The 227,164-nt window shown below is 67.5% G+C and carries 201 protein-coding genes, 5 tRNA genes and 12 pseudogenes (1 of these 218 only partly in view); 118 read left to right on the top strand and 100 right to left on the bottom strand.

Annotation, left to right across the window (positions count from 1 at the left end; all coding sequences use genetic code 11):
• On the bottom strand, positions 1-248 hold the start of the coding sequence (locus V5F75_RS15830) for a sensor histidine kinase (protein ID WP_394033745.1). Its footprint begins 1,579 nt before the window's first position; the window shows 248 of its 1,827 coding nt (coding positions 1-248); it begins with the start codon at positions 246-248; its stop codon lies off the left edge, out of view.
• A gap of 319 nt (positions 249-567) precedes the next feature.
• Here V5F75_RS15830 and V5F75_RS15825 point away from each other — a divergent pair, with 319 nt between their 5' ends.
• Positions 568-1,908 (top strand): dicarboxylate/amino acid:cation symporter, encoded by a 1,341-nt coding sequence (locus tag V5F75_RS15825; protein ID WP_394033744.1) that lies wholly within the window; start codon positions 568-570, stop codon positions 1,906-1,908.
• A 93-nt stretch (positions 1,909-2,001) separates the two neighbouring features.
• Here the strand turns inward: V5F75_RS15825 and V5F75_RS15820 are convergent, their stop codons facing one another.
• Positions 2,002-2,700 (bottom strand): pirin family protein, encoded by a 699-nt coding sequence (locus tag V5F75_RS15820; RefSeq protein ID WP_394033743.1) that lies wholly within the window; start codon positions 2,698-2,700, stop codon positions 2,002-2,004.
• Between the two features lie 109 nt (positions 2,701-2,809).
• Here V5F75_RS15820 and V5F75_RS15815 point away from each other — a divergent pair, with 109 nt between their 5' ends.
• On the top strand, positions 2,810-3,775 hold the full coding sequence (locus tag V5F75_RS15815; RefSeq protein ID WP_394033742.1) for a LysR family transcriptional regulator: 966 nt from the start codon (positions 2,810-2,812) through the stop codon (positions 3,773-3,775).
• A gap of 124 nt (positions 3,776-3,899) precedes the next feature.
• Here V5F75_RS15815 and V5F75_RS15810 read toward each other — a convergent pair whose 3' ends face one another.
• The 4 genes from V5F75_RS15810 to V5F75_RS15795 form a co-directional block, all read right to left on the bottom strand.
• Positions 3,900-5,270 (bottom strand): alkaline phosphatase family protein, encoded by a 1,371-nt coding sequence (locus V5F75_RS15810; RefSeq protein ID WP_394033741.1) that lies wholly within the window; start codon positions 5,268-5,270, stop codon positions 3,900-3,902.
• A gap of 117 nt (positions 5,271-5,387) precedes the next feature.
• Positions 5,388-6,341 carry a ribose-phosphate pyrophosphokinase gene (locus tag V5F75_RS15805; protein ID WP_394033740.1) on the bottom strand — a complete coding sequence of 318 codons (954 nt, stop codon included), beginning with the start codon at positions 6,339-6,341 and terminating at the stop codon, positions 5,388-5,390.
• Between the two features lie 82 nt (positions 6,342-6,423).
• Positions 6,424-7,020 (bottom strand): hypothetical protein, encoded by a 597-nt coding sequence (locus V5F75_RS15800; protein ID WP_394033739.1) that lies wholly within the window; start codon positions 7,018-7,020, stop codon positions 6,424-6,426.
• Positions 7,021-7,257: 237 nt separating this feature from the next.
• A complete protein-coding gene (locus tag V5F75_RS15795; protein ID WP_394033738.1) occupies positions 7,258-7,809 on the bottom strand; it encodes an RBBP9/YdeN family alpha/beta hydrolase in 552 nt (183 codons plus the stop codon).
• 228 nt (positions 7,810-8,037) lie between these two features.
• Here V5F75_RS15795 and V5F75_RS15790 point away from each other — a divergent pair, with 228 nt between their 5' ends.
• The 3 genes from V5F75_RS15790 to pbpC all read left to right on the top strand — a co-directional run bounded on the left by V5F75_RS15790 (position 8,038) and on the right by pbpC (position 16,286).
• Positions 8,038-8,616: a glycosyltransferase gene (locus tag V5F75_RS15790; RefSeq protein WP_394034083.1), complete on the top strand. Its 579-nt coding sequence runs from the start codon at positions 8,038-8,040 to the stop codon at positions 8,614-8,616.
• Between the two features lie 249 nt (positions 8,617-8,865).
• Complete coding sequence (locus tag V5F75_RS15785; RefSeq protein WP_394033737.1) at positions 8,866-14,160, top strand: alpha-2-macroglobulin family protein; 5,295 nt, start codon at positions 8,866-8,868, stop codon at positions 14,158-14,160.
• Positions 14,157-16,286, top strand: coding sequence for a penicillin-binding protein 1C (gene pbpC / locus V5F75_RS15780; protein WP_394033736.1), 2,130 nt, complete (start codon positions 14,157-14,159; stop codon positions 16,284-16,286). The genes V5F75_RS15785 and pbpC overlap by 4 nt, the downstream gene beginning before the upstream one ends.
• A gap of 94 nt (positions 16,287-16,380) precedes the next feature.
• Here pbpC and V5F75_RS15775 read toward each other — a convergent pair whose 3' ends face one another.
• The gene (locus V5F75_RS15775) at positions 16,381-16,602 is read right to left on the bottom strand and encodes a hypothetical protein (RefSeq protein WP_509212098.1); all 222 of its coding nucleotides are present in this window, start codon (positions 16,600-16,602) and stop codon (positions 16,381-16,383) included.
• Positions 16,603-16,814: 212 nt separating this feature from the next.
• Between V5F75_RS15775 and V5F75_RS15770 the strand changes: the two genes are divergently transcribed.
• Positions 16,815-16,888: transfer RNA gene (locus tag V5F75_RS15770), tRNA-Gln, on the top strand.
• Between the two features lie 158 nt (positions 16,889-17,046).
• Here V5F75_RS15770 and V5F75_RS15765 read toward each other — a convergent pair.
• Positions 17,047-17,670 (bottom strand): hypothetical protein, encoded by a 624-nt coding sequence (locus tag V5F75_RS15765; protein ID WP_394033734.1) that lies wholly within the window; start codon positions 17,668-17,670, stop codon positions 17,047-17,049.
• 335 nt (positions 17,671-18,005) lie between these two features.
• On the opposite strand from V5F75_RS15765, the gene V5F75_RS15760 reads away from it, so the two are divergent.
• The 5 genes from V5F75_RS15760 (at position 18,006) to V5F75_RS15740 (ending at position 22,583) form a co-directional block, all read left to right on the top strand.
• Positions 18,006-18,458 (top strand): hypothetical protein, encoded by a 453-nt coding sequence (locus tag V5F75_RS15760; RefSeq protein WP_394033733.1) that lies wholly within the window; start codon positions 18,006-18,008, stop codon positions 18,456-18,458.
• A gap of 134 nt (positions 18,459-18,592) precedes the next feature.
• On the top strand, positions 18,593-19,753 hold the full coding sequence (locus V5F75_RS15755) for a hypothetical protein (protein WP_394033732.1): 1,161 nt from the start codon (positions 18,593-18,595) through the stop codon (positions 19,751-19,753).
• Positions 19,746-20,087: a hypothetical protein gene (locus tag V5F75_RS15750; protein ID WP_394033731.1), complete on the top strand. Its 342-nt coding sequence runs from the start codon at positions 19,746-19,748 to the stop codon at positions 20,085-20,087. The genes V5F75_RS15755 and V5F75_RS15750 overlap by 8 nt, the downstream gene beginning before the upstream one ends.
• A complete protein-coding gene (locus V5F75_RS15745; RefSeq protein WP_394033730.1) occupies positions 20,084-21,574 on the top strand; it encodes a DEAD/DEAH box helicase in 1,491 nt (496 codons plus the stop codon). Before V5F75_RS15750 ends, V5F75_RS15745 begins: the two co-directional genes overlap by 4 nt.
• A 22-nt stretch (positions 21,575-21,596) precedes the next feature.
• Entirely contained in the window at positions 21,597-22,583 is a 987-nt protein-coding gene (locus tag V5F75_RS15740) for a DUF6456 domain-containing protein (RefSeq protein WP_394033729.1), read from the top strand.
• Between the two features lie 116 nt (positions 22,584-22,699).
• Here the strand turns inward: V5F75_RS15740 and V5F75_RS15735 are convergent, their stop codons facing one another.
• Both V5F75_RS15735 and V5F75_RS15730 read right to left on the bottom strand, forming a co-directional pair.
• Positions 22,700-23,392, bottom strand: coding sequence for a hypothetical protein (locus V5F75_RS15735; RefSeq protein ID WP_394033728.1), 693 nt, complete (start codon positions 23,390-23,392; stop codon positions 22,700-22,702).
• A 205-nt stretch (positions 23,393-23,597) separates the two neighbouring features.
• On the bottom strand, positions 23,598-23,810 hold the full coding sequence (locus tag V5F75_RS15730) for a helix-turn-helix domain-containing protein (RefSeq protein WP_394033727.1): 213 nt from the start codon (positions 23,808-23,810) through the stop codon (positions 23,598-23,600).
• Positions 23,811-24,208: 398 nt separating this feature from the next.
• Between V5F75_RS15730 and V5F75_RS15725 the strand changes: the two are divergent.
• Positions 24,209-24,319 (top strand): annotated as a pseudogene (locus V5F75_RS15725) (ClpX C4-type zinc finger protein); the annotation flags it as partial.
• A gap of 120 nt (positions 24,320-24,439) precedes the next feature.
• Here V5F75_RS15725 and V5F75_RS15720 read toward each other — a convergent pair.
• Positions 24,440-24,754, bottom strand: coding sequence for a hypothetical protein (locus tag V5F75_RS15720; protein ID WP_394034096.1), 315 nt, complete (start codon positions 24,752-24,754; stop codon positions 24,440-24,442).
• Between the two features lie 89 nt (positions 24,755-24,843).
• On the opposite strand from V5F75_RS15720, the gene V5F75_RS15715 reads away from it, so the two are divergent.
• The 24 genes from V5F75_RS15715 to V5F75_RS15600 all read left to right on the top strand — a co-directional run bounded on the left by V5F75_RS15715 (position 24,844) and on the right by V5F75_RS15600 (position 46,867).
• Entirely contained in the window at positions 24,844-25,227 is a 384-nt protein-coding gene (locus V5F75_RS15715) for an HNH endonuclease signature motif containing protein (RefSeq protein ID WP_394033726.1), read from the top strand.
• 244 nt (positions 25,228-25,471) lie between these two features.
• Positions 25,472-25,906 (top strand): P27 family phage terminase small subunit, encoded by a 435-nt coding sequence (locus tag V5F75_RS15710; protein WP_394033725.1) that lies wholly within the window; start codon positions 25,472-25,474, stop codon positions 25,904-25,906.
• On the top strand, positions 25,878-27,710 hold the full coding sequence (locus V5F75_RS15705) for a terminase large subunit (RefSeq protein WP_394034082.1): 1,833 nt from the start codon (positions 25,878-25,880) through the stop codon (positions 27,708-27,710). Before V5F75_RS15710 ends, V5F75_RS15705 begins: the two co-directional genes overlap by 29 nt.
• A gap of 9 nt (positions 27,711-27,719) precedes the next feature.
• Positions 27,720-28,991 carry a phage portal protein gene (locus V5F75_RS15700; protein ID WP_394033724.1) on the top strand — a complete coding sequence of 424 codons (1,272 nt, stop codon included), beginning with the start codon at positions 27,720-27,722 and terminating at the stop codon, positions 28,989-28,991.
• Complete coding sequence (locus V5F75_RS15695; protein WP_394033723.1) at positions 28,969-29,829, top strand: head maturation protease, ClpP-related; 861 nt, start codon at positions 28,969-28,971, stop codon at positions 29,827-29,829. The genes V5F75_RS15700 and V5F75_RS15695 overlap by 23 nt, the downstream gene beginning before the upstream one ends.
• Before the next feature lie 10 nt (positions 29,830-29,839).
• Positions 29,840-31,162, top strand: a complete 1,323-nt coding sequence (locus V5F75_RS15690) for a phage major capsid protein (protein WP_394033722.1) — start codon at positions 29,840-29,842, stop codon at positions 31,160-31,162.
• Positions 31,163-31,227: 65 nt separating this feature from the next.
• The gene (locus V5F75_RS15685) at positions 31,228-31,614 is read left to right on the top strand and encodes a hypothetical protein (RefSeq protein ID WP_394033721.1); all 387 of its coding nucleotides are present in this window, start codon (positions 31,228-31,230) and stop codon (positions 31,612-31,614) included.
• A 2-nt stretch (positions 31,615-31,616) separates the two neighbouring features.
• On the top strand, positions 31,617-32,201 hold the full coding sequence (locus V5F75_RS15680; RefSeq protein ID WP_394033720.1) for a head-tail connector protein: 585 nt from the start codon (positions 31,617-31,619) through the stop codon (positions 32,199-32,201).
• A gap of 2 nt (positions 32,202-32,203) precedes the next feature.
• On the top strand, positions 32,204-32,368 hold the full coding sequence (locus V5F75_RS15675; protein WP_394033719.1) for a hypothetical protein: 165 nt from the start codon (positions 32,204-32,206) through the stop codon (positions 32,366-32,368).
• Positions 32,365-32,715: a head-tail adaptor protein gene (locus V5F75_RS15670; RefSeq protein ID WP_394033718.1), complete on the top strand. Its 351-nt coding sequence runs from the start codon at positions 32,365-32,367 to the stop codon at positions 32,713-32,715. The genes V5F75_RS15675 and V5F75_RS15670 overlap by 4 nt, the downstream gene beginning before the upstream one ends.
• On the top strand, positions 32,715-33,221 hold the full coding sequence (locus V5F75_RS15665; protein WP_509212097.1) for an HK97-gp10 family putative phage morphogenesis protein: 507 nt from the start codon (positions 32,715-32,717) through the stop codon (positions 33,219-33,221). Before V5F75_RS15670 ends, V5F75_RS15665 begins: the two co-directional genes overlap by 1 nt.
• 2 nt (positions 33,222-33,223) lie before the next feature.
• The gene (locus tag V5F75_RS15660) at positions 33,224-33,628 is read left to right on the top strand and encodes a DUF3168 domain-containing protein (protein WP_394033716.1); all 405 of its coding nucleotides are present in this window, start codon (positions 33,224-33,226) and stop codon (positions 33,626-33,628) included.
• Positions 33,629-33,664: 36 nt separating this feature from the next.
• Positions 33,665-34,105: a phage tail tube protein gene (locus tag V5F75_RS15655; protein WP_394033715.1), complete on the top strand. Its 441-nt coding sequence runs from the start codon at positions 33,665-33,667 to the stop codon at positions 34,103-34,105.
• On the top strand, positions 34,102-34,305 hold the full coding sequence (locus tag V5F75_RS15650) for a hypothetical protein (RefSeq protein WP_394033714.1): 204 nt from the start codon (positions 34,102-34,104) through the stop codon (positions 34,303-34,305). The genes V5F75_RS15655 and V5F75_RS15650 overlap by 4 nt, the downstream gene beginning before the upstream one ends.
• Positions 34,295-34,708 (top strand): gene transfer agent family protein, encoded by a 414-nt coding sequence (locus V5F75_RS15645; protein WP_394033713.1) that lies wholly within the window; start codon positions 34,295-34,297, stop codon positions 34,706-34,708. The genes V5F75_RS15650 and V5F75_RS15645 overlap by 11 nt, the downstream gene beginning before the upstream one ends.
• A complete protein-coding gene (locus V5F75_RS15640) occupies positions 34,705-34,860 on the top strand; it encodes a hypothetical protein (protein ID WP_394033712.1) in 156 nt (51 codons plus the stop codon). The genes V5F75_RS15645 and V5F75_RS15640 overlap by 4 nt, the downstream gene beginning before the upstream one ends.
• Before the next feature lie 370 nt (positions 34,861-35,230).
• A complete protein-coding gene (locus V5F75_RS15635; protein ID WP_394033711.1) occupies positions 35,231-37,972 on the top strand; it encodes a tape measure protein in 2,742 nt (913 codons plus the stop codon).
• A 1-nt stretch (position 37,973) separates the two neighbouring features.
• Positions 37,974-38,624 carry a hypothetical protein gene (locus V5F75_RS15630; protein ID WP_394033710.1) on the top strand — a complete coding sequence of 217 codons (651 nt, stop codon included), beginning with the start codon at positions 37,974-37,976 and terminating at the stop codon, positions 38,622-38,624.
• A complete protein-coding gene (locus tag V5F75_RS15625; protein ID WP_394033709.1) occupies positions 38,624-39,214 on the top strand; it encodes a DUF2163 domain-containing protein in 591 nt (196 codons plus the stop codon). Before V5F75_RS15630 ends, V5F75_RS15625 begins: the two co-directional genes overlap by 1 nt.
• Before the next feature lie 55 nt (positions 39,215-39,269).
• Positions 39,270-39,674 (top strand): DUF6950 family protein, encoded by a 405-nt coding sequence (locus V5F75_RS15620; protein WP_394033708.1) that lies wholly within the window; start codon positions 39,270-39,272, stop codon positions 39,672-39,674.
• A gap of 3 nt (positions 39,675-39,677) precedes the next feature.
• Positions 39,678-42,620, top strand: coding sequence for a phage tail protein (locus tag V5F75_RS15615; protein WP_394033707.1), 2,943 nt, complete (start codon positions 39,678-39,680; stop codon positions 42,618-42,620).
• 77 nt (positions 42,621-42,697) lie between these two features.
• Positions 42,698-43,987, top strand: a complete 1,290-nt coding sequence (locus V5F75_RS15610; protein WP_394033706.1) for a hypothetical protein — start codon at positions 42,698-42,700, stop codon at positions 43,985-43,987.
• An 18-nt stretch (positions 43,988-44,005) separates the two neighbouring features.
• Complete coding sequence (locus V5F75_RS15605) at positions 44,006-45,682, top strand: DUF2793 domain-containing protein (protein WP_509212096.1); 1,677 nt, start codon at positions 44,006-44,008, stop codon at positions 45,680-45,682.
• A gap of 435 nt (positions 45,683-46,117) precedes the next feature.
• Positions 46,118-46,867, top strand: coding sequence for a hypothetical protein (locus V5F75_RS15600; RefSeq protein WP_509212095.1), 750 nt, complete (start codon positions 46,118-46,120; stop codon positions 46,865-46,867).
• Between the two features lie 272 nt (positions 46,868-47,139).
• Here V5F75_RS15600 and V5F75_RS15595 read toward each other — a convergent pair whose 3' ends face one another.
• Positions 47,140-48,165, bottom strand: coding sequence for an IS110 family RNA-guided transposase (locus V5F75_RS15595; RefSeq protein WP_394033703.1), 1,026 nt, complete (start codon positions 48,163-48,165; stop codon positions 47,140-47,142).
• 126 nt (positions 48,166-48,291) lie between these two features.
• Between V5F75_RS15595 and V5F75_RS15590 the strand changes: the two genes are divergently transcribed.
• The 4 genes from V5F75_RS15590 (at position 48,292) to V5F75_RS15575 (ending at position 50,386) form a co-directional block, all read left to right on the top strand.
• Positions 48,292-49,248 carry a glycoside hydrolase family 108 protein gene (locus tag V5F75_RS15590; protein WP_394033702.1) on the top strand — a complete coding sequence of 319 codons (957 nt, stop codon included), beginning with the start codon at positions 48,292-48,294 and terminating at the stop codon, positions 49,246-49,248.
• Entirely contained in the window at positions 49,245-49,526 is a 282-nt protein-coding gene (locus tag V5F75_RS15585; RefSeq protein ID WP_393989154.1) for a ubiquitination-like system serine protease family protein, read from the top strand. The genes V5F75_RS15590 and V5F75_RS15585 overlap by 4 nt, the downstream gene beginning before the upstream one ends.
• A complete protein-coding gene (locus V5F75_RS15580; RefSeq protein ID WP_393989155.1) occupies positions 49,520-49,903 on the top strand; it encodes a hypothetical protein in 384 nt (127 codons plus the stop codon). Before V5F75_RS15585 ends, V5F75_RS15580 begins: the two co-directional genes overlap by 7 nt.
• A 183-nt stretch (positions 49,904-50,086) precedes the next feature.
• Entirely contained in the window at positions 50,087-50,386 is a 300-nt protein-coding gene (locus tag V5F75_RS15575; RefSeq protein ID WP_394033701.1) for a hypothetical protein, read from the top strand.
• Between the two features lie 73 nt (positions 50,387-50,459).
• Here the strand turns inward: V5F75_RS15575 and V5F75_RS15570 are convergent, their stop codons facing one another.
• From V5F75_RS15570 to V5F75_RS15560, 3 genes are all read right to left on the bottom strand, one after another.
• The gene (locus V5F75_RS15570; RefSeq protein WP_394033700.1) at positions 50,460-51,548 is read right to left on the bottom strand and encodes a helix-turn-helix domain-containing protein; all 1,089 of its coding nucleotides are present in this window, start codon (positions 51,546-51,548) and stop codon (positions 50,460-50,462) included.
• Positions 51,545-52,162 (bottom strand): hypothetical protein, encoded by a 618-nt coding sequence (locus V5F75_RS15565; RefSeq protein ID WP_394033699.1) that lies wholly within the window; start codon positions 52,160-52,162, stop codon positions 51,545-51,547. Before V5F75_RS15565 ends, V5F75_RS15570 begins: the two co-directional genes overlap by 4 nt.
• A 432-nt stretch (positions 52,163-52,594) precedes the next feature.
• Positions 52,595-53,392, bottom strand: coding sequence for a TerB family tellurite resistance protein (locus V5F75_RS15560; RefSeq protein ID WP_394033698.1), 798 nt, complete (start codon positions 53,390-53,392; stop codon positions 52,595-52,597).
• Positions 53,393-53,926: 534 nt separating this feature from the next.
• On the opposite strand from V5F75_RS15560, the gene V5F75_RS15555 reads away from it, so the two are divergent.
• The 3 genes from V5F75_RS15555 (at position 53,927) to V5F75_RS15545 (ending at position 55,824) form a co-directional block, all read left to right on the top strand.
• A complete protein-coding gene (locus V5F75_RS15555; protein ID WP_394033697.1) occupies positions 53,927-54,184 on the top strand; it encodes a hypothetical protein in 258 nt (85 codons plus the stop codon).
• Positions 54,177-54,449, top strand: a complete 273-nt coding sequence (locus V5F75_RS15550; RefSeq protein ID WP_394033696.1) for a hypothetical protein — start codon at positions 54,177-54,179, stop codon at positions 54,447-54,449. The genes V5F75_RS15555 and V5F75_RS15550 overlap by 8 nt, the downstream gene beginning before the upstream one ends.
• Before the next feature lie 124 nt (positions 54,450-54,573).
• Complete coding sequence (locus V5F75_RS15545) at positions 54,574-55,824, top strand: tyrosine-type recombinase/integrase (RefSeq protein ID WP_394033695.1); 1,251 nt, start codon at positions 54,574-54,576, stop codon at positions 55,822-55,824.
• A 302-nt stretch (positions 55,825-56,126) separates the two neighbouring features.
• Here the strand turns inward: V5F75_RS15545 and V5F75_RS15540 are convergent, their stop codons facing one another.
• The 9 genes from V5F75_RS15540 to kdpF all read right to left on the bottom strand — a co-directional run bounded on the left by V5F75_RS15540 (position 56,127) and on the right by kdpF (position 67,323).
• A complete protein-coding gene (locus V5F75_RS15540; protein WP_394033694.1) occupies positions 56,127-57,107 on the bottom strand; it encodes an antibiotic biosynthesis monooxygenase in 981 nt (326 codons plus the stop codon).
• Between the two features lie 9 nt (positions 57,108-57,116).
• A complete protein-coding gene (gene guaD, locus V5F75_RS15535) occupies positions 57,117-58,514 on the bottom strand; it encodes a guanine deaminase (protein WP_394033693.1) in 1,398 nt (465 codons plus the stop codon).
• A 587-nt stretch (positions 58,515-59,101) separates the two neighbouring features.
• On the bottom strand, positions 59,102-59,797 hold the full coding sequence (locus V5F75_RS15530; protein WP_394033692.1) for a response regulator: 696 nt from the start codon (positions 59,795-59,797) through the stop codon (positions 59,102-59,104).
• Positions 59,794-62,502, bottom strand: a complete 2,709-nt coding sequence (locus V5F75_RS15525; RefSeq protein WP_394033691.1) for a DUF4118 domain-containing protein — start codon at positions 62,500-62,502, stop codon at positions 59,794-59,796. The genes V5F75_RS15530 and V5F75_RS15525 overlap by 4 nt, the downstream gene beginning before the upstream one ends.
• 78 nt (positions 62,503-62,580) lie before the next feature.
• Positions 62,581-63,186 carry a K(+)-transporting ATPase subunit C gene (locus tag V5F75_RS15520; protein ID WP_394033690.1) on the bottom strand — a complete coding sequence of 202 codons (606 nt, stop codon included), beginning with the start codon at positions 63,184-63,186 and terminating at the stop codon, positions 62,581-62,583.
• 32 nt (positions 63,187-63,218) lie between these two features.
• On the bottom strand, positions 63,219-65,291 hold the full coding sequence (kdpB, locus tag V5F75_RS15515) for a potassium-transporting ATPase subunit KdpB (RefSeq protein WP_394033689.1): 2,073 nt from the start codon (positions 65,289-65,291) through the stop codon (positions 63,219-63,221).
• Positions 65,292-65,338: 47 nt separating this feature from the next.
• Positions 65,339-65,494, bottom strand: a complete 156-nt coding sequence (locus V5F75_RS15510; RefSeq protein ID WP_394033688.1) for a hypothetical protein — start codon at positions 65,492-65,494, stop codon at positions 65,339-65,341.
• Positions 65,495-65,499: 5 nt separating this feature from the next.
• Complete coding sequence (gene kdpA, locus V5F75_RS15505; RefSeq protein ID WP_394033687.1) at positions 65,500-67,203, bottom strand: potassium-transporting ATPase subunit KdpA; 1,704 nt, start codon at positions 67,201-67,203, stop codon at positions 65,500-65,502.
• Between the two features lie 30 nt (positions 67,204-67,233).
• On the bottom strand, positions 67,234-67,323 hold the full coding sequence (gene kdpF, locus V5F75_RS15500; RefSeq protein WP_394033686.1) for a K(+)-transporting ATPase subunit F: 90 nt from the start codon (positions 67,321-67,323) through the stop codon (positions 67,234-67,236).
• Positions 67,324-67,821: 498 nt separating this feature from the next.
• On the opposite strand from kdpF, the gene V5F75_RS15495 reads away from it, so the two are divergent.
• From V5F75_RS15495 to V5F75_RS15470, 6 genes are all read left to right on the top strand, one after another.
• On the top strand, positions 67,822-69,363 hold the full coding sequence (locus tag V5F75_RS15495) for a glycosyltransferase family 4 protein (protein ID WP_394033685.1): 1,542 nt from the start codon (positions 67,822-67,824) through the stop codon (positions 69,361-69,363).
• 128 nt (positions 69,364-69,491) lie between these two features.
• A complete protein-coding gene (locus tag V5F75_RS15490) occupies positions 69,492-70,487 on the top strand; it encodes an NAD-dependent epimerase/dehydratase family protein (protein ID WP_394033684.1) in 996 nt (331 codons plus the stop codon).
• Positions 70,412-71,740, top strand: coding sequence for a glycosyltransferase family 4 protein (locus V5F75_RS15485; RefSeq protein ID WP_394033683.1), 1,329 nt, complete (start codon positions 70,412-70,414; stop codon positions 71,738-71,740). The genes V5F75_RS15490 and V5F75_RS15485 overlap by 76 nt, the downstream gene beginning before the upstream one ends.
• Positions 71,730-72,569 (top strand): class I SAM-dependent methyltransferase, encoded by an 840-nt coding sequence (locus V5F75_RS15480; protein WP_394033682.1) that lies wholly within the window; start codon positions 71,730-71,732, stop codon positions 72,567-72,569. Before V5F75_RS15485 ends, V5F75_RS15480 begins: the two co-directional genes overlap by 11 nt.
• A gap of 3 nt (positions 72,570-72,572) precedes the next feature.
• Positions 72,573-73,844, top strand: coding sequence for a KpsE/RkpR family capsule polysaccharide export protein (locus V5F75_RS15475; protein WP_394033681.1), 1,272 nt, complete (start codon positions 72,573-72,575; stop codon positions 73,842-73,844).
• 140 nt (positions 73,845-73,984) lie between these two features.
• Entirely contained in the window at positions 73,985-75,055 is a 1,071-nt protein-coding gene (locus tag V5F75_RS15470) for a hypothetical protein (protein ID WP_394033680.1), read from the top strand.
• Positions 75,056-75,176: 121 nt separating this feature from the next.
• Here V5F75_RS15470 and V5F75_RS15465 read toward each other — a convergent pair whose 3' ends face one another.
• From V5F75_RS15465 to V5F75_RS15440, 6 genes are all read right to left on the bottom strand, one after another.
• Positions 75,177-76,466, bottom strand: a complete 1,290-nt coding sequence (locus V5F75_RS15465; protein ID WP_394033679.1) for a KpsE/RkpR family capsule polysaccharide export protein — start codon at positions 76,464-76,466, stop codon at positions 75,177-75,179.
• Between the two features lie 15 nt (positions 76,467-76,481).
• Complete coding sequence (locus tag V5F75_RS15460; RefSeq protein WP_394033678.1) at positions 76,482-77,621, bottom strand: polysaccharide biosynthesis/export family protein; 1,140 nt, start codon at positions 77,619-77,621, stop codon at positions 76,482-76,484.
• Between the two features lie 201 nt (positions 77,622-77,822).
• Entirely contained in the window at positions 77,823-78,926 is a 1,104-nt protein-coding gene (locus V5F75_RS15455; protein ID WP_394033677.1) for a glycosyltransferase family 61 protein, read from the bottom strand.
• A 22-nt stretch (positions 78,927-78,948) separates the two neighbouring features.
• Positions 78,949-79,758, bottom strand: a complete 810-nt coding sequence (locus V5F75_RS15450) for an ABC transporter permease (RefSeq protein WP_394033676.1) — start codon at positions 79,756-79,758, stop codon at positions 78,949-78,951.
• A 1-nt stretch (position 79,759) separates the two neighbouring features.
• Positions 79,760-80,416, bottom strand: a complete 657-nt coding sequence (locus V5F75_RS15445; protein WP_394033675.1) for an ABC transporter ATP-binding protein — start codon at positions 80,414-80,416, stop codon at positions 79,760-79,762.
• A 9-nt stretch (positions 80,417-80,425) separates the two neighbouring features.
• Positions 80,426-81,700 (bottom strand): KpsE/RkpR family capsule polysaccharide export protein, encoded by a 1,275-nt coding sequence (locus V5F75_RS15440; RefSeq protein WP_394033674.1) that lies wholly within the window; start codon positions 81,698-81,700, stop codon positions 80,426-80,428.
• A gap of 240 nt (positions 81,701-81,940) precedes the next feature.
• Between V5F75_RS15440 and V5F75_RS15435 the strand changes: the two genes are divergently transcribed.
• Positions 81,941-83,620 (top strand): methyl-accepting chemotaxis protein, encoded by a 1,680-nt coding sequence (locus tag V5F75_RS15435; protein WP_394033673.1) that lies wholly within the window; start codon positions 81,941-81,943, stop codon positions 83,618-83,620.
• A gap of 48 nt (positions 83,621-83,668) precedes the next feature.
• On the opposite strand, the gene V5F75_RS15430 is transcribed toward V5F75_RS15435, so the two are convergent.
• Genes V5F75_RS15430 through V5F75_RS15420 form a run of 3 tightly spaced genes read right to left on the bottom strand, consistent with a single transcriptional unit; the run spans position 83,669 to position 87,154 of the window.
• Positions 83,669-84,169 (bottom strand): peptide deformylase, encoded by a 501-nt coding sequence (locus V5F75_RS15430; RefSeq protein WP_394033672.1) that lies wholly within the window; start codon positions 84,167-84,169, stop codon positions 83,669-83,671.
• A 56-nt stretch (positions 84,170-84,225) separates the two neighbouring features.
• Complete coding sequence (locus tag V5F75_RS15425; protein ID WP_394033671.1) at positions 84,226-85,761, bottom strand: malonate--CoA ligase; 1,536 nt, start codon at positions 85,759-85,761, stop codon at positions 84,226-84,228.
• A 22-nt stretch (positions 85,762-85,783) separates the two neighbouring features.
• The gene (locus V5F75_RS15420) at positions 85,784-87,154 is read right to left on the bottom strand and encodes a malonyl-CoA decarboxylase (RefSeq protein WP_394033670.1); all 1,371 of its coding nucleotides are present in this window, start codon (positions 87,152-87,154) and stop codon (positions 85,784-85,786) included.
• Between the two features lie 186 nt (positions 87,155-87,340).
• Here V5F75_RS15420 and V5F75_RS15415 point away from each other — a divergent pair, with 186 nt between their 5' ends.
• Both V5F75_RS15415 and V5F75_RS15410 read left to right on the top strand, forming a co-directional pair.
• Positions 87,341-88,972: a GMC family oxidoreductase gene (locus tag V5F75_RS15415; RefSeq protein WP_394033669.1), complete on the top strand. Its 1,632-nt coding sequence runs from the start codon at positions 87,341-87,343 to the stop codon at positions 88,970-88,972.
• A 261-nt stretch (positions 88,973-89,233) separates the two neighbouring features.
• Positions 89,234-89,310: transfer RNA gene (locus V5F75_RS15410), tRNA-Arg, on the top strand.
• 596 nt (positions 89,311-89,906) lie between these two features.
• On the opposite strand, the gene V5F75_RS15405 is transcribed toward V5F75_RS15410, so the two are convergent.
• The 8 genes and pseudogenes from V5F75_RS15405 to V5F75_RS15370 form a co-directional block, all read right to left on the bottom strand.
• Positions 89,907-90,986, bottom strand: a complete 1,080-nt coding sequence (locus tag V5F75_RS15405; RefSeq protein WP_394033668.1) for a hypothetical protein — start codon at positions 90,984-90,986, stop codon at positions 89,907-89,909.
• 58 nt (positions 90,987-91,044) lie between these two features.
• Entirely contained in the window at positions 91,045-92,295 is a 1,251-nt protein-coding gene (locus V5F75_RS15400) for a DUF5677 domain-containing protein (RefSeq protein WP_394033667.1), read from the bottom strand.
• Between the two features lie 541 nt (positions 92,296-92,836).
• Positions 92,837-94,327: an ApeA N-terminal domain 1-containing protein gene (locus V5F75_RS15395; RefSeq protein WP_394033666.1), complete on the bottom strand. Its 1,491-nt coding sequence runs from the start codon at positions 94,325-94,327 to the stop codon at positions 92,837-92,839.
• A 330-nt stretch (positions 94,328-94,657) separates the two neighbouring features.
• On the bottom strand, positions 94,658-96,109 hold the full coding sequence (locus tag V5F75_RS15390; protein WP_394033665.1) for a DUF8370 family protein: 1,452 nt from the start codon (positions 96,107-96,109) through the stop codon (positions 94,658-94,660).
• A gap of 58 nt (positions 96,110-96,167) precedes the next feature.
• On the bottom strand, positions 96,168-96,653 hold the full coding sequence (locus V5F75_RS15385; protein ID WP_394033664.1) for a hypothetical protein: 486 nt from the start codon (positions 96,651-96,653) through the stop codon (positions 96,168-96,170).
• A 637-nt stretch (positions 96,654-97,290) separates the two neighbouring features.
• Positions 97,291-97,878, bottom strand: a complete 588-nt coding sequence (locus V5F75_RS15380) for an IS5 family transposase (protein ID WP_509212174.1) — start codon at positions 97,876-97,878, stop codon at positions 97,291-97,293.
• A pseudogene (locus tag V5F75_RS15375) lies at positions 97,857-98,060 on the bottom strand (transposase); the annotation flags it as partial. The gene V5F75_RS15380 and the pseudogene V5F75_RS15375, both read right to left, overlap by 22 nt.
• 195 nt (positions 98,061-98,255) lie before the next feature.
• Positions 98,256-100,829, bottom strand: a complete 2,574-nt coding sequence (locus V5F75_RS15370; protein ID WP_394037712.1) for a TIR domain-containing protein — start codon at positions 100,827-100,829, stop codon at positions 98,256-98,258.
• Between the two features lie 424 nt (positions 100,830-101,253).
• On the opposite strand from V5F75_RS15370, the gene V5F75_RS15365 reads away from it, so the two are divergent.
• The 5 genes from V5F75_RS15365 to V5F75_RS15345 all read left to right on the top strand — a co-directional run bounded on the left by V5F75_RS15365 (position 101,254) and on the right by V5F75_RS15345 (position 107,626).
• Complete coding sequence (locus V5F75_RS15365; RefSeq protein WP_394037714.1) at positions 101,254-102,450, top strand: DUF932 domain-containing protein; 1,197 nt, start codon at positions 101,254-101,256, stop codon at positions 102,448-102,450.
• Positions 102,451-102,623: 173 nt separating this feature from the next.
• Positions 102,624-104,687: a ParB/RepB/Spo0J family partition protein gene (locus V5F75_RS15360; protein ID WP_394037716.1), complete on the top strand. Its 2,064-nt coding sequence runs from the start codon at positions 102,624-102,626 to the stop codon at positions 104,685-104,687.
• Between the two features lie 91 nt (positions 104,688-104,778).
• Entirely contained in the window at positions 104,779-105,816 is a 1,038-nt protein-coding gene (locus tag V5F75_RS15355; protein ID WP_394037718.1) for a DUF7146 domain-containing protein, read from the top strand.
• Between the two features lie 339 nt (positions 105,817-106,155).
• A complete protein-coding gene (locus V5F75_RS15350) occupies positions 106,156-107,076 on the top strand; it encodes a DUF2493 domain-containing protein (protein ID WP_394037720.1) in 921 nt (306 codons plus the stop codon).
• A 382-nt stretch (positions 107,077-107,458) separates the two neighbouring features.
• A complete protein-coding gene (locus tag V5F75_RS15345; protein ID WP_394037722.1) occupies positions 107,459-107,626 on the top strand; it encodes a hypothetical protein in 168 nt (55 codons plus the stop codon).
• Positions 107,627-107,646: 20 nt separating this feature from the next.
• Here the strand turns inward: V5F75_RS15345 and V5F75_RS15340 are convergent, their stop codons facing one another.
• Positions 107,647-108,192: an AAA family ATPase gene (locus tag V5F75_RS15340; protein ID WP_394037724.1), complete on the bottom strand. Its 546-nt coding sequence runs from the start codon at positions 108,190-108,192 to the stop codon at positions 107,647-107,649.
• A gap of 717 nt (positions 108,193-108,909) precedes the next feature.
• Here V5F75_RS15340 and V5F75_RS15335 point away from each other — a divergent pair.
• Positions 108,910-109,236, top strand: coding sequence for a DUF736 domain-containing protein (locus V5F75_RS15335; protein ID WP_394037726.1), 327 nt, complete (start codon positions 108,910-108,912; stop codon positions 109,234-109,236).
• A 74-nt stretch (positions 109,237-109,310) separates the two neighbouring features.
• Here V5F75_RS15335 and V5F75_RS15330 read toward each other — a convergent pair whose 3' ends face one another.
• Complete coding sequence (locus V5F75_RS15330; RefSeq protein WP_394037728.1) at positions 109,311-109,559, bottom strand: helix-turn-helix domain-containing protein; 249 nt, start codon at positions 109,557-109,559, stop codon at positions 109,311-109,313.
• A gap of 134 nt (positions 109,560-109,693) precedes the next feature.
• Between V5F75_RS15330 and V5F75_RS15325 the strand changes: the two genes are divergently transcribed.
• The 13 genes from V5F75_RS15325 (at position 109,694) to V5F75_RS15265 (ending at position 119,637) form a co-directional block, all read left to right on the top strand.
• Positions 109,694-109,954, top strand: coding sequence for a DNA -binding domain-containing protein (locus tag V5F75_RS15325; protein ID WP_394037730.1), 261 nt, complete (start codon positions 109,694-109,696; stop codon positions 109,952-109,954).
• Between the two features lie 119 nt (positions 109,955-110,073).
• On the top strand, positions 110,074-110,424 hold the full coding sequence (locus V5F75_RS15320) for a transcriptional regulator domain-containing protein (RefSeq protein ID WP_394037732.1): 351 nt from the start codon (positions 110,074-110,076) through the stop codon (positions 110,422-110,424).
• On the top strand, positions 110,381-110,842 hold the full coding sequence (locus V5F75_RS15315) for a DUF2285 domain-containing protein (RefSeq protein ID WP_394037734.1): 462 nt from the start codon (positions 110,381-110,383) through the stop codon (positions 110,840-110,842). The genes V5F75_RS15320 and V5F75_RS15315 overlap by 44 nt, the downstream gene beginning before the upstream one ends.
• A gap of 139 nt (positions 110,843-110,981) precedes the next feature.
• The gene (locus V5F75_RS15310) at positions 110,982-111,260 is read left to right on the top strand and encodes a helix-turn-helix transcriptional regulator (protein WP_394037736.1); all 279 of its coding nucleotides are present in this window, start codon (positions 110,982-110,984) and stop codon (positions 111,258-111,260) included.
• A 14-nt stretch (positions 111,261-111,274) separates the two neighbouring features.
• A complete protein-coding gene (locus V5F75_RS15305; protein ID WP_394037738.1) occupies positions 111,275-112,414 on the top strand; it encodes a replication initiator protein A in 1,140 nt (379 codons plus the stop codon).
• Entirely contained in the window at positions 112,411-113,064 is a 654-nt protein-coding gene (gene parA / locus V5F75_RS15300; protein WP_394037740.1) for a ParA family partition ATPase, read from the top strand. The genes V5F75_RS15305 and parA overlap by 4 nt, the downstream gene beginning before the upstream one ends.
• Complete coding sequence (locus tag V5F75_RS15295) at positions 113,061-113,315, top strand: hypothetical protein (RefSeq protein ID WP_394037742.1); 255 nt, start codon at positions 113,061-113,063, stop codon at positions 113,313-113,315. The genes parA and V5F75_RS15295 overlap by 4 nt, the downstream gene beginning before the upstream one ends.
• Positions 113,312-113,842 carry a DUF2840 domain-containing protein gene (locus V5F75_RS15290; RefSeq protein ID WP_394037744.1) on the top strand — a complete coding sequence of 177 codons (531 nt, stop codon included), beginning with the start codon at positions 113,312-113,314 and terminating at the stop codon, positions 113,840-113,842. The genes V5F75_RS15295 and V5F75_RS15290 overlap by 4 nt, the downstream gene beginning before the upstream one ends.
• A complete protein-coding gene (locus tag V5F75_RS15285; RefSeq protein WP_394037746.1) occupies positions 113,839-114,384 on the top strand; it encodes a S26 family signal peptidase in 546 nt (181 codons plus the stop codon). Before V5F75_RS15290 ends, V5F75_RS15285 begins: the two co-directional genes overlap by 4 nt.
• Before the next feature lie 175 nt (positions 114,385-114,559).
• A complete protein-coding gene (locus V5F75_RS15280) occupies positions 114,560-115,216 on the top strand; it encodes a lytic transglycosylase domain-containing protein (RefSeq protein WP_394037748.1) in 657 nt (218 codons plus the stop codon).
• Positions 115,217-115,459: 243 nt separating this feature from the next.
• The gene (locus tag V5F75_RS15275) at positions 115,460-117,199 is read left to right on the top strand and encodes a relaxase/mobilization nuclease domain-containing protein (RefSeq protein WP_394037750.1); all 1,740 of its coding nucleotides are present in this window, start codon (positions 115,460-115,462) and stop codon (positions 117,197-117,199) included.
• A gap of 24 nt (positions 117,200-117,223) precedes the next feature.
• Positions 117,224-119,203 carry a conjugal transfer protein TraG gene (locus tag V5F75_RS15270; protein WP_394037752.1) on the top strand — a complete coding sequence of 660 codons (1,980 nt, stop codon included), beginning with the start codon at positions 117,224-117,226 and terminating at the stop codon, positions 119,201-119,203.
• Positions 119,204-119,262: 59 nt separating this feature from the next.
• Positions 119,263-119,637 carry a CopG family transcriptional regulator gene (locus tag V5F75_RS15265; protein WP_394037754.1) on the top strand — a complete coding sequence of 125 codons (375 nt, stop codon included), beginning with the start codon at positions 119,263-119,265 and terminating at the stop codon, positions 119,635-119,637.
• A gap of 95 nt (positions 119,638-119,732) precedes the next feature.
• Here V5F75_RS15265 and V5F75_RS15260 read toward each other — a convergent pair whose 3' ends face one another.
• Positions 119,733-120,587: an SDR family oxidoreductase gene (locus tag V5F75_RS15260; protein WP_394037756.1), complete on the bottom strand. Its 855-nt coding sequence runs from the start codon at positions 120,585-120,587 to the stop codon at positions 119,733-119,735.
• Between the two features lie 87 nt (positions 120,588-120,674).
• On the opposite strand from V5F75_RS15260, the gene V5F75_RS15255 reads away from it, so the two are divergent.
• Complete coding sequence (locus tag V5F75_RS15255) at positions 120,675-121,580, top strand: AraC family transcriptional regulator (protein ID WP_394037758.1); 906 nt, start codon at positions 120,675-120,677, stop codon at positions 121,578-121,580.
• Positions 121,581-121,652: 72 nt separating this feature from the next.
• On the opposite strand, the gene V5F75_RS15250 is transcribed toward V5F75_RS15255, so the two are convergent.
• The gene (locus V5F75_RS15250; RefSeq protein WP_394037760.1) at positions 121,653-122,495 is read right to left on the bottom strand and encodes a helix-turn-helix transcriptional regulator; all 843 of its coding nucleotides are present in this window, start codon (positions 122,493-122,495) and stop codon (positions 121,653-121,655) included.
• Between the two features lie 95 nt (positions 122,496-122,590).
• On the opposite strand from V5F75_RS15250, the gene V5F75_RS15245 reads away from it, so the two are divergent.
• Complete coding sequence (locus V5F75_RS15245) at positions 122,591-123,487, top strand: SDR family oxidoreductase (protein ID WP_394037762.1); 897 nt, start codon at positions 122,591-122,593, stop codon at positions 123,485-123,487.
• Between the two features lie 26 nt (positions 123,488-123,513).
• Here the strand turns inward: V5F75_RS15245 and V5F75_RS15240 are convergent, their stop codons facing one another.
• The 5 genes and pseudogenes from V5F75_RS15240 to V5F75_RS15220 form a co-directional block, all read right to left on the bottom strand.
• Positions 123,514-124,380 (bottom strand): MFS transporter, encoded by an 867-nt coding sequence (locus tag V5F75_RS15240; protein WP_394037764.1) that lies wholly within the window; start codon positions 124,378-124,380, stop codon positions 123,514-123,516.
• Positions 124,370-125,264 (bottom strand): annotated as a pseudogene (locus tag V5F75_RS15235) (NADP-dependent oxidoreductase). Before V5F75_RS15235 ends, V5F75_RS15240 begins: the two are co-directional and overlap by 11 nt.
• Positions 125,265-125,990: 726 nt before the next feature.
• Positions 125,991-127,193: a hypothetical protein gene (locus tag V5F75_RS15230; protein ID WP_394037766.1), complete on the bottom strand. Its 1,203-nt coding sequence runs from the start codon at positions 127,191-127,193 to the stop codon at positions 125,991-125,993.
• The gene (locus V5F75_RS15225) at positions 127,190-128,449 is read right to left on the bottom strand and encodes a hypothetical protein (RefSeq protein WP_394037768.1); all 1,260 of its coding nucleotides are present in this window, start codon (positions 128,447-128,449) and stop codon (positions 127,190-127,192) included. Before V5F75_RS15225 ends, V5F75_RS15230 begins: the two co-directional genes overlap by 4 nt.
• Positions 128,450-128,492: 43 nt before the next feature.
• Positions 128,493-128,654: a hypothetical protein gene (locus tag V5F75_RS15220; RefSeq protein WP_509212094.1), complete on the bottom strand. Its 162-nt coding sequence runs from the start codon at positions 128,652-128,654 to the stop codon at positions 128,493-128,495.
• A 102-nt stretch (positions 128,655-128,756) separates the two neighbouring features.
• On the opposite strand from V5F75_RS15220, the gene V5F75_RS15215 reads away from it, so the two are divergent.
• Positions 128,757-129,526, top strand: a protein-coding gene (locus V5F75_RS15215) for an IS5 family transposase (RefSeq protein WP_394038155.1) whose coding sequence is annotated in 2 segments (ribosomal slippage) — positions 128,757-129,087 and positions 129,087-129,526 — 771 coding nt in all. Because the reading frame shifts where the segments join, the coding sequence is not laid out codon by codon here.
• Here V5F75_RS15215 and V5F75_RS15210 read toward each other — a convergent pair.
• Positions 129,519-129,994, bottom strand: a pseudogene (locus V5F75_RS15210) (integrase core domain-containing protein); the annotation flags it as partial. The gene V5F75_RS15215 and the pseudogene V5F75_RS15210 sit on opposite strands and share 8 nt — an antisense overlap.
• A gap of 163 nt (positions 129,995-130,157) precedes the next feature.
• Here V5F75_RS15210 and V5F75_RS15205 point away from each other — a divergent pair.
• Together V5F75_RS15205 and V5F75_RS15200 are read left to right on the top strand one after the other, a co-directional pair.
• Positions 130,158-130,871: a spermidine synthase gene (locus V5F75_RS15205; protein WP_394038099.1), complete on the top strand. Its 714-nt coding sequence runs from the start codon at positions 130,158-130,160 to the stop codon at positions 130,869-130,871.
• A gap of 16 nt (positions 130,872-130,887) precedes the next feature.
• Positions 130,888-131,601 (top strand): DUF2161 domain-containing phosphodiesterase, encoded by a 714-nt coding sequence (locus V5F75_RS15200; protein ID WP_394038111.1) that lies wholly within the window; start codon positions 130,888-130,890, stop codon positions 131,599-131,601.
• Positions 131,602-131,772: 171 nt separating this feature from the next.
• Here the strand turns inward: V5F75_RS15200 and V5F75_RS15195 are convergent, their stop codons facing one another.
• Entirely contained in the window at positions 131,773-132,201 is a 429-nt protein-coding gene (locus tag V5F75_RS15195) for a MarR family winged helix-turn-helix transcriptional regulator (RefSeq protein ID WP_394038101.1), read from the bottom strand.
• Positions 132,202-132,268: 67 nt separating this feature from the next.
• Here V5F75_RS15195 and V5F75_RS15190 point away from each other — a divergent pair, with 67 nt between their 5' ends.
• Together V5F75_RS15190 and V5F75_RS15185 are read left to right on the top strand one after the other, a co-directional pair.
• Positions 132,269-132,631, top strand: coding sequence for a VOC family protein (locus V5F75_RS15190; protein WP_394038103.1), 363 nt, complete (start codon positions 132,269-132,271; stop codon positions 132,629-132,631).
• A 166-nt stretch (positions 132,632-132,797) separates the two neighbouring features.
• Positions 132,798-133,022 (top strand): annotated as a pseudogene (locus V5F75_RS15185) (DNA-binding protein); the annotation flags it as partial.
• Positions 133,023-133,571: 549 nt separating this feature from the next.
• Here the strand turns inward: V5F75_RS15185 and rpsU are convergent.
• Positions 133,572-133,826 (bottom strand): 30S ribosomal protein S21, encoded by a 255-nt coding sequence (gene rpsU / locus V5F75_RS15180; RefSeq protein ID WP_394038105.1) that lies wholly within the window; start codon positions 133,824-133,826, stop codon positions 133,572-133,574.
• A 131-nt stretch (positions 133,827-133,957) separates the two neighbouring features.
• Positions 133,958-134,764 (bottom strand): transglutaminase-like domain-containing protein, encoded by an 807-nt coding sequence (locus V5F75_RS15175; RefSeq protein ID WP_394038107.1) that lies wholly within the window; start codon positions 134,762-134,764, stop codon positions 133,958-133,960.
• Positions 134,765-134,872: 108 nt separating this feature from the next.
• Here V5F75_RS15175 and V5F75_RS15170 point away from each other — a divergent pair, with 108 nt between their 5' ends.
• Together V5F75_RS15170 and V5F75_RS15165 are read left to right on the top strand one after the other, a co-directional pair.
• On the top strand, positions 134,873-135,673 hold the full coding sequence (locus V5F75_RS15170; RefSeq protein ID WP_394038109.1) for an N-formylglutamate amidohydrolase: 801 nt from the start codon (positions 134,873-134,875) through the stop codon (positions 135,671-135,673).
• Positions 135,674-135,970: 297 nt separating this feature from the next.
• A pseudogene (locus V5F75_RS15165) lies at positions 135,971-136,575 on the top strand (IS5 family transposase); the annotation flags it as partial.
• Between the two features lie 334 nt (positions 136,576-136,909).
• Here V5F75_RS15165 and V5F75_RS15160 read toward each other — a convergent pair.
• A pseudogene (locus tag V5F75_RS15160) lies at positions 136,910-137,679 on the bottom strand (IS5 family transposase).
• Positions 137,680-137,751: 72 nt separating this feature from the next.
• Between V5F75_RS15160 and V5F75_RS15155 the strand changes: the two are divergent.
• A pseudogene (locus tag V5F75_RS15155) lies at positions 137,752-138,066 on the top strand (integrase core domain-containing protein); the annotation flags it as partial.
• Positions 138,067-138,402: 336 nt separating this feature from the next.
• The gene (locus V5F75_RS15150; RefSeq protein WP_394038127.1) at positions 138,403-139,065 is read left to right on the top strand and encodes a class I SAM-dependent methyltransferase; all 663 of its coding nucleotides are present in this window, start codon (positions 138,403-138,405) and stop codon (positions 139,063-139,065) included.
• 95 nt (positions 139,066-139,160) lie between these two features.
• Here the strand turns inward: V5F75_RS15150 and V5F75_RS15145 are convergent, their stop codons facing one another.
• Positions 139,161-139,310 (bottom strand): hypothetical protein, encoded by a 150-nt coding sequence (locus V5F75_RS15145; protein WP_394038125.1) that lies wholly within the window; start codon positions 139,308-139,310, stop codon positions 139,161-139,163.
• Between the two features lie 80 nt (positions 139,311-139,390).
• Between V5F75_RS15145 and V5F75_RS15140 the strand changes: the two genes are divergently transcribed.
• The 4 genes and pseudogenes from V5F75_RS15140 (at position 139,391) to V5F75_RS15125 (ending at position 142,156) form a co-directional block, all read left to right on the top strand.
• On the top strand, positions 139,391-139,762 hold the full coding sequence (locus tag V5F75_RS15140; RefSeq protein WP_394038129.1) for a putative quinol monooxygenase: 372 nt from the start codon (positions 139,391-139,393) through the stop codon (positions 139,760-139,762).
• Between the two features lie 306 nt (positions 139,763-140,068).
• Positions 140,069-141,348: pseudogene (locus V5F75_RS15135) on the top strand (IS701 family transposase).
• A gap of 26 nt (positions 141,349-141,374) precedes the next feature.
• Positions 141,375-141,542 (top strand): annotated as a pseudogene (locus V5F75_RS15130) (transposase); the annotation flags it as partial.
• A complete protein-coding gene (locus V5F75_RS15125) occupies positions 141,515-142,156 on the top strand; it encodes an IS5 family transposase (protein WP_509212177.1) in 642 nt (213 codons plus the stop codon). The pseudogene V5F75_RS15130 and the gene V5F75_RS15125, both read left to right, overlap by 28 nt.
• 142 nt (positions 142,157-142,298) lie before the next feature.
• On the opposite strand, the gene V5F75_RS15120 is transcribed toward V5F75_RS15125, so the two are convergent.
• Positions 142,299-142,970 carry a VIT1/CCC1 transporter family protein gene (locus V5F75_RS15120; RefSeq protein ID WP_394037915.1) on the bottom strand — a complete coding sequence of 224 codons (672 nt, stop codon included), beginning with the start codon at positions 142,968-142,970 and terminating at the stop codon, positions 142,299-142,301.
• 240 nt (positions 142,971-143,210) lie between these two features.
• Complete coding sequence (locus V5F75_RS15115; protein ID WP_394037917.1) at positions 143,211-144,893, bottom strand: methyl-accepting chemotaxis protein; 1,683 nt, start codon at positions 144,891-144,893, stop codon at positions 143,211-143,213.
• A 404-nt stretch (positions 144,894-145,297) separates the two neighbouring features.
• Between V5F75_RS15115 and V5F75_RS15110 the strand changes: the two genes are divergently transcribed.
• Positions 145,298-146,479 (top strand): MFS transporter, encoded by a 1,182-nt coding sequence (locus V5F75_RS15110; RefSeq protein ID WP_394037919.1) that lies wholly within the window; start codon positions 145,298-145,300, stop codon positions 146,477-146,479.
• Between the two features lie 121 nt (positions 146,480-146,600).
• Here the strand turns inward: V5F75_RS15110 and V5F75_RS15105 are convergent.
• The 4 genes and pseudogenes from V5F75_RS15105 to V5F75_RS15090 all read right to left on the bottom strand — a co-directional run bounded on the left by V5F75_RS15105 (position 146,601) and on the right by V5F75_RS15090 (position 149,902).
• A pseudogene (locus tag V5F75_RS15105) lies at positions 146,601-147,116 on the bottom strand (Dps family protein).
• 175 nt (positions 147,117-147,291) lie between these two features.
• Entirely contained in the window at positions 147,292-147,660 is a 369-nt protein-coding gene (locus V5F75_RS15100) for a response regulator transcription factor (protein WP_394037921.1), read from the bottom strand.
• Positions 147,661-147,782: 122 nt separating this feature from the next.
• The gene (locus V5F75_RS15095) at positions 147,783-148,442 is read right to left on the bottom strand and encodes a response regulator transcription factor (RefSeq protein ID WP_394037947.1); all 660 of its coding nucleotides are present in this window, start codon (positions 148,440-148,442) and stop codon (positions 147,783-147,785) included.
• Positions 148,436-149,902 carry a two-component system sensor histidine kinase NtrB gene (locus V5F75_RS15090; RefSeq protein WP_394037923.1) on the bottom strand — a complete coding sequence of 489 codons (1,467 nt, stop codon included), beginning with the start codon at positions 149,900-149,902 and terminating at the stop codon, positions 148,436-148,438. Before V5F75_RS15090 ends, V5F75_RS15095 begins: the two co-directional genes overlap by 7 nt.
• Before the next feature lie 330 nt (positions 149,903-150,232).
• Between V5F75_RS15090 and V5F75_RS15085 the strand changes: the two genes are divergently transcribed.
• On the top strand, positions 150,233-151,051 hold the full coding sequence (locus tag V5F75_RS15085) for a helix-turn-helix domain-containing protein (protein ID WP_394037925.1): 819 nt from the start codon (positions 150,233-150,235) through the stop codon (positions 151,049-151,051).
• A 314-nt stretch (positions 151,052-151,365) separates the two neighbouring features.
• Here V5F75_RS15085 and V5F75_RS15080 read toward each other — a convergent pair whose 3' ends face one another.
• A complete protein-coding gene (locus V5F75_RS15080; RefSeq protein WP_394037927.1) occupies positions 151,366-153,456 on the bottom strand; it encodes a c-type cytochrome in 2,091 nt (696 codons plus the stop codon).
• A 141-nt stretch (positions 153,457-153,597) separates the two neighbouring features.
• On the opposite strand from V5F75_RS15080, the gene V5F75_RS15075 reads away from it, so the two are divergent.
• The 3 genes from V5F75_RS15075 to V5F75_RS15065 all read left to right on the top strand — a co-directional run bounded on the left by V5F75_RS15075 (position 153,598) and on the right by V5F75_RS15065 (position 155,473).
• Complete coding sequence (locus V5F75_RS15075) at positions 153,598-153,816, top strand: hypothetical protein (RefSeq protein WP_394037929.1); 219 nt, start codon at positions 153,598-153,600, stop codon at positions 153,814-153,816.
• A gap of 71 nt (positions 153,817-153,887) precedes the next feature.
• Complete coding sequence (locus V5F75_RS15070) at positions 153,888-154,241, top strand: hypothetical protein (RefSeq protein WP_394037931.1); 354 nt, start codon at positions 153,888-153,890, stop codon at positions 154,239-154,241.
• Entirely contained in the window at positions 154,238-155,473 is a 1,236-nt protein-coding gene (locus V5F75_RS15065) for a S1C family serine protease (RefSeq protein WP_394037933.1), read from the top strand. Before V5F75_RS15070 ends, V5F75_RS15065 begins: the two co-directional genes overlap by 4 nt.
• Before the next feature lie 200 nt (positions 155,474-155,673).
• Here V5F75_RS15065 and oxyR read toward each other — a convergent pair whose 3' ends face one another.
• The 10 genes and pseudogenes from oxyR to V5F75_RS15015 form a co-directional block, all read right to left on the bottom strand.
• Positions 155,674-156,582, bottom strand: a complete 909-nt coding sequence (oxyR, locus tag V5F75_RS15060) for a DNA-binding transcriptional regulator OxyR (RefSeq protein WP_394037935.1) — start codon at positions 156,580-156,582, stop codon at positions 155,674-155,676.
• A gap of 68 nt (positions 156,583-156,650) precedes the next feature.
• On the bottom strand, positions 156,651-158,234 hold the full coding sequence (gene ahpF, locus V5F75_RS15055; RefSeq protein ID WP_394037937.1) for an alkyl hydroperoxide reductase subunit F: 1,584 nt from the start codon (positions 158,232-158,234) through the stop codon (positions 156,651-156,653).
• A gap of 126 nt (positions 158,235-158,360) precedes the next feature.
• Positions 158,361-158,924, bottom strand: coding sequence for an alkyl hydroperoxide reductase subunit C (gene ahpC, locus V5F75_RS15050; RefSeq protein WP_394037939.1), 564 nt, complete (start codon positions 158,922-158,924; stop codon positions 158,361-158,363).
• Positions 158,925-159,213: 289 nt separating this feature from the next.
• Complete coding sequence (locus tag V5F75_RS15045) at positions 159,214-160,143, bottom strand: DMT family transporter (protein WP_394037941.1); 930 nt, start codon at positions 160,141-160,143, stop codon at positions 159,214-159,216.
• Positions 160,144-160,373: 230 nt separating this feature from the next.
• The gene (locus tag V5F75_RS15040) at positions 160,374-161,744 is read right to left on the bottom strand and encodes a glutamate--cysteine ligase (protein WP_394037943.1); all 1,371 of its coding nucleotides are present in this window, start codon (positions 161,742-161,744) and stop codon (positions 160,374-160,376) included.
• 203 nt (positions 161,745-161,947) lie between these two features.
• On the bottom strand, positions 161,948-162,946 hold the full coding sequence (locus V5F75_RS15035; RefSeq protein ID WP_394037945.1) for an AI-2E family transporter: 999 nt from the start codon (positions 162,944-162,946) through the stop codon (positions 161,948-161,950).
• Between the two features lie 479 nt (positions 162,947-163,425).
• A complete protein-coding gene (locus tag V5F75_RS15030; protein WP_509212174.1) occupies positions 163,426-164,013 on the bottom strand; it encodes an IS5 family transposase in 588 nt (195 codons plus the stop codon).
• A pseudogene (locus V5F75_RS15025) lies at positions 163,992-164,195 on the bottom strand (transposase); the annotation flags it as partial. The pseudogene V5F75_RS15025 and the gene V5F75_RS15030, both read right to left, overlap by 22 nt.
• Before the next feature lie 45 nt (positions 164,196-164,240).
• Complete coding sequence (locus V5F75_RS15020; RefSeq protein WP_509212093.1) at positions 164,241-164,894, bottom strand: SUMF1/EgtB/PvdO family nonheme iron enzyme; 654 nt, start codon at positions 164,892-164,894, stop codon at positions 164,241-164,243.
• 396 nt (positions 164,895-165,290) lie between these two features.
• Positions 165,291-166,091, bottom strand: coding sequence for an SDR family NAD(P)-dependent oxidoreductase (locus V5F75_RS15015; protein ID WP_394037352.1), 801 nt, complete (start codon positions 166,089-166,091; stop codon positions 165,291-165,293).
• A 382-nt stretch (positions 166,092-166,473) separates the two neighbouring features.
• Here V5F75_RS15015 and gatB point away from each other — a divergent pair, with 382 nt between their 5' ends.
• Positions 166,474-167,952 carry an Asp-tRNA(Asn)/Glu-tRNA(Gln) amidotransferase subunit GatB gene (gene gatB / locus V5F75_RS15010; RefSeq protein ID WP_394037350.1) on the top strand — a complete coding sequence of 493 codons (1,479 nt, stop codon included), beginning with the start codon at positions 166,474-166,476 and terminating at the stop codon, positions 167,950-167,952.
• A 261-nt stretch (positions 167,953-168,213) separates the two neighbouring features.
• On the opposite strand, the gene lipB is transcribed toward gatB, so the two are convergent.
• Positions 168,214-168,927, bottom strand: a complete 714-nt coding sequence (gene lipB / locus V5F75_RS15005; RefSeq protein ID WP_394037348.1) for a lipoyl(octanoyl) transferase LipB — start codon at positions 168,925-168,927, stop codon at positions 168,214-168,216.
• Positions 168,928-169,235: 308 nt separating this feature from the next.
• Here lipB and V5F75_RS15000 point away from each other — a divergent pair.
• Positions 169,236-169,320, top strand: a tRNA-Leu gene (locus V5F75_RS15000).
• 91 nt (positions 169,321-169,411) lie between these two features.
• Here the strand turns inward: V5F75_RS15000 and V5F75_RS14995 are convergent.
• Positions 169,412-170,218: a polysaccharide deacetylase family protein gene (locus V5F75_RS14995; RefSeq protein ID WP_394037346.1), complete on the bottom strand. Its 807-nt coding sequence runs from the start codon at positions 170,216-170,218 to the stop codon at positions 169,412-169,414.
• A 245-nt stretch (positions 170,219-170,463) separates the two neighbouring features.
• Between V5F75_RS14995 and mgtE the strand changes: the two genes are divergently transcribed.
• From mgtE to V5F75_RS14970, 5 genes are all read left to right on the top strand, one after another.
• Positions 170,464-171,879, top strand: a complete 1,416-nt coding sequence (gene mgtE / locus V5F75_RS14990; protein WP_394037344.1) for a magnesium transporter — start codon at positions 170,464-170,466, stop codon at positions 171,877-171,879.
• Positions 171,880-172,074: 195 nt separating this feature from the next.
• Positions 172,075-174,225, top strand: a complete 2,151-nt coding sequence (locus tag V5F75_RS14985; RefSeq protein ID WP_394037342.1) for a putative bifunctional diguanylate cyclase/phosphodiesterase — start codon at positions 172,075-172,077, stop codon at positions 174,223-174,225.
• 244 nt (positions 174,226-174,469) lie between these two features.
• The gene (folD, locus tag V5F75_RS14980; protein ID WP_393988626.1) at positions 174,470-175,339 is read left to right on the top strand and encodes a bifunctional methylenetetrahydrofolate dehydrogenase/methenyltetrahydrofolate cyclohydrolase FolD; all 870 of its coding nucleotides are present in this window, start codon (positions 174,470-174,472) and stop codon (positions 175,337-175,339) included.
• A gap of 72 nt (positions 175,340-175,411) precedes the next feature.
• Entirely contained in the window at positions 175,412-175,792 is a 381-nt protein-coding gene (locus V5F75_RS14975; RefSeq protein ID WP_393988454.1) for a 4a-hydroxytetrahydrobiopterin dehydratase, read from the top strand.
• Between the two features lie 244 nt (positions 175,793-176,036).
• Complete coding sequence (locus V5F75_RS14970; protein WP_394037340.1) at positions 176,037-177,110, top strand: NAD(P)H-dependent flavin oxidoreductase; 1,074 nt, start codon at positions 176,037-176,039, stop codon at positions 177,108-177,110.
• A 694-nt stretch (positions 177,111-177,804) separates the two neighbouring features.
• Here the strand turns inward: V5F75_RS14970 and V5F75_RS14965 are convergent.
• The 6 genes from V5F75_RS14965 to V5F75_RS14940 form a co-directional block, all read right to left on the bottom strand.
• Positions 177,805-178,524, bottom strand: coding sequence for a (5-formylfuran-3-yl)methyl phosphate synthase (locus V5F75_RS14965; protein ID WP_394037338.1), 720 nt, complete (start codon positions 178,522-178,524; stop codon positions 177,805-177,807).
• On the bottom strand, positions 178,521-179,081 hold the full coding sequence (locus V5F75_RS14960) for a DUF447 domain-containing protein (RefSeq protein ID WP_394037336.1): 561 nt from the start codon (positions 179,079-179,081) through the stop codon (positions 178,521-178,523). The genes V5F75_RS14965 and V5F75_RS14960 overlap by 4 nt, the downstream gene beginning before the upstream one ends.
• Entirely contained in the window at positions 179,074-180,504 is a 1,431-nt protein-coding gene (locus tag V5F75_RS14955; protein WP_394037335.1) for a DUF6513 domain-containing protein, read from the bottom strand. The genes V5F75_RS14960 and V5F75_RS14955 overlap by 8 nt, the downstream gene beginning before the upstream one ends.
• 4 nt (positions 180,505-180,508) lie before the next feature.
• Positions 180,509-181,081: a flavoprotein gene (locus tag V5F75_RS14950; RefSeq protein ID WP_394037333.1), complete on the bottom strand. Its 573-nt coding sequence runs from the start codon at positions 181,079-181,081 to the stop codon at positions 180,509-180,511.
• Positions 181,082-181,095: 14 nt separating this feature from the next.
• Positions 181,096-181,749 (bottom strand): hypothetical protein, encoded by a 654-nt coding sequence (locus V5F75_RS14945; RefSeq protein ID WP_394037331.1) that lies wholly within the window; start codon positions 181,747-181,749, stop codon positions 181,096-181,098.
• A gap of 67 nt (positions 181,750-181,816) precedes the next feature.
• Positions 181,817-182,950, bottom strand: a complete 1,134-nt coding sequence (locus V5F75_RS14940) for a calcium-binding protein (RefSeq protein ID WP_394037329.1) — start codon at positions 182,948-182,950, stop codon at positions 181,817-181,819.
• 237 nt (positions 182,951-183,187) lie between these two features.
• Here V5F75_RS14940 and V5F75_RS14935 point away from each other — a divergent pair, with 237 nt between their 5' ends.
• The 4 genes from V5F75_RS14935 to V5F75_RS14920 all read left to right on the top strand — a co-directional run bounded on the left by V5F75_RS14935 (position 183,188) and on the right by V5F75_RS14920 (position 187,074).
• Positions 183,188-183,703 carry a flavin reductase family protein gene (locus V5F75_RS14935; RefSeq protein ID WP_394037327.1) on the top strand — a complete coding sequence of 172 codons (516 nt, stop codon included), beginning with the start codon at positions 183,188-183,190 and terminating at the stop codon, positions 183,701-183,703.
• A gap of 33 nt (positions 183,704-183,736) precedes the next feature.
• On the top strand, positions 183,737-185,221 hold the full coding sequence (locus tag V5F75_RS14930) for a 4-hydroxyphenylacetate 3-hydroxylase family protein (RefSeq protein ID WP_394037325.1): 1,485 nt from the start codon (positions 183,737-183,739) through the stop codon (positions 185,219-185,221).
• A gap of 33 nt (positions 185,222-185,254) precedes the next feature.
• A complete protein-coding gene (locus V5F75_RS14925; protein ID WP_393988445.1) occupies positions 185,255-185,635 on the top strand; it encodes a cupin domain-containing protein in 381 nt (126 codons plus the stop codon).
• An 83-nt stretch (positions 185,636-185,718) separates the two neighbouring features.
• Positions 185,719-187,074, top strand: coding sequence for an amidase (locus tag V5F75_RS14920; RefSeq protein WP_394037358.1), 1,356 nt, complete (start codon positions 185,719-185,721; stop codon positions 187,072-187,074).
• A gap of 104 nt (positions 187,075-187,178) precedes the next feature.
• On the opposite strand, the gene V5F75_RS14915 is transcribed toward V5F75_RS14920, so the two are convergent.
• Both V5F75_RS14915 and V5F75_RS14910 read right to left on the bottom strand, forming a co-directional pair.
• Positions 187,179-187,739, bottom strand: a complete 561-nt coding sequence (locus tag V5F75_RS14915) for a TetR/AcrR family transcriptional regulator (RefSeq protein ID WP_394037323.1) — start codon at positions 187,737-187,739, stop codon at positions 187,179-187,181.
• Positions 187,739-188,206, bottom strand: a complete 468-nt coding sequence (locus V5F75_RS14910; RefSeq protein WP_394037321.1) for a nuclear transport factor 2 family protein — start codon at positions 188,204-188,206, stop codon at positions 187,739-187,741. Before V5F75_RS14910 ends, V5F75_RS14915 begins: the two co-directional genes overlap by 1 nt.
• Positions 188,207-188,417: 211 nt before the next feature.
• Here V5F75_RS14910 and thrC point away from each other — a divergent pair, with 211 nt between their 5' ends.
• The 3 genes from thrC to V5F75_RS14895 all read left to right on the top strand — a co-directional run bounded on the left by thrC (position 188,418) and on the right by V5F75_RS14895 (position 191,839).
• Positions 188,418-189,830 carry a threonine synthase gene (gene thrC, locus V5F75_RS14905; protein ID WP_394037319.1) on the top strand — a complete coding sequence of 471 codons (1,413 nt, stop codon included), beginning with the start codon at positions 188,418-188,420 and terminating at the stop codon, positions 189,828-189,830.
• Between the two features lie 10 nt (positions 189,831-189,840).
• Positions 189,841-191,118: a M16 family metallopeptidase gene (locus V5F75_RS14900; RefSeq protein WP_394037317.1), complete on the top strand. Its 1,278-nt coding sequence runs from the start codon at positions 189,841-189,843 to the stop codon at positions 191,116-191,118.
• A 100-nt stretch (positions 191,119-191,218) separates the two neighbouring features.
• Positions 191,219-191,839 (top strand): GNAT family N-acetyltransferase, encoded by a 621-nt coding sequence (locus tag V5F75_RS14895; protein WP_394037315.1) that lies wholly within the window; start codon positions 191,219-191,221, stop codon positions 191,837-191,839.
• Positions 191,840-191,887: 48 nt separating this feature from the next.
• Here V5F75_RS14895 and V5F75_RS14890 read toward each other — a convergent pair whose 3' ends face one another.
• The 4 genes from V5F75_RS14890 to V5F75_RS14875 form a co-directional block, all read right to left on the bottom strand.
• Positions 191,888-193,807, bottom strand: a complete 1,920-nt coding sequence (locus V5F75_RS14890; protein WP_394037313.1) for an AsmA family protein — start codon at positions 193,805-193,807, stop codon at positions 191,888-191,890.
• 266 nt (positions 193,808-194,073) lie between these two features.
• Positions 194,074-194,556, bottom strand: coding sequence for a bacterioferritin (gene bfr, locus V5F75_RS14885; protein WP_393988439.1), 483 nt, complete (start codon positions 194,554-194,556; stop codon positions 194,074-194,076).
• A 139-nt stretch (positions 194,557-194,695) separates the two neighbouring features.
• Entirely contained in the window at positions 194,696-194,932 is a 237-nt protein-coding gene (locus V5F75_RS14880) for a (2Fe-2S)-binding protein (protein WP_394037311.1), read from the bottom strand.
• A gap of 171 nt (positions 194,933-195,103) precedes the next feature.
• Positions 195,104-197,509 (bottom strand): PAS domain-containing protein, encoded by a 2,406-nt coding sequence (locus tag V5F75_RS14875; RefSeq protein WP_394037309.1) that lies wholly within the window; start codon positions 197,507-197,509, stop codon positions 195,104-195,106.
• A gap of 199 nt (positions 197,510-197,708) precedes the next feature.
• Between V5F75_RS14875 and V5F75_RS14870 the strand changes: the two genes are divergently transcribed.
• A complete protein-coding gene (locus V5F75_RS14870; protein ID WP_394037307.1) occupies positions 197,709-198,248 on the top strand; it encodes a phasin family protein in 540 nt (179 codons plus the stop codon).
• Positions 198,249-198,482: 234 nt separating this feature from the next.
• On the top strand, positions 198,483-198,956 hold the full coding sequence (locus tag V5F75_RS14865) for a phasin (protein WP_394037305.1): 474 nt from the start codon (positions 198,483-198,485) through the stop codon (positions 198,954-198,956).
• 114 nt (positions 198,957-199,070) lie between these two features.
• On the opposite strand, the gene V5F75_RS14860 is transcribed toward V5F75_RS14865, so the two are convergent.
• Both V5F75_RS14860 and V5F75_RS14855 read right to left on the bottom strand, forming a co-directional pair.
• Positions 199,071-200,243: a vWA domain-containing protein gene (locus tag V5F75_RS14860; protein WP_394037303.1), complete on the bottom strand. Its 1,173-nt coding sequence runs from the start codon at positions 200,241-200,243 to the stop codon at positions 199,071-199,073.
• Between the two features lie 145 nt (positions 200,244-200,388).
• Entirely contained in the window at positions 200,389-201,147 is a 759-nt protein-coding gene (locus V5F75_RS14855) for a metallophosphoesterase (protein WP_509212092.1), read from the bottom strand.
• A 178-nt stretch (positions 201,148-201,325) separates the two neighbouring features.
• Here V5F75_RS14855 and cbiB point away from each other — a divergent pair, with 178 nt between their 5' ends.
• Complete coding sequence (cbiB, locus tag V5F75_RS14850; protein WP_394037299.1) at positions 201,326-202,291, top strand: adenosylcobinamide-phosphate synthase CbiB; 966 nt, start codon at positions 201,326-201,328, stop codon at positions 202,289-202,291.
• A gap of 4 nt (positions 202,292-202,295) precedes the next feature.
• Here cbiB and cobU read toward each other — a convergent pair whose 3' ends face one another.
• Complete coding sequence (gene cobU / locus V5F75_RS14845) at positions 202,296-202,817, bottom strand: bifunctional adenosylcobinamide kinase/adenosylcobinamide-phosphate guanylyltransferase (RefSeq protein ID WP_394037297.1); 522 nt, start codon at positions 202,815-202,817, stop codon at positions 202,296-202,298.
• Between the two features lie 199 nt (positions 202,818-203,016).
• Here cobU and argE point away from each other — a divergent pair, with 199 nt between their 5' ends.
• The gene (argE, locus tag V5F75_RS14840; RefSeq protein ID WP_394037295.1) at positions 203,017-204,174 is read left to right on the top strand and encodes an acetylornithine deacetylase; all 1,158 of its coding nucleotides are present in this window, start codon (positions 203,017-203,019) and stop codon (positions 204,172-204,174) included.
• Positions 204,175-204,205: 31 nt separating this feature from the next.
• Here argE and V5F75_RS14835 read toward each other — a convergent pair whose 3' ends face one another.
• The 5 genes from V5F75_RS14835 to waaF all read right to left on the bottom strand — a co-directional run bounded on the left by V5F75_RS14835 (position 204,206) and on the right by waaF (position 209,176).
• Positions 204,206-204,430, bottom strand: a complete 225-nt coding sequence (locus V5F75_RS14835) for a tautomerase family protein (protein ID WP_394037293.1) — start codon at positions 204,428-204,430, stop codon at positions 204,206-204,208.
• A gap of 170 nt (positions 204,431-204,600) precedes the next feature.
• The gene (rfaE1, locus tag V5F75_RS14830) at positions 204,601-206,037 is read right to left on the bottom strand and encodes a D-glycero-beta-D-manno-heptose-7-phosphate kinase (protein WP_394037291.1); all 1,437 of its coding nucleotides are present in this window, start codon (positions 206,035-206,037) and stop codon (positions 204,601-204,603) included.
• Between the two features lie 21 nt (positions 206,038-206,058).
• The gene (gene rfaD / locus V5F75_RS14825; RefSeq protein ID WP_394037356.1) at positions 206,059-207,045 is read right to left on the bottom strand and encodes an ADP-glyceromanno-heptose 6-epimerase; all 987 of its coding nucleotides are present in this window, start codon (positions 207,043-207,045) and stop codon (positions 206,059-206,061) included.
• 80 nt (positions 207,046-207,125) lie between these two features.
• Complete coding sequence (waaC, locus tag V5F75_RS14820) at positions 207,126-208,157, bottom strand: lipopolysaccharide heptosyltransferase I (RefSeq protein WP_394037289.1); 1,032 nt, start codon at positions 208,155-208,157, stop codon at positions 207,126-207,128.
• Positions 208,154-209,176, bottom strand: a complete 1,023-nt coding sequence (gene waaF, locus V5F75_RS14815) for a lipopolysaccharide heptosyltransferase II (RefSeq protein WP_394037287.1) — start codon at positions 209,174-209,176, stop codon at positions 208,154-208,156. The genes waaC and waaF overlap by 4 nt, the downstream gene beginning before the upstream one ends.
• Positions 209,177-209,344: 168 nt before the next feature.
• Here waaF and V5F75_RS14810 point away from each other — a divergent pair, with 168 nt between their 5' ends.
• Complete coding sequence (locus tag V5F75_RS14810; RefSeq protein ID WP_394037285.1) at positions 209,345-212,959, top strand: hydantoinase B/oxoprolinase family protein; 3,615 nt, start codon at positions 209,345-209,347, stop codon at positions 212,957-212,959.
• A gap of 30 nt (positions 212,960-212,989) precedes the next feature.
• Here V5F75_RS14810 and V5F75_RS14805 read toward each other — a convergent pair whose 3' ends face one another.
• Positions 212,990-213,829: a transporter gene (locus V5F75_RS14805; RefSeq protein WP_509212091.1), complete on the bottom strand. Its 840-nt coding sequence runs from the start codon at positions 213,827-213,829 to the stop codon at positions 212,990-212,992.
• 501 nt (positions 213,830-214,330) lie between these two features.
• Between V5F75_RS14805 and V5F75_RS14800 the strand changes: the two genes are divergently transcribed.
• The gene (locus V5F75_RS14800) at positions 214,331-214,615 is read left to right on the top strand and encodes a hypothetical protein (protein ID WP_394037281.1); all 285 of its coding nucleotides are present in this window, start codon (positions 214,331-214,333) and stop codon (positions 214,613-214,615) included.
• Between the two features lie 32 nt (positions 214,616-214,647).
• On the opposite strand, the gene V5F75_RS14795 is transcribed toward V5F75_RS14800, so the two are convergent.
• The 3 genes from V5F75_RS14795 to V5F75_RS14785 form a co-directional block, all read right to left on the bottom strand.
• The gene (locus tag V5F75_RS14795) at positions 214,648-215,112 is read right to left on the bottom strand and encodes a DUF192 domain-containing protein (protein WP_394037279.1); all 465 of its coding nucleotides are present in this window, start codon (positions 215,110-215,112) and stop codon (positions 214,648-214,650) included.
• Between the two features lie 92 nt (positions 215,113-215,204).
• Positions 215,205-215,783, bottom strand: coding sequence for a cold-shock protein (locus V5F75_RS14790; RefSeq protein WP_394037277.1), 579 nt, complete (start codon positions 215,781-215,783; stop codon positions 215,205-215,207).
• Between the two features lie 98 nt (positions 215,784-215,881).
• On the bottom strand, positions 215,882-216,652 hold the full coding sequence (locus V5F75_RS14785; RefSeq protein WP_394037275.1) for an SIR2 family NAD-dependent protein deacylase: 771 nt from the start codon (positions 216,650-216,652) through the stop codon (positions 215,882-215,884).
• An 84-nt stretch (positions 216,653-216,736) separates the two neighbouring features.
• Here V5F75_RS14785 and V5F75_RS14780 point away from each other — a divergent pair, with 84 nt between their 5' ends.
• The 3 genes from V5F75_RS14780 (at position 216,737) to V5F75_RS14770 (ending at position 218,536) form a co-directional block, all read left to right on the top strand.
• The gene (locus tag V5F75_RS14780; protein ID WP_394037273.1) at positions 216,737-217,159 is read left to right on the top strand and encodes a VOC family protein; all 423 of its coding nucleotides are present in this window, start codon (positions 216,737-216,739) and stop codon (positions 217,157-217,159) included.
• Positions 217,160-217,286: 127 nt separating this feature from the next.
• Entirely contained in the window at positions 217,287-218,312 is a 1,026-nt protein-coding gene (locus tag V5F75_RS14775) for a polysaccharide deacetylase family protein (RefSeq protein WP_394037271.1), read from the top strand.
• A gap of 148 nt (positions 218,313-218,460) precedes the next feature.
• Positions 218,461-218,536, top strand: a tRNA-Ile gene (locus V5F75_RS14770).
• A 426-nt stretch (positions 218,537-218,962) separates the two neighbouring features.
• Here the strand turns inward: V5F75_RS14770 and V5F75_RS14765 are convergent.
• Complete coding sequence (locus V5F75_RS14765; RefSeq protein WP_394037269.1) at positions 218,963-221,056, bottom strand: methyl-accepting chemotaxis protein; 2,094 nt, start codon at positions 221,054-221,056, stop codon at positions 218,963-218,965.
• A 439-nt stretch (positions 221,057-221,495) separates the two neighbouring features.
• Between V5F75_RS14765 and mutM the strand changes: the two genes are divergently transcribed.
• The 4 genes from mutM (at position 221,496) to V5F75_RS14745 (ending at position 227,035) form a co-directional block, all read left to right on the top strand.
• Entirely contained in the window at positions 221,496-222,401 is a 906-nt protein-coding gene (mutM, locus tag V5F75_RS14760) for a bifunctional DNA-formamidopyrimidine glycosylase/DNA-(apurinic or apyrimidinic site) lyase (RefSeq protein WP_509212090.1), read from the top strand.
• Between the two features lie 422 nt (positions 222,402-222,823).
• Positions 222,824-223,594: an enoyl-CoA hydratase gene (locus V5F75_RS14755; RefSeq protein ID WP_394041042.1), complete on the top strand. Its 771-nt coding sequence runs from the start codon at positions 222,824-222,826 to the stop codon at positions 223,592-223,594.
• A 207-nt stretch (positions 223,595-223,801) separates the two neighbouring features.
• Positions 223,802-223,886, top strand: a tRNA-Leu gene (locus V5F75_RS14750).
• Positions 223,887-224,107: 221 nt separating this feature from the next.
• A complete protein-coding gene (locus V5F75_RS14745) occupies positions 224,108-227,035 on the top strand; it encodes an autotransporter family protein (protein WP_394036823.1) in 2,928 nt (975 codons plus the stop codon).
• Positions 227,036-227,164: the final 129 nt, after the last annotated feature.

The following is a 227,164-nucleotide window of genomic DNA, read 5'->3' as shown; positions in this document are numbered from 1 at the left end:
AGCGCGGCGCGCACGTCCGGGTCCTGGGCCAGCACCACGGGCAGGGTGCGCTGCTTCTCGATCTCGCTGCGCAGCGCCGTCACCCTGAGGTCGGCGGCGAAGGCGGCCTCCGCCTCCACCTTGGCGAGGGCCCAGCGGTTGGCGCCGTAGACCGCGAGGCGGTCGAGCCCCGCCAGCAGGGCCAGCGCAGCCGCCACCGCCAGCAGCACCGGCAACAGGCCGCGCCACGCCTCGCGCCTGGATGCCACGGACGCAGCGGAGCGGGATGGGCCCTCGTGCGGAACCTCGGACACGGCGACCTTGGGATCCTTATTGTGTGAAAACCCGCACAGATAGAGGTGTCATTTGTGCGGCAGAATGCACGCTCTGTCGAGAGGGATGAGAGGTGGTGCGGCGCGTTAACGGTTTTTCAATGGTTTGCCGGCTTCGCCCCGGCGCCGGCGCGATGGCACGGTGCTTGCGGAAGAGGAACGCCTGCACGGCGAACGTGCGGGCATTGCATCACCCATTCGGCTTCGACGTCGCCCGGCCCAAGAGGCGCGACGAGGCCGGCGGAGGAAACGGTCCATGGCTCCCATGATCCCGGCGGCGGCGCCCCAGGCGCCTCGCAGGTTCCATCAGCATTTGTATTTCCAGGTTCTCGTCGCCATTGGCGCGGGCATCCTGCTCGGCCATTTCTACCCGAGCCTCGGCGCCGACATGAAGCCGCTCGGCGACGCCTTCATCAAGCTGGTGAAGATGGTGATCGCGCCGGTGATCTTCCTCACCGTCGTCACCGGCATCGCCGGCATGCGGGACCTCGGCAAGGTGGGCCGCGTGGCCGGCAAGGCCATGCTCTACTTCATCACCTTCTCCACCCTGGCGCTCATCGTCGGGCTGGTGGTGGGCAATGTGATCCAGCCCGGCTCCGGCCTCAACATCGATCCCCGGACCCTCGACCACAAGGCGGTCGCGGACTACGCCGCCAAGGCCCATGACCAGACGCTCATCGGCTTCCTGATGGGGGTCATCCCGAACACGCCCGTCAGCGCGCTCGCGTCCGGCGACATCCTGCAGGTGCTGTTCTTCTCGGTGCTGTTCGGCATCGCGCTCGGCGCCATCGGCGAGCGCGGCGAGCCGGTGATGCACGTGCTGCAGTCGTCGGCCCAGGCCATGTTCAAGCTGGTGGCCATCCTGATGAAGGCCGCCCCCATTGGCGCCTTCGGCGCCATGGCGTTCACCATCGGCAAGTACGGCATCGGCTCGGTGGCGAACCTCGCGCTGCTGATCGCCACCTTCTACCTCACCTCCCTCATCTTCGTGCTGGGCGTGCTGGGCGTGGTGGCGCGCTACAACGGCTTCTCCATCCTGGCGCTCATCCGCTACATCAAGGAAGAGCTGCTGCTGGTGCTCGGCACCTCCTCTTCCGAGGCGGCGCTGCCGTCCCTCATGGAGAAGATGGAGCGCGCGGGCTGCGGCAAGTCGGTGGTGGGCCTCGTCATTCCCACCGGCTATTCGTTCAACCTGGACGGCACCAACATTTACATGACGCTGGCGTCGCTGTTCATCGCGCAGGCGGTGGGCATCCACCTGTCGCTGTGGGACCAGATCCTGCTGCTGCTGGTGGCCATGCTCTCCTCCAAGGGCGCGGCGGGCATCACCGGGGCCGGCTTCATCACCCTGGCGGCGACCCTCTCCGTGGTGCCCTCGGTGCCGGTGGAGGGCATGGCCCTCATCCTGGGCATCGACCGCTTCATGTCGGAGTGCCGCGCGCTCACCAACTTCACCGGCAATGCGGTGGCCACCATCGTCGTCGCCCGCTGGGAGAACGACCTGGACAAGGCGCAGCTCGACGCGGCGCTTCATGGCCGTGTCGCCGAAACGGCGGAGCAGCCCATCGACATGGCGACGCCGTCGCCCATCGACTGAGCGCGAAGGGCCCGTCCTTCCATCCCGCGCGAAAGGCCGCCCTGCTGCACAGCGGGGCGGCCTTTCCTTTCGGTGAGCCCTGAGGCGGGCGGCTCAGGCGGCGTCCACCAGGATCACCTCGGCGTCGTCCAGGGCCTTCACGGTCACAGCCGCCTCGTCGCGGATGGCGGCGCCGTCACGCTCGCTGACGCGGATGCCGTTCACCTCCACCGCGCCGCGGGCGGTCACGAGATAGAGGTGGCGCCCCGGATCGGCGGCATAGGTGGCGCTGTCGCCGGCCTTGATGGTCGCCGCCACCAGACGGGCGTCGGCGCGGATCATCAGCGCGCCCTCGTCGCCCTTGCGGCCGCTGGCGAGAGTGACGAACCGGCCGGAACGCTCGCCCTTCGGGAACGGCTGGGCCGCCCAGCGGGGCTCGCCGCCGCGCTCCTCGGGGATGATCCAGATCTGGAAGATCTTCGTCAGCCCCTTCTCCATGTTGTACTCGGAGTGGCGGATGCCGGTGCCGGCGCTCATCACCTGCACGTCGCCCGCCTCGGTGCGGCCGCGGTTGCCTTGGTCGTCCTGGTGGGTGATGGCCCCCTCGCGCACATAGGTGATGATCTCCATGTCGCGGTGGGGATGGAGCGGAAAGCCGGTGCCGGCGGCGATCTCGTCGTCGTTCCACACCCGCAGGTTGCCCCAGTGGACGCGGTTCTGGTCGAAATAGTCGGCGAAGGAGAAATGGTGCTTGGTGTCGAGCCAGCCGTGGTCGGCGCCGCCCAGGCGGTCGAAGGGACGCAGTTCGATCATGGTGAACTCCTCTCCGCCCGTTCGGTGACGGGCTGTTCGGTGTCCGCGTTTGGACTGCGGCGAATATGGCATTGAATATCGGAAGCAAAAATGGAAACAATGGAAACTCATGGTTTCCGATCGCGCACCCCACCGCCTGCCGGATCTCGAAGGCTGGGCCATCTTCGCCAAGGTCGTGGAGGCGGGCTCCTTCGCCCGCGCCGCGGCCGAGCTGGGCCTGTCCAAGGCCACCGTCTCCAAGGCCATCGGCCGGCTGGAGGAGCGCCTCGGCACGCGGCTGATGCACCGCACGGCGCGCCGCCTCTCCCTCACGGGCGCCGGGCGCGCCGCCGCCGAGAGCGCGGCACGCCTCGTCGCCGAGGCCGAGGCGGCCGAGGCCGAGGCGGTTTCCCAGTCGGTGGAGCCGCACGGCGTGGTGCGCATCGCCGCGCCCATGTCGTTCGGCCTGCGCCACGTGGCGCCGCTGCTGCCGGAGCTGATCGCGCGCTTTCCGCGGCTCTCGGTGGATCTGCACCTGAGCGACGCTGTGGTGGATCTGGTGGGGGAGGGGTTCGACCTCGCCCTGCGCATCGCGGCCCTGCCGTCCTCAAGCCTGAAGGTCCGGCGCATCTGCGCGGTGCGGCGCATCCTGGTGGGGGCGCCGGCCTATTTCGCGCGCCACGGGCGGCCGGCCCACCCGCGCGACCTCGAAGGCCATGCGTGCCTGGGCTATGCCTACCTGCCAGTGCCGGACCGCTGGCGCTTCGTGGACGGGGCGGGAGAGACGGCGACGGTGACGCCGGCGGGGCCGCTACGGGCCAACAATGCCGATGCGCTCACGCCGATGCTGCTGGCCGGGCTGGGGCTGGCGGTGCAGCCGGAGTTCATGGTGTGGCAGGACCTTGCCGCCGGCCGGCTGGAGCCGGCCCTGCCGGGCTGGTCCATGCCGGACCTCGCGCTCAACATCGTGATGCCGCCGGGCGGCCTGCGCCCGGCGCGGGTGACCGCGGTGGTGGATGTGCTGGCCGCGCGGCTGGCGGCGGCGCCTTGGGCTTTGGAGCTGAAGACGGCCCCCGCCGTGGGGACCGCCGGCTGAGCTCGCGCGGCGTTTGAGCGGACCCGCTTGGCACCGGTCGAAGACCGGGGCCCGCGGTATCCGTTGCGCCCGCGCGGCGTTCGAGCGAACCCGCTCGGCGCCGTCGAAGACTGGTCCGAAGGCCTCAGTTCAGCTCAAGCGTGTCGGTGAGGTCGTTGGCCTTGCCGTCGCGCTCGTTGAGCGGCACGAGGCCGTGGCGGGTCTCGATCAGCTTCAGCACCGAGGTGGTGTCGTAAAGGGTGTGGTCCACGAAGCCTTTCTTAGCGAAGGGCGAGATCACCAGGGTGGGGATGCGCATGCCCGGGCCCCAGCGGTCCACCTTCGGCGGCGCCACGTGGTCCCAATAGCCGCCGTTCTCGTCATAGGTGACGATGACCACCGTGTCCTTCCAGATGGGGCTGCGCTCGATCATGGCGATGATGTCGGCCGCCTGCCGGTCGCCGGCCAGCACGCTGGTGTAGCCGGGGTGCTCGTTGGCGACGCCGATGGGCTTGTAGAAGGAGACCGGCGGCAGCGTGCCGTTGTTGATGGCCTCGATGAAGTCCACGCCGTCCTTCAGGTGCTGGGCGCGGGCCTCGGTGCCGTCGCCGTAGGCCTTGAAATAGGCGAAGGGCTGGTGATGGAACTGGAACGACATGTCCGGCCGGCCGGCGATGGCGTCGTTCCACCCGCCCGAGTACCAGGCCCAGGCGATCCCCTTCTCGCTCAGCCGGTCGCCGATGGTGGCCGCCTCCTGAGGCGGCAGCAGCTTCGCCGGGTCGTTGGCGGCGGCCGGGCGGGGCGTGTAGGTGGAATAGATGGTGTTCACCGCATAGCCGTCCGGCGTCACGGCGCCATCCTTCTTGAGGGTGCCGTCGGGATTGAGCACGGCGCGGATGCCCTCGGGCGCGGCCTTGAACTCGGGCGCGCAGGCGCACACGAGATACATGTGGTTCAGGAACGAGCCGCCGAACGCCGCGTGGAAGAAGTTGTCCGCCAGCGTGTACTTCTGCGCGTAGCGCCACAGCGGCAGGCGGGCGCCGTCATAATAGCTCATGGTGAGGCCGCCGGCGTCGGAGATGGCCGCGAAGCGGTCCATCTTGCCGCCGTTGATCTGCTCCTGCTGCTGGTAGAAGCGGTGCACCAGATCGCCGGTGGTCTGCTCCAGGCCGGCGTAGGCGTCGGCGCGGAAGGGCTTGTTGGGCAGGTTGTCGGGGAAGCGGTTGTCGACCACCGCGGGCTTCAGGTTCACGTTCATGACCAGGGGAAGCTGGTCATAGGGCTTGCCGTCGCGGTCGGTCTGGGTAGCGGTGTCGCCGGCGGAGGCGATGCCATTGGCGCCGGGGAACAGGCCGTAGAGATTATCGAAGCTGCGGTTCTCCAGGAACAGCACGACGATGTGCCCCACCTTCTCCAGGCCCGGCTTCGGGGCCGGCGGCTCGGCCGCGCCGGCGGATGCGGCGCTGGCAAGAATGAAGGCTGCGGTGGATGCAAGGGCCAGGGAGCGGATGCGCATGGGAGGGGTCGCCGTCTGATCGAGGACGCCGCACCCTCCACATGTCCCATGACCGGCGGATGACGCTTGGAATCGTTCTAATCTTATTCCGCTACGTCATGCACGCCGGCGGAAACGTCAGTCGAACAGGCTGGAGACCGATTCCTCGTGCGCCGTGCGCGCGATGGCCTCGCCGATGAGGGTGCCGATGGAGAGCACGCGGATGTTGCGCGCCACGCGCACCGCCTCTGTGGGCTGGATGGAGTCGGTGATGACCAGCTCCTTCAGCTTGGAGGCCGTGATGCGCGCCACCGCCCCGCCCGAGAGCACGCCGTGGGTGATGTAGGCGTGCACCTCGCTGGCGCCGCGGGCGAGCAGGGCATCGGCGGCGTTCACCAGGGTGCCGCCGGAATCGATGATGTCGTCCACCAGGATGCAGCGGCGGCCTTCCACGTTACCGATGACGTTCATCACCTCGCTCTCACCGGGGCGCTCGCGGCGCTTGTCGACGATGGCGAGCGGGGCATCGATGCGCTTGGCGAGCGCGCGGGCGCGCACCACGCCGCCCACGTCCGGGGAAACCACCATCAGGTTCGAGAGCTCGAACCGCTCCTTGATGTCACGCACCATCACCGGGGCGGCGTAGAGGTTGTCGGTGGGGATGTCGAAGAAGCCCTGGATCTGGCCGGCGTGGAGATCCATCGTCATCACCCGGTCGGCGCCGGCGTGGGTGATGAGGTTGGCCACCAGCTTGGCGGAGATGGGCGTGCGCGGGCCGGGCTTGCGGTCCTGCCGGGCATAGCCGAAATAGGGCACGACCGCGGTGATGCGCTTGGCGGAGGCACGGCGCAGCGCATCGATGATGATGAGCAGCTCCATGAGATGGTCGTTGGCGGGGAACGAGGTGGACTGCACCACGAACGCATCCTGGCCGCGCACGTTCTCCTGGATCTCGACGAAGATTTCCATGTCCGCGAAGCGACGCACCACAGCCTTGGTGAGGGGGGTGGCGAGATAGGCGGCAATAGCTTCCGCCAGCGCGCGGTTGGAATTCCCCGCGACGAGCTTCATAGGACCGTTCTCCGCTGACATCTGACGCTCCACCCGCACTGCGGGTCGTTGAGGCTTGGGCTGCTCTGATAGGCGCCTGTGCGGGACCTTGTAAAGCGGCGGATCAGTTCGCCGCGTAGGCGAGAGCGCGGGTCGGCGCGGTCGCCTCGGCCACCGGGCCGACGCCGCTGCCGGGCTGCGCGGGCGCCTCCGCGGGGGTCTCCGTGGCCGCCGCAGGGGCTGCCTCTCCAGCCGCCGCAGGGGCCGCTTGCGCCGCCGCGCGCGGCGTGTCCGAGGCGGTGGCGACAGTGGTGGGCGCCGGAACGGGCTGGGCGCCCGCCGGGGCGGTGCCGGCGACCCCCAGGGTCTCCGCCAGCTCGGCCATGGAGCGGTCGGCGATCTTCGCCAGAACCGCGTCGTTGCAGGCGGCCCAGCCGGTGGCGCCCTTCACCGAACCCGCGCTTTCCTCGCCGGTGATGCGGGCGACGCGGGTCTTGTTCTGGTCGTAGACGTCCCAGGCATAGGCCACCGAGGCCTTGCCCCGCTCCACATGCATGGCGAGATAGCCCTTCACGCGGTAGGCGTTCGCCTCGTCGCGGGCGGCCACCTTCACCTGCCGGGCCTGCGCCTCGGAGGAGAGCTCGGCCACCAGCTTGTCGAAGGTGGGCTTGGGCGGGCCGTCGATGGAGACGAAGGCGAGGGCCCCACCGGAAGAGGCCATCCCGCTACCGTCGGTCTGGCATGCGGCGAGCGCAAGGCTCGTCAACAGAATGCTGGCCCGGAACACGGTGCCGAAGGAAAGGACGGAGGCGCGTGCCCGCTCCGCCTGCACATTTTCGGCCGGTTCCTGTGATTCCCGCATGTCGGCTCTCGCGTGATGCCTGATCCGCAAACAGGTAGCGGCAAACGCGGGGCGGGTCCAGAAAAACGGTTAAGGCCCTGTTAACAGCGGGGATGCTCAGCCGAGCCCGCGCAGGAAGCCCAGGAAGCGCATGGAGCCTTCCGGCCAGGGGCCGAAGCCGGCGGCGGCATTGATGTGGCCCGCCTCGCCCGCGTCCACCAGCTCGGCGCCCCAGGCGGCGGCCAGCTCCCCGGCCTGGGAATAAGCGCAATAGGGATCGTTGCGGCTCGCCACCACCACGGCCGGGAAGGGCAGGGGCGCGCGCGGCACCAGGGCGAAGGAGGCGAACAGCGGGTCACGCGCGGCGCCTTCGAGGTCCGGCGGCGCCACCAGGAAGGCGCCCGCCACCTTGCCGGCGGGCAGGCCGGGGGCGGCATGGGCCAGGGTGAGCACGCCCAGGGAATGGGCCACCACCACCACCGGCTTTTCCGCCGCAGCCACGGCCGCGCTCAGCGCCTGCGTCCAGGCCGTGCGGTCGGGCCGCGAGAAATCGGCCTGCTCCACCCGCTGCGCGGCGGAAAGGCGGCTCTCCCACCGGCTTTGCCAATGGTCGGCGTCGGAATCGTTCCAGCCCGGAACGATGAGAATGGTGGTATCGGACGACTTCATCGGGATATTCCGGCGCGGATGCGCGATAAGGATGCGCGATAAGGATGCGCGAGGGCGAACCTTCCGCTTGCCATATCCGGCGGGCGGGAGAAAGCCCGGTGGCCGGCGGTGTGGCGCCACGGTTGCGGCATTCCAGCCTTCACCTTGTGTGCATCGCGGAATCGACGTTGCTGCGCAGCGGCGGTATAGCTGTCATAAAAATGCGGGAGCCTTAGCCCTTTGCTGTCCGTGGTGATCGCCACCCACAATTCGGAACGCCAGCTGGTGCCGGTGCTGTCGGCGCTGGTGCAGGGCGTGACCGCCGGGGTGCTGCGCGACGTGATGCTGGTCGACAGCGGGTCCACAGACGACACCGCCGCCATCGCCGACGCCGCGGGTTGCGCCTTTCTCAGCTCCGTGAGCGACGTGGGCGTGCGCCTGCGCCAGGGCGCGGCGCTCGCGCGCGGGCGCTGGCTGCTGTTCCTGTCGCCGCGCTCCTTCCTGGAGGAGGGCTGGGCGCGCGAGGTCGCGAACTTCATCGAGACCGCCGAGCGGCGCGGCCAGGCCGAGCGCATGGCGGCCACCTTCCGTTTGGCGGTGGATGGCTACGGCCTGCGCCCCCGGCTGGGGGAGGCGGTGGCGGCGGCACGGCTGGCGCTGCTTGGGCTCCCCAATGCCGGCCAGGGCCTCCTGATCTCGCGCAAGCATTACGACCGGCTGGGCGGCCATCCCTCGGGCGTGAAGGCCGAGCGGCGGCTGGTGGCGCGCATCGGCCGGCGCCACATTCATCTGCTGCGCGCCCATGTCCTGCTGCCCGAGCGGGGCTGAGCCGGCTCAGGGCTTTCCGCGTCTTGTGGGCGCGATTCCCCCTTGGCGGAGCGGTGCCGTTGCGTCTAGATGTCTGCGCGGGGTCGGGCCGGCCTGCATCGCGCATGCGGCGGGCGGGTGCCGATGAGCCATTTCAGATGACATGAGGGTGTGTCGCGTCGCGCGGGAGCCCATGTGCCGGATGGTCCCCGCACCCCGCCCGACAGCGATGCCCCTCGAGCCACGATGCACGGCATCGGGGGAGGGGCCATGACATTCGCACGTCGTCTCGCCGCGCGTGGCCTGAAGGGCGCCCTGGGCGTCCTCTGCGCCGGCGCGCTCGCCTTCAGCCTCGCCCCCGCGATGGCTCAGCCCAAGCCGCCGGCAGCGGTGCCCGCGCCCACCGCGGCCCCGCAGGTGCCGGCCGCGCCCGCCCGGCCGGCTTCGGCCAAGACCTTCCAGCGCGCCGACCTCGTGACCGGCGCCAAGCGCTACGAGCGCCAGCTCCGCCGTGAGGCGAGCCCGCCTTCCGGCCCGCTCGACCGCGCCCGCCGCGACGCCGACCAGGCGCTCCAGCGCGGCGACGCCCGCTCCGCCGCCGCGCTCTACGGCAGCCTCGCCGTGGCGCAGCCGCAGGACGCGGGGGGATGGCTGCGCCTCGCCCGCGCGCTCGCCGCCATCAAGCCCGGCGAGGACGAGGACGCGAGCGCCCTCACCGACAACGCCCTCGCCGCCGCCTACATCTCCTATCGCCGGGCCGGCACGGCAGCGGCGGAGGCCGATGCCCTCGCCCTGGTGGGCCGCCTCTATGCCGCGCGCGGGCTGTGGAACGCGGCGCTGGAGACCATGAAGGCCTCCCTCGCCCTGCGCGACGCGCCCACGGAGCGCGCCTTCTATGAAAAGCTGAGGGAGGAGCACGGCTTCCGCCTGCTGGACTATACGGTGGAGGCGGACGCCGCCGCCCCGCGCGCCTGCGTGCAATTCTCCGACGACCTCGCCACGGGGGCGGATTTCGCGCCCTTCGTCCAGGTGGAGGGCATGGACAAGCCGGCGGTGACCGCCGAGGCGCGGCAGATCTGCGTGGAGGGGCTGAAGCACGGCGAGCGCTACGCTTTGCGCGTGCGCCCTGGCGTGCCCTCGGCCAATGGCGAAAGCCTGCGCAAGCCGGTCGAGCTCTCCTTCTACGTGCGCGACCGTGCGCCGTCCGTGCGCTTCACGGGCCGCAACTATGTGCTGCCGCGCACCGGACAGAAGGGCATTCCCGTCGTCTCGGTGAACACCCAGGCGGTGAAGGTGAACATCCTGCGCATCGGCGACCGGGCCCTGGTGCCCACCGCCATCCAGGGAGAGTTCCGGCAGAATATCGATTCCTATGTGCGCGAGCAGATGGCGGCGGGCACCGCCCTCACGGTCTATTCCGGCATCCTGGAGACGGAGAGCCCCCTCAACGCCGATGTGACCACCGCCGTGCCCATCACTGAGGCGGTCGGCAAGCTGGAGCCGGGCGTCTACGTGATGACCGCCAAGCCTGACCGGGTGCTCGGCGACGACGAATACGGCGCCGAGGCCACCCAGTGGTTCATCGTCTCGGACCTCGGCCTCACCGCCCTTTCGGGGCAGGATGGCGTGCACGTGCTGGTGCGCGCGCTGGGCACCGCCCAGCCGGTGGCCGACGCCAGCGTGCAGCTCGTGGCGAAATCCAACGAGGTGCTGGGCGAGGCGCGCTCCGACGCGGACGGCCATGTGCGCTTCGACGCCGGCCTCTCGCGCGGGCCGGCGGGGCTGGAGCCGGAGGTGGTGATCGCCCGCACCAAAAGCGGCGACTACGCTTTCCTCTCCCTGAAGGAGACGGCATTCGACCTCACCGACCGGGGTGTCGCCGGCCGCGAGGCGCCGCGCGCCCTCGACGCTTTCGTGACCCCCGAGCGCGGCGTCTACCGCTCGGGCGAGACGGTGCACCTCGCGGTGCTGCTGCGCGATGCCCAGGGCCGCGCGGCGGCGGGCGTGCCGCTCACCCTGGTGCTCCAGCGCCCCGACGGGGTGGAGGATCGCCGCCTGGTGGTGGCCGACCAGTCGGCCGGCGGCCGCGTGGTGGACCTCGCCCTGCTCAAGGGCGCCATGACCGGGACGTGGCGCGTGCGCGCCTTCACCGATCCGAAGCTCCCCGCCCTGGGCGAGGCCGCCTTCCTGGTGGAGGACTATGTGCCGGACCGGGTGGAGTTCACCCTTTCCGCGCCGGATGGGAAGCTCTCCCGCGCCCGCCCGTCCGAGGTGCTGCTGGAGGGCCGCTTCCTGTTCGGCGCGCCGGCCGCGGGTCTCGATGTGGAGGCGGAGACCGAGGTGCGCATCGCGCAGGAGCGCAAGGGCTTCGAGGGCTACCGCTTCGGCAATGCCGAGGACAACGTGCTGCCCGAGCGCCAGCCGGTGGCCGACACGCCCCGCACCGACGCCGCCGGCAAGGCGACGCTCCGGGTGGCCGCCGCGAACCTGCCGCGCACCGACCGGCCGCTGGAGATGGAGACGCTGGTGCGCCTCGTGGAGGCGGGCGGCCGCGCCGTGCAGCGCAGCATCGTGCTGCCGGTGGCGCCCGCGGGCAGTACCATCGGCGTGAAGCCCCTCTTCACCGACCGCGTGCGGGAAGGGGAGACAGCCGGTTTCGACGTGGTGGTGGCCGCCGCCGACGGCAAGCTGCTCGCCGCTCCCGATCTCGGCTGGAGACTCTCGAAGATCGAGACCCGCTACCAGTGGTACAAGGTGGGCAATTCCTGGGACTATGAGCCGGTGAAGGTGGTGACCCGCGTGGGCGAGGGGCGCCTTTCTGTGCCCGCAGGCGGCCCCGCGCGGCTCTCGGTGCCCACGCAATACGGCCGCTACCGCCTCGACGTGACGGGAGACGGCCTGCCTCTCACCTCCCTCGCATTCGATGCCGGCTTCGGCGGCGACGGCACGGCCGACACGCCCGACAAGCTGGAGCTGACCCTCGGCCGCAAGGCCTACGCCACCGGCGAGAGCGTGGAGGCCACCATCACCGCCCGCACCGCCGGCACCGCCACCGTGATGGTGCTGAACGAGGGGCTGCTGGCGCAGAAGGTGGTGCCCGTTTCCCCCGGCGCCAACACCGTGAGCTTCAAGGTGGCGGAGGGCTGGGGCCCCGGCGCCTATCTGGTCGCCTTCCTGCACCGGCCGCTGGATGTGGCGGCCGGGCGCATGCCGGGCCGGGCCCTGGGCCTTGCCTGGTTCTCCGTGGACCGCGAGGCTCGCACCCTGAAGGTGGAGCTTTCCCCGCCCGCGGCCATGCGGCCGAACGAGAGCCTCGCCGTGCCGGTGCGCGTTTCCGGCGTCGAGCCGGGCGGCAAGGCGTTCGTGACGGTGGCGGCGGTGGATGTGGGCATCCTCAATCTCACCGGCTTCAAGCCGCCGGCGCCCGATGCGGTGATCTTCGGCCAGCGCCGGCTCTCGCCCGAGATCCGCGACCTCTACGGCGCGCTCATCGACGGCATGCAGGGCAATGCCGGGCGCCTGCGCTCGGGCGGCGACGGCATGGAGGCGGCGCTGCAGGCGAGCCCGCCCACCCAGGCACCGCTGGCCCTGTTCTCCGGCATCGTGCCGGTGGCGGCGGATGGCACGGCACTCGTCACCTTCCCCATCCCCGCCTTCGACGGCACCGTGCGGCTCATGGCCATGGCCTGGAGCACGGACAAGCTCGGCCATGCCTCCGCCGACGTGACCGTGCGCGACAAGGTGGTGGTGCTCGCCACCCTGCCGCGCTTCCTCGCCGCCGGCGACCGCTCGACGCTGACCCTCGACCTCACGAACGTGGAGGCGCCGGCCGGCATCTACCGTCTCGACGTCACCGGCACCGGCGCGGCCGCCGTGCCCCAGGCGGCGCCGGAGGTGACGCTGGCGGAGAAGCAGCGCCTGCCGGTGCGGCTGGCGGTGGAGGGGCGCGGCGTCGGCCCGGCCACCATCGAGGTGAAGCTCACGGGGCAGGGGGTGGAGATCACCCGCAGCTTCGCGCTGAACGTGCGCCCGGCCTATCCGGAGATCGAGCGGCGCACCGTGCGCACCCTCGCCCCCGGCGAGAGCCTGACCCTCTCGAAGGCGCTGCTCGCCGACCTCCTGCCCGGAACCGGCGCGGTGGCGGTGAGCGTGACGCCGGACAGCGCCATCGACGTGCCGGCCCTGCTGGCGGCCCTCGATCGCTACCCCTACGGCTGCTCCGAGCAGATCACCAGCCGCGCCCTGCCGCTGCTCTCCTACAACGATCTCTCCGCCCTGGTGGGCCGCGCGCCGGATCCGGGCGCGGACGGGCGCATCCGTGATGCCGTCACCCGGCTGATGTCCCGCCAGGGCTCGGATGGCTCCTTCGGCCTGTGGGGCGCCGGCGGCGAGGACACGTGGCTCGACGCCTATGTGGCCGATTTCCTCACCCGCGCGCGGGAGAAGGGCTTCGCGGTGCCGGAGCAGGCGTTCACCCTCGCCCTTGACCGCCTGCGCAACACGATGAACCTCGCGGGGGCGGAGATGCAATCCACCTCCGAGGGGCTCGCCTACGCGCTCTACGTGCTTGCCCGCAACGGCCGCGCGCCGCTGGGGGACCTGCGCTACATCGCCGACACGCGGCTGAAGAACCTCACCGGCCCCCTCGCCCAGGCGCAGGTAGCTGCGGCCCTCGCGCTGCTGGGGGATCGCACCCGCGCGGAGCGGGTGTTCAACGTGGCGCTGGACGGCCTGCCGGCCAATCCCGCCGACCCGGTGGCGGGGCGGGCCGATTTCGGCTCCGTGCTGCGCGATGCGGCGGCGCTCACCGTGCTCGCCCGCGAGGCGGGGATGGAGAAATATGCCAGCCTCGCCCTCTCCCGCGTGGATGCTGCGCGGATGCGGACCGAGCGCACCTCCACCCAGGAGAATGCCTGGCTCATCCTCGCCGCCGCCTCGCTGGTGGACGGCGCCAAGGCCATGGTGCTGGACGTGAACGGCGCGGCGGAGCGGGGCGTGTTCGGCCGCACCCTCTCCCGCGCGGAGCTGGAGCGCGGGCCCCTGGCCCTGCGCAACGCCGGGACGGCGCCGGTGAAGGTGGTGGTCTCCATCAATGGCGCGCCGGCGGCGGCCGAGCCGGCCATCGCCCATGGCTTCGACCTGGAGCGGAGCTACTACACCCTCGACGGCAAGCCGGCCGATCCGGCCAAGGCCACCCAGAACCAGCGCTTCGCGGTGGTGCTCAAGGTGAGCGAAGCCGAGGGCACGCTCGCCGACATCCTCCTGGTGGACTACCTGCCGGCGGGCTTCGAGATCGAGAACCCCAGCCTCGTGCAGGGCGGGGACGGCGGCTTCGCCTGGCTCGACGAAACCAGCGAGGCGAGCCACGTGGAGTTCCGCGACGACCGCTTCGTCGCCTCCGTGACGCGGCAGGAGGGGGATGGCCCGTTCGTGGTGGCCTATGTGGTGCGGGCGGTCTCGCCCGGCCGCTATGCCCACCCGCCGGCGGTGGTGGAGGACATGTACCGCCCCGACCGCTTCGCCCGCACCGGCGCCGGCACCGTGGAGGTGGCCCCGGCCCGATGAGCGCGACCGGACCCGAGAGCCCGGACGGCCTTTCCGCCGCCACCGCCGGGCGCTGTCTCCCGCTCGCCGTGCGCCTCGTGGCGGTGACGGCGGTGGCGTTCGCGCTCATCGGCGGCGGCGCGGTGGCCGGGCTCGCCGGGCTTCGGGGGGCGGCGCCGCCCGCGCCCCATCCGCCCGTCTCGCGCGAGGTGGTGGACCGCGAGGGGCGCCTGCTGCGTCCGTTCGCGCTGGCCGATGGCCGCTGGCGCCTCGCCGCCACGGCGGAGGACGTGGACCCGCGCCTCGTCACCTTTATCGCGGCATATGAGGACAAGCGCTTCGCGGACCATGGCGGCATCGATCCCGTGGCCATGGCCCGCGCGGCGTGGCAGGGGCTCACCGCCGGGCGGGTGGTGTCGGGGGGCTCCACGCTCACCATGCAGGTGGCGCGCCTGCTGGAGCCGCCGCGCCCGCGCACCCTGCCGGCGAAGCTCGCCCAGATGCGCCGCGCCCTGGAGCTGGAGGCGCGCCTCTCCAAGGCGGATATCCTCTCGCTTTATCTCACGCTCGCGCCCTATGGCGGCAATATCGAGGGCGTGCGGGCGGCCACGCTCACCTATTTCGGCAAGGAGCCACGCCGGCTCACCCTGGGCGAGGCGGCGCTGCTGGTGGCGCTGCCCCAGTCGCCCGAGGCGCGCCGGCCGGATCGCGCCCCGGCGGCGGCCCGCGCGGCGCGCGACCGCGTGCTCGACCGCCTGCTGCGGGAAGGCGTCGTCTCCGCCGACGAGGCGCGGGTGGCGAAGGCCGAGCCGGTGCCGCACGGCCGCCGGCCCCTGCCGCGCCTCGCGCCCCACCTCGCGGAGGACATGGTGGCGGAGCGGCCCGGCCTGAGCCGCCACCCGCTCGCCCTCGACGGGCCGCTCCAGGAGCGCCTGGAGGCGCTGGTGCGTGAGCGCGCGCAGGCGCTGGGGCGGGGCCTCTCCGCCGCACTCCTGGTGGTGGACAACGAGAGCGGCGAGGTGCGCGCCTATGTGGGTTCGGCCGACTTTTCCGATCGGGTCCGGGCCGGCGAGGTGGACCTTGCCCGCGCCGTGCGCTCGCCCGGCTCCACCCTCAAGCCCTTCATCTATGCGCTCGCCTTCGACGACGGCATCGCCCATCCGGAGACGCTGATCGAGGATCGCCCCGTGCGTTTCGGCGCCTGGCGGCCGGAGAATTTCGATCGCGCCTTCCAGGGCACCCTCTCCGTGCGCAAGGCGCTGCAGCTTTCGCTGAACGTGCCGGCGGTGCGCCTGCTGGATGCGGTGGGGCCGCAGCGCCTCGCCAGCCGCCTGAAGGAGGCCGGCGCCCGGCTGGAGCTGCCGCCGGGCGCGGCACCGGCCCTGCCCATGGGCCTCGGCGGCGTGGGCATCCGCCTCACGGATCTCGCCATGCTTTATTCCGCGCTGGCGCGGGGCGGGGAGGCGCGCCCCCTCGTCTATCGCCGCGACGACGGGGTCCTGGCGGCACCCCGCCGCGCCCGCCTCGTGGGCGAGGTGGCGGCCTGGTATGTGGGCCAGTGCCTCACCGGCACGCCGGCACCGGAAAACGCGCTCGGCGGGCGCATCGCCTTCAAGACCGGCACCTCATACGGCTATCGCGATTCCTGGGCGGTGGGCTTCGACGGCCGGCGCACGGTGGCGGTGTGGGTGGGGCGTCCCGACGGGCAGGCGGTGTCCGACCTGACCGGCCGCAGCGCGGCGGCGCCGCTGCTGTTCGACGCTTTCGCCCGCATCGTGCGCACCCCGGCGGCCCTCGGACCGGTGCCGCGCGGCGCGCTCGTGGCCGCCAATCCGCGCCTGCCGCCGCCCCAGCGGCATTTCGGCGGGCCGGGGGAGGGGCGGGGCATGCAGGTGGTCTACCCGCCCGATGGCGCGCGCGTGGCGCGGGACAATGCCGAAGAGGCTTCGCCGGGCGAGGATGGCGCCTTTGCGGTGAAGGTGGAGGGCGGCACGCTGCCGCTGACCTTGCTGGTGGACGGGCGCCCCGCGGCCCATGCGGAGGACCGGCGGGTGCTGTTCTGGAACCCGGCCGGGCGCGGATTCGCGCGCATCACCGTCATCGACGCCGCCGGCCGGGCCGACAGCGTGACCGTGCGGGTGGAATAGGAGGCAAGAAAAATCCCGCCCATCATGGATGAGCGGGATTAAGTCCTTGGGAGGAAACGAAACCTTGGAACAGGCCGGCGCCGCCGGCTGAAATTCAATGCCGCGGATGGAGGGTGGTGTCCGCCTCGTCCTCGCGGGGCAGGCCCATGAACTCCCGCTCGCTATTGCCAAGATGGGTGGGATCTTCATAGCGATCCGCCATCCGGCGCGCGTCGGCGACAGCCGCGAAAAACTCGGACATCGCGGCACCGACCCGTGCGACGAAACCGTGCCCCTCAGGGGCGCTCGCGTGAACGGTAGCCATCTCGAACTCCATCAGCTTCCCCACAGATAGGCCGGAGCGATGCGGCGCAACAGGGGGGCTTGTGCATGGCACCAATGCGCACTCTGTATGAGTGCGAGCCTGTGGATGACTCAAAAAGGGGCTGGACCACCTTCGACGAATTTCGTATCAAGCGCCCCTGCCCACGGGCAAACACCTCGAACCCCCGCTCTTCCGGCTTCGGTCGGCGGCGGCAGGCGAGATGGTGGGGGATAGTTCAACGGTAGAACCGCGGACTCTGACTCCGTTAATCCTGGTTCGAATCCAGGTCCCCCAGCCAACACAACTATCTGAAATCAAACGGCGAATTCCGGAGAGCCCCACTATAGGGCACTCGCAACATGTCGCGCTGTTTCCCTTGAGTTTCGGTGATTTTCGCGCGGTGACGGCAATTCCGCGCGACATGGAACGCGACATGGAACGTGCTCGGTCGGCCCCTCAGGAGCCGGCTGGCGGTGGCTTCGTGACAGCTTCAAGGGCAGCGCGGACGGTGCGGTACAGAGCGCTGAGGTTGACGCTGATGACCCTGCGTAATGCCCCTTTGGGATCTTCGGTTCGCATAGAGCTGTGCGGGTGCGGCGCTCCATGACGGCCACGCCAATTGTCCCAAATATCGAATTCGCCGACGTGGTGCACTTCTGCTTCATTCCATGATGTAATGAAAGAATCTCCAGACACAGACCAAGAGCTTAGGAAAGCGGGCCTGAATGATAACAGTGTGTCTGCATCATCTGTAGCGTCAGTATCGATGGATCCCCAGGCCATCGGCCAGTATCTTTTTATAAATAACTGAATTTTTTTTGGGTCTAAGCCGCATTCTGCGAGTTCAAGGCAAAATGCCCATAGCATAATGTCTTCTATTCGGTATGAAATACGCCTTCCTGTTCCGGGTCGCGATGGAGCGATGCCCATCTTTTGCATGTTTTTTAGCCGCCCGCGGATAGCTCCTTCGGCAAAGGCTCTAACCTCTGGATCGCATTCCCATTCCTGATCTGGAAACGCGAACGCAGACCTGTACATTCTTACCAGCGCCGCCTCGACCTGCTTGTAGCTGTATTCCATTGTCCCGCACCCCGTGTCCGCACCTGAAGGCTACAGCGTTTCGGCGTAGGTTCAAGTTTGAGATTGACACTCTAGGGAACTGATCGTCATTTTATAATCTCAAGTTTGAACCTAAGATTCGAGGCGGACATGGCACGGCGGTGGCAACGGGCGGAGGAAAACCGCATTGGGCTCGTTTGGGGAATCAAGGAGATAGCGGCGGAGATCGGCCGCACCCCGCGGCAGACCTACACAATGCTGGTGGGCGGGTCTCTGCCTGCGAAGCTGGTGGGCCGGCGCTGGTGCGCGAGCCGGGAGGAGCTGCGCCGGTTTTTCTCCAACCTCGGAGCGGCGGCATGAGCACGAAGGTTGGAGAGGCCACGATCCGTGGCAAGCAGGTCTCGTTCTTCACGCCTCCGCACGATGAGCCCGACTTCTTGTGGGTGGACATGGAGGAACTCGCCCGCGCGTTCGTCCCCCGTCGGGACGTGAAGCGGATGGTGGAAATCGCGCGCAAGTTTGCCGGGGGGAATGCCCGCGCCTATGCGACGGCCCGGAATGAGGACCGGATCGCAACCATCGTGTGCCACGTCATGGCTCAGGGCTTCTGCGGCTTGGTCGATCATCTGGCCGGCTACGGCGAGGAGGAGCACGGGCCGGCGCACACCGACTACTGTTTTGCCTCTGCTGACATAGAGATCAAGCACGGACCAAAGCGCGGCTTCGAGGACATCTTCGCCGCGTTCCACAACGTGGGTGGCCCGTTCATGCGCGGCCTAAAACACGATCAAGATGGGGGCGCCGCATGAGCCCCCTCCAGAAAAGCGAAAGCCCCGAGGCTCGGGCGGGAGCTCTCGGGGCGGGTCACTTGGTTCAGGTTGGAGGCGCTGAACGAGATAGAACATATCGCGAACTCGCCAGCGATGTCCATCGGGAAGTTGCCGTGTATGACGACCGGACCCGCTTCGGGGCGGTGATCCAGGAGGGCGACGGCAGGGTGCTCGACGCCTTTGGTGCTGATGGCGATCCCGGTCGAGGGAGGCGCGTCATGAGCGCCCTCGTCAGACGCAACCTGCCGGCGGCCGTGATCGAGGAAGGCGATCCAGGCGCGGCCGATTCGCTCCATGTCGTGCCCGAGGGCGCCCGCAAGGTGAAGGTGGGTGCCGCCGTGCTCGGCTATCGCAAGAGGCGGAGCCGGAGCCCCATCGCGACGATCAGGCTCCACGAGATCGAGCGCATCATCAACCTGCGCTACGGGCCCGGCGGCTGCGACACTGACGATGGGGGAGCCTATGCCATCCTTGCGGGGCATTGCCTCATTCCGCGCCTGCTGGAGAGCCGCGCCGGGCGGGCGGATGTATTGACCCTGGTGGCGGACCGCTTCGCTGGCTGGTGCGCACGCCATGTGCCTGAGCTGAGCCATGGCGAGGTGCAGGACATCGCTGATCGGGCCATCAAGGAACCGCGTCTATTTCGAGCCGACACAGCGGCCCGTCTCATTCGCTTGACCATGGCAGAACGCACGGCAGCGCGGGTGACCACCATCGGCGCAACGGATTGCGGCGCCGAAGAACGGAAGCTGCGTCGGCGTGAGATGATGCGCCAGTGTGACCGGCGCCGGAAAGAGGAGCGACGCCGCGCGGCTGGCTGCCGCACCCGTGAGGAGGTGCAGGCCACGTCTGTGGTCGCGCAGTGCAAGGCAATGGGGATCTCGCGCTCGACATATTATCGCAGGTTGAAGGCCGGGAAGATTTTGCCAGCCGCAGAGCGGGACATGCGCAGCGAACACCATCACGGCGCTTGTGTCGACGTTCGCAGTAGGTGTCCCACCCCTCCAGCGGCGAAGCCGCACCCCACATCTCGAAGAGAGCCTTTCCGGTACTACCCGCCCCTCGCCGAGGCCAGACCGCTTGCGAACCCGAGCGCAGCGAGGGCCCGCGACGCGATGACCTGGAGCTTGCCAGCATCACGGGAGAGGAACGAGCCGGCGCCTGCCACCCATCTGGAGCCACCTGCCCAGTGGCCGCCGGAAGCTCCAGACCATGACGCGGAGTGGCTGGCGGCTTTTCGGAGTGCTTTCGTCGAGGTCCATCGCCATGACTAAGCGCAAGCCTCCCTCCAGCGATCTGGACCGTGCCTGGGATGAGGCTAGGTACCATCTTTCCGCCTTCCGCAAGGATGGTGCCTATTTCGCCAACGAGCTTTTCCGCGAGAAGGTGAGCTGGCCACCCGGCCGCGCGGCGTCCTTCCATGCCGAGGCCTTTGCCCGGACGAAGCGGGCGCTCATGGAACTCGCGGAGGATCTGGCCGACCTCCTGCTGGGCTGGGATGAGCGCCCACTCGCCTGCCAGATATGCGTGAGCGAGGCGCAGGTCTCCTTCATGGAGCACCTGAATGTGTTGATGGATGCCGCCAACGGTAAGGGCGGTCGGGCATGAGCAAGCCCCTTCGCCCCCATCAGGAGCGGGCCCTCCTCGATCTGCGACAAGCCATTATCGGTGGGGCCCGGCGGGTGATGCTGCAATTGCCCACCGGCGCCGGCAAGACGCGGGTTGCGGCTGAAATCGTCAAGGGAGCCAGGTCCAGGGGCAACCGCGTGCTGTTCACGGTTCCTGCCACCAGCCTGATTGACCAGACGATGACGGCATTCCGAGCCGAGGGCATCGAAGAGATCGGCATCATCCAGGCGGACCACCCGCTGACGGACCCGAGCCAGCCGGTACAGGTGGCTTCGGTCCAGACGCTCCGAAGCCGCGGAATTCCCGCCGCGGATGTCGTGGTGATCGATGAAGCGCATCGCTGGTTCGACCTCTTCGAGACATGGATGGCGGATCCCGCATGGGGCCGGGTGCCGTTCATCGGGTTGAGCGCAACGCCCTGGGCGGTGGGCCTCGGGCGGCACTATGAGCACCTGATCGTTGGTGCGACGGCGCTGGAGATGATCAACGCTGGGGTGCTGTCGCCCTTCCGCGTGTTTGCCTCGGCGCATCCGGACCTGACCGGCGTGCGCACGAAGGCGGGCGACTTCCATGAGGGTGATCTGTCCAAGGCGATGGACCGCCCTGAGCTCGTGGCTGCAGTGGTCGGTGCCTGGCAATGCCTCGGAAAAGGTCTGCCGACACTGTGCTTTGCGGTTGACCGGGCACACGCGAAAAGCCTCCAGCTCGCGTTCGAAGCGGCGGGCGTCGCCGCCGGCTACGTGGACGCGAACACCACGCGCGGCGAGCGTGATCGCATCCGCGATGCGTTTCACGCCGGTGCCCTCCAGGTGGTGGTGAACATCGGCACGCTGACCACGGGCGTCGATTGGGACGTGCGCTGCGTCCTTCTGGCCCGGCCCACGAAGTCGGAGATGCTATTCGTCCAGATTGTCGGGCGCGGACTACGCACTGCACCTGGGAAGAACGACTGCCTGATCCTGGATTGCTCAGACACGCATCGGCGCCTCGGATTCGTTACCGACATCCAGCATGACGCGCTCGATGCTGGCGACCGCCGGTTGAAGGCCGATGCGCGCAGCCGACCCTTGCCGCGGGAGTGCCCCACCTGCGGGCGTCTGCGCCCTCACCGCGAACCCGTTTGCCCGAATTGCGGGACACCGCTGACCCAAGCGGAGGCTGCGGAATTGGTGCGGCTGGAGGAGCACGAAGCCCGGTTGGCGCGGGCGGAGCGCCAGCGCTGGTATTCGATGCTGCTGCATGTGGCGGAGGCTCGCGACTACAAACGCGCGTGGGCGAACTTCGTGTTCAAGGCCCGGTTCGGTGACAAACCGAATGGATTGAGAAGGCGCCCATGCCCTCCGGACAAGGAGGTGCAGGCCTTCGTCAGGGAAAATCTCACCCGATATGCCGAAGAGCAGAATCGCGCGCGGCGCGGGCCGCAGGACGACGTATCGGCAAACCAGCACAATTCTCTCGCAGGATGACCACTCGCAGGAGGCCCACCGCATGACGAATCCCACGAAACTCGACGCCCGCGCCCGCCTCGCTGCCGCCGAGGGCGCGGCCTCCCGCTGGCGCAAGTCCATCGCCAAGGCCGAAGCGGAGGTGTCCAAGGCTGCTGAGGCTGGCAATGCGGAGCACATGTGCACGCTGCTGGAGCGAATCGACCGATGCCGGGACCGGCTGGCGGCGGCTGAGGGCCGTGCGCTGCGGCTAAGGGAGGCGCTACCCCGCGCCCTGAGCCGGGAGCGGGCAGCGCAAGTGGCAGTTCGCGCCGGGGTGAAGCTGGCGACGCGCATCAGCACGGCCGCACTGGCCCGGGCCGTGGTCAACCCGGAACCGGTGCAGCCCGGCCGCAAGCGTAAGGCCAAGGCCGCGCCGGATGAGCCTCAGAACGTCGAGCGCGGATACAAGGTCGTTCCCGACCCCTGGGAGCCCGGTGCACGCCTGTCCGTGCCCTGCAACATGCGGGAGAGCCCGATTGAGCACATGGCCGCCAGGAAGCGCCTGAACGCAGCGCAGAAGGAGGCGGGCGACAGGTATCGGGCGCTGTACGAGTTCTCGCAGCTCGGCCCGCTGCGGGCGATGGACATTGATCGGGAGCAACTGCACACCGGCCGGGTCGGTGATCCTGTGAGTGATCAGGTGATCGACGCCGCAAGGGAACTTGCCGCGACGAACAAGGCGGTGGGGAAGGTTTCCGCGGCGATCCTCATCAGCATCGTTGGCGAGGGGGTGACCATCGATACCATGGCGCAGCGTTATACCCGGATGAGTGACAAGAGGGCCCATGGCTACGTCACGGGCCGGCTCATTGAGGCGCTTGACCAGCTTGTGGAGTGGTGGGGTCTTGTCGCGGAGGGCTACAGCCGGCAGAAGATCAAAGGAAGCGGCCCGATCAGCGTGACCGGGCCCCAGGTGGAGCATGACTTGGTGAACGCTCCGCGCCACGTGAATGAGATTACTCGCACCGCCGGCATCAAGGGTGGTTGACACAGACCCTTTCATGTGATCCATTTCTGCTACTCAAAATCATTGCGCCTCGACATGGAAACCTCGCTCCAGCGAGGTTTTTGCGGCATCCACTGCGTGTGGAGCTAGGGCACTCCTTATCGCGGAGCGCCATCAACCTTAAGTGAGGATATGACGTTTTCGACAAGGCTACGTGCGGAGTCCCGCGCGCGTTTACCCATGCCGATATAGTCCGTGTTAAGGCCGTCTCCGAAGACGAAATTAAGATCATGCCCAATGGCTATGGATAGCTTCGTGGCGCGCCATATGGTCTTTAGTGCTGGCCTCTGCACAGAATTTGCTTCAGTAGTTATGTGGGCAATGGCTTTATTTCTAAAAATACTTATAGATTTAAGGTCAAGACTATAAAGGCGTTCGATTCGTTTATTAACGAAGGCGATTCGAGACTGGAATGCGGCAGCCTGCTGCTCTGGGATCACTCCCATACCCCACTTGCGCGAAGACGCCTCCAAGGCGCTCATGAGATCTGGCGAAGCCAAGGCCTCCCGAAATGTGCATAGGCTGATGTCCGTCGTTCTATTTGGCGGGATGGTTAAGGCATTAATGCGAAACATCATCAGCTGAATTTGGTCGAACATGATTGTTTGAAGGCTCGGAACGGCAGGGCCGCTGATACCTGTTCCCAGAGCTGCGCGGTTCAATCCGACGAACACACCGTAGGTAAGAACAAGGTTCTGTAGGCTGGCGTCTATGAGCGCAAGCGCTTGACGAAGCTCCTCTAAGTTGTGAACTGTCCATTCGCGTTTTTCATCTCGTCTTCTGCCCGTCATGTGCTCCTCACATGGGAACTTCTGAGTTGGAAATGAGGCTGCGCCAGCGCCCGCCACATTACCGCCGCAGCCGAACGCAAGCCGGGGTGGGCAGCGAGTGGTCGGCATCTCGATCCGTTGCGGTAGGCCCCGTCCTGACCGCCTCAAGACCGTGGGAGCACATGCGGAGGCTGACCACGGCCGCTGGGGTTGATCGCCCGGCGCGTCACTCTTCCGGCGTCCACGGCCCGATCTTGTGGTAGATGGCCGCGCAAGCAAGGGCGATGTGCTTTGGGATTTCCACCGGGGCACCGTTGTCCCGGCGGGTTCCTCGCTCATAGTTCTCAATCGTGGGCTTGGAAACGCCAAGGGCCTCTGCGGCCTGGGCCTGGGTCAGCCCCAAGGTCTTCCGCCACACCTTGAACACCTCGTTGTCCATGGTATCCTCACTTCAGGAGGTGAGACGCTTCCGTTCCGGTGGGGACCGGGATTTCTCCCGATCCCCTTGGGCTTAGCTGATGATCAGGGTCAGGCTGCAACCAAGAAACCTGATCTTCAGCACTACCTTCCGGACTTTCACACGTCTCACCTCCTTTCGGTTCACCGGGTCACCGCGACCCGGTAAGAATGTTGTATCGTACAATGTACGAATGAACAAGCAATAATCGCGGCATTTATCTCATTTTGTACGAATTTCCGTGCGCTGCCATGAGGCGGCTCGCGTCGGTGTGCTGCTCTCACCCCCATGAGGCCCTGCATGTCCCGCATCCGCTGCCTGTTCTGGCGCGGCGTGATCGCTGCCGCCCATTCGATGCTGCGCGCGGCTGGGGCGCGGTGATGACGCTTTATTGCTCGTTCTGCGGCAAAATCCAGCATGAGGTCAGGAAGCTCATCGTCGGCCCGACCGGGTTCATCTGCGACAAATGCGTGGGGGTCTGCCTTGACCTTCCGTTGTGCCGAGGCGAGCGGATGCCGGCCGCGGAGCAGCCCGACATGATCGGACTGCTTCGGGAATGGACGCGCGACCAAGCCGCGCCGTTGTCAACTATCCACGCCAATCTCGGCTCCCTAACTGCCGGGCCGCTCAGATGGGTGGATGACGGATGTGATGATGCTGGAGATCCAGTTCGCCGCCATGGCCTTAACGACGTCTCCACCCGCGGGGTTTCCGGGGAAAAGGTCTCTCTCCATCAAGCCATCGACAACGGAGCGCTCCACGCGGGCCATGTTGTCGCGGAAGGCGGAGGGATCAGGGTCGAAGTACACATCAGCGATGACGCGCCGCAGAAGCTCCATGAGGCCGATTTGCGCGGCAACGTCATGCAGCCGCAGTTCGTCTGGGTTCAGCGCGCGGAGCGGTGGATTCGAGGCGTCGTCCGTCATTTGCTCATCTCCGTGCGCGGCTTGCGCGGGGTGATTGGGGATGGGTCGGTCGCAACGACTCATCCCCACAACCATACCCGAGGCGGGTGATGCCCACGCGTCCCCCTCTCCACCGCCCCATGGGGCCGCGCACCAAGAGGGAGCGCGACCAGCAAGTGGACCAGCGGCGGGGCAGCGCCAGGAAGCGCGGGTACGACAGCCGGTGGGACAAGGCCCGCAAGAGCTACCTGTCCTCTCATCCGCTCTGCGTCATGTGCGAGCGAGAGGGACGTGTGACGGCCGCCACGGTGGTGGACCACATCAAGCCACACCGGGGCGACCAGGTGCTGTTCTGGGACACGGGGAACTGGCAGCCGCTCTGCAAGCCACACCATGACGGCGCCAAGCAGCGCGAGGAAGCCAGAGGCCACGCCTCAGGGTGTGGGTTGGATGGCCGCCCGATGGACCCGGGGCACCCCTGGAACCTGAGGTAATCCACTAGGATTTCATGTGATGTTGCATATTTGCAACGATTTAGTGGAAGATATCTGAATTAGTGGAAGATATCCGCGAGCCTGGAAAAATACTTAGCCTCGAAAAAACCGCCATGGGAACGGGGTTAGGGGGGTATCCGAAAGTCTGGGGCCCTTCGCCTTGGGACCGGCGTGGGTCCTCCCTTCGCACCGAGAGGTCGTGCAGACCAAAAAGTTGGGGGGCACCCCGTAGGGGTGAGTGCGCATGAACGTCGTCGAAGGCTCCGGCCTCATCGTGGTGGAGCCGCATTGGCAGATGCTGCTCACGGACGAGATGGAGATCGAGGCGGCCGGCGAATATTGGCGGGTCGTGACCACCGAGCTCAAAGAGCGGAGCTTGCTCGCCCCGGTCAATCGCCATGCCATCCAGCGGCTCATCATCGCCTACGTGATCTATGACCGCTCGTCGCGGATCGTGGCTGAGCAGGGGGCTGTGACGAAGCCCAGGCGGGGCAACACGAAGGCCATCGCGCGGGTCAGCCCGCACTTCACCGCTATGCGTGAGGCGGCTTCGGACGCCGCCGCCCTTGAGGCGGAGCTGGGGCTCGCGCCGCGCCGGCGTGCTGCGGCGGCGAAGGTCGAAAAGAAGGCGAGGGCGGCCCGTGCGTCGGATGAATTCCTCGGCAAAGCTGCCCGATGATCCGACCACCGGGTGGGCGCGAGACGCGGTAGAGGGAAGGATCGTCGTCGGGGAGATCGTCGCGGCGCAAGCTGAGCGCCACCTGAAAGACATCGTAGACCGAGACGGCAAGGATCTACACTGGCGGCCGGATAAGGCGGGCCATGTCCTGCGGTTCCTGCCGGCGGTGTTGCCGATCACGGCGGGAGCGAAGGCAGGGCAACCGTTCCACCCGCTGCCCTGGCATGTGTTCTGCGGAGGCTCGCTGTTCGGCTGGCGCCTGGACAGCGGGCGGATGCGGTTCCGTCGGGCATGGCTGGAGACTGGGAAGGGCCAGGCCAAGAGCCCATTCATGGCGGCCATCGGCCTCTACATGATGGGCTGGTATGGCATCCCTCGCGCCGAGATCTATTCGATTGGCCAGAACCGGCGCACCGCCAACGTGTTGTTTGCCGACGCGGTGGCCATGTGCCGGCACGCGATCCCCGGCCAGGATGAAGAGCCCGAGGAACTGCGCGAGACGCTGGAGAGCCGTGGGGATGTCCTGATCCGCGGCGAGGGCGACAACGCCTGGAAGATCGAGCACCCGGAGAGCAGCTCGAAGTTCCAGGCGCTGGCGAACGGCGAGGCCATCTCCGGCCCGCGACCGGCGGCGGTGCTTGCGGACGAGATCCACGAATTCAAGTCGAACGACGCCATCGAGACTTGGCAACGGGCCATCGCGAAGATGCCGGGCGATGCGCTGATGCTCCTGGGCACGAACACACCGGCCTCCACGCAACTGGTGGGGACGGCCTACAGCGAGTTCTTTCAGAAGGTCGCGCGAGGCGAGATCAAGGACGATCAGGCATTCGCGTTCATCGCGCGGGTGGACAAGAAGGACCGCGAAGAGGTTTTCGAGAACGAGGCGGTGTGGCCCAAGGCACTCCCCGCGCTCGGGATCACCTTCCCGGTGGAGAACATCCGCGGCGAGGTGGCGACGGCCAAGGTTCTGCTGTCCACGTCGCTGTCGGTGAAGCGGCTCTATTTCGGCATCCCCATTGGGGCAACAGAGTTTTGGATCGCGGAGGAGGCGTGGTCCGCCGTGCAGGGCGCGGTGGACGAAGCGAAGCTCAAGGGCTGTCGCTGCTGGCTCTCGCTGGACCTCTCGAAGAAAAACGACCTGACGGCCCTGTCCATCTGCTGGGAGGATGCGGACGGTCACCTGTGGGTGAAGACCTTCTACTGGACCACGCGAGACGGGATCGTGGACCGGGCGAAGGCCGATGGCGCCCCTTATGACCAGTGGGCGATGGACCCGGAAACGCGCCTCACGGCGGTGCCTGGCGCGGTGATCGACAAGACGTTCGTGGCGGCTCAGGTGCAGCGCATCTGCGCGGAGCATGAGGTGGAATTTCTGGCCTTCGACCCCGCCGGCATGGCGGACTTCATAGCGGCGTGCGAGCAGATCGGTTTCCCGGTCTGGCGGTATCGTGGGCCGGATGAGCCGGAGGGGATGGGGCTGAGGCTGGTGGCCCATGGCCAGGGCAAGCGGGTGGTCTACGAGGATCGCCAGCTCACTATGCCGCGCTCCATTGAGAGGCTCGAAGATCGCGTCCTCGCCCGCTCGATCACCATCGAGGCGTCGCCGGTGACCTATTCCTGCGCGGCCAATGCCCAGGTGGATGCGGACGGCCAAGAGAATCGCTGCTTCGACAAGGCCCGCTCACGCGGGCGCATCGACGGGCTCGTGACCGTCGCGATGGCGGTGGGGGCGGCAGACAATGAATTGGGCGAGGCCAGCACGCCGTCTGTCTACGAGACGCGCGGCGTGCTGGCTTTCTGAGAGGCGCAGATGGGATTGCTGAACACACTGCGCGCGATGATCGGACGCGGCCCGCGCTCGCAGAGCTTCGACCTCACGGCCATGACGCCGGATCAGCTGCGCGAGTTCCTGCGCATGGGCGGCTCCATGGCGACGGCATCCGGCGCGGTGGTGAACGAAACGACGGCGATGCGGGTGGCGGCGGCATGGCGGTGCGTGAACATCATCGCCGGCACGGTCAGCTCGCTCCCGCTCGACCTGATCCGCCGCGAGAGCGAGACGGTGCGGATGCCGGCTGAAGGGCACCCGCTGCGCCAGGTGCTCACGGTGAAGCCGAACACATGGCAGGCTCCGAACGAGTTCAAGCGCATGATGCAGGCGCACCTGCTGCTGCGCGGGAACGCCTATGCCCGCAAGGTCATGAGCGGCGCGCGGCTGATCGGTCTCATCCCGATCCACCCCGACCGGGTGCAGGTGGAGCAGGCGAATGACCTGTCGCTCACCTACAGCGTGTCGCGGCCGGATGGGCAGGTGCTGAAGTTGCGCCAGCGCGATGTGCTGCACCTGCGCGGCATGTCGTTGGACGGCATCGCAGGCCTGTCCGTGCTCTCCCACATGCGGGAGGCGCTGGGCTTGGCGCTCCAGGCGGAGCAGGCCGGGGCCAAGCTGTTCAAGAATGGCTCGTTCGGGAATGTGATCCTGAAGCACCCCATGAAGCTATCGCCCGAGGCGGCGGCGTCATTGCGGGACTCGTTCACCCAGGTCGCCAGCGGCGCGGAGAACGCCGGCAAAGCCATCCTGCTCGAAGAGGGCATGGACGTGGCGCCAGTGGCGATGACGGCGGCGGACACGCAGTTCCTCCAGAACCGAGAGTTCCAGCGCTACGACATCGCCATGTTCTTCGGTGTCCCGCCCCACATGATCGGCGCCACGGAAAAGACCACCTCCTGGGGGTCTGGCATCGAGCAGCAGGGCATCGGTTTCGTCACCTACACGCTGAACGACTGGCTGGTGATCTGGCAGGAGGCCATCAAGCGCGACCTGATCCCCGAGCAGGAATGGGACGCGCTGGACGCCCGCTTTTTCGTGCAGGGCCTCCTGAAGGGCGACGTGAAGGCGCGGTGGGACGCCTACGTGAAGGGCATGCAATGGGGCGTCTACAGCCCCGATGATGTCCGCGCGATGGAAGACCAGAACCCCCGGCCCGATGGCATGGGCGGGGTCTATTACGACCCGCCGAATACAGCCGGCAGCAGCAGCACCAACGAGGGAAGCACCAATGACCCTGCGCAGCCTGCCTAAGGCCAAGGCGTTCGACCGGCCCCAGGGCTATAGCTGGGATGCGCCGGCCGGCGCGTTGTCTGAATGGGCGGACCGGCCGTTGGCGGCCGAGGCCGACGACCGCAACACGGTCTCCATCTATGACGTGATCGGTCAGGACTACTGGACCGGCGAGGGCTTCACTGCCAAGAAGATGGCCGGCATCCTGCGCGGCATCGGCGCGAGCCCGGTGACGGTGAATGTGAACTCGCCCGGCGGGGACATGTTCGAGGGCCTCGCCATCTACAACCTGCTGGCGGAGCACCCCGCGCGCGTCACCGTGAAGGTGATGGGCATCGCGGCGTCGGCGGCATCGGTGATCGCCATGGCGGCCGATGACCTGCTGATGGGCACCGGTTCCATGCTGATGATCCATCGGGCATGGGGCGTCGTGGTGGGCAACCGCAACGACTTTGCCGACGCGGCCGACAAGTTCGACACGTTCGACCGGTCCATGGCCGCGATCTATTCCGCGCGCACCGGCATCGCGGAAAACGACATCCTGGCACTTCTCGACGGCCCGTCGCGGACATCGGACGGCACTTACATGACGGCCTCCGAAGCCATCGATCAGAAATTCGCAGACGGCACCTTCGATGCAGGCGATGCCGGGCCCGACGCTCGCGCCGCCGTCCCGGCGCCGATCCTGGCGCGCCGCCGCATGGAAGCGGCCATGGCGCGCGACGGCATCGGGCGCAAGGAGCGCGCCGACTATTTCAGCACGATCCTGGGTGCGCGTGATGCAGCCCAGCCCGCCCCGCGTGATGCAGGCGACCTGACCGCAGCCGACATCCTGTCGGCCATCCGAACCCTCCGCTAGGAGCCCCACCATGACCATGAATTTTGAGCCGCGCGCCATCACGCGCGGTATCGTCTCCGTGCGCGCCGAAGGCGGTGACCAGCGCGCCGTTCTGGCCGAGCTTCAGAAAGCCTGGACTGAATTCAAGGCCGAAAACGACAAGCAGATCGCGGACCTCCGCAAGGGGCAGGCCGACGCCGTGCAGTCCGAGAAGGTGGATCGCATCAACGCGACCATCACCGATCTTCAGGCACAGCTCGCGGACCTTGCCACCAAGGCCGCTGCGGCCGAGCTGGGCGGTGGCAGCGGAGCCACCACCGATGCCACCGCCGCTGCGCAGTTCGCTGCCGAGCGTGGCCGGGCCATGACGCCGGCCGAGTACAAGGCCTATCGCGACGGGCTCAACGTCTATATGCGCCAGGGCGGGGCCACCCCCAGTTCCGTGATGGCGTCCATGTCCGTGGGCTCCGACCCGGACGGCGGTTATACCGTCACCCCCGACACGTCGGGCCGGATCGTGAAGCGGATCTACGAGACGAGCCCGATGCGGCAGGTGGCGTCGGTCACCACCATCGGCACCGATCGCCTGGAGGGCTTCAACGACCTTCAGGAAGGTTCTGCGAACTGGGTGAGCGAGGGCGGCCCGCGCCCGGCCACCAGCACCCCGCAGCTCGGCAAGTGGGAAATCCCCGTGCACGAGCTTTACGCCTTCCCGCAGACCACGCAGCGCCTGCTGGACGATTCCTCCTGGAACGTCGAAGCGTGGCTGGCGGAGAAGACGGCCGACAAGTTCTCCCGCGTGGAAAACGCGGCCTTCATCAATGGTGATGGCGTCGGCAAGCCGAAGGGCATCCTGGCCTATCCGACCGCTGCGACGGCGGACGCAACCCGGCCGTGGGGTACGTTCCAGCACGTCCTCACCGGGACGGATGGCGGCTTCGGGACCAATGCCAACGGCTCCGACAAGCTGATTGATCTCGTCTATTCGGTGAAGGCGCCCTACCGCCAGGCGGCCACCTTCCTGATGGCGCGCAGCACGGTCGCCGCCGTGCGCAAGCTGAAGGATGCGCAGGGGGCCTATCTCTGGCAGCCCAGCTTGAACGCCATGTATGGCGGCATGCTGCTCGGCTTCGGCATCACCGAGGCGGAAGACATGCCGGTGCTGGCGGCGGACTCCCTCTCGATCGGCTTCGGTGATTTCCGCGAGGCCTACCAGATCGTGGACCGGGTCGGCATCCGCGTGCTGCGCGACGCCCTCACCAACAAGCCATATGTCGGCTTCTACACCACCAAGCGGGTGGGCGGCGGCGCCATCTCCTTCGAGGCCGTGAAGTTCCTGAAGTTCGGGGACTGAGCCGGCCCATGCCGGCGGCGGCTGGGCCGCCGGCCATTCTCCATTTTCCTTCTGAGGGACAGACCATGCGCGATCTTGCGTCCAACATCGCTGCGGTGCAGGCCGTGGCCCCGGCGGTGCTCACCGCCACCACGACTTCGGCAGCCATCGACCTCGCGGACTTCGACGCGGCGGCGGTCATCATCAATACTGGCGCCATCGTCGGGGCCGGTAACTTCACGCCCAAGCTTCAGGAGAGCGACACCACCACCTCGGGCGATTTTTCCGACGTGGCGGCTGGCGATCTCAACGGCGCGTTCCCGGCGGCGCTGGCGGCGGCCAGCACCTACAAAGTGGGCTATCGCGGCGCCAAGCGCTATGTCCGGCTGGTGCTGACCCTGATCAGCGGCACCTCAATCGCCGCCGGCGCCGTGATCGTGAAGGCGCACGCCGCGCAGCTTCCGGTCGCCTGACCGTGCTCGCCCCCGTCCGCGTCACCGCCCCGCCTGAGGCGCCGGTGAGCCTTGCCCAGGCGAAGGCCCACCTCCGTGTGGATCATGACGACGATGACCTGTACATCGCCGCGCTGATCGATGCGGCGGCGGCCCACTTGGACGGCTGGTCCGGCATCCTCGGCCGGGCGCTGGTGACGCAGGCGTGGCGGCAGGATTACTGCGGGTTTCCCGCCGGCGGGAAGCTCCGCCTGCCGCTCGCGCCGGTGCTCTCGGTGGAGAGCATCGCCTATCGCGATGCGGCCGAGGCAGTGCAGGTGCTCGACGCCGACGCCTATTCCGGTGTACTGGCGGACGGGCTCGGCCCCTATGTTCGGTTGGCACACCGCTCCTGGCCGGCGACGGAGCGCCGCGAGGACGCGGTGTCGGTGACATTCACTGCCGGATATGGCGGGCCCGCCGATGTACCGGCGGCTATCCGCCACGCCATGCTGCTGCTGGTGGGGCATTGGTACGACGCCCGCGAGGCGGCTTCCGGCACGGTGATGACCGAGCTGCCTCTAGGGGTTTCGGCCCTCCTCGCGCCGTACCGGCGCATCTCGCTCTGACCATGTGGCTGCACTTCACCCGCGAGTTCTGGTGGTCGCCGCCTGAGCGCGCCGGGCGCATCACGCTGCGCTTCCTGGCCGGCAGCACCCACTTCGTCCGCCGGCTGTGCGCCGCCGCCGCGCTGGCTGAGGGCGCGGCCGAACAGACCACGAGGCCCGCGCGATGACGACTTCCGGCCAGCTCAACCGCCGCCTGACCTTCCAGGCGCGCGCGGCTCTCCCCGGCGGGGACGGCGCCGGCAATTTCGAGGCGGCGTGGGTGGACCAGTTCAGCGCGGCCGCCCGCGTGCAGCCGCGCTTTGGCGGCGAGGCGGTGCTCGCCTCCCGGCTCACCGGCAACCAGCCGGTGACGATCACGGTGCGCCGCTCCACGGCGACCCGGTGCATTGCGGCCGACTGGCGCGCCATCGATGCGCGCGACGGCACGGTCTATGCGCTCACCTCACCGGCGATGGACCCGGCGGAGGATGGGGCATGGCTGGAGATGATGGCGACCACCGGGCGGGCAGCGTGATGGCGAGCATCCTCAATCTCGCCAAGCTGGAGCGCAAGCTGAAGCGCCTGCCTGATGCCGCGACAGCCGAAATCAAGGCGGCCATGGAGGCAGTCGCGGATGACATCGTGCGGATGGCGCGGAGCCTTGCCCCGGAAGAAGACGGCGATCTGAAGCGCTCCATCGGCTGGACGTGGGGCGCGCCTCCGCGCGGCTCCATCACGCTGGGCAAGGTCGCCCGCTCGGCGCTCGGAAAAGACCTGACGATCACCGTCTATGCCGGTGACGACAAGGCCTTCCATGCGCGCTGGGTCGAGTTCGGTACGGCCCCGCACAGCCTCGCAAAAGGCGCAGACCGAAGTGCCCGAGCGGGACGAGGGAAGAAGCAGGACCAAGGTGACATGCACCCCGGCGCGACCGCACACCCCTTCTTCTACCCCGCCTACCGCGCAAGCCGGAAGGGGGCAAAGCGGCAGATCCGCAAGGCCACGCGCTCGGCGGCGCGGAAGGTCGCATCAGGGAGCTGACGATGGCCGATCCACTCCTTGAGCTCCAGCGGGCGCTCTACGCCTGCCTGAGCGCAGATGCCGCCGTGACTGCGCTCGTGGCGGGGCGGGTCTTCGACCGTGTGCCAGCCGGCGCGCCGGCCCCGTATGTCTCATTCGGCCCGATGACGGCTGATGATGACGGCGCCGATTGCATCGCCGGCCTGTCCGTATCCGTGCAGATCGATGCTTGGTCGCAGTCCGTCGGCTATGGCGAGGCCAAAGAAATCGCCGGCGCCGTGCGCAAGGCCATCGCCTCGGCTGATCTGGACCTTGCCACCCACGCGCTGGCGGACATCACGCACCGCAGCACGCGCATCCTGCGCGATCCTGACGGCCTCACCTCTCATGCCGTCCTGACCTTCGAGGCGTCCGTCGAGGCCGTCTAACCGCCGCCCAGCGCGGCTCCATCCCTGGAGAACAAAATGGCACAGCCGACCACGGCCCGCTTTGGCAAGTTCAAGATCGAGCTTGGCGACGGGGCGACGCCCGAGGTGTTTTCCGCGCCCTGCGGGTTCACCTCCAAGTCGCTCACGCTGACGAAGAACCTGGAAGAGGTGAACATCCCCGACTGCGCCGACCCTGACAAGGTGGCCTGGGTCGGCCGCGATGCGTCGAGCCTGAGCGCCTCGGTGAGCGGTGAAGGGGTGCTCGCCTCCGAGAGCGTGGGGATCTGGCTCGATGCCTTCGAGTCGACGGAGAGCGTGTCCGTCCGCATCTCGATCCAGTTCGCCACGAAGACCGTGACGTGGGTGGGCAAGGTGCACCTCTCCACCTTCACGCCCTCCGCTGACCAGGGCGGCCGGGTGACGGCGTCCGTGGAGATGCAGAGCGACGGCGAGCTCGTGATGACGGTGACGCCGTGACGCGCGAGACGCCGAGAATCGAGGTGGTCAACCGCAAGGGCAGGCTCCGCGTTGACGTCGACGGCAAGCGCCTGCCTGCCACCAACATCGCCGTGGACTACACCCCTGGTGGCCTCGGCGAGGTCACGGTGCGTCTACCGCTCAGCATGGTGACGATCCTCAACGAGGACGCAGAGACGGACGCCCCGCATGTCGCGTGATGCTCGCGTGGAACTGGATTGGGCGGACGGCACCTATTCCTTCCGCCTGGGGTGGGGCGAGCTGGGCAAGCTCCAAGAAGCCTGCGACGCCGGCCCGCTGGTGATCCTTGAGCGCCTCAACAGCGGGATGTGGCGGGTGGAGGACATCTCGAACGTCATCCGCCTGGGGCTGATCGGCGGCGGCATGGAGCCGGCGTCGGCGCTCAAGAAGGTGCGGGCCTATGTGGAGGCCCGGCCGCCGACCGAGAACCACCTCTTCGCCCAGGCGGTGCTCTCCGTGGCCTGCTATGGCGCGCCGGATGAACCGCTGGGAAATCCGGAGGCGGCGAGCCAGGGGAGCGCCTCGACGGCCTCCCGAACGGAAAGTTCAGGCTCGCCGCCGTCTACGGAGCCGGCGCCGTGATGGGGTTCGGCCCCCAGCAGGTGGACGCCATGAGCATGTGGCAGTTCATGGCGGCGCTCGAAGGCTGGGCACGGGCCCACGATCCCGACGCGGCCGGCAAGCTGTCCCAGGGCGAGGCGGACGAGCTTTGGGAGATGGTGCGGGGAGGTTAGCGGGTTCGGCGCCCAGGAGGTGGCACATAGTCGAGTTGTGGCTGTGCTCTGCCATCGACCTCAATTAGCTCGCGCCCAATGAGGACGAGCACGAGCCCCGTGAGCATCACTGCGCCGGCGACCGTCGAAATGGTCATGGCATGGGCCAGATCCACCATAGCCGCGGAAGCCACGCTCTCACCCCCGGTCACCCTGGAAAGGGCCGCATCGTAGCTCTGTTGGCCAGCACTGGGCGCTGCCCTAGGCGCCAGAAGAAACCAGGTCAGCGGAGCCGGAAGGACCAGCAATGCGGCGCCGACCCAGCCGAGAGGGGTGAACCGATAGGCGAACCTCCGCATGTCGCGCACTCTCCATGTAAATAGGAGCCACAATGGCCACTGACCTCGAACGCCTCGTCGTGCAGCTCTCCGCCGACATCAAGGGCTACCAGTCCGAGATGCAGCGGGCCGCCGGCATCACGAACCGTCAGGCCCGCGCCATCGAAGCCCGCTGGAAGCAGAGCGAGCGCAACCTTAGCGCGATTGGTTCCAGCATGGCGAGGGGGCTTATTGCCCCGCTCACCGGGGTGGCTGCGGCGCTGACAACGCGCGAGGTGCTGTCCTATGCGGACGCATGGACCAAGGCGAAAAACTCGCTCGCGGTGGCCGGCGTGACTGGCGTCACCCAAGCGGCGGTGTTGGAGCGTCTTTATCAGTCCGCGCAGGCGAACTCGACGCCCATCGGCGCGCTGGCTGATCTATTCGGTAAAGCGGCTCAAGCATCCGACAATTTGGGCGCCTCGAATGAGGAACTCATCAAGTTCTCGGATGGTGTGGCCGTTGCACTCAGGGTCGCCGGTACCGGAGCGACGGAGGCATCTGGTGCGCTGACGCAATTGGGCCAGCTACTTGGATCTGCGCGCGTCCAGGCCGAAGAATTCAACAGCGTGAACGAGGGCGCGCGCCCGATCCTGATCGCGGTCGCCAACGGGCTTGATGCGGCCGGCGGCAGCGTCAACAAGCTGAAACAGCTCGTGAACGACGGCAAGGTGTCCGGCCAGCAGTTTTTTCAGGCCTTCTTGAAGGGTCTGCCGTCCATCCAATCAATGGCGGCGAGTTCGGCGCAGACCATTGACCAGGGCGTCACGAAGGTGACAAACGCGCTGACGAAGTACATTGGCCAGACGGATGAAAGCCTGAGCGCATCCCAGCGGCTTGTATCCGGCCTGAACTTGCTCGCTGACAATTTCGGGGAGACGGCTGATGTCGTGGTGCAACTTGCCAGCATCATCGCCGGCGCGCTCGTGGGGCGCTCCATTGCCGGGATGATAGCGAAGCTGGGACTTGCCACGACTGCCGTTCAGGCATTCATCGTCGCGATCCGCAATGCAGTAAGGCTGGGCAGCCTGGCAACGGCAATTGGGGGAATCTCTGCGGCGGCCGGCCCCATTGGTCTGGTGGTGGGGGGGACGGCTGTTGCCGCCCTCACCCTGTTCAGCTCGACAGCCAGCACAGCCAGCGCTGGCGCGAAGGTTTATGCCAACGCACTCAAGGAGGTGGAGGCGGCGGCGAATTCATCGGCGGCCGCCATCAACAAAACGAGCGCATCAATCAGCCAGGAAATGGCAAACCGGCTCACGGCCGGAGTACGCCAGGGCGAGCAGGAGATCGGCCGGGCGAAGGACGCCGCGCTGAGCTTGTTCTCAGCCATCATAGAGAACGCCCCACGCCGGCTCGTGAGCGATGAGCAGATTTCCTCACTTGAAGAGATGAGGGATAAGCTCCGCACTGGATCCAGCACGGCGGAGGAGACCAAGAACGCTCTGTTCGCCCTCGCCAACGCGAACCCAACGTTTCAGCGGCTTGCTGACCAGATGGCGCCGCTTCTGGCCACGCTTGCCAACGCCATAGCCGCGACGAAGACGCTTAAGGAGCAACTCGCAGCGGCGGCCCCGCCGTCCTTCCGGCAGGCTGAAAACGCCTCCATGGCGGCCTACGAAAAAATGCAGCAGGCCGGGCAGGCATTCATCGGGGACCTAGCCAAGCAGAATGCGCTGACCAAGGATCAACTCGCGCTCGAAAAGGAAATCGCGGAGATCCGCAAGGAAGCCCAGGCGAAGGGTGTCACGCTCTCCGAGCGGGACATTAAGCGGGCAGCGCAAGACAGGCTGGCCGCCGAGAAGCGCCGCTCCGGCGAGGGGAAGAAGACGCCTCTCGATACGAGCTACCGCCTGGATGAGGACCTTGCCCAGGTCAAGGCACGCACCGCCGCCCTGGCTCAAGAAGCGCAGATCGTCGGCCTCTCGACCGCTGAGCAGGAGAAGCGCCGCGTCGCGCTCGATCTGGAGCAGCAGGCCCTCTCTGAGCTGCGAAAGGAAGCGCAGCAGAAGGGTGTCGAGGATCTGGACGCGATCACGCTCTCGGAGGAACAGCGGGCGAATATCGATGCTGTCGCGGAGGCCTATGGGCGGCAGGCGGCGGCGACGGAACTCGCCCACCAGCAGCAGCAGCGGCTGCATGACCTCCAGCAGGAATTCGGATCGCTCGCCGAAGACGGCATCATGGGACTGGTGGACGGCACGAAGAACCTAAATGACGTGCTGGCGGACACGCTGAAGCTCATGGCGCAGATGATCCTGAAGTCGGCTCTGCTGGGCGAAGGCCCGCTTGGCACCGGCAGCGGGGGGCTGATCGGCAGCATCACGAAGGGGCTGACGGGCGCGCTCAGCGGCGGCGGCTTTGCCGATGGCGGCTACACCGGGTCCGGCGGCAAGAACGATCCTGCCGGCGTGGTGCACCGGGGCGAGGTGGTGTGGTCGCAGGACGATATCCGCCGGGCCGGTGGCGTCGCTGTGGTGGAGGCCATGCGTCGTGGCCGGAAGGGCTATGCCGGCGGCGGGCCGGTGGGGCTCCCGAGCATGACGCACGGCCTCACGCTCCCGAAGATCCAGCCGGCGGCGCGGGGCGGCAGCATGACCTTCTCGCCGGTCATGACCATCGATGCGCGCGGGTCGCAGATGGGCGAGGCGCAGTTCCGGGCGATCCTGGCCGAGAACAACCGTGCGCTGCTGAAGCAAGTCCCGGCGGCAGCGGAAGCGGCGCGCCGGCGGACGCCGACCATCAACCGGACCTGACATGGCGATCACCTATCCACGCGCATTCCCGACCGGGCTCCGGTTCGGCAAGAGCCAGATGGCGCTCACCCGCCAGATGTCCACGATCACGCTGGAGAGCGGAGCGGTGCAGGCCGCTGAGATGGGCGAACCCATCTGGCGCCTGTCCGCCACGACCGAGCCGCTGCGGTGGACCGGCCGGCGGCAGCTCGCCGCGTGGCACGCCTCGCTGGCCGGCTCCCGGCGCATCCTGGCCTATGACTGGGTGGGCTCCTACCCCATCGCCTACGGCGCGGCGGTGATGGGCCTGACCCGCGCCACCGGCGGGGCGTTCGGGGGCAGCGCCACGCTCACGAGCTGGACGGCTATCACGGTCACGCTGACCGGGCTGCCGGCCGGATACGTGCTCAGCGCCGGGGACCGGATGTCCTGGGCCTGGGCCGGCGTGCGCGCCTACCACGAGGCGGTGGAGCCGGTGACGGCTTCGGCCTCCGGGGTGGCGACTGTGACGGTGGAGCCCGGCGTGCGGCTCTCCCCGGCGCCGGCCGCCGGGTCTGCCGTTGCGCTGGTGCGACCGACGGTCGTGATGATGATCGTGCCCGATAGCTGGAGCCTCGATGAGAGCGGCGCCCTGGGGGCCGCCTCCTTCGAGGCCGTTCAGGTGGTGGTGTAATGCGCTCCTTCAACTCCGATACCCTTGCCCTCCTTGATGCGGGGCGCGTCGTCATCCGCGACATGATCGACTTCCAGCTTGGCGGTGGCACCTATGGGTTCTGGTCGGGCATCGGCTCGCTCAGCTATGCCGGCCTGACCTATGTGGGCGCGGGCTCGCTCATCAAGGTGGGTGACCTCGACTACGTCTCGGACCTGTCCAGCGCAGCGGTGACGTTCGCGCTGGCCGGCATCGCCAACAGCGACCTGACGCCGGACACCCTCGCGAGCATCGAGGATGAGGACTATCACGGGCGGCCGGTGATCCTGCGCCGGGCCTACATCCACCCCGACACGCGGGCGCTGGTCTCGGTGGAGCGGATCTGGCGGGGCTACATCGACCAGATCTCCCACACCTACACCATTGGTGGCGAGGCCGTGCTGGAAGTGGCCTGCGAGAGCCGGGCCCGCGACAACACGCGCCGGGGCTACCGGACCTATGCGGACGCGGACCAACGGCGGATCGACCCGGCTGACGGCAGCCTGCGTCACGCCGCGACGGCGAGCAAGGCGACGATCTATTGGGGCAAGCTTCCGGGACAAGTGAAATGAAGCTGTTTCACAGTGCTCAGAAGCTGTTTCACATGAAACGCGGAGGTTGTTTCACATGTCTCGCGTGAAACACTGGCCTGACCGGCTCGAAGACGTGATCGCCGCCTATCAGGGCGGCGAATTTGTTTGGGGCGAGCGCGATTGCTTCCGGCTCACCATGGATGTGGCCGAAGCACTCACCGGCACCGACCCTTATGCGGACCTTGAGCCCTACGACAGCGAGACAGGCGCGGCGCGCCGGCTGGTGGAGCGGGGCCATGCGAGCCTGGGCGACGCGCTGGCGGCCGTGCTGCCGGAGATCCCGCCATCCTTGGCGCAGCGGGGCGACGTGGGCGTGGTGGATGAGGCCGGCACCGATGCCGGCGTGGTGGTGATCGGGGCTGACGTGGTGGGCATATCGCAGCGCGGGCTGACCCGCGTGCCGCGCTCGCGCCTGGTCCGCGCCTTCAGGGTGGGGTGAGCAATGCCGACAATCGGGTTGGCGGTGGCCGGGGCTGTTGGTCTTGCCGGCGCGACGGCGGCTGTGGCCGGCGCGGTGATTGACATCGGCGTGGCGGCGGGCCTCACCTATCTGTCGTCGGCCCTCTCTGGCAAGTCGTCTTCGGCGGCGGACAGCGGATTGCAGGCCGCCGTCCAGGTGGGCGGCGACCAGCCTCGCGGCTGCCTCTATGGACAGGGCGGGATCGCTGGATACCACGCATATTGGAATACCTTCGGCGGCGACGCGCTGTCCATGCTCCAGCAGGTCTATGTCATCGGGGACGGGCCCCATGATGGGCTCGAAGCGGTCTGGATCTATGGGACCCGCTACACAGTGACGGTGCGCGAGCAGGATGCCTACCGCACCATCTATGACGTGGACGGGTGGACCCATGGGGGCGTCAGCTACATCCGGCTGGCGTTCTGGCACGGTTTTTCGGACCAGCCGGCCAGCCCGACGCTGGTGGAGGGCTCCAATCCAGTCGGCCGCTGGACCGCCGCCGACCGCCTCGCCGGCGTCTGCTATGTGCATGTTCAGTCCTTCTACAACAAAACCCTCAACGAGGGCGGCATCCCGGACTTCCTGTTCGAGGTGCGCGGCCGGCGCCTCTACGACTGGCGCCTGGACAGCACCACCGGGGGCGCGGGCCCGCACCGCTGGTCCGACGAGCGGACGTGGACCTTCAGCCGCAATCCCATCGTGCAGCTCATGGATTACCAGCGCGGCGTCTGGCGCGGTGGCGAGCGCACCCTGGGCATGGGCATCGGCCCGGTGGACATGGACCTCGACGCCTTCACGGGCGCGGCCAATGCCTGCGATGAGCTGGTGGCGGAAAGCGATGGGTCATCGGCGCCGCGCTACGAGTGCGGCACCTACGCGGCCGACAATGAGGAGCACGCCACCGTCATCCAGCGCTTCTTGGACGCCTGCGGCGGGGCGCTCTATGAGCGGGTGGGGGTCTACAGCCCCCATGCCGGCGTGGGGCAGGTCACGACCTATCCGACCATCACCGACCGCGACCTTGTGGCGGGGTACGAGGTGCGGCTCACGGCCAAGCGCCCGCGCAGCGACTTGGTCAACGGCCTATTTGGCTCCTACAGCGAGCCGGCCGAGCAGTACGAGATGATCGCCTACACGGCGCGCACGGACAGCGCGGCCGAAGCCGCGGACGGCGAGATTCGGCGCTCCCAGGTGGACTTCCCGTCGGTCCATAAGCCGCTCCAGGCGCAGCGGCTCGCGAAGCTCCAGCTCGACCTCGCCCGCCTCCAGGGCACGGCCACCATCACCTTGGGCCTGCGCGCCGTGGTGCTGGAGCCGGGCGACTGGATCCGATGGGACAGCGCGCGCTACGGCAACCACCGGTGGCTCATCACCAGCCTGCGCCAGAATGCCGACCAGACGGTGACGCTCAGCCTGCGCGAGATCAGCGGCACGGCCTACGGGTGGTCCGAAGATGACGAGCTGGACGTGGGCTTCGGCGGCGCTCCCGCCGGCCCGCCGCCGCTGCTCACTACCGTGCCGGGCATGGTGGTGTCCCCCACGATGGTGGTGGGCGACGGCGGAACCTATCAGCCGGCGATCATGGTGCAGTGGACGCCCATCATCGATGACACCGTGGATCTGGTGTCCTTCGAGTGCCGCTCCGTGGCCACGCCGGGCGTGGTGATCGCCGCCAGCACCGCGGATGCCGCCGGCGGCATGTACATCATCTCAGGAGCGCTGCAGCCGGCGACGGCCTACGAAGTGCGCGGCACCGTTTCCGGCGCGCCGGCGCGCGCCACGACATGGACCGCCTGGCTGCCGGTGACGACCGGAGATGCACGCTACACGATCTCAGAGGCCGACTTCGCGAAGGCCCTCCACAACCGCATCGTGGCCCGCACCGACGCCGAGGTGGCGGCGCTCCAGGATGTGACGGCGCAGATGGCGCTCGCAATCGCCGCGGCCGATGCCGGGGCCGCGCTGGCGACCACGGCGCTGGACCGCAGCACGACCATCCAGGCCGATGCGATGACGCAGCGGGTCGAGACCGTGACGACGGAGGTGGGCGCCGCGAAGGCGGAAATCCAGCGGGTGGACAGCACCTATGCCAACGCGACCGAAGCCCTCGCCCAGCGCGTGGAGAGTGTCACGGCCGAAGTGGTGGATGTCAGGGGCGGGGTGACAGAGGTCAGGGCCGGCGTGACGGAAGTGACCGCCGCGCTCGCGACGACGCAGCAGGCGGTGGCGACGCAGACCACCAGGCTCGACGCGCAGATCCAGAGGATCGACGCCAACACCGGCGATATCGCGACCAACTCCGCCAGCATCACATCCACGCAGGCAGCCCTTGCCACGACCACCCAAGCGGTGGCGACGCAGAGTAGCCGCCTCGATGCCCAGGTGTCACGGATCGATGCCAACACGGGGGCCATCGCAACCAACACTGCGGATATCTCCACCACCTGGGCCGCAGTGGTGGATGCGCACAACTCCATCGCGACCAACACGACCGCGCTCAACGCGCGGATCGACACGGCCAACGCCGCCATCGGCACGGTGGCAGCAAGCGTCAAGGTGACGGCGGTGGCCGCGGCCGCCCCTGCGGGAGCCGTCGCGGCCTATGAGATCGCCGTGAAGGTGGGGGACAGCGCGGCCACGGCGCAAGGCGGCCTGCTGATCGCCGTCTATGGCAGCCCCGGCGCCTACACCTCCAAGATATTCCTGCGGGCGGATTCCACGTCCATCTTGGATGCGACAGGTGGCAAGGCGCTGTTCGTCGTTGATGGCAGCGGGCAGGCTTATTTCAACGTCGCAATGCTGAACGTTACAGCATTGAGCGCAATATCTGCAAATATTGGGTGGATCACAGCCGGGACCATTGTATCCGCAAACGGGAAGATGATTATCGACCTTAACAACAATTATATGCTCTGCGCGGACTAGATATGGTCAATCGCGTCCTTATCGGGTCCTACGGCGGCGTCCCCCGCCTACGCGTGGCCCGGCCCGGCTATGATGTCATGGCCGTGCTTTCGGATGAACGGCTGTGCTTCGACAGCGCGTGGCCGGAGATCCTGACGGTCTACCGTGCATCATGGGCCGACACATCCCTTCCGGGCGGCTCCGACGCCGTTGCCTTCGGCGGCTACACGTGGTCGCTGCGCTACTCGACCTTGAGCTATGGGGAGGTGCTGCCGGTCAAGCCCATCGTCCTGGCGTGGTCCAGGGTCAGCGGCGTCTACATCACGTGGCTCGATTCGTCCGGCAACGTCGCCCACACCAATCAGGCCGCGATGACGCTCTACCCGGCCATGACCGCCTCCTACGAGGACCGGGCGCTCATCGGCAAGATCGGCGTGGAGCCTTCCGCCGGCGTCGCCTACATGGTGCTCCACCAGCGCCTTGACGGCTATGACACGCGCGAGGCCGCCGGCTCCACCTATCGCGTCCTGCTGGGCACGCACCCGTCGCGCGGCGGCGGGCTGTTCGTGTCGCGGGCCGGCGCCAACGTGCTGTCGTGCCCCGATGCCGACCTCGCCCTATCCAGCCGCAAGCTGCCGCTCCAGGCGGCCGAGGCCGGCGCCTACAGCCCGGCCGCCCGGATGACGACGGCGACCAACGCCACCTATCCCGGTGGCGCCTGGTCGTGGATCAATTACATCGACCTCGCCGGGAGCTATCCGACCTTCCCGCCGGTGATCATCGCCATCAGCAATCTCGGGGCGATGGAGCCGCTGCCGAGCAAGGCGGCGATCAAGATCCACTGGATCAATGCCAGCCGGATCTGCATCGAGGTGGCGGGCAATTGGGTTCCCGGCGCGATTCCCACCGGCGCCACCATCCAGTGGCTCATCCCTCAATATGACCCGAGCTATGTGGCCCCGGCCGCGTCAGCCTCCACCTTCCGCGTCCAACTGGCGTCGAGCGGGCTGCGGGTGAGCAAGCCGGGCGTAGATGTGCGCTACGCCGCCAACGCGGACCTGATCCTCGATACCTCGCGCTCCATGCTGCACATCGCGACGCGCGGAACGATCAACAATCCGGGATCTGTCGCCGCCGGCACCACGCCCATCAGCTCGGCCGCGTCTGCGATGCCGCTCGTGCTGTTCGCGAGCTACACCTTCGGCCGCTGGTGGGCCTCGCCAAACCTTATCGCCGTCGAGGCCGAGCGCACTTCCGGGACGACAAAGTACATCGGCACGCAGTCATGGGCGAAGATCGGGTCTGATGGCATCAAGTGGTCGTTCTATGCTGGATCTCAGACATCGAGCATCGTGTATTCCGTCGTAAACTTCTCATACTATTCATGAGGCATTGCGATTATGCCGTTGTCTCCAACGTCATATTACAACATCGGCACCGTGAGCGTGGCGGCCGGCGGGACGACGGTCACAGGCGTCGGCACGAGTTGGTCCGGCGTCGTGGTGGCCGGCGATACGCTCATGCTGGGCGGCCTCATGGTCATGATCTCGGAGGTGGTGTCCAGCACCAGCCTGAAGCTGCTGCTACCCTGGCCCGGTTCCGCGCAGGCCGGCGCGGGCTACGCCATCGCGCTCAATGCCGCCGACCGTCTCGCCGTCACGGCGATCCCGACCGCGCTTCGAGGGCTGATCGAGCAGACGCGTATCCTCTCCGGGCGGGTGGAGACATATGCGGTGGTGGCGCGGCAGGATGCGCCGCCGGCCGCCCCCGTGACCGATGACATGTACCTGCTCGGCGCGGTGCCCACCGGCGCTTGGTCCGGGCGGGCCGACTACATCGCGCAGTGGTCTGGCACCGGCTGGGTGTACATCGCGCCCAAGAGCGGTATGCGCGCCTATTCGCGGGCGGCTGATATCCTCTATCAGCGCGGCGTCTCGGCCTGGACAGCGGTGCCGGCCGTCTTCGGTTCGGCCGCGACCGAGGCTGTAGACGCCTTCGTACGCACCGGTGCCGCGCAGGCGTTGACCATCGCCCAGAGGGCGCAAGCGCGCACGAACATAAGCGCCAACCCCGAAGACGTGCTGGCCTATCTCGGCGCGAATGTGCCGCACCTGTGGCACCTGGGCGCGGCCTATGCGCTGGATGGCATGCGGCCCAGCCTCTCGGTTGACATCCCGCGGTCCCGTGCCGTGCTGGACGGACTGCCGGTGGACGACAGCGTGCTGTTCACGCGCACCGGCGGCGCGAAGGTGGTGACAGGGGCTGATGGGGGGCTCATCACCGTCGCCGCCAACACCCTCGCGTTCGACTATTCCACCGGCCGGCGGCGCCTGCTGCTGGAGGGGGCGGGCACCAACCTCTTCATCGGCTCGTCCGCCCCCGCTGCGGCGCAGGCCATCACCGTGACGGCGCAGCCCTACACACTCTCGTTCTGGGGCACCGGCGCCATGGCCCTGAGCGGGGCGGCCAGCGCCACGGTGACGGGCACCGGCGCCAACGCCCGCACCACCTACACCTTCACGCCGGTGGCAGGCACGCTCACGCTCACGCCCACCGGCAGCGTCACCAACGTGCAACTCGAGGTGGGCGTCCGCGCCAGCTCCCACATCGCCACCACCACGGCGGCGGTGACGCGGGGCGCCGACGTCTGCCAGCTCACCCCGGCGGCGCTTGCGACGCTGTCGGTGGCTGGGCCGTGCACCGTCGCGTGGCGCGGGAGCAGCTCGCAATCCGGCTATGCCGCGCTGATGTCGCTATCTGGTCAAGCGCTGATCCGGCGCTCGACGGATGGTCTGCAGGTTCTTGGGCTGGTGCCACTCGCGCTTGGCGCGGGGCTTGCTGTGACGGCCATGGATACCGCGCCCATGGGGCTCGCTATCGGGTGGGACGCGTCCGGCGGCCTCGCCAGCGTCAACGGCGGGGCGGCATCCGCCAATGCGCAGGTGCCGAACGGGACGCTCTCCTCCGGTCATATCGGCTGGTCGAGCGGCGTGAGCGGCTGGATCGAGCTGAACGAGCTAGTGATCTGGCCGGCGAAGGGCAGTTCCGCCGCCGTGCAGGCCCAGGCGCACGCCTGGAACTGAGGAGGAAGCAAATGGCAATCAGGCTCCCAACCGTGGTCGCGTCAGGCGCGTATAGCGACCTGACGGGCCGCCCGACGCTTGGCACAATGGCTGCCCAGTCCGCGTCCAATTATGTGCCCGTGAGCAGCTACACAGCGGCCGATGTGCTCGCCAAGCTGGCGACAGTGTCTGGCCCTGGCTCCGGCCTCAATGCCGATAAGGTCGATGGGTGCCACCTCGCAGACCTCGACTTTCGGTATGTGGGCGGAGTGAGACTTAGCGGCGAAATGGGCATCCCCGTCGATACAGCAACGACTGGCTACGTCAGGTTCCAAGCGCCTGCCGGATGCGTAATAACCAATATACTTCAAGAATCCGTAAGCAAGCTGATTGGATTTGTTAATTGCCGCGCGGTTCAAGTTTATTCAAACTACACGGCAATGTGGGTAACTGTTGGTGGTGGCTGATATGATAGATCATGGCATTTTCGAGCAGTACATTCCAGCGCCGGCATCCGCGTCTGATGATCCGGCACTCGCGCAGCTCATCATGATAGAGCATCCCAGGGCGATCTTCGCTCGGCGGGTTGACGGCAGAGATTGGTATGAGTTGCAGCGTGACGGGCTCATGTCCGGATCGCTCAAGGTGCTCGTAACGGACGATGGGGCCGTTATCTCGGCGCACACAGATGCGTCCATGTTGCCTGCGCCGGTGGGGTTGAGGGTGGTGGAGATGGATCCTGGCGAGGTGCCGCCGGGGATCGACTGGAGCATCCCGCTGCAGTGGGCCGGTGTGAGGATAGTGGGCGGCGGCATTGTTCCGCGGTCTGTAGACCTATCCGCGCTCAAGGCCACCCTCTGCACGCAGATCGACGCCGCCGCTGAGGCGGAGCGCGCCCGCTACATCACCCCCGGTGCTGGACAGGCAATGACGTACCAAACCAAGGCCGCCGAGGCGCTCGCCCTGGCCGCCGACCACGCGCCGGACCCTTCAGCCTATCCCCTGCTGTCGGCCGAGATCGGCATCACCGCTTCGGACCTCGCCGGCGTGGGCGCCGTGGTGCGTGCCGCCTACGCGGCGTGGCAGGTCATCGGTGCCGGGATCGAGCGGGCCCGGCTCGCCGGCAAGGCGGCGGTACAGGCGGCCAGTGATGAGGCTGAGGCCCGTGCCGCTGCAGCGGTGGAGTGGCCTGCGCCGCCGGCCTGACCCTCTCTCTCCACCTCACTACCCTGACCACCAGCCGCCTTCGGGCGGCTTCTCTATTGGGCGTCTCCAGTCAAGCGTTGAAGGGGTTGTCCCGCCAGGTCTCTGGCTTCTCTCCGAAGTCGGCGCTGGGCCGCTTCATGGTTGGGTTCGAAGAATGGTGGGCCAATCTTTTTTGCGGAGTCACAATATGTGCTCCAAACCGCCCTCGGCCTCACCGCCCTTCGGTCCCCGGTGGGACGCCTTCTCCGCTCGCGCGGATCTCGCCAATCGGGTCAGTCGGTGGCCGCCGCCCAACGGAACTCGGTTTGATCGACCCACATGCGATGCAGGATGACGGATAGCCGGCGGGCAACCGCGATGGTGGCCTTCGCCATTCCGCGCCGTTTGACCAGGCGGAGCCCCCAGGCTCGCAAGGCCGACGGACGGGTGCTTCGCGTCAGCAAGACAAGTGCCGCATCGAATAGGGCAGATCGAAGCGTCTCATCTCCATTCTTCGATATGCGACCGCGTCGGTCGATCTCTCCTGATTGGTGAGTGCGTGGCGCGAGACCGAAATGCGCTCCGACCGCCCTCGACTTTCGGAACCGTGCCGGTTCGTCGATGGCTGCACGATAGGTCAGGGCGACGAAGGGGCCGACACCGGGCGCCGTCATCAGGAGGCGACAGCTTTCATCTTCGCGAGCTAGGGCCAGCATGCGGCCATGGAGGATTGTGTACTGATCGCGCAGCGCGCGGCGGACTGACAGCATCGGTTCAATAACAGCCACCAGTGCAGAACTGTCCGCGATCAGCTCTCGCACCCGAGCTTCATAGTTGGCTCGGGTTACGATACCGACCCGCAGTCCGAAGTTGCGGATCAACCCCCGAATGCTGTTTTCTACGTCTATCATTTTTCCCTGAAGAAACTTTCTGGCGGCCAGAAGAACACGAATTTCCTGGCTGGCCAGCGTTTTCACATGCACTGGCCGATAGAGCCCGACACGCATCATTTGCGCAATGCCGCGGGCATCGTTCCTGTCTGTCTTGTTCACCTGCGCGCTCAGCATCGCCTGCGCATGCCGGGTCTCCACGCAGATCATCGGCATTCCACCGCGAGCCAGGCCTGCATAGAGCCATTGGCACATTGGTCCCGCTTCAATGCCAACCCGAACATAGCTCCGACCCATTGATCGGAGGAAGGCGAGGATCGCCTCCGGGTCGCTATCGGTCTTGCCTTCCCGGACGACGGCGCCAGCCGCATCCATCACGCAAATGCTGGTCGTCCGCACCGAGACGTCGAGGCCCGCAAACAAGTCCATCGCGCTTCTCCTGATCGGCGTGAGCTGATCGCCGGAGCGTATCCGCAGCCGGCCATGTCTCAACCCCGTTCAAGCAGAACGGCGCGAGCCCAATGGCCCATCCTTTTTCTTTGCCTGAAAGGAACCATGATGAAGGAAAACTTCGAGGCTGCCCTCGCCTGCGTGTTGGTGCATGAGGGGGGCAAGGATGATGATCCGCGGGATCCCGGCGGGCGCACCGCCTATGGCGTGATCCAGCGCCGCTACAACCAGTACCGCAAGGCCAAGGGCCTGCCGGTACGCGACGTGTGGCTTATCACGCCGGACGAGCGCTCAGAGATCTACCGCGTCTATTACTGGGACGTTTCCCGCGGTGCAGACCTTCCCGCCGGCCTCGACTATTGCGTTTTCGATGCCTGCGTGAACTCGGGCGACGGGCAGGCGGCGAAATGGCTCCAGCGCGCAATCAATGACGTGCGCGCGAAGAGCGGGCAGGGCGCCATCGCTGTGGACGGCCGGATCGGCGATGGCACGGTCCAGGCAGCGAATGCCATCGACGACGTGGATGCGGTCATCGCCGCGATGTCTGACCGGCGGCTGGCGATGCTCCAGAACTTGAAGACCTGGAAATATTACGGCAAAGGCTGGGGGCGCCGTGTCTCCGAGGTGAAGAAGCTGTCCCAGGCCGTCGCCCGCGGCAGCGTCGCGGCGCCGACGCCGGCCGGCTGGGTCACCGCGCCCGAGGCGCCCCTGAAGACCTCGCCCAAGGCGATGTTGTCCGACGCGAAGTCGCTCCCGAGCCCGGACAAGGGCACCATCGCGGCGGCCATTGGGGGCGCCTCGTCGGCGGTATCCACCACCACGTCCGCACTGCAGCCGGCCCAGGGCATCCACCCGGCAATCGATACCGCTCTGCATGTTCTCATCATTCTCGGCATCCTGGCGACGCTGGCGGGCGCGGCCTGGGCGGCGTGGGCGAACAGCCAAGCGAAGCGGATGGCCGAGGATCTCGGCCTCACCGCACCTGTGCCCGCCGAAACGGATGCCATGAACGACAATGCTGGGCCGGATCACCTCGCCGTCGCGCCGGGAGAAGCGGCGTGAGCGTCCGCGCAATCCGCGTCGAGGACATCGACGAGGGCGATGGCGCGAAGCCTGGCGCCTATGAAATCCGCCGCTTCGACGGCGAGATCGGGATTGCCTTCCGCTGTCCGTGCGGCTGCGGGAGGGAGGGCTACCTGCCGATCCGGCCGCAGGACGTTGGGCCGAGCTGGGATTTCGACGGGTGCGACGACGCTCCGACCGTCAACCCCAGCGTGCTCTTCCGGGGCGGGTGCCAGTGGCACGGCTGGCTCCATGCTGGGGAGTGGGTCTCATGCTGATGCCCATCCTCTCCTGGGTGCCCTGGTGGCTCTATGCTATCTGCGCCGTGGCGGCCTATGTCGCCGCCAGGCGCTACCTCGGCGAGAAGATCGCACTGGTCTACGCCGTCGCAGCCGCGGCCTGGGTGGCGATGGACTATGGCGGCGACACACGCGAGGCATGGCTGCGTGCACAGGGCGAGAAGGCTGTCGCCCAGGCAGACGCCTCCATCTCAGTCGCTGCGGATAAGCACGCGGCCGAACTCCAATCCCATCTCGATGCCCAGGCGCGCCAGCTCAAGGAGGCGACCGATGCGCTGGAAACTCTTGCCGATCGTCCCGGCTGTTCTGCTGACGGTGTCCTTGACCGCCTGCCAGGATGGAGTGGCCGGCCTTAGGCGCGACCTGCCGCCGCTGCCGACGGTTTGCGCGTCGGTGCCTGCGCCGGGCATCCGCCGCGGCGAGGATGCCCGGGTGGCGCTGGCGAAGGTCGCCGCCGCCTTCTTGACGGCCAACGGCCACATTGCTGCGTGCCGGGATTGGTACGAGGGCGTGCGCCGAAGTTACGCGGAGGGCCGCCTGTGACGGACGAACCTCAGGCCGAGCACTGGACCCTCGACAAGAAGGTACCGCTCGCCATCATCTTCGCGCTGGTGGTCCAGGGCGCTGGGCTGGCCTATTGGGCGGCAACCCTCGAAAGCCGAGTGAACAGCGCGGAAAAGGTCATCAGCAAGCTGGAGGGTCGCGAAGGGGAGACCCGGGAGGCCCGCGAGCGCCTGATCCGTCTGGAAGAGCGTATGATCTCCATCGGCGACGATCTGCGCCGGGTGACGCAGAAGCTGGAGACACTGCTTGAGGATCGGCGAGGGGCACGCCCATGAGCTGCCCCTACGTGTCACTCAACTGGGAGCGCGCCATCCTCAGCGCGCTCCCAGCTCGCAGACCTGTATTGTGCTATTTCACGACCCTTAATTGGCGAGGTGGCCGGATTGACGGCTCCACGCCATAGAGCAACTGCACATCGCGTTCATCGATATGCAGAAGCGCGCTAAAGTCGGAAGACGTGTAGCCGAGTTGATCACGGTGGAGCGCGATAATGTGCTCGAATAACCGTGTCGTTTCTGCGGGGAACTGTGTTTCCTCAGGCTCTCGCTTGCGCCAGCCTCTGGCACTGAGTTGCCGCCAAAGATAATCGGCTTGGTTCTTCGAAAGGAACCCGGCATGGCTGCCACGGTACAGCAGCGAGGCGACAGAAACGCGCCAGTACCTTTTCAGCTGCACCAGACGCTCCAGGGTCACCTTGCCGCCGATAAAGTCGCTCCGTAATTGCGAGGCAGGAGCCAACAGTTCGCCTGCGAAAGCGTCCGCCTGATCTTCCATTTCGTCTGACGGGATCGCATGCATAATGAGATGACCAAGCTCATGAGCGAGGGAATGTCTCATCCGGTCAGCAGGAGCATTCTTGTTGAGAAAAATGACCGGGGGAACATCCCTCAAGCGCATCGTCACGCCATCCACATGTTCTGCGAAATCCGTCAGGATGACCAAAATTCCTGCACGTTCGCACATCGCAGTAAGGTTCTTGATGGGACCGTCTGGAATCATCCAGGCCTTGCGGATGAACAACGCCACTTTGTCCGCTCCTCCCATCTCATCGGCGTCCAACCGAGGCAAGGGGAGTTCGGGCGCCAAATCGATTGTGTTGAGAAGCCGACGCAAATTCATGACGCGAAGATTGAGTTCGGCGTGCAGGCGCTTGAGATCGGTGGCGTTCACGGACGCCTTTTTGCGCCAAGCAACGTCGTGAACACTCAAAGGCAGACCCGAAAGTTCATCGCTCTGAGTAAAAAAAGAAACGGGAAAGCGTAGAGCCTTGGCTACCTCCTCAATCGTGCTCATAGAGGGCAGAGAATTCGTTATCCCCCTTTCGAGGCGCGAGTAATATCCTTGGTCAAGCCCGGCGTCTTGCGCGACGTCGGCTTGACTCTTTCCGCGAAACTGCCTTGCCAGTAGCAGCATATCGCTATTGAATACCGTAGTCATGTTCCGCCACTATCTTTCGTCTTTTTCTCGACGGTTTGTTGGCCAGGAGCCTTGATCTTCGCCAATTTCGCCGGGTCGGCCTCAGGTTCGATCAACGGCAGCTCGGCGCTCGGCACTACCACGCCAGCGTCATTCAGCTCAATCTTCCAAAGATGCACACCTTTATGTCGAGCTGCCACGCCAACCCAAATTACGTCCGTCTCAAACTCGTTCAGGACATAGCAAAGTTCAACGCGCTGAAGCCCCGCATAGCCGTACAGATCGATGTCATGATCATCGAATTGTTCCGCTTCAGGTGTGGGGAAGTTGGCCGTGGTGAGGCTGACATCAGCATGCTTGAAGCGAAACAGAACTGCATCGTTAATAATAAAGGATGCCGTGTCACGGTGCTCGACGTACTTAAAATCTGGATCATCAACTGAAAGAAGGCTCAGCTCGCGAACGGCGTCCTCCCAAACCAACCCTCGGAAGGTCGATTTTCGCCGCCACCTTGCGCGTTGAGGATACGCATCGTTTGCTCCCACCCACGCGGAGCGAACCGCTTCATGGATACGCGCGGCACGGCCCTTTTCAAGTAGCACCTGCTCTACGAAGTCTCGACGCGGAAGCGGCATGGAGAATCCTCAATCCTAAGCGGAACGAAGATATGCCATTTTTTTACAAAAACAAGATCAAAATATGTGGGATATTATGTTTGGCGGTGCCTTTCGTCCGACAGCACGGCTTTTCGTGCTGAAGAGTCGACAAAGTGATCCCCGGCGCGCTCCCCCACTTCATCGGCGTCTGGGGCGAGTGAATCCCCTGCCGTGGTCACCACCCTCCGCGCCTTGTGGCGTAAGGGTTTTAGGGGGTGAATCCGATAGATTGGTCACCACCCCAGCCCGCCGCCCTCGGCATTCCGACAGCGGAATGATTTCAAAGGGTTATTTGGCTTAATGCCGGATTTCCCGGCATTTGTCCCGCCGCCTCATCCCGCCCGCTTCTTCCGCCATGTGTTCACCGTCTGCGGCGAGACGCCAGCCCACCGGGCACGCACCACACCGTGACTACGCGGTCGCGGCATCGCGCTTCGCGATCAGCCGACGCAAGGTGGTGAGGATCTCGCGGTAGGTGTCATTCTCCGCGCCGACAACCTGCCCATCCGCTCGTGCCATGCGGGAGAGCCATTGCGGAAGATCAGAAGGGAAGGCCCCGCGGTCCAGCGTCTGGTTGAGCGCACGGGTGATCATGCTGGCTGAAGGCTCCAGCGCTGTGAGTTCTTGCACCATGTCCGCCAGCATCTCAGTCTGCTGGATGGTGTAGGTCTTGCGCGCTCCCTCAAAGACGAGGTCAGCGATGATGCCAACTTCTTCCGGCGCGAGATGCTGATCTGCCTTGGCCATAGCCATGAGCAGCACAGCGGCTGGGCGCACAGTCTCGCGCAGCTCCTTGCGCATCTTCGTGATGCTGAGGCGGGCCGGCCGTGCGAACTGCTCCTTCCTGGGGGCTGAGTGGACATTGTCACCCGGCTCCGAAGCCATGGCGCCGAAGAAGGCGACAGGATCCGGAATGATCTCGCCGGTTCGCCCGTGTGCGAGGGTCATAATGTTCTGCGCCAGAAATGCCCGGTAGGCGTCGCGCAGAAGGCAGTGCGCGCCGACTTGCAGCTTGGCGCTCTTCCAGCCAACAGCTCGCACCACAATGTCGCGTGTGCTTATTCCGCCTTTGGCGTCGCGGTATTCGATGCCGAACACGCCGCCGATGATCTCATCATCATCTGGCAGCGCCTGCGCACCTTGGTCGTCGGCATCGATTTCCGGTCCTGTGCGCATCGCTCCCGGAAAGGCTACAGTTCGGCGCGCCATTTGACCCCCCGCGACAGCCATTGGCTGCATCCCCAATGCCAAGGTTGCACAGGCGGCAGCGTGCGCGCAACTCGCTGGCAGCGCGTCATGGGGCCTCACGAGGGGTGTTCGATGAGGCGTCCATATTGGATGGGCGCGGGCGGGCAATGGGTGATGTGGCGTTTGCTCACTCCTCCTGCCCCTTCTTTCGATCGCCCTTCGGCAGATACCCACGCTCTCGGAGCCAAGACGCTACGATTCGTCGGAGCGCTTCGGATCGGCTGGGCTGATCGGGCTCTGCTGCCGCGAACGCGTCGACGCCAGTGATGGTTTCTCGGTCAGCACGGAACCGCAGCAGATCACTGTCCACGGAGGGCCGCCCACGGCCTCTCTTAATTTCTGTGCTCATCAATTGACATCCGATAATTAATGAGCACATAAATAACGGGCTGACAGGGCGGTTGCAACACCCGGTCAGCCCTCACCCTCAAAGATGGTTTCCGCATCATGAAGGCTACCCCTGCGCATACCACGGGCGGGGCAACGGCTGAAGCTGTGCCCGCGCTCAACCTGCCACCCGTCGATTACGCCTCCGTCACCCTGGAAGACCAGGAAGAGGCGCTGGCGGCGATCTTCGACTTCGCACGGGCCATCGGCCAGATCCTTGGCGCGACCCCGAGCGACGACATGCGACCGGTCCACCGTATTGCCCTCGCCATCGAGGAGCAGGTGGAGCTCGCGGAAGGCATGCGCCAGCAGGCTGTGGGCGCCATGATGGAGATCACCGAGGAGCAGGAGGGAGACGATGACTGACCGCCGCACCCTCCTCGTCAATTACATCGCCTGGCTCGACATGGAGCGCCGGCTGGCGGCCGTGGAGCTCCACCGGCTGGAGAGGCCCGACGCTTCGGAGCGCGAGCTGCTGACCGCCTCCCGCGCAGTCCCTGTAGCGGAGGTGTCTCCCCAGGTCGCGGACTTCCACGGGCACGGTGACTGGCGGGACAAGCCATCGCCCTCCACACGGGCGGTGGCGGTGCTGACCGTAGTGGGCCTCACCCACTTCGGAGCCGGCCGGTGAGCCGCCGCCTCCTTTGGCTCCGCGTCGCCCGTGCGGCGGCGCGGGTTGCCCTGTGGGCGGTGAGGAGGGCTGAACAGTCGGTGCACTCGTGATAGGGGTAGAGGGGCAGGAGAGGGCCCCTCTGATGTCCGTTCGCAAGCGCTCGTGGAAAACCTCCAAAGGCGTGCTCAAGCAGGCTTGGGTGGCCGACTATGTCGACCAGTCGGGCAAGCGCCATATAAAATCGTTCGAGCGCAAAAAGGACGCTGAAGCCTATCAGGCGGCAGCTCGGGTAGAGGTGTCGGCGGGTACCCACACGGCGGACAGCACCAGCATCACGGTTGCGGAGGCTGCGGCTCTCTGGCTCGAAACAGCACGCCAGAATGGTCTGGAGCCGGCGACTATTGACGCTTACCGCCAGCACGTCAACCTGCACATCAACCCGTTCATCGGCCGCGTGAAACTCTCGCAACTTACCATAGCGGGCGTGCGCGAGTTCGAGGACCATTTGCAGAAAGGGGATGAACCCGGTCTTGATCCGAGCACACCCCCGCGTCCTCGGTCACAGCCGATGGTCCGGCGGGTAAGGGTGAGCCTCGGCGCGCTCCTGGCGGATGCCCAAGAGCGTGGCTTGGTCGCTCGCAACGTGGTGCGCGATTTGCGGGCCAGGCGCACCAGAGGCAAGGAGCTGCACGCGGAAAAGCGCCGCAAGGGGAAGATCAAGGTGGGAGTGGACATCCCTACAAGGGAGGAGGTGCGCGCCATCCTCGCCGCTGCGGAGGGCCGCTGGAAGCCGCTTTTGCAGGTGGCTGTGTTTGCAGGACTGCGGGCCTCCGAACTTCGCGGCTTGCGCTGGCAGGACATCGACTTCTCCGCGCGCCAACTCCATGTGTCGCAGCGCGCGGACAACCGCAAGCGAATCGGCCCGCCGAAGTCCGCTGCCGGTGCCCGCGCCGTTCCTCTTCCGCCGCTGCTGGTCAATGTCCTGCGGGAGTGGAAGCTAGCCTGCCCTAAGAGCGAACTCGGGCTCGTGTTCCCCACTGGGGCGGGGCAGGTGGAGTACCATTCCAACATCCTCACCCGTGGGTTCATGCCGGCACAGGTGGCCTCCGGTGTTGTCGTTCCTGTCTTGGACGCGAACGGGAAGCCGACCCTCAAAGAGGGCGAAGCGGTGCTGCGCGCAAAGTACACGGGGCTGCACTCCATGCGGCACTTCTATGCGTCCTGGTGCATCAACCCGAGGGCCGACGGCGGCTTGGGACTGACCCCGAAGGCCGTGCAGGAGCGACTCGGGCATTCCTCGATCACCATGACGATGGACGTCTACGGGCACCTGTTTCCGAGAGCGGACGAGGCGGAGGAATTGGCGGACGCCGAACGCTCGTTGCTGGGGTGATCTGCGACATAAACGCGACATGAAGCAAAAAAATATAAGTATATCAATGGTAAATTAAAAACTCTGACTCCGTTAATCCTGGTTCGAATCCAGGTCCCCCAGCCACCTGATTTCCGATAAAAAGACGACTGTGGATGGTAAGGCGCGAGAGCGCTTTGCAGAGGGCGGTCGAGTGTTTTCCTCGCCCATAAGCGCGTTTCAGGCTTCCCGGTCGCCGCGCGGGTCAGCGGGCGATGCCGGCTGGGCGGCGCGCAGCGCTTCGACATCCTTCAGGCTCGTTGCCCGGCGGGGGCCTCTCTGCCTCACCGCCCCCAATTCCACGCCAGGAGCATCGCGAATCCGGCCATGGAGAGCGCATAGAGGGCGATGAGCAGGCCGTAGCCGAGAATATCGCGCTTCAATCCGGGCTTCGGGGCAAGCCACCAGCCGAGGCGGCGGAACGCGGCGGGCACCGCCCACCAGCCGAGCAGCTGGGTGCTGACGGCATTGCCGATGAACAGGGCCAGCCAGAACGGCACGCCATTGTCCAGCAGCAGCAGACCCGAGACGAAGAAGCCCCAGAGATAGACGACGGGGTAGAGCACCAGCAGCACGATCAGGTTGTTCTTGAGGGTGCTGACCCATCGCGGCCTCTCCCCGCCCTCGCCGGAGAACCAGAAGTCGAAGCCGTAGCTGGCGCGCCGCAGGTTGAGCGCGGCGTTGAAGCGGGCGCCCTTTTCGAGCAGCCGGCGGCGCTGGGGAGATTCGAGCCACGCGGTCATGGCCTCGTCGGTGTCGAAGGAGAGGATGATGATCCACTCGTCGTGCACGCCGGGGATCGGCCGCTCGACCCGGTGGCGCAGGAAGCCGGGGAATTCGGCCTCGACGCTTTGGATTTCACGCTGCCATGCCAGGAATTCCGCCTCCAGCTCCGGCGGCACGTGAAAGGAGACGATGGCCGAGGCCACGGCCCCCCTGCGCTGGCCGGCGTCGGGCAGGAGGTGGACATCCTCCTGCCCGACGAACAGGTCGCGCACCTCGTCCGTCAGGGTCGCGAAGTCGCTGCTCTGCAGCCAGCGGCGGGCGTCGGCGGGGTTGCCGAAGCGCTGCACCGCCACCCAGTCCACCTGCACGGGCGGGGTCGGCGGAATGACCTCCTGGCCGGTGAAGCCCGGCACCGCCGCGAGCCGCGCCGCCACCTTGCCGAGCCAGTGGGAATAGCGCGCATAGCCATCCTCGGCGATGCGCCGCTGGATGATGAGCGCGACGGGGCCGCCTGCCGGGTCTGCCGCCACCTCGGACATGGCCGCCCCTCAGCTCTTCTTGTACAGGCGCTTGCCCATCACCCAGGTTTCGTCCACCGCGCGCTCGTCGGCCACCATCATGATGGCGAACAGGGCGTTGGCGGCTTCCTCCATGGTCCGCGGGCCGTCCTGGCCGATGGTGAGCGACTGGTGCCACGGCAGGGCCGGGGGGCCGCCGTTCCAGTCCAGCGCCACGAAATCGGCTTCCTTGCCGGGCGCGAAATTGCCGAGGCGGTCGTCGAGGTAGAGGCCCTCCGCGCCGCCCAGCGTGACCGACCAGAAGCCACGGTAGGGCGAGAGCTTGTTGCGCTCGGCTTCCGCCAGATCGCGGCGCACCGGGTCCACGCTGCCGTCGAGCAGGGTGTTGTTGCACATGCCGACCTTGTAGGCGTCCTCGAGCACATTGAGCATGGAGAAGCGGTTGCCGCCGCCCATGTCGGTGCCGAACGACATCTTCACCCGGTGTTCCGGATCGGTCGCGCGGCCGATGCGGAACAGGCCGGAGCCCAGGAACAGGTTGGAGCACGGGCAGAACACCACGGCCGCCCCACTTTCCGACATGCGGCGGAACTCGCTATCCGACAGCCACACGCCGTGGCCGCCGGAGAATTTCGGCCCCACCAGGCCGAACTTTTCGTACACGCCGAGGTAGTCACTGCAATCGGGGTGCTGCTCCAGCACGCCGCGGCATTCGGCCGGGTTTTCCGAGATGTGGGTGTTGACCCAGCAGTCCGGATGCTCCTGCTTGAGTTGCTCGCAGCGCTGCAGCAGCTCGGTGGAGGCGCCATAGGCGAAACGCGGCGTGACCGCATAGAGGTTTCGGCCGCGGTTGTGGTAGCGCGCGATCAGGTCCTTGCTGTCGCGGTAGAAATTCTCGGGGGTGTCGATGAAATCGTCCGGCGCGTTGCGGTCGATGCCGGTGAGGCCGGCGATGACGCGCATGTTGCGGCGGTTCGCCTCCTCGAAGAAGGCCTCGGTCGACACCGGAGAGCTCGATGTGAACGCTTGGCAGGTGGTGGTGCCGGAGGCGAGCAGCGTGTCGAAGAAGCGCACCGCGCCGTCCTTCGCATAGGCCGGGTCCTTGTACTTCAGCTCCTCCGGGAACACCCATTTCTGCAGCCACGGCAGAAGCTGCTCGCCATAGGCGCCGAGCACGCGGGTCTGGGGGAAGTGGATGTGGCCGTCGATGAAGCCCGGCGTGATGATGCGGCCGGGGATCGCTGTGATCTCAAGCCCCGGATGGCGGGGCGACACATCGTCGAAGGCGCCGAAGTCGGCGATGATGCCGTCTTCGATCACCAGGAGGCCATCGGCATGGAAGCGGGCGGCGTCCTGCTCGCGGCCGACATGCTTCCAGGGGTCGTCGATGAAATCGAAGAAGATGCCGCGAATGCCGATGGTGCCCATGGTGATGACCGTCCCCGTTGATTTGCTTTGAGCTTGATGCGCGCCTGGTCTTCGGTGATCCGGCTAAGGGTGGGCCGGCGGGGGCAAGGCCGAGGGCGCCCTGGCGCCCGGCCTCCGGCGCCTGGATATCGCTCGCTGGCGCGGCTGGTGCCGCCCTGATGTCCCCCTGGCGGCGATGAGATCGAGAGCGGGCGTGAAGCGGCTATGTCCCCTTCCGCGCGGCGTCATCGGGTGCGCCGCGCCGCCCGCGCCGGATACAGGCGCACCGAACGGCGAAAGGGGAACGACAACAGGCCCGCGTCGTGGGCCGAGAGCCCTGCGGGGGGTGGTCCGCGCGGACCCCGCTTCCAGACCGGCCGGCGGCTCCCGCCCGGCAGCAGCCCAACGTCGCATCCTTGGCATGCGCTCTCCCGGTGGGCGCCCTGGCTGGTCCGGCTTGATTGTTCGCCGAGCTTGTTCAGGACAGTAACGAAAGGCGGGCCGTGGGAGTAGTGTAAATCTCTGGCGTGGCGTAGATTTTCATGCGGCCGCAGGGTAGATGGACGCGCCAGCCCGCTGTATGACGCGCGTCGGCTGAACGCGTCACATCAGGCGTCCGCCTCGCGCAGGCGGTAGCCGACGCCGGTCTCGGTCATGATGTATTGAGGCTGGTCCGGAGATTTTTCGATCTTCTGGCGGAGCTGGCGCACGTAGACGCGTAGGTATTGCACGTCCGCCGCCTCGCCCCACACCTGGTTCAGCAGGTGGTGGTGGGTGATGACCTTGCCGGCATGCTGCACCAAGACGCGCAGGATGTCGTATTCCTTGGGGGAGAGCTTCACCTCCTGGCCGTCCACTTTCACGATCCGCTTCACGAGGTCCACCGTGAGGCCGCCGGCCTGGAACACCGGCTTCTCTCCCTGCCGCTGGAAGCGGTGGCGCAGGGCGAGGCGGATGCGCGCCGCCAGCTCCTTCATGCCGAACGGCTTCGTCACGTAGTCGTCGGCGCCGAGGTCGAGCGCGCGCACGATGCCGCTCTCGTCGGTGCGGCTCGAAAGGACGATGACGGGCGCCTCCATTCCCTCCGCGCGCCACTTCTCCAGGAGGTCGTGGCCGGGCAGGTCGGGCAGGCCGAGGTCGAGCAGGATGAGGTCGGGGCGCTCGCTCCCGGCGCGCTGTCCGGCCTCCCGCGCGCTCGCCGCCTCGCAGATGGCGAAGCCCTCGGCCGCGAGCCCCACCCGCAGCAGCTTGCGGATGGGCGGCTCGTCGTCCACGAGCAGGATCTTCACGGTCGGTGCCGTCATGGCTCCGGCTCCAGGTCTGGCGTGTCGGCCGGGATCGGCAGGCGCAGGGTGAAGACGGCGCCGCTGCGATCCGTCCGGTTCGCCACCCATATGGTGCCGCCCATGGCCTCAATGAAGCCCCGGCAGATGGAAAGCCCGAGCCCGGTGCCCGCGCGCACGTGGTCCGCCTTGCGCACGCGGTAGAAGGTGTCGAACACGCGTTCGAGGTCCTCGGGGGGAATGCCCGGCCCCTCGTCCGCCACGCGCAGCACCACCGCCGACCCCGCTCGCCGCCCTTCGATGCGCACCATGGAGCCGGCCGGCGCGTATTTGGCGGCGTTGTCGAGCAGGTTGAACAGCACCTGCTCGAACAGCACCGCATCGACCTTGAGCATGGGCAGGTCCGGTGGAATGTCCACCTTCACCTCATGGCGCGCGAGGATCTTGGAGGCCCGCCGCAGCGCCGCGCCGACGATGTCGCCGGCGAAGTGGAAGGAGGCGTTGGGCCGCATGGCGCCCGTCTCCAGGCGGGTCATGTCCAGGAGGTTGGCGATGAAGCGGTTGAGGCGCTCGGCCTCGTCGATGACGGTGGCGAGCAGGTCGGCCCGGTCCGCCTCGGACATGGAGGCCCAGTAGTCCCTGAGCGTGCCCGAGGCGCCCAGGATGGCGGAAAGGGGCGTCTTCAGGTCGTGGGAGATGGAGGTGAGCAGGGCGGAGCGCAGGCGGTCCGTCTCCGCCGCCCGCTTGGCGTGGTCGATGTCCGCCACGAGCTGGATGCGCTCGATGGCGAGCGCGGCCTGATCCGCCAGGGCGTCGAACAGGCGCTGCTGGCCGGGCGTCAGCAGCGGGCCCTGGCGGTCGTCGTCGAGGCCGATGACGCCGAGCGTGCCGCGGCTGGATTTCAGCGGAACATAGAGGCGCCGCGCGCCGGGCAGGGTATCGGCGCCGCGGCCGGCGGCGTGCTCGTGCTCCCAGGCCCAGCGGGCGGCTGCGAGGTCCGCCTCCACCAGCGTGTCGTCCGGCGGGTAGCCCACCTTCACCGCCAGCGCGTCGCCCTCCGGCAGCAGGATCACCACCCGCACCTTCAGCATGAGGGCGATCTGGTGCGCGGCGGCCCACAGCACGTCGTCCAGGGTGCCGGCGGCGGCGAGCTTGCGGGAGAAGAGGTAGAGATCCTCCGTTGTGCGCGCGCGCTGGCGGGCCGCCTCCGCCTGGCGCTGCACGCGGGCCATCAGGTTGCTGGCCGTGACCGCCACCACCAGGAAGAACACCAAAGCGAGCACGCTTTCGGGATCCTGGATGGTGAGGGTGTAGCGCGGCTCCAGGAAGAAGTAGTTGAAGGCGAGCGCGCTCAGCACGCACGCATAGAGCGCCGGCCACAGCCCTGCCGTGACCGCCGAGCCCAGCACGCCCATGAGGAACACGAGCGCGAGGTTGCGCACGTCCAGCACGCGGTCGAGCACCGCGCTGACGGCGAGGGAACCGGCCACGAAAAGGGTGCTGACCACATAGGTCCAGGCCCGCGCCGGCTGGTGCGCGGCCGCCGTTTTCACGACCCGCGCGGGGGCCTCCCGGTCACGCTCGGCACCGGACACCACGTGCACGCTGATGTCGCCGGCGCGGCGGATCAGCTCATGGGAGATGGAGCCCTCCAGCATCTCCCGCCAGCGCGGCTTGCCGGGGCTGCCCACCACGATGTGCATGAAGTTGTTGGCGGCGGCGTAGCGCAGGATGTCCTTGGCCACTTCCTGGCCGGGAATGGTCACGGCCTCGGCGCCCAGGCGCTCGGCAAGGCGCAGGTGCTCGGCCACGCGGTCCTTGTCCGCCTCGGGCAGGGCGGCCTCGCGGGAGGTTTCCACGTGCAGCGCGGCCCAGGGCGCGCGCAGGCGGTCCGCCTGCCGGCGGGCGTAGCGCACCAGGGCGCTGCCGCGCGGCTCACCGTTCACGCACACCAGCACCCGCTCTCCCGCCGCCCAGGGGCCGGAGATAGCGTGGGCCTGCATGTGGCTGACGAGCTGCTCGTCCACCCGCTGGGCCGTGCGGCGCAGGGCCAGCTCGCGCAGGGCGGTGAGGTTGCCGGGGGAGAAGTAGTTCTCGATCGCCCGCCGCGCCGTGGTGGGCAGGTAGACCTTGCCCTCGTTGAGGCGCTTGATGAGGTCGTCGGGCGTGAGGTCGATCACCTCGATGTCGTCGGCGCGGTCGAGGATCGAATCCGGCACCGTCTCCCGCACGCGGACGCGGGTGATCTGCGCCACCACGTCGTTGAGGCTCTCCACGTGCTGGATGTTGAGCGTGGTGTAGACGTCGATGCCGCGCGCCAGCAGCTCCTCCACGTCGAGATAGCGCTTGGGGTGGCGGCTGCCCTCGGCATTGGTGTGGGCGAGCTCGTCCACCAGCACCAGGGCGGGCCGGCGCTCCAGGATGGCGTCGAGGTCCATCTCGTCGAGCAGGCGACCCTTGTAGGCCACCCCGCGGCGGGGAATGATCTCGAACCCCTCCACCAGGGCCTGCGTCTCCTTGCGGCCGTGGGTTTCCACCACGCCGATCACCACGTCCACCCCATCGCTGAGGCGGGCGCGGCCGGACATGAGCATCTCGTAGGTCTTGCCCACGCCAGGCGCGGCGCCGAGGAAGATCTTCAGCCGCCCGCGCGTCTCCCGGTCGGCGCTCTCCAGAAGAGCGTCGGGGGAGGGGCGGCGCGCGCCGTCGCGGATCTCGTCGGCCATTTCGTCACTCCGCTCGCCCCCTGCCGCCGGGCAGGGGGCCAAGGGGCAAGGGGGCCAAGGGGCAATGCTCCAGGCATGTCACCGGCCGGCGGCGCCGTCCAGGGCGAGGTTGAGGGCGAGGACGTTCACCGTGGGCTCGCCGATGAAGCCCAGGGTCCGCTGCTCCACATGGGCGGCCACCAGGGCACGCACCTTCTCCTCGCCGAGGCCGCGCGCCCTGGCCACCCGCGCCGCCTGGAAATAGGCTGCATCGGGGCTGATATCGGGGTCGAGCCCGCTGCCGGAGGTGGTGACGAGGTCCATGGGCACCGGTGTGCCGGGGCTTTCGGCCTTCAGTGCCGCCGCATCGGCCTTGATGCGGTCGATGAGGGCGGCGTTGGTGGGGCCGAGGTTGGAGCCCATGGAATTCACGGCATTGTAGGGCTGCGCCACGGTCTTGGCGGGATCGTTCGGATCGGCGCCGGTGGTGGCGGAGAGCCGGCCGTGGAAGTAACGGTCACTGGTGAAGCTCTGGCCGATGAGGGCCGAGCCGACCACCTTGCCGTCCTTCTCGATGAGGCTGCCCGCCGCCTGCCGGGGGAACACCGCCTGGGCGATGCCGGTCATGGCCAGGGGATAGGCGAGGCCGGTGATGAGGGTGAGCGCCACGATCATCACCAGGGCGGGACGAAGCTGCTTCAGCATGGAAATATCCTTCCGAGCGTTGGGTCCGTTCCTCAGGCGAGGCCGAGGGCGGTGACGGCCATGTCGATGACCTTGATGCCGGCGAACGGCACCACGATGCCCCCGAGGCCGTAGATGACGAGGTTGCGGGTGAGCAGCGCCCCCGCGCCGATGGCCCGGTACCGCACCCCCTTCAGCGCCAGCGGGATCAGCGCCACGATGATGAGGGCGTTGAAGATGATGGCGGAGAGGATCGCGCTCTGCGGGGTGGCGAGCCCCATGATGTTGAGCGCGCCGAGCTGCGGGTAGAAGGCCACGAACAGCGCCGGGATGATGGCGAAATACTTCGCCACGTCATTGGCGATGGAGAAGGTGGTGAGTGCGCCGCGGGTCATCAGCAATTGCTTGCCGATCTCCACGATCTCGATGAGCTTGGTCGGGTCGCTGTCGAGGTCCACCATGTTGCCGGCCTCGCGGGCGGCCACCGTGCCGGTGTTCATGGCGACGCCGACATCGGCCTGGGCGAGGGCGGGCGCATCGTTTGTGCCGTCGCCGCACATGGCGACCAGCTTGCCCTTGGCCTGCTCCTCACGGATGAGGGCGAGCTTGTTCTCCGGCGTCGCCTGGGCGAGGAAGTCATCGACACCGGCCTCGGCGGCGATGGCGGCGGCGGTCATGGGGTTGTCGCCGGTGATCATCACGGTACGGATGCCCATGCGGCGCAGCTCCGCGAAGCGCTCCTTGATGCCGCCCTTCACGATGTCCTTCAGGTGGACGATGCCGAGCAGCCGGTTGTCGCGCACCACGGCGAGCGGCGTGCCGCCGGCCTTGGCCACCTCGTCGGCGATGGCCTGGATCTCACGCAGGGTCTCCGCGCCGTTGCGGGTGGCGCCGGTGGCCGCATGGGCCAGCTCCACATGCTTCAGCACCGCCTCCACCGCGCCCTTGCGGATGGAGATGCCGTCCATGTCCACACCGCTCATGCGGGTCTGGGCGGTGAAGGGCACGAAAGTCGCATGTAGCATGCCCATGTCACGGGCGCGGATGGCGTATTTCTCCTTCGCCAGCACCACGATCGAGCGCCCCTCCGGGGTTTCGTCGGCGAGCGAGGCGAGCTGGGCGGCGTCCGCCAGCTCGCGGTCGGAGACCCCGCGCACCGGGCGGAACTCGGTCGCCTGCCGGTTGCCGAGGGTGATGGTGCCCGTCTTGTCGAGCAGCAGCGTGTCCACGTCGCCCGCCGCCTCCACCGCCCGGCCGGACATGGCGAGCACGTTGAAGCGCACCAGGCGATCCATGCCGGCGATGCCGATGGCCGAGAGCAGCGCGCCGATGGTGGTGGGGATGAGGGTGACGAACAGCGCCACCAGCACGATCACCGGAATGTAGCCGCTGGCATAGGACGCGAAGCTTGGAATGGTCGCGGTGGCGAGCACGAAGATCAGCGTCATGCCCGCGAGCAGGATGTTGAGGGCGATCTCGTTCGGCGTCTTCTGCCGCTCGGCGCCTTCCACCAAAGCGATCATGCGGTCGATGAAGGTGGAGCCCGCGGCCGCCGTGATGCGCACGCGGATCCAGTCGGACAGCACCTGCGTGCCGCCGGTGACGGCCGAGCGGTCGCCGCCGCTCTCGCGGATGACGGGCGCGCTCTCACCGGTGATGGCGGCCTCGTTGACCGAGGCGACGCCCTCGATCACCTCGCCGTCGGAGGGGATGATGTCTCCCGTCTCCACCAGCACGATGTCGCCCACCTTCAGGCTGGTGCCGGGCACCAGGGTGAATTGCGTGCGGTCGCCATTGGGCAGTAGCTTGGCCACGGTTTCGGTGCGGGTGCGGCGCAGGGCGTCGGCCTGGGCCTTGCCGCGGCCTTCCGCCACCGCCTCGGCGAAATTGGCGAACAGCACCGTGAACCACAGCCACATCACGATCTGGAAGGAAAAGCCGAGGTTGGCGCCGCCGCTCAGCGCGTCCTTCACCAGGAGGACGGTGGTGAGGGCCGACACCACGGCCACCACGAACATGACCGGGTTGCGGGCGAGGGTGCGTGGGTCGAGCTTGCGGAAGGCATCGCCCACCGCGGGAAGGAGGATGCGCGCATCGAGGATGCTCGCGGTCTTGGACGGGCTCATCGCATGAGGCTCCAGCAAAGCATGGGGATCGGGGGGCCGCGGACGCTTCAGTCCGTGGCCGACACCAGCGTGATGGCGATGGCGAAGGAGAGGCCGATGACGGCCACGGCCAGCATGCCCAGCAGCAGGCTGGAGGCGCGGGCCGCGCCGGGGTCGCCGCCGGAGCGTTCCGGCTGGCGGGGTGGGCGGGGGCGTGTCTCCATGGCGCTCACCAGGTCGTGCCCTGGAGCATGGCGAGATGCTCCACGATGGGCCCCAGCGCGAGGGCCGGGAAGAAGGTGAGCCCGCCGACGATGATGATGACGCCCACCAGCAGGCCCACGAACAGGCCGCCATGGGTGGGGAAGGTGCCGGCCGATTCCGGAACCGCCTTCTTCGCCGCCAGCGACCCGGCGAGCGCCAAGGCGGGGATGATGACCAGGAAGCGGCCCATCAGCATGCCGAGGCCGAGGGTGATGTTGTACCAGAGCGTGTTGCCGGTGAGCCCGCCGAACGCCGAGCCGTTGTTGGCGGCGCCGGAGGTGTAGGCGTAGAGCATCTCGGAGAAGCCGTGCGGGCCGGGATTGGCGATGGAGGCCACCGCGCCCGGCAGCACACTCGCCGCCGCGGTGAAGCCGAGCATGGCGAGCGGCAGGCACAGCACCGCCAGCATGGCCATCTTCACTTCCTTCGCCTCGATCTTCTTTCCGAGATATTCCGGCGTGCGGCCCACCATGAGGCCGGCCACGAACACCGCCACCACCACGAACAGGATGATGCCGTAGAAGCCCGCGCCCACGCCGCCGATGATGATCTCGCCCAGCATCATGTTGATGAGGGGGATCATGCCGCCGAGCGCCATGAAGCTGTCGTGCATGGCATTCACCGCGCCGCACGAGGCGGCGGTGGTGACCACCGCGAACAGGGCCGACAGGGCGATGCCGAAGCGGGTCTCCTTGCCCTCCATGTTGCCGCCGTCCACGCCGAGGGCGTGCACCAGCGGATTGCCCGCCGCTTCGGCCCAGTAGCAGGCGGCGACGCCGGCCAGGAACAGGAGGCCCATGGCCGAGAAGATGGCCCAGCCCTGCCGCTCGTCGCCCACCATGCGCCCGAACACGTTGGTGAGCGCCGCGCCGATGGCGAAGATGGAGACGATCTGAAGGAGGTTGGAGAGCGCGCCCGGATTCTCGAACGGGTGGGCCGAATTGGCGTTGAAGAAGCCGCCGCCGTTGGTGCCCAGCATCTTGATGGCGAGCTGGGAGGCCACGGGGCCGACCGCGATGGTCTGCTTCGCCCCCTCCAGCGTGTCCGCCTCCACATAGGGGCCGAGGGTCTGCGGCACGCCGAGCGCGACGTAGGCCAGCGTCAGCACGATGCACAACGGCAGCAGCACGTAGAGGGTGGCGCGCGTGAGATCGACCCAGAAGCTGCCGAGCGTCTTCGCCGACTTGCGCGAGAAGGCGCGGATCACCGCCATGGCGATGGCGATGCCGGTGGCGGCCGAGACGAAGTTCTGCACTGCCAGGCCCGCCATCTGGGTCAGGTACGACATGGTGCTCTCGCCGCCGTAGTTCTGCCAGTTGGTGTTGGTCATGAAGCTGGCGGCGGTGTTGAAGGCGAGGTCGGGCGGCACGGCGCCCATGCCGGCGGGATTGAAGGGCAGCGCGCCCTGCACCCGCTGAAGCACGTAAAGCAGCGCGAAGCCCGCGAGATTGAAGAGCAGCAGCGCGACCGCGTAGGTCGTCCAGTGCTGCTCCTCGCGCGCGCTGGTCCCGGCAACGCGGTAGAGCCCCCGTTCGATCGGGCCGAGCACAGGCGCGAAGAGCGTGCGGTCCCCGTTGAAGATACGCGTCATGTAGCCGCCCAGCGGCCGCGCGAGCGCGATGATGATCCCGCAGAAGAGAAGGATCTGAATCCAGCCGTTCAATGTCATGGAGATTGCCTCAAGGCCGGGCGCCGGCGGTCAGAACCGTTCCGGGCGCGCAAGGGCGTAGGTGAGGTAGACGAGCAGGAACGCGGTGGCCGCGCCGCCCAGAATGTATTCGACGAGCATCGCTCTCGATCCGTTGCCGGGGCGCATCCCGCGCGCGGGGCGCCCGCATGTCGCGACGTGTTGGGTTTCGGGATTCCCGGCGCGTCGCACGCCGCCTTGCCCCTTTGTGCTTCAGAGAATGTCGCAGGCTCTCACGTAGAGGAGGCAGGCCGCGAAGAAGGCGGCGCCGATGGCGACCATGGCGAAGTCCATCATGGATGTTCCAATTTCGATGTACTGTTCTGGGCCTCAGCTTGCGGAGCGCTCATCAATGCTCCGGAAATCGCCGCCCAGTAGGATTTCGACAGGAATATGGCGCCGGCCCGCATAAAAATTCGAGACGGCGCCGACCGCGCCGACATAAAAATCTCATAGGAATTTCGCCGCACGCGGGCGCATGCGGGCCGGCGGCGGGCGGCACAAGCTGCTGGCGCTGCGATGCTTCCGGTGTCTATGGTGTGCGCCGTTCCTCGGTTTGCAGCGGGCTTGTGCGTGACTTCCAGCCAGTCTTCCCCGGTGATGCGTGCGCTTTCCCCCGCCGAAACCCCTTCCGCCGCGCGGCCGGGCGGGGATGAGGCGCTCGCCGACCTCGCGGCGCGGGTGGAGGCGCTCGCGCGGCAGAATGAGGAATTGCTCGCCGGCCAGCGGGCGCTGCGCGCGCAGCTCGAGGCGATGCAGGCCCATGCCAATCTGGTGGGACATCTGGTGCAGCAGGTCCACGGCCAGCGCTTCGCCCCGCGCGAGCTGCCCCTGCCGCTCGCCCGCCTGCGCGATCTGGTGCGGGAGCCGGGGCCGTCCCTGGCCTTCCTGCGGGAGATGGCGCTGAACGCCGTCGTCACCAGCACGCGCCTCAGGCAGGAGCCCGCGGGGGGCTGGCGCCGCCGCGCGCGGCCGCTGCGGGCGGCACGCAACTTCGGGCGCGATTTCTCGGGGCTCGTTTATGGCCGCCGGTCCCTGGTCTACCGGGTGGAGCCGCGCCATGCCCCGGTGGGCGAGCGCCCGCGCGTCCTTCACGTCATCGCCAACGTGTTCGTCGGCGGCTCCACCCAGCTCGTGGTGGACCTGCACGAATGGCTCGGCCACCGCTACGAGATGCAGGTGCTGACCGCCGCCCTGCCGCTCCAGGGCCGGCACGAGGGCATGGTGCTGCACCACCTGCCGCTCGGCAGCCCGGCGGCGGCGTTCACGCACGTGCTGCGCGCGGTCGATCCCGACATCGTGCACCTGCATTACTGGGGCGGCAGCGACCAGCCCTGGTACGAAGCGGCGCTCGAAGCCGCGCGCGCCTCCCGCGCGGTGCTGCTCCAGAACGTGAACACGCCGGTGGAGCCCCTGCGCGATGCGCGCATCCACCGCCACCTCTTCGTTTCCGACTATATCCGCGAGGCCTTCGCGCCGGACATCGGCAATGGCGAGGTGATCCATCCGGGCATCGACCTCGACCGCTTCGCGCCGCCGGAAAGCTGGGCGCCGGGCGCCGCCGACACGGTGGGCATGGTCTATCGCCTGGTGCGCGACAAGCTGGACGACAGCTCCATCGACCCGCTCATCCTGGTCGCCCGTCGCCGCCCGCGCACGCGCTTCCTCATCGTCGGCGACGGCGAGCTGCTGCCGGTCTTTCACCGCAAGGTGGCGGAGGCGGGATGCCGGGACAATTTCGAGTTCACGGGGATCGTGCCCTTCGCCCGCCTGCCCGAGATCTACCGCCAGTTCCGCATTTTCGTCGCGCCGGTGGTGCGCGAGAGCTTCGGGCAGGTGACGCCCTTCGCCATGGCCATGGGGCAGGCGGTGGCCGGCTTCCGCACCGGTGCCCTGCCGGAAATCCTCGGCTCCTGCGACACCCTGGGCGAGACGCGGGAGGCCCTTGCGGACATCCTCGTCGACCTGCTGGAACGGCCGGGCCGGGTGGAAGAGATCGGGCGCGCCAACATCGCGCGCGCGCAGCGTTTTTCGCTCGACGGCATGATCCGCGCCTATGGCCGGGCCTATGCCGCGGCGCTCGGCCGCGATCCGGACCTGATGCCCGGCTTCCCTCCGGCCGAACTCTATCGCGAGCTGTAGAGGCGCAGCCACAGGGCGGCGGAATTGGCCGCCACACGCTACGCTTAGTGGCGATTATACCTCTACAACCACTATGCTCGTACCCCTGAGGGCATTTCGCATTTGCGAGAATGCCGGGGCGCGGGGCGATGACGAGCTTGGTGGTGGGGGCGAGCGGGCTGATCGGGCGCCGGCTGTGCGAGCGCCTGCGGCACAGTTGCGTCGGCATCATCGCCACCACGCGCGGCCGCGAGGAGCGCCCCGCTTGGCCGGGCGTGCAATGGAAGGCCCTCGACTTCGCCACCTTCGACGCGTGGGATCGCCTGCTTGAGGATGTGGACACGGTCTACCATCTCGCTTGGTCCACCGTCCCCTCCAGCGCCGCCAACGACCCGGTGCGCGACGTGTCGGAGAACGTGGTGGGCACGGTGCGCCTGCTGGAGGCGGCGCGCCGCGCGCCGGGCGTGCGTATCGTTTTCGCCTCCTCGGGCGGCAGCGTCTACGGGCCGCCGCAGAGCCTGCCGGTGGACGAGGCGCATCCCACCCGCCCTATCGGCGCTTACGGCATCTCCAAGCTCACCGCGGAGCATTACCTGGAGACGAGCCGCGCCGTGCACGGGGTGGACGCGATCGCGCTCCGGATCAGCAATTGCTATGGGCCGGGCCAGCACGAGAAGAAGGGGCTCGGCGCCATCACCCTGTTCGCCCGCGCGGCGCTGCGGCGGGACCCCATCACGCTCTACGGCAACGGGGACATCGTGCGCGATTTCGTGCACGTGGAGGATGTGGTGTCGGCGCTGGTCGCGGCCGGCGAGCGGCGCAACGTGGCGGGACCCGTGAACATCGGCTCCGGCGTCGGCCATTCGCTGCGCCAGGTCATCGCCAAGCTGGAGGCGGCGCTGGGCCGCCCCATGGTCGTGCAGCGCGCCGCGCCGCGGATCTTCGACGTGAAGGCCTCGGTGCTCGACGTCTCCCGCGCGCGGGAGCGGATCGGCTGGCGCCCCACCATCGATCTCGATCGCGGCATCGCGATGATCCTGGAGGAGCTGCGCGCGGAAATGGGTTTGGAATGCGCGTCGCCTTGTACGTCCACTGCTACTACCCCACGCATTTCTACGGCACGGAAAGTTATGCACGGACGCTAGCGCGCGAGCTTTCGGCGCTGGGGCACGAGCCGGTGGTGGTGACCGCCACCTTCCCCGGAGAGCCGCGCCAGGACGCCTTCGTCGAGCGCGGATCGTTCGACGGCATTCCGGTGATCCGCATCGACCGCAACGTGGTTCCCAACCGCACCCTGCGCGACACCTACGACCTGCCGGACCTGCGCTTCGTCCATGAGCGCATCCTGCGGGACGTGCGGCCGGACATCGTGCACGTCTGCCACCTCATCAATCACACCACCGCCTTGCTGGAGGTGACGCGGGGCCTCGGCCTTCCCGCGGTCGCCACCTTCACCGACTTCTTCGGCTTCTGCTTCAACAACAAGCTGAGCGGCGCCGATGGCGCGCTCTGCGCCGGGCCAGACCGGCTCCGAGCCAATTGCATCGCCTGCGCCTTGCCGTCCGGCCCCCCGGCGGGGGAGGGGGCGGCCGCGCGGCTGAAGCGCGCTCTGGCGCCCGGCCTGCTCGCCCGCGCGCCGGGGCTGAGCGCGGAGGCCCGGCCCATGGTCGAGGCGCTCAAGGCCCGGCCCGATCATCTGCGCGCGGCCTATGGCGCCTATGCCGCGGCCCTTGCGCCCACGCGTTTTCTGCGCGACGCCTACGCCCGCGCCGGCACGCCGGTGCCCATGGAGTTGAGCCGGTTCGGCATCGACATCGACCGCGCGGAGAAGCCGGAGCGGGCGGATGGCGTCACGCGCCTCGGCTTCATCGGCCAGCTCGCCCCGCACAAGGGCACCCATCTCCTGGTGGAGGCGCTCCGCCGGCTCCAGGCCCCGGCGCTGGAGCTGGAGATCTTCGGCGACGAGGGGCAGGACCCCGCCTATGCCACGCGCCTGCGCGCGATGGCCGAGGGGCTGCCCGTGCGCTTCCGCGGCACCTTTCCGGTGGAGCGGATCGCCGCCGTGCTGGCCGGCATCGACGTGCTGGCGATCCCCTCCACCTGGGTGGAGAACAGCCCGCTCATCCTGCTCCAGGCGCTCGCCACCCACACGCCGGTGGTGGTGGCCGACGTGGAAGGCATGAGCGAGTTCGTGGAAGAGGGGGAGAACGGCTTCCGTTTTCCGGCCGGCTCGGTGGACGGCCTGACCGCGGCGCTCAGGCGGTTCGTGGACGATCCGGCGCTGGCGCGTGAACTGGGCGCGCGGACGCGCTATGATCGCACGTGCCGCGCCATGGCCGAGGATGTGGTGGCGCTCTATGGGCGCGTGCGAGCAACGGGCGAGCAAGATGGCGGGTGAGATCGTGGGCGCGGACGTGATGGAGCGCCGGCCGGAGGGTGTGCACGGCGACCTTGCCGCATGGCTCGAAGCCAATCTCCTGTCCGGGACGGCGTCCGCCGCGGGCGGAATCGCGCCCTTTCCGCCCGAGGAGCTGATGTACAACACCACCGGCCTGCGGGCGCCGCGCGACTTCGCGAGCCACGGGGTCGATTTCATGCGTGCGCTGCATGACGTGAGCCCGAGGCCGCTGCCCGAGTGCGGTGCCATCCTCGACTTCGGGGTGGGGGTGGGGCGGCTCGCGCGGCTGTTCCACGGCTTCCGCGGCCGCTATGTGGGCATGGACGTGGACCCGCGCCACGTCGCCTGGGTGCAGGAAAACCTCGGCCATGTGGAGGCGGTGCTGACCACGCCGCGCGCGCGCCTGCCGGCGGGTGGCGGCACCTTCGACGCCGTGGTCTCCATCTCCGTCTTCAGCCATCTGAGCGAGCCGGACCACCTGTTCTATCTCAAGGAATTGGCGCGGGTGACGCAGCCGGGCGCCGTGCTCCTGCTCTCCGTCCACGGCGAGCGCGCGCTCGCCCGGGCGCTGGAGGAGGACCATATCTTCGAGATGCTGGCCGTTCCGCGCCCGGCATTGGAGCAGGCCGCCGGCGAGATGACCGGGGAAAACGGCTACGCCTTCATCCTCCAGAGCGGCCATCTCACCAGCGCCGCCTACCAATATGGCATCGCCTTCGTCTGCGAGAGCTACATCCGCCGGGAGTGGGGCCGCTGGTTCGAGGTGGTGGAGGTGGCGTCGGGGGCGCTGCACGACTTCCAGGACATCGTGGTCCTCCGGGCGCGCTGAGGGATGGCCGGGCCACCTGCCGCTCCGCCGATCCGCATTCTGCTGGAGCGCGGGCGCACCTTCGTCGCGCGGCAGGCGCGCCCGGCCCTGCGCTGGCGGCGGCTGCCGCGCCTGCGGGACACGGGACGCTCGGCTTCCGCGCAATGGTTCGCGCTGCTGCGCCTCACCTGCGCGGTCATGGTGGGGCTGCCCACCGTCCTCACCGTGCTCTACATCCTGTTCTTCGCCTCGCCGGTTTACGTCTCGGAGGCGCGGCTCGCCATCCGCGAGGCCATTCCCGAGCGCGCGGTGTCGCAGCAGGCGGGCGCCGAGGCGCAGGGCGGCATCGTGCAGCGGGTTTCGAACCTGCTCGGCGGCGCTGGCGAGGCCGCCCAGTCGGAGGCGCCCTTCATCTTCGTCAGCTATGTCACCAGCCGATCCTACGTGGCGAGCCTCGATGAGGGCGGGTGGCTGCGCGGCTTCTTCTCCCGCCCCGGCATCGATCCGATTTCCGCTCTGTCCTCCCACGCCACGCTGGAGGCGGTGTGGCGCTACTGGGAGCGGCACGTGACGGCGGCGGTGGACCGGCGCTCGTCCATCGTCATCCTGCGCGTGAGCGCCTTCTCCGCGGAGGATGCGCACACGCTGGCCAGCCGCGTGGTTTCCGATGGCGAGCACCTACTCAACGACATCGTCATGCGCGCCCGCGCCGACAGTGTCGCCCATGCGCGCGAGGAGGTGGAGCGCGCCTCCTCCCGCTATGAGGCGGCGCTGCGGAACCAGCAGGAATGGCGCGCCCGCCAGCGCGCCGTGGACCCCGCCCAGGCGGCCGAGGCGGTGGGCGCCAGCCTGCTGCGGCTGGAGTATGAGCGCATCGCCGCCGACCGGCAGATGCGCGCGCTGGAGCGCCTGTCCGCGCCCGGCGGCCCGGCCCTCGGCGTGCTGCGCGACCGGGTGGCGGCCATCGACAAGGAGATCGCCGCCTTCAAGGCTCGTCTCGCGGAGCCCGGCGCGCGCGCGTCGGTGGTGTCGGCGCTCGCCTCCTATGAGGAGGCGGAGCTGGAGGTGCGTTTCGCCGAGACCCTTCAGGCGGTCGCCGTGGCGGGGCTGCAGGAGGCCGAGCGCCGCGCGCGCGAGCAGAGCGCCTTCGTGAACGTGTTCGTGCCGCCGAGCCTGCCCACCGCCGCCTCCGGCCCGCTCTGGTGGCGCGGCGGGCTGTTCGTCCTCGCCCTTTCGGGCATCCTGTGGATCAACGCGATGGTGCTCGTCGCGGTCGTCCGCGACCACCGCCGATAGAGCGCCTCATCGTTTCACGGAATCGATGAGGCGCTCCTGTCATCTGATGTTACGCATTTTCTTCACGCGAACCGGTCCTCCCTTCGCTCGAAAATGCTCTTGCAGGAGACGCGCGATGCGGCCCGCCATGGAGCCCCACCTTGCTGTTTAGCATCGACGAGGATGCCGGCACCCATGTGGTCGGCTGGATCATGCCGGACAATCCCGCCAGCACGCCCCATGTGGCGGTGTTCGCCAATGGCGAGCTGCGCAAGGTGGTGCCGGCCACCATGCTGCGCCCGCTGCTGCGCGAGCAGGGCCTGCACGAGACCGGCATCTGCGGCTTCGTGGTGGACGAGCAGGTGGTGCCCCGCCTGGCCGAGGTCAAGGACCTCGAGATCTATGACGACGCCACCAATGTCCGCATCTACCGGCGCCGGCCCGAGAGCGCGAAGGCGGAGGGCAAGTTCTTCCGGCTGGAAACGCGCCTGGTGACCCAGTCGGCGTTGAACGAGGCGTTCCAGAACCTGTTCCACATGGCCTTCACCCGGCTGGAGCGGGTGCCGGAGGAGGCGGTGCGCTCCATTCTCGGCATCGCCTTCGCCTCCTCCATCTTCGCCTGCGGGCGGCTCCATTTCCGCGCCTACGAGCCGCTGCTGCGCGATCGCGGCTTCCGCTGCTCGGTGCTGCTGCGCGATCCGTTCGAGGAGCTGGCCGAGCAGCTCCTGGTGCTGCGCTGGGCGGCGAAGACGCCGAAGCTCGCCTATTCTGTGCTGAGCGAGGCCTATCGTCCGCTGGTGGAGAGCTTCGGCCGCGCCGACGTGCAGGAGGTGAGCGACCTGGAGACCTGGGTGGGCACCCTCGGCGCGCACGAGCGCGCCCTTCTCTCCAGCCCCATGGCGCGGCTGCTCACCTGCGCCAGCTCGGACGACCAGCTCGCCTCCTCGGCGGTGGAAAACGCGCTCGACACCCTTTCAGAGATGGATGTGGTCGGCCTGTCCGGGGATTTCGATGCCTATTGGGGGACGCTCTCGGCGGTGCTGGAGCTGCCGCTGCCGGAGCCGCCGCCCCTTTCCGCATCGAGCCTCGCACGCAGGCTGGAGGAGCAGGTGCGTGAATGGCCGGTGGCGCAGGAGCTGCTGGCCGCCGACATCCAGATCTTCGCCGACGTCAACGCGGCGTTCGGCCGGGCGGACGAGGTGGTGGACGAAGCCTCCACCGACGCCTCCTGAGCTTCGGTCGCGGCTTGAGCGTTTTCGAGCGAAGCGGAAACCGGTTCGCGTGGAGAAAAGGGGTCAACGCACGAGCCTGGAGCGTTTCCCCGATTCCGTGAAGCGGCAACCCTCCAGGCGCTCACCGGGTGCGGGCGTAGATGCTGCCCACATAGAAGGCCGCGATGCCCCAGATCACGGTGAGCACGGCGAACACCGCTCCGGCCTGGGCGAGAGGGTGCGGGAAGACCCGCTCCGCCGGCAGGTTGGGCGCCATGAAGGTGAGGATGTAGACCTGCTTGCGCGCCTGCTCGGCGCGCGCGTCGGCCAATTCCCCCTCTGCCCCTTCGAGCCGCTGCTTCGCGAGGCGGCGGCGGGCTTCGAGCGTCGCATTGACGGCGAGGTTCTCGCTCGTTCCGGCCTGCGTTTGGGAGGCTCCGCCGAGCAGCTCCACATCGAGCGCGGCAATCTTCTCGTCCAGCGACCGCAGCCGCTCCTTCAGCGCGCGCACCACGGGAGAATCCTCGGCGAGGTCGGCGCGGGCCGTGAGCAGATCGGTGTTCAGCATCGAGCGCTGGTCGCGCAGCTTGGCGATGGCGGCGAAGGCGCCCCGCGCGGAGGCGGCGGGGTCGATCATGCCCTGGGCGTTGCGGAACTGCTCCTGCTCGGCGCGCACGAGGGCAAGCTCGCCGAAGGCCGCGCGCGCCTCGGCCTCGGCCCGCAGCACGCGGTCTCCGCGGTTGCGGGTGGTGAGGTCGTTGGTGATCGCCTCCGCCTGCTTGATGACGAAGGCGCCGACCATGGCCGCGCTCTGGGGGCTGAACGCCTGGACCTGCACCTTGATGACGCCGGACAGGGTATCGAGACTCACCCGCACCTGCTGGTTCCAGTAGGCGAGGGCGTCTTCCATGCCGGCATCCGCCGGCAAGGCGAAGACCGGGTCGCGCCCGGAGGCGCCGAACACGCGGCGCAGGTCGAACTGCCGCTGCACGGCCTCCACCATCGCGCGGCTGCGCAGGTAGTCCACCACCACGCGGGCTTCCTGCGTGTTGGGCACCTGGGGCGTGCCGCGGCCCGAGACGGGGGTGCCGGCGGCGGCGACGGCTTCAAGATTGCCGCGCACCACGAAGCGGGCCTCGGAGCGATACTGCGGCAGCGCCACCAGCGCGAGATAGAGGAAGCTCGCCACCGCCGGCAGCAGCACAAGCACCAGGAAGCTCAGCACCCCCACGTGGCGGCGGGTCAGCGGCAGCGGCGCGCCGCCGGGAGCGGCCGGCGCGAGGAATTCGCGCAGGGGCGCAAGGCTCCTCAGGCGCTGCGCGATCCCGGCGAGCGGGCGCATGGCGGCCGGCGCGGTCACGGCTGGCGGCGTCCCGGCCTCGGCGGCCGTGACCACGCCCACCAGCCTCTTCAACACCTGCGCGGAGATCATCGCCGCGCCCTCCGGCTACTGCGTCACCGCGACGGTGCTGATCACCGGCTGCGCCACGGTGCTGAACAGGGAGGTGACTTTCTGGAGGTCCGCCAGCGGGGCGTTGGCGATGTAGATGGCATCCTTGTTGCGCACCTGGAAGCCGCGGGCCAGGAACAGGGCGTTGGGATCGCGCATGTTCCAGTGGTAGATCACGCGGACGTAGCCGTTGATCTCGAGCGGCTTCGCCTGCGGGTCGAGCTTGGCCGCGAAGCGCACGGGCTCGAAGCGCATCAGATAGATGCCGGAGGGGTCGGCGCGCGAATCGACGAGGCCGCCCACGCGGGCGATGGCCTCCTCGAGCGTGATGCCCACCGCATCGAATTGCACCACCGTCGGCGTGCCGGCCGCGCCGAACACGGTGAAGGTCTGCGGATCGCGGATGACGACGATTTTGTCCCGCGGGCGGACATAGACGTCCTCCTTGGGATTGTTCAGCAGCGTCTGCATCGGCACCGTCACGGTGGTGTCGCCGCGGCTGAGCCGCACGAACACCTCGTGCGCGGGAACCTTGATGCCGCCGGCGGTGGCGATCACGTCCAGCACCCGGTCGCCCCGCGGGGAGAGGGGAACCATCGCGCCCGCGGTCGCCTCGCCCAGCACGGTGGCGGCGTTGCTGATGCTTTTCGACACCACCACCACCGCCTGCGGCTCGATGGCCTTGCCGGTGAGGCGCTCGACCACCGCCGCCTCGATCTGCGCGGTGGTCTTGCCGGCGACCGGGATGCGCCCGGCATAGGGCACGGTGATGGAGCCGTCCTGCGCCACCTGCTGCTCGGGGATGGTGGCGCTGCGCGAGCCGGTGCCGAGCCGGTCGATCACCGGGCCGGAGAACAGGCCGCCGGCCGCCGCCTCCCAGATGGTCACGGAGAGGGTGTCGCCCACGCCCACCACGTAGCGGCCGGGCGGGCGATAGTCGCCGAAGCGGGCGCCGAACGTGGCGGGACGCTCCTGCGCCAGGATGTGCAGGGTGCGGTCGTCCACGCCCACGAGCACGAAGCGCTGGTCGTCGTCCGGCTGGGGGGTCTCCAGGTCGACGCGGGAAGGTCCGGACGCAGGCAGGGCCGTGCACCCGGGAAGGCTTCCCAGAACAAGGGCGAATGCCAGGAAACGCACGCTGGTCCGCATGAAGTTTGAAGTTCCCGCCCAGTGCCACGGAGTCTCGGCTCTTATACAAGCCGCTCTCCCTCAAGGCGACCTAGCTTGGCAATATTTAAGGTGGCGTTGCAGCAGGGCCACAAAGACAGTGATCTGCGAAATATATACTATAAGTAGTTATATGTATTAAATACACCCTGTGCGTGTTGTTGGGCTCGTTCAGGCCCCGGCATGGGCCAGCGCCTGAACCACGGCATTGATATCGACCCGCCACGGGGCATGCGGCCCGTCGTGCCCGGCCTCGCGCGCTCCGAACAGGATGGTGTGGCGCTTGGCGGTCGAGCGCAGCAGGTTGTGGTGGGCGTAGAGCCAGTCGGTTCCCGCCTCCAGGTCGAGCACAAACTCCGCCGCGCCGGCGAACACGGTGGAGAACAGGCCCGAGCCGCCGGGGCATACGATGACCCGTGCATCGCGCATGAGCGCGATCTGGTCGTTGAAGGGGAGCTTTTCCGGCTGAACGATGTGGAATCCCAGTCCGCTCAGCCGCTCCTCCAGCGCACCCTCGTTCAGCAGCGGGCGGATGGCCTGGCCGCGCCGCGAGAGATAGATCTTCTCCCGGCCGGACCCGCCCTTCCTGAGGTCGGCCGCGCGCTCGTAGAAGGCCTTCGCGCCGGCATCGAAATAGACGTCGACATTGCGCAGGCTGGGCACCAGCGCCTCCCGGAGCCGGCAGGGGCGGGGGATGGGGTGGCCGATGAACCGGACCCGACCGTCGAAGACCTGATCGGCGAGGGCGTTCATCCACGGGGCGTAATTGTAGACGAGGACCGGATAATCGCCATACGGGCTGTCGATGAGCTTCGGGAGGATGCGGTAGAGCCAGGAGCCAAAATTCGACGGCTCGTCGGACCCGGCGAAGATGACAGGCTCGTCGATCTCGACGACATCGTCGCCCAGCATCACCTCCACGCCGTCGTCCGCGGCGCGGATGATGCAATCCTCGTTCTGCGCGCCTGTCAGCTTGTCGAGGATCTTGGCCGTGTGGAACGGCTCGACCTCGCTCTCGTCGAGCAGGAGGCGCCGATCCTGCGTGAGGAGGGCGCGGAAGCCGACCACATGGAGGTTCCGCTCGTGCACGAGCCGGAAGTGGCCGGCCTGGCGCACGCGCGGGATGGGACCTTGCAGGACATCGAGCCCGGGCGGGACGACGACCCCCTCGTCGGCGAGATAGGCCGGGTAGGCAAGCTCAAGGGGCGCGCGCAGGCAGTCCCGCTCCATGGTGCGCGTCATGGATACGGCGATCATCCGCCCTTCGCGGGTCATGCGGTCTTCCCTTGGATGTGAGTTAAGTGACCTTCCTGACCACCTGCAGGATGACGGACGAGATGAAAAGAAGGCCCAGGATGGCGATGGCCGGATAAGCAGCAGAGTAGAACGAGCTCTGATATTCCGAATAGAACCCCATCCGCGTGCCGTCGACGATCTGGCAGAGGGGGAAGTATTTGAGGACGTCGATGAGCTTCTCGGGCAGCAGGTCTGGAAGGTAGATGATGCCGGAGGTAACCCAGAACAGCGGGCCCAGCAGGCTGCCGATGAGGATGAGCGCGGGTGCGAGGGCCCCGGCGATGCCGAAGAACAAGCCGCTCGATATGCCGAGAAGCCATGCCTCGATCAGGCCATAGACGAAGCGCGGCGGATCGTCGGGATTGATGTCGTAGCCGATCAGCGCGAGGGTGGTCAGCACGATCACCACCACCAGCGTGGCGCTGGACACCTCCAGGATGATGCGCGCCGAGAACAGATCGAACAGGTCCACGCCGGGGAAGTAGAGCAGCGGCCGGTTCTGCGCCAGCGTGGTCATGATCTGCCGGTGGGTGTAGAGCCAGACGATGAACGGCAGGATGCCCGTCATGGCGAACAGCGGAATGCTCGGGCCCACCGGAGCCGAGCGTCCGAGCACCGACATCACCGTCATGGCGATGGTGAGGTGCCCGAGCGGCATGATGAGGCCCAGCAGGAAGCCGAGGTAGCCGGCGCCGAACCGCGTCTGCAGATCGCGCATGATGACCGCGCCCACCGCGCGCGCGTGCATGGCCGAGGCGGTGCGCCAGCTTTCGCCGGCGAAGCGCGTGGGGCGGGCGGGAGCCTCGCTCATCTCAGGCCTCCATCGCCTGGCGGTGCACCTCGATGGCGTCGTTCACATCCTCGAACACCATCAGGCGGCCCTTCTGCAGCACCATGCCGGCGCTGCAATAGTCCTTGATGGTGCCGGTGGAGTGGGAAGCCATGATCATGCCCGCCCGCGCCCGCCGCTCCGCGAAGGCGCGGGCGCACTTCATCTGGAAGCGGGCATCGCCCACGGCGGTGATCTCGTCCACGAGGTAGAAATCGAATTCGATGGCCATGGACACGGCGAAGGCGAGGCGGGAGGTCATGCCCGAGGAATAGGTCTTCACGGGCATGTCGAGGTCGCGCCCGAGCTCGGAGAAATCCTCCACGAACTCGGCCACCGCCGCGATGTCTGCGTCATAGACGCGGGCCAGGAAGCGGATGTTCTCTCGCCCCGTCATGGCCGGGTGGAAGCCGCCCGCGAAGCCGAGCGGCCAGGAGAGGCGGACCGAGCGGTAGACGCGGCCGGAGGTCGGCGCCTCGGTGCCGGCAATGAGCTTCAGGAAGGTGGACTTGCCCGCCCCGTTCTGCCCCAGCAGGCCATAGCTGAGGCGCGGGTTGAGCGTGACCGAGACGTCACGCAGCACCACCTTGCGCCGGAGGTGGGTCCAATAGGTCTTGGTGAGGCGGTCTGTGACGATCACGCGCGGTCCTCACGCCTTCAGGTGCCGCAGCAGCTCGAACACCGAAACGACGACGAGCCAGACCAGGGAGAAGATCAGCGCCGCCGCCGCGGGCAGCCAGAAGCGATGCGGCCAGTCGGCCTCCTGCGCCGGCACCGGCTTCACGAAGGTGGCGAGGTACATGCCCTGCCGCTCCGCCACCACCCGCGCCTCCTCCAGCGCCGCGGCATCGGCGGTGTATTGCTTCTCGGCGATCTGACGCTCGAGGTCGAGCGTGTCGTAGCGCGTCATCACCGCGGAGAGGGTGTCCTTGTCCGCCCCGGCGGGGGCGGTGAGGCGGGCCTTGAGGGCGGCGATATTGTCGCGGATGGCCTGGCGGCGGGCTTCCAGCACCGCGAATTGCGGTGCGCCGGGGCTCAGGGTGCGCCGGGCGGTGCCGATCTCCTGGTCGATCAACGCGAGGTCGCTCTCGAGTTCGCCGATGAGCTTGCCGATGCCCTCGTTGGCGCGCACGGGGTCGATGACACCCACCTCGTTGCGCAGGTCGCGCACCGCGGCGCGGGCCTTGCGCAGGCGGTCCTCGGAGCGCGCAAGCTCGGCCTGGCTCTGGGCGATGGCATCCTCGCGGGTGCGCACGTTGAGCTTGTTCACCATGTCCTCGCTGAGGTTCACGATGGCCTGCGCGATCTTCAGCGAATCCTCCGGCGAGAAGGCCCAGACCTTCACCGTGATGATGCCGGAGGGGGATTCGATGGCGGTATCGATCTGGCTGCGCCACGCGCGCTCCAGCCGCTCGATGGACCGGTCGGGATTGAAGCGCGAGAACCAGTCGATGCCGCTCCTGGAGAACAGCTCGCGCAGCCCGATCTTCTCCTCCAGTGCCTCCACCACCGCGAGGCTCTTCAGGTAATCGGCGATGATGAGCGAATCCTGCACCTCCGCCATGCCCTTGAGCGAGGAGAGGCCGGACAGGTTGACGCCCGCATGCTCCGCCGATCGCACCGCGAAGCGCGCTTCAGAGACATATTGGCTCGACGCGAAAAGGCCGAAATAGATGACCGCGAGCAGCGTCGGCACGCCCACGATGGCGATGAAGCTCGCCATGAGCGGCAGCCGGAATTCGCTGATGGCGCGGACCTCGGCGCTCCAGAAGGCGCTGCTGGCGGGCTTGGCCGCCGCGCCGCGCATGCGGGCCTGCCGCGCCTGCCGGCGCAGCTCCTCGCGCACGCGCGCGTTCCGCTTCACGAGGTGATCGGCATCGCGCGGCGCCGGAACGGATTGCACCGATGCGACCGTCTGGTTCACCGCGCCGTCTCCTCCCGTTGCCGGGGCCGGATGGATTCAAGGGGGCCGATGAGGCTCTTGCGGCTCTTAGCATCCCGCGGACCGGCCGGTCCATCCCGCCCACGCGCGGCGCGCGGCGGGCTGCGACAAAATGAGTGGCCCTGACGATACTGGAGGTCAGCTCACGCCACGGTAAGTTGCGGCGCAAGCAGGCGAATGGCCCTTGAAGCGCGCCGCGCCTGCCAACGTGAGAGACAAGCCATGAGCGTGACGTCGATCAAGGCCAAAATCTTCCTCCTCATCGGCATGTTCATGCTCGGCCTGCTGGCGCTCAGCGCGATGTTCATGCTCGATCTGCGGGACAACATGATCGCCGAGCGCAAGCGCGCGGCACAGAACATCGTGGAAGCCGCGATCTCGCAGATCGATGGCTTCTACCAGGCGGCGCGCAGCGGCGTCATCACCGAGGAAGAGGCGCAGAAGCGCGCCGCCGAGATGATCCACCGCACGCGCTTCGACGGGTATAACTACCTCTTCGTGCACAATTTCGAGGGCGTGACCCTCTATCATGGCACGCGCGCCGACCTTGAGGGCAAGGACCGCATCAACGAGACGGATTCCTACGGCACCCGCCTGATCGAGAGCGAGGTGAACAATGCCAAGGCGGGCGGGGGCTTCACCAGCTTCTACTTTCCGAAGCCCGGACCGGACCGCACCCCGGTGCAGAAGATCTCCTACGAGGCGCCGTTCCGGCCCTGGAACTGGGTGGTCGTCACCGGCGTGTACGTGGATGACGTGAATGCCACCTTCTATGCGCAGCTGCGGCAGCTTGGCCTGGTGGTCCTGCTGGTGGTGGCGGCGCTGGGCGTGGTGGCCTACTTCTTCTCCCGCTCCATCATCCGGCCCTTGGAGGCGCTTGCCACGGAGGTGCGGGCCATCGGCGACGGGCATCTTGAAATGAGCATCGCCACGGCCGACCGCTCCGACGAGATCGGCGCCATCGGCCGGAGCGTGGTCTACATGCGCGACCGCCTGCGTGAGGGAGAGCGGCTGAAGCAGGAGCACGCCAAGCTGGAGAATTTCGACCGCGACGCCCACGCCCGCCGCGAGGCGCTCGCCGCCACCTTCGTCGAGCGGATGCAGCAGCTTGCCGCCGGCTTCGTGGGCTCCTCGGGCGAGGTGGCGGACGCGGCCGGCGGCCTTTCCGCCACGGCCGAGCAAACCTCCCAGCAGGCCCAGGCGGTCTCTGGTGCCGCTGGGGAAGCTTCCGCCAATGTGGAGACGGTGGCCGCCTCCTCGGAGGAGATGGCCGCCTCCATCCGCGAAATCAGCAGCCAGGTGGCGCATTCGGTGCAGATCGCCGACACGGCCTTCGCCGAGGCGCAGAGCTCCAACGCCCGCATCTCCGATCTCGCGACGGCAGCTTCCGCCATCGGCGACGTCATCGGCCTCATCCGCACCATCGCCGACCAGACCAACCTGCTGGCCCTCAACGCCACCATCGAGGCCGCGCGGGCCGGCGAGGCGGGCAGGGGGTTCGCCGTGGTGGCGGAAGAGGTGAAGCAGCTCGCGGGCCAGACCTCGAAAGCCACCGAGGAGATCGGCGCCAAGGTGTCGGAGATCCAGAGCGCAACCGAAAGCACTGTCCAGTCCATGGCCGGCATCGCGCGCGTCATCACCACCATCAAGGAGATCTCCTCGGCGATCTCCGGCGCGGTGGAGGAGCAGAGCGCGGCCACGGCGGAAATCGCCCACAACTGCCAGAAGGCCGCCGCCGGCACCCATCAGGTGATGCAGAACATCGCCGGCGTGGGGCAGGCGGCGGGCATGACGGGCGCCGCCTCCAGCCAGCTCATGACGCTGTCCGCCGGCCTCTCGCGCCAGGCCGGGGACCTGCGCAAGACGGTGGACACTTTCGTCGAGGAGTTCGCCGCCGCCTGAGGGGCGGCGGTCCCGCCCGCCGGCGCATCAGTGCCGGCGGGGCGCGGCTCAGGCTCCGCGCTGCTGCTTGCCGTAGCGGCGGATAAGGCGCTCCCGCTTCAGGCGCGAGAGGCGCTGAAGCCAGAAGATGCCGTCGAGCTGGTCGATCTCGTGTTGGTGGCAGATGGCGAGCAGCCCGTCAGCCTCCTCCTCCCGCGCCGCGCCGTCGAGGTCCTGGTAGGCGACGCGCACGCGCGCATGCCGCTCCACCTCCTCCGTGGCGCCGGGCATGGAAACGCTGCCCTCCTGGTGACGGATCGTCTCCGGCGAGGCCCACAGGAGCCTGGGATTGACGTAGGTGCGCACCCCGTCCTCCGCCGAAAGCTCCAGCACCACGACCCGCAGCGCGACGCCGATGTGCGGGGCGGTGATGCCGATGCCCGGCGCCGCGCGCATGGTGTCGAGAAGGTCCTCCGCGAGGCGCCGCAGCGCGTCGTCGAAGACTTGAACCTGTTCCGCCACGGCGCGCAGGCGCGGGTCGGGGAAGGGCACGATGGGCCGCACAGCCATGTGTTCGCTCCTGCGGGACGGGCGTCCGCCGCCCGCCGCCTCTGCGTCCGCGCGCCTCAGGCGGCGTGATAGATGTCGCGATAGGTCTCGCGCAGCACGTTCTTCTGCACCTTGCCCATTGTGTTGCGCGGCAGCTCCTCCACGAAGAACACCTTCTTCGGCTGCTTGAACTTCGCCAGCCGGTCCGCAAGGGCGGCGTGCACATCGTCTTCCGTGAGGCGGGCGTTCTTGTTCAGCACCACGACGGCGGTCACCCCCTCTCCGAAATCGGGGTGCGGCACGCCGATGACGGCGCTTTCCAGCACGCCGGCAATGGCGTCGATCTCGCCTTCCACCTCCTTGGGGTAGACGTTGAATCCTCCGGTGATGACGAGGTCCTTGCCGCGCCCGACGATGGAGACGTAGCCGTCCGCGTCGATGCGCCCGAGGTCGCCGGTGATGAAGAAGCCGTCGCGGAATTCCGCGCGGGTCTTCTCGGGCAGGCGCCAATAGCCCTTGAACACGTTCGGCCCCTTCACCTCGATCATGCCGATCTCGCCGGCGCCGAGCACCCGCCCGCTCTCGGGATCGGTGACGCGCACCGCGACGCCGGGCAGCGGCAGGCCCACCGTGCCGGCGATGCGCGCGCCGTCATAGGGGTTCGAGGTGTTCATGTTGGTCTCGGTCATGCCGTAGCGTTCGAGAATGGCGTGGCCGGTGCGCTCCTGGAAGGCGCGGTGGGTCTCCGCCAGCAGCGGCGCCGAGCCGGAAACGAACAGGCGCATGGTGCGGGCCGCCTCGCGGTCGAGGCCGGGTTGCTCCAGCAGGCGGGTGTAGAAGGTGGGCACCCCCATGAGGCAGGTGGCCTTCGGCATCACCGCCAGCACCTCGGCGGCATCGAACTTCGGCAGGAAGATCATGGATGCGCCCGAGAGCAGGATGACGTTCGAGGCCACGAACAGGCCGTGGGTGTGGAAGATGGGCAGCGCGTGGATCAGCACGTCGTCGCGCGTGAAGCGCCAGTAATCCTTCAGCACCAGCGCGTTGGAGAGAAGATTGTCATGGCTGAGCATGGCCCCCTTGGCCCGGCCCGTAGTGCCCGAGGTGTAGAGGATGGCGGCGAGGTCGTCCGGTCCGCGCGCCACGTCCGCGAACGCCTCCGGCAGCGCATGGGCGGCCTCGATGAGGGAGCCGGCGCCGTCGCTTCCGAGCGTCTCCACCGCCGGCACCTTCACCTTCCGCGCGAGCGCCTGCGCCTCGGAGAGAATCTCCGGCCGGCACACGAACAGGGACGGCTCGGCGTCGGAGAGGAAATATTCCACCTCCGCCAGCGTGTAGGCGGTGTTGAGCGGCAGGTAGACCGCCCCCGCCCGCACCGTCGCGAGATAGAGCACCAGGGCCGGCCAGGATTTTTCCACCTGCACCGCCACCCGGTCCCCCGGCTTCACGCCCCGCGCCACCAGCAGGTTGGCGAGCCGGCCGGAGAGGGCGAACGCGTCGCCATAGGTCTCCACCTGGCCGTCGGCATGGAGGGCGAGCGGCTTCTCCGGGGCGGGCACAGCGGCGCGGAAGGCCGCGAAGAGGGCGTTGGCGCTGGTCTGGCGCGGGTCCATGGGCGTTTCCCTTGTTGTCGTTTCAGCTCGCCGGCACCAGGGCGCGGGAGGCATGCTCGGCCCGCAGCATCTTCTTGACGGCGGCGCTCGCCACCACGTCGCCCTTGCCGAAGAAGGCCTCGTGGTTCTTCTCGATGTCGGTGAGCACGTAGCGATAATTCACCATCAGGCCCGCGGCCTGGCCGACGCCCTTGGCGGAAAGGTCGCCCATGGGGTTGATGCGCTCCAGCCGCGCGCCGTTGCCCAGGTGGAAGCGCGCCACCGGGTCCACCGGCCGCCCCTTGGCCGTTCGCGCCACCAGGAAATAATAGGCCGCCGCCGCCTTCAGCACGGGGGCGAGCGCATCCCGAGCCTCGTCCTTCTGTGGCCATTCGGCATCATCGAGCAGCTTCAGCGTCTCGATGTCCACCGCCGTGAGCACCGCCGAGGAGCCGCTCGTGCGCTCGGCCTCCAGCCACCGGCCGAAGGCGGGCACCGGCGAGAGGGTGACGAAAGTGGAGAGGTTCGGCAGCTCGCGCGAGATCTCCTCCACCACCTGCTTGATGAGGAAATTGCCGAACGACACGCCGCCGAGGCCCCGCTGGCAATTGGAGATGGAATAGAACACCGCCGTGGTGGCCTTGGCGGGGTCGAGATGCTCGCGCCGCTGGTCGAGGATGGGCGCGATGGCGCCGGGAATGTCCTTTTCCAGCGCCACTTCCACGAAGATGAGAGGCTCGTCCACCAGCGCCGGATGGAAGAAGGCGTAGCAGTGCCGGTCCGGGCTGTCGACGCGGGCGCGCAGGTCGTTCCAGTCGCGGATCTCGTGCACCGCCTCGTAGCGGATGATCTTCTCCAGCACGTTGGCGGGCGTGGACCAGTCGATGCGGCGCAGCACCAGGAACCCCCGATTGAACCAGGTCGAGAACAGGTGGCCGAAGTCTCGGTCCACCGCGGAAAGGTCGTTGCGGTGCACCAGCGCGTCCATCACGTGCTCGCGCATGCGCACCAGCGACAAGGTGGCCCCCGGCGCCATGTTGAAGCGGCGGAACAGCTCCAGCCGGCGCGGCTCGCTGGCGGCGTGCAGCTCGGCCGCGGCGGCGTCGGAGCCGGTGCGGCCGTAAGCCTCGATGGCGGTCTCAAGCCGGGCGCGGTCCACCCCAAAAGTCTGCGCCAGGGCCTCGAAGAAGGCGATGCGCTCGCCCGTCTTCATGCGGCCGTAGCGGCCGAGAATGTCGGTGGCGAGCGCGACGCCCGATGCTTCGCCCTTGCCCGAAAGCAGCTCCTCGCATCGCTCCACCAGGGTCGCCGCCTTGGTGGCGCCGCTCACCCGGCCGGAGCGCTCCAGCAGCGCGCGGCCACGCTCCGCGATGCTGCCGAGGAGGTCGCCGAAGAAGGAGGTGTTGGAACTCATGGCCTCTGGATCCCCCGTGCCGGTCCGAACGCGTCGCCCGCATGGGACAGGCGCCGCGCGCCGAAGGCAAGGGGGGAGGGCGCCTATTCCCCCAACACCGCCGCGGGCAGGGGAGGGACGGCTTGCCTTCCGGCCCCGATCCCCGCACTCTCCCCGGCAATAAAAATGATGTTGGGGAGGAAGACCATGGCGCACGCGGCCGACGTGTCGCAGCCGTACGATTATGTGATCGTGGGGGCGGGTTCCGCTGGCTGCGTTCTCGCCAATCGCCTCTCCGCCGATCCCGACGTGCGGGTCTGCGTCATCGAGGCGGGCGGGAAGGACGACTGGATCTGGTTCCACATTCCCGTCGGCTATCTCTTCGCCATCGGCAATCCCCGCGCCGACTGGTGCTTCAAGACCGAGCCGGAGCCGGGGCTCAACGGGCGGGCGCTCTCCTATCCGCGCGGCAAGGTCATCGGCGGCTCCTCGGCCATCAACGCCATGATCTACATGCGCGGCCAGGCGGGGGACTACGACCACTGGCGCCAGCTCGGCCTCGAAGGCTGGGGGTGGGATGATGTGCTACCCCTGTTCAGGCAGCATGAGGACCATTTCCTCGGCTCCGGCCGCTTCCATGGCGCCGGCGGGGAATGGCACGTGGAGTTTCCGCGTGTCACCTGGCCTCTGCTCGACGCCGTGCGCCGCGCCGCCGCCGAGGATGGCATTCCCCCCATCGACGACTTCAACACCGGCGACAATGCCGGCTCCTGCTATTTCCATGTGAACCAGAAGCGCGGGCTGCGCTGGAGCGCGGCGCGCGGCTTCCTGAAGCCAGCGCTCTCGCGGCCCAATCTCGATCTCGTCACCGCCGGCCATGTGGAGCGCGTGTGCCTCGAAGGCGGCCGCGCCACCGGCGTGGTGGCGCGCATGAAGGACGGAACCCGCCGCACCCTCGCTGCCCGGCGTGAGGTCGTGCTGGCCGCGGGCGCGATCGGCTCGCCCCAGCTCCTGATGCTGTCCGGCATCGGGCCGGCGGACCATCTGTCGGAGCTTGGCATCGCGGTGGCGCACCACCTGCCCGGCGTGGGCGCCAACCTGCAGGACCACCTGCAACTGCGCACCGTGTTCAAGGTCTCGGGCGCGGGCACGCTGAACGAGCGCTACCATTCCCTTCTCGGCCGCATCGGCATGGGGCTCGATTTCGCCTTGCGGCGGCGCGGGCCGCTCACCATGGCGCCTTCGCAGCTCGGCCTGTTCACCCGCTCGTTTCCCGAGAAGGAGCGGGCGGACCTGGAATTCCACGTGCAGCCCCTCTCGCTCGACAGGTTCGGCGAGCCGCTGCACCGCTTTCCCGCCTTCACCATGAGCGTGTGCAATCTGCGCCCCACCTCGCGCGGCACGCTGCGGCTCAAGAGCCCGGACCCCGCCGCCGCGCCCGCCATCCGCCCCAACTACCTCGCGACGGAGGAGGACCAGCGCGTGGCGGCGCAGTCCATCCGCGTGGCGCGGCGCATCGCCCGCCGGCCCGCGCTCTCCGCCTTCGCCCCGCAGGAGCTGGTGCCGGGGCCTGCCGCCGCCGATGGCGATGAAGCCGCCCTGCGCCACGCCGCGGGAGATGTGGGCACCACCATCTTCCATCCCGTCGGCACGGCGAAGATGGGCCTGGGCTCCGACCCTTCGGCGGTGGTGGACGCCCGGCTGCGGGTGCTGGGCATTGCGGGCCTTCGGGTGGCGGATGCCTCGGTGATGCCGGCCATCACCTCGGGCAACACCAATTCCCCCACCATCATGATCGCGGAGAAGGCCGCTGCCATGATCCTGGAGGACGCGCGCTGAGGCATTCCCACACGCCTGTGCGAAACGTGCCGCATGCAGTTGCGGGATGCCGGTCCATGGATTATGAAGTCATCCGTCGATGCCCAGCATCGCGGCACCCGTAGCTCAGCTGGATAGAGCGCCGCCCTCCGAAGGCACGTGTCAAGCCGGCCGATGCGAAAAGTGTGAAGAAAAGAGTTTTTGAATTCAGTGGCTTGTGAGGGTTGGCTCCTGGAGCTTAACTTTCGCAGGAAATCCGAGTAAGCACTGCGTAAGCAGCAGGCACCCGTAGCTCAGCTGGATAGAGCGCCGCCCTCCGAAGGCGGAGGCCACACGTTCGAATCGTGTCGGGTGCACCATTTCAACTATAAGTTGTTGTGGCATTTGGGTGGCGGACGCCCGTTTTTATCCTTGCGCTGAAAGCTGATTCGCCGCCTTGGCAGGGTCGCACAGCGGCTCTCACTGCATACGAATCCCGTCTTCTCCAAAATTCGACAGCGTATGAGACGCGCGGCTTGGCGCCCCTGGCTCCCTCGGCCTCTGGTGTGCCACGAGGTCGGTAGCCCCCTATGCCTCGCTGCGGCGATCAGGCCTTCCTTTCCAAGCACCGGGACAGCTCCCGCCTTTCATCCTGCCGCCGAGCCCTCGCTTTCACTTCCCGCTCGTTGGCGACCGATCTGAGCATGCCCTGCGACGGATGCGTCGTACGATGGTGGCGCTATCTCACCGTTCTGACAGCAGCCGCAGCAGGCGCCGTATCTCCGCTTCCAACGGGACTTTGCTTCAGGGTTTATCGAGCCAAACGATCGGGCCGGGGTACCCCTGTTCGCAAAGGCAAAAGATGACCCGTTGCCGACCTCCACGATGTCCGCTTCCAGGAAATCCATACTCCGGTAGTCTTGCATCCGCTATCGTTGGCGTTGCTGGCGATGGTCAGAGGAGGCACTCTCGCGACCTACGTACCCTGCTCCTTATTCGACCGCTCCTCCAAAGCCGAGTCCAAGTTCACACAACACTGATATAGCTTACGAAGCTGATCGCGCCTTGCGTCGAACACACACTCGTGCGCCATGTCCAAATCGTGAAGGAGGGCCTGAAGGCGATCAAACCAGCGTCGAGCGCCTTTTTGCTCCTCTCCTCCATAGGCATCGAGAAACAGGTCTTCGAACGGCCCGAATCCGAGAACTGAGAAATAACGGGTGCCGATCTTACTCTCCTGCAGCATAAGGTCGCCTATAGCCGCCTGCCAATCGCGGTAGATATAGGCCTCCTTGATGCCGAAGACGACCGAAGCTTGGTCCGCCGTGGCCGCGACGAGATCATTCGGAATATCGGCACCTGAATGCTTTCGCATGATATCGGCGCATCGCTCGGCAAGCTCAACCTGGTCGGCAATCGACAAGTCGCGTGCGCCAAGGACTCCTTTTCGCGCCAAATAATCCGCTCGCTCTCCATCAATAAGATTGGCGACGTGATCCTTTACCTCGGAAGGAATGGAGCGAACGCGCCACAGCGTCAGCAATTCATCAAGCCGCTGCAGCTCAACATGGGTCCCATCCGCCAAGGCGCCTTCGAGTTCGGCGATCGATTGCATCTCGTTTGACGTAGCCGCTTGTTGCGGATCGAGATAGCTCCGCTCACGACGAATGGCGCGGATCCAGCCGAGCACGGCAGCGATCCGATAGAGCGTGCTTATACGCTTATATTCAAGGAACGGAATGCTCGGCGCGTCCGAGCGGAGGTAGCGAGCCTGCCTTTTTTCGACGATCTCGTGCAGCCGATATTTCAAACTCGTCACTGAATCTTTGAGTGGGTCGGCATAGAGGCGCACCAGATCGCGGCGGGCTTCTCTATCCGCCTCCCTCTTGTCGGCGAGCTCGTCCGCGCGCTTCTTGCGGGTGAGGTGGATTGCCATGACAATGTCGCGCACCACCAAACCGATCAAAACGCCGGCGAGTGCAATGACGGCCGCGACTACTGGAGGTGAGACAAACACCACACCGTCGGAAATTGAATTGCTGACCCCCGATTTCATGCCCCCTCCGTACCCTTAAGTAGCTGCTCTGTCGCCAGCGGTGGCGCAGCAATCTCGATCAGCGCTCTGGTCGCGGCCGCTTCACCCGGCGAGCGACCGCTGCCTCACGAATTTTCTTCTCGTCTCGCTCGATCGCACGCTCCGATTGCGCCAACGCCCGCGGGATACGCGCGTGGAGTTTGTTGAGCGCCGTCAGATGAGCGATCTTGTCGAGCGTCCAGGACGTCGGAAGCAGAAGCATGGTGATGTGCAAAAGGCTTAGCGCCAGATTCTGACCGGGCTCGACAAAACCTACATTGCTGGCACCTGCGATGGTTGCGAACCGGCGGTCGAGCGAGCCGAGCCGATGAGCAATGCCCTTTGTGCTTGCATGAACATTGTGACTCGCCATCTTGTAGTGCGAGCGCATCATCGCCCGGCCGGCGGCATCCTCGATGTTGCTGAAATTGGGTTTGGGGTTCCCGAGATGTGCAGCGACCCAGCCATAGTCGCCACCAAATTCCTTGCCGTAGCGGTGGATAGCGTCGGCATAGTCGCGCTCGATGCGCGCGGCCGCACGCTTCGCGAAGGGGGCATAGCCGAGTGGAGCGTGGCATTGCTGGTACTGCCCAAGACCTTTCTTCGCCTCGACGATCTCATGCGCGAGATACCGTTCCGCCAAAGCTTCGCCGCCGCTATTGAGTACCATCGCCACGCACGCGACCTCGTGAAGGGTTCGCCATCGTGCCATCGCGCCGTCGGCGTAGCCGTTCTCCATCAGCACCATGATCTCGGACGCGATCTGGATTGCGCGAACGTGGAGGTGGGAGAGCGCCTTGTTGAGATGCGCTCGGCGGTGCGAACGTGAGCGGCGCGCGCGACGGTGAAAATCCGCACCGATGTCGCGCGACAGCTCGATCAACATCCGCAGTGCATCGAAGCCCTTTCCCCAACGCGCCTGCAGATTGAAGCGAAACTGATCCATCTGGATATTCGTCGCATCCCGCCAGACGGCCCAATCGCGCTCGTATCGACGCAGCATCTGGCCCGCCGCCTCTTCAGCGACCGTGTGGATCAGGTCGGGCAGCGTCTCGCTGAAATTGTTCATAAACTCCTGCACGCGAGCTGCGTCAGCATCGGTGAACTGGAGTATGATCTCCCGTTCGGATTCGACTTCAAAAACATCCTCGTCGTCGGCATTTTCGCCAGCATCGGTTCCGAGCAGCCGATCGACAATAGCGCTGATCAGTTTCTCATCCTCGGCCTGCCCAACCGCCTTGAGTTTGTCGCGAACTACCTCGGCGGCGATGACACGCGGCAAGGCGGACAACTGTTCCTCAATCAAGGATTGCAAAGACCCCAACTGGCTCCCCCGATTCAGGCTAGTAAGGACGTAGCGGAACGAAAAGGAAACGGCAATCGACCGGGGATATCGCCACAACGCATTTCATCGCCGATCTGTTCGCTCGTTGGGCCGCAGAACTAGAGCGGTTGCCAAAGAGCGCCAAGATCGCCGCCGCCATGCGCTACGCCCTCGTGCGGCGCGCCGACGATTGGCTACCTGACGGTTGTGCCCGTTGAAAAGCCTCTGAAGGAAATGATGGTCCCCCGCCGGCTGTAGTGAAGCAATCGAATTTACCCTGGATTGAATGCTCCTTCTGATGCACCCAAGCGTGCGCTTGACTCCCACGCACTTCCGATCGATTTACGTTCGATGAGCGCCAGCACCATTTCCGAGGGTTACCCATCTCTGCCATTCCACACCAACAGCACAATCTTGGTAGCGGAGTTTGGTCGAAGCAAAGCTCGGGCGTCACGTTGCTATCGGCCAGCCGGTTTCATAGAGCAGGGGACGGAAGCCAGAACCTTTTTCATGACGGCCTCCGGGCATTAAAGTCCAAAGATTCAGCTTTGTCCCCAATCCTGCTATCGTCATGAACCCCCTGATGTGACGGGATCATCCGCTCCGGGACAAACATCCCATAGCGATGCGCATGCCACGCGAAGGCGGCTCCTATCTGATCTCCGGTGAATCCGAGCACCTTCAGAACATGATAGCGACCCAACGCCGTGAGGTCGCGAAGATAGGTCATCATTTCTTGTGCAACCTGACTAGACACTTCCAGCCCCCGTCCGTGCGGAACGACATTCCGTAAATCACGGATACGCTTAAGGTCCGGACTTCCCCTGAAACCATCCTCGTGCCACATCTGATGCAGGCGTTCGAGGCGCTTGAGAAGAGAAAATCTATTTGATGCTGTCCCGCTTATTCGTCTAAATAAGTCAATGTCCGTTGATGAGCCGTGCTTATCGACCAGATCTTCTAGGCCCTTCATATCCCGTTTGAAATTTTCATCCGCTCCCGATCCGAATGTGCGATCGTCAAAGGCTTCTAGGCAGCCAATAAGCTCACTGTATCCTTGAGTGGGGGAGAGGTCGTAATCTTCCACGCTCTGAATTAGGTCGGCCAGGAAGATGAGCTCGTCACTGCCTCCCGAGAGGTGGTTCAGCAGCGTCTCCAATGGAACAGGGGACCGTTCCTCGAACGTCAAGCGATGGTGTGCCGCTGGTAGAGCGTCTCGGCGATTCTTTCTGGAGATCGGGAGATACCAGAACTCGGCGACGACTTTGCGCTCCTCGCCATTCCACATGCGTTTATGCGTCGTAGGAAGGTGATAGGTCGGTGCCTGCACGCGTGCGCCGATTAGAAATTCGAACAGGGCGGAAACCCGCCACGTCACACGAGTGATCGCGTCGAAATCGACCGGTTGAGGGAAATGCAGCTCCAGGATGGTGTATTCTTCCAGCGTCGTGGCCTCGCCTCGAGGAACACGCGTCGCGCTCGTGACTTTCGCCTGCGTTCCATCTGCCAAGGTGAAAATGCGCTGCTGCGGCGGCTGAACGTCGACAGAAAGAGAGGGGAGACCAACATCCTCGGGCCGCGACCAGTCTCGATTGACAAGACGAGGATTTACCCAAGCATGAAATGCTGGGTGTTCGACCACGAGCCCCGTGAAGATGGGGGCGCTGATGTCCTCTAAGAAGACATTCTTGAGGAGGGCGTTAGCGACGAACCGCTGGGACTCCCGCATTGCCGGGGTATCCATGCTGATGTTCAATCCGCCGGTTCTCTGAAGCCACGGCTGGATGAGTGTTGCCGGCCGCTGATAGTCGAGCCATCCTGTCAAGGTCTGACCGCTGACGAGAAATGCCTCCTGGTTCTCGCTGCTCCCCGAGAAGCGAATCGTGTCCAGATATATCCCCTCATCCAAATCGAAGGTGAGGCGTCCGGGCAGGTGATCGGCTTCGTCGCTATGGTTCGGACGAACGGCGAACCATTCCTCGAAACTCTCAAGCCGCATCGAGATCTCCCGCGCGCATCATCACTAGTTCCGAGGGTAAAGGGTTGAGAGCGCATCGATCATCCGGTCGGTCTCGACGCAGATCGTGGGTGGCGCGCATTTCTCATGCCAGCCAAGTTGTCCTCGTCGACGTTGAGCCGAACGCGCTCGATCAACACCTAGCATGCGACAGCTTTTCCCAAAGTTGCTACTCCGGATGACGTTGTGACGTTGCCCCGTATGAGACATTCCCTGTGTCCACATTAGGTGTCTCGATTAAATTGGTATGTCTGCTGCACTCGACAGTTGGAACTGCATTTCTGCCAACAGTTCAGGGGACAAACCCAAATTTCACAATTTACTCGCCGACGGTTTGCGCGTAGCGTCTACAATGATGATTGGCCGGACCGGCTTATTCGTCATTACGAGCAGGTTCTTCTCCGCGATCAGCTTCTCCAGCTTCCCGCCCATCTGGCCAACGTCCACGATTACGTAATAGGCTGCGGCGGCTTCCTCGGCAGTTGCGTAGGTATCAAGTTGCCGCGTGTAGCCCGCGACGACCTTACCATTCGTCGAGAGTTTGATTTCGACGAGCACACGCCCGGTGAAGCCGCTTGATACCTTGAAGTCGACGGGACCGTTGCCGGTGTCCGCCTCGGGTGTGAGATCGAGGTTGTTGGCCTTGCAGAAAGCGTGCGCCACGACGAAGAACAGCCTTTGCGCCGCTTTCTCTGCTCGCGGCTTTCCATCGTGATACAGTTCCTCCGATAAGCGTCGGTCTTCGACGAGGTGGCGGAAGTTTTCGATAATTTTGTTAACAACGGACAGGATCGCCTCACGCGTCCAGACCTGAGGCTTGTCGATTTTCTGAATATCGTTGCCTTTGAACGTCGAGAGGATTCCGCTCCAGAAAACCTCGCCGGCTGGGTCCGCGCTGAAGTCGTAGCTTGTCGCCGGAATGCCCTTCAGCAGGTCGAGCAGGTCACGGAACGATGTGTCGTTCGATAAGGCCCAGTCTCGGATCGTGGCCTTGTCCCGCCTCATCGTCGCCGCCCAGACACCCGCGATGCGCTCGTTGAGGTCAGTTCGAAGGGCGGCGTTCTTCGAAGCTGCGTCGCTGACACTGTTCCAATCCGTAGCGATAGGCAGGTCGCGCAGCACGTCGCGAGGAACGAGAATAACCGGACCGCCGCGGCCGTCGTGTGGATTGCGAGGCAGAGAACCGCAGAACCTCTCGCCATTGGAGAGTGCGAACGTCATCTGCTCCGTCGCGACACTCAACGCCTTGCAGATAGCTTCCGTATGCGCGATCAGCACCGATAGAATGATCTTCGTTGTCATGTCGCTGATTCGATCAGGCCCGATGCCCTCTTCAATGAGCGCCATCGCAACGAAAAGGTCGGGATCGGTCACGCCGAGACCGATGATTTCCGATGCGGTCTGAACCAGCGCGCTCGTCTGGACCTTGCCTCCGCCGCTGCCGCGGATTGTCGACGCGCCGTAGCCTAAACAGGTGAACGGTACCTCAGGAAATTGCAGCTTTCGCTCAGCCGCCCGCCAAGGCGCGTCACCGTGGGTCTTCGAGCCGGCGATGAGTTTGATAACCGTCTCGAAGTAGCTATTGAAGGTTTGACGCGCTTCCGTCGCAAACGACCTATCCGCTGCTTGGTCGAAGAGCATGGGGTCGATGAACAGCTTCGTGTCACCGTTGAGGACCGGATCGAAAATCCCGCGATCGGCCAAGCGCCGAGGGTCGACGCCGAAGTGCTGTGAGAACAGAGCTGGATCGCGGAACCTAGCCATCAGCAGCCTTGGGAGGAGCGCCGTCGGAGTCGAAGGGGTTGTTGCGGAGCCATAGTCTCTACTTCTTCCGCGTTGGCCACTTGCCGAGCTTTTCGGTCAAGTTCGCAAGATAGCTCCAGCCGTTCTCGCGGGAGCGCCGCTCGGAGCCGAGCACTTTCTCATCAATTGCGTGCCGTAGTTCATCTTCTCGTTTGGAGCGTCGCGCGCGAGCAAGGTTATCGCTCGCCATGCTCTCGGCGGTCACACGAAGAGCAGCTTGCAACACGCGCTTTTTCTCAGTGTCGTAACCGTTCTGACTGTCGCTATCGAATGCTTGATCATGCAGGTTCCGGATGGCGCCATCCAGCACTGGCCCGATAGGCATCTTGCTGTCCTGAGCATGTTCCAGGAAGCGAAAGAACTCCTGCGTCAGCCGGTATGATCCGTCGCCGGCGGCGAGGCTCCGAAGCAGCGCGACGACGAAGGCCTCGAAGTGCTGTTGCGAGATTTCCCGATCCCAGTCCCGGCGCTCACCTCCGTCCTCAACTATCGTTAAATCTGGCATGGTGGCTCCTATCCCGCCGCGCGCCGGCCGCGGCGGGAAGCGGCGGACTGCACACCACGCTCGACCCTGGTCCGCTGCGCGCCAGAGGTCGCCAAGCGTAGGTCGTGCGCTCTCAGATGACCGGAGTTGACGTTTGCCAGCAGGTACTCTCTCATGCTTCTTTAGATTGCATATTTTGGCTCCGATGTCTCGTACTGTGAGCCGGAAGCGTTCGTCTCTGTGGGCGTCGCAACCTATTCACAGCCACCGGCATCAAAAAGCTGCTCTGGGTTAACGCGGCTCGATGCTGATTCAGCTTGCTCGCAAGTTGCCGCGCCGAGGTTCGTAAGCAGCGCGCACGAGGGTTGCCGCCCGACACCTCCTCCTGCTGCCCCTCTCAGAAGGTCTGCTATCGGGCTGGCTCTTCATGTCTGCTCTTGGCGCGTGGTTCCGGTCAGGCTCGGCTGGGAAGAGCTGTTGCAGACTCTAGGTGCGCCCGCTTCAGGGTATGCTGATTATCCCGAGTTAGGCCGTCCTAAATGGGACCGATTTTGGACTGACCACTTTCGGGTTTCCGGCCGGGAAAAGCCGACGTTCCTTCACGTAGGATCGAAAAAGGGCACTCTGTTCCGTTCAGTCTCGACATCCAATCGCTTGCCTAGGCGGTGTGGACGGATTTGATGAGGATGAATGAGAAGGCGAGCGCGACGATTGCGGCGAAGCCGCGCTCTGTCTTCTCGCAGCGCAGGGCGACGCGCTTGAAACGCTTGAGCTTTCCGAAGCACTGCTCGATGCGGGCCCGGCCCTTGTAGAGCGCCTTCGGGAAGAAGGCGGGACGATCCTTCGCGTTGGATTTGAACGGGATGGCGGGCGCGATGCCGCGCGCTCGGGCCAGCGCCCGGTTGGCCTTGGCGTCATAGCCCTTGTCGGCGAGCGCCGCGCGGGGCTTCACATCGGGACCAAGATCCAGCAGCAGCTTGAACAGCGGGCTGTCGCCGGCCTCGCCGCCGGTCAGGTGGAAGGCGATCGGGTGGCCCTCGAAGTCACTCTTGAGGTGGATCTTAGTGGAGAAGCCGCCGCGTGAGCGCCCGAGGGCGTGGCCTTGCTGCCCCCTTTTGCCCCGGCGGCGGAGACGTGGGCACGCACCACGGTGGAATCGAACATCTGAACCAGATGCGCGGTGCGGCTGAGCGAAGCCAGCGTTTCGAAGAACAGCTCGAACACGCCGGCCTGGCGCAGCCGCCAGAACCGTTTCCAGACGCTGTTCCAGGACCCGAACTCCGCCGGCAGCGCCCGCCAGGAGATGTTGTGCACGGTGAAATAGTGCATGGCTTCGAGGAACTTGCGGTCGTCTCGCCCCTTGTCGCCCCGCCGCGAGCGGCAGGCGTGGAACACATCCAGCGCCACCGCCCAATCCTCGTCCGTCATCCGCGTCAGCATGGTCGACCTCGCCAAAAGCCGACCCTCTATGAATCACCGAAACAGCCGGAAGGGAATCCCCCCGCTTCGACCCCGCCAAATCCGTCCACACCGCCTAACATCAGGTAGCCGGACGGCTGCCTCTCCCCGGCGCAGCGGCACCGAGAGGTCGGATCGCCGCGATGACGGCGCGAAAGCGACCCATCAGTGCTCGAAGTCGTACTCGTCCATGCGGTTGCGCCCGCGGATTGCGGCTGCCTCGCGACGCAGCGGTTCGCGCCGGGCGAACGGCGTCGACGAATCTTCGGCACGAGCCTCCAAGATGCGCGCGCGTAAAAGCTCGTCTGGACCACTTAGCATCCCGGCACTGGTCAACGCGGCCTCGGCACCGTCGTAGTCCTTTTGCGCCAACCTGATCCGCGCCTCTATACCAGCAACTGCTCCCGGAGCGCCGCGCGCCTTAAGGAACTTGGCGTCTTCGCTAGCGACGCGCAGGTCTCCGGCTGATGCGGCCGCCACGGCGCGCAGGCGCCGTAGAAAGGTCTGACCACCTGAACCGCTCTCCAGGACCTGGGTCAGCATCGCTTGCGCACCCGCGAAATCTTGATCGCGGCGCATGATTAGCATCGCCTCCCGACCGTCAGCGTAGGTCCCCTGCCGGGGATTGGCACGCAACCTCCTGATCACCTGTTCCGCCGCCTGCCACTCGCCCTGCGCAATCAGCATGCCTGCCTGCACGTCCAGCAGTACAGGGTTGCGCCCAATGTGTGCCTCCTGTTCGCGCACCAAATCTTGAAGTTGCGTCCACCAACCCAGTCGCTGATAGCAGCGGGCAAGGTCACCGACTACCAGCTTGATATATTTGCGGACCTCACGCGCTTTCACGAGTTCGGCTACCGCACCCTTCAGGTCGCCTTTACCGACGCGCAGGTGGAAGGCCCTCATGTAGAAGCGTGAACGGTAGAACTGCTTCTCGAACAGCACGAGCAATTGCTCCACCTCCGCATCGTGATCGCGGAGGCGGACGCGTGCCCGCAGCACGTATGTCAGGATCTCCTCACGCGTGGTCTCGTCCATCTTCCCTTTCAGGGCCGAAGTGCCCCAGACGACCACGCGGCGCAGCGCCTCGGGATCGTCATGGCCGCGATCGTATGTTTCTTTTACCACTTCCTGCAGTGTTGAGGGCAGGAGCAGGTCTCTCATCTCGGGCGGAAGCGTGCCACCCTCTATCGCAGCCATGAACGCGACTGCGTCGAACAATTCGGCGCGGAGTTCGTCGTTTTGCTTGGCTCGCTCGAACTCGTCTTTCAGTGCTGCCGAGAACACCGTCATCAGTTCCGTCGAGCCGTAGCCGTGTAGCCGCCGGAACAGAGAGCGAACCGGCGGAGAGATAAGGTAGTTTGGCCCCGACACCTCGACCAAGCAGGCTAACACTAACCCCGAAATCTCCTCAGCAAAGCGCTCGGGCGGGACCGCATGGCGTTCGAGCACAACGCGGCGCAGTGTGTCGCCTGCGAGCTGCGGCACCCAGCTCAGCACCGACAGGATGTCGCGCTCCATCGGTGTGCGCCGCGCGAATTCCAGGCTGTCGCCCAGCACCTCCTCTTGAAGGGAGTGCAGGTCGGCCGGGTTCGCGTTCAGCACCGCGGGGCCCGCCTGCGCGACCAGCGCGGCCGTCGCCCGCGCGATCGCCGGGTGCCCGCCTATCACGCGGATTACCTCGTCGTTCGGCAGCGCCGGCTTCGCCCCTATCGCCGACGCCGAGCTCACCATCAGTGCGCGAGTGTCCGCCTCCCGGAGCGCGGGGACATGGACCTGCATGACATTCGTGTGGGCGCGCAGCTCTTTCTCGTGGATGAGGCGGTTCGATGCCACCACCAGCTTGATCCGCCGCTCCAGCGCCAACTTCTCAAACAGCGCGACGGCCCACGGCTTCAGGAAGCCCTGGTCTTCAAATATGCCGTTGCCGGTGACCATCGTTACCGCTTGGCCGAGATCGGCGAAATGGGCGAGTCGGCGCTCAATCTCGCGCGCTTGCTCGTGAACGGGCGCCTCACCGAACGCGCGCAAGTCTTCACCGATCGAGTGCAACGGTAGATCGGTTTCCACCTCCTGGCGCAATGCGCGGTAAAGGTCGGCGAGATCGGCGAAGCGGGGCAGCACGAATTCGGGGCCGAAGGAGAGCTCGGGCGTCGCAGGGAACGCCTCTGCGAGCAATCGGCGGCTGAACGTGCGACGGCCGATGCCGAGCGGACCGGCCAATACGATCACGTTTGGGGACTGCTCGGTGCGTAGCACTACATCATTGATTGCGTTTACCGACGCGTCGACAAGGGCGCCGCGTCCAAATACCTGGGCACCCGGCAGGTGGCTAAGCGGACCGGTCACCAGCACCTTGCGGATGTAGCGCGCGATCTCGCGCGGCGCGTTCCCGACGTGGCCGACCCAATGCTCACGCATCCAGGCGGGCAGGTCGGAGTGCGACACGTCAGAGCCGATCGGCATAATGAGCACTCGGAAGCGCTTGTCCTTAATCTTCGCAACGCGCGCGCGGTCGATCTCGAAGCCGACCCAAGAAGACTTCAACGCCTTCTTAGACGCGAAAAGCACAAAGATAGACGCCTGGCCGACGCGTTCCTCCATCGCCGCGATCAGCTCCTCGCCGTTGGCGAAGCTACGTGGATAGAAGTAGGCAAGACCATCAGGCAGGAACCGGCGCACTTTGTCGACGAACCCTTGTTCGGCGCCCTCAAGCGAAAGGAAAACAGTGGGGAGCATGGGATCTCCAGAGGGTGCTAAAGCGCGGTTGCTGCCTCGGGCTTATTGCACCTTAGATAGTTCAGCGATCCGTCAAACAAAAGCTGTTTGATTCCGGCGCGAAGGCGGTCCGGGGATCCTGACCGAACGGCAGGTTTCAGGTCCGACCGAGATCCGTGAACGGCGACAAAGGGGCGCGAAGCTGAATGTCCGCTATCCGACGACAATCCAGTTTCTGCTCTTGGCGCACTCCAGAGGTAATGGTAGCGTCGCCTCCTCTTGGGTCAATGCGGCGGGATGCTATCAATCGGAGCGAGAAGTTCATCGGGATTCCGGTGGTATTCCGTCCGTCCGCCCGATCGAGAGTGAGAGGTTGGAGCGGATTTCCGTGACGGGTTGAGGGCAGGGAGAGAAGCTCCCGGCGCCCGTCGTGGAGTTTTGTCCCATGACTGGGGTTCAGGTTCTAGATGCCAGCCGGGAAGCGGCCGGCGGTTATAAGGTGGATGCGAGCCGCGGCGAGCGGATCGGCCGCGTGTCCTCCGAGTGGTTTTCCCGGCCGGCGGACGAGCGCTATCTGTCCCTGTCTGATCTGTATGGCGCGGTGCGCGGCAGGTCCGATCGGAGCCGGACGCGCACCGTGGAGAGCGCCGCGATCCGCGTCGAGGCGAGCCGAGAGGCGCCGGACCGGCTGACGCTCGCGCTGCCCGGGGCAGACGCTCCCGTTGCCCCGACCCATTGGTGCTTTGGCCAGCTTGCGAGCCTCATCGGCGCGCCGGCGGCCTACCTGCGGCAGCTTCCAGCACCCTTGGCCGGCATCAACCTGCAGCACGGTTTGCTCACGCACCGCGCCGAGCAGGTCAAGACGCTGGAGGTCGAGGACGGGCGCGTCGAACTCCGGGCCGTGACAGGTCCCGACTATGGCCGCATCTACGATCATGAGCTGGTGGACGCCGTGCGCCGCATCGCTGGCGATGGCACGGGCGATACCCGCTGGAAGGTGCCGGGTGTGCTCGACTGGTCGACCGGCATCTACAATCCCCGCGTCGACATCACGAAGGACACGACGACGCTCTATGCCTCCGACCGGGACGTCTTCCTGTTCCTGGTCGATGACCTCAACCCCATCGAGGCCGGGCGGCTGCCGGACGGCTCTCCCGACCTGTTCTTCCGGGGCTTCTATTGCTGGAACTCGGAGGTGGGCGCCAAGACGCTGGGCATCTCCAGCTTCTATCTGCGGGCGGTCTGCCAGAACCGGAACCTGTGGGGCGTAGAGGATTTCGAGGAGATCACCATCCGCCACTCCAAGTATGCCGCATCCCGCTTCGCCCATCAGGCGGCGCCGGCCCTGGAGCGCTTTGCCAATTCCTCTCCCATGCCTTTCGTCGATGGCATCAGAGCCGCGCGCGAGCGCATCGTGGCACGCACCGACGAGGACCGCACAGAGTTCCTGCGCCGCAAGGGGTTCTCCAAAGCGGAGACGCAGAAGGTGATCGAGACCGTGCTTGCCGAGGAAGGCCGCAAGCCGGAGAGCATCTTCGACTTTGTGCAGGGCATCACCGCCGTGGCCCGGGACAAGCCGCACCAGGATGCCCGCCTCGATCTGGAGGCGCGGGCGAAAAAGCTTCTCGATCGCGCTGCCTGAGATCCGCGATGCCGGAGACGCGGATTGCCGTGTCTCCGGCTTTGAGCGGTGCCGGTTTTCCGGATCGTCGGTTCTGCGGCGCTGCCCTCAGAGGAAGAGGGCAGCGCCGTGCTTCGTGACGGGTGGAAGGCCAGAGAGAGGTTCTCCGGCCGCCCGTCGCGGAGAAATATCCTATGGCCACGGCTGTTCAGAAGATCACCCTTTCGTCCTCCCGCGACATCCCCTTCAACAAGCTGGTGCTGAGCCAGGCCAACGTCCGCCGGGTGAAGGCGGGCGTCTCCATCGAAGAGCTCGCCGAGGATATCGCCCGGCGCGGTCTGCTCCAGGGACTCAATGTCCGCGCCGTTGTCGATGCCGATGGCGTCGAGACCGGCATGTACGAGATTCCGGCCGGCGGGCGGCGCTACCGGGCATTGGAGCTGTTGGTGAAGCGCAAGCGCCTCGCCAGGACAGCCCCGGTGCCCTGCATCGTGCGCGAGGGCGGCATCGCCGAGGAGGATTCGCTGGCCGAGAATGTCCAGCGTGCCCCGCTCCATCCCCTCGACCAGTTCCGAGCCTTCCTCGCCTTGCGCGAGAAGGGCCAGTCCGAGGAGGAGATCGCGGCCGCCTTCTTTGTCTCGGTCGCTGTGGTGAAGCAGCGGTTGAAGCTCGCCTCCGTCTCGCCGAAGCTCCTGGATGTGTACGCCGAGGACGGCCTCACCCTTGACCAGCTCATGGCCTTCACCGTCTCCGGTGACCATGAGCGGCAGGAGCAGGTGCTGGACCGTCTCGCCCAGACTTATGACAAGCAGCCCTACGCCATCCGACGCATGCTCACCGAAGGCGCGGTCCGGGCATCTGACAAGCGGTCCCGGTTCATCGGCATCGAGGCCTATGAGACGGCCGGAGGCACGGTGCTCCGCGACCTGTTTCAGGGCGACGACGGCGGCTGGCTACAGGATGTCACCCTCGTCGATCGCATGGTGGCGGAAAAGCTCGCCATTGAGGCCGACGGGATCCGCGGCGAAGGCTGGAAGTGGATCGAGGTGGCGCCGGACTTTGCCTATGGCCACACCTACGGCCTGCGCCAGCTGCGGGGTGAGCCGACGCCCCTGACCGCGGAGGAGGAGGCAGCTCGGGCGACGGCCCAGGCCGCATATGATCGCCTCTCCGAAGAACATGCCGACGCCGACGAACTCCCCGAGGAGGTCGATGCGCGGCTCGGTGAGCTCGAGGCGGCGCTGGAGGCCTTTGAGACGCGCCCCCTCGCGTTCGATCCGGCGGAGGTCAGCCGCGCCGGCGCCTTCGTCAGCATCGCCCAGGACGGCAAGCTCCGGGTGGAGCGGGGCTATGTCCGCTCGGAGGACGAGGTGCCGGTCGAGGAGGACCAAGACCGTTCCGCCGAGAGCGATGACGGGTCCGCCATGCCCTCGGCCCCGCACCAGGAGGCAGCGGCGTGCGATGCACCTGCGGAGCCCGAGGAGGAAGACGGCCTCGCGCCGATCTCCGACCGGCTGCTTACGGAGCTGACCACCCATCGCACCCTGGGCCTGCGCCATGCGCTGGGCGAACAGCCCGACGTGGCCTTCCTCGCGGCGGTCCATGCTCTCACGCTGAAGGCATTCTACGCCTATGGCTCGGACAGCTGCCTTGAGCTCGATCTGAAAAGCGTGTCCTTCAACGCCCAGGCGCCTAGCCTCAACGACCGTGTTTCGGCCGAGGCCATCCGCGTCCGTCACGAGAGCTGGGCCAAGGCGCTGCCCAAGGAGCCAGGCGCGCTCTGGGACACCCTGAGCGGCTGGGACCGCGACAGCCGGGCCGCCTTGTTCGCCCATGTGGTGAGCCTGTCGGTCAATGCCGTGCACGAGGCCTGGAACCGCCGTCCGCGCGCCTTCGCCCATGCCAACCGGCTGGCGCAGGCGGTGTCGCTCGACATGGCAGCGGCCGGATGGCAGCCCACGGTCGACACCTTCTTCGGTCGGGTCACCAAGGCCCGCATCCTGCAGGCGGTGACTGAGGCCAAGGGCGAACGCGCGGCCGAGCGGATCGCCCACCTCAAGAAGGGCGACATGGCCCGGGAGGCAGAAGCCCTCCTTGCCGACACCGGCTGGCTCCCGGAGCCGCTGCGGACCCAGCCCTCGGACACCGCCGGCGAAGAGACGGCGGAGATCGATGGCGAAACGGCCATGGGCGACAGCGAGGACCTCGCCGATAGTGAGGAGCCCGAAGCGATCTCTCCCCCGATCGCTGCCGAATAATCCTCCCGGGCAACCTGGCCCGCCGCCCGCCGCCTCGCGCTCCCCCTGTCGCGTGGCCCGGACGGCGGGCCTTATATATTGGAGCGTCCCCATGAAGGATGCGGCCCATGATCTGGTCCACAGGCTCGGCCGACACGCGGAGGCGGTTTGTCGCCATTATCTCTCAGCCGGCCGGCGGCAGGGGCAGTATTGGCAGGTGGGCAATGTTCGCAACACGCCCGGTCGCTCCATGTTTGTGCGTCTGAGGGACAGCGCAAGGGGCCCAGCCGGAAAATGGACCGATGCGGCCACGGGGGAGCACGGCGACCTGCTCGACGTGATCCGCGAAAGCCGGGGCCTGTCCCACTTCAGCGAGGTTGTCGCCGAGGCTCAAGCATTTATGCGCCTTCCACCAATCTCACCAGACGCGGAAGCTCCCCATTGCAGGAAGCCAAGCTCCTCACGTGATCCGGTCACCTTGGCACGACGGCTCTTTGCCGCCGCACAGCCGATTGTGGGCACAATCGTGGAGACGTATCTGCGGAAGCGCGGCATCACGGCTCTGCACGAAACCGGAAGCCTGCGCTTTCACCCGCGCTGCTATTACCGCCCGGATCCACGCGAGCCCATTCAACCCCTGCCGGCCATGATCGCTGCCGTCACCGACCTCAGGGGACGGATCATGGGCATCCACCGGACATGGCTCGCTCCCGACGGATCGGACAAGGCAGCCATCGCCACGCCCCGACGTGCCATGGGCCACCTGCTGGAGCATGCCGTCCGCTTCGGCAGGCCCAACGATGCGATGGCCGCTGGCGAGGGCATCGAAACCATCCTCTCCGTGCGCACAGCGCTGCCCAGCCTCCCGATGGTGGCTGCGCTCTCGGCAGCACACCTTGCCGTCGTCGCATTTCCACCTGACGTGCGGCGGCTCTACATCGTACGGGACAACGATCCTGCCGGCGACAGGGCACGAGACAGCCTCATCGCACGAGCGAACTCCACCGGGGTCGAGGCCATCGTGCTCTCGCCGGCGCTCGGCGACTTCAATGAGGATCTGCGCGCCTTTGGCGTCGACGCGTTGCGAGCGGGCATCCGATGCCAGCTTGCTCCTGATGACGTCAGCCGCTTCATGGTGCTGAGCCCGTGACCTGGAGCGTCAGGGAGTGGCGATGCTCTGACGTCCCGCTCTGATGCCCACCGTCGCCAGGGGATCCGCAGCCAGGCCTTCCAGAGGGCGATCGGCCAGCAGTCGTCCCGGACCGGCAATGGCTGCGGCCGACGATTTTCCGTCGGCGGTGCTTCCCCGCGACGCAGGCGTCGCGGGGACCCGACACACGCCTTTCCATCGCGAAGCAAAATCGCCGGCCTCCGCCATCCTCCGCTCACGCTCCGGCCCCGCGCGTCCCGCGGGGTGCAGGTCCGTCCCGCCCGCCGGCTTCGTCGCCATGAAGGCCGCAAGGCTGCGGTCCAACCGACGGAGCCTCCCATGAGCATCGAGAACGACGAACCCCACGCCTCTTCTCCCACCGATCACCTGCTGCAGGACCTTCAGCTCTACGGCTACCGCGCTTCCGAGGACGAACCTGATCCCCGACCACTTCCCGAGTCCAATCGCATGACCGGCGCCATCGCGGACATCTTTGACTCGCTGATTGCGACGCTGCAGGACACCCGCCTTGAGCCCGACCTTCCCGATCTCCTGTGGTCCACCGTCCATCTCTTCCACCGGGCCGCCGACCGCATCTCTGGCGCCCTCGACGACAACGAGCAGAGCCAGCGCCGCAGCCAGCAGGAGCAGGACGGCAGCGAGGTGCGCTCAGTGGAACTGGAACGCCTGATCGCCGAGGGGCAAAGCCTCATGGAGCGGCGCGACGCCTTCGAACAGATGCGGGACGAAGCTGCCGATGCCTTCGAGCGCCACACCGGCTCAGCCTGGCGCCCGCGCTCCGGATCCCTGGTGAACCATCGACACCTGACCTCAGCCCTCATCGACAGCCGCGATTTCCTCGCCGCCCGCAGGCGCGCGGAGACTGAAGTACTGATGCCCTCAGGACCCAAAATTGCCTTCTCCGGCGGTGACACGGTGGACCACAAGCTCATCTGGGCAAAGCTCGATCAAGTCCACGCCAAGCACCCCGACATGGTCCTATTGCACGGCGGTTCGCCCAAGGGCGCCGAGAAGATCGCCGCCTGCTGGGCCGATGCCCGAAAAGTGCCGCAGGTCGCCTTCAAGCCAGACTGGACACGGCACGCCAAGGCCGCCCCCTTCAAGCGCAACGACCAGATGCTCTCGGTCATGCCGATCGGGGTCATCATCTTCCCCGGCACGGGCATCCAGGACAATCTCGCCGACAAGGCTCGCAAGCTCGGCATCCCGGTCTATCGCTTCGGGAGGGGTAGCGCATGAGCGCTGCCTTCCTCCACCTTCGGAATCGGATTTCACGGTGCGTCACCGCTTTTCACGAGATTGCGGTTCCCATCATCGATTTTCAGCGGACAGGCGAGCGGGACCACCACTTATCACGGGTGGAGCTCAACGCGCCTCCTGAGCCTGACCATGCAGGCGGATGGCTGCACCCGGCGCTCTTCGAGCAAGAGACCACCACCGCTTTCCTGCGCTGTTCCTTGGTCCGACCGAGGGCCTGACGCCATCAACCCGCAAGGGGTCGGCTACGCACAGCGTGCCGCCGTTGCGGCTTTGCCTCCACGGTGATTGCGGCCCATGGCCGGACCCATCGGGCGCCTGTCAGCGGGGGATGGTCCTCCGCTTCGAGCAGGAGCCGGACCCCATGTCCTCCACCGATGCACAGGCTTTCGCCCTCAGCCTCGCCAAGACCCTGATGGTCGTCATCGTGATCTTCCGCGCCGGTGACGGCACCCTGTCCGTTGTGACTGCCGACGAGTTCGACGGCGACGCCTCCCAGATCATCCGTGAGATCGACCCCTTCGGGTCCTGACGGGGGCAGAGCGTAACGCTTCAATCCGCTTGGTTCAGGGCTTCCAGCTGGCCGATGATGAAATCAGCGCGGTCCGCAACCGATACCCTGGGCAGGATCGTTACCTTATAGCCGAGCTTCGGATAGGCCGCGATCAGGCGCTCATATTCGGCAATCGCAGTGGACAAGTCGTGCCGGCGCGCGTCATCGCCGCTGAAGATCTCTGGCCATGGGGGTGTCATAAAGACAGTGTGATTGTAGCGTTGGGCATTGCAGAGCGTCTCGGCAATGGGCTCCCCGGTTGCGTATTCAAGCGCAACGGCCGCATCGACAAGCCCACGGTCAAAAAAGACCCATCCGCTCTGGGCAAAAGCCGTGGACCTGTCTTCCAGCGCCGTGGCGACTGCACGTCGCGCAAAAGCGGCCAGATCCACCCAAGGCAGGTCTGATCCACCGCTGCGGATCTGCTCGGCGACAATGCGCCGCCCTGGCTCCTCGACCACGGCAAAGCCACGGCGTGCAAGCTCGGCGATCAGTGTCGACTTGCCCCCGCCGGAGCAACCCGAAATGACGACATGACGATCCATACCCACCATCTCATTCGGCTCCGGAGCCAGCGTTTGAACTTGACCAGCGGCGCATATGGTCTCGGTCTTCGATCCTTGCCTCATGGGGACATCAGACTGGCCAACGCTGCCCGCACCCTGTGCCCCGTCCAGTGTCTCGCGCGGGCCTCGGATCGACATGCCCCGATCAGGCAAGACCACATCAGCGGGGCGACATTTCCATGTCGTCGAGGATGCGATGGCGACCGCGAGAGGATCGCGGCACGAGGCCGCGAGTGCGCGCGTATGGCAGGGCTTGGTGACAAGCTTCGCGCGGTTGCACGCGAACCCTCGCATGGCCGGTGAGGAGAGCTTTCCATCCGTTGGTCCTGTCAGGACGAGGCGCAGGGCAACGGCCGGGAAATGAAGAGGTCAACACCGGTGAAGGTTGGGCCGCCTTCATGCAGGGCGCGTGAGAAATCGCCATCACCTCCTTATCTCCAACCGTTGATCGCGCGCACCGACTGGCCTCTTCCATGGCCTGATCTGGCCGAAGGCCGGCGGCGCCTCGACCGCCTGTGCCGCAATGGCGGCGTCGGGCTTTCTTCCCCTGGGCGTTCCGCCCATTCCTCGCGCGCCAAGAAAGTCCTCCTTGACCATCAGGCCCCTGCCGGGGTGCGGCGGCAGTCGCCTTCGGCCCTTCGATCGCCATCGAGGCCGCAACGGTGCGGGCTCGGAAACGGAAGACGGAGATCGAAAATGGCCACCATCGGCACTTTCAAGAAGATCGGCACGAACGAGTTCACCGGCGAGATCGTCACCCTCAGCGTCCAGGCCAAGGGCGTGCGCATCGTCCCCGACCTGCGCGCCAATGGCGAGAATGCCCCGAGCCACCGGGTCCTGGTGGGCCGTGCCGAGATCGGCGCTGCCTGGTCCAAGCGCTCCAGCGAGGGGCGCGACTATCTGGGCCTCAAGCTCGACGACCCGAGCTTCAACGCCCCCATCTACGCCAACCTCTTCGACGACGAGGATGCCGACACCTTCTCGCTGATCTGGTCCCGCCCCAGCGGGCGACGCGGCGAGTGAGCAGCCCAAGGCCCCGGCCAGATCTGGCCGGGGCTCTCACTTCGAAGTCAGCAGTTGCCAGCCGGTCCCGCGCTTCACTCGACCGGGTTTTCGGGTCCGCTCGGCACGTCCGCGGCGGGTCTCTTCAGCAAGGTGGCGGCGTCGAGCTCAAGGGCGCAGGCCAAGCGATCTACGACATCGATGCTGGCGTTGTAGACGCTGCGTTCCAACGAGCTGATATAGGTGCGGTCGATCCCGGCTCGATGGGCGAGCTCTTCCTGCGACAGGCCTTTGGCGAGCCTCGCAGCCTTCAAATTCCGGGCGAACACCTCTCGGATCTCCATGGTCGAGAGAGCATCGCCTTGATGAGTATTTCACCACGGAGTATTCTCTACAAATGCGACCGTGGCAGTGGTGTCATTGGAAGTCGTGTAGGATTTAGGGAAGAACCCGATCTTGAGAGAAGTGGCAGGCAGACATGGTGACTGCGGCGTTCGAGGACACTGCACCGACGGGTCCCGAACTGACGGACTATGACCGGGCGCACATCCGGCTCTATGCCCGCCTGTTGGATGCCACGGCCGATGGCGCCGACTGGCGGGAGATCGTCTTTGTGCTGTTCGGCATCGACGCGGCTCGAGAGCCCGAACGCGCCCGTCATGTCCATGACAGCCATCTTGCCCGCGCCCGTTGGGTGGCGGCGGGTGGCTATAAAGACCTTCTCCGCGGCCCCGCCTGAGCTGACTGGGGTGATGCCGCAAGCGCATCACGCGATGCCTTTTAGCCGGCTTCTCACGCCCGTCTCAATCCCCGATTGTCTTCGCTCAATGCGCACGCCTCTGATGCGGAGACGAGTGAATGAAGCCGGACACATCGCGCTGGCGGGATAACGCCAGCTACGATTACTTCGACGACCTGTCGGTCGAAGGCCTCGCCTGGGAGTGCCTGCGCCGGGATGAAGCCTATCAAGGTCATTACCAGTCCATCGTGACCACCGGCACCGACGCCGAGCCGCTCCCCCGGGAGGTGGAGCAACGCTGGGGGCTGCGATTTCGCAGCACGCCCTTCCATGAGCGCCGTCGAGCAGACCGTTTTGTGGTCCCCCATCGTCGACCCGGCCGTCGTGCTTCTTGGTCCATCTCCGGATTTCCTGACCGGCGCACGCATGAACGTCCTCGACAGCGCTTCTGTGGTGCAGAGCAGCCCTGAGGGGAAGCTTGCCATCCTTGGCTTGGCCGCGCGTTCGTCCCAACTCCTTGCCTTGCCGGGCTCTGATCCTGACGCGCCTATCGCTGCGATCATTCCGCTGGACACCGATATCGTGGGCCGCGTGGAAGCTTTATCCCGCTTTTGGCGCACCATCGAAGGTCGCCCGGCGCTCCCCGACACGCGGATGACCACACAGCAGCGGCGGCGCCTGCGCGCCATGATGCTGGCAGTCGACGGACGCGCTGACGGCGCCAGCTATCGCGACATCGCATTCGCTCTCTATGACCAGAGGCGCATCGCCGCCGAGCCTTGGAAGACCTCGTCGCTGCGCGCTCGCGTCATCGGTCTCGTCAAGGATGGCCGAGCGCTGATCGCCGGCGGCTATCTCAAGCTCCTGCGTCATCGTCGGCGACCATAACCGCATCGCCGAGACGTTCGGGGTGGGCATTTTACGCCCCTCAACTTCCCCATCCCCCACGACGGCCGCCCTTCGCCACCGTGAGCGCCATCCGCCGCTGATGACCAGCGGCCCGAGATCGCTCACGGAGGTTCGATCCATGCGCCCCGATGCTGTCCCGATGCCGCCGCGCTATCTGCGCACCAAGGAAGCCGCGGTCTTCCTCAGCCTTTCGCCCCGCACCCTTGAGAAGCACCGCACCTACGGGACCGGTCCCGCCTATCGCAAGCTCGGCGGACGCGTCGTCTATTCCGTCGAGGATTTGCAAGCCTGGGTGGCCCGAGGCGCTGTCACCTCCACCTCCGATCCGCGCGGCTCCATCCTGCCGGCCAAGCGTCATTCCATGCCTGGCGTCCTGCCGGGCAGCCTGGCGCGCTGAGCGGCCATTTCGTCATGGCAGCACCGCACCGCTCCTCACAACCCAGCGGACAGCTTGAGCTGTTCCGCGCGCTCCCCGGCGCCTTCGCGCCCCGCGATGCGCAGGATCTCATGGCCTATCCCTTCTTCTCCCTCGCCAAGACCCACCGTGTCGCCCCCATCGATTTTGTCTCCGGCGACATCGCGATCCGGGTCGAGGCGGTGCCTGACCATGGCATGGCCACCATCTGGGATGCGGATATCCTGATCTGGGCGGCCAGCCAGATCGTCGAGGCCCGCGACGCGGGACTGCGCACCTCGCGCTTCATGGCAGCCACCCCCTATGAGATCCTCCGGTTCGTGGGCCGCGGCACCTCGCTCAGGGACTATCAGCGCCTCAAGGCCGCCCTGGACCGCCTGCAGTCCACCACGGTGTCCACATCCATCCGCCAGAGAACGGAGGGCCGGCGCCACCGCTTCTCCTGGATCAACGAGTGGAAGGAACGCACGGACCGGGACGGCAAGCCCGCCGGGATCGAGCTCATCGTCCCCGACTGGTTCTACTGCGCCATCGTCGAGGACGCGCTCGTCCTGACCATCGACCGGGCGTATTTCGATCTCACGGGCGGGCTGGAGCGCTGGCTCTACCGGATTGTGCGCAAGCATGGCGGGCGGCAGCGTCGGGGCTGGCGCTTCGATTTTCGCCACCTCCACCTCAAATCCGGCAGCCTCTCGCCCTTCAAGCGCTTCGCCTTCGAACTGCGCGACATCGTCCGCCGTCAGCCGTTGCCGGGCTACACCCTGTTCACGGAAGTGGAGATTGGCGGGCGGGTGCTTCTCACCTTCGAGCCGTCGGCGCCCTGTGGAAAAGCTATGAAAGCCTTCGTGCCATCCGGAACCCGGACTGGCGTGCCATCGGGAACGGGCCTCCCGTGCCATCGGGAACCGAAACAGGTCTCAAGCCCAGGTGATGAAAATGAAAATTGCGCCCCTAACTTAGAATCTAACATAGAGTCTAACCTTAAAAGGCGCGCAGGCGATGTGTATAACTGCCATCTCCCGTACGCTTCTCAAGATGATGGTCTTCCGTCTTTCCGTAAAGACAGATTTCACGCTCCCGATCCTTTGACAGTAGGCGAAACGATGCCTGCCGACACATCGGGAGCATCCCGATGATCGTCGCGCTGCTCAACCAGAAGGGCGGCGTCGGCAAGACGACGCTCGCCCTTCATCTCGCCGGCGCGTGGGCGAGCCGCGGCCAGCGTGTCACGCTCATTGACGCGGACCCGCAGGGCTCGGCCCTGGACTGGTCGCAGCAGCGCAGCCGCGAGGGGTTGCCGCGCCTGTTCGGCGGCGTCGGCCTCGCCCGCGATACGCTGCACCGGGAAGCCCCCGAGCTGGCACGCGATGCCGACATGGTCGTCATCGACGGACCGCCCCGCGTCGCCGGCCTGATGCGCTCGGCCTTGCTCGCCGCCGATCTGGTCCTGATCCCGGTGCAGCCATCACCGCTCGATGGATGGGCGTCCGCGGAGATGCTCGCCCTCCTAAACGAGGCGCGCATCTATCGCCCGGAGCTTGTCGCGCGCTTCGTGCTGAACCGCTGCGGCGCTCGCACCGTGCTCGCCCGCGAGACCGCCGAGACGCTGGCGGATCACGATCCGCCCGTGCTCGTGAGCACTGTCGGCCAGCGCGTCGCCTTCGCCATGTCCGCCCAGTCCGGACGGCTCGTCGGCGAGCTCGACGAGGGTGGGCCAGCAGCGCGGGAGATCATTGCGCTCTCCGCCGAGATCGCCGGCCTCGCCGGTTCGAGATCTACGCCATGACCCGGCAACGAACGCGCAAGGGCTTTGCCGCGCGTCCGGCCGATCCAGAGCACTGGATCAAGGCCGCCGACACGAGGCCGGTTGGCCATGGATCAGCCGAAACCTTCACCGCGCGGCTCACCATCGACATCACGCCCGACCTGCGCGGGCGCATCAAGATCGCCGCCTTCGGACGCGGCCAGACCGTCGCGGACATGCTCCGCGATCTCCTCGCCCGTGAATTTCCTCCAACATCAGGAGAGGCGTCATGATTAGTTCGTCGGTGTCACCCTCCATTGCGAAGCAGGTCGCTCCGTCACCGGCCGCGCCGACCGCAGATCCGCTCACCCATGTGGAGCTGACCTGGATCGAGAAACGGATCGAGAACTGGATCCGCTTCGGACGCCCAGCTCATGCGCAGACCCTCGACCGCAGCCGCCGCGTCGTGTCATTCGCGCCAGGCTCTATCTTTGCCTTCGTGCGCTGGGCGTCGAACGACTTCGGCACCGTAGTGTCGCGCATCGACATCGTGCGCGCCGTCGCACCCGGCGAGGCCCACCAGACACTGCCCTTCGTGCGTCCCGGCGGAGAGATCCTGCTGCGCGCCGACGGCTGGCCGAAGGTCGAGAAAGTGCTCCAGCACATGGATGCCGTTGAGGCCATCGGCCTCCACGGTGCGGATGTGGCGCCGGACCATTGGCGCCACGTTCACAACCGCCTGGCGGCCGGTCACACGCCCCGAACCTACACGGTCGAGCGCCATGCGGCGTGGCTGAAGCGCCGGGAGTGCGAGGCATGACCCGCTTCGGCTATGTGATGGTCACGTATTTCTCCGTGATGGGAGTGGCAGCCTCCGCGTTCGTTCCGACACCGCTGAAGCTGGTGTGGAACGTTTCCGCAAGCGCGCCCATCGGGCTCTATGCCATCGAGCCGGTGCGCAGGCTCGAGGTCACGGACCTCCTCGCCGTCACGCCGCCGGCAGCGCTCGCCCGCTTCATGGTTGAGCGCGGCTATATTGGCTCCGGCGTCCCATTGATGAAGCGCGTGGCGGCGCTTCCTGGACAGGAGGTCTGCCGGAAGGACCGCATCATCACCGTCGATGGCGTGGCCTACGGCGATGCGCTGGAGCGCGACCACATGGGTCGTCCGCTGCCGGTCTGGCACGGCTGCCGTCGCATCGCCCAGGGCGAGCTCTTCCTCATGAATTTCGACGTGCCGGACAGTCTGGACGGGCGGTATTTCGGACCATTGCCCGCCAGCACGGTGATCGGCCGCGCCATACCCATCTACACCGACGAGGCCGGCGACGGCCACTTTGTCTGGCGCGCGCCGACACGCTGAACGCGACCGACCATCCCCACCTTCATTCATATGTCGAGAGGCCGTCATGCCGCCGACGAGACTGTATCCGCGCGCCTGCGATGGCGTACGCACATCGAAGCGCGTGCTCATTTGTCCCCGTGCGCTGGTCCTTCTTCTCCTTTCCGGAGTGCTCTGCGGCTGGTCAACGACAGCTATGGCGTCGGAAACACGAGGGCCACAAAATCCGCCGTCGACGAGCGATCGCTACGCCGATTTCATCGCTGAGGCCGTAGAGCGCTTCGACATTCCCTCCGCCTGGATCCGAAGCGTGATGCGCGCGGAAAGCGATGGCGCTGCGCGCGCAACATCGCCGAAGGGCGCCATGGGGCTGATGCAGATCATGCCCGAAACCTGGGCCGAACTGCGCATTCATTACGGCCTCGGCGACGATCCCTATGACCCGCACGACAACATCATGGCCGGCGCGGCTCATCTGCGGGAGCTGTTCGACCGCTACGGCAACCCCCGCTTCCTCGCCGCCTACAATGCCGGGGCAGGACGCTATGATGCAGCTCGGAAGGAGCGACCCCTGCCGGCGGAGACGCGCGCCTATGTCGACAAGCTGGCGTCGGACATCGCGCACCGTGAAACCGAGCACGACGCGCGGAAGCTGTCCGCTCCTCCGGCGGTCGAAGCGGCATCCTGGGCCCGATCTTCGATCTTCGCCGTGCCGCCGATCCGCGTGCCGGCTGCAGATCCGGCGCCACCCGATCGTGCACAGCCGGTGCCTGACGTGCGCGATGTCTCGGCCATCGTTCCGCAGTCTGATGGGCTGTTCGTCGCTCGTGGCGGCACGGGAGGCACGCGGTGACCACGATCGGGCTCGTTCGCATCCTGTCGGGCTCTCTCGTAGTGGGGCGCAGGTCTGGAGAGGAGACGCAGGAAACAACCGATCGATGGCGAGATAAAAGGGCGCAAGGTGCGCTTCGGTCGGGCGGTTGTTTCTGCTCGGGAATTTCCAGCCAAACGCACATTGCGCCGCTGATCGGCAATGTGCGCAGCGTACTCAAGTCTCTGGTCCCGTGTGTCTTTTCGCACCGTGCCGGAGCGAGCCATGGCCGATGACCGGGAATTCCGCGTCCGGCCCGGCCGCATCCGCTCGACCCGTGCCCAGAGATCCCGCCCCTTCATCGCCCAGGCCCTCGCGGCGGCCCAGAAGGCTGGCGGGCATGTCTCTCGATCCGGCCGCATCTCCTCCGCCACCCGCTCGCACTTCGGCTGCGGCCGGGCGGCGAGCATCGTCGCCAATCGCTTGCTCACCGGGCGTTCGCGCATCGTGGTCATCAAGACCCGCGTGGTGCGCCACACCGCCCGTGTCACACCGCTGACCGTGCACCTCTCCTATCTGCGCCGGGAAGGCGTAACCCGGGACGGAGAGAAGGCCCGCCTGTTCGGGCCGGGTGCCGAGGAGGGGGACGGCCGCGCTTTCGCTGAGCGCTGCGCCGATGATCGGCACCATTTCCGGTTCATCGTGTCGCCCGAGGATGCGGTGGACATGGTCGACCTCCGGTCGTTCGCTCATGACCTCGTGAGCCAGATGCAGAAGGACCTCGGCACGAAGCTCGACTGGGTCGGTGTCGACCACTGGAACACCGATAATCCGCACCTCCACATATTGGTGCGGGGCCGGAGCGACGACGGCCAGGACCTCGTCATCTCCCGGGACTATATCAAGGAGGGCATGCGCGCCCGTGCTCAGGATCTGGTCACCCAGGAGCTGGGCCTGCGCACGGACCTCGACATCCACCGCACCGTTGAGCGGCAGGTGGAAGCGGACGGCTGGACCCAGCTGGACCGTCAGTTGGTCCGCGATCAGCGCGAGGCGGGCGTCATCGACGTAGCGCGCGATCGCGATAGTGGGCCGGATGCCTTCCTGCCGATGAAGGTGGGGCGGCTGCGGAAGCTGGAAACCCTTGGCCTCGCCGACGAGATCGGCCCCGGCCAGTGGGTCATCGATGAGAAGGCCGAGGCGACGCTGCGGGCCCTCGGCGAGCGCGGCGACATCATCAAGCGGATGCACCGGGCGCTCACCACCCATGGCATCGAGCGGGGCACGGCGAGCTATGTGCTCGCGGGCGAGAGCCTGGATGCTCCGGCTATTGGCCGTCTGGTCGATCGGGGCTTGGATGACGAGCAGAAGGGCACGGCCTATGCCGTCGTGGACGGCGTTGACGGCCGCACCCACCATATCCGGCTGCCCGACCTCGAAGCAGCCGGCGATGGCGCTTCCGGCTCCATTGTCGAGCTCCGACGGTTCGAGGACGAGCGTGGTCAGCCCCGTGTTGCCCTCGCGGTCCGCTCCGATCTCGATATCGAACAGCAGGTCGCGGCATCGGGCGCCACCTGGCTCGACCGTCAGGCGCTTTCCCGAGCGCCGGCCTCTCTCTCGGAAGGCGGCTTCGGCGCCAAAGTGCGCGGCGCTATGGAACGCCGCGCCGACCATCTGGTCCGGGAGGGGCTCGCCGAGCGCCAGGGCCAGCGGGTCGCCTTCGCCCGGGACCTGATCGAGACATTGCGCAAACGGGAGGTGGACGCTCTGGGCGGGAAGCTCTCCGCCGAGACCGGACAGCCGTTCTGCCGGTCAGGATCGGGAGACTATGTCTCCGGCACCTATCGCCAGCGCTTCGCGCTCGCCTCCGGTCGTTTCGCCATGATCGACGACGGCCTCAGCTTCCAGCTGGTGCCCTGGACACCGTCTCTGGAGAAGCAACTGGGCCGGCACATCTCCGGTGTCGCCCGCGCCGATGGCGGCATCGACTGGTCCTTCGGCCGCAAACGGGGCCTCGGTCTCTGACCCCACACATCAATGGAGCGCAGCATGTCCGCGACGAAGATTCTCTGGGGCCAGATCCTCCTCGTCTTCGCCATCGTGCTCGCCACCACCTGGAGCGCCACACAGTTCGTGGCATGGCGGTTGGGCTTCCAGGATCAACTCGGCCCGTCGTGGTTCCTGCTGGGGTCCTGGCCCGTCTATCCCCCGCCGGCCTTCTTCTGGTGGTGGTATTTCTACGACGCCTATGCGCCGGCCATCTTCACCGAGGGGGCGATCATCGCCGCATCCGGCGGGTTCCTGTCCATCGCCGCCGCCATCGGCCTCTCGGTCTGGCGGGCTCGAGAGGCAAGGCGCGTCGAGACCTATGGTTCCGCCCGCTGGGCCGAGCTGGAGGAGATCCGCGCGGCCGGGCTCCTCGGTCCCGACGGCGTGGTGCTCGGCCGCCATGGGAGGGACTATCTGCGCCACGATGGACCAGAACACCTTCTGTGCTTCGCGCCCACCCGCTCCGGCAAGGGCGTCGGCCTCGTCGTGCCCTCGCTGCTCACCTGGCCCGGCTCGGCCATCGTCCATGACATCAAGGGCGAGAACTGGCAGCTCACCGCGGGCTTCCGAGCGCGGCACGGGCGGGTGCTGCTGTTCGACCCCACCAATGTGCGGTCGTCCGCCTACAATCCCCTCCTGGAGGTCCGCCGCGGGGAGTGGGAGGTGCGGGACGTCCAGAACATCGCCGACATCCTGGTGGACCCCGAGGGCTCGCTGGAAAAGCGGAACCACTGGGAGAAGACCAGCCACGCTCTGCTGGTCGGCGCCATCCTCCACGTCCTCTACGCGGAGCGGGACAAGACCCTGGCCGGTGTCGCCGCCTTCCTCTCCGATCCGCGGCGGCCCATCGAGACGACGCTGGCCGCCATGATGACGACGGTGCACCTCGGGGAGGCAGGTCCCCATCCCGTCATCGCCAGCGCCGCCCGTGAGCTGCTCAATAAGTCAGAGAACGAGCGGTCCGGCGTGCTTTCTACCGCTATGTCCTTCCTCGGGCTCTACCGAGATCCGGTGGTGGCCGAGGTGACCCGACGCTGCGACTGGCGCATCACCGATCTTGTGACAGATACCCGTCCAGCCAGCCTCTACCTCGTCGTGCCGCCCTCGGACATCAACCGGACCAAGCCGCTCATCCGCCTGATCCTCAACCAGGTGGGCCGCCGCCTCACCGAGGACCTGCAGGCGAAGGCCGGCCGCCACCGGCTCCTGCTCATGCTGGACGAGTTTCCGGCGCTGGGGCGGCTCGACTTCTTCGAGAGCGCACTGGCCTTCATGGCAGGATACGGGCTCAAGAGCTTCCTCATTGCCCAATCCCTGAACCAGATCGAGAAGGCCTATGGGCCGAACAACTCCATCCTCGACAACTGCCATGTGCGGGTGAACTTCGCGACCAACGACGAGCGCACGGCCAAACGCGTCTCCGACGCCCTCGGGACCGCCACTGAGATGAAGGCCATGAAGAACTATGCCGGCCATCGGCTATCCCCCTGGCTCGGCCATCTCATGGTCTCGCGCTCGGAGACGGCGCGCCCGCTTCTGACACCCGGTGAGGTGATGCAGCTTCCGCCCACCGACGAGATCGTCATGGTCGCTGGCACGCCGCCCATCCGGGCGAAGAAGGCGCGGTACTACGAGGATGAGCGGTTTAGGGAACGGTTGCTGTACCCGCCAGAGCTCTTGGCCCCTCGCGATCGCCAGCCCGACGACTGGAGCGTCTTTCCGCTGCCGGTGCCGTCACAGCTCAACCTGATAGTCGAGGGAAGCGACGACGAGGACACTACGGGTTCGGAGCAACGGCGCCAGCCGGAGCTGGCGCGGGTGGAGACGGTGGAGGCGCCTGCGCAACCCCGCAACGAGTTCGAGATCGATCTGGTCGATGAGACCGACGACGACGTGGCCCGGACCAGTCGCATGACCCGTCTCATGCAGGGCGTCGCGCGTCAGGTCTCGCTCGACCCCAATGATGGCATGGAGCTGTGACTGCGATGGCCCCACGCAAGAAGAAGGCGTAGATCTCCGTCTATCTCGATCCGGAGACCATGAGGCTTCTGGCCGATTATGCCGCGCGGCGCGACCAGCCTCAGTCCCTGATCGCCGAAGCCGCCATCGCATCCTTCCTATCGCCTGATGCGGCCGAGCAGCGGGAAGCCGCGGTCGCCAAACGCCTCGACCAGTTGGACCGACGGATGGCCCGGCTGGAGCGGGACCTCGGCATTTCCGTCGAGACCCTGGCGGTGTTCGTCCGCTTCTGGCTCGCCACCACGCCGACGTTGCCGGAGCCGGCGGCCCAGGCCGCCCGAGCCAAAGCAGGGGAGCGGTATGAGGCGTTCCTTGGGGCGCTAGGTCGGCGGATCGCGAAGGGGCCGAGGTTGGCGCAGGAGGTCTCTGAGGAAGGCACTGTTCCCAAGGCATGAGACAGGGGCTCCTGCGCGATGAGCAACGTTCGCGCCGCGGGCGGTCAAATAATCCCGTCGTCCGCGGCCACCAAGGCTGGCGCAAAGACGCAGCCTCAGAGCGCGCGCGTGTCGGCAGGGGCAGGGCTTGGGAGCTTCGGACGGAACATCTCCCGCATCTTCTCCAGATAATGGTGTTCCGAGGTGGTCCAGCGCAGATCGGCGAGAAGCCGCGTGTCAGGTCCGGCGGGATAGCGGATCTGTTCACCGTCCTCGGTCGCGGCGCGGAACACAGCCTGTGCCACCTCTGCCTCGGTGCAATAGGCGGTCGGATAATCGGCCATCTTCTGGAAGCACCCGTGGGCGAAGGCCTCGTAGTCCGGTGGGATCAGGCCTTGCATGCGCGGGCCCCCATTGGCGGTGAAGTTCGTCGTCGGGGCGTAGCCGGGTTCCACGAGGCGAGCGCGGATACCGAACGGCTCCAGCTCATAGGAGAGAGATTCCGTATAGCCTTCCACGGCGCATTTGCTGGCCGCGTAGATCGCCACCAGCGGCATGACGCCGATGGCGGTGCTCGACGTCACGTTGACGATGGTGCCATGCCCCTGCCGGCGCATGTGCGGGATGACAGCGCGGCACGTTGCGAACACGCCGAAGCTGTTCGTCTCGAAGATCTCGCGGATGATGCTGTCCGGTGTGGCCTCCACCACGGAGGCCATGCCGATCCCGGCATTGTTCACCAGAACATCGATGGCACCGAACGCCGCAACCGCATCAGCCATGGCGCGGGTGATGCTGTCATTATCGGTGACGTCGAGCTTGAGCACACGCAGCCGATCCGAAACGGGAAAGATGCCGGGGTCTGGCCGGCGCATGGTGGCGACGACGTTCCAGCCCTGAGCCAGAAAGTGCTCCGCGATCGCCTTGCCGTAGCCCGAGGACGTGCCGGTGATGAGAATGGTGGGGGTCATGCCTGTCTCCGTGTTTCCCTGCAGGATAGACAGGCTGACGATACGATATATAATCAGATCGCCTTAATTCATTATAGATCGTCCAGAATGGATCCCCTCAGCGAGGTCATCTCCCTGCTGCGCCCGAGCGCCGCTTTGTCCAAGCCGATCACCGGGCGCGGCGATTGGGGCGCGCGCTACGCCGCCTATGGTCAGCCGGGGTTCGCCATCGTGCTCGCCGGGCAATGCTGGCTTGCGATCGAGAAGGAAGAGCCGGTTCTGCTTGACCGCGGCGACTTCGTGTTGCTGCCCGATACGCCGTCCTTCACCCTGTCCAGCCGGCCCGGCGTCCCCTGTGTGCCGTGCGCCCCGTCGCGCGAGGCCGTCCATCATGGGGATCTGGACGGCGAGCCGGATTTCCGAATGCTCGGCGGTAGTTTCAGGATCGATCCCGTCAATGCGCCGGTTCTGCTGGAGCTGCTGCCGGCCATGATCCACATCCGCTCGTCTGACGGCGACACCGGCCGCCTCGGGCGTCTCATTGATCTGATGATGGAGGAATGTGGAGCCGATCGGCCCGGCCGGGACATGATCGTGGAGCGGCTGCTGGAGGTGCTGCTGGTGGAGTGCCTGCGCTGGCGCGGCCGCGACCACGGCGTCGTGCCCGCTGGTCTGCTGGCGGGACTGCGAGACCCGGCGCTCGCCGGGGTGCTGCGGGGCATGCATGCCAATGTGCGAACCGGATGGACGGTGGCCGAGCTGGCGGCGGTCGCCGGCATGTCGCGCTCGGCCTTCTCCGCCCGATTTTCTGACGTCGTCGGCTGCGCGCCCATCGAATATCTGTCGCGTTGGCGGATGGCCCTGGCGCAGAACGCCCTGAGCCGCGGTGGACAATCCCTGGAACGCCTCGCGGCAAAGCTCGGCTATGAGTCCGCGAGCGCCTTCAGCACCGCGTTCCGCCGACGGGTCGGCACATCACCGGGCGCCTTCGCGCGTGCCCGGCGGATCGCATGACAACCGGTGGCAATGGGAAACCCGAGACCTTGAAGGCCTTCCCGAAATCGCCCCGGCTCGCACCGTCGCTCTTCACTCAGAACCGGCCTTCGCCTCCACCAATCCCTTGATTCTCTCCGCATCGGCAGGTGTCGCCGGGTTGTAGACGACCATGCTGAGGTCCGGGCGGCCCTCCACCGTGAAGGTGGAGAATTCAAGCGTCATGGCGCCCAGAACCGGGTGGCGGATGTGCTTGACGCCTTCACCCTGGCCGTGGATGTCGTTGTCGCGCCACAGGGCCGCGAATTCCGGGCTGCGGTCGCAGAGCTCTTCGACGAGGGGTTTTATTTCCGCCTTAGCACCCGCGCGCGCCGCCGCCGCGCGGAACGCGCCGACCACAAGCCGCGCCACGCTCTCCCAATCCGCCTGGGCGGCGCGCACCCGCGGATCGAGGAAGATGAAGCGCAGGATATTGCGTTCCTCTGGCGGCAGCTTGCCGTAATCGGTGAGCATCACCGTCGCGGCCCTGTTCCAGGCGACCACGTCCCACACGGCGGTCCGGATGAGGGCGGGGCTGGGATCGAGCGCATCGAGCACGTGCTGCAGACGCGGCGAGACGTTGTCATTCTTCCTGTAGCGCACCTCGGGGGTGCGGCCGATGCCGAGCAGGAAGAGATGCTCGCGCTCCAGGTCGGTCAGCATCAAGGCGCGCGCGATGCGGTCGAGCACGTCGGCGGAGGGAGCGCCGCCGCGTCCCTGCTCCAGCCACGTGTACCAGGTGGCACTGATATGGGCGCGCTGCGCCACTTCCTCACGGCGCAGGCCGGGGGTGCGCCGCCGCGCTGGGGAAAAGCCGAGGGCGGCAGGATCGAGCTTTCCGCGCCGGTCCTTCAGATAGGCTCCGAGCAGGTTTTCGTCGCGCGTGGGATCGGTCATGCTGTTAGTCATTACACCCGTATAAGCTCACGACTTTACCGGGATAGCTGAGGCGCCGAAACCAGTCTCCCGTCAACCCGTGGAGACCTTATCCCATGCGTGTGTTCGTCACCGGCGCGACCGGCTTCATCGGCTCCGCCGTCGTCAAGGAATTGATCGCGGCCGGCCACCAGGTGCTCGGGCTGGCGCGCTCGCCGGATAAGGCGACGACATTGGTGAGCGCCGGCGCTGCGGTTCATTCAGGATCGCTTGAGAATCTGGAGGATCTGACCCGCGCCGCGGCCCAATGCGACGGCGTCATCCATCTGGCATTCAACCACGACTTCTCGCAATTCGTCGCCAATTGCGAGGATGACCGCCGGGTCATCCAGGCGCTCGGCTCCGCCCTTGGCGGTTCCCGCCGTCCCCTGATCGTCACATCCGGAACCGCTATCGCGAACACCGTGCCCGGCGCGCCCGCCACGGAGGACGACGGGGCGTTCAGCTCGAAAGCCAATCCCCGCGCGGCCTCGGAAGAGGCTGCCGCCGCCATTGCCACTGATGGCGTCAACGTTTCGGTGGTGCGTCTGCCGCAAGTCCATGACACCACCCGGCAAGGGCTCGTCAGCTACGCCATCGCGATGTTCCGTGCGCAAGGCGCGTGCACCTATGTGGGGGATGGCGAGAATTGCTGGCCCGCGGCCCACGTCCTCGATGTCGCGCGGCTCTATCGGCTGGTCCTCGAAAGGGCGGAACCGTCGGCCAGATACCACGCGGTGGCGGAAGAAGGCGTGCGGATCAAGGATATCGTGGAGGCTGTCGGCCGACGCCTCCAGCTTCCGGTGACGTCCATCGCTCCGGAGGAGACAGAGGCCCACTTCGGCTGGCTTTCCGCCTTCATGAACCACAGCCTGCCCGCATCGAGCGCGCAGACCCGCGGCAAGCTGGGCTGGGAACCCACCGGCCCCGGCCTTATCGCGGACTTGGAGAGGTTGCAGTTGTCCGAGGGTTGACCGGCCATATGGCACAGGCGCGAGGCTCAGGACACGCGCCTGTGCCAGAAAGCGGCCCCGCTTTGCGTGAGCTCTCGAAGCGGGTCCAGAGCGGCCGGCTGGGGGAAGGCAGCAACAATATCTTCCGCGTTAGCGCACCATCGGCTCGTTGCGCGGGCCCGCAGGCTGACCTTTCGAGCCTCAGCGCTGACGGCCGGCGCTGACGCTCCGTGTCCCCAGCAGCACGAACGGAACGGCGACGACATTGACGGCAACCACAACCACCGCATTGGCGACAAGGGATTGAACACGCCTGGATCGAAGCGGACGGCGGACGATGGCGGACGTGTCTCGCGCAAGACGAACATGGCCATCAGCAGGTTGCCGGCACTGGCCGCAGCAGCGGCGATGAACGGCAGCCGCACCCAGTGCTCGCCCAGCACGCCACCAAGGATCGGGCCGATGATGAAGCCGGCGCCGAACATGGCGTTCATCGTGCCGAAACGCCGTGCGCGGTCCTCGCCGGAGGTGATGTCGGTGATGTAGGCCGTGGCGACGGATATGTTGGCCCCTGTCAGCCCGGCCACCGCCCGACCGAGCATCAGCATCCAGAGCTGCGGCGCGAACGCCATGACCATGTAGCTGATCACCGTCCCCGCCAGCGAGAGGAGCAGGATGGCGCGTCGCCCGAACCGGTCGCTCAACAGGCCCAGAACAGGTGCGAACACGAACTGCATCGCCGCATAGAGCGTGGCCATCCAGCCCACATAGGGCGCGACGTTCGCGGTGTGCGTGACGTCCTGGATCAGGCGCGGCAGGATCGGGAACACCAGCCCGATGCCGGCTGCATCGAGCGCGACCGTCGCATAGATGATGGCCAGCGCCCGGCCACCACCGGCGGCTTCAGTCGACACGGACGATGAGCTTTCCGGTTGCCCGCCCGGCCTGGCTGACCTCCTGCGCCTCTCTTGCCTGGTCGAGGGAAAACGTCCGGTCGATGCGCAGCGTGAACGCGCCGGTCGAACACAGCTCCGCCATGGTGGCGAACAGGCGCTCAGGGTTGACAGGCGGCCCGTGCGAAAACTTCGCGCCATACTGTTCGGCTGAAAAGTCGGCCACGGAAAGGACGTGCGCAGGATCACCGACGATCCGGATCAGTTCGGGAATGATCCCGGAGCCGGCAACGTCGATGGCCGCATCGACGCCGGATGGCGCCAGCGTGCGCACGCGCTCCTCGAGCCCGGCTCCGTAAGTGGTCGGTATGGCGCCGAGGTCGCGCAGATAATCATGCTTTGCGGCGCTCGCCGTGCCGATCACCGTGATGCCGCCCAGCCGCGCCAGTTGAAGGATCGCGGTTCCGACGCCGCCCGCCGCTCCGCTCACAAGCAGGGTCTGCCCCCCGGGCCGCGCCGACCTGGTCGAGCGCGCGCGTCGCGGTATCGGAGATGACCGGGAGGCCGGCGGCGACCTCGAAAGACACATTGTCCGGCTTCCTCGCCCAATGGGTCAGGATCGCCTGTTCGGCCATCGTATTCAGGCCGAACCCGAACAGCGCATCGCCGATCACGCCCTGGCCGATCTCGTCCACAATGCCTGCGCCCTCCACACCGAGACCGGCGGGGAATTGCAGCTCTTCAAACGCGCGATACTGCCCTTCGCGCCGCTTCCAGTCGGACGGGTTGACCCCGGCAGCACGGACCTTAATCCGCACCCCGCCGGGCCCGGTGTGCGGGGGCACCACCTCGACCAGATGCAGGACGTCGGGGCCGCCAAATTCGTGAAACTCGATCGCTTTCATCACCGCGCTCCGGCTGTGCCGGCATCGGTTGACGCCGGCAGATCGCCACTCATCCGGAAGACGAGTGGGCATGGCTGGGAGACGCTGGCCGAGCGATGCGGAACGCATCACTGACGTGTCCTCAATCAACCAGAATGCGCAGCGCGCGTCTGGCGATCGTTTTTCGCGACGGCCGCCGTATAACGCCGCGGGCTCGGCAAAGCAACCGATCGACCGTCGCGGTTAATCCGGTCAACGGCAGCGCTGGCCCCAGCCTCAGCACACGATCCGATGAGAAAGCCCACGATGGCGGTAACGACAGTGACGTTGCCTGCGCATCCCGGAACCCAACGGACGGGTCGCGCCAAATGCAGACCTTGCCAACTGCGTACCCGAACCTCCGTATGGGGGCCGATTGCGGTCTGTCCGGTTCCAGCGCGAAAACGGAGAAAGCCGACATTCTGCATCCGACCCCATCGCGGACGTTCAAACCGCTTTCGTCGTTGACCGAAGTCTGCCGTTCTTTCACGGCTCGCCGGACGACAGAACCGGGGCCGATGAACGAATGGCCGATTTTGGCGATTGAATAGAAAAAAGTAGCCCCTGAATGCGGGAGGCCAAGGTCGCGGATCTGCGGAGCGCGTCAGAAGCTATGGCGTATTCATTCGCGCGAGGCTGATTGGGTAGAATAATTGTCTCAAGCAAAGCTAAGGTGTGTCGCAGTCGCACGATTGATAATGGGAGTATTCACAGCAAACGGCGCTGATTTTTTTCCTGAGCCCGAGCGGTTTTCGTCTTATCAGAGCCTTGCTCGCTCTTATCCGGTACCTTTGGATCGTCATTCCTCGCGCCCAAGGGCCCGTCGGAAACGTTAGTGCTCGCCTGCGGACCGCCGCTCCAACCTTCCGCGAATTTCGGTCGGCTGATATCCACGAAATCCAGCAACGCACCGAGAAACCCCTTCGTGTCCACATCGAGGTGATCGAATGAAACCAGATGTGAAGCGTACGCTGCCTTCTCAAGGGACTTGGCGATGCTGAACAGCTTCTCCGAATTGCTCAACCTAACGACGATTTCTGCCAACCCTTCGGCAGGAACTGCATTCAACTCTGCCGTGAATTTTTCGCGGACCACCTGAGCTAACCCTGCGCCGTTCGGCAAGTATTCCCTGATCGCAGCCTCGGTCCATCGCAGATTGGCGAGCGCTCCCTCAGAGTTCGCCCCGAAACGGATAACGTCGGTCATGTGCCGAACTCGCTCGGCCGACGGCCTAAGGGCAGTGTCCGCCGATGCGAAATCGAAGGCGGCGGCAGCGATCGCGGCGGCAAGATAAGTGAGGCGTCCGGCTCCCCGCGCGGCGGCGGAAGCAGGATGTGCGTTCACGGCTTCGCGGGCGAACAGCTGGAAGCCTTCAAGCGCGGTATTAGCGCATGATGGCCCGAACCTGTCGGCGACAGCGGATTTGACCTCGTCTATCTTGTCCCTGAAAATGTGACCGTTTCTCGCGTTATCGACATCAGCGATCTCGCGATTGAACTCTTCTTCGGTCAGACGGTTCAGACCGGAAAGAGCGTCGCTGTCCTTGAGGCGCTGGAGGTCTGCGCCGTCGATCCACAGGACCCCATGCTTCCGCGCCAGTTCCCGGAGCATCGGGCGGTTATCGGTCGTGGCCACGCCCGCGCCCTCGACGGAGATGACGCTTGCCACTCCCTTCACGAAGAACAGCCGTTCCGCTGCTTGCGGAGTCCTTTTGTCCTTGATGTCGATGACGGTGCGCCGACGGGCCAACGTCGCTGAACGCTCGTACACCCACATGTCGATGTCCGTCAGCTCAACGCCGTCATGCCGCAGCTTGATTCCGCGCATGACGAAGAACCCTGCGCGGAGGAAATAGGCCCTGACCAGCTCTTCCGTCTTCAGACCCTTTGCACCGCTTGCCTTGGCCATCATAGGCTGCCTCCACCGCGTACGGCGCTCAAAAGCGTCCGCATCTGCGACTTGCTTTGAGGCCCCTGTTTCCTCGTCCGGAAATCTGTCCGAGCTGCCTCCGGAGGAGTGTAGCCGCTCATACCAGCGCTCGGGAGCACTTCTAGCGCCGCTGCGGCAGCGTCCCCACCCTTCAGAACCTGCAAAGCGATCTGACCGACCTCCATCTTCAGGAGGCGCATCGTGAAATAGCCGTTTCCGGTATGCGTTATCTGAACAACGCGCTCGAATTCCAGCGCTCTGTAATCGCTCCCGATGGCAGGAGCAGGACCGACCGCCTCGCCTCGGAGCAGCTTGGCAAGGATCAATTCAACTCCCCAAATCCGGCCACGGACAGGCGTGCTCTGCGACATGCCGTAACTGAGAGCGGAAACCAGCGCCTTGGCATGATCAAACGCGTCGTCGATCAGCGGACTTGTGAACTTGTGGAACGCGCCCGGCGACGTCATGAATGCGTGTTCGCCAGCCTCATTGGAAACGACATTAATGTCGAAGACGGCAGCAGCCTGCAGTTTCGAGAGCAGTGGCGCGCCGAGCATCTTCTTCGCGTGGGTGGCTACGATCGCGCCCTTTACCTTGAGCAGCTGCTCGAACTGTTGCAGGCTTGCCTGTTCGGCCGGCGTCAGGGAGTCGAGCACTTTCTTGGTCTTTTCGGCCGTGTTCCGGCGGAACAAGTTGCCGTTGAATAGAAGGCGGTCATCGCCCTCTCCCTCAGCGTCAACGAATCCGATGCCATAAGCTTGTCTGAGAAAATCGGAGGTATCGCTCCTGGAAAGCTTATAGGTATCGCCGATGTACTCGGAAGCAGACTTCACGAGGACGGGTGCGGATGATGCCAGCTCCGCCAGACCTATCGAGGCCAGTTCGAACGGTTGGGGTTCGTTCTCGTCGAAAAGGTCCGAGGCGTGACCAAGAGCTGTGCGGCCAGTCACGCCGATAACTGAAACTGAACCATCCGCGGCGAGGTCGATGACCCGCCGATCCTGAAGTTGGGTAAGACAGGCCTGCAGCTCTGTCTTTGGATTTAAGCCTCCGATTCTTGCAGCGGCAACCACTTGGCTCTTGTTCAGGTCCGCTTGCTTGCTCTCCGCAAGCCTAACCAAAAGCGAAGCCGCCTTCGCCGCAAGGTCTATCGCGCTGTATTCCGACGCGCCGCGCTGGTCCCTCGAGACCTTCCTGCCGTGATGGATAACCCATGCACCTTTTGTCTGCTTATCCATGTGAATCCCCCCGATGCCCAATACCGCACTATCATTTTGCAGATCACTCGAACAGCGCACGGTCACGAATGCGTCTTTCGCGGTCGAGAAAGAAGCGAACGGCCCAGATCTGCTTCTGGGTGAGAGGACGCTTGGTGCCGACCTGCTTTCCGGCATTCCAAGCTGCACGCTCGCGGCCGGCATCATCAAATTGAGAATGGCCCATGTGAGTTCTCCTTGGCCTTGATTGGCCTAGGTGACATACCCATAAACGGGATTCCCAGCGGAGCATTGTTTTGATTCGCTGATCTCAGCCCTGGAGGTTGAGATGGCGCGCTTTGACCTGACGGATTTCGAGTGGTCGGTGATCGCACCGCTTCTTCCGACGAAGGTGCGCGGTGTCGCGCGGGTGGATGACCGTCGTGTTCTGAACGGCATCTTCTGGCGGCTGCGCACCGGAGCGCCTTGGGCCGACATCCCAGCGCGCTACGGTCCGTACACGACCTGCGTCAACCGGTTCAATCGGTGGCGCAAGGCTGGGCATTGGGTGCGCATTCTGCAAGCCGTATCAGCCGCTTACGATGGCGATATCCAGATGATCGACACCTCGTCGATCCGGGTGCACCAGCACGCCGCCAACGGTCAAAAAAAGACGAGCGATCCCATTGCATGGGTCGCTCGCGCGGCGGCCTGACTACCAAGATCCATGCCCTCGTCGATGCCGAGGGTCGCCCGATCCGCCTGAAGTTGACCGAAGGCCAAGCTCACGACGGGCGCTCGGCCGCCGACATGCTGGATACGGTCGAGCCGGGAAACATTCTTCTCGCCGACAGGGCCTATGACAGCGACGCCTTGCGAGAAAGGATGGCCAGGCGCGGCGCGTGGGCCAATGTCCGCGCCATGCCCAACAGGGTCAAAACCTTCCCCTTCAGCGGCTGGGTCTACCGCCAGCGCAACGCCGTCGAACGCTTCTTCAACAAGCTCAAACACTTCAGGGCCGTCGCCACTCGCTACGACAAGCGAGACGACAATTTCCTCGCCTCGATCCAACTCGCATCAATCCGCATCTGGCTGCGAAATTATGAGTCGGTCACCTAATGCATTGTTGGCCTGTTGGCGGCACCGGGAGCACGATGGCAGCCGGTGCCGGGGGCTTGTAGCCGAGCGCGGAGTGCGGCCGCTCGGTGTTGTAGTGCTGGCGCCAGCTCTCGATGACGATCCTCGCCTCGGCCAGGCTGTAGAAGATCTCACCGTCGAGCAGTTCGTCGCGGAGCTGACGGCTGAAGCTCTCGCAAGAGCCGTTCTCCCACGGCGAGCCGAGTTCGATGAAGGCCGTCCTGGCCCCGACTGCCGTGATCCAGTCCCGCACCGCCTTGGCGATGAACTCCGGGCCATTGTCGGAACGGATATGGCCGGGCACGCCCCTCAGCACGAACAGGTCCGTCAGGACAGCGATGACCGTGGTCGAGTTGAGCTTGCGGTCGATGCGGATGGCCAGGCACTCCCTGGGAACTCGTCGATCACGTTCAGCATGCGGAACTTCCGCCCGTTGCGGGTGCGATCTTCATCGCACACGCGCGCCGCCGATGCGCCTTGGCCCTCAACCTGGGACACCCGCCTGCTCATCGAGCGGCGGCACGTGGTCGTCTACTGGACGGTGGCGGGGGGACGGACGTTTGGCCTATATACGGCGCTCGTAAAACGCGATCCTCAATCCGAAGAGTGACCCGTGATCCCCTGGTTGCAGCTCGATACCGCGCAAGTGCCCGATGGTGGCGGCCAGCTCCGCCTGATGCGGCGCGGCGCGGAATTCTCAATCATGGCAGGCTCCATCGAGCTGATGAACAGCCGCCTCAGCGGGTCGGAAGAGGCGCTCGCCACGATGGTCTGCGACAGGCTTCGGGCCCGCCCCAGGCCGCAGGTGCTCATCGGGGGGCTGGGCATGGGCTTCACCCTTCGCGCGGCGCTCACCGAACTCGGGCCCGATGCCCATGTCATGGTGGCGGAACTGGTACCGGCGGTGGTCGCGTGGGCGCGGGGCCCCATGGCGGAGATCTTCGCGGGTTGCCTGACCGATCCGCGCGTCAGCATCCGCGAAGAGGACGTGGGCGGCCCGATCCGCTCCGGCCGGGCGACGTTCGACGCGATCCTGCTTGATGTCGACAACGGACCCGAAGGGCTGACACGCGCGGCCAACGACCGGCTTTACGATGTTGCCGGCCTCAGCGCGGCCAGGGCGGCGCTCAGGCCCGGCGGCGTGCTGGCCGTCTGGTCGTCGAGACCGGACCGGAATTTCACCCAGCGGCTTCGCAAGGCGGGGTTTGGCGTGGAAGAGGCGCGCGTGCGGGCCAATGGAGGGCGCGGGGGCGCGCGCCACATCATCTGGATCGCCACCAATCCGGGGGCTTGCCCTCCCGGTCCTGCCCGGTCCAGGCCGGCCTGATGAGGGAGAGCGTATCCTGGAGACATCCCTTTACCCACCCGTGAAAGCGTTTCTGGAAGGCCTCGGCTTTGCCGTCAAAGGCGAGGTCGGCGGCTGCGACCTGGTTGCGCTTGCGGGAGACGGAACACCGGTCGTGGTCATCGGGGAATTGAAGCTCAGCTTCAATCTGGAGCTCGTCCTCCAGGCTGTCGACCGCGCCGCCGCCTGCGATGAGGTGTGGCTCGCAGCGCGCACATCGGTGCGCGGAAAAGGACGGGAAAGCGACGCGCGTTTCCGCAACCTCTGCCGGCGCCTTGGTTTCGGGATGCTCGGGGTCTCGCAAGCGGGCGAGGTGTCGATCATCGTCAGCCCCACATCTCCCTTGCCGCGCAAGGATCAGCGGCGCAGGTCGCGGCTGGTGGATGAGCACCGGCGCCGGCTGGGCGATCCGGCGGTGGGGGGCGGGTCGCGTACACCCATCATGACCGCCTATCGGCAGCAGGCGCTCGCCTGTGCCCTGGCCATGGCGGAGGCCCCCAAACGCCCGCGCGATCTTCGTGCGTTCGCGCCCGACGCCGGGAAAATCCTCCTGGACAATGTCTATGGCTGGTTCGCCCGTGTGGATCGCGGCATCTACAGCCTGACGCCCGCGGGGCGCGAGGCACTGATCCGCTGGCAGGCGGTTCCCGGTTCCTCGGCTTCGGCCGGCGCGATGTTGCCGACGGACTCCAACACTGCCGGCGATGGTTGAGCCCGCCGACCCCGGTGAGCGTCGCGAACTCGACGACCTCGAAAGATCGCGAATGGACTACGTAAAAGTTCGGGGCAACGTCACGGATGTTCCCTTTGTCGCGTCACGCCACTGATCGGATGACGGACAATACTCGATACGGGAAGGCATCGTCTGGTTCAGCTCCCGGTGCTATCTGCACATGGCGCTGTGAAGCCGCTCCATCAGATCAACGGCATCTTGAATGGCATCTGGATGGACCGCAGCCTCCAGCATCTCCTCGACCCGCATCACTTCGGCATTCGCGGCCTCGGCCTTCACATGTCCCTCGGGCGTCAAACGTGCGAGCTGGCGACGACCGTGACGAACATCCTGCCGCCGCTCCACCAGCCTTGAGTCTTCCAGTTTCGCCAGAACGCCCTGCATCGATTGCGGGGTGATGAATGCCCGCTCGGCAAGGTCGGCATTGGTCTGGTCCGGCCTCGCATTCAGTTCGGCCAGCACCGCATATTGGGCAGGATTGAGCCCGAGCGGTTTCAGCGCCTCCTCCATGCGGCGGTGCAGGGCATGCTGCGCCAGCTTCAGCTGGTATCCCAGCAGCGGGGTCATATCCTTGGTCATTGCAATATCAGGAACCTTATATTATATCAGGCGCCTGATTTTATCAGTCCATGTCAAGGAGACAACCATGCCCCGACTGACCGGCCCCGATTTCATCGGCATCCAGGCCGAAGACCTTCAAGCAGCCAGAGCCTTCTATGGCGACAGGCTGGGTCTGCCGGTGCTGCAGGAGAACTCAGAAGCGATCGTTTTCGACAGCAAGCCTGCTCCCTTCGCGGTCAGAAAGCCGCTCGTGGATCTGGAAGCGGCTCAAGGAAAGCTGGGCTGGGGCATTGCCCTGTGGTTCGGCTGCGACGACGCCGATGCGCTGCATGTGGAGTTGAAGGCGGCAGGAATAGCCATCGCCTTCCCGCCGAAGGACGGCCCGTTCGGGCGATATTTTGCGTTTCGCGATCCGTTTGGCTACACGATCACGGCTCATACCGCATGACGACGCGCTACTGGATCGGTGTCGCGAGCCGCGAGCATGTCAAAGCTGCCGAGACGGGTGGGTTTTTCCAGTTCTGTCACGGCCGGGAAGCGCGGGTCCGGAAGCTGTTGACTGGAGACGGTGTGATTTATTATTCGCCACGCGAACACATGACCTTTCCATCGAGACGGAGGGTGACACCCATACAGCCTCCGCACCTCGCCAAGAGGTGGTGGTCTCTGATGCTCGCGAGGAGGAGGACGACATCAGCCCCATCTCCGACCGACTGCTTACGGAGCTGACGACCCACCGCACTCTCGGTCGGCGCCGTGCGCTCGGCGAACAGCCCGATATCGCCTTCTTCGCGGCAGTCCACGCTCTGACGCTGAAGTCCTTCTACGTTTATTCTAGCGCGTTTCATGATCAGTACGGGCTCAATTCAAGCGAAGGATCCATATTTTCCCGTCAACCTCTATTGACGAGCGCGTAGCTTTGGCTGTGTTAACCTGCGCCCCGCTTCTGTCCGGAAGCACGAGGAGTCGTGATGAAAATCCTAAGCGCGCTGGCTTGACTTCTCTGCGGGGGAGCATCCTCTGCGCTTGCGCATTCCCCGGACATGACGCTCGACTTCACGTGGATCGGATCGGTGTTGTGCGCGCCAGAGCCAGGCAGCCCCGAGTTTGAGGTGGACCGCTGGAACGGCGCAACTGAGGTTCGTGCTGATCAGCCCCAGCGGCCGGAAGCTGGGAGGCTCTGACGTGCACCTGCCGGCCCACGGACCATTCACCGCGGTGCCGTCACCTTTCGGTCCCCGTGCGTGGGTGGGATGTAGACGTGGAGCGTCGAGGCCATGGACGCCGACGGCAAGTCCCAGGCACGCGCGGCGCTGACCCGCCCGTTCTATTGAGGCGCTGACGGCCATCGGGCCGGCGCATCGCCTGCGCCAGCCCGCCATCTTGCTTCAGCGGGACGTCGAAGTCGCCGGCTTTCTCTCCCGGCGCTTGGGAGCCGCGATCGTCCCTTCCCACTGCGCCCTCTTGCGAGCCGCCTTGCGGTGGCGGCGTACAGCCTCCGCGTGCTCTCGCACACGCCGCTCCGACGGCTTCTCATAGGCTTTGCGCTGCTTCATCTCGCGGAAGACGCCCTCGCGCTGCATGCGCTTCTTGAGGACTTTGATCGCCTGCTCGATATTGTTGTCCCTGACGAGAACCTGCAAAAGATATCCGATCTGAAAGTCGTCCCGAGTCCCTGGCCATCGTATGGCCGCTCGCTAGGATAGCCGACTGCGGGCCGGCCGGAGGCATCATAGAGGGGATGAGCCCGCAACGCGATGGCCGCCGGCCCCCTTCAGGCCGTTTCAGTCGTCACCACCTTGAAGCTCTCAAGCGTCGAGGGCCCAAAAGTCGTCACGATGGCGACGTCGGTCGCATCACGCCCCCGCGCCATGAGGATGCGGCCGATGCGCGGCTGATTGTGCCGGGCATCGAACGTGTACCAGCGCCCGCCGAGATAGACCTCAAACCAGGCGCTGAAGTCCATCGGCGCCGGATCTCGTGGCACGCCGATGTCGCCGAGATAACCGGTGCAGTAACGCGCTGGGATGTTCATGCAGCGGCACAGCGTGATGGCGAGATGGGCGAAGTCTCGGCATACACCCTGCCTGAGCGTATAGGCATCGAACGCCGTCTTCAGCGGGCTCGCATGCGCGTAGTCGAAGGCGATATGGCCATGGACAAAGTCGCAGATCGCCTGCACCAGGGGCCAGCCCTTGGGCATATGGCCGAACATGGACCAGGCGATGCTGGAGAGCCGGTCCGTCTCGCAATAGCGGCTGCCGAGGAGAAACAGCAGCACGTCCACCGGCAGGTCGCCGAGCGCGTGTTGGGGCGCATCCGGGGCCACGTCGTCGGGCCGGCCGCTGTCGCGGATGACGAAGTCCGCATGCATGGTGAGACGGCCGGCCGGTGCCTCGACGACATGGCAAAAATTGCCGAAGCTGTCGTGATAGGTGTTCGCCGAGATCGGCGGATCGAACACCGCGCGATCGAGACTGACGAGGTCGTTGATCCGCGATGGATGCACGCTCAGGGTGAGGATCATGGGCGTGGGTTGAGGGCAGGTATAGGAGATTTCGTAGCCGGCGTGGATGAGCATGTGAAACCTCGAAGGAATGAGCGGGCATCGCCCGCGCCTTCAGCTATGGTGGGTGCGCAGCTTCGAGCCGCGCAATGGGCGTGGCCGGAGCCGCGAGGGTCTCAAAAGGTGGACGGGAAGTTCTCTTTGCTGGCGGCGGACGACATGCCGCCGGTCTCAATCTTCAATGCCGATGGTCGATCCGCGTTCCTCATCGTCGCGGATCATGCGGGCAATGCCTTTCCCCGCGTGTTGGGTGGCCTTGGCCTCGATGCTACGGACCGGGAGCGCCACATCGCGTGGGATATCGGCATAGCCGGAGTCTGCCGGTCCCTGTCAGACCTACTCGATGCCACGCTCGTACAACAGAACTATTCCCGCCTCGCCATCGACTGCAACCGGCCGCCGCGCACGCCCCAATCCATCCCCGACGTCAGCGATGGCACCCGTGTGCTCGGCAACCAGGGCCTCGACACAGCCACGCGGCAGATGCGGGAGGCAGAGATATTCCAGCCCTATCACGCACATATCGCGGCGGAGCTCGATCGCCGGCGGGCGGAGGGCAGACCTGTGGTCCTCATCGCCATGCATAGTTTCACGCCGGTCTTCGCCGGCTTTGTGCGTCCGTGGGATGTCGGCGTCCTCTACCATCGCGACAACCGGTTCGCGAATGCATTGCTCGACGTGCTCCGGCAAGAACCCGACCTGACGGTCGGCGACAACGAGCCCTACGATGTCGGGGACGCGACGGACTGGAGCATTCCCGTCCATGGCGAGCGCCGCGGTATTCTCCACGTCGGCATCGAGGTCCGCCAGGACCTGATCGCCCGACCTCAGGACCAGGCTGTGTGGGGGGCGCGCCTTGCCGCCTTGCTGCGGGCTACCCTTACACGATGCGAGGGCATGGCGCTGACCATGCCCTCCTCATAAAGGCACAGCGTCGAGAACCGACGACACGGGGCATGCTCCACCCGTGCGAAGCCGCGTAGTGGATGCGAGAAAATCGCGCCACGCGGCTCACCTCTTGCTTTAGCAACCATGCCTGACCTTCGAAAGTGCGGGTGCCGATCCCGCCGCCCGGCGCGACAGATGCCCTCCGCCATATTGTGGGAGGCCAGCATCGTGAGACGGAGGAGCGGCCATGGACAGCTTCGGGCGTAAGCGCGGCATGTGCGAGTGCGAGTGGGGCGACCTTGCGCTTCGGTCCAGGAAACTGTCTGAGTAACGTGTTCGGCTGCCTATGGTCCCGCCACAACGATCTACAATCGCTTCAACCGGTGGTCGCGCCGAGGGTTCTGGCTCAGGTTGCTTGACGCACTGGTGGAGGCTGGTGCGGTGACCAAAAGCACCGCGATCGATAGTACTTACGTGAAGGCGCAGCGATCAGCCTTCGGAGGAAAAGGGGGGCGCAAGCGCAAGCGATCGGTCGGTCGCGCGGCGGCCAGACCACCAAGGTCCACGCGCTCACCGATGTCATCGGCCGCCCCTACGCGCTGATCCTCACGCCGGGTAACGTCGCCGATGTGACCGCAGCGCCTGAACTGCTCGCCCGTGCCCGAGGCGCTCGCTACCTGCTGGCTGACAAAGGGTACGACGCCGATGCATTGCGCCGCTCGCTGCGTCAGGTCGGCACCGTGCCCGTCATTCCCGGCCGGGCGAGCCGAAAGCGCCGTATCCGCTACGACCACGAGCGCTATCGGGAACGCCACCTGATCGAGAACGCCTTTGGCCGACTAAAGGACTTCCGTCGCGTCGCTACCCGCTACGACAAGCTCGCCATCAACTTCCTGTCCGGCGTTGCCCTCGCCACTGCTCTGGCCTTCTGGCTCTGAACGAGTCTGGACCCTAATGGACAATTGCTCGAGCTTGCGCCTCCTCCGCGGTCGGCGAGGTTCTACGTCCTGACGGTCGCCACAGGGATCATCCGGCGGCGCTTCGGGAGCCGGTTGTTACGGATACGGGACATGGCAGTACACAACCATTGCTATTGAGAGACCAATGGCCCGAATGGGGCTTTCGCCGGGATCGGGGTAATCGCAAGAAGGAGTTGGGGGATAGCTTCTGCGGTGCGTTTGGGACGGCTCATCGAAATATCTTTGGCTTGCCATTATATGCGGTCGTCAACGGCTCGATTGGACCAACCAGGTTAAGAGCCTCGACCGCCCTCTAGGTGACCGACTCATAATTTCGCAGCCAGATGCGGATTGATGCGAGTTGGATCGAGGCGAGGAAATTGTCGTCTCGCTTGTCGTAGCGAGTGGCGACGGCCCTGAAGTGTTTGAGCTTGTTGAAGAAGCGTTCGACGGCGTTGCGCTGGCGGTAGACCCAGCCGCTGAAGGGGAAGGTTTTGACCCTGTTGGGCATGGCGCGGACATTGGCCCACGCGCCGCGCCTGGCCATCCTTTCTCGCAAGGCGTCGCTGTCATAGGCCCTGTCGGCGAGAAGAATGTTTCCCGGCTCGACCGTATCCAGCATGTCGGCGGCCGAGCGCCCGTCGTGAGCTTGGCCTTCGGTCAACTTCAGGCGGATCGGGCGACCCTCGGCATCGACGAGGGCATGGATCTTGGTAGTCAGGCCGCCGCGCGAGCGACCCATGCAATGGGATCGCTCGTCTTTTTTTGACCGTTGGCGGCGTGCTGGTGCACCCGGATCGACGAGGTGTCGATCATCTGGATATCGCCATCGTAAGCGGCTGATACGGCTTGCAGAATGCGCACCCAATGCCCAGCCTTGCGCCACCGATTGAACCGGTTGACGCAGGTCGTGTACGGACCGTAGCGCGCTGGGATGTCGGCCCAAGGCGCTCCGGTGCGCAGCCGCCAGAAGATGCCGTTCAGAACACGACGGTCATCCACCCGCGCGACACCGCGCACCTTCGTCGGAAGAAGCGGTGCGATCACCGACCACTCGAAATCCGTCAGGTCAAAGCGCGCCATCTCAACCTCCAGGGCTGAGATCAGCGAATCAAAACAATGCTCCGCTGGGAATCCCGTTTATGGGTATGTCACCTGGTGCACCATAGCGACCGTGGCTCGCAATACGTGAGCATCCGCTATACCGAGCGTCTGGCGGAAGCCGGTATCTAGCCCTCCGTGGGCAGCGTGGGCGATAGCTACGACAACGCCCTCGCCGAGACGATCAATGGCCTCTACAAGGCCGAGGTCATCCATCGGCGGTGTCCCTGGCGATCCTTCGAGGCCGTCGAGTTCGCGACGCTGATCTGGGTCGACTGGTTCAACCAGCGCCGGCTGCTGGAGCCCATCGGCAACATCCCGCCGGCCGAAGCCGAGGAACGCTACTACGTCATGCTCGACGAGCAGTAACTGGCGGCGTGACTCAAACGAAACAGCCTCCGGCAAACCCCGGGCGGTTCAGTTCTCCACCCGAGGCCGCTCGCCCTTCGGGCGCGGAGCTGCAGCGGGAAGCAGTGGGGCGATCTCGGCCCAGAGGGCATCGGGCAAGCTTCTTGGCCATGCCAGAGCCTCAGCCACATATGGTTAACAATTGGCTTTGTTGGGTGTTCTAAATCGACCTTGCATCAAGATGTTTGCACGAGCTATTTCATCCCAAGGAATGGAGTTGGAGTTCCTCCGGTTTCATTGGCGGCCCAGAGGCGCTTGCCGATGTAGGATTTGGCCAGTGCAGAGCGGAGGTCAGGTATGAACGAGCAAGACTTGCGGCAGGATGTCTACGCCGCCCTGAAGGTGTTTCAGAACACGTTGCGCGTCTACATGCAAGCGACAGGCTTGGAGCCGCTTTTTCTCATCAATGGGACGGCCCCGGCCATCCCCCATGCACAGTTGGCCGGGTGTCGCGTGTTTCCCAGCCGCGGAGACATCATTGCCGACCTCCCCAAAGGGGGGATCGGCGTCGAAGTGGGCACACAGACGGGTCGCTTCGCGCGGACGCTGATGGACCTCGCGCAGCCAAGAAAGCTATATCTCCTGGATATCAACTACGCGCCGTTCCAGCGCGAGCATTTGGCTGCGGAACTGGAGGCCGGCACGGTCGAAGCGCGCAAGGGCTTATCCTGGGACTTGCTCGCGGAGTTCGACGACGATTATTTTGATTTTGCATATATCGACGCCGGGCACGGTTACGATATGGTCAGCAAGGATCTTGCAGTCGCGCTGCGCAAGGTCAAATCGGGCGGATACATCATCTGCAACGACTTTGTCGTCTGGAGCGCCCTTGAGGCTATTCCGTATGGAGTCCACAAAGCAGTGACGGAAGTGATTGTCGCAAATGGGTTTTCCGTCACTCATTTTGCCTTTCACCCTTTCGGGTATTCTGATATCGGCTTTCGGTTGCATTCTAAATAATTCATTTGAAATTTTAGAGCACTCGACGGGCTCTGGGTTAATTGGTGGGAAATACTCGCTGCATAGTCTGGAAGTTCCATTGCAAGCGCTGATGTTCACGCGTTCCATTTTTCGGGACGTCCGACGCGGCTGAGCGGGGCAAATTGCTCGATGCGGTGACCGGCCTGGTCGACGCTGGCAAGGTCCGCACCACCATGACCGAAGCTTTGCGCCCGATCAATGTGGTCAACCTGAACATGGCCCATGCTGCCATCAAGAGCGCAAACCGAGGGGCACTATGGTCGTCGAAGGCTTCTGAGGAGCCCCCCCCCCCGTCGTGCTCGACATGCCGGGCACCGGCGGGGCGTGGGGCCGCATCCGCAAACATCTGACAGGACGTGCCATGAGCGATGGTGAAGCAAAGAAGATCGGGCTGGTTGCGATCCTGACCGCCAGGGCCGGCAGCGCCGCGGCCTTGAAAGATGCGCTTGCGGCCATCATTCCCGGCGTCCGGACGGAGCCGGGCTGCCTGCGCTACGATATGAATGTCGATGTGGAGGACGAACACCGCGTCGTCATGCTGGAAGAGTGGTCGAGCGAAGCCGCACTGGAAGCCCACGCCCAGGCGCCGGCCTTTCGTTCGCTTGCGGCGCGTTTCAATGAGTTACTCGAAGTGGTGCCCGTGCTGATGAGGCTCCGGCTCGTCACCATGCCGTGATCCAGCAGATACCGTCGAGAACGAGCCGATGATCCTGAGGCCAGTGACCGCTATGCGGTCCGCGCGTTGTCACGAACGGCTCGAAGAAGGCTCATTCATCGTCGCTCATTAGGTCTGGAATTAACTCCGCTTCCTTTCAAAAGCAACTTTGAATCACCTCCTGCCCCGAAGGGGGATCCTATTCGTCAACAGAACCTAGCACTACTTTAGCGGATTAATGGATTGATAATCTTGAGGTATTGAGGTCTGCGCTCGGATCGGGGCGCGGGCCATGGCGAGCTGGGATGAGGCGCTCAGAGAGAGTTCCTGAAGCCGTTCGTGGCCGCCCTGCTGGGGCACAAGAAACGGCGGCAGATATGCCCGCTCTACGTGGCCGGCCTGATCGGTTCGGGCGAACGCAAGAGCATGCAGCCCATGGCCGAGCGGTTTGGTTCGGCACGGTATGACCGGTTCCATCATTTCATCTGGGATGGCCTATGGGATGACGGCCTGCTCGAAACGGAGCTTGCCCGCACCGCGGATCGTCTCGTGGGTGGACCCGATGCCGTCCTCGTCATCGACGACACCGGCCTGCCCAAGAAGGGCCGGCGCTCGGTGGGGGGCGCGCCGCAATGCGCTTCCATGCTGGGCGAGTGCGCCAACTGCCAGACCCTGGTTTCCCTGTGCTTGTTCCTGCCAGAGGGCTGGACCGATGATGTCGCCCGCATGATCACTGCCGGCATGCCGGAGCCGTTTCAGGGGCCGTGCTCCACGCCGGAGATCGCCCTTCGGGAGATCGACCGCGTCATGGTGCAGGGCGTGCGCTTCGGTCTGGTGCTGGCCGATTCCGGCTATGGCCTGTCCGCGTCCTTCCGCCAGGGCTTGAGCGGGCGCGGTCTCACCTGGGCCGTGGGCATCCCCAAGCACCGGAAGGTCTACCCGACCAATGTCGCGCTCGTCTTCTCCGTAGCCGTGCGCGGCCGGCCTCGGAAGAACCCGATCCCCGACCAACTGTCGGTGTCTGCCGAGACGGTGCTGGCCGAGACGCGATGGCGCAAGCTCTCCTGGCGGCGTGGCACCAAGGGGCCATTGAGCGCCCGCTTTGCCGCCTGCCGCATCCGCATCGCCGATGGACCGCCCCAGCGTATCCACGACTAGGGCCAGCAGCACATGCCGGGAGAGGAGGCCTGGCTGGTAGGCGAGTGGCACAGCTCGGGGGAGCGCAAATGCTATCTCTCCAACCTGCAGGCCGGAGCCTCCCTTAAAAAGCTCGCCGCCGCCATCAAGGAGCGCCGGGTGTGCGAGCAGGGCCACCAGCAGATGAAGGAGGAGCTGGGCTTCGACCACTTCGAGGGCCGCTCCTGGCGCGGCCTCCACCATCATGCCTGATGACCATGATCGCCTACGCCTTCCTGCAGCATCGGCGCCTGGAGCAGGTCACAGGAGAAAAAAGCCTGCGGAGGGGGCCACCGAGAGCGACCCTGCCTCAGGTCCGCAGAGCCGTCCTCAAGCAATCTGATTCTGCCAAAGTAGTGCTAGGCGGTGTGGACGGATTTGGCGGGGTCGAAGCGGGGGGATTCCCTTCCGGCTGTTTCGGTGATTCATAGAGGGTCGGCTTTTGGCGAGGTCGACCATGCTGACGCGGATGACGGACGAGGATTGGGCGGTGGCGCTGGATGTGTTCCACGCCTGCCGCTCGCGGCGGGGCGACAAGGGGCGAGACGACCGCAAGTTCCTCGAAGCCATGCACTATTTCACCGTGCACAACATCTCCTGGCGGGCGCTGCCGGCGGAGTTCGGGTCCTGGAACAGCGTCTGGAAACGGTTCTGGCGGCTGCGCCAGGCCGGCGTGTTCGAGCTGTTCTTCGAAACGCTGGCTTCGCTCAGCCGCACCGCGCATCTGGTTCAGATGTTCGATTCCACCGTGGTGCGTGCCCACGTCTCCGCCGCCGGGGCAAAAGGGGGCAGCAAGGCCACGCCCTCGGGCGCTCACGCGGCGGCTTCTCCACTAAGATCCACCTCAAGAGTGACTTCGAGGGCCACCCGATCGCCTTCCACCTGACCGGCGGCGAGGCCGGCGACAGCCCGCTGTTCAAGCTGCTGCTGGATCTTGGTCCCGATGTGAAGCCCCGCGCGGCGCTCGCCGACAAGGGCTATGACGCCAAGGCCAACCGGGCGCTGGCCCGAGCGCGCGGCATCGCGCCCGCCATCCCGTTCAAATCCAACGCGAAGGATCGTCCCGCCTTCTTCCCGAAGGCGCTCTACAAGGGCCGGGCCCGCATCGAGCAGTGCTTCGGAAAGCTCAAGCGTTTCAAGCGCGTCGCCCTGCGCTGCGAGAAGACAGAGCGCGGCTTCGCCGCAATCGTCGCGCTCGCCTTCTCATTCATCCTCATCAAATCCGTCCACACCGCCTAGGAGAGCTGGCACCTCGGATGATGTCGGCCACGGGGGCGGAGGCGGTCAGCTTCGGTTTCGCAATCGCCGCCTCGGACGCGGTGGTCTTCGTCCGCCTGCGGCTGGGGCTGCATCGATCGGGCGGGTTTGCACGCCGGGCGCGTCAGGAGAGCAGGCGCCCCATGACCACGCCGGCCACGGCGGCCGAGGCGGCAATGGCGAGGGTCTCCAAAGTCGCTCGCAGCACCGGGCGGTGGGCCACCAGCCCGCGCCCCACGCCCAGCGCCACCAGCAGCACGGTGGTGAGGACGAGCGAGGCGATGCGCGCGCTCTCCATGGGCAGGAAGGCGAAGGGCAGCACCGGCGTGAAGCCCGCGAACAGGTCGGACACGAACATCCAGAAGGCATGGGTGGCGGGGGTGGCGCCGTCGCCCGCCTCGTCCAGCTCGGTGCGCAGGCCGGCCGCGGCGCGTGGCGCGCGGGCGAGGGCATCCGCCACCCGCTCCACGTCGTCCTGAGCCATGCCGCCGCGCGCCAGGGCAGTCGTGATGGCGGCCGTCTCGGTGCGCACGGCCTCCGGGTCCAGCGTCCCTTCCCGCCGCGCGGTGCGGGCATCGCGCACCGATTCCGCGTCCAGATAGCTGCCCGCCATCATGGAGACGGCGGCGGCCGCCGCGCCGGTGGCGCCGGCGATGAGCACCGTGCGGGGATCGTCGGTGCTCATGGCGACGCCGAACACGAGGCCGAAGATGGAGACGGTGCCGTCCTCCATCCCGAACACGATGTCGCCGATGGAGGCCTTGAGGGAGGCGAGGACGCGGGAGGCTGTGGACATCGAGATCTTCCTTCCGGGCAATCCGCGCCGGCTCCGCCCCGGAGGACCTCGGGACGCGGGGCCGCGGCGGGCGCGCTTGCTGCCTGTGCCATCGATCCGCCGCAACGCCTTCGGGCGCGACGGTCCGGCCTTTCCGGGCGCGGCGGATGCCGTGTTCGCCGCGCGGTCGGATCGGGCCTCATCCTAGGCGCGGCGGCCGGCGCCGCGCTTTCCGGTTCGAATGCCGTTCCGCCGGTTGCCTCAGGCCGCCGCCGCGAAGCTGGTGACGAAGTCGTCCACCGCCTGCCGCAGCTCGTGGGCCTGGTCGGAGAGGCCGCTCGAAAGGGTCATGAGCTGGGTGGAGGCGGAGCCCGTCATGCCCGCCGCCTGCCCGACCCCGGAGATGTTCTGCATCACCTGATGAGTTCCGGTGGCCGCCTGCTGGCAGTTCTGGGCGATTTCCGACGTGGCGGCGCTCTGCTGCTCGATGGCGCGGGAGATGGCCTCCGCGATCTCCCTGACCGTTCCGATGACACGGGCGATACCGCTCACGGACTGCACGGAGCTGTCGGTAGCCTCCTGGATCTCGCCGACCTTGGCGCGGATGTCCTCGGTGGCCTTGGCGGTCTGGGCGGCGAGCTCCTTCACCTCGGAGGCCACCACCGCGAAGCCCTTGCCCGCCTCTCCCGCCCGCGCCGCCTCGATGGTGGCGTTGAGAGCCAGCAGGTTGGTCTGGTCGGCGATGGACTTGATGAGGTTGACCACGTCGCCGATGGCGGAGGCGGCGGTCGCGAGGTCGGAAATGCGGGCGTTTGAGGTCTCCGCCTCCGTGAAGGCGCTGTCGGCGATCCGCACGGAGGTGCTCACCTGGCCGTTGATCTCGTGGATCGAGGCCGCCATCTCCTCCGAGGAAGCGGCCACGGTCTGCACGTTGGAGGACGCCTCCTCGGCCGCGCCGGCGACCGCTTGCGCCTGCCGCGAGGTCTCCTCGGCGGTGGCGGAGAGGTTGCGCGCCGCGTCGGCCACCTCGCGCGAGGAGGTGGCGAAGCCGGTGGCGAGGCGCTGCATGTGCTCCACGAAGCCCTTGGCGAGCTGCTCGCGGCGGGCGACGGCCTCGTGCTCGGCCCGCTCCTGCTCGGCCTGCTGCTGCTTCAGCCGGTCACCTTCCTGCATCCGGTCGCGCATGTAGACCACGCTCTTGCCGATGGCGCCGATCTCGTCACGGCGCCGGGCTGTGGAGATATCCACGTCGAGGTTGCCGTCGCCGATGGCGCGCAGCTCGCCCGAAAGGCGCTCCAGCGGCCCGAAGATGGAGCGCGAGAAGAGGTAGGACGCGACGCCCAGGACGATCAGCACCAGCGCGATGATGGCGCCGAGCACCCGCAGCTGGGCATAGAAGGCACTGTCGATGTCGTCCACGTAGACGCCGCCGGCGACCACCCATTCCCAGGGGGCGAAGCCCATCTCGAAGGAGATCTTCTGGCGCGGGGTAGGGTCATCGCCGGCCCTGGGGAAGTAATAGGTGGTATAGCCGCTGCCGGCCTTGCCGTGCGCCACCTGCTGGCGGGCGAACAGCGTGCCGTAGGCGTCCTTCTCTCCGGAGGCGTCCCTGTTCTCGCGGTCGGCGCGGGTGCCGTGCAGCAGGGTGGTGCTGTCGAAGCTGTAGACGAACAGGTAGTTGCCGCCGTCGAAGCGGATGGCGTGGATCATGTCGGCGGCGCGCTCGTGCGCCTCGGCCTTGGTGAGGCGGCCGTCGCGCACCGCCTGGTCCAGCCCCTTGAGCTGGGAGACCGCGACCTCGACGATGTGGCGGATCTCGCCCTTCCTCTCGTTCATCATGCTTGAATACAGGTCGACCAGGAACACGGCGGTGATGGCCACGAGCCCCGCCATGAATGTGGTGACCAGGAAGAGAAGGCGAACCTTGAGCGAGAACGAACTCATGTCAGATGACCCCCATCAAGACATGCGGTTACGTTCGATTCATGGAACGGGTGCGCCCGGATGTATAGTCGGAAAGTGCGGGATGGAGGTCTTTGGTTGGCAAGTGTGTCGATGTGGCCAAAAATAGAAATTGTTATAAGCGTCAAGTTATACTTTAGGTGGCGAGGGGAGGTGTCGGTTTTGCGACAAGCTCCTTTCGCTGGCAAGGCGCGAAACTACATGTCCGGGATTGCGCTGCCGTAGCGGCATGTGTGCTCCGCTGGCGGCGATGTGCCCGCCGCCTCGCCCGGTGGGCGTGCGAAGAAGAAGACAGCGGCCGCCGGCTACGGCATGTTCCGGTCTCCCCGTGGCCGGGGAGCGGCGCGCATCGCGCCCGCTGCCGCCGGCCTCCATTGGAGAGCGACATGACATCGCGCGAGACGCCGGCCCCCGTGGCCGGTTCGGGCGCCACCCTGGCCATGGCCGCGGCGGCGGGCATCGCCGTCGCCAACATCTATTACAACCAGCCCATGCTGGCGGTGATCGAGGGCGAGCTGCCGGGCCGCCTCACCGCCGCCATTCCCACCGCCACCCAGCTCGGCTACGCGGTGGGCCTGTTCCTGCTGGTGCCGCTGGGAGACCTGGTGGAGCGGCGGCGGCTGATCGTGGTGCAGTTCATGGTGCTGGCGGCCGCGCTGGTGCTGGCGGCGTCCGCGCCGAACGCCCTGGTGCTGGCGCTCGCCTCGTTCGCGGTGGGGCTCGCCTCCACCGTGGCGCAGCAGGTGGTGCCGCTGGCGGCGCACCTCGCCGCGCCGGAGCGGCGGGGCGCCACCGTGGGCATGGTGATGGCCGGGCTCTTGAGCGGCATCCTGCTCAGCCGGACGCTGGCCGGCTTCGTCGCCACCCACGGCGGCTGGCGCGAGATGTTCTGGGTGGCGGTGCCCATGTCGCTTGCCGCCGGCGGGCTCATGGCTGTGATGCTGCCGCGCAGCCGGCCCGATGCCGGGTTGCCTTACGGCTCGCTCCTGGTTTCCGTCGTCGGCCTGTGGCGCGAGTTCCCGCAGCTTCGCCTCGCGGCGGTGACGCAGGCGGCGCTGTTCGGCGCCTTCACCGTGTTCTGGACCATCCTGCCCTTCCGGCTCGCCTCGCCGCGGTTCGATCTGGGGGCGGATATCGCCGGCCTGTTCGGGCTCGTCGGCGCGGTCGGCATCCTGGTGGCGCCGCTCGCGGGCCGCTTCGCCGACCGGCACGGACCCGCCCGCGCGGTGCTGCTCGGGGTGCTCGCCACGCTCGCGTCCTGGCTGCTGTTCGGCGCCTGGGGCGGGCTGGCGGGGCTGGTGATCGGCTGCATATTGCTGGATTTCGGCATCCAGGCCGCCCTGGTGTCCCACCAGCACATCGTCTACGCGCTGCGCCCCCAGGCGCGGGCGCGCATCAACACCGTGTTCATGGGCACCATGTTCATCGGCGGCGCGCTCGGCTCGGCGCTCGCCATGCTGGCCTGGGCGGAGGGCGGCTGGCCGCTGGTGTGCGCCCTGGGCATCGCCTTCGGCGCCGTCGCCACGGCCCTCCAGGTGCGCGCGCAGCTGCTGCGGCGCGGCTCCTGAAGGGCCGGCGGGGCCGGGCCCGCAGCGTTTCCCGGTTTCGCGGAATCGGGGAAACGCTGCGGATTGTCGAGGCCACGCGCTTTCTTCACGCGAACGGGTTTCCGCTTCGCTCGAAACAGCACTACCGGGCGCCTCGGGTGGATTCGTAGAGGAGCCACGCGCGGCGCTCGGCTTCGTCGATCCAGACCGCCACCGGGCTGGCGGTGGCGACATCCTCGTGGACCTCGCACACGCCGTGCACCTCGCGCAGGAAGGAGACGAAGCGCCGGTTGTCTTCGGCCAGATCGGCCAGCATGTCCTCGGGCGTGACGAAATCGGCGTCGTTGTCCGCGAGGCGTTGCAGGCGCTGGATGTGGCCTGGCGCGGAGCGTGGTGCCGCCCAGCTTGCGCGCCCGCTCGGCGATGTCGTCGGTGATGGCGAAGATCTGCGCGCCCTGCTCGTCGAGCAGGAGGTGGTCGTCGCGGAGGTGGAGGCCGGACATGTGCCAATGGAAGTTCTTCGTCTTCATGTAGAGGGCGAAGGCATCGGCGAGAAGGCCGGCGAGAGCGACGGAGATATCGCGGCTGGCGTCCTGCCGAGATCGATGGGCGTGTGCAGCGGGGCGGCCCGGCGGGCCTGGATGCCTTGCGTATTCATGGCGGCTTTCCTTATGTCGGCGCCCGGCGGATGGATCGACATTCCCATATCCTGGGAATACATCCGCCCGTGGCGCCATTGACGATGGAAAGCTGGAAGAGGGCGTCTCCGGGCTGAATTGGCCTGTCGCGTGCGCCGCTCATCCCTGGGTTTGGCCGGCTCCGGTGCTGCGGCCTCAGCCCTGGCGCGCGCCGGCGTTCAGCGCCTCGTCGATGCAGGCGATCATCAGGTTGCCATCGAAGGGCTTGGCGAGGAAGCCGAACGTGCCGGCCGCGTCCACCTGCCGGCGGATGCGCTCCTCCGGGAAGGCGGTGATGAAGATAAGGGGCGTGAGATCGCCCCGCGCCCTCAGGTGGCCGTGGAGTTCCACCCCGGTCATGCCGGGCATCTGCACATCGGTGATGACGCAGTCGGTATGGCCGAGAAGCGGTGACCTTAGGAAATCCTCGGCGGAGGCGAAGGCCTTCGCGCCGAACCCCAGAGACCGCACGAGGCTTTCGGTCGCGACGCGAACGGATTCGTCATCGTCGATGATCGTGATCATCGGGGCAGGAGACACTTCGATCTACCTCAAGACTTTTCTTCCGGCGCAGCTCGCTGCGGAGGACTTTGAGCGACTATAGCCTGGAGCCGCGCGCCGGATGAATCATACACACGTTTGCCTGCTCACCCCTTCGCCGGACCGAGGCCGAGCGCCTCGGCCATGCGCACCAGGTCGGCGAGGGTGCGCGCCTCCATCTTCCGCATCACGTTGCCCCGGTGGATCTTCACCGTGATCTCGCTGAGCCCCACCTCGGCGGCCACCTGCTTGTTCATCAGGCCGCGGGTGACGAGGGTCATGATCTGCTGCTCGCGCGGGGTGAGGGCGGCGTAGAGGCTGTCGAGGCGGGAGGCTTGGCGGCGCGTTTCGCGCCGGGCCTCGTCGATCCTGATGGCGGCGGCGACCGCATCCAGCATGTCCTGGTCGCGGAAGGGCTTGGTGAGGAAGTCCACCGCTCCCGCCTTCATGGCGCGCACGGTCATGGGGATATCGCCGTGCCCGGTCATGAAGATGATGGGCATGTCGTTCTCGCCGCGGCCGAGCTGGGCCTGGAAATCGAGCCCGCTCACGCCCGGCAGGCGGATATCGAGCACCAGGCAGCGCGGCGCGTCCGGCAGCGTCGCCGCCAGCAGCTCGGCGGCGGAGGCGAACAGCGCCACATCCAGCCCCACCGAGCGGAACAGGCTGGAGAGAGCTTCGCGCAGCGAGGGGTCGTCGTCCACCACGATCACCAGGGGATCGCGCGCGGGCGGCGCGGAGCGGGGAGGCAGGGGGCGGTTCACGATGCACGGTCCTCGGCGGCGGGGAGGGTGAGGGTGAAGCGCAGGCCGCCGGTCGCCTCGCGGGCGGCGGCGATGCGCCCGCCGTGCGCCTCCACGATGGAGCGGGAGATGGAGAGGCCGAGGCCGATTCCATCCCGCTTGGTGGTGTAGAAGGCGTCGAACAGCACCGGCAGCGCCGCCTCGTCCACTCCAGGCCCGGTGTCGGCGATGGTGATGGCGATGCCGCCCGCCCCCTCCGCTTCCGGCGCTTGGGGCGCGATGCCGATGGCGAGCCGGCGCCGTTCCTCCGGCACCGCGTCCATGGCCTGAATGGCGTTGAGCGCGAGGTTGATGACCACCTGCTGCAACTGCACCCGGTCTCCCGGCACCGGCGGCAGGCCGGCGGGCAGATCGGCCTCCAGGCGCACATGGTGGTTCGAGAGCTCGCGCTCGATCAGTGTCAGGGCGTCCGCCACCATCTCGGCGGCATCGAGCGGCAGGTGCTCGGGCTCGGCGCGCCGGGCCAGGGCGCGCAGGCGCGCCACCACCTCGCTGGCGCGGCGGGCGTCGGCGATCATGCGCCGCACGGTGGCCTCCGCCTCGCCGAGGTCCGGCACCGCCCGGCCGAGCCAGCGCAGGCAGGCCTCGCCGTTGGTGACCACCGCCGCGAGGGGCTGGTTCACCTCATGGGCGATGGAGGCGGTCAGCTCGCCCATGGTGGCGACTCGGGTGACATGGGCGAGGTCCGCCTGGGCCTGGTGCAGCTCGTCCTCGGCGCGCTTGCGGCTGGTGATGTCGCTGTTGGTCTCCATGGTCGCGGCGGGGCGCCCGCGCTCGTCGCGCCGGAGCGACCAGCGGCTCAGGGCGGTGACGAGGCCGCCGTTGCGCCGGGTGTGGAGCAGTTCCCCGTCCCAGCGGCCGGTGCGCAGCAGCTCGGCGCGGATGGCCGCGCGCGGGGCGGGAAAGCGCGTGCGCAGCAGGTGGGCCGCAGGCTGGCCGATGGCCTCGTGCCGGGACCAGCCGTAAAGCTCCTCCGCGCCGCGGTTCCAATAGGTGATGGTGTCGTCCGGCGCGCGCACGAAGACGGCGTCGTGGGAAAGATCGAGCAGCTCCGCCTTCTCGCGCAGGGCGCGCGTCGCCTCCTGGTTACGGAGCGACAGCAGGGTGGTGACGCTGACGGCGGCGAGGCTCACCACGCAGCGCATGGTGGAGGCAATGTCATAGGCGTGGGTATGGGTGATGGCGAAGCTGAGCAGCGTGAGGGCGATGCAGGTGCCCCCGATCAGCAGCAGGCCCCGCTGTTCCGCGACGCCGGCGGCGATGAGCACCACCACCACGTAGAGCACCGCGATCGCCATATCGAGGGGCGAGAAGGTGTCGACGAGGAAGATGGCCGCCGCCAGCATCGCCACGGCCGTCTGCGCGAGCCGGCCGCGCATGCCGCTGTCTTCGGCCACGGGGGCGGAGCGTTCCCAGGATGACATGCGATGCCTCTCTCGCGCCTCGGGCGAATGGCGTTGCCGGCGCCCCGGCCGGGCTGACGCAGGGGCCGCCCCACCATGGGCGCTGGAGCTGTCGCCCAGTCTATCGCGATAGCACGGCGCAGCCTTGCCCGAACATACCTTGGTATGGGGCGGCCAACCCCATCATATGCACGGCGAAACGCAGGTAGAATGGAGGCTGAAAGGGCCGCTGCTAGTCTTCGGACATCGCCATTTCCAGGAGTTTCCGGCCGCCGCGGCGCAAGATCGCCGCCGGTTCGCCGGGCTTCCAGATGGCCGTTCCGAGCCATGAAGACCAGAGGGGTCCGGTCCATGTCCGTTCACGCCTTGCCAGCTCCCGTCGCGGCCGACGCTGCCTGCCTCCTTCCCCCGCCCTTTCCCTGGCTGATGCCGGACGCCGCCGGGGACGACGGCGAAACCCTGCGTGTGCGGCTCGCCCACATGGGGGTGGAAATCGCCATCAGTTCCGGTTCCGGTGAAGGAAGGCGGGCGGGCGAGACGATCCACTTCCGTGTGGGGGCCGGGGAGGCCGCCCGGCTCGCCGGCCAGCGCCCTGCCATGGCGGGCGACACGGTGGTGGAGACCCTGTCCCGCGCGCTCGCCGCCGCCGAACGCAGCACCGACGCCTTCGCCGGCCTCTATGCGGATGCGCTGCGCCTCGCCGTGGTCGCCCGCATGCTGGGCCGGGCGCGGCCGCAGGCGGAGCCCGCAGCGGACGTAGCTGAGCCCACCGCGCCCTGCGCCGTGCCGGCGCCTCTGCCCTCCGGCGGGCCCGAGCAGACGTCGCGCCGGCCCCGGTCGGGCCTCGTGGCATGGCGGCTCAAGCGCGTGCTGGCCTTCGTGGACGCTCACCTCGCCGAGCCGGTCACCCTGGCCGACATGGCGTCCGCCGCCGGCCTCAGCCGCATGCACTTCGCGGCCCAGTTTCGCGTGGCCACCGGCCAGCGGCCGCGCGCCTTCCTGCTGCGGCGGCGCATCGAGCAGGCGCAACGCATGATGCGGGAGAGCCGCGAGCCGCTGGTGCAGATCGCTTTGGCGGTGGGGTTCCAGACCCAGGCTCATTTCACCACCGTCTTCCGCCGCTTCGCCGGCGACACCCCCCACCAGTGGCGCAGCGCCAACGGGGCGTGACCGACGGATCGGGCCGCCGGAAAAGGCGCCGCCGACCGCGCCGCTTCCCATGCGGCACACTCGCTTTCGAAGCGGCGGCCGTCTCGTCCTTCGTGCAGGTGCGGACCCATGGTGTTCGCGAGCGGCCCATTCACCCACGTGCCACGCAAGGACGCCGGGGAACGGCCAAGCCTCCTGGTCGGCGCACGGGCGCGCCGCCGCCCTGTTCCCGAGGTGAAAAGAAAAGCGCCCGGGCCGTGGGGGCCCGGGCGCTTCATGATCGGGAGAGCCGCAAGTGGCCCTGCGCCTTCCAGGGAAGGCGCAGGGATGCGGGGTCAGTAGCGGGCGTCGGCGGGCTTGCCGCCCTTCGGCCAGTCGTTGACCTTGGGCGCGAAATCCGGCCGCGGCATGTGGGTGAAGAATTCCGCCACGTCCACCGCGTCCTGGTCCGAGAGACCGCCCTGGCCCAGCGGGAACTTCTCGTGGAAGCCGATGGGCATGTTGCGCTTCACGAAGGCGGCGGCGGTGTAGGTGCGGGCCATGCCGGCGCCGATGTTGAAGGACTTGTCGCCCCACAGCGGCGGGTAGACGAAGTTGCCCTTGGCGTCCTGCAGGCCCTCGCCGTCGGCGCCATGGCAGACGGCGCACTGGGCCGCATAGACCAGCTTGCCGTTCTCCACGTTGGGCTTGATGTTCTTGTCGATCTTGCCGACGCCGCGGCCTTCCACCTTGTCCTCCGGCTTGGTGGCGCCCTTCATCCAGTTGAAGTAGGCGACCATGGCCTTCATGTCCTCGCCCTCCTTCGGCAGGGCCTTGCCGTTCATGGACCGCAGGAAGCAGCCGTTGATGCGGTCCTCGAGCGTGATCTCGCGACCCGCGCGGGGCGCGTAGCTCGGGAACATGGCGGAGACGCCCACATAGGGCGAGCCATCGGCCACGGTGCCGCCGTTGAGGTGGCAGCTCGTGCAGTTGAGCACGTCGCCGACATTCTTGGGCAGCAGGGTGTGGGTCTCGGTGTTGAGGCGCATGCCCCACACCAGCTGCTTGGCGTTCGGCTCGTTCAGCAGGTTGGCGAGGCGCGGCGTCTCGAACTTCGACGCGTCGATCTTGGGATCGATGAGGGCGCGAGCCTTCTTCACCTGCTCGGCGGTCACGGCCGGCGCCTTGTTGCCCCAGTTCGAGCGGACGAAGGTGAGGATCTCCGCCACCTCCTGGTCATCCAGCCGGGCGAAGCCGGGCATGGTGAAGACGCGGGGATAGGCGTTGGTCTCGGCCGTCTTCCAGCCGCTGAGGGTGATGTGGATCAGCGTCGCCGGATCGTCCGACATCACGGTCGGGTTGCCGGCGAGCGGCGGGAACACCTTGGGCACGCCCGCGCCGTTCAGCCGGTGGCAATCGGTGCAGAACTGCGCGTAGGCGAGGCCGCCGCGGGTGGTGAACATGGCCTCCGGCACGGCGTCGTCCACCGGCAGGGGCGTCACCTCGTGCGGGTGGGCCGTGGGCAGCGACTTCAGATAGGTGGCGATGGCGATCAGGTCATCGGTGCTGAAGTGCTGCGTGGAATTGTGGATCACCTCCGTCATGGAGCCGGAGACGGTGGCGAAGCGGTTCTGGCCGGTCTTCAGCAGCTCCACCGTGTCGGGCACCGTCCACAGATCGCGCAGGTTGATGGCGTTCCACTCTTCCACCTTGGCGCCGGAGACGAACTTGTCGCCGTTCGGGCCGCGGCCGGACATGGCGACTTCCTGGAAGCCGATGCCGCGCGGGGTGTGGCAGGCGCCGCAATGGCCGAGCCCCTCCACCAGATAGGCGCCACGGTTCCACACCGCATCCTTGGTGGGGTCGGGCTCGAACCCGCGGTTGTCCATGAAGGCCTTCTGCCAGAAGGCGAGGCCCCAGCGCTGGTTGAAGGGGAAGGAGATGCCGAGCGGCTTGTTCGGCGCCGCCACCGGCTCCACGCCCTGCATGAGATAGGCGTAGAGGGCATACATGTCGTCCGGCGCCACCTTGGCATAGGAGGGGTAGGGCATGGCCGGGTAGAGGTGCCGGCCGTCCGCCGTCACGCCGTGGCGCATGGCGCGGTCGAACGCGCCGAAGCTGTACTTGCCGATGCCGTCCTTCGCATCGGGCGTGATATTGGTGGAGTAGATCACGCCGAAGGGCGTCTCGAGGGGCAGGCCGCCGGCCATGGGATGGCCGCCCGGCGCGGTGTGGCAGGCCACGCAGTCACCCAGCTCGGCGACATACTTGCCGCGCGCGATCAGGTCGGCATCCGCCGTCTTGGGCAGGGCGCGGCCGGCGTTCTCGACCGGAGGCGGCGTCACCACCCACCAGAAGACCCCCGCGCCCACCACCATGGCGGCGGCGGCGAGCGCGCCCACCACCTTCCACCTCGACCTGCGTCTGCCTGAAACGTCGTTGTCCATCGCAAAGCCTCCGGGTGCGGGCGGCGGCGGGATCGGGGCGCCCCGCTTCCGGGAATCGCGGGCCGATCACGCCCACGGGCCGGCTTCAAAGCATCCGACATCCACCGCCGCGGCGTACCTGCCGCCGACATTGGAGGCGGAATGTATCGCCGCATTGACGTGCCGCAACTGTGGAATGTCCCCTCAGGGTGGAAAACTCCGGGCAAGCCGCGTGAAATGCTGCGCTGCGGCCGTCTGGAGCCATTCCATTTTTCGATCACGTTTTCGTGTGTCGAACGAAAAAATGCCACAACTCAATGCGGCGCCTCCATCGGCGATTGTGTGGTCCGCGCTCTTGAAAACAATTTTGGCGAGCATTAACGTTTGGTAATCAGATCGTGATGCGGGCGCTTCGCGTGCGCTTGAGCGTTGACTTCCAGGGGGCTGGGGCCATGCGGATCGGAATTCTCGGCGGCGCGCCGTTCAAGGTTGTGGCGGTCATGGCGGCGTCGCTGCTGCTGGTGCCGGCGTCGGCCCATGCCGGTTCGGCGCGCACCGCGCTCGGCATCGTCGCTGGGGCCGTGGTGGGGGCGGCGGTGCTGGGCGCCATGTCGGGCGCCGGCCGCGCCCATGCTGCTCCGCGCCCGGCCAAGCCCAAGACCTCCTCCCGCAGCTCCGGGCAGAAGAACAGCAAGAAGATCGCCGGCGGCAAGTCGTCCGGCACCGCATCCGCCCAGGCGAGCGCCGGTGACGACCCCTTCGCGAAGCCCGCCTCCGAGGCGGTTCCGGTGTCGTCCAAGCCATGACGAAGGCGTGGCTGCCCCTGCGGAGGGTGACGGCGCGGTTCCTCGGCGCGCTGCTGCTGCTCGCCGGTCTGCTGGCGGCGGGGCCTGAGGCGCGGGCCCAGGGCCTGCTTGCCATGGACGAGCCGCTGACCGAGGTGCGCGGGTGGGATATCGGCGTCAACACCAAGGCGGCCGGCTGCCTCGCCAAGGCGAAATACGAGGACCAGACCACCGTCTGGTTCGGCTTCGCGGACGGCGGCAAATCCTTCTTCGGCCTGTCGAATCCCCGCTGGCGCTCGATCGAGGCCGGAAAGTCCTACAAGATCCAGATGCTGGCGCGCGGCGGCGGCCGCTGGCACGGCAACTTCACCGGGGCGGAATCCGAGGCCGGCAAGAGCCTGGTGGGCACTGACCTGAAGGACAGCTTCATGGTCGATCTCGCCCGCGCGGGCGGGCTCGACGTGCGCTATGAGGGCAAGAGCATCACGCGGCTCTCCCTCTCCGGCTCCATGGCGGCGCTGGAGGCGGTCATCGACTGCCAGAAGGACCTCATCGCCTACCTGAAGCGCGAGGGGCGGGAGCCCGCCCAGGCCCGCTCCACGCCGAAGGACGACCCGAAGGGCGAGGGCACCAGCTCCGGCACCGGCTTCTTCGTCAGCGCCAGCGGCCACGTGCTCACCAATCACCACGTCATCGACGGATGCAAGAAGGTGGAGATCACCCGGCAAGGCGCGGTGAGCGAGCCGGTGCAGGTGATCGCCCGCGACGCCACCAACGACCTTGCCCTGCTGAAGGCCGTGAACGGACCGGCCGGCCCGGTGCCGGCCCTCGCGCCGCGCACCCGCATCGGCGACAGCATCTATATCTACGGCTTTCCGCTCGCCGGCATCCTCGCCAGCTCCGGCAACTTCACAGTGGGCAACGTCACCGCCACCTCCGGCCTCAACGACGACAGCCGCATGCTGCAGATTTCCGCGCCGGTGCAGCCCGGAAACAGCGGCGGCCCGCTGATGGACCAGCACGGCAACATCGCCGGCGTGGTGGTGTCGAAGCTCAATGCCCTGCGCCTCGCATCTGTGACCAAGGATCTGGCGCAGAACGTGAACTTCGCCATCAAGAGCTCCGTGGCCCAGACCTTTCTCGACGGCAATGCGGTGACGCCCGCGCTTGGTCCCGCCGATGCCGCGACGCTGGACCCGGCGACCATCGCGGAGCGGGCCAAGCTGTTCACGGTGTTCGTGGTCTGCCGCTGAGCGGCGTGCCCGTCTTGAGGGTGTGTGACGCCGAGCCGTGCCCGCCGGCCGACCGGCGCCGAAGCGCGGGCTCACGCCGAATGCCATGAGCCTGTCCGGCGTTCGTTCTCACGGGCCCTTGTCCAGGCCTGGACGGCGTCAGAACGGAACACGGCTGGCTCAGGCCGAGGGCCGGGAACGATGGTCCTGGTCCCGGCGTCTCACGCCGCGCGTTTCAGCAGATCTTCCGGCAGCTTGCGGCAGATGTCCGCCACCTGCTTCAGCAGCGGCGCCATGGCGGAGGTCTTGCGCCACAGCAGGCCGATCCGCCGGCTGGGGTGGGAATCCAGGAAGTCGAGCAGGTGGATGTTCTCGGCCGGCTGCGACTGGCCCTTGACCGCCAGCATGGGCAGTAGGGTGATGCCCGCCCCCGCCACCACCATCTGCCGCAGGGTTTCCAGGCTGGTGGCGCGGAACTCGCTCTTCTCCCGCGCGCCGGAAAGCTGGCACACCTCCAGCGCCTGGTCGCGCAGGCAGTGGCCGTCCTCCAGCAGCATCAGATTGTGCTGGCCCAGCTCGTCGAGATGCAGGGAGCGCCGCTTTGCGAGGGGGTGGTCACCCGGCACCGCCAGCAGGAACGGTTCCTCGAACAGGAACTCGTCGTGCAGGTGGTGGTCATGCACCGGCAGCGCCAGGAAGGCGGCATCGAGCGTGCCGGCATTCAGCCGCGCCACCAGATCGGCGCTCTTTTCCTCGAACAGCAGCAGCTCCAGCTCGGGAAAGCGCGCGCGGATCATGGGCACGACGTGGGGCAGCAGGTAGGGCCCGAGGGTGGGGAACACGCCGAGCCGCAGGGTGCCCCCCTCGGCCGCGCGGCTGCGGCGGGCGGCCTCCTTCATCTGGTCCACCTCGGCCAGGATGCGCCGCGCCCGCTCCACCGCGTCGCGGCCGGCGGGGGTCAGCATCACCCGGCGCGGCGCGCGCTCCACCAGCGGCACGCCCAGCTCCTCCTCCAGCTTGCGGATCTGCATGGAGAGGGTCGGCTGGCTCACCAGGCATGCCTCCGCGGCGCGGCGGAAGTTCCGGTGGTCGGCCAGGGCGATGAGATATTGCAGCTCGCGGAGTGTCATCTCGTATCACGAAGCGCCGCCCGTCCGGGTGATCCGGACGGGCGGCTGGCTTGATGGTCGCACCCGCCTCAGGCGGCCTTGCTTTCCGGCTCGCCGGGGGCGGAGGAGCGGATGAGGTAGTCGAAGGCGCCGAGCGAGGCCTTCGCGCCCTCGCCCATGGCGATGACGATCTGCTTGTAGGGCACGGTGGTGCAGTCGCCGGCCGCGAACACGCCGGGCAGGGAGGTCTGGCCGCGCTCGTCCACCACGATCTCGCCGCGGGGAGAAAGCTCCAGCGTGCCCTTCAGCCACTCGGTGTTCGGCAGCAGGCCGATCTGCACGAAGATGCCCTCCAGCTCCAGGGTCTGGATCTGGCCGGAGACGCGGTTCTCATAAGTGAGGCCGGTCACCTTCTGCCCGTCGCCGAGCACCTCGGTGGTGCGGGCGGAGAGCCTGATGTCCACGTTCGGCAGGCTGTTCAGCTTGCGCTGGAGCACCTCGTCGGCGCGCAGCTTGGAGTCGAACTCGATGAGGGTGACGTGGGCCACCACGCCGGCGAGGTCGATGGCCGCCTCCACGCCCGAGTTGCCGCCGCCGATCACCGCCACGCGCTTGCCCTTGAAGAGGGGGCCGTCGCAATGGGGGCAGTAGGCCACGCCCTTGGAGCGGTACTTGTCCTCGCCCGGCACGCCCATCTGCCGCCAGCGGGCGCCGGTGGCGAGGATCACGCTGCGGGCCTTCAGGGCCGCGCCGCTGGCCAGCTCCACCGAGATGAACTCATCCCCCCGCACCAGCTTCTGGGCCTTCTGGAGGTTCATGATGTCCACCTCATACTCGCGCACGTGCTGCTCCAGCGCGGTCGCGAGCTTGGGCCCCTCCGTGTAGGGCACGGAGATGAAGTTCTCGATGGCCATGGTGTCCAGCACCTGGCCGCCGAAGCGCTCGGCCGCGACGCCGGTGCGGATGCCCTTGCGCGCCGCATAGATGGCCGCCGCCGCGCCGGCCGGTCCGCCGCCCACCACCAGCACCTCGAACGGCTCGAGGGCGGCAAGGCGCTTGGCCTCGCGCTCCACCGCGCCGGTGTCGAGCTTGGCGACGATCTCCTCGACGCCCATGCGGCCCTGGCCGAACACCTCGCCGTTCAGGTAGACGGTGGGCACCGACATCACCTGCCGCTCGTCCACTTCCTTCTGGAAGAGGGCGCCGTCGATGGCCGCGTGCCTGATCCTGGGGTTCAGCACGGCCATGAGGTTCAGGGCCTGCACCACGTCCGGGCAGTTCTGGCAGGACTGGGAGAAATAGGTCTCGAAGCTGAAGTCGCCGTCGAGGCCCTTGATCTGGTCGATCACCGCCTGCTCCACCTTGGGCGGGTAGCCGCCGGTCTGCAGCAGCGCCAGGATGAGCGAGGTGAATTCGTGGCCCATGGGCAGGCCGGCGAACACGAGATGAATGTCCTCACCCGGGCTCGTAAGCGCGAAGGACGGCACGCGCGCGCCGTCGGCGCCGCGCGCCTCCGTGAGGGTGATCTTGTCGGAGAGCGGGACGATGTCGTTCAGCAGCTCCAGGGTTTCCTTGGAGCGCGCGCCGTCGTCCACGAAGGCGGTGATCTCGATCGGACGGACCACCCGCTCCAGATAGGTCTTGAGTTGAGCCTTCATCGCATCGTCGAGCATGGCAATCCTCCGAAAAACGTAAAACGAGCATTCCGCGGCCCGAGGCCGGGGGAGCAGCCTTCCCCAGGGATGGGGAAGGCTGCCTTGCGCGCGATCAAAATCGCGGCGCGCCCTGAGACGGCGCGATCAGATCTTGCCGACGAGGTCCAGGGACGGAGCGAGGGTCTTCTCGCCCTCGTGCCACTTGGCCGGGCACACCTCACCGGGATGGGCGGCGACGTACTGGGCGGCCTTCACCTTGCGGAGCAGGTCGGTGGCGTCACGGCCGATGCCCTCGGCGGTGATTTCCACGGCCTGGATCACGCCGTTGGGGTCCACGATGAAGGTGCCGCGGTCGGCGAGGCCCTGGCCGGGGCGGAGCACCTCGAAATTGGTGGAGAGCTCGTGGGTGGGATCGCCGAGCATGGTGTACTTGATCTTGGCGATGGTGTCGGAGGTGTCGTGCCAGGCCTTGTGGGTGAAGTGGGTGTCGGTGGAGGCCGAGTAGATCTCAACGCCGAGCTTCTTGAACTCTTCGTAGTGATCGGCCACGTCGCCGAGCTCGGTGGGGCAAACGAAGGTGAAGTCGGCCGGGTAGAAGAAGAACACGGACCACTTTCCGGCCAGGTCAGCGTCGCTCACCTCGATGAACTTGCCATCCTTGAAAGCCTGGGCCTTGAAGGGCTTGATCTTGGTATTCACGAGAGACATGACATTTCCTTGGGTCAGGTTGCGGTGCAGAAGGGCCGAAAGCCTTCGCGACGCAACATATGGGGATGGGGCGGATAAACAAAATAGATAAATTCGTCATTTTCGATAGGCTGAACCTATCAAAATGAGCTTAAGGCTCTCATTTTCCAGCATTTGGGCGGGGTGTCGCAGGCGGTTGCGGCGCGTCCGCGCATCCTTCCCACCATGCGGCAGAACGGCGCAGATGCCGCTGCCGGGTCCATCTAGGGCCTTCAGCCGGCTTGATAAATTGCAGAAAGGGGCGAGGCCCTCAGCGGGCCCGCGCCCGCCGGGGCAGCAGCACCAGCAGCGCGCCGGCGAGGATGAGCGCGATGCCCAGCGCTGCCATGAGGGTCCAGTGGAACGCCTCGAACCATGTGGAGAGGGCGAGCGCCACCAGCGGGAACAGCACGGTCGCATAGCCCGCGCGGCTCGCGCCGATGCGCCGGATGAGCGCGAAATAGACCGCGAATCCCGAAAGGGTCTGCGCCGCCACCAGATAGAGCAGGGAGCCCACATAGCGCGCGCTCCAATCCACCGTGAACGGTGCGCCGCGCGCGAGGGCCAGCGCCAGCATCATGACGAAGCCGTAGAAGAAGCCCCAGGCGGTCATGGACACCAGCGGATAGCCGCGCCGTCCCGCCACGCCGGAAACGAGGCTGCCCACGGAGAAGCAGAAGGTGCCGGCGAGGGAGAGCGCCAGCCCTTCTCCCGCGCCCTGGATGCCCTCTCCCGAGGCGAGGGACGGGCCGAACACCATGGCGAGGCCGGCAACCCCCACCGCCGCCCCCGCCACCACGCGCGGATGCAGCGGCTGGCGCAGCGCCGCCGCGCCGAGGAGGGGGATCATCACCGCCGCCAGCGCGAACACCACCGAGAGCAGGCCCGAGGGCAGGTGGTAGCCGGCATGATAGAAGGTGATGAAGTTCAGCGAGAACAGCGTCGCGCCCAGCAGCGCGAACACGAGATGGTCCCGCCAGTGGAACAGCAGGCGCTCGCGCCGCGCGGCGAGCAACGCGAACATCACCAGCGTGGCAAGGAGGAAGCGCCACACCAGCGAGACTTCCGGCGCCACCACGCCGAGCTGCATGCGCAGCGGCAGCCAGCCGCTGCCGAAGATGAGCACGGTGATGCCGTAGAGCAGGAGATCCCTGGGCCCCAGCGGGGCGGACCTGTGGGCATCGGCCGGCGGCATGGGCATGTCCTGGGCTTTCCCGCCGCCCGAGGGCGGCCGGGGCGCTCTCCGCCTGCATTGCGCGCGGAAATCACGCTCGGTTACTGACGCGATGCATGTTCTTCAAGCGAACCGGAACCCGCTTCGCTTGAAGACGCTCGAAGGGTGTGAGCGGCGCCTCGACGCCAGCGGAAGCCCCGGCGGCGGCACCCGGACACCATGCGTTCGCCGCATGGCTGGGCGGCGGCGGGTGCGGATCAGTAGGCGAGCGCGGTGAACGCCGGCTCCACCGAGCCGTTCCAGTCGCCGTGGAAATGGTCGAGCAGCGCCTGCGCGGGCGCGCGGCCGGAGAAGACGGTCTCCTCCAGCGGAGCGAGGAAACGCGTCTCGTCCCGGCCCTGCCGGTCCAGGTGGCCGCGCCGGGCGAGGCCGGCGGTGGAAAGGGCGAGCACCTGCCGCGCCACGTCCTTCAGCTTGCGGCCGTGGACCTCGGCATCGAGCGCGAGGCGGGGCACGTCGTCGCGCAATTGCTGGCGCTCCTCGGCGGTCCAGTCCTTCACGAGGTCCCAGGCCGCATCGAGGCTCTGCCGCTCATAGAGCAGGCCCACCCAGAAGGCGGGCAGGGCACACAGGGTCGCCCACGGGCCGGCGTCCGCGCCGCGCATCTCCAGGAAGCGCTTCAGCCGCACCTCGGGGAAGATGGTGGAGAGGTGGTTCACCCAGTCGGAGAGGGTGGCCGCCTCGCCCGGCAGGGCGGGATGGCGGCCCGCCAGCAGGTCGCGGAAGGAGCTGCCGGCGACATCAATGTAGCTGTCGCCGCGCTTCACGAAATACATGGGCACGTCGAGCGCGTAGTCCACGTAGCGCTCGAAGCCGAAGCCCTCCTCGAACGCGAAGGGCAGCATGCCGGCGCGGGCGTTGTCGGTGTCGCGCCAGATCTGCGAGCGGAAGGAGAGGAAGCCGTTGGGTCGCCCCTCGGTGAACGGCGAGTTGGCGAAGAGGGCGGTGGCCACCGGCTGCAGGGCGAGGCCCACCCGCATCTTCCGCACCATGTCGGCCTCGCTGGAGAAGTCGAGGTTCACCTGCACGGTGCAGGTGCGGAACATCATGTCGAGGCCGAGCGTGCCGACCTTCGGCATGTAATTGGCCATGATCTTGTAGCGGCCCTTGGGCATCACCGGGGTTTCGGAGCGGCTCCACTTGGGGCTCATGCCGATGCCGAGGAAGCCGATGCCCAGGGGCTGCGCCACCTCGCGCACCTGGGCGAGGTGGGCGTTCAGCTCCGCGCAGGTCTCGTGGATGGTGGAGAGCGGCGCGCCGGAAAGCTCGAACTGGCCGCCCGGCTCCAGCGAGATGGCGCCGCCGCCGGTCACGTCGGCGAGGCCGATGATGTGCTCGCCCTCCATGATCGGCTCCCAGCCGAGCAGCATCCGCATGCCCTCCAGCAGCTTGCGGATGCCCTTCGGCCCCTCGTAGGGCACGGGCTCGTGGCGGGAGAGGGTGAAGGGGATCTTCTCGTGCTCGGTGCCGATGCGGAAGGCGCTTTCCGGCTTGTTGCCCCCCTCCATCCAGGCGACCAGCTCGCCGCGGGAGGTGATCGGGGTCGCGTCGAGCGTATCGCGGGCCATGCGGACTTCTCTTCAGCACATCGGGGAGCGCGCTTCGGGGGCGGCACTTTCGGGCGCGCGACCATACACGGCTGGCCGGTGGAGGCAAACGGCGGCGGCGCGAGGCCTCCGCCCGGAACCGTGCCGCCCCGGCACGGATGATGCTACCGGCGCGGCGAGGGCGTGCGCGCGGCGCGCCTCCCTCCGTGAAGGGGCTGAGGCGCTCAGGCCGGGCCGGGTGTGGCGGGCTCGCGCAGGGAGGCGAACACCAGCACCGTCAGTGGGGTCGCCAGCAGCACCCCGAGCGGGCCGAACAGGCTACCGAACAGCACCACCGCGAACAGCGTCACCGCCGGCGGCAGCGACACCATGCGCTGCTGCAGCACGGGGGTGATGAGGTTGCTCTCGGTCTGCTGCACGGCGACGAACATGGCGAGGGTCCACAGCGCCGAATCAAGGCCCAGGGTCATGGCGATGAGCAGGGCCGGGATGGCCGCCACCACCGGCCCCACCATGGGCACGAACTCCGCCAGCGAGGCGAACAGCGCCAGCGCCAGCGCCGAGGGGATGCCCAGCACCGTGAGGCCGACGAAGGTGAGCACGCCCACCACCACCATGGCGATCACCTGCGCCTTCAGGAACGAGCGCAGGTCGTCTGTGATGATGCCCATGCGGTGCTGGATGTGCGGGCGTTCGCGTTCCGACCAGAAGGCCAGGAACAGCTTGCGGTAGAGCTGCGGCTCCACCGCGAAATAAAGCCCGCCCACCACCACCAGGAACACCCCCACCAGCACCTGCACCAGATTGGTGGTGAAGTTCTGCACCGCGGTGAGGATGACGGAGGAGGGCGGGGCGGCGGCCTCGGCCCGCTGCAGCAGTTCTGGCATCATCTCGCCCAGGTGGAAGCGGTCCTCGAACGCCTTCCAGGCGGCCGGCAGGTCCTGGATCAGCTCGCTCACCTGGGTCTCGATGGTGGAGCCGAACAGGTAGCCGATGAGCCCGAGGCCGCCCATGACCAGCAGCGCCACCGGAAACACGGCATATTGTTCACGGATGCGCGTGAGCCGGGCGAAGGGGGTGCTGAGGCTGTGGAGCCCCACCGCCACCAGGATGGCCGCGAACACCATCAGGAACACGCTGACCGCCTGCCAGGCGAAATAGAACCCCGCCACCACGAGGACGGCGATGGCGGACATGCGCGCCATCTTCCTGTCGGACACCATCCGCCTCTCCCCAGCCGCTACGGACGACTCTCCACCGAAGGCATTCACTACCGTGCCGCGCGCGCGAAGCCCATACGGATATTCCGTGGCGGCAGCGGATGTCGCTTCCTCCGGGATGCGCAGCCCATGGCCGCTGCGAACCGGCGGGGGCTCATCCGTGCATTCCCCTATAAGGGCGGGCGCGAATGGCCCGCAAAAGCCCCGCCCTCGAAGGCGCCCTCAAGGCGCCCTAGAGGGACGAAGGCGGTCGCCCTGAAGACACCGTGCTCCGGCCCGAAATGCCGGTGCGACCGATCCTCGGGCGGAAGGCACGGGGAAAGGGCCCTGCGATCTCTCATCGGGCGCCGTCCGGTCCACGCGGCAGGGCCGGGCTCCCTCTCGGAGTTTTCCGTCATTTGCCATTTGCACACAGACGAAATCCCAGATCATCGATCCGGAACGTCGGGTGGCTCCGACGGCGGTTTGTTGCCAGGCAACCTCTAGGCGGTGTGGACGGATTTGATGAGGATGAATGAGAAGGCGAGCGCGACGATTGCGGCGAAGCCGCGCTCTGTCTTCTCGCAGCGCAGGGCGACGCGCTTGAAACGCTTGAGCTTTCCGAAGCACTGCTCGATGCGGGCCCGGCCCTTGTAGAGCGCCTTCGGGAAGAAGGCGGGACGATCCTTCGCGTTGGATTTGAACGGGATGGCGGGCGCGATGCCGCGCGCTCGGGCCAGCGCCCGGTTGGCCTTGGCGTCATAGCCCTTGTCGGCGAGCGCCGCGCGGGGCTTCACATCGGGACCAAGATCCAGCAGCAGCTTGAACAGCGGGCTGTCGCCGGCCTCGCCGCCGGTCAGGTGGAAGGCGATCGGGTGGCCCTCGAAGTCACTCTTGAGGTGGATCTTAGTGGAGAAGCCGCCGCGTGAGCGCCCGAGGGCGTGGCCTTGCTGCCCCCTTTTGCCCCGGCGGCGGAGACGTGGGCACGCACCACGGTGGAATCGAACATCTGAACCAGATGCGCGGTGCGGCTGAGCGAAGCCAGCGTTTCGAAGAACAGCTCGAACACGCCGGCCTGGCGCAGCCGCCAGAACCGTTTCCAGACGCTGTTCCAGGACCCGAACTCCGCCGGCAGCGCCCGCCAGGAGATGTTGTGCACGGTGAAATAGTGCATGGCTTCGAGGAACTTGCGGTCGTCTCGCCCCTTGTCGCCCCGCCGCGAGCGGCAGGCGTGGAACACATCCAGCGCCACCGCCCAATCCTCGTCCGTCATCCGCGTCAGCATGGTCGACCTCGCCAAAAGCCGACCCTCTATGAATCACCGAAACAGCCGGAAGGGAATCCCCCCGCTTCGACCCCGCCAAATCCGTCCACACCGCCTAGCCTCGTCCGCCCATCCACCTCCGCGGAATATTCGATAGGAGCCATAGGTAAGAGGATCATATTGGTCGGAGCACCATTCCCATACGTTTCCGAGCATGTCGTAAAGACCCCAGGGATTGGGTTGCTTGCTACCCACTGGTTGGGATCTTCCTCCCGAGTTTTCAGCGAACCAAGCGATGTCATGGAGGTCGCCGTATCGGGGGCCAACAGTCCCTCCACGGCAGGAGTACTCCCACTCAGCCTCGGTCGGCAGCCTATAGCCGTCGGCTTCGTTCACCAGATCTGCCCCTTCACGATCCTCATGGAGCCGATACGCTGGTGTGCGCCGCTTGTATTCAGATAACTGATTGCAGAACGTGACGGCATCGATCCAGGAGACGCAATCGACTGGGCAATCGGCGCCTGCGCATGCGGAAGGCGACATGCCGGTGACCGCCGCAAAGAGAGCCTGAGTCACCGGGGCCGCAGCGATATCGAACGGCCGCAGTTCGACGACCCACTGAAGTTGGGTTCGATCGTCTCTTAACTTCACGCTACCGGCCGGAACGCTCATCATCCTGAGCGCCAGCGATCTTGAAAATTCGTCCATGACTGAGCTGCTCCCCGAACCCTGGACAGGTTTCCGGCTGATTTAAGCTACTGTCTGTACATGCTGGTCGGATTCGGTTGCGCTGAAATAGACCACGGCGGGCGGTTGTCCGCCATGGGCGGTGTGAGGCCGCTGGTGGTTGCTGAAGATGATCCAGCTCTCGACGCTTGCCTCTTGGCCTGTGATCCGATTTCCCAGGCGTGCGGGTATGCCGCTCTGTACAGAATCGAAGGCGATGTCGTCGCCATTCTGGCCGTGCGGCATCAGAGTGAAGCCTGCCACTGGTCTTTTGCCTCTGCACTTGGGCCGTCTGAGCTGTGGTCGCCACGGGAGGCAGGTGACCATGGCAGGGTCGACGAGCGGTGGGAAGTCGTGACAAGTTCCCCCAAGGCCCTGTCAGGGCCCGCCGGTGTCCACGCGGGCGCGGAACAGGAGATCGCGCACCGCGTCCCGCAGGGGGCGCGGCGCCAGCCGGCCCAGGCGGATCAGCGCCACCAGCGGCCAGGGGAAATCCACCCGCGCGCGGCCGCGCGCCGCGGCGCGGGCGATGTGGCGCGCGGCCTTCTCCGCGCTCCATTCCAGCGGGCGCCAGCCGTCGTAGCGCTCCGCCATGCCGGTGGCGATGTAGCCGGGGCAGGCGACGGTGAGGGTGATGCCGAAGCGCCGCAGCCACGGGCGGGCCGCCTCGCCCCAGGCGAGCAGGCCGGCCTTGCTGGCGCCGTAGGCGGGCTGGTCGGGAAGCGGATCGAGCGCGGCGAGGGACGAGACCAGGATGATCGCCCCGCGTCGGCGCGCCTGCATGGCGGGCAGCAGCGGCACCACGCTCGCCAGGGCGCCGGAAAGGTTGGTCTCGATTTGCGCCAGCACCGCCTCCAGCGGCTCGGGCGCGCCATCGGGGCCGATGCTCGCCTCCACCCCCGCATTGGCCACCACCAGGTCCACCGGCTGCGCGGCATCCCGCGCCGCGAGGGCGGCGGCGAGGCCCGCGGCGTCGCGCACATCGTGGGCGAGGATGTCCGCAACCGCGCCGCGGGCCGCGCATTCGCGCGCGACGGCGTCGAGCCGCGCCGCGTCGCGCGCCACCAGCAGCAGGCACACGCCCGGCGCCGCATAGTGCCGCGCGAACGCGGCGCCGAGGCCACCGGATGCGCCGGTGACGACCACATGGCGGGGGGCTGCCGCCGCGTGCTGCGTCATGGCGTCCCGTCTCCCCCTGCGCGGCGCGCGGACCACCGGCATCCGGGCCTCGCGTAGTGGCGGGCCGGCTTGCGGCGGGGGCCGTTTGGCGCGGGAGCGCGGGCTGGCATCTCGGGGCTCCGCTCGGCTCTCTGAGATCCGGAAGGGGCGCGGCGGGCGCGGGAATCGCGCCGCGCGGGCTATTCTGCATTCTCTAGCATGGCGCCGGCTGCCCGGCATCGCGCGCCATGGCGGAAGGCGTGGCCCGCAGTGGCTGTTCCGCGCTTCCGGAAGCCCGAGGGGAAAGGGGCCGGGCCCTCGCGATGGTTGCCACGACGCGCTCTCGCGGAGTAGGTGAACACAAGACGAATGCGGCACTGCCGCCATATGGACTAGGACGACGATGACGGTTCACACGCGCCCCGCCGACGCCAAGAAGCTCATTCCCGGCGCCACCGGCGACTGGGAGGTGGTGATCGGCATGGAGGTACATGCCCAGGTCGCTTCCAACGCCAAGCTTTTCTCCGGCGCCTCCACCGCCTTCGGCGGCGAGCCGAACGACCACGTCTCGCTGGTGGACGCGGCCATGCCGGGCATGCTGCCGGTCATCAACAAGGAGTGCGTGGCCCAGGCCGTGCGCACCGGCCTCGGCCTGAAGGCGCAGATCAACCTGCACTCGGTGTTCGACCGGAAGAACTATTTCTATCCCGACCTGCCGCAGGGCTACCAGATCAGCCAGTTCAAGTACCCCATCGTGGGCGAGGGCGCGGTGATCGTGGACCTGCCGGACGGCGAGAGCATCACGGTGGGCATCGAGCGCCTGCACCTGGAGCAGGACGCGGGCAAGTCCATCCACGATCTCTCCCCCACCCAGTCGTTCGTGGACCTCAACCGCTCCGGCGTGGCGCTGATGGAGATCGTCTCCCGGCCCGACCTGCGCTCGTCGGAGGAGGCGAAGGCCTATGTGACCAAGCTGCGCACCATCCTGCGCTATCTCGGCACCTGCGACGGCGACATGGAGAAGGGCAACCTGCGCGCCGACGTGAACGTCTCCGTCCGCCGGCCCGGCGAGGGGCTGGGCACCCGCTGCGAGATCAAGAACGTCAACTCCATCCGCTTCATCGGCCAGGCCATCGAGGTGGAGGCCCGCCGGCAGATCGAGATTCTGGAGGACGGCGGCAAGATCGACCAGGAGACGCGCCTGTTCGACCCCGGCAAGGGCGAGACGCGCTCCATGCGCTCCAAGGAAGAGGCGCACGACTACCGCTACTTCCCCGATCCCGACCTGCTGCCGCTGGACCTCAAGCCCGAGTTGGTGGAGGACCTGAAGGGGCACCTGCCCGAGCTGCCCGACGAGAAGAAGGCCCGCTTCATCGCCGCCTACGGCCTCTCGCCCTACGACGCCGGCGTGCTGGTGGCCGAGCGCGAGACGGCGGACTTCTTCGAGAAGGTCGCCAAGGGCCGCGACGGCAAGGCGGCCGCCAACTTCATCATCAACGAGCTGTTCGGCCGCCTGAACAAGGAGGGCAAGGACGTCTCCAGCTCTCCGGTGTCGGCGGACCAGATCGGGGCGATCCTCGACCTCATCGCGGAGCAGACCATCTCCTCCAAGATCGCCAAGGACCTGTTCGAGATCATCTTCACTGAAGGCGGCGACCCCAAGGTGGTGGTCGAGCAGCGCGGCATGAAGCAGGTGACCGACACCGGCGCCATCGAGAAGGTGGTGGACGAGATCATCGCCAAGAACCCGGACAAGGTGGCGCAGGTTCAGGCCAAGCCCACCATGCTCGGCTGGTTCGTCGGCCAGGCCATGAAGGCCTCCGGCGGCAAGGCCAACCCGCAGGCGCTGAACGACATCCTGAAGGCGAAGCTCGGGATCTGATGCGATAAGGCCCGTGAGCTTGGCTCCCGGGCCTTTTTCTGGACGTTGGGTCCGCTCCGCGCGGCTTGAGCGGCACATCTCGGGCGCCGATCAAAGGCGGGGCCGACGATTTGACGCGGCAGGGCGGCCGGACAGCGGCCCTGTCCCCGTTTTCCCGGGGCCGCGACAAGGCCCGTCGCTCTGTCCTTGTCCGCGTGCCCGGCGGCGCCTTTCCCGCGGGACCGGAGCGAATGCGCGTCCGCTCCCCCGGCCGGCGCCTTGTCAGCCGATCGGCGGCGGGGCCGGCACGGTCGGCCCGAACACTTCCTCGAACGCCACGCGCAGCACCGCGTCCACCTCCGGCATGCTCACCGGAAGGCCGAGATCGGCGAGGCTCGTTACCCCGTGCTCGCGCACGCCGCAGGGCACGATGCCGCCGAAGTGCGAGAGGTCCGGCTCCACGTTCAGCGAGATGCCGTGGAACGTCACCCAGCGGCGCACGCGGATGCCGATGGCGGCGATCTTGTCCTCGTCCCCGTGGCGGCGCACCCACACGCCCACCCGGTCCTCCCGCCGCTCGCCGGTGACGTTGAAGGCGGAGAGGGTGCCGATAAGCCACGCCTCCAGCGCGCTCACATAGCGCCGCACGTCGGCCGCGCGGCGGTGCAGGTCGAGCATCACATAGGCCACCCGCTGGCCGGGGCCGTGATAGGTGAACTGCCCGCCGCGCCCGGCATCGAACACCGGGAAGCGGGCCTCCACCAGATCCTCCGGCCGGGCGCTGGTGCCGGCGGTGTAGAGCGGGGGATGCTCCAGCAGCCACACCGCCTCGCCGGCCTCGCCATCGGCAATGGCCGCCACCCGCGCCTCCATGGCCGCGAGCGCCGCGTCGTAGGGCACGAGGCCCTCGCTGATCATCCATTGGACCGGAGGATTCGCGCCGTCCTTCGGCAGGAAGGTCGCATCGAGGGTGGCGCGTGGCACGGGCTGGGACATGGGGAGGGCATAAACCATCCGGGCGCGGCGTCCAGAGGCATTCGCGGCGATTCCGCTCCACTCGGCTGATTCCGCCCTGAAGCCCCCGCGAAACCCGCGCCGCCTGCCGGGCCGGTGATGGCGCGCGCCGCCTTCGGGCGGTCGCGATGACGGCGCCGCAAGGATTTGCGGAGGCGTCATCCACAGGCGGGGCGGAAGAATATGGGAAGCTCGATGAAGCTCTTGTGGCGCCCCAGGCGATCTGTTAGACGATGGCTCCCCGCCGGACACGGCCCTCTTCGAGAGCCCCGGTGGAGCCATCCCTGACTGCGGTCGTGGCGGAATTGGTAGACGCGCTAGCTTGAGGTGCTAGTGGGGAGACCCGTGGAGGTTCGAGTCCTCTCGTCCGCACCAGGAATGGGCCATCCGGTTCTCCGGTGTGCGAAATAAAGGCGGCTTCGGCCGCCTTTATTCGTTTCTGGCCCTGCGGCAGGGGCCCGGGCCCTCAGCGCGCCGCGTGCCGCTGCGCCGGCACGATGTGCACCACCTTGTAGCCGCGTTCCTTCAGCGCCTTCAGGAAGGCGGGGATCATCGCCGCCGTCTGCTCCTTGGTGTCGTGGAACAGCACGATGCCGCCGCCGGCCGCGTCCAGCCGCTTCAGCACCAGCTCCAGCTCCGCCTCGGGCGTCATCCTGTTCCAGTCGCTGGCCCAGAAGTCGGCGCCGAACACGGCGATGCCTGACGTGTCGAGATAGTCCAGCAGTTCCGGGGTCGAGGCGAAGCCGGGGAAGCGGAAGAAGGGCACGCGCGGCTCGGCCCCGCTCGCCCCGTAGGCCGCGGTCTCGTCGGCGGCGATGCCCTTGCGGATCTCGGCCACGGCGGCGTCGAACGGCAGCTTGGCGAGGGTCGCCGCCGGGTGGGTCATGGAATGATGGGCGACGGTGTGGCCTTCCGCCAGCTCGCGGCGCACCAAGGCGGGGCGGGCCTTGGCGTTGTCGCCGATGAGGAAGAAGGTGGCGCGCGCGCATTCGGCCTTCAGCGCGTCGAGGATGGCGGGCGTGGTCTTCGGCCAGGGGCCGTCGTCGAAGGTGAGCACCACCTCGCGCGGGGCGAGCGGCAGGGTGCCGGGGAAGGACTTGGTGCCCACCCGCACGCCCTTGGGGTCCACTTCCAGCACCCGCGCGGTGCCCAGTGCGTCCGGCCCGCAGCCTTCGGCGGCGGCGGGGCGCGCGCCGGCCGCAAGCGCAAGGGCGAGGAGGGCCGCGCCGGCGATGCCGTGGGCCGCCGTGAGCCGCCGGTATCCATGGACCATGATTTCGCCTCTCCCCCGTGATGCGCGCATGGGCGAGGGGCTTTAGGCGGCCGAAGGGGCGAAAAGAAGGTGTTGCAAACGCGTCGCGCTCGGCTTTTGTCGCAGGGCTTTCGCAATGGCGTCCGCGTTTGCGGCTTCCCTGAATCGTGACAGCACTCTAGAGGCAGGGCAGCGCTTCGCGCCGGCGGTTTTATCCGCCTGCCGGCCGGCGCCCATCCTCAATTTCGACCGGACCGGGAGCAGCCATGCGCGAGGACACGATTCCCGCCGACGCCGAGCGCGCCGACCACCTGCCGCCGGTGCGCGACGAGGATGGCAACATCACGGAAGCCTTCCGCGATTCGATCGTCGCCGCCATCGGCGAGCGCGACGTAGAGCGGCTGCGGGCGCTCACCCGTTCCGTTCACGAAGCGGACATGGGCGACCTGCTGGAGGCCCTCGACGGCGAGGAGCGCCGCCGCCTCATCGAGCTGCTCGGCGACGATTTCGATTTCACCGCCCTCACCGAGCTGGACGAGACGGTGCGCGTGCAGATCCTGCACGGCCTTTCTCCCCGCACGGTGGCGCGGGGCATGCGCGGCCTCGATTCGGACGACGCGGTCTACATCCTGGAGGACCTCTCCGAGGAAGACGTGGCGGCCATCCTGGAGCACATGCCGGCGCCCGAGCGCGTGGCCCTCCAGCGCTCCCTCGACTATCCCGAGGAAAGCGCCGGCCGGCGCATGCAGACCGAGTTCATCGCCGTGCCGCCCTTCTGGACCGTGGGCCGGACCATCGACTACATGCGCGAGACCGAGGGCCTGCCGGAGACCTTCTACGAGGTGTTCGTGGTGGACCCCGCCTACCGCCTCGTGGGGGCGGTGTCGCTGGATCGCCTGCTGCGCACCAAGCGGCAGGTGCTCGTCACCGCCGTGAAGACCGCCCACGCCCAGGTGGTCAACGCCTCCGAGGACCAGGAGGAGGTGGCGCGCACGTTCGAGCGTTACAACCTCGTCTCCGCTCCGGTGGTGGACGATGCCGGCCGGCTGGTGGGTGTCGTGACCATCGACGACGTGGTGGACGTGATCCAGGAAGAGGCGGACGAGGACCTGCGCGCCCTGGCCGGCGTGGGCTCCGACGAGGAATTGTCCGACACCGTCGCCTATACCGCCCGCAGCCGCCTGCCGTGGCTGGTGGTGAATTTGGGCACGGCCTTCGTCTCGGCCTCCATCATCTCACTGTTCGAGGGCACCATCGAGAAGATGGTGGCGCTGGCGGTGCTCATGCCCATCGTCGCCTCCATGGGCGGCAATGCCGGCACCCAGACCATGACGGTGGCGGTGCGCGCCCTCGCCACCAAGGACCTCTCCAGCCACAACGCGCGCCGCATCGTCTCGCGCGAGCTGATGGTGGGGCTGTTCAACGGCGTGGCGCTCGCCTGCCTGCTGGGCGGCATCGCCGCCCTGTGGTTCGCCAACCTGCACCTGGGCTTCGTCATCTCGGCGGCGCTGGTGATGAACATGGCGGCGGCGGGCCTGTTCGGCATCCTCATTCCCATCGGCATATCGCGGCTCAAGCTCGATCCCGCCGTGGCCTCGGGCGTTTTCGTCACCATGGTGACGGACTGCGTGGGCTTCTTCGCCTTCCTGGGGCTGGCCACTTGGTGGTTCGCCGGATCCTGAGGAATTTGTGGCGCCGACCTTCGGATCACTTGCGCCGCTCGCCGAACTGTCGAAGATGTCCCCTCGGGCATGTCGCTGCGGCCGGGGGGCGTTCGGCGGGGTGCACCGGGTCGAGGGGGGAGATTCACCATTCCGCCGCGCAGGGATGCCATCGCGCATCGATCACTTGTCTTTGGGGCGGCGACGCTTTTTTTGTTGTTCGTCGCTTCGGCGGTGGCGCTTGGCTATGCGGTGCTGCGCCACGACGGCGTGGTGGCCGCGCGGGAGAGCGAGGCGGTGCGCGCCTCCATCCAGGCCCATGCGAGCGCCATGAAGGATGCCATGGCGGCGGCCATGGCGGAGCGCGAGGTGCTGGCCCATATCGCGCGGGGCGACCTCGACAACCTGCACAAGCGGCTCGGGCAGCACCTCTATGAGGCCGCCGGCCTCGAATATCTCTATGTCGCCGACGCCGAGGGCAACACCGTTTACGCCTCGGAGAACGGGCGGCCGGGCGTGGGCCCGGCGGGCCGGGCGCTGGCGCCCGCCATCCGGCGCCTGCTGGAGGAACTGCACGAGGGCGGGCCAGACCGGGAAAAGGACGGCCTCTCCGTCGGCGATGGCGAGGGCGTGATCCTCAGCGCCTATGTCTTCCGCACGCAGAACGAGACGGTGAATCATCCCCAGCCGCTGGTGGTGGTGGGCGCCGACGTGCTGGACGGGCAGCTCCTCACCTCGATCGCGCGCTCCGCCGCCCTGGAGGGCGGCGCCATCACGCTTTCCGACCGGCCCACGGGCCCCGGCAAGAGCGAGCTGCAGCTCGCGAACCTGTTTGACGGCTCCCAGGTGCGCCTCGCCTGGCGCAGCGCGCAGCCGGCTTCCGCGCTGCTGCTGGCGGCCATGCCGCTGGTGCTGGTGGTGGCGCTCGCGCTCTGCCTCGTCTTCTTCATCATGATGCTGCGGGCGCGGCGGCTGGCGGCGGCGCTGCAGGAGAGCGAGGCGCGGGCGCGCGAGCTGGTCAACCAGGACCAGCTCACCGGCCTCCTCAGCCGCAGCCATTTCTCGAGCGTGCTCGACGCGGCGCTGCACCCGCCGGCGGGTGCCGCCCAACTCGCCGTGGTGTTCGTGGACCTCGACGACTTCAAGGCCGTCAACGACACCCACGGCCATGCGGTGGGCGATCACCTGCTCCAGGTGGTGGGGCGGCGCATGCGCGGCTGCCTCGGCGAGCGGGGCGCGGTGGCGCGGGTCGGCGGCGACGAGTTCGTGCTGTTCGCGCGCTACGAGAACGAGACGGAGTTCGGCAGCCTGGTGGCGAGCCTCTACGGCGTGCTCAGCATTCCCGTGCAGGTGGAGGCGCTGGAAATGCGGGTGAGCGCCTCCATGGGGGCGGCGCGGGCCCCGAAGGACGCGCTCTCCTGCGACGAGCTGATGCGCCTCGCCGACATCGCCCTCTATCGCGCGAAGGCGGACGGGGGCGGCCTGTTCCGTGATTTCGAGCCCGCCTTCGAGCAGGAGCAGCTGCGGCTGCGCACCACCGAGCAGGAGCTGGTGCGGGCGCTGGAGCGGGCCGAGCTGACGGTGCTCTACCAGCCGCAGGTGGACGTGGAGACCGAGCGGGTGGTGGGCTTCGAGGCCCTGGTGCGCTGGGACCACCCGACCCGCGGGCGCCTGCTGCCGGGCGCGTTCGTGCCCATCGCGGAGCGCTCGCGCCTCATTACCCGTATCGACGCCTATGTGCTGCGCCGGGCCTGCGCCGACGCGCGCATCCTGCCCGGCGTGACCATCTCGGTGAACCTCTCGCCCGTGAACCTGCGCACGGCCGGCATCGCCGATGACATCCAGGCCACCCTGCGCGAGACCGGGCTCGATCCGAACCGGCTGGAGCTGGAGATCACCGAAAGCGCCATCATCGACCCCGGCGCGGGCGCGGCGAATGCGCTGCGCCGGCTGCGGGAACAGGGCATCCGGCTCGCGCTCGACGATTTCGGCACCGGCCACGCCTCGCTGGTGCACGTGCGGCGCTATCCCATCACCAAGATCAAGGTGGACCGCTCCTTCATCATGAATCTCGGGGTGCAGAAGGATGCCGCCTCGATCGTGGAATATGTGGTGCGGCTCGGCCGCTCGCTGGGGGTGACGGTGACCGCCGAGGGCGTGGAGACCCGCGAGCAGCTGCGGTTCCTGCGGGCGTTCGGCGCCCATCAGGCCCAGGGCTACCTGTTCGCCACCCCGCTGTCGCTGGAGGCGGCGATGAAGCTGCTGGAGCAGCAGCGCTCGGGGGCGGCCGTGGCTTCCGACAAGATGCCGCCGCCGGCGCCCGGCATCGCGCTGGACCTGTCGGGAAGCCTCAACCCGGTGAACTGACCCCGGCCTTTGAAATTTCCTTTGAAGAAAAATATTTTCTGTTTAAGGTCTGCCGACCCGCTTCCGGGGCGGTCGCCGACGGTTTTGTCTTGCGTCGGCGCGGCGGCCGGCCAAGAACGCGGGCGAACCATGCGCATGGTCCGGCCCGCCGCGTTGGTCCGTGGTGGGCCGGGGATGCCCCTTCCGTGTCCGCAGCTCCGGTGTCCGCCCCTTTCGGCGCCCAATGACGGGATGTTCTTCCGTGATCGAAACCAAGCCCATTGATGGAAAAGCCTTCGCCGCCAACCTGCGCGCCCGCATCGCCGAGGAGGTGGCGGAGCTGGGCCGCGCGCGCGGCATCAAGCCCGGCCTCGCGGTGGTGCTGGTGGGCGAGGATCCGGCGAGCCAGGTCTATGTGCGCAACAAGGCGGCGCAGACCGCCGAGGCCGGCATGGCCTCCTTCGAGCACAAGCTTCCGGCCGAGACCGCCGAGGCGGACCTGCTCGCCCTGGTGGCCAAGCTGAATGCCGATCCGGCGGTCAACGGCATCCTGGTACAGCTTCCCCTGCCGGGCCACATCGATTCCACCAAGGTGCTCGCCGCCATCGACCCCGCCAAGGATGTGGACGGCTTCCACGTGGTGAACGCCGGCCGCCTCGCCGTGGGCCTCGATGCGCTGGTGCCCTGCACCCCCCTCGGCTGCGTGATGCTGCTGAAGCACCACCTGGGCAAGCTCGCCGGCCTCAAGGCGGTGGTGGTGGGGCGTTCCAACATCGTCGGCAAGCCGGCGGCCCAGCTTCTGCTGCAGGAGGACTGCACGGTCACCATCGCCCATTCGCGCACCCGTGACTTGCCGGGCGAGTGCCGGCAGGCGGACATTCTGGTGGCGGCGGTGGGCCGCCCGGAGATGGTTCGCGGCGACTGGATCAAGCCCGGCGCAACGGTGATCGACGTGGGCATCAACCGCATTCCGAAGGAGGACGGCAAGACCCGCCTCGTGGGGGATGTCGCTTATGCGGAGGCGCAGGGCATCGCCGGGCTCATCACGCCGGTTCCGGGCGGGGTGGGCCCCATGACCATCGCCTGCCTGCTCCAGAACACGCTCACCGCCACGCGCCGCCAGAACGGCCTGTGAGGCCAAAGGCCCGTGAGTCTTCCTCACGGGCCTTTCGACAAGCCGGTGCGGGCGTCTGAAGGGAGGTTCGTCATGAGCATCGATCGCAAGAAGACGTTCACGCCGCTCGAGATCGAGGAGCGGCTCAAGGCGGACCTGCCCCACTGGCGCTACGAGGACGGCTGGATCCGCCGCACCTACCGCACCAACAGCTGGAAGGGCACGCTGATGCTCATCAACGCGGTGGGCCACCTCGCCGAGGCGGCGTGGCACCACCCGGACATCACGGCCTCCTATGCCTGGGTGGAGGTGCGGCTGATGTCCCACGACGCCAAGGGCATCACGGTGCGCGACTTCGCCCTCGCCCAGAAGATCGAGGAGGTGGTGCTGTGGCGCCCCGGCGCCGCCGAGGACGCGCCGCTGGAAGGCACGCCCGCCCACGATCTGCGCTTCGCCTACATCAAGTACGACTAAGGGTTTCCGCTTGCATCGGCTCGCGGCAACTGCTCCAGAGTCTTGAGATCACGCATTTTCTTCACGCGAACCGGTATCCGCTTCGCTTGAAAATGCCCTCGGGTGGTTTGGCGGGCGCGTTGCGCCGCCCGCCCTCTCCGGAAGAGGTCGCGGGCATCCTCCGTGCGGGGGATGACGGGCGGGAGGCTGGACCGGCGCGCGCGGGCGGCCGTAAAAAGGCGGCCAGACGCTCGGGAGACCCTCCATGACCTCGCTGCTCCACCGCCTCGGCCTGACCATCCCGCTCATTCAGGCGCCCATGGCGGGCACCTCCACGCCGGCGCTCGCGGCGGCGGTGGCGGCGGCCGGCGGGCTCGGCTCCATCGCCCTCGGCGCGGTCGATGCCACGGCCGGCCGGCAGATGATCGCGGCCACCCGCGCGCTGACGGACAGGCCCTTCAACGTCAACGTGTTCTGCCACGCCCCCGCGGTGCGCGACGCGGGCCGCGAGGCGGGCTGGCTGAAGGCCCTGGCGCCTGCCTTCGCCCGCTTCGGCGCCGCCGCGCCGACGGCGCTCGACGAGATCTATCGAAGCTTCCTGGCCGACCCCGCCATGGTCGAGATGCTGCTGGATGCGCGCCCGGCGGTGGTGAGCTTCCACTTCGGCCTGCCCGCCGCCGAGGTGATCGGCCGGCTGAAGGCGGCGGGCGTGGTGCTCCTCGCCACCGCCACCAGCCTCGCGGAGGCGCGGCTGGCGGAGCAGGCGGGAATCGACGCTGTGGTGGCCCAGGGCTACGAGGCGGGCGGCCATCGCGGCCAGTTCGATCCCGCGAAGCCCGACGATCGCCTCTCCACCCTCGCCCTGGTGCAGGTGCTGGCGCGGGAGATTTCCCTTCCCGTCATCGCCGCCGGCGGCATCATGACCGGGGGCGGCATCGCGGCCGCGCTGGTCTGCGGCGCCACCGCCGTGCAGCTCGGCACGGCCTTCATCGCCTGCCCGGAGAGCGCCGCCGATGCCGGCCACCGCGCCGCCCTGTTCAGCGATGCCGCGCATCACACGGTGATGACGGATGCCATCTCCGGCCGCCCGGCGCGCTGCCTCGCCAACGGCTTCACGGCACTGGCCGCGGGGCTCGACACGCCGCGTGCGGCCTATCCGGTGGCGTATGACGCCGGCAAGGCGCTCAACGCCGCGGCCAAGACGGCGGGGGATGTCACCTTCGGCGCCCAATGGGCGGGGCAGGGGGCGCCACTCGCCCGCGCCCTGCCGGCGGGGGAGTTGTGCGACCTGCTCATGCGCGAATACGCCTCCGTCCGCGCCGCCCTGGCCGTGCGCTGAGCATCCCGGCGCAGGGCTCCAGGCAGGAATAGGGCGGTGCCGGCGCGGCTCAGGCGCGGGGTACGCTCCCGCGCGAGGTTGTGGCCCGACCGGCCGCCCCGCCGTGTCCTGAAGCCGTTGGGCGCCCCGCGTGCTGGTGCGCGCCCACCGGCAACCATGGCGCTGCCCGCGCGGCCGCTTCGGAGAGTAAGCTCCCGCCGCCCAGGCTGTTGCTTAGGTCGCGTGGCACGGCTTCCGTCCGCGCTCTCAGGCGGGGATTCCGTCATCCGATCGCGGAGCGCGTAGCTGCGGGGCATGCGTTCCGAGTGGATGGGCAGCGCCCCAGCGCCCAGTTCGATTCAGAAGCCGAGATCGTCTGGCCGGATCTCGGCCGGTTGCGGCGCGGTCCTGCGCCGCCGGTTTCGTCCGCACCTTCAAAAGGCGGTCCGTGCCGCCGATCGCAGGGAGTGACAGCGGCCATGGCCTCCGGTTCGAGGGCACCGCGTCCAGCGCCCGGTGCGCCCCGGAAGCCGGGATCGCCTGGTCGGAGCGTGGCCGGCTGTGGCCTGCGTCCTCCTTGGCCGGCGTCGTCCGCACCTTCACACGGCGTCCTGTGCCCCGATCACAGGGCGCACAAGTGTAGCCATGGGCTCCGAGGCGGGGGCGACTCGATGCGCCCGCCGGCACATCTGCGCTGCCGGCCTCGTCCGCGTCCTCAGGCGGCGATGCCGTGGCCTGCGCGCAAAGCGTGCGCCACGGCGGCCATGCGCTCCGGGTCGAGGGCGTCGGTGCGCCCGCCGGCGCACAGGGCGCCGCGGAAGCCGAGGTAATCAGGCCGGAGCGCGGCCAGAGGCGGCACATCCTCCAGCCTGAGCGAGCCCGCGAGGCCGGTCATGAGCCCGCTCGCCCGCGCCAGATCGACGAAGCGGGCGAGGGCCGGCTCGCCGAGGTGGCGCCGCAGGCCACCCGCCGTCTTGTCCGCGGTGTCGAGCATCACGCCCGCGAAGCCCGCCGCCGCGAAGGCGGGGACGAGGCCGGTGTCGGGCCCCTGGTCCGCGAACAGCACGGCGATGAGGTGGGTTTCGCGCGCGAGGGGTGCGAGCGCGGCGAGGCAGGGCGCCAGCGCCGCTTCGGCCCCCGAGTGGGGCAAGGCGAAGCCGATCTTCACCAGTGGCACACCTGCGGCGGCGGTGCGCGCGGCGGCAGCCGCGAGCGTCGCGGGGTCGAGCGGATGGTCGCCCACGGTGGCGCTCAGGCGCGCGCCCGTGCCTGCGGCATGCCAGCGCGCCACGGCCGCCTTCAGCCGCGCCTCGGGCCATGCGCCCAGCGCGCCCTCGGCCGGGTTCTTGAGGTCCACGATGTCCACGCCGAAGGCGAGCGCCTGCTCCATCTCTGCGAGATCGGCCACGGAGGCGAGAAAGCCGGGGATGCTCATGACGCCACCTTCGTGCGGTGCGCGGCCACCGCCTCCATCAGCCAGCTCCAGGCCTCACGCTCGCGCGGGCCGGCGGTCTTCTCGACGGCGATGGCAAGGTGCGCCATCTCGCGCTCCACCTGATCGAGGGGCAGCATGTGGAGGCGCGAGACCAGGACCGCCCCTTCCACGCAGGCGGCCACGGCGCGGTTGAGGCCCTGGAACAGGCCGTGGCTCTCCTGCCGCACCAAGCGGCAGAAGAAGCGCGGGCGCTGGGCATCGTCCTCCACCCGCTCCACCCTGAATTCCGCATGGGCCAGCGTCTCTGCGAGGCGCACGCTCGCGCCGGCGGGAATTGTGGGCCAGTCGCGGTGCAGGCCGGTGACGCAGCCGGCGAAGACGCGGGCGTCGTCCGTGAAATTGAGCACGCCGGCGCGGGTGGCCATAAGATTGTCGAGGGTGCGCGAGGGGCGGAAGGGCATCAGCAGAAAGCCGCCTTCCACCACGCTCGCCCCCATGGGCGCCACATGCGGCTCGCCGGTCGGCGAGGCCGTGGTGACGATGGTCTCCCTAATCACTTTTTTCGCCTTTCCGATCGGCACTTTTCTTGGCGGAGAGGGTCGATCCCGCATCCTTGAAAGTCAATTTGTGGGCCTCGTCCACCTGGCCGCCCGTCTGGCCCGCGACGCCCCAGCGCAAGGGCTCGTCCTGGGCGTAGCGCTTGCCGAGCTGGAAGGCGATTTCCGCCCGCGCGGTCTCGACGCCCAGGTAGAAGGCGTGGGCGCCGTCCGCCTCCACCTTGAGATGGGGGAAGAGGGCGAAAGGCTCCTGGGCCACATGGTGACCTTCGCGATTATAGGCGTGGATGCCCTTCTCGCTCACCTCGATGCGGAAGGCCCGGTCCGTCACCTCGGCCGCGAGCTGCTCCACCTCCTGCGGGGTGGTGGTGTAGGGCTTGCGGTCGCGCAGGGCCATCAGCCCGCCGCCGAAGCCCTGGGGCAGGGAGCGCGCCTCGCGGGCGGCGAAGAACTCCCGCCGCGCCCGGTCGAACTCGCGCACGGCGGTGCGGCAATGGGGGCTCACCTGCACCGCCAGAACCGCATTGAGCCGCAGCTCGGAGATCACGCCCATGAGAATGGCATTGATGCCTGTGGTGTCGGCGTCCGTCAGCTCGGTGACGTTGCCGATGCCCATGAGGATGGGGATCTCCGGCTTCAGCCGCCGCAGCTCTGCATAGCGCACGAGGGAGGAGGTGAAGCCGAAGTGGATGGGATCGAGGATGGGATCGGCTAGGAAGGGCTGGCCCATGGCCTCGCAGGCCTCCACCGCGCGGATGAGGGAGGAAAGGTCCCCCTGCCGGGCCGGCACCAGCACCGGCACGGCGGGGCCTTCCTTCGCTATGTCGAGGTTGGTCTCGTTGAGGCTGAGCAGGAAATCCGCCCCCGCGCGGGTGGCGCGGGCAAGCTCGGAGACATCGAACGAATCGACGCTCACCCGGAACCCCTCGGCCTTGAGCGCCGCGATGCTCTCCTCCAGGTGGGGAAAGGGCTCGTCCGGCAGGGCGCCGAGGTCGATCACGTCGGCGCCGTCCGCCCGCAGGCGCCGGGCGCGCTCCACGAGCCCCGCCACCGAGAGGCGGGTGGCGTCCACGATCTCCGCGAACAGCAGCACCTCCTGGCGGGAGAGGTCGGCGGCGCCCTTGCCCCGGCCGAAATAGTCCGGGATGTCCGCCGCTTCCTCCGGCCCGCGCGCGAAGGGAATGCCGAAATGCGCCGCCAGCCGGTCGAGGTCGCCCCGGAAGCGGCCGGGCATCACCACCCGGTCGATGCCCTCCGGCAGCTTCAGGCGCCGCTCCACGATCTCGGCGGTCATGAGCGCGGCGACCTTGACGCCGATGTTGATGACCACTGGATGAAGCGCCTCGTCCGCGATCGCCTCGGCGATGCGGGCGATGCGGGGCTCGGCCAGGGAGCCGGTGATGAGCGCGATCCGCTCCGTCATGGCCTCAGCCCCGGGCGGGGATGACGCCGGCGGCCGCCAGCTCCGCCCGGCGGCCGGCGATGATGGTGCGCAGCTCGGCGAGGCTCTCGGCCACGTCGGTGGCCTCGAACTCCCTGAGCTTGCGGGTGTTTTCCAGGTCCACGCGGCGCGGGTAGACCGGCACCGGCCCTTCCGGCGCCACGGTGATGAGCTCCGGCGCGGTGTCGCAGGCGAAGACGATGCAATGCACCCGGCACTTGCCGGCCTGGGCGAAGCAGTTGGTGACCAGCGAATCGGAGATGCCGTAAACCGCCTTCGCCACCGTGTTGGAGGTGGCGGGGGAGACCACCAGCGTGTGGTACTCCCCATGATAGAAGCGGCCGATGGAGGCGGAGGAGGCGCTGTCGTCGCGGTAGATGTGCACGCTTTCCGGCAGCGGCTCCTTGTCCTGCCGGTACATGCGCAGCACCTCGGCGGCGGCGGCGGAGATGAAGAGGTCCACGTCTCCCAGCTCGCGGATGATCTCCATGCTCTCCGTGAAGAAATGGCCGGAGCCCGTCAGGGCCCAGGCCCAGCGGGGATTGGTCACTTTTTTCATCGGGCCTTCGGCCTTCAGGGTTCGTGGGTCCTGCCCGCCGCTTCGTATGGGGCAAGGACGGTGTCGAGGGTGGACGCATCGTCCGCGGCGGCAAGCACAATATCGCCTTCGTAGCCGAGCGCCATGCCCTCGAACGCGCGATCCACGAGGCCGAGGGTGCTCCAGGCGGCAAGGTCCCCCGCGCGGGTGCCCGAGGGGGCGGGCACGGCGGCGCCCTCGGCCTTCACCAGCAGCAGGCGCGGAGCGGAGAGCCGGCGAGCCAGCCACAGGGCGAGGCTGTCGGAGGTGACGTCCCAGCTCTCCGGAATGTCGGGATGGCCGATGAGCGCGGCCGCGGGGAACCACAGCGCCGCCCCGGTGCCGGCGGCCGCAAGCCCGGCCAGGGTGCGCGCCGGCCGCAGCGCGGGCGAAAGGTCATGGAGCGCGCAAGCGGTCTGCTCCATGGCGAGAATCGCCATGCGGTGGGCCGCCCCCTCGCCGAAGCCGAGGCGAGGCTGCGCCTCCCGCACTGCGTCCGCAAACAGGCCGCCGCCGGGCACCAGCACCAGGCCGGGCAGGGGCGAAAGGCGGCCGAGCAGCGCCCGCGGCGCCGCCCCGCGCAGCAGGCTGCCGCCGAGCTTCACCACGAGCAGGCCGGGCGGGGAGGGGTGGGGCAGGGGGAGACTCACGCGCGCTTTTCTCTCGGAAAGAGCGGGCATGATACATGATCGGCCGCGCTGTTCCCGCCACCCTGGGTCAAGCGCGGGCCTGGACCGCGGTCATCCAGCCGTCCCGGAACCTGAGCTGCGCTTCCGATTTCCTGTCGACGTCGAGGTCGATGACGATCCTGTCCGCCGAACCGCCGAACGCGAGGACGGTGCGGCCCTGCTCGTCGCGGGAGATGCTCACGTCGTCCTTCGAATAGCCGGAGATGTCCACGAGCACTTGGCCGAAGCCGGCGATGATGTCCTGCCCGTCGCCCTTCGCGAATTTCACCGTCGTGCCCGCCCCGCTGACGCCGATGCGATCGTCGCCTCGCCCGCCGGTGATGGTGGATCCGGCGCCGGCGATGATGGTGTCGTCCCCATCGCCGCCATCAACCGCGGATCCGGCGCCCGCGAGCACCTGATCGTTTCCGGCGCCTCCGGAGATGACGGAGTTGTCTCCTGCGTGCACGGCGTCGTCGCCCTCTCCGGCATCGATGGTGGCGTATTCATAGGCCCGGATCACGTCATTCCCCGCCCCGCCGATGAGAGTGGAATGGTCATAGGCGGTCATGAAGTCGTCGCCGGCGCCGCCATCGAGGAACGAGCGCTCGTAGGCGCGGAGGCTGTCGTTGCCGTTGCCTCCGTCAAGGCGGGAGTCCGCATTGGTGGAGATGTAATCATCGCCATCTCCACCCACTGCGATTGAATTATGATAGGTTCTTATGACATCCGAGCCGTCACCGCCAAAGACCGTCGAGTTGGCGTAGGTGGTGATATAGTCATTGCCGTCCCCGCCGGAGACGAAGGCATCGCCATAGGTTTCAATGATATCGTTTCCGCCCGCGCCGAAAACCGTCGCGTGCGAATAGGTGGCTACGTAATCATCGCCACCGCCGGCGTTGATCTCGGCGCCGTCAAAGGTCCAGATCCAGTCGTCGTGGTCGCCGGCCTGGATGCCGATGCCGTTTGACGGGAACACGAAGACATTGCCGCCGGTTGCCGTGTCGAGCACAACGCCGAGTACGCGGCCGGAGACCGTGGTGTGCAGCGTGCCGGACGTGATCGCCGGCAGGGCTTTTCTCTCCGGCTGCGAGGGCTTGTCCTCAGTGAAGCGGTTGACGAAGAGGTAGCGCAGGCTGGCCTCGGCGGCGCTGCTGCTGAAGAACGGATTGATCCTGTCCATGCCCGGCCTCGGAACACCGCCGATCCGGGATCGTCATGATCCGCGTTCCGGGCACCGCACGTCGAAGCCTCATGCTTCATTTTCCAACATATCAGCTGACGTAAGGGATGCAATCCCCGGTTGCTTCCTGCCGCGCGGGGTGCCGGAAATGACCGCGCGATTTGCCCTTGATCATGTCGCTATGGCGTATTAGCTTTCTAACAAAGCTAATAACACCTCCTTCCAGCGAGCCCCGAGATGTCGCAGACCGACTTTCCTCCTCTGGATTCGCGCACCTTCCGACAGGTGCTGGGCCAGTTCGCCACCGGCGTCGCCGTGGTGACCGCCAGCGCCGCCGACGGCACGCGCATCGGCATGACCATGAGTTCCTTCAACTCGGTCTCCCTCGATCCGCCCCTGGTGCTGTTCTCCGTGGACCGTCGGGCTCTTTCCCTGCCGGCCATGCGCGCGGCGCGGGGCTTCGGCATCAACATCCTGGGCGAGGGCCAGCGCGAGCTTTCCGACCGCTTCGCCCGCGCGCTGGAGGACAAGTGGCACGCGGTGGACCACCACCTGGGCGCCCATGACGTGCCGCTGATCGCCGGCGCGCTCGCGCACCTCGAATGCGTGCCCCACGCCATCCATGAGGGCGGCGACCACGAGATCTTCATCGCCCGCGTGCTGCGCGCGTCTGCCCCCTCAGGCGAGGCGCCTCTCCTTTTCTTCCGCGGGCGCTATCATGCGCTCGCGTCCACCGACATGCCGCAGCGCTGAAACGATTGCGGCGAAACTCGAAGGACCTTCCAGATGATCAAGACCGGTGCAGAGCATACCGCCAGCCTGAGGGACGGCCGCGAAGTCTTCCTTGACGGCAAGCTGGTGAAGGACGTGACCGCCCACCCCGCCTATGAGCGCGCGGTGGCTTCCGTGGCCAAGATGTTCGACTTCCACAGCGCCCCGGAAAACGCGGAGCTGATGACCTTCGCCACCGAGACCGGTACCCGCGCCAATCGCATCTGGCAGCTTCCCGCCAGCTATGAAGACCTGGTGACCCGCCGCAAGGGCCTGGAGGCCTGGACCGAGCTGCACGCCGGCTTCCTCGGCCGCGCGCCGGACCACGTGGCCTCCTGCATCGCCGGCATGTACATGGGGCTCGACCAGTTCGAGGCCTATGACAAGGCTCGCGCCGGCGCGCTCGCGGACTATTACCGCTTCGCCCGCGACAACGATCTCTACCTCACCTACGTCATCATCAATCCGCAGGCGGACCGCTCCAAGAACGCGGCCGAGCAGGCGGACCCCTTCCTCTCCGCCGCCATCGTGGACCGCGACGCCGAGGGCATCACCGTGCGCGGCGCCAAGATGCTGGCCACCGGCGGCATCATGGCGAACGAGGTGTTCGTCACCTGCATCCAGCCGCTGCAGCCGGGCGAGGAGAAATATGCGCTCTCCTTCGCCATTCCCATGAATGCGAAGGGCCTGAAGGTGCTCTCGCGCAAGTCCTACGAGGCGGCCTCCCCCTCGGTGTTCGACAACCCGCTGGCCAGCCGCTTCGATGAGAACGACGCGGTGCTTTATTTCGATGACGTGAAGGTGCCGTGGGACCGCGTCTTCATCGTCGATGACGTCGCCATGGTGGGCAAGCAGTTCCACGCCACCCCGGCCCACGTCTACCAGAACTACCAGGCGCAGATCCGCCTCTCGGTGAAGGTGCGGTTCCTGGCCGGTCTCGCCCGGCGCATCGCCGAGGTGAACGGCATCCTGAACTTCCCCCAGGTGCGCGAGACGCTGGGCCAGCTCTCCGCCGAGGTGGGCATGGTGGATGCCTTCGTCGCGGCCATGGAGGCCAAGGGCACCCACTACGGCCCCTATTTCATCCCCGACCGCCACACCCTCTATGCCGCGCAGACCATGGCGCAGCAGCTCTACGGCAAGCTCATCGGCACCCTGCGCGAGCTGGCCGGCGGCGGCCTCATCATGCTGCCCTCCTCGGTGCACGATTATGAGAACCCGGAGCTGGCGGCCCTCATCCGCAAGACCCAGCAGTCCCCCGCCGCCAGCGCCGACGAGCGCGTGAAGTTCTTCAAGCTGGCCTGGGACGCGGTGGGCTCGGAGTTCGCCTCGCGCCATGCGCAGTACGAGATGTTCTACGCGGGGGCGAGCTTCGTGGTGAAGAACCACTCCTTCCGCACCTACGACTGGGGCAAGGCCGGCGACCTCGTGGACCGCGTGCTTTCGAGCTATGACCTCGCCGACGAGGTGTCCGCCGCCCCCGCCCGCGCCGCCGAGTGAGGCGCGGCAAGACCTTCAACCAGGACTGCCCCCATGGCCATCAACAAGATCCACGACGAGTTCAGGACGGTCGATCTTTCGACCGGCTGGGAAGTGCCGCCGGGATATCCCTCCGGCATCCAGCAGAAGATTCTCTCCGGCGTGCTGGACGAGAAGAACAAGCAGGGCTCGCGCACGCGCATCCTGCGGTTCGATGCTGGCATCTACACCACCAAGCCCTTCGTGCATGACTATTGGGAGGAGGTGTTCCTCTTCTCCGGCGACCTCACGGTGGGCAATGACGAGAAGGGGGAGGGCGGGGAATCGTTCCAGCCCTTCACCTATGCGGTGCGCCCGCCGGGCGCCTTCCACGGGCCCTTCAAGTCCGAGAAGGGCTGCATGCTGCTCGAAATCCATTATTACGATCCGGTCTGATCCCTCGGTCCGGTCCGCCCGCCCCGTGTCCCTGACGGGGCGGGCTTTCTTCTTGTGGTAGCCTCATGTCCGCACTGCCCCTCATGTCCTCGCCCCGTTCCACCCTCGCCGCTCTCGCCGCCGACCTCGCGGCCGGGCGCACCACCTCCCGCGCGCTCACGGAAGCCTGCCTCGCCCGCATCGCGGCGCCGGAAGGGGAGGGCGCCCGCGCCTTCGTCTCCGTCAATGCCGAGGCGGCGCTCGCCGCCGCCGACGGGCAGGACGCCCTGCGCAAGGCTGGCGCCGCCCCTTCGCCCTTCGCCGGCATCCCGATTTCCGTGAAGGACCTGTTCGATGTCGCCGGCGAGGTCACGGCCGCCGGCTCCCGCGTGCTGGCCGATGGCCCGGCGGCTGAGCGGGATGCTCCGGCCGTCGCTCGCCTGCGCCGGGCCGGGTTCGTGATCGTCGGCCGCAACACCATGACCGAGTTCGCCTATTCCGGCCTCGGCATGAACCCGCATTACGGCGACCCCCGCAGCCCCTTCGAGCGCGCGGTGGGCCGCGTTTCCGGCGGCTCCTCCTCCGGCGGCGCGGTGGCGGTGGCCGATGGCATGGCCCATGCCGCGCTCGGCACCGACACCGGCGGCTCCTGCCGCATCCCGGCCGCCTTCTGCGGCATCACCGGCTTCAAGCCCACGGCCCGCCGCGTGCCGCGCGCGGGCGCCTTCCCGCTTTCCGGCACGCTGGACAGCGTGGGCCCGCTCGCTCGCTCCGTGGCCTGCTGCGCGGCGCTCGATGCCATCCTCTCCGGCGCCGAACCGGCACCTCTCATGGCGCGCGAGGTGAAGGGCCTGCGGCTGCTGGTGCCCGCCACCGTCGCCCTCGACGGGCTGGAGCCGGAAGTGGCCGCGACCTTCGCCGACGCCCTCTCCCGCCTCTCGGCGGCGGGCGCGCTGGTGCGCGAGGAGCCCTTCCCCGAGTTCGCGGATATCGCGCCCATGAACGCCAAGGGCGGCTTCACCGCCGCCGAGAGCTATGCGGTGCACCGCCGGCTGCTGGAGGAGAAGGGCGCGGCCTATGATCCCAGGGTGTCGGTGCGCATCCGCCGCGGTGCGGAGCAATCGGCCGCCGACTATCTCGACCTCGTGGCGGCCCGCAATGCGCTGGTGGCCCAGGCGACGGCGCGCCTCGCCCCGTTCGACGCGCTGGTGCTGCCCACCGCGCCCATCCTGCCGCCGCGTATCGCCGATCTCGCCACCGACGACGCGGCCTATGGCAAGGCGAATCTCGCGGCCCTGCGGAACCCGACCCTCATCAACATGATCGACGGCTGCGCCATCTCCCTGCCTCTGTCCGGCACGGGCGGGGCGCCGGTGGGGCTCATGCTGGCGGCGGCCGGCGGCCGGGATGCGGAGCTTCTGGCCATCGCCGCCGGCGTGGAAGCCCTGCTGCGGGGCTGAGGGCGCGGCCGGGCCGTGGCTTCGGCCGCGCCGGCTCGGTTTCGCTGCGATACCGCGTGAGCCGAAGCAAGGGCCCGTGCGTCAGGCGCACGGGCCTTTTGGCGTCAGGGGGCGAGCAGCCGGCGCTCAAGGCGCGCGAGGGAGCGGGTGAACACCTCCGGGTCATGGAGCGCGCGGGCGAGGGTGAGGGCGCCCTGAATGGCGAGCACGGCATCCTCCGCCCGCTCGGCGGCTTCCGCATCGGCGATGCCCGCGCGGCGCAGGGCGGCGCGCAGCGCATCGCGCCACGCGGCGAAATAGCCCTGCACCCGCTGGGAAAAGCGATCCCGCACCTCGCCGAGGGCGAACACCCCCACGAGGCACACGCGCCGGCCGGAGCGGAAATAGGCATCCACCCGCTCCAGCATGGCGCGGATAGCGGCCGGGGCGTCCTCCTCCTCCCGCAGGGGGGAGAAGACGTGGGCCTCGAACCAGCCGTCGATCTCCTGGAGCACGGATGCCGCCATCTCCTCCTTCCCGCCGGGGAAGAAGTGGTAGAGCGAGCCCTTGCCGAGGCCGGTGGCGGCCGTGATGGCGGTAAGGCTCGCGCCTTCGAAGCCATGCTCGCGGAACACCTCCGCGAGGGCCGGCAGCACGTCCTCCCGCTCCATCACGATCCGCGCCATCACATCCCCAGTTCGGCGAGGCCCGGATGGTCCGCCGGGCGCGGCCCCGCCGGCCAAAGGAACCTGCGGTCCCCGGCGCCGATGGGCACATCGTTGATGGAGGCTTCGCGCCGCCGCATCAAGCCGTTCTCGTCGAATTCCCATTGCTCGTTGCCGTAGGAGCGGAACCAGTCGCCGGCCCCGTCGCGCCACTCGTATTGGAAGCGCACGGCGATGTGGTCGCCTGCGAAGGCCCACAGCTCCTTGATGAGGCGATAGTCCTGCTCGCGCCGCCACTTGGCGTCGAGAAAGGCGACGATGGCCGGGCGGCCGGTGATGAAGTCCGAGCGGTTCCGCCAGCGGCTGTCCGACGTGTAGGCGAGGGAGACGCGCTCCGGGTCGCGGGTGTTCCAGGCGTCTTCGGCCATCCGGACCTTCCGGATGGCGGTCTCCTCGGTGAAGGGGGGAAGCGGGGGGCGCGAGGTCATGATGTGTACCGATTAGTTTTTAATGTACCTATTGGTACAGAGCCGGTCGGCCACGTCAAGCCGAAGCGGCCGCGAACGCACGAATCGGCTATCGGTGCGGGGTGCGGCCCGGTGCCGGGCCGTGAAGCCTTTCGCGCGACGCCGCTTGCGTTTAGGCTGGGTCGCCTGACCGTCATCCGCACGATGCGGCGAGAACTCCGGCGAGGACCTTTTGCGTTACGTTTCCACCCGCGGTGAAGCCCCGGCCCTGTCCTTCTCCGATGCCCTGCTGGCGGGCCTTGCCCGTGACGGCGGCCTCTATGTGCCGGAAACCTGGCCGACCCTGTCGCACGAGGCCATCGCCGCCCTCGCCGGCAAGCCCTATCCCGCCGTGGCCAAGGCGGTCATCGCCCCGTTCGTGGCCGATGCGCTGCCTGAGCGCGCGCTCGACCTGATGATCGCCGATGCATATGCCGGCTTCCGCCATCCGGCGGTGACGCCGCTGGTGCAGGTGGGGCCGAACCGCTTCGTGCTGGAGCTGTTCCACGGGCCCACACTCGCCTTCAAGGACGTGGCCATGCAGCTGCTCTCGCGGCTGATGGACCATGTGCTCACCGCCCGCGGTGCCCGCGCCACCATCGTCGGCGCCACCTCGGGCGACACCGGCAGCGCCGCCATCGAGGCGTTCCGCGCCTCGGACGCGGTGGACGTCTTCATCCTGTTCCCGCACGGGCGCGTCTCGGAGGTGCAGCGGCGGCAGATGACGACCGTGGCCTCGCCCAATGTCCACGCCATCGCGGTGGAAGGCACGTTCGACGACTGCCAGGGCCTGGTGAAGGCCATGTTCAACCACCACGCCTTCCGCGACCAGCTCGCGCTCGCGGGGGTGAACTCCATCAACTGGGCGCGCATCGTGGCCCAGGTGGTCTATTACTTCTATGCCGCGACGGCGCTCGGCGCTCCGCACCGCGAGGTGTCGTTCGTGGTGCCCACCGGCAATTTCGGCGACATCCTCGCCGGCTGGGTGGCGAAGAAGATGGGCCTGCCCATCCGCGACCTCGCCATCGCCACCAACGTCAACGACATCCTGGTGCGCACCCTCGCCAGCGGCCGCTACGAGGTGACGGGCGTCACCCCCTCCACCTCGCCCTCCATGGACATCCAGGTCTCGTCCAATTTCGAGCGCCTGCTGTTCGAGGCGGTGGACCGGGACGCGGCCGTGGTGCGCCAGCTCATGGGCTCGCTCGCGCAATCGGGCAGCTTCACGCTGCCGCAGGGCGCGCTGGCCGCCATCGCCGCCGATTTCTCGGCCGCCCGCGCCGACGAGCCGGAAACCGCTGCCACCATCGCCAAATTCTATCGTGGCGCGGGCTATCTCGTGGACCCGCACACCGCCGTGGGCCTCACGGTGGCGGACAAGGTGGAGCACGCGGCCAAGGTGCCGCAGGTGGTGCTCGCCACCGCCCATGCCGCCAAGTTCCCGGATGCGGTGGCCGCCGCCACCGGCCATCGCCCGCCGCTGCCGCCCCACATGGCGGACCTGATGACACGGCGCGAAAGCGTCACCGTGCTGCCCAACGACCTTGCCGCCGTGGAGGCCTTCATCCGGGGCCGCGCCCGCATCGCCGCCGGCGCGGCAGCCTGAGGCGGAACACATGAGCGCAGACACTTCCGGCGTGAAGGTTTCCACCCTCGACAACGGCATCACCGTCGTCACCGAATCCATGCCGCACCTGGGCACGGCCTCGCTCGGCATCTGGGTGGGCACCGGCGCCCGCGACGAGAACGAGGATGAGCACGGCATCTCCCACCTGCTGGAGCACATGGCCTTCAAGGGCACGCGCCGCCGCACGGCGCGGCGCATCGCCGAGGAGATCGAGCAGGTGGGTGGCGACATCAACGCCGCGACCTCGGTGGAGCAGACCAGCTACAATGTGCGCGTGCTGGGCGAGGACGTGCCCCTCGGCCTCGACATCCTGTGCGACATCATCACCGAGCCTGCCTTCGCCGCCGACGAGCTGGCGCGCGAGAAGGGCGTGATCGTGCAGGAGATCGCCGCGGTCATGGACACGCCCGACGACCTGGTGTTCGACCTGTTCCAGGAGCAGGCGTTCCCCGGCCAGTCGGTGGGCCGCTCCATCCTCGGCACGCCGGAGACCGTGCGCGGCTTCAACCGGGACCAGCTCGGCGCCTATCTTGGCCGCACCTATCGCGGGCCCCGCATGGTGGTGGCCGCCGCCGGCGCGGTGGAGCACGAGCAGGTGGTGGCGGAAGCATCTGCGCGCCTCGCCTCCATCAGCGGCGCGGCGAAGCCCGAGCTGCCGAAGGCGGCCTACGCCGGCGGCCTCCGCCTCGCCCCGCGCGAGCTGGAGCAGGTGCAGGTGCTCATCGGGCTCGAAGGCTGCTCCTATCTCGATCCCGGCTATCACGCGCTCCAGGTGCTCACCAACGTGCTCGGCGGCGGCATGTCCTCGCGCCTGTTCCAGGATGTGCGGGAGGAGCGCGGGCTCTGCTACAGCATCTACGCCTTCCACTGGAGCTATTCGGACACCGGCCTGTTCGGCATCTACGCCGGCACCGAGACCGAGGCCGCGGGCGAGCTCTCCGACGCGGTGATCGACCAGATCCTCGCCGCGGGCGAGACCGTCACCGAGACCGAGGTGGCGCGCGCCAAGGCGCAGATGAAGGTGGGCCTGCTCGCGGCGCTGGAAAGCTCCGGCGCCCGCGCCGACCAGCTTGCGCGGCAGATCCTCGGCTTCGGCCGCGTGGTGCCGGTGGATGAGATCGTCGCCAAGGTGGATGCCGTGGATGTTGCGGCGGTGCGGCAGGCGGCGCAAACTCTGGTGGCGCGCGGGCGTCCCACGCTCACCACGCTCGGACCCCAGGCCGGGCTGGAGCCTACCGCGCGGGCGGTGGAGCGCCTCACCCGCTAGGCGGGGTGGCGTCCTGTCGCTGAGGGGGAACGGACTTGGCGGCGGCGTTCGCCGGCGCCGGCCGTCCGGTCAATCTGGCGAGGCTTCGAGTGCGTCGATCATGTGGTCGCTGAGTACGCTGTTCGCACCCGACGTCCTGCCGGCCATCGAAGGCGAGAGGGTGTATCTGCGCGCGCCGCAGATGCGGGATTTTCAGCCCTGGCGGGACGTGCGGGCCGCGAGCCGGGCCTTCCTCTCTCCCTGGGAGCCGGTGTGGCCGGCGGACGACCTCACCCGCGGCGCCTTCCGTCGCCGCCTCGCCCGCTACAACCGCGACATGCTCTCGGACGAGGCCTATCCGCTGCTGATATTTCGCCGCGCGGACGATCAACTGCTCGGCGGCGTCACCCTTTCGAACGTGCGGCGCGGCGTGTGCCAGGCGGCGAGCCTCGGCTACTGGATGGGCGCCGCCTATGCCGGCCAGGGCTATATGAAGTCCGCCGTGATGGCGCTGCTGCCGGTGGCGCACGAGGTGCTGCGCCTGCATCGGGTGGAGGCGGCCTGCATGCCGGCGAACCAGCCTTCCATTCACCTGCTGGAGAGCTGCGGCTTCATGCGCGAGGGTTATTCGCGGCAGTATCTCTGCATCAACGGCGTGTGGGAGGACCACCTGATGTTCGCCCGCCTGCGGCAGGATGCGCTGCGCCCGGCGCAGAAGCCACGTGCATCGGCGGCCCGATAGGGCGCTTTCGGCGGGAGAGCGGCGCGGATGCCCGCCGCGCGGGCCGGCTCAGTTCTCGGAGCCACCCGCCTCGGCCGGCCGTGGCGCCAGCGGCTTCACCAGCTTTTCGATCATGGAGTGAACGGCCGCGCCCGCCTTGCGGCTCTTGACCGCCTCCAGCAGCGGCTGCGCCGCGCCCGAGCGCTCGATGAGGCTCAGGGGGTCGGCCATGATGCGCGGCGAGTCCCAGGGACCCTGCACCAGGAACGGCAGGGAGATCTGCTCCGTGTCCCCGCCCTTGCCCGCCGCCTTCAGGGCCGCGGCGCCGGAGAGGTCGAGCGTGCGCTGGGCCACGTCGACGGTGCCTTCCATGTCGAGGTGCACCTGCCTGCCGTCGATGGACATGGCGCCGATGGTGGCCATGCCATGGCGCAGGCTCGCCTGCAGCGCCAGCTCCGAGAAGGGCGTGCGGCCGCCGCGCGCGTCGGCGGTGGCGGAAAGGGGGCGCCGCTCCACGCGGCGCAGCAGCTGGGCGACGTCGAAGCCGACGAGACCGCCGCCGTGGCTGGTGAGCGCCACCGTGCCCATGAGGCTCTGGGCCACATCCTGGGCATTGCGCCCTTCGCCCTGCAGGTCGAACTGCAGGGTGCCGCTGCCCTCGAAGGTGTCGATGCCCGCGATGTCGGCAAGCGCCCGCTCCAGGGAGATGTCGGCGAACTCCGCCTCCAGCCGTACCGCGAAGCCGGCGCCGTCGGTGCCGCGCCCGCTCCAGTTGGGGGTGAGGGTGGCGGTGCCCCGCAGCATGCCGTTCCAGCCGTTGGTCTGGCCCAGCGCCAGCACCAGCCGGCCGCCGGAGAGCACCGCGCTGGCCGCGACGGTGGTGAAGGTGGTGTTCTCGGTGGTCACCTGCCCGGCTGACAGGCGCAGGTCCAGGTCGAAGGCGTCGAGGGCGGAGAGGTCCAGCGGCTCGCGGCTCCATTCACGCCCGTTGTCGCTGGTGAGCCGCATGCGCCCGTAGGGATTGAGGCTGATCTTGTCGGAGGCGAACGTGCCCTGGATCACCGGCCGCTCGCCCCCCAGCTTCACCAGCAGGCCGCCTTCGCCGCGGTTGCCGTCCAGGTCCAGCATGGTGTCGGTGAGGTTGAGCGCGCCGCCGTCCAGCGCCACATGGGAGTTGAGGGAAAAGGCGCCGAGGCCGCGGCTGGTCGGCGGCGTTACGCCCACCCATTCCAGCCACGCCCGCAGCGAATCGGCATCGGCGGTAAGGGTGCCGTCGGCCGCTGGCTTTTCGGCGAAGCTGGCCTCGCCGCGAAAGCGCATGCTCGCGGCATTGGAGGTGAGGGCGGCGCGCGTGGGGGTCGGCATGCCGGCCAGGAAGCTTTTCACGTCGTCCACCGCGAGGCTGGCCTCGACGGCGGAATCGCGCCAGTCGAACACCACCGACACATTCATGCCCTGGCCGCCGGCGGTACGGCCGAAGCGGCCGACGATGCCGCTGACCAGCTCGCGGGTGAGCCCGCTGTCGGAGCGCCATGCGATGGTGCCGTCCACCACCCGCAATTCCGGGCCGTCAGCGGCCGCGAGGAAGGGGAGGATGCCGAGCTGCGGCGCGCGGCGGTCGCCGGTGAGCACCAGGGACGGGCTCAGCAGCGTCACCTCGGACACCACGATGCGGCCGAACAGGAGCGGCCAGACGCTGATGCGGCTGACGACCGCGTCAGCGTCGAGGGATTGTCCGTGCGGCAGGGCGAAGGCGACCTTGCGCAGCTCCACCCGAGGCGAGGGCAGCAGACGCAGCACGGGATCGCCGGAGATGGTGACGCCCCGCTCGGTGGTTCCCGCCGCCGCCGTGATGGCGGCCCGCCGCAGCTCGTCGGCCGGCACCAGCAGGGGCAGCAGCGCTGCCGCGCCGAGCACCGCGACCGCGGCGAGGCCGGTGGCGGCCATTGCGGCCAGCATGATGCGGCGGGTGTTGTCGCCCAGTCTCAATAGCCACTCTCGAATGGTCGGATTTCGGGACGGGCGAGGCCCGTCCGGCGGGCCGGCGACGCAGCGGGAAGGACGCCGGAGCACATGCCGGTTCCCGAACATCGCTTCAGGTCGCCGGCACCTTCGGTGGTTTCTGTGTCGCTTTCAAGGCTGCACGCGGCGGTAGCCAGGGGCCTGCGACATACCTTTGGAATCAAGGGCCTGAACGGAAAAAGCCCGGCGCTGGGGCCGGGCTTTTCCTGGAACAGGAGATGCGAGCGTGCGACTCAGTCCTCGTCGAGCTCACCGATGTGATGCTGAGCGTAGAGCTGCAGGCCGAGCTTGGCCACGAGGTCGAGCTGGGTCTCGAGGAAGTCGATGTGGCCTTCCTCATCCGCCATCAGCTCCTCGAAGAGGTCGCGGCTGGGATAGTCCTTCACGGAGTGGCAGTAGGTCGCCGCCTCCTGGTAGAGGGCGCGCGCATCGAGTTCGGCCGCGAGGTCGGCGTCGAGGATTTCCTTCACGTCCTGGCCGATCCGCAGCGGATCGAGCACCTGCATGTTGGGGAAGCCGTCGAGGAACAGGATGCGGTCGGTGAACTTGTCGGCGTGCACCATCTCCTCGATGGACTCGGCGCGCCATTTCTTCGCCAGGGCCTTGTAGCCCCAGTTGTCGAGCATGCGATAATGGAGCCAGTACTGATTGATGGCGGTAAGCTCCGAACGCAGCCCTCGGTTGAGGTACTCGATGACCTTCGGATCGCCCTTCATGATGTGCTCCTCATGCCTGGAGAGGCATTTTGTTCGCTTATTTGAATCGGTGTTAGATCAATTCTAATCTAAAATCAACGCTGCGAAGGCACCGTACCCGGGGAGGGCCGGTTCTGAAATAGGACTTTTCGCCTCCGTATTATTCCGCAGCCACGAGGCCGGTGAGCGCGGCGACCGCGCAGTCTTCCGCGCACTGGCCGCAATTGTGCGCCTGCACCTGATCCATGAGGGTGCGGATGGTGCGCGCGCAGCGCCCGCACTGGGGCGCGCAGCCAAGGCAGCGGTAGACCTCGCCGGGGGTACGCATGTTCTGCGCGCTGGAAATGGCGTCGATCACCTGACGATCCGAAAAGACGTTGCACGAACAAACGATCATGGTAATGCCCAGATCAAATCGATTGGAAGATTTCCAAAAACGCTTCTGACTATCAATTTAGGCAGAAGGATCGTGCCGCCGTCAACGGCAGCGCCCACATTCAGAAGAACTCTAAGGTTGGAGCGCCCCGTGATTTGGTGTCGGGAGGCACCCGGATAGCGCCGGGAAGTATCAGGATGCTTGCCGGGGAAGGCTGAGCTGGCTGGTCATGCCCCTCGCAAGGCCGCGCCGCACCTCGAATCCCGCGCCGATGGCCTCGGCCTCGGCCGCAAGGCGCGCGCGGCGCAGCGGGCGCCCGGCCCGGCTGAAGCGGTCGACCCCGCGCGAGAGCGCGAGCGGATCGCGCGCGGCGGCGTCATCGGCCTCGTCCACCGGGGCGCCGGCGTCGCCCACCAGCAGCACCACGGGGGTGTCCTCGGCCTCGCCGCATGCCAGCGACACGGTAATGGCGGTGCCGGAGGGCGCGCCATCCAGCGCATCTTCCACCATGAGGCGCATGAGGCGGGCCAGGCGGGCGGGCTGCGTGAGAACGGCGGGCACGTCCTCGATGTCCGTACGCACGGTCACCTGGCGGCGGCGGGCCATGGGCAATGCGTAGTCGAGCGCGGCGCGCACCAGTGGCGCTATCTCCGCCGGCTCCCGCTCCGGTTCCGCGAGGGGCTCGGCGAGGGCGCCGAGGTCGTCCAGGCACCGGCGAACACGATTGAGCGCGTCGCGGACCGGCCCCGGCAGCGCATCCGCCTCATCGGGCGCGTAGCCCGAAACGGCGGCGAAGGAAGGGCCGAGGCTCTCCACCAGCCGCCGGGCCACCAGATGAAGCGTGGCTGGCGGCGTGGCCGGCTCCGGTGCCGCCGCGGGCATTTCCTCTGGCATCGCCGCTTCCGTCGCGGCCTCCAGGGCGGGAGGCGCGATGGCAACGGCTTCGGAAGTCATCAGATCTGCCGCAGGCGCCTCCACCGGCTCCGTCACGGAGGGTTCGGGCCCGATGACGAGGCAGTATTGGTCGCTGCCCTCACCCACAGGCGCGAGGCCGGCAAGCGCATGGAACGGCGTGCCGTCGAAGGGCCGCAGGTGAAGCGCGCGCGGCTGGGCGCCCTCGCCCCGCGCGGCCGCGTCGAGCCAGCCCACGGCTTCGCCCCGCGCCTCGGGGGCGATGATGGTGGTGACGGGCTGATCCTCCAGCTCCTCCGCACTGAAATCGAGGCGCGCGCAGGCGGCGGCGTTGGCGAAGAGGATCTGGTGGGTGCCGTCGAGGATGAGCACCGGCCAGGGCACCAGGTCCAGCGCCGCGCGGCGGGGGTCCTCGGGCGCAGGCGCCGTCGCTGCGGGAGCCTGAACGGCGGCGCGCGCCTGCAGAATGCGAAGGCGGGCATCCGGGCCGTAGAAATCGGCCGGGGCTTCGGAGGCATCCATCGGCAGCCGGGTGCCGGCGGCGGTCAGGAGGTCGGAGAAGCCATCCGGATTGCTCTGGAGCACCCCAGGGACGCCACCGGCGGCCCGGACTGCGTCCAGATCGGGCCAGCCGGTCCACTGGAAGAAGGTGCGGTTGGCGTGGACGAGGCGGGCGTCGTCCTCAAGCAGGGTTGCCAGGGGCAGCGCATCCAGGGCGCGCAGGGCGTCGTTCTCGCCGGTCCGCGGCGCCGCCGGCGCGGGCGGGAGGGGAGCGGAGAGTGAGGGTTCCGGTGCGCGCGGGCCATCCGTCCGCATGGCGGCTTCCAGGGTGCGCGCGATCTCGTCGAAATAGCGGCTCTCGCGCGGCGTCAGGCCGTTGAAGGGCACCACATTGGAGGGAAAGGCGGCCACCGTTCCGCCGGGTGCCGGCGCGGGTTCGGCCTGGGCGTCCGCGCCCGGCGCCCAGCGGCGCATGATGCCGAAGCCGCGGGTCGCCACCCGGTGGCGCCCGGCATCGAGCAGGGGCACGCCGCCGAGCTCCAGCTCCAGCCCGGGTGCGCCGGGGACGATGACGGGCACCCCCGTGAAGCTCGTGCCGCGCGCCAGGGCCTGCGTGATCGCGCGCGCGGACGCCACATGGCCGGCCTCCTCCAGCTCCGGGAAGCTGGCGCCGATCCAGGCGGACGCCTGCGCGCCCAGGGCGGCGGCGAGAACCGGGGAAAGCGCGCGCAGCCGATCGTCCGCGTCGGTCTCGAAGTTGAAGCGCGCGCCGGAGGGGGGCGGCTCGGCGGCGCTGGCCGGGGGCTCCGGCACGCTCGGCTCCGGGGGCGGCGGCGCGAGGGGCTCCTCCGCCAGGGCGGCGGGGTCCGCGAACAGGACCGCCGGAGCGTCGGCGATATTGAGCACGAGGCCACGAAACAGCAGGGGCGTGAGGCTGCGCGGAAGCCTGAGGCGCACCAAAGCGGGTGCGCGTCCCCGGCTCGCCGCCAGCATGCGCGCCTCTTCCGCCACCCGCGGCGGCAGGCGATGGCCCACCGCGATGCCGAGCCGCGCGCAGGCCGACGTGACGGCGAGCACCGCCGAGGTGGAGACATCGACGAGGAAGGACGGCAGCTCATCACGGCGCAGGGGCGCGAGCCGAGGTTCCGTGAGGTCGAGCGCGCGGGCCTTCGTCTCCGTCATCATGTCCAGTCCGCAATGGCCGCCGATGCCGGGCGGTCCCGTGAATCCCAGGTGGCGGCCAGAATGGCGGCCAACCGTTAACATGGACGCAATCGCGGGCATTTTGCGTCCATTTTCATATTGGCGAAGAACGCCCGGCGCATACTACACTTCATGAGGTGCGGCCGTCCGCGCCGTCCCCAATGTCTGAGGAGAAAGCGCCATGACGAAGTTCGGTCCGAATCTCGAATTGCCGCCTGAAGTGCGTGCGGTCGCGGAGAAGAACGTGGCCCAGGCCCGTGAGGCATTCGAGACTCTTTTCAAGAGCACGCGCGAGGCGGTCGGCGACGGCGAAGGCCGGCTGGAGGAGGTGCGCGCCAACGTCACCGGCCTGCGACAGAAGGCCATCGGCCTCATGGAATCCAACGTGGAGGCCGGCTTCGACTTCCTGCAGAAGCTGGTTTCCGCCAAGACCCCGCAGGAGGTTCTGAGCCTCCAGGCGGAGTTCCTCTCCACCCAGGTGGAGAAGGTGGCGGAGCAGGCCAAGTCCCTCGGTGCCGACGCCAAGACCCTTGGGGAAAGCACCCTGCGCTCCTTCGACGAGCGGGCGAAGACGCTGGCCGAGCGTGTGCGCGAGCTTTCCGCCGCGGCGGCAAAGAGTGCGCAGAGCGCGGCCGAGGACCTCAAGACCGTAGGCGAGAGCGTCATCAACGAGGCCAAGGCGAAGGCCGGGCAGGCCTTCGATCCCAATCAGAAGGCGTGAGGCGTTTACCGCTTCTTTTATTTTATTGTGCGGCGCAAGATTGGTTTTGCGCCGCACCTCACCTTCGGCTATGTATGAGGCCGTCGAGGCAGGGCTCCATCAATTCCAGTTCGGGATCGGTTTTGCGCTTTCCGGGTCGTCTTCCGTCAGCGCGGGGGAGGGGGCCAGGGGCCAAGGCCGGCCGGGGCGCTTGCTTCCAGTGCGAAACGACCCCGCGCGCGGCCCGAGGATGAAATGAGCGACTCCTTCATCAAGGCGTACCAGGACCAGATCGAAGCTGCGAAAAAGGCTTTTTCGGCCAACGGCGTTCCGCCGCTGGAGGTGCCCCCGGCCGTGCGCGACATCGCCGAGAAGGGCCTTGCCACCCTGCGCGAGAACTACGACAAGCTGAAGGCTTCCGCCGAGCAGGTGAACTCCACCCTCGAGAGCACCTATACCACCGCCAGCAAGGGCGTGGCGGAGTATAACTCCAAGGTGCTGGAGGCCATGCAGTCGAACGTGAACTCCACCTTCGACTATTTCAACACCCTGCTGCAGAGCAAGAGCGTGGCCGAGGCCGTGGAGCTTTCCACCAGCCACGCCCGCAAGCAGTTCGAGACCGCCACCGCCCAGGCCAAGGACCTGAGCGCCCTGGCGCAGAAGGTAGCCGCGGAATCCTCCGAGCCGATCAAGAACTCCGTGGAGAAGAACGCCCGCCCGGCCGCCTGAGCCGGCCTCGCGATCTTCACGATGGAAGGGGCGCCCGCGGGCGCCCTTTTCTTTTGGGGCCGACCTCCTGTCCCCAGTGTTCCGGCGCCTGCGCCGCTTGCCGATGGAGAGCGTTCAGGTCAGCTCGCGCATGGCGGCGTCGATCCCCTCCACGGTGAGGGGGAACATGCGGTTTTCCATGATGTGGGAGACGAGGCGGATGGAATCCGTGTAGCCCCAGTGGTTCTCCTGCAGCGGGTTGAGCCACGCGGCCTTGGGGTAGGTGGCGAGCAGGCGGTCCAGCCATACCTTGCCGGGCTCGGGATTGTTGTGCTCCACCGAGCCGTTCGCATACAGGATCTCGTAGGGGCCCATGGAGGCGTCGCCCACGAAGATCAGCTTGTAGTCGCTGGAATAGGTGTGCAGCACGTCCATGAGGGAGATGCGCTCGCCGGCGCGGCGGGCGTTGGAGCGCCACACGCTTTCATAGACGCAATTGTGAAAATAGAAGTGCTCCAGATACTTGAACTCGGAGCGCGCGGCGGAGAACAGCTCCTCGCACTGGGCGATGTGCCAGTCCATGGAGCCGCCCACATCCAGGAACAGCAGCACCTTCACCGCATTGCGCCGCTCCGGGCGCAGCTTCACGTCGAGATAGCCCGACCGGGCGGTCTCGCGGATGGTGCCGTCCAGGTCCAGCTCCTCCGGCACGCCGACGCGGGCGAACTTGCGCAGGCGGCGCAGCGCCACCTTGATGTTGCGGGTGCCCAGCTCCACCTGGTCGTCGAGGTCGCGGAACTCGCGCTTGTCCCACACCTTCACCGCGCGGAAATTGCGGTTGCCGTCCTGGCCGATGCGGATGCCCTCGGGATTGTAGCCGTAGGCGCCGAAGGGGGAAGTGCCGCCGGTGCCGATCCACTTGTTGCCCCCCTGGTGGCGCTCCTTCTGCTCCTTCAGGCGCTGGGCGAGGGTTTCGAGCAGCTTGTCGAGCCCGCCGAGGGCCTCGATCTGCTTCTTCTCGTCCTCGGTGAGGTGTTTCTCAGTGAGCTTGCGGAGCCAGTCCTCGGGGATCGAGGGCGTCTCCTCGCCCAGGGCCGCTTCCAGGCCCTTGAAGCAGCGGCCGAACACCTGGTCGAACTTGTCGAGGTGCCGCTCGTCCTTCACCAGGCTGGCGCGGGCGAGATAATAGAAGGTCTCCACCTGCCGCCCGGCGAGGTCGCGGTCCATGGCCTCCATGAGGGTGAGGTACTCACGTACGGAAACCGGCACCCCGGCCGTCTTCAGGGCCTCGAAGAATGCGATGAACATGGCCGGCTCCTCTCGCGCGCAGTGAAGCACGCCGCGCCGGGCCGTGCCAGCGGCTCATGCAACGGCTGGGCGCCTGAACCGCCGGCCCTTTCACGCCCGCGCGGCGTTTGAGCGTGGCGCCGGTCGAGGACCGGGGCCGATGGCGTCAGGTGGAGAGGAAGGCCCGTTCCGCCCCGTCGAGCACGAGGCAGGTGAGATGGCCTGTAAAGACGGCGCCGGTGTCGATGCCGATGCGGTTGGCGCGCACATCCGGCTCGCTCACCGGCGTGTGGCCGTGCACCACCACATGGCCGAAGGGCTCATCATGGTCCAGGAAGTCGCGGCGGATCCAAAGGCAGTCGCGCCGGCTCTGCGCTTCGAGCGGGATGCCCGGCCGCAGGCCCGCATGGACGAAGACATAGTCGCCGCACACATGGTTGGTCCCGAGCCCTTTCAGAAAGGCCAGATGGCGTTCGGGCATGGCGCGGCGCCAGCTCTGCCAGAGGTCGCTCACCTCCATCTCGTCGGGCGCGGATGGGGATGCCGGCAGGTAGGAGCGCGCCGCGGCCCGGCCGCCGACGGAGAGCCAGTGCATGAAGGCCTCGAACGAGCGATAGGCCTCCAGCATCATCTCTTCATGGTTGCCCGAGAGGCAGATGGCGCCTTCGGCCTCGCGCGCCATGAGATTGTCGAGCACCTGGGCCGTGGCGGGGCCCCGGTCCACGAAGTCGCCGAGGTAGATCTCGCGGTGCGCGCGGCCGGGGTGGGCGGTCTGGTCGGCTGAGATCAACGCCTGGAGGCGCCGCAGCAGATCGAGCTGGCCGTGGATGTCGCCCACCGCATAGACGCGGACGCCCTCGGCGACACGCGGCGGCGGCTCCGTATCCCTGGCGGCGTCCGGCGCCGTTCGCTCGACCATGGCCATGGGGTCATTCGTCTCCGCCGTTCGGGCCGCACTGCAGCATCCATTGTATGGGCGGAACGCGCGGCGACATAGGCCGAAAATCGGCGCATCCGGCGGAGCGGCAGCCGCCTTCGGAAGGGCGCGCCGCGCGCGGCCCGCCGTGCTATGGGGTCGCGGCAGGGTGCGGGGAGAGGGCGGCATGGCGTTCGACATCACGGCGGTGGCGATGATCTTCGAGGCGCTGTTCGGCTACCCGAACGCGCTGGTGCGGCGCATCGGCCATCCGGTGATCTGGATCGGCCGGCTGATCGGCGCCCTGGACCGCGCCTGGAACCGGCCGGAGCTGTCCGAGCGCCGGCGGCGGCTGCTCGGGGTGCTGGTCGTCGTGCTGCTGGTGGTGGCGGCGGGCCTGCCGGCTCTGCTGCTTGAAGCGGGATTGCGTGCGTTCCCGCTCGGCTGGCTGGCGGCGGGTGTGCTGGGCAGCGCGCTGGTCGCCCAGCGCTCGCTGCACTGGCATGTGGAAGAGGTGGCGCGCGCGCTCGAAACCGGCGGGCTCGATGCGGGCCGCGCCGCGGTCGGCCATATCGTGGGGCGCGACCCCCAGCGGCTGGACGAGGCGGGCGTGGCGCGCGCGGCCATCGAGAGCCTGGCCGAGAACTTTTCCGACGGCATCGTCGCGCCCGTGCTGTGGATGTGCGTGGGCGGCCTCGCCGGGGGCGCGGCCTACAAGGCCCTCAACACGGCCGACAGCATGATCGGCCACCTCACGCCGCGCCACGCCGCCTTCGGCTGGGCCGCCGCGCGCACTGACGATTATGTGAACCTTCCGGCCTCGCGGCTCGCCGGCGCGCTGCTGGTGGCGGCGGCGGCGCTCATGCCCGGCGCCTCGCCGCGCGCGGCGTTCGCGGCCATGATGCGCGATGCGCCGCGCCACCGCTCGCCCAATGCCGGGTGGTCTGAGGCCGCCATGGCCGGGGCGCTGGGGCTGAAGCTGAACGGCCCCAAGGTCTATGGCGGCGTGCTCACGCAGGATGCCTTCATGGGCGACGGCCGCCGCGAGGCCACCGCCGCCGACATCCGCGCCGCCCTGCGCCTCTATCGCCGGGCCGATGGCCTGCTGGTGGCGCTGGTGACGGTTGCCGCGCTCGCGATGGCGATGCTCTGAGGGCTCAGCCGCCCTTCATCATCATGGGCAGGCCGGCGACCATGAAGACCACCTGCCCGGCCTTGCGCGCGAGGCGCTGGTTGAGCCGGCCGGCGGCATCGCGGAAGCGGCGGGCGAGGGCGTTGTCGGGCACGATGCCGAGGCCCACCTCGTTGGCGACGCAGACCGTGAGGCCGGGCCGCCGCGCCAGGGCCGCCTCCAGCGCCGCCGATTCCGCCTCCAGGTCGTGGTCGGCCAGAAGGTGGTTGGTGAGCCAGAGGGTGAGGCAATCCACCAGCGCCGGCTGCTGCGGCGGCAAAGCACCGAGCGTGTGCGTGAGGGCAAGGGGCGTGTCGTGGGTCTGCCAGCCCGCGCCCCGCTGGGCGCGGTGGAGGGCGATGCGCTCGGCCATCTCCGAATCGAGCGCCTCCGCCGTGGCGAGATAGGCCCACGGGCCGGGGAGGGCGGTGACGAGCCCTTCCGCATAGCCGCTCTTGCCCGAGCGGGCCCCGCCCAGCACCAGCACCAGCCGGCTCACGCGCGGCACTCCCGTGTGAAGGGCGTGCTCTCGCGGCCGTGCCGGCGCGCGCTGTTCGTGTCCGTCATGCCCCGTCGTTCCTTCCATTGACCTGGGGAAACTAGCCGGCAACGGGCGCGCCGCAACCTTCCGCCGAAAATTGTGCACCGCGGCGCGGGCCGCGTCTTGCTATAGTCCGCGCACCGATCCTGACGCGGAGAGACACCTGATGGCGGCCGACCTCACGCTGGACTGGCTTTCGCGCCTTGTCAGCTTCGACACCACCAGCCGCAACTCCAACCTTGCCCTGGTGGAGGCGGTGGAAGAGTTCCTGCGCGCCCAGGCCGTGCCCTTCGAGCGGGTGGAGGACGAGGCACAGGGCAAGGCCGCCCTCATCGCCACCATCGGCCCGCGCGAGGTGCCGGGCATCGTCCTTTCCGGCCATACGGATGTAGTGCCGGTGGACGGGCAGGACTGGACCAGCGACCCCTTCACGCTCACCGCGCGCGATGGCCGCCTTCACGGCCGCGGCGCCTGCGACATGAAGGGCTTCCTCGCGGTGTGCCTGGGCCTGGTGCCGGAAATGCGGGCGCGCGGGCTGCGCAAGCCCATCCATTTCGCCTTTTCCTATGACGAGGAGGTGGGGTGCCTGGGGGTGCGACCGCTGCTCGCCCACATGGTGGCGCGCGGCTACCGGCCGGAGGGCTGCGTGGTGGGCGAGCCCACGCTCATGCAGGTGGTGGTGGGGCACAAGGCCAAGCGCTCCCTGCGCACGCGCATCACCGGGCGCGGCGGCCATTCCTCCCGCGCGCCGGAGCTGGTGAACGCGGTGGAGGCGGCGGCCCTCATCGCCGCGCGGGTGGTGGCGCTCGGCGCGCGCCTCGATCGCGAGGGGCTGCGCGACGCGCTCTATGACATCCCCACCTCCACCGCCCACGTGGGCACGCTCCACGGCGGCACCGCGCTCAACATCGTGCCCGACCAGGCGGTGATGGACTGGGAGGTGCGGGCCCTGCCGGAGGAGGACATCGACGCCCTGGTCGCCGAGGTCATCGACTATGCCCGCGCGGAGCTGGAGCCGGCCATGAAGGCGCGCGCGCCTGAGGCGGCCATCGATTTTCGCGTGACGGCGGCCTTCCCCGGCCTCTCCGCGGACCCGGAGGCGCCCATCGTCACGCTGGCGAAGCGCTGGGCCGGGCGCAACGATCACGCCAAGGTGGCCTATGGCACCGAGGCGGGCCTGTTCGTGGAGATGGCGGACATTCCCACCGTGGTGTGCGGGCCAGGCTCCATCGAGCAGGCGCACAAGCCCGACGAATATGTGGAGCAGGCGCAGATCGAGGCGTGCGAGACCTTCGTGCGCAAGATCATCGAGCATTGCGCGTAAGGCAGGGCCGGTGCCGGGCGGCTGCGTGCCCTCACACCTCGATCGTGCCCTTCGGGCGGGCGCCGGGGGTGAGCGTATCGCAGTGAAGCTCGCCGCCGGTCGCCACGTTCTCCAGAGGATATTCCTCGATGAGCACCCGCACACGATCGGCGGGAATGCCCAGTGTCCCCGCCACCGCCTGTGTGACGGAGGAGGCGAGGGCGCGCTTGGTCTCGACGGCGTTCTCGCCGGTGATGCGGATGGTGACGACGGGCATGGTGCATGTCCCCTTGGTGCGAGTTCCGATGCCGGTGGCCCGGGCCGTTGACCTGCGCCAAGCGGCTTTCGCCCAAACGCCGCGTGGGCTTGGCCAAAGGCGCGTGAGAAAAGCTCAAGGGCCTTCGGTGTCGGCTCGCGCGGGCTGGCTCATCCAGCGATGGTGAAGGCTCAGCCCCGCGCCTTGGCCACCAGGGCGGAGGTGGAGCGGCCCTCCACCAGGGGCACCAGCGCCACCCGGCCGCCCCAGCTCTTGACGAGATCGCCGCCCACCACCTGGTCCTCGCGGTAGTCCGCGCCCTTCACCACCACGTCCGGCTTCAGCTGGGCGATGGTCTCATAGGGGGTGTCCTCGTCGAACAGGACCACGAGGTCCACGCAGCGCAGCGCGCCCATCACGCGGGCGCGGGCGGCTTCATCCTGCACCGGGCGGCTCTCGCCCTTCAGGCGGCGCACCGAGGCATCGGTGTTGAGCGCCACCACCAGCCGGTCGCCCTCCCGCGCCGCCGCCTCCAGCAATGAGACATGGCCAGGGTGGAGCAGATCGAAGCAGCCGTTTGTGAACACCACCCGCGCGCCCGCCGCCCGCCAGCCGGCGATGATGCCGGCCGCCTGCTCGCGCGGAACGAGGGCACCTTCGGCCGCGCCTTCCGGCACGCTGGCCTCCAGGGCGGCGGCAAGCTCGGCGCGCGTCACCACCGCCGTGCCCACCTTGCCCACCGCCACGGCGGCGGCGGCATTGGCGAAATGCACCGAGGTTTCGAGCGGATGGCCGGAGGCGATGGAGACCGCGAGCGCCGCCAGGGCGGTGTCTCCGGCGCCGGAAACGTCGAACACCTCCTGGGCCTTGGCCGGCACGTGCAGCACCTGTCCGCCACGCCGCCACAGGGTCATGCCCTTCTCGGCGCGCGTCACCAGCACGTCGCCGCCGAACTGGGCGGCCGCTGCCGCGGCGGCCGCGGCGGCCTCGGCGTCCGTGGTGTCGCGCAGGCCGGTGGCGGCGGCCAGCTCCAGGCGGTTGGGCGTGACGAGGCTGGCGCCTCGGTAGGCCTCGAAGGTGCGGCGCTTGGGATCGACGATCACCGGCACCCCCCGCGCCTGGGCGGCGGCGATGGCGGCGGCGATCACGACATCGCCCAGCACGCCCTTGGCGTAGTCGGAGAGCACGACCACGCGCGCGCCGTCCACGGCGGCCTCGACCGCCGCCGCCAGGGCGGCCTGGGTTTCGGGCGAGGGCGGGGCCTGGGTCTCGGCGTCGATGCGCACGATCTGCTGGCGTCCGCTCATCACGCGGGTCTTGGTGATGGTGGGCCGCCCCGGGTCCGCCACCAGGCGGGTGAGATCGATGCCGGCGTAGGGCGAGAGCGCCCCGGCCAGGGCCTCGGCATCGGCGTCGGCACCCACGAGGCCCACCAGCGTCACGGCGGCGCCCAGGGCGGCGGCATTGGCGGCCACGTTGGCCGCGCCGCCGGGCACGATGCGCTCCGCCCCGTGCACCAGGACGGGCACCGGCGCCTCGGGCGAAATGCGCGAGACCGAGCCGACGATGTAGCGATCCACCATCACATCGCCGACGACGGTGATGCGCGGCACGCCTGCTTCAACCATGATGGACTCCCGCCGGGCTCCTCACCCGACGCCCTCGCCGCGGCCCTTCAGATACTCGTTCACATAGGCTTCCACGCCGCTTTCCAGCGAGAGGAAGGGCCGCTTGTAGCCGGCGGCGCGCAGCTTGGTCACGTCCGCCTCGGTGAAATACTGGTACGCCTTCCGCAGGCTCTGCGGCATGTCCGCATAAGTGATGCGCGGCTCCTGGCCGAGCGCGGCGAACACCGCGCGGGCAAGGTCCGCGAACGAGCGCGCCTTGCCCGTGCCCACGTTGAAGATGCCAGAGACGTCAGGATTCTCCAGCAGCCAGCGCACCACCTCCACGCAATCGGAGACGTGGATGAAATCCCTGAGCTGGCCGCCATCGGCGAAGTCCGGATGGTGGGACTTGAACAGGGTGACGTTCTCGCCCCGCGCGGCGGCGGGGTAGATCTTGTTCACCACCGAGCGCATGTCGTCCTTGTGGTCCTCGCCGGGGCCGTAGACGTTGAAGAAGCGCAGGCCCGCGAACTGGGGCGGGCGGGGCGCCTCTGCCTCCACGTCGGCCATGATGCGGCGGTCCACGAACAGCTTCGACCAGCCGTAGGGGTTGAGCGGTGCCAGCAGGCCGAGGCCCTGAGTGGATTCATCGTCGGTGAAGCCGGCCGAGCCGTCGCCGTAGGTGGCGGCGGAGGAGGCATAGATGAAGCCCAGGTTCTTGCGGGCACACAGGTCCCACAGGTCCAGGGTGGAGCGGATGTTGCGGGCGACGATCTTGTCCGCGTCGCGCTCCGTGGTGGCGGAGACGGCGCCCATGTGCACCACCGCCGCGAGCCGGCCGCCCTCCCGCTCCACGAAGGTGTTCACCGTCTCGGGGCGGATCACGTCATGCAGGGGGATGTCGGAGATGTTGCGCCATTTGGGGCCGTCCTCCAGCCAGTCGGCCACCACCACGCGGTAGCCGTCCTCGGCCGCGGCGCGGGCGATGTTGGAGCCGATGAAGCCGGCCCCGCCGGTGACGAGAAGGATGTCGCGGCTCAGGGCCACTCGGCGCGTCATGGACAAGATGCCTCTCAGCGGTCACGCGTTTCGGCTTCGTGTGCCACGCTTCATTGGTGGTTGTCCACGTCGGGGCGCGCCTGCAGCGCCTTCAGCGCCGACCATACCGCCTCCGCGCCATGGTCGGCGAGGCAGGGCGGGCCTTCGCGCGTGTCGGGCGCGATGCGGCAGCGGGCCTTCTCGCACGGGGCGCAGTCGCGCGTGGCGGAAAGCTCCTTCACCCGCGCGCCGAACAGGCCGGTGAGGCGCGGGTTGGTGGGGCCGTAGAGGCCGAGGGTGGGCACGCCATAGGCGGCGGCGAGGTGGCCGAGCCCGGTATCCACGCTCACCACCCCGGCGGCGGATTGCAGGAGGGGGGCGAGGGTGTCGAGGGACTGAGGCGGCAGCAGCGTCACGTTCGGCAGGCCGTCTGCGATGGCGTGCGCGCGCGCGCTCTCCACCGCGCCGTGGGCGAACAGGAGCACATGGAGCCCTTCCGCCCCGGCGCGGGCGGCCAGGGCGCGCCAGCCCTCGCGGCTCCAGGTCTTGGTGGCCCAGGTGGTGCCGTGGAGGAAGACGAGATAGGGCGCCCGGCCGGGGGCGAGGGGCCTCAGCCCGGTGTCCGCCGGGCGGTCCTCCAGGCCATAGCCCAAAGCGGCGGCGAACAGCTTGCGGATGCGGGTCGCCATGTGCTCGATCTCCGGCACATGGTGCTTGCGGGCGTAGAGCAGGGTGGCGAGCGGCTCGCGGGCGCTGGCGCGGTCGAAGCCGTGGCGCGGACCGTGGGCACAGGCGGCGACCAGCGCGCTTTTCATGAGGCCCTGGGCGTCGATCACTATGTCGTAGCGCGTTTCGGCCAGAGCCCGGCGCACCGCCGCCATCTCGCCCGAGCGCCACGCGGCGAGGGGGCGCTTCTTCAGGCGGCGCAGGGGCACCACGATGGTGCGGCGCACGGCCGGGTGCAGAGCGGCCACCGGCGCGAAGGCTTCCTCCACCGCCCAGTCCACCTCCAGGCCGGGGATGGCGCTCATGGCGTCGGTCAGCGCCGGGAAGGTATGGACCACGTCGCCCAGGGACGAGAGCTTGACGAGCAGCAGCCTCATTGCCCGGTCTTCTCGGCGGCCTCCAGCACCTCCTGCGGGGAGATGCCTTCCAGGCACGCGAGGGTTCCCAGTGGGCACTCGCGCTTGTGGCAAGGCCGGCAGGAGAGGTCGCGCGCCAGCACGCGGGCGCGCCGCGAGGCCGGCGGCGTCATCTTCTCGGAAGAGGCGCCGTAAATCACCACCAGCCGCCGTTCGAATGCCCCGGCGATGTGCATGAGGCCGGAATCGTTGGAGATCACCACATCGGCGCCGGCGAGGATGGCGGCGGCGTCGAAGAGGCTGGTGCGGCCCACCAGATTGTCCACCGCGACGCCGCTGGCGGCGGCGATGGTCTCGGCCGCCTCCTTGTCCTTGGGCGAGCCGAGCACGCGCACCCGGTAGCCGGCCTTCACCGCCAGGGCGGCGAGGGCGGCGAACTTTTCCGCCGGCCAGCGCTTGGCGGGGCCGTATTCCGCGCCGGGGCACAGCACCATCACCGGCCCCTCGCCGGGAAGGGGGAACTTCGCCTCCACCGCATCGAGCGCGCCGTCGGGCAGGATGAGGTGAGGGCGCGGCGCCATGGTGGGCGTGCCCTCGGGCAGGGCGAGGGCCACGAAGCGTTCGATGGTGCGGGCGGTCTTGCGCGCGCCGTCGGGCCGGGCATCGGTGAGGAGGGGCGAGCGCATCTCGCCCCGGTAGCCCACCCGCTCGGGAATGCCGGCGGCGAAGGGCGGAATGGCGGCCTTGAAGGCGCGCGGCAGGATGATGGCCTTGCCGTAGCCCTCCTCGCGCAGGCTGCGCCCCAGCCGCCAGCGGGCCATGAGCCCCAGCTTGCCGTGGCCGAGGCCGAGCGGAATGGTGCGCCGCACGCCGGGAATCATCCGCGCCACGGGCAAGGCGGCGGCGGGGGCGAGCACGTCGATGGGGCGGCTCGGCTCGCGCATGCGCAGCACCTCCACCAGGCTCGCCGCCATGACCATGTCGCCGACCCAGGAGGGGCCGACGAGCAGCAGGGGCGAAACGGAACCGAAGGCACGCATGGCATACTCGTGGCAAAAGCGACATGCCTCATGACAAGGCCGGCCGGCGGCGTCAAGCGCCGCGGGACCTTGGAGGTGCGGAAGTGTGGCTTCACCCGGCGTGCCCGCGCCATCTATAGAAGCGATGCGCGCGGCCCCGGCGGCCGGCGGCGAGGGACGAGGCGAGCGATGACGCGTTCTGGCTGGGATTTCTGGATCGACCGCGGCGGCACCTTCACCGACATCGTGGCCCGCCGGCCGGATGGCGTGCTCATGGCCCGCAAGCTGCTCTCCGAGAATCCGGAAGCCTACCGCGACGCCGCCATCCAGGGCATCCGCGAGCTGATGGGCGTGGCGCCGGGGGCGCCCATTCCGGCCGACGAGATCCGGGCGGTGAAGATGGGCACCACGGTGGCCACCAACGCCCTGCTGGAGCGCAAGGGCGCGCCCACCGTGCTCTTCATCACCCGCGGCTTCCGCGACGCCCTCGCCATCGGCTACCAGGACCGGCCGGATATCTTCGCCCGCCGCATCGTGAAGCCCGAGCAGCTCCACGGCCGGGTGGTAGAGGTGGACGAGCGCGTGCGCGCCGACGGCACCGTGGAGCGCGCGCCGGACCTCGACCGGGTGCGGGCGGACCTCGAAGCCGCGCGCGCGGCGGGGGCGCAGGCCTGCGCCATCGTCTTCATGCACGCCTATCGCTTCCCCGCCCACGAGAAGCTGGTGGCCGAGGTGGCGCGGCAGGTGGGCTTCGCGCAGGTGTCCGTGAGCCACGAGGTCTCGCCCCTCATGAAGCTGGTGGGGCGCGGCGACACCACGGTGGTGGATGCCTATCTCTCCCCCATCCTGCGCCGCTATGTGGAGCAGGTGGCGGGCGAGCTCCAGGGCGAGGAGGGCAACTGCCGCCTCATGTTCATGATGTCATCCGGCGGGCTCACCGATGCCGGCCTGTTCCAGGGGCGCGACGCCATTCTCTCCGGCCCGGCCGGCGGCGTGGTGGGGGCGGTGGAGACGGCCCGCATCGCCGGCTTCGGCAAGATGATCGGCTTCGACATGGGCGGCACCTCCACCGATGTCTCCCATTTCGACGGCGAGTATGAGCGCGCGTTCGAGACCGAGGTGGCCGGCGTGCGCATGCGCGCGCCCATGATGTCCATCCACACCGTGGCGGCGGGCGGCGGCTCCATCCTGCATTATGATGGTGCGCGCCTCACTGTGGGGCCGGATTCGGCCGGGGCCAATCCGGGTCCCGCCTGCTACCGGCGTGGCGGCCCGCTGGCCGTCACCGATGCCAACGTGATGGTGGGCAAGCTCGCCCCCGATTTCTTTCCGAGGATCTTCGGCCCCGGCGGCGACGCGCCGCTCGACGCCGAGGCGGTGCGCGCGCGCTTTTCGGAACTGGCCGGGCGTATCGGCGACGGGCGAGCGCCTGAGGCGGTGGCCGATGGCTTCATCCGCATCGCCGTGGAGAACATGGCGAATGCCATCAAGAAGATCTCCGTGCAGCGCGGCTATGATGTCACCGAATATGCGCTGCAATGCTTCGGCGGCGCGGGCGGGCAGCATGCCTGCCTGGTGGCGGACGTGCTGGGCATGCGCACGGTGCTCGTTCACCCGTTCTCGGGGCTGCTCTCGGCCTATGGCATGGGCCTCGCGGACATTGGCGCCACCCGCCAGCGCACGGTGGAGGCGCCGCTGGACGCGGAGGGCGTCTCTGCCGCCAGCCACGCCCTCGACGCCGCCGGCGCCCTGGTGTGCTCGGAGCTGATGGGGCAGGGGGTGCCGGAGGCGGAGATCACCCTCTTCCGCCGCGCCCATGTGCGCTACGCGGGCACCGATGCGCCGCTGGTGGTGCCGTTCGGCACGGCGCCGGAGATGAAAGCCGCGTTCGAGGCCGCCCACCGCGCCCGCTTCGGCTTCATCGACGAGAGCAAGGTGCTGGTCATCGAGGCCATCTCGGCCGAGGCGGTGGGTGGCGGCAGCCGGATCGAGGAACCCGAGGGGCCGCTTACGGATGGCGCGCCGGAGCCGGCCGCCCGCACCCGCTTCTATTCCCAGGGCGAATGGCACGATGCCCTTGTCTTCCGCCGGGAGGGAATCGAGCGCGGCCAGTCCGTCGCCGGTCCCGCCCTTGTCATCGAGCCGCACCAGACCATCGTGGTGGAGACGGGCTGGACGGCGCGGGTGACGGCGCGCGACCATCTGGTCCTCACCCGCACCGAGGAAGCCCGGCGCGCCCCGGCGCTCGGCACCCATGCGGACCCGGTGCTGCTGGAGGTGTTCAACAACCTGTTCATGTCGGTGGCCGAGCAGATGGGGCTCACCCTCCAGAACACGGCCTATTCGGTGAATATCAAGGAGCGGCTGGACTTCTCCTGCGCCATCTTCGACGCCGAGGGGCGGCTGGTGGCCAATGCCCCGCACATTCCCGTGCACCTCGGCTCCATGGACAAATCGGTGGAGAGCGTCATCCGCGCCACCGGCGGAAGGTTCGAGCCGGGCGATGTCTACGCCCTCAACGCCCCCTACAACGGCGGCACCCACCTGCCCGACATCACCGTGGTGATGCCGGTGTTCGACAAGGCGGGCACGCGCATCCTGTTCTACGTGGCGGCGCGCGGCCACCATGCCGATGTGGGCGGCGTCGCGCCCGGCTCCATGTCCCCGCGCGCGACCGTGATCGAGGAAGAAGGGGTCTATATCGACAATTTCAAGCTGGTGGAGCGCGGCCGCTTCCGCGAGGCGGAGCTGGTGGACCTGCTCACGGGCGCGCCTTATCCGGTGCGCAACGTGATGCAGAACGTGAACGACCTGAAGGCGCAGATCGCCGCCGCCGAGCGCGGGGCCGCCGAGCTCGGGCGGATGATCGACCACTTCGGGGAAGAGGTGGTGGCCGCCTACATGGGCCATGTGCAGGACAACGCCGCCGAAAGCGTGCGCCGGGTCATCGACCGGCTCTCCGACTGCGCCTTCGAGGTGGAGATGGACCAGGGCGCGCGCATCAAGGTGATGGTGAGCGTGGATAGGGCGAAGCGCGAGGCGGTGGTGGACTTCACCGGCACCTCGCCCCAGCGGCCGGACAATTTCAACGCCCCCGGCCCCGTCACCCAGGCGGCGGTGCTCTATGTCTTCCGGGTGATGGTGGAGGGCAAGATCCCCCTTAATGCCGGGTGCCTGCGGCCCATCCGCATCATCGTGCCGGAAGGCTCCATGCTGGCGCCGGTGTATCCGGCGGCGGTGGTGGCCGGCAACGTGGAGGTGAGCCAGCATGTCACCGATTGCCTGTTCGGCGCGCTCGGCGCCCTGGGCTCGGCGCAGGGCACCATGAACAACCTCACCTTCGGCAACGCGCGCCACCAATATTACGAGACCATCTGCTCCGGCGCCCCGGCGGGTCCCGGCTTCGACGGCGTGGGCGGCGTGCACACCCACATGACCAACTCGCGCCTCACCGATCCGGAAATCCTGGAATTCCGCTATCCCGTGGTGCTGGAGGATTTCCACCTGCGCGCCGGCTCCGGCGGGCGCGGGCGGTGGAACGCGGGCGATGGCACCGCGCGCACCATCCGCTTCCTGGAGGAGATGGACTGCGCCATCCTTTCCTCCCACCGGCGTGTGGCGCCCTTCGGCGTGCTGGGGGGTGAGCCCGGCGCGCGCGGGCAAAACCTCGTGCGGCGCAGGGATGGCACGGTGGAGGACATCGGCGGCTGCGCCCAGGTGCGGCTGGCGGCGGGCGAGGCCATCACCATCGTCACTCCCACGGGCGGCGGCTACGGTGACTCCGCGCAGCGCGCCGAGGAATGAGGAGGAGGGGGATGCCCTCCTTCCCGCGCTTTACTTGTGGATCATGGCCGACTGCGGCGCCTGCGGGCTCCACAGGGGGATGATGATGCGGCCCCAGCCGCGGGTGTCGTTGCCGCCGTAGTTGTTCTCATAGACATCGGTGGTGAGGTAGGCCTGGAGGATCACCGGCCCGAAGTCATAGCCGATGAGGCCGCCCACCGCGAACTGGCTCTGCTTCTGGTAGAAGGGGGCGGGGTTGTTGAGATCGGTGGAGTAGAACGCCACCGGGCCGATCTCCCACTTGCCGAACTTCTTGGTGGCGGTGAGATCCACGTTCAGGAAGTCCGGGTTGACGGTGCTGGTGTAGCCGTCGAACTGGATGCCCCAGATGGCATTGGCGGTGAGGTTCCAGCCATCGGCGGTGTAGCTCAGGGCGAAGCGCTGGTTGAGCGAGGTGGAATCAAACGCCACCCCGGTGTTCACCCCCAGGTAGAAGCCCAAGAGGTAGCTGAAGCCGAAGCCGTTGCCGAGATCCCAGGCCAACTGGCCGGCGAGGAAGGGATTGTAGAAGCCGGAGGTGTAGTCCGACCCGTTCACGCCCACCGTCACCGTGGGTACGGCGGTGAGCAACTGCACCCGCGCGCCGAGGAAATTCAGCGGCGTCGCCCAGGCAAGCACCGGAATGTTGACGCCGACGCAGGTCGATTCGGGCGACGTGTTGCGGCACCCCCAGTCTGCGGTGTCGACGAAATACACCCCTTCGGGCAGCGGCGCGCCGGTGGCGAGGCCGATGGTCTCACCGGGCTGGGTCACCGAGCCCGCATGGGCGGCCGGGCAAAAGGCCGCGACGGACAAAAATCCGGCGACCGCCATTCTCGCGAATGTCTTCATGGCTTCCTCCGATAAGGCGCGAGGCCCCGGCCTTCAGGCTCTGTGGGCGGCTGCGCCGGCATTTCCTCGATCGCGCTTCTGATGGCGCGGCATATGGACCGCAGGCGCGCTCGTGGCGTCCGCGGCGGCGTCCGGGACGTATGGCGCGTCCCGGTCGGTAAACGCGCCTGCCGGGCGGGGCCCGGAAGACGCGGGTGGCAATGAGGAATGCTCGCGGCAGCGTGTCACGGCCGGGCGGCGCGGGCGGGGAGCCCGCCGGAATGCCGCGCCAGACCTTCGAGGAGAGCCGGAAAGCCCGATCCGGGTTCCTTGAAGCCGAAGCGAGCCTGTTTATAAGGCTTTCACGTTTCCGGCACCATGCGCATTCCCCCGCGACAAGTGGACTGCGCAAAGAAACGTCAAAGATGTTGCTATCCGGCAACAAATAAGGAAGCTGTGTTGTCGGGTTTTCGTCGTATTTTGCTGCGCTGCATTATGTGCGGCACGGTAAAGGGAGAAGAGATGTCTGCCGAGGATCAGAACCTGGAGTGGCTCAACGGGCTCATCAAGGCGGTGGCGGTGGAGCAGGCGCGCTCCATGGTGCAGCACTTCATCATGCGCGACCTGGTGATTCAGATCGCCCAGGCGCAGCCGGACCCGGACAGCTACGTGGCCGCCATGTTCGAGCGCGTGAGCACCCTGGTGGACCAGTGCGAATTGGCCGGAAAGCCGGACGTGGAGGCGGAGATGCGCTGGTATGCGGAGCAGTTCTTCACCCAGGCGGGCAATTCCGCGAGCCGCCGGTGAAGGGGGCGCCCGGCGTGGCCGGCGCGCCAGCCTTACTTCTGCTGGAAGATGCGGTGAGCCACCCGGTCACCGGGTGCGATGCCGAGGGTCTTGGCCGTGCCGCCCGCGATCTCCACCACCGCGCGCACCGGCTCGCCTGAGGAGATGGTCTGGGTGGAGAGGGGCGTGGTCATGGCTGCGATGCGGGCGATGGTGCCGTCGGAGCGGATGAACAGCATGTCGAGCGGGATGTAGGTGTTCTTCATCCACATGTAGACCGGCTGGTCCACCTTGAAGTCGAACAGCATCCCGTGATGATCGGGCAGGGACTTGCGGTACATGAGGCCGGTGGTGCGCTCGGCGTCGGTCTCGGCCACCTCCACCTCCAGCACCACGACGCCGGCCTTGGTGGAGATCTCCATGGGCTCCACCGACATGGCGGCCGCCGTGGCGCGCAGCGCCGGCGCCAGCACGACCGCTGCCGGCGGCGCCGCCAGCGCGATGAGCGCGGCTGCCATCAGGCGCCGGAAAGTCTTTGCGGCAGCGAAAGCACGGGAAGGTGTGGCCGGCGCGCGCCGGGGCGCACGCTGCGCGGCGAATGAACAGATCATCAGTGATTCCCGCTGGTGCCGGCATCGGCCTTGACCTCTGCCGCCATCAGGCCTTTCGGCCCGTCGCCGTAGCGCACCAGCACGCTCTGGCCGGGGCGAAGCTCAGTGAGGCCGTGGAGGCGCAGGGTCTCCATGTGCACGAAGATATCAGGCGTGCCGTCGCCCTGGGTGAGGAAGCCGAAGCCGCGCAGCCGGTTGAACCACTTCACCACCGCGCGCTCGAAGCCTTCCCTGGCCTCGATCTCCACCCGCACGCGCGCCGGCTGCGGAACGGGGTGCACCGCTGTGGAGAGATCGAGGGAGAGCACGCGGAAGGCCTGCCGGCCCTTCGCTCGGCGCACCGCCTCGCACACCACGCGCGCGCCTTCGATGGCCGTATGGAAGCCATCCCGCCGCAGGCAGGTGACATGGACCAGCACATCCGGCCCGCCATCGTCCGGGACAATGAAGCCATAGCCCTTGGACGCGTCGAACCATTTGATGGCACCGCAGACTTCCTCGAGCCCGACGGGCTCCTCGGTCCCCTCGTTCATGATCCCGGCTGCCTGTGGCCCCAATCTCAGCGCGTCAGACCCCATCCGTTCCCCGACCCCTGAGTTCCCCGACATCGGCGCATGCGCGCTTGGCTCTGCCGATGTTCAAGATAGCAACTCCGCTACCGTTCGCACACCCTTCTTCACGCATTGCGCGCGAAAGGGGCGAACACGTCTCCGATATCGTGGTGCACCACCATGTCCGCGAGATGGTCGAAATCGGTGGGCTCGCGGTTCACGATCACGAGGCGGGCGCCGTTGTCCTTGGCCTGCAAGGGAAATTGCGCGGCGGGGAACACCACCAGCGAGGAACCGATGACGATGAACAGGTCGCTCTCGCGCGTGAGCGCGTCCGCGCGTCGCATCTCCCGCTCGGGCATGGACTGGCCGAAGGAGATGGTGGCGGCCTTGATGGGGCCTCCGCAATGGGGGCAGGCGGGCGCGATGCCGCCCGCCGCATCGAATCGCGCCTTCACCCAGTCGAGCTCGAAGCGCGTCCCGCATTCAAGGCAGGTGGCGTAGGTGCCGTTGCCGTGGAGCTCGATGAGGTCGGCGTCCGGCACCCCCGATGCCTGGTGCAGGCCATCGATATTCTGGGTGATGATGCCGTCGAGCTTGCCCTGTTCCAGCAGGCGGGCGAGGGCGATGTGCCCGCGCCCCGGTTTGGCGCCGGCGAACGCCGCTTCCATGGCGAACTTGCGGCGCCACGCCTCGTCGCGCGCCTCCTGCATGGCCAGGAAGGCATCGAAGGGGATGGGCTTGTTCTGGGTCCAAAGGCCGCCGGGCGAACGGAAATCGGGAATGCCGCATTCGGTGGAAATGCCCGCGCCCGTGAAGGCCACGGCGCAGCGGGCCTCGTCGAGCCAGCGGGCGAGCTGAGCCTGGGCACCCTTGAGATCAGCGTCGAAAGTCATAATTGAACAGCGCCGGGTTCGCCGGCGCCCTTTCCTGCGGCGCCGGGGGGCCGGCGCCGTTTTGCCAAGAGCGAGAGCTGAGCGATGCGCTTCCTGCACACCATGGTCCGCGTGACCGATCTCGACCAGTCGCTGGATTTCTACTGCAACAAGCTGGGGCTTGAGGAGGTGCGGCGCAAGGAGTACCCGCAGGGCCGCTTCACTCTGGTTTATCTCGCGGCCCCCGGCCAGGCCGATGTCGCCGAGGTGGAGCTGACCTACAACTGGGACAAGGAAGCCTACGGCGAGGGCCGCAATTTCGGCCATCTCGCCTTCGAGGTGGAGGATATCTACGCCACTTGCACGAAGCTCCAGGCCGCCGGCATCACCATCAACCGCCCCCCGCGCGACGGCTACATGGCCTTCATCCGCTCTCCCGACAACATTTCCGTCGAGCTGCTCCAGAAGGGCGGCGCGAAGGCGCCGGCGGAGCCCTGGGTCTCCATGCCCAACACCGGCAAGTGGTGAGGCCGGCGGTAGGCGGTTGAGGCGGCGGGCTTCCGGGTGCTGGAAAGTGGCGCAGCTTCACGATTTATCCATGAAGGGGCGCCAAGGTGTGCCATCATAAGATGCACCAGCTCGGGATGCCCACGCCGTGAAACCGCTCCTGTTCGCTTCTGGACTTCTGGCGCTCGGCGTCATTGGCGGCGCCGGCTACGCCTTCGTGCCGGCGCTGCTGCCGGCGCGGGAGGCTGCCAATGCCGCCCCTCCGCCGGTCATTCAGGCCGCTGCGGTGGCTGCCGTGCCGGCGGCCGGCGCGGCGCCGCTGGCGGCCCCGGCTGTGACGGGCTCCATCCCCACGCACGTGGCTGCCGCCCCCGCCCCGCAGGCGTCCGCCGGCCCGCAGAAGGGCATGATCTATCGCTCCTTCAACGTGGACCAGCCCTATATCGCCCTCACCTTCGACGACGGCCCCAGCCCGGAGACGACGCCCCGGCTGCTGGCCATGCTGAAGGCGCGCGGCATCAAGGCCACCTTCTTCGTGCTCGGCAACATGGCGGCCAAGCACCCCGAGGTGCTGAAGATGATCGCCGACGAAGGCCACGAGATCGGCAACCATTCGTGGAGCCACCCGCAGCTCACCCGCATTCCGGCGGCCGCCGCCGACAAGCAGGTGGGCGACACCTCCGCCCTTGTGGAGGAGGTGACGGGCAAGAAGCCGCGCTACCTGCGCCCGCCCTACGGCTCCATGAAGCCCGCGCTGCGCGACCACATGGAGGATGCCTTCGGCCTCACCGTCGTGAACTGGTCGGTGGATCCGCTGGACTGGAAGCACCGCGATTCCAAGCTCGTCTATGATGAGATCATGAAGCAGGTGAAGCCGGGCGCCATCGTGCTCTCGCACGACATCTACCCCACCACGGTGGATGCCATGGAGCACGTGCTCGATGACCTGATCGCCAAGGGCTACAAGTTCGGCACCATCTCCGAGCTGATCGCCATGGACAAGCCGCTCGCCCCGCGGCCGGCGGCGGCCCTGGCGGCCAAGCCCACGCACAAGGACCCGAAGAAGCAGGTGCAGAAGCCGCAGCAGAAGCCGGCCAAGCCCCAGGCTTCCGCGAGCGGCTCCAACCGGTCCGCTCAGAGCACCGGCAACACCCGGACCGGCGCTCTTTATTGAGCGGTACTCATCCGGCATCCGTGAAGTCAGGGGCGTGCCGGCCGGCGCGCCCTTTTTTCGTCGCTTCCGGCGCGGTTGTTCGCGCCGCGGAAGGTTGCTAGACCAATGACCCTGGAATCAGCGTCGCGCCATGTGTGGCCGGGACGCGGGGCCTGTAGCTCAATGGTTAGAGCTGACCGCTCATAACGGTCTGGTTGGGGGTTCGAGTCCCTCCGGGCCCACCAGTGATTTCAGTGGGTTATATCTGCGCCATATTTATGGACCGCCAAAACGCGGTCGGGTTGATGGTCAAAGCTGCCGCGCGCAAAATCGCTTGGCAGTCTGCGCAAGATCGGATGTCGGCGCGCCGCTGGTGGCGACCCCCTTCATGTCCGCGCCATCTTCCGCCATCCATGCGGCGGCATTGAAACCCGTCTTGGCCGAGGCCACAGCCTCGCGGTTGCCACAGCCTCGCGGTTGCCACAGGCTGGAATGCCCGAACCTTGCCGGGGAGATCGACCGGCCGCGGCATCGACAGCTCCGGCGATCTCCGCAAGCAGTGTTGAGTGGTGGAGCGCGCTTTCACCCGGATCAACCGCCTGCGGCGCCTCGCCGCCGCAATCATGTACTTCCGAGCAATCGGCGGGTTTTGTTCGGCGCTGTCGCGCCACTTATGACGTGCGGATGGTCTGCAGAAAGCGCTGCATCTCGGCCTCGAGCCGGGTCGCCTGATCGGACAGCGCGGCGGCGGCGGAGAGCACGTGGCTGGCGGAGGCACCGGTCTCGTCAGCGGTTTGCGCGACCTTCGAGATGTGCGCGCTGACCGTGTTGGTCCCGGTGGCGGCCTGATCGACGTTGCGGGCGATCTCACGCGTCGCGACGCCCTGTTCCTCCACCGCGGCCGAGATGCTGGACGCGACGTCGTTCATATTGCGGATCTGGCTGCCGACGCTCTCGATGACCTGCACGGCGTGCTTGGTGCTGGCCTGGATCGCGCTGATCTGGCTCTCGATGTCCTCTGTCGCCTTCGCCGTCTGGGTGGCGAGCGCCTTCACCTCGGAGGCGACCACGGCGAACCCCTTGCCGGCGTCGCCGGCGCGTGCCGCCTCGATGGTGGCGTTGAGCGCGAGCAGATTGGTCTGCCCGGCGATGCTGGAGATGAGGCCCACCACATCGCCGATCCGCGAGGCGGCCTGGGCGAGGTCCTGGATGACCTTGCCGGTCTTCTCCGCCTCGGTGACGGCCACATGGGACATCTGTGCGGATTGCTGCACCTGGCGGCCGATCTCGTCCACGGAGGAGCCCAGCTCCTCGGCGGAAGACGCGACCATTACCACATTGGTGGATGCCTGCTCGGCGGCGGCGGCGACGGCGGTGGACTGCTCGGAGGTGCGGCGCGCGGCTTCCGCCATGGCGCGGGCGGTGCCGTGCATCTGGCTGGATGCCGAAGCGACGCCCCCGATGATGGCGCCCACCACATTTTCGAAATCTCCCGCGAGCTTCAGCATGCTCTCGCGGCGCTCGGCTTCCGCTCTCTTGCGGGCTGCTCCGGCTTCCGCTTCGAGCGCGGCGTTGCGCGCCATCTCCTCCTTGAAGACAAGCAATGCCTTCGCCATGCCGCCGATCTCGTCGCGGCGATGGGTGTCGGGGATCTCGATGGAGAGGTGCCCGCCGGCGAGCTGCTCCATCGCGAGGGTGAGGTGGGAGATGGGGCGCGTCACCCGGCCGATGACCACCACAAGGCCCACCACGCCCACGCCCAGCGCCAGCACCAGCAGGCCGGCAAAAGACAGCAGCATGTACCAGGAATGCGCGGCGATGCCGTCCGCTTCGTCGGCGAGGCTGTCCATCGCGGCCAGGCCCACGGCGGCCAGGCTTTCCAGGGAGGAGATGGACTTGGACCGCCAGACCTCGGTGTCGATGCTGGGGATCGTGCCCGCGGACAGTTCCTCGACCAGCTTTTGGCGCAGGGCGCTCATGTCGCCCGAGAAATAGATCTGCTCCGCGTTGGTGATGGCCGTCTTCAGCGCCGCCGGTATGTCGGAGGCGTCGGCCATGGACGTCACCTCGCTCCACGCCACCTGCACCTTGGCGTTCTGGGCGGCGACGGCGAGGCTGTTGGCGGTCGAGAAGGGGGTCTTGTTGCGCAGCGCCGCGCTGATGATGACCGAGGCGTCGCCGGCCGCCACGCGCGCATTGCCGGCGGCGACGCGCAGCACGATGAAGCGCAGCAGGCTGGGCTCCAGCCGGCGGATCTCGCGCTCCACCTCGAACGTGGCCTGCTCGAGCTGGCTCAAAATGGAAAGGGATTCCGTCATCACGCGGCCAGCGAGCTTGGGGTCTCGGGCTTCCACCGGGAGCCGAAGCGCGGCGTCGACCTCCGAGCGCTGCCGATTGATGGCGGAAATGGCAGTGCGCAGGCGCTCCGCCACCGCGCGCGCCGCCGGCGCGCCGAGCGCATTCAGCTCCTCGATGGCTGTACCAAGGCCTTTGTCCGCGGTCGCGCGGCGCTCCATCATCTTGGTGATGACCGGCTGCGCCTTGTCCGCAGGCAGCGGCAGGGCCGAGCCCACATCCGCGCGCTCCACCCGGTAGGCGGAATACGCGCCGAACAGGCCCTGGTCGGCGAGCACATAGCTAACCGCGGCGTCGGCGCTCTGGTTTCGGCCGTATGCGGAGATGAGCGAACTGATGCTGATGGCCGCCAGAATCGCGGCGATCGTCGAGAACAGGACGATCAACGTCGTCTTGATCGAAAAGTGCATGCCCCATCTCCCCATCCGGATATTCAGGTATGAGGTCGGGCTGTCATGGAGCTTGCCTCCTGCCCACCCGCGGCAAGCCTGCCACCATCCCTTGGAGCGGTACTTCAGCCGCCTTCCCCGACCTGCGAGGCTGCGCCGCCCTGCCGCCAGCTTCAGCGCCTCGGCGCCGGCCGAACTGCCGGCGCCCTGACGTGGCCGGAGCGGCGGAGCTGTGGCTCCTGCCTTCATCCCGGCGGCAGCGGCGCCGGGTGGCGTGAGCATCCCAGAGCGCCTTCGGCGCGCGTTTCTCGTTGAGGTTCCGATTCTGCCCATGCACCCCGCATGCGGAAAAGGCGGAGGGGGCCTGATTGGACCTTGCGCGGTGGGTCGGGGTGGCGGATTCTGAAGGGCTAGTGAATGAATCGCGCGCCTTCGGGCGGCACCGGCGAGCCGAGACCAGATGCCTGAACTGCCCGAGGTGGAAACCGTCCGCCGCGGCCTCTTGCCCGTCCTGCAGGGCGCCGTGATCGAAAGCGCGGAGGCGCGCCGTCCGGATCTGCGCTGGCCGCTGCCGGAGAACTTCGCCGCGCGCCTCGCCGGGCGGAAGGTGGAGGCGCTCGGCCGGCGGGCGAAATACCTGCTGGCGGACCTCTCCGGCGGCGAGGTGATGATCATGCACCTCGGCATGTCCGGCTCCATCCGGGTGGACGGCGCCGGGGCCCAGGGGGGCACCAAGGGGGAGGTCAAGGAGAAGCCCGGCGTGTTCCACCATCCGCGCGGGGCGGCCGGGCGGCACGACCATGTGGTGCTGCACCTGGCCGGCGGGGTCACCGTCACCTTCAACGACCCGCGCCGGTTCGGCGCCATCCTGATCGTGCCCTACGACCGGCTGGAGAGCCACCCGCTGCTGCAGGGGCTGGGGCCGGAGCCGCTGGGCAACAGCTTCAACGCCGCCTATCTGGCGCAGGCCTGCGCGCGGCGGCACACCTGCCTGAAGTCGGCGCTGCTGGACCAGAAGCTGGTGGCGGGGCTGGGCAATATCTATGTGTGCGAGGCGCTGCACCGGGCCGGGCTTTCGCCGCGGCGGGCGGCGCACACCCTGGCCACGCGGGAGGGCGGGCCGACGCTGCGGGCCGAGCGGCTGGTGGGCGCCATCCGCGATGTGCTGCGCGAGGCGATCCAGGCGGGCGGCTCCTCGCTGAAGGACCACCGGCAGGTGGACGGGGCGCTCGGCTACTTCCAGCACAATTTCCGGGTCTATGACCGGGAGGGCGAGCGCTGCCCCACCCTGCGCTGCAAGGGCACCATCCAGCGCATCGTGCAGGGCGGGCGCTCCACCTTTTTCTGTCCGGTGTGCCAGCGCTGAGGGCGCCGGCCGGTCGCGCCGCCTTTCGGAAGGCTCCGGAGCACGGGCCGCGCGCAGGGGCCCCGCCGGCCCGCCGCGGCGCCCGCCAGCCCCATGACGCAGAAGGGCATCGCCGGCTAGGGCGGCGTTGCCTCCGGCTCTGCGTGCACGCGCGGTTTCGAGCGCGGCGCAATCCGGCGCGCGTGAAGAATGCGCGCCAATCCGGAAAGCCATCGCCTCTGGCTGATTCCATCAGGCGGGGAAACGCTCCAGGGCATGTCCCGCGCGCACTGGCCTGCGGCGACCGCCCCGGATTCCGGAGATCACGCGTTTTCTTCGCGCAAACCGGAATCCACTTCGCCTGAAAATGCTCTAGACCTGTCCCGCACGCCTTGAGGCTGAACGAATCCGCCCGCACCGGGCGGCGACGGGGAGAGATGGGAATGTCATTCGAGACACTGCTTGTGGAGCGGCACGATCGCGTGGGGCTGATCCGGCTCAACCGGCCGCAGGCGCTGAACGCGCTCAATTCCGATCTCATCGGCGAGCTCAACGTGGTGCTCGACGCGTTCGAGGCGGACGCGGACATCGGCTGCATCGTCATCACCGGCTCGGAGAAGGCGTTCGCCGCCGGCGCCGACATCAAGGAGATGCACGCGCTCACCTACCCCGCGAGCTATGACGACGACTTCATCACCTCGTGGGAGCGCCTGTCGCGGGTGCGCAAGCCGGTGATCGCGGCGGTGGCGGGGTTCGCGCTGGGCGGGGGCTGCGAGCTGGCCATGATGTGCGACTTCATCCTGGCGGCGGACACCGCCAAGTTCGGCCAGCCGGAAATCAAGCTCGGGGTGATGCCGGGGGCGGGCGGCACCCAGCGGCTGACGCGGTTCGTGGGCAAGTCGAAGGCCATGGAGATGTGCCTCACCGGCCGCCTGATGGGGGCGGCCGAGGCGGAGCGGGCGGGCCTGGTCTCGCGCGTGGTGCCGGCGGCGGACCTGGTGGGCGAGGCGCTCGCCGTGGCCAAGACCATCGCCGACATGTCGACGACGGTGGCGATGCAGACCAAGGAGAGCGTGAACCGGGCCTATGAGACGACGCTGGCGGAGGGCATCCGCTTCGAGCGCCGGGTGTTCCAGGCCATGTTCGCGCTGGAGCACCAGAAGGAGGGCATGAGCGCCTTCATCGAGAAGCGCCCGCCGAACTTCCGCCGCTGAGGCCGGGCCAGGCCCGTGCCCGCCGGGACGGCCGCCGGCCGGGCTCATCCTTCTCCGCGCGGCGCGCACCCTCGCGCGCCGCGCGGGCCTTGCCCGGCACCGGGCGGGGCCGGGCCTGTGGACAAGGGGATTTCTTCGCGACCGCGCCCATGGCCGTGTTGACAAGCCCAGCCACCCCCCGTATCTGTCGCGCTCCCTGCACAGGGAGCCCAGGTGGCGGAATTGGTAGACGCGCTGGTTTCAGGTACCAGTGGTGAAAGCCGTGGAGGTTCGAGTCCTCTCCTGGGCACCATTTGCTCTCCCGCAACGGTCTGAGAGCATCTGAAAGCTCAAGCACATCAAGCAATCGACGCGTCGGCGTCATGTCGAATTCATGCTTGTCGCGGGCTATGATCGTGGTCAGGGCTTCAATCGTGCCTGCCCGTTGAAAATGCGACCAAAAAACGTCATCACCATTTTGCCTTGCCGAAGATAATTTTAGATTAGCCCCAATACGGGGTTACGGGGCAGGGCATGAAGATTCGGCTGGTTTTTCTCGGTGTGTCGCAGGCCCGCAAGCTTCTTGTAATCGGTCTCGGCGTTGGCGGTCTTGCGCAGGCGGCGCAGGCCGAGCCTTTGGAGTCGGAGCGGCCGACCCTCTACCAGACGCTGAATTTCGGAACGAACAACACGTTTCTCACCGGCATTCGCGGTGACAATATCGTCGGCAATTATACTATTCCCGGCACAGGCGAGACCGGCGGCCTTTACTACAACATGACGACGCAGGCGTGGTCGCCCATGCCGGAAGCCACCGCGAACGGCGCGAACTTCCCCGGTGCCATCGGCTCTTCCCCCTATGGGCCGAGCTTCGGCAATCCCGGCGGAGTCCTGCGCGTGGTCGGCAGCTACCAGACCGCGGCCTCCGCACCCTACGACCGCAGCTATCTCTACGATGGCGCGCAGGCGCCGGGGCAGCAGATCACGACCCTGGTCTATCCCGGCTCAGGCACGCTCTATACCATCGCGCACAGCACGTTCGGCGACCAGGTGGTCGGCAATTACGATACCCGGCTCGCGACCGGCAACGCCTTCATCTACAACATCAATACCGGCACCTACACCACCAATAACATTCCCGGCGCCGTCAGCACCACGGCCTACGGCATCTATGGCGACAAGATCGCCGGCGGCTATGGAGCGGTGATGGTGGGCGGGGGGCTCCATGCGGAGCACGGCTACATCTACGATCAGGCCACCGGCACCTATGCCACCTACGACCATCCCGGCGCCGTCGCCACGCATTTCGAGGGCATAACCGGCGCCGGCCGGAGCGGGGAATACAATCTCGTCGCCAACTGGGTGACCGCCGACGGCGTCGTGCACCCGGCGGTGATGCATGTGGATGCCGATGGCCGGGTGACCTGGTACGACATTAACATCCCCGGCGCCGTCGTTTCGTCCAACTCCGCCTATGGCGACCATGTCGTCGGCATCTATGTCGACGGCAACGGCATCAACGGCTATCTCGCCACCATTCCGGGCATGTACAACCCGATCCGCAACACGGGCACGCTGACATTCGGCGCCGACAATGCCGCCGCTCTCTTTGGCCGCAAGGGTGACGACATCGTCAACAGTGGCACCATCCAGGCGAGCGGCAGGGGCGGCATCGGCATCCGCGGCGAGACCTATGGCGTCCTGACCAATTCCGGCACCATCGTCGCCACCGGCGTCCTCGGCGCGGCGGTCGAGATGCACGGCCTTTACGGCACCCTGCTGAACTCCGGCACCCTGCAGGCCCCCGCGATCGCCGACGCCCTGCGCACAGGGTCCGACAGCTTCGGCGCCGTGATCGTCAACACGGGCATCATCGATGGCCGGATCGCCGCGACCGAGGGGCCTCAGAAGCGGTTCGAGAACAGCGGATGGATCGGCATTACCGGTACGGGGATCCCGGTCGTCCACCACATCAGCGGCACCTTCGTGCAGACCCAGGCCGGCACGCTCGCCGTGCGGGTGACCGATAACGGCAACGATGGGATGGGTGTGACAGGGACCGCGCGGCTCGCCGGCACGCTGACGGCCTCCTTCCTGACATCGAACCTCGCGCAGACCTACACGCTCATCGGCGCGACACAGGGGATCAGCGGAACGTTCGACACCTTCGCCACCGCCGGCCTGCCGGCCCTGTTCGAGGCGACACTCGATTATGCCCCGACCCGGGTGACGATGAGCCTAGCCGCCGATCTCGCCGGCCTGCCGAACATGACGCGGAACCAGCGCGTGGTCGGCGCCGCCCTCGACAGCGTCATCAATACGACGACGGGCGGCATGCTGACGCGCCTCCCCGACGCGCTGGACCCGCTCTACAGTCTGACGTCCGACCAGCTGCCCGGCGCGCTCGGCGCGCTTTCCGGCGAGGCCTATGCCAGCGCGCGGTCCGTTCTGGTCGGCGACAGTTTCTACAGCCGGCAGGCCCTGCTCGGGCGCCTGCGCCAGAGTTCCCATGCGGGTGACGCGGGCGCAACGGCGGCGCTGGGCTATGGCGGGCCGGCGCTCGCCTATGCCGCGCAGGCGACACCCGCCACGCCGTTCCCGACCAACGCACTGGCCACGCCCGAGCCGGCGTTCAGCGGCACCATCTGGGCCCAGGCGTTCGGCGGCTGGAGCAATGACGATGGCGGCTCCGGCCTCGCGAGCGTCGACGCGTCCATCGGCGGCATCATCTCCGGCGCGGACGTGAAGATCGGCGACTGGCTGGTCGGCGCGGCCTTGGGCTATTCGCACTCCAGCGCCACCATGGATGCGCTGGCGAGCTCGTCCGATACGGATAGCCTCATCCTGGCGCTTTATGCCGGCACCGGCTCCGGCCCCTGGAGCCTGCGGCTCGGGGGCGCCTACGCGTTCAACCAGATCGATGCCGAGCGCACCATCGCCGCTCCCGGCTTTTTCCAGCAGGCGAATGCCAATTATGACGGCGGCACGGGGCAGGTATTTGCGGAAGTCGGCTATAGCTTCGCCCTGCAAAAGCTTGCGATCGAGCCATTCGCCGGCTTGGCCTATGTCCATGTCGGCACCAACGGCTTCACCGAGACCGGCGCCTCCGCGGGGCTGAGCGGGTCCTCCGGCTCAATGGACGTCGGCTATTCCTCGCTCGGCCTGCGCGTGGCCACGACGATGGAGCTTCCCGGCGGCATGGCGCTCGAGCCCCACGCCTCGGCCACCTGGCAGTATGCGTTCGGCGACACCTCGCCCGAGGCGCGGATGTCCTTCCTCAGCATGCCGGGAACAGATTTCACCGTGGCCGGCGTGCCGCTCGCGGAGAACGCCGCTTTGGTCGAGGTAGGCTCCGATCTGCGCATCAGCGAACAGGCGCGGATCGGCCTGTCCTACGTTGGCCAATTCGCCGACAGCGTCACCGTGAACGCCGTGCAGGCCAATCTGAGGTGGCGCTTCTAGGGCGTTTTCAAGCGAAACGGGCGCGGGTTCGCTGGAAGAGGATCGGCGGTGACGCTCCGCCGGGTGCTCATGAGCGGATGCTATCGGCGTCGGTTCCGGCTCGCTCGCTCTCCTTTCTCGCGTGTTGCC

Origin of the sequence: Xanthobacter albus (assembly GCF_043194895.2) — a bacterium.
In the GTDB taxonomy this organism is placed as follows: domain Bacteria; phylum Pseudomonadota; class Alphaproteobacteria; order Rhizobiales; family Xanthobacteraceae; genus Xanthobacter.
The sequence above is the reverse complement of the archived record's forward strand: the minus strand, read 5'-3'. Positions and strand labels throughout refer to the sequence as shown.

Bases quoted from the DNA above. Each gene is read 5' to 3' on its own strand.
- V5F75_RS15490 (WP_394033684.1), top strand. From the start codon at position 69,492: ATGACGAGCTTGGTGGTGGGGGCGAGCGGGCTGATCGGGCGCCGGCTG.
- V5F75_RS15285 (WP_394037746.1), top strand. From the start codon at position 113,839: ATGACCCGCTTCGGCTATGTGATGGTCACGTATTTCTCCGTGATGGGA.
- V5F75_RS15355 (WP_394037718.1), top strand. From the start codon at position 104,779: ATGAAGGATGCGGCCCATGATCTGGTCCACAGGCTCGGCCGACACGCG.
- pbpC (WP_394033736.1), top strand. From the start codon at position 14,157: ATGAGCGCGACCGGACCCGAGAGCCCGGACGGCCTTTCCGCCGCCACC.
- V5F75_RS14800 (WP_394037281.1), top strand. From the start codon at position 214,331: ATGTCTGCCGAGGATCAGAACCTGGAGTGGCTCAACGGGCTCATCAAG.
- V5F75_RS15415 (WP_394033669.1), top strand. From the start codon at position 87,341: ATGGCGCACGCGGCCGACGTGTCGCAGCCGTACGATTATGTGATCGTG.
- V5F75_RS14875 (WP_394037309.1), bottom strand. From the start codon at position 197,509: ATGATGACGGAGACGAAGGCCCGCGCGCTCGACCTCACGGAACCTCGG.
- V5F75_RS15090 (WP_394037923.1), bottom strand. From the start codon at position 149,902: ATGTCATCCTGGGAACGCTCCGCCCCCGTGGCCGAAGACAGCGGCATG.
- V5F75_RS15720 (WP_394034096.1), bottom strand. From the start codon at position 24,754: ATGACGGACGACGCCTCGAATCCACCGCTCCGCGCGCTGAACCCAGAC.
- V5F75_RS15480 (WP_394033682.1), top strand. From the start codon at position 71,730: ATGGCGGGTGAGATCGTGGGCGCGGACGTGATGGAGCGCCGGCCGGAG.
- V5F75_RS15390 (WP_394033665.1), bottom strand. From the start codon at position 96,109: ATGGCTAGGTTCCGCGATCCAGCTCTGTTCTCACAGCACTTCGGCGTC.
- V5F75_RS14765 (WP_394037269.1), bottom strand. From the start codon at position 221,056: ATGCACTTTTCGATCAAGACGACGTTGATCGTCCTGTTCTCGACGATC.
- V5F75_RS14790 (WP_394037277.1), bottom strand. From the start codon at position 215,783: ATGGGGTCTGACGCGCTGAGATTGGGGCCACAGGCAGCCGGGATCATG.
- V5F75_RS15115 (WP_394037917.1), bottom strand. From the start codon at position 144,893: ATGAGTTCGTTCTCGCTCAAGGTTCGCCTTCTCTTCCTGGTCACCACA.
- V5F75_RS15700 (WP_394033724.1), top strand. From the start codon at position 27,720: ATGGGATTGCTGAACACACTGCGCGCGATGATCGGACGCGGCCCGCGC.
- V5F75_RS15190 (WP_394038103.1), top strand. From the start codon at position 132,269: ATGCCCCGACTGACCGGCCCCGATTTCATCGGCATCCAGGCCGAAGAC.
- V5F75_RS15120 (WP_394037915.1), bottom strand. From the start codon at position 142,970: ATGTCCACAGCCTCCCGCGTCCTCGCCTCCCTCAAGGCCTCCATCGGC.
- V5F75_RS15615 (WP_394033707.1), top strand. From the start codon at position 39,678: ATGCCGACAATCGGGTTGGCGGTGGCCGGGGCTGTTGGTCTTGCCGGC.
- V5F75_RS15070 (WP_394037931.1), top strand. From the start codon at position 153,888: ATGCGGATCGGAATTCTCGGCGGCGCGCCGTTCAAGGTTGTGGCGGTC.
- V5F75_RS15290 (WP_394037744.1), top strand. From the start codon at position 113,312: ATGATTAGTTCGTCGGTGTCACCCTCCATTGCGAAGCAGGTCGCTCCG.
- V5F75_RS15040 (WP_394037943.1), bottom strand. From the start codon at position 161,744: ATGGCCCGCGATACGCTCGACGCGACCCCGATCACCTCCCGCGGCGAG.
- V5F75_RS15085 (WP_394037925.1), top strand. From the start codon at position 150,233: ATGTCCGTTCACGCCTTGCCAGCTCCCGTCGCGGCCGACGCTGCCTGC.
- gatB (WP_394037350.1), top strand. From the start codon at position 166,474: ATGACGGTTCACACGCGCCCCGCCGACGCCAAGAAGCTCATTCCCGGC.
- V5F75_RS15580 (WP_393989155.1), top strand. From the start codon at position 49,520: ATGCTGATGCCCATCCTCTCCTGGGTGCCCTGGTGGCTCTATGCTATC.
- V5F75_RS14835 (WP_394037293.1), bottom strand. From the start codon at position 204,430: ATGCCCGTCGTCACCATCCGCATCACCGGCGAGAACGCCGTCGAGACC.
- V5F75_RS15705 (WP_394034082.1), top strand. From the start codon at position 25,878: ATGAATTCCTCGGCAAAGCTGCCCGATGATCCGACCACCGGGTGGGCG.
- mgtE (WP_394037344.1), top strand. From the start codon at position 170,464: ATGCGCGAGGACACGATTCCCGCCGACGCCGAGCGCGCCGACCACCTG.
- V5F75_RS15560 (WP_394033698.1), bottom strand. From the start codon at position 53,392: ATGGCGCGCCGAACTGTAGCCTTTCCGGGAGCGATGCGCACAGGACCG.
- V5F75_RS14950 (WP_394037333.1), bottom strand. From the start codon at position 181,081: ATGAAAAAAGTGACCAATCCCCGCTGGGCCTGGGCCCTGACGGGCTCC.
- V5F75_RS15710 (WP_394033725.1), top strand. From the start codon at position 25,472: ATGAACGTCGTCGAAGGCTCCGGCCTCATCGTGGTGGAGCCGCATTGG.
- mutM (WP_509212090.1), top strand. From the start codon at position 221,496: ATGCCTGAACTGCCCGAGGTGGAAACCGTCCGCCGCGGCCTCTTGCCC.
- V5F75_RS15255 (WP_394037758.1), top strand. From the start codon at position 120,675: ATGGATCCCCTCAGCGAGGTCATCTCCCTGCTGCGCCCGAGCGCCGCT.
- V5F75_RS15775 (WP_509212098.1), bottom strand. From the start codon at position 16,602: ATGGAGTTCGAGATGGCTACCGTTCACGCGAGCGCCCCTGAGGGGCAC.
- V5F75_RS15610 (WP_394033706.1), top strand. From the start codon at position 42,698: ATGGCCGTGCTTTCGGATGAACGGCTGTGCTTCGACAGCGCGTGGCCG.
- V5F75_RS15565 (WP_394033699.1), bottom strand. From the start codon at position 52,162: ATGCCGCTTCCGCGTCGAGACTTCGTAGAGCAGGTGCTACTTGAAAAG.
- V5F75_RS15760 (WP_394033733.1), top strand. From the start codon at position 18,006: ATGAGCACGAAGGTTGGAGAGGCCACGATCCGTGGCAAGCAGGTCTCG.
- V5F75_RS15145 (WP_394038125.1), bottom strand. From the start codon at position 139,310: ATGGGCCATGTTCAGGTTGACCACATTGATCGGGCGCAAAGCTTCGGT.
- V5F75_RS15795 (WP_394033738.1), bottom strand. From the start codon at position 7,809: ATGAAGTCGTCCGATACCACCATTCTCATCGTTCCGGGCTGGAACGAT.
- V5F75_RS15270 (WP_394037752.1), top strand. From the start codon at position 117,224: ATGTCCGCGACGAAGATTCTCTGGGGCCAGATCCTCCTCGTCTTCGCC.
- V5F75_RS15075 (WP_394037929.1), top strand. From the start codon at position 153,598: ATGTATCGCCGCATTGACGTGCCGCAACTGTGGAATGTCCCCTCAGGG.
- V5F75_RS14900 (WP_394037317.1), top strand. From the start codon at position 189,841: ATGAGCGCAGACACTTCCGGCGTGAAGGTTTCCACCCTCGACAACGGC.
- kdpA (WP_394033687.1), bottom strand. From the start codon at position 67,203: ATGACATTGAACGGCTGGATTCAGATCCTTCTCTTCTGCGGGATCATC.
- V5F75_RS14865 (WP_394037305.1), top strand. From the start codon at position 198,483: ATGAGCGACTCCTTCATCAAGGCGTACCAGGACCAGATCGAAGCTGCG.
- V5F75_RS15660 (WP_394033716.1), top strand. From the start codon at position 33,224: ATGGCCGATCCACTCCTTGAGCTCCAGCGGGCGCTCTACGCCTGCCTG.
- V5F75_RS15345 (WP_394037722.1), top strand. From the start codon at position 107,459: ATGTCCTCCACCGATGCACAGGCTTTCGCCCTCAGCCTCGCCAAGACC.
- V5F75_RS15335 (WP_394037726.1), top strand. From the start codon at position 108,910: ATGGCCACCATCGGCACTTTCAAGAAGATCGGCACGAACGAGTTCACC.
- V5F75_RS15275 (WP_394037750.1), top strand. From the start codon at position 115,460: ATGGCCGATGACCGGGAATTCCGCGTCCGGCCCGGCCGCATCCGCTCG.
- V5F75_RS15100 (WP_394037921.1), bottom strand. From the start codon at position 147,660: ATGATCACGATCATCGACGATGACGAATCCGTTCGCGTCGCGACCGAA.
- V5F75_RS14970 (WP_394037340.1), top strand. From the start codon at position 176,037: ATGACCTCGCTGCTCCACCGCCTCGGCCTGACCATCCCGCTCATTCAG.
- V5F75_RS15325 (WP_394037730.1), top strand. From the start codon at position 109,694: ATGGTGACTGCGGCGTTCGAGGACACTGCACCGACGGGTCCCGAACTG.
- rfaE1 (WP_394037291.1), bottom strand. From the start codon at position 206,037: ATGGTTGAAGCAGGCGTGCCGCGCATCACCGTCGTCGGCGATGTGATG.
- parA (WP_394037740.1), top strand. From the start codon at position 112,411: ATGATCGTCGCGCTGCTCAACCAGAAGGGCGGCGTCGGCAAGACGACG.
- V5F75_RS15250 (WP_394037760.1), bottom strand. From the start codon at position 122,495: ATGACCGATCCCACGCGCGACGAAAACCTGCTCGGAGCCTATCTGAAG.
- V5F75_RS15590 (WP_394033702.1), top strand. From the start codon at position 48,292: ATGATGAAGGAAAACTTCGAGGCTGCCCTCGCCTGCGTGTTGGTGCAT.
- V5F75_RS15475 (WP_394033681.1), top strand. From the start codon at position 72,573: ATGGCCGGGCCACCTGCCGCTCCGCCGATCCGCATTCTGCTGGAGCGC.
- ahpF (WP_394037937.1), bottom strand. From the start codon at position 158,234: ATGCTCGACGATGCGATGAAGGCTCAACTCAAGACCTATCTGGAGCGG.
- V5F75_RS15645 (WP_394033713.1), top strand. From the start codon at position 34,295: ATGTCGCGTGATGCTCGCGTGGAACTGGATTGGGCGGACGGCACCTAT.
- V5F75_RS14755 (WP_394041042.1), top strand. From the start codon at position 222,824: ATGTCATTCGAGACACTGCTTGTGGAGCGGCACGATCGCGTGGGGCTG.
- V5F75_RS15065 (WP_394037933.1), top strand. From the start codon at position 154,238: ATGACGAAGGCGTGGCTGCCCCTGCGGAGGGTGACGGCGCGGTTCCTC.
- V5F75_RS14935 (WP_394037327.1), top strand. From the start codon at position 183,188: ATGTCGCAGACCGACTTTCCTCCTCTGGATTCGCGCACCTTCCGACAG.
- V5F75_RS14910 (WP_394037321.1), bottom strand. From the start codon at position 188,206: ATGACCTCGCGCCCCCCGCTTCCCCCCTTCACCGAGGAGACCGCCATC.
- V5F75_RS15570 (WP_394033700.1), bottom strand. From the start codon at position 51,548: ATGACTACGGTATTCAATAGCGATATGCTGCTACTGGCAAGGCAGTTT.
- V5F75_RS14855 (WP_509212092.1), bottom strand. From the start codon at position 201,147: ATGGCCATGGTCGAGCGAACGGCGCCGGACGCCGCCAGGGATACGGAG.
- V5F75_RS15435 (WP_394033673.1), top strand. From the start codon at position 81,941: ATGAGCGTGACGTCGATCAAGGCCAAAATCTTCCTCCTCATCGGCATG.
- V5F75_RS15360 (WP_394037716.1), top strand. From the start codon at position 102,624: ATGGCCACGGCTGTTCAGAAGATCACCCTTTCGTCCTCCCGCGACATC.
- V5F75_RS15520 (WP_394033690.1), bottom strand. From the start codon at position 63,186: ATGCTGAAGCAGCTTCGTCCCGCCCTGGTGATGATCGTGGCGCTCACC.
- V5F75_RS15225 (WP_394037768.1), bottom strand. From the start codon at position 128,449: ATGGATAAGCAGACAAAAGGTGCATGGGTTATCCATCACGGCAGGAAG.
- V5F75_RS14795 (WP_394037279.1), bottom strand. From the start codon at position 215,112: ATGGCAGCCGCGCTCATCGCGCTGGCGGCGCCGCCGGCAGCGGTCGTG.
- V5F75_RS15530 (WP_394033692.1), bottom strand. From the start codon at position 59,797: ATGACGGCACCGACCGTGAAGATCCTGCTCGTGGACGACGAGCCGCCC.
- V5F75_RS15220 (WP_509212094.1), bottom strand. From the start codon at position 128,654: ATGGGCCATTCTCAATTTGATGATGCCGGCCGCGAGCGTGCAGCTTGG.
- guaD (WP_394033693.1), bottom strand. From the start codon at position 58,514: ATGGGCACCATCGGCATTCGCGGCATCTTCTTCGATTTCATCGACGAC.
- V5F75_RS15455 (WP_394033677.1), bottom strand. From the start codon at position 78,926: ATGACCCGCGAAGGGCGGATGATCGCCGTATCCATGACGCGCACCATG.
- oxyR (WP_394037935.1), bottom strand. From the start codon at position 156,582: ATGACACTCCGCGAGCTGCAATATCTCATCGCCCTGGCCGACCACCGG.
- V5F75_RS15540 (WP_394033694.1), bottom strand. From the start codon at position 57,107: ATGTCCGAGGTGGCGGCAGACCCGGCAGGCGGCCCCGTCGCGCTCATC.
- V5F75_RS14810 (WP_394037285.1), top strand. From the start codon at position 209,345: ATGACGCGTTCTGGCTGGGATTTCTGGATCGACCGCGGCGGCACCTTC.
- V5F75_RS15800 (WP_394033739.1), bottom strand. From the start codon at position 7,020: ATGGCCTCTTCCGGTGGGGCCCTCGCCTTCGTCTCCATCGACGGCCCG.
- V5F75_RS15365 (WP_394037714.1), top strand. From the start codon at position 101,254: ATGACTGGGGTTCAGGTTCTAGATGCCAGCCGGGAAGCGGCCGGCGGT.
- V5F75_RS14995 (WP_394037346.1), bottom strand. From the start codon at position 170,218: ATGGTCCATGGATACCGGCGGCTCACGGCGGCCCACGGCATCGCCGGC.
- V5F75_RS14940 (WP_394037329.1), bottom strand. From the start codon at position 182,950: ATGGACAGGATCAATCCGTTCTTCAGCAGCAGCGCCGCCGAGGCCAGC.
- ahpC (WP_394037939.1), bottom strand. From the start codon at position 158,924: ATGTCTCTCGTGAATACCAAGATCAAGCCCTTCAAGGCCCAGGCTTTC.
- V5F75_RS15430 (WP_394033672.1), bottom strand. From the start codon at position 84,169: ATGGCTGTGCGGCCCATCGTGCCCTTCCCCGACCCGCGCCTGCGCGCC.
- V5F75_RS15820 (WP_394033743.1), bottom strand. From the start codon at position 2,700: ATGATCGAACTGCGTCCCTTCGACCGCCTGGGCGGCGCCGACCACGGC.
- waaC (WP_394037289.1), bottom strand. From the start codon at position 208,157: ATGAGGCTGCTGCTCGTCAAGCTCTCGTCCCTGGGCGACGTGGTCCAT.
- V5F75_RS15015 (WP_394037352.1), bottom strand. From the start codon at position 166,091: ATGACGCAGCACGCGGCGGCAGCCCCCCGCCATGTGGTCGTCACCGGC.
- V5F75_RS15350 (WP_394037720.1), top strand. From the start codon at position 106,156: ATGAGCATCGAGAACGACGAACCCCACGCCTCTTCTCCCACCGATCAC.
- V5F75_RS15045 (WP_394037941.1), bottom strand. From the start codon at position 160,143: ATGCCCATGCCGCCGGCCGATGCCCACAGGTCCGCCCCGCTGGGGCCC.
- V5F75_RS14965 (WP_394037338.1), bottom strand. From the start codon at position 178,524: ATGAGCATCCCCGGCTTTCTCGCCTCCGTGGCCGATCTCGCAGAGATG.
- V5F75_RS15110 (WP_394037919.1), top strand. From the start codon at position 145,298: ATGACATCGCGCGAGACGCCGGCCCCCGTGGCCGGTTCGGGCGCCACC.
- cbiB (WP_394037299.1), top strand. From the start codon at position 201,326: ATGGCGTTCGACATCACGGCGGTGGCGATGATCTTCGAGGCGCTGTTC.
- V5F75_RS14745 (WP_394036823.1), top strand. From the start codon at position 224,108: ATGAAGATTCGGCTGGTTTTTCTCGGTGTGTCGCAGGCCCGCAAGCTT.
- V5F75_RS14920 (WP_394037358.1), top strand. From the start codon at position 185,719: ATGTCCTCGCCCCGTTCCACCCTCGCCGCTCTCGCCGCCGACCTCGCG.
- V5F75_RS15370 (WP_394037712.1), bottom strand. From the start codon at position 100,829: ATGCTCCCCACTGTTTTCCTTTCGCTTGAGGGCGCCGAACAAGGGTTC.
- V5F75_RS15280 (WP_394037748.1), top strand. From the start codon at position 114,560: ATGGCGTCGGAAACACGAGGGCCACAAAATCCGCCGTCGACGAGCGAT.
- V5F75_RS15260 (WP_394037756.1), bottom strand. From the start codon at position 120,587: ATGACCCCCACCATTCTCATCACCGGCACGTCCTCGGGCTACGGCAAG.
- V5F75_RS15740 (WP_394033729.1), top strand. From the start codon at position 21,597: ATGACGAATCCCACGAAACTCGACGCCCGCGCCCGCCTCGCTGCCGCC.
- V5F75_RS15305 (WP_394037738.1), top strand. From the start codon at position 111,275: ATGGCAGCACCGCACCGCTCCTCACAACCCAGCGGACAGCTTGAGCTG.
- V5F75_RS15635 (WP_394033711.1), top strand. From the start codon at position 35,231: ATGGCCACTGACCTCGAACGCCTCGTCGTGCAGCTCTCCGCCGACATC.
- V5F75_RS14915 (WP_394037323.1), bottom strand. From the start codon at position 187,739: ATGGCGCGGATCGTGATGGAGCGGGAGGACGTGCTGCCGGCCCTCGCG.
- V5F75_RS15320 (WP_394037732.1), top strand. From the start codon at position 110,074: ATGAAGCCGGACACATCGCGCTGGCGGGATAACGCCAGCTACGATTAC.
- V5F75_RS15665 (WP_509212097.1), top strand. From the start codon at position 32,715: ATGGCGAGCATCCTCAATCTCGCCAAGCTGGAGCGCAAGCTGAAGCGC.
- bfr (WP_393988439.1), bottom strand. From the start codon at position 194,556: ATGAAGGGCGATCCGAAGGTCATCGAGTACCTCAACCGAGGGCTGCGT.
- V5F75_RS15385 (WP_394033664.1), bottom strand. From the start codon at position 96,653: ATGCCAGATTTAACGATAGTTGAGGACGGAGGTGAGCGCCGGGACTGG.
- V5F75_RS15420 (WP_394033670.1), bottom strand. From the start codon at position 87,154: ATGAGTTCCAACACCTCCTTCTTCGGCGACCTCCTCGGCAGCATCGCG.
- V5F75_RS15295 (WP_394037742.1), top strand. From the start codon at position 113,061: ATGACCCGGCAACGAACGCGCAAGGGCTTTGCCGCGCGTCCGGCCGAT.
- V5F75_RS15825 (WP_394033744.1), top strand. From the start codon at position 568: ATGGCTCCCATGATCCCGGCGGCGGCGCCCCAGGCGCCTCGCAGGTTC.
- lipB (WP_394037348.1), bottom strand. From the start codon at position 168,927: ATGTCCCAGCCCGTGCCACGCGCCACCCTCGATGCGACCTTCCTGCCG.
- V5F75_RS15625 (WP_394033709.1), top strand. From the start codon at position 38,624: ATGCGCTCCTTCAACTCCGATACCCTTGCCCTCCTTGATGCGGGGCGC.
- V5F75_RS15655 (WP_394033715.1), top strand. From the start codon at position 33,665: ATGGCACAGCCGACCACGGCCCGCTTTGGCAAGTTCAAGATCGAGCTT.
- V5F75_RS15175 (WP_394038107.1), bottom strand. From the start codon at position 134,764: ATGCTCATCCACGCCGGCTACGAAATCTCCTATACCTGCCCTCAACCC.
- V5F75_RS15595 (WP_394033703.1), bottom strand. From the start codon at position 48,165: ATGGACTTGTTTGCGGGCCTCGACGTCTCGGTGCGGACGACCAGCATT.
- V5F75_RS15815 (WP_394033742.1), top strand. From the start codon at position 2,810: ATGGTTTCCGATCGCGCACCCCACCGCCTGCCGGATCTCGAAGGCTGG.
- V5F75_RS15785 (WP_394033737.1), top strand. From the start codon at position 8,866: ATGACATTCGCACGTCGTCTCGCCGCGCGTGGCCTGAAGGGCGCCCTG.
- V5F75_RS15715 (WP_394033726.1), top strand. From the start codon at position 24,844: ATGCCCACGCGTCCCCCTCTCCACCGCCCCATGGGGCCGCGCACCAAG.
- argE (WP_394037295.1), top strand. From the start codon at position 203,017: ATGGCGGCCGACCTCACGCTGGACTGGCTTTCGCGCCTTGTCAGCTTC.
- V5F75_RS15465 (WP_394033679.1), bottom strand. From the start codon at position 76,466: ATGATCTCCGCGCAGGTGTTGAAGAGGCTGGTGGGCGTGGTCACGGCC.
- V5F75_RS14805 (WP_509212091.1), bottom strand. From the start codon at position 213,829: ATGAAGACATTCGCGAGAATGGCGGTCGCCGGATTTTTGTCCGTCGCG.
- V5F75_RS14785 (WP_394037275.1), bottom strand. From the start codon at position 216,652: ATGACTTTCGACGCTGATCTCAAGGGTGCCCAGGCTCAGCTCGCCCGC.
- V5F75_RS15405 (WP_394033668.1), bottom strand. From the start codon at position 90,986: ATGAAATCGGGGGTCAGCAATTCAATTTCCGACGGTGTGGTGTTTGTC.
- V5F75_RS15485 (WP_394033683.1), top strand. From the start codon at position 70,412: ATGCGCGTCGCCTTGTACGTCCACTGCTACTACCCCACGCATTTCTAC.
- V5F75_RS15525 (WP_394033691.1), bottom strand. From the start codon at position 62,502: ATGGCCGACGAGATCCGCGACGGCGCGCGCCGCCCCTCCCCCGACGCT.
- V5F75_RS14930 (WP_394037325.1), top strand. From the start codon at position 183,737: ATGATCAAGACCGGTGCAGAGCATACCGCCAGCCTGAGGGACGGCCGC.
- kdpB (WP_394033689.1), bottom strand. From the start codon at position 65,291: ATGAGCCCGTCCAAGACCGCGAGCATCCTCGATGCGCGCATCCTCCTT.
- V5F75_RS15315 (WP_394037734.1), top strand. From the start codon at position 110,381: ATGAACGTCCTCGACAGCGCTTCTGTGGTGCAGAGCAGCCCTGAGGGG.
- V5F75_RS15745 (WP_394033730.1), top strand. From the start codon at position 20,084: ATGAGCAAGCCCCTTCGCCCCCATCAGGAGCGGGCCCTCCTCGATCTG.
- waaF (WP_394037287.1), bottom strand. From the start codon at position 209,176: ATGCGTGCCTTCGGTTCCGTTTCGCCCCTGCTGCTCGTCGGCCCCTCC.
- V5F75_RS15690 (WP_394033722.1), top strand. From the start codon at position 29,840: ATGACCATGAATTTTGAGCCGCGCGCCATCACGCGCGGTATCGTCTCC.
- V5F75_RS15765 (WP_394033734.1), bottom strand. From the start codon at position 17,670: ATGGAATACAGCTACAAGCAGGTCGAGGCGGCGCTGGTAAGAATGTAC.
- V5F75_RS14925 (WP_393988445.1), top strand. From the start codon at position 185,255: ATGGCCATCAACAAGATCCACGACGAGTTCAGGACGGTCGATCTTTCG.
- V5F75_RS15620 (WP_394033708.1), top strand. From the start codon at position 39,270: ATGTCTCGCGTGAAACACTGGCCTGACCGGCTCGAAGACGTGATCGCC.
- V5F75_RS15675 (WP_394033719.1), top strand. From the start codon at position 32,204: ATGTGGCTGCACTTCACCCGCGAGTTCTGGTGGTCGCCGCCTGAGCGC.
- V5F75_RS15080 (WP_394037927.1), bottom strand. From the start codon at position 153,456: ATGGACAACGACGTTTCAGGCAGACGCAGGTCGAGGTGGAAGGTGGTG.
- V5F75_RS15550 (WP_394033696.1), top strand. From the start codon at position 54,177: ATGACTGACCGCCGCACCCTCCTCGTCAATTACATCGCCTGGCTCGAC.
- V5F75_RS15730 (WP_394033727.1), bottom strand. From the start codon at position 23,810: ATGGACAACGAGGTGTTCAAGGTGTGGCGGAAGACCTTGGGGCTGACC.
- V5F75_RS15245 (WP_394037762.1), top strand. From the start codon at position 122,591: ATGCGTGTGTTCGTCACCGGCGCGACCGGCTTCATCGGCTCCGCCGTC.
- V5F75_RS14955 (WP_394037335.1), bottom strand. From the start codon at position 180,504: ATGACGGAGCGGATCGCGCTCATCACCGGCTCCCTGGCCGAGCCCCGC.
- V5F75_RS15140 (WP_394038129.1), top strand. From the start codon at position 139,391: ATGCCGGGCACCGGCGGGGCGTGGGGCCGCATCCGCAAACATCTGACA.
- V5F75_RS15035 (WP_394037945.1), bottom strand. From the start codon at position 162,946: ATGGTGTCCGACAGGAAGATGGCGCGCATGTCCGCCATCGCCGTCCTC.
- V5F75_RS15330 (WP_394037728.1), bottom strand. From the start codon at position 109,559: ATGGAGATCCGAGAGGTGTTCGCCCGGAATTTGAAGGCTGCGAGGCTC.
- V5F75_RS15195 (WP_394038101.1), bottom strand. From the start codon at position 132,201: ATGACCAAGGATATGACCCCGCTGCTGGGATACCAGCTGAAGCTGGCG.
- V5F75_RS15495 (WP_394033685.1), top strand. From the start codon at position 67,822: ATGCGTGCGCTTTCCCCCGCCGAAACCCCTTCCGCCGCGCGGCCGGGC.
- V5F75_RS14895 (WP_394037315.1), top strand. From the start codon at position 191,219: ATGTGGTCGCTGAGTACGCTGTTCGCACCCGACGTCCTGCCGGCCATC.
- V5F75_RS15020 (WP_509212093.1), bottom strand. From the start codon at position 164,894: ATGGACGAATTTTCAAGATCGCTGGCGCTCAGGATGATGAGCGTTCCG.
- V5F75_RS14860 (WP_394037303.1), bottom strand. From the start codon at position 200,243: ATGTTCATCGCATTCTTCGAGGCCCTGAAGACGGCCGGGGTGCCGGTT.
- V5F75_RS15230 (WP_394037766.1), bottom strand. From the start codon at position 127,193: ATGATGGCCAAGGCAAGCGGTGCAAAGGGTCTGAAGACGGAAGAGCTG.
- V5F75_RS15670 (WP_394033718.1), top strand. From the start codon at position 32,365: ATGACGACTTCCGGCCAGCTCAACCGCCGCCTGACCTTCCAGGCGCGC.
- V5F75_RS15425 (WP_394033671.1), bottom strand. From the start codon at position 85,761: ATGGACCCGCGCCAGACCAGCGCCAACGCCCTCTTCGCGGCCTTCCGC.
- V5F75_RS15340 (WP_394037724.1), bottom strand. From the start codon at position 108,192: ATGGATCGTCATGTCGTCATTTCGGGTTGCTCCGGCGGGGGCAAGTCG.
- V5F75_RS14975 (WP_393988454.1), top strand. From the start codon at position 175,412: ATGAGCATCGATCGCAAGAAGACGTTCACGCCGCTCGAGATCGAGGAG.
- V5F75_RS15510 (WP_394033688.1), bottom strand. From the start codon at position 65,494: ATGGAGACACGCCCCCGCCCACCCCGCCAGCCGGAACGCTCCGGCGGC.
- V5F75_RS15685 (WP_394033721.1), top strand. From the start codon at position 31,228: ATGCGCGATCTTGCGTCCAACATCGCTGCGGTGCAGGCCGTGGCCCCG.
- V5F75_RS15450 (WP_394033676.1), bottom strand. From the start codon at position 79,758: ATGAGCGAGGCTCCCGCCCGCCCCACGCGCTTCGCCGGCGAAAGCTGG.
- V5F75_RS15150 (WP_394038127.1), top strand. From the start codon at position 138,403: ATGAACGAGCAAGACTTGCGGCAGGATGTCTACGCCGCCCTGAAGGTG.
- V5F75_RS15395 (WP_394033666.1), bottom strand. From the start codon at position 94,327: ATGCGGCTTGAGAGTTTCGAGGAATGGTTCGCCGTTCGTCCGAACCAT.
- V5F75_RS15310 (WP_394037736.1), top strand. From the start codon at position 110,982: ATGCGCCCCGATGCTGTCCCGATGCCGCCGCGCTATCTGCGCACCAAG.
- V5F75_RS14870 (WP_394037307.1), top strand. From the start codon at position 197,709: ATGACGAAGTTCGGTCCGAATCTCGAATTGCCGCCTGAAGTGCGTGCG.
- V5F75_RS15695 (WP_394033723.1), top strand. From the start codon at position 28,969: ATGACCCTGCGCAGCCTGCCTAAGGCCAAGGCGTTCGACCGGCCCCAG.
- kdpF (WP_394033686.1), bottom strand. From the start codon at position 67,323: ATGCTCGTCGAATACATTCTGGGCGGCGCGGCCACCGCGTTCCTGCTC.
- V5F75_RS15810 (WP_394033741.1), bottom strand. From the start codon at position 5,270: ATGCGCATCCGCTCCCTGGCCCTTGCATCCACCGCAGCCTTCATTCTT.
- V5F75_RS15545 (WP_394033695.1), top strand. From the start codon at position 54,574: ATGTCCGTTCGCAAGCGCTCGTGGAAAACCTCCAAAGGCGTGCTCAAG.
- V5F75_RS15805 (WP_394033740.1), bottom strand. From the start codon at position 6,341: ATGTCAGCGGAGAACGGTCCTATGAAGCTCGTCGCGGGGAATTCCAAC.
- V5F75_RS15630 (WP_394033710.1), top strand. From the start codon at position 37,974: ATGGCGATCACCTATCCACGCGCATTCCCGACCGGGCTCCGGTTCGGC.
- V5F75_RS15735 (WP_394033728.1), bottom strand. From the start codon at position 23,392: ATGACGGGCAGAAGACGAGATGAAAAACGCGAATGGACAGTTCACAAC.
- V5F75_RS15265 (WP_394037754.1), top strand. From the start codon at position 119,263: ATGAGGCTTCTGGCCGATTATGCCGCGCGGCGCGACCAGCCTCAGTCC.
- V5F75_RS14880 (WP_394037311.1), bottom strand. From the start codon at position 194,932: ATGATCGTTTGTTCGTGCAACGTCTTTTCGGATCGTCAGGTGATCGAC.
- V5F75_RS15750 (WP_394033731.1), top strand. From the start codon at position 19,746: ATGACTAAGCGCAAGCCTCCCTCCAGCGATCTGGACCGTGCCTGGGAT.
- V5F75_RS14780 (WP_394037273.1), top strand. From the start codon at position 216,737: ATGCGCTTCCTGCACACCATGGTCCGCGTGACCGATCTCGACCAGTCG.